The 230686-nt window shown below is 32.0% G+C and carries 231 protein-coding genes, 9 tRNA genes, 1 other RNA gene, 2 pseudogenes and 1 riboswitch (2 of these 244 cut by a window edge); of the genes and pseudogenes, 143 read left to right on the top strand and 100 right to left on the bottom strand.

Translation table 11 applies throughout. The features are described from left to right. From Q0663_RS07935 to Q0663_RS07915, 5 genes are all read right to left on the bottom strand, one after another. On the bottom strand, nt 1-1705 hold the 5' end (the start) of the coding sequence (locus tag Q0663_RS07935; protein ID WP_299009077.1) for a CusA/CzcA family heavy metal efflux RND transporter. Its footprint begins 2612 nt before the window's first position; 1705 of the gene's 4317 nt are visible here — the first part of the coding sequence; it begins with the start codon at nt 1703-1705; its stop codon lies beyond the left edge, outside the window. Nucleotides 1706-1816: 111 nt separating this feature from the next. Further along, on the bottom strand, nt 1817-2116 hold the full coding sequence (locus tag Q0663_RS07930; protein ID WP_299009075.1) for a hypothetical protein: 300 nt from the start codon (nt 2114-2116) through the stop codon (nt 1817-1819). Nucleotides 2117-2634: 518 nt separating this feature from the next. Further along, nucleotides 2635-2708 (bottom strand) — tRNA-Arg (locus tag Q0663_RS07925). 75 nt (nt 2709-2783) lie between these two features. Beyond that, entirely contained in the window at nt 2784-3017 is a 234-nt protein-coding gene (locus Q0663_RS07920) for a DUF2007 domain-containing protein (protein WP_299009073.1), read from the bottom strand. Between the two features lie 12 nt (nt 3018-3029). After that, a complete protein-coding gene (locus Q0663_RS07915) occupies nt 3030-3182 on the bottom strand; it encodes an SsrA-binding protein (protein ID WP_274633914.1) in 153 nt (50 codons plus the stop codon). Nucleotides 3183-3783: 601 nt separating this feature from the next. Between Q0663_RS07915 and Q0663_RS07910 the strand changes: the two genes are divergently transcribed. Continuing rightward, nucleotides 3784-4725: a calcium/sodium antiporter gene (locus Q0663_RS07910; protein WP_299009071.1), complete on the top strand. Its 942-nt coding sequence runs from the start codon at nt 3784-3786 to the stop codon at nt 4723-4725. Nucleotides 4726-4797: 72 nt separating this feature from the next. Here the strand turns inward: Q0663_RS07910 and Q0663_RS07905 are convergent, their stop codons facing one another. After that, the gene (locus tag Q0663_RS07905; RefSeq protein WP_299009068.1) at nt 4798-5808 is read right to left on the bottom strand and encodes a glutamine synthetase beta-grasp domain-containing protein; all 1011 of its coding nucleotides are present in this window, start codon (nt 5806-5808) and stop codon (nt 4798-4800) included. A gap of 199 nt (nt 5809-6007) precedes the next feature. Between Q0663_RS07905 and Q0663_RS07900 the strand changes: the two genes are divergently transcribed. The 8 genes from Q0663_RS07900 (at nt 6008) to Q0663_RS07865 (ending at nt 15380) form a co-directional block, all read left to right on the top strand. After that, nucleotides 6008-8188 (top strand): glutamine synthetase III, encoded by a 2181-nt coding sequence (locus Q0663_RS07900; RefSeq protein WP_299009066.1) that lies wholly within the window; start codon nt 6008-6010, stop codon nt 8186-8188. A 404-nt stretch (nt 8189-8592) separates the two neighbouring features. Beyond that, complete coding sequence (locus tag Q0663_RS07895; protein ID WP_299009064.1) at nt 8593-9501, top strand: hypothetical protein; 909 nt, start codon at nt 8593-8595, stop codon at nt 9499-9501. 139 nt (nt 9502-9640) lie between these two features. Continuing rightward, nucleotides 9641-10036, top strand: coding sequence for a hypothetical protein (locus Q0663_RS07890; protein ID WP_299009062.1), 396 nt, complete (start codon nt 9641-9643; stop codon nt 10034-10036). 3 nt (nt 10037-10039) lie between these two features. Continuing rightward, a complete protein-coding gene (locus tag Q0663_RS07885) occupies nt 10040-10777 on the top strand; it encodes a CsgE family curli-type amyloid fiber assembly protein (RefSeq protein WP_299009061.1) in 738 nt (245 codons plus the stop codon). Nucleotides 10778-10789: 12 nt separating this feature from the next. Then, nucleotides 10790-11206: a curli assembly protein CsgF gene (locus Q0663_RS07880; protein ID WP_299009059.1), complete on the top strand. Its 417-nt coding sequence runs from the start codon at nt 10790-10792 to the stop codon at nt 11204-11206. A 31-nt stretch (nt 11207-11237) separates the two neighbouring features. Continuing rightward, entirely contained in the window at nt 11238-12584 is a 1347-nt protein-coding gene (locus Q0663_RS07875; protein WP_274633902.1) for a CsgG/HfaB family protein, read from the top strand. An 11-nt stretch (nt 12585-12595) separates the two neighbouring features. Next, nucleotides 12596-14095: a carboxypeptidase regulatory-like domain-containing protein gene (locus Q0663_RS07870; protein WP_299009057.1), complete on the top strand. Its 1500-nt coding sequence runs from the start codon at nt 12596-12598 to the stop codon at nt 14093-14095. Nucleotides 14096-14201: 106 nt separating this feature from the next. Further along, nucleotides 14202-15380 carry an AIR synthase related protein gene (locus Q0663_RS07865; RefSeq protein ID WP_299009055.1) on the top strand — a complete coding sequence of 393 codons (1179 nt, stop codon included), beginning with the start codon at nt 14202-14204 and terminating at the stop codon, nt 15378-15380. A gap of 46 nt (nt 15381-15426) precedes the next feature. On the opposite strand, the gene Q0663_RS07860 is transcribed toward Q0663_RS07865, so the two are convergent. Both Q0663_RS07860 and Q0663_RS07855 read right to left on the bottom strand, forming a co-directional pair. After that, the gene (locus Q0663_RS07860; RefSeq protein WP_299009053.1) at nt 15427-15606 is read right to left on the bottom strand and encodes a hypothetical protein; all 180 of its coding nucleotides are present in this window, start codon (nt 15604-15606) and stop codon (nt 15427-15429) included. 31 nt (nt 15607-15637) lie between these two features. Further along, nucleotides 15638-15856, bottom strand: a complete 219-nt coding sequence (locus Q0663_RS07855) for a hypothetical protein (RefSeq protein ID WP_299009051.1) — start codon at nt 15854-15856, stop codon at nt 15638-15640. A 78-nt stretch (nt 15857-15934) separates the two neighbouring features. Between Q0663_RS07855 and prfA the strand changes: the two genes are divergently transcribed. Together prfA and rpsU are read left to right on the top strand one after the other, a co-directional pair. Beyond that, the gene (gene prfA / locus Q0663_RS07850; RefSeq protein WP_299009050.1) at nt 15935-17011 is read left to right on the top strand and encodes a peptide chain release factor 1; all 1077 of its coding nucleotides are present in this window, start codon (nt 15935-15937) and stop codon (nt 17009-17011) included. Nucleotides 17012-17315: 304 nt separating this feature from the next. Next, nucleotides 17316-17504 carry a 30S ribosomal protein S21 gene (gene rpsU / locus Q0663_RS07845; protein ID WP_099215259.1) on the top strand — a complete coding sequence of 63 codons (189 nt, stop codon included), beginning with the start codon at nt 17316-17318 and terminating at the stop codon, nt 17502-17504. 74 nt (nt 17505-17578) lie between these two features. Here rpsU and Q0663_RS07840 read toward each other — a convergent pair whose 3' ends face one another. Together Q0663_RS07840 and ssrA are read right to left on the bottom strand one after the other, a co-directional pair. Further along, the gene (locus Q0663_RS07840; protein ID WP_299009047.1) at nt 17579-19720 is read right to left on the bottom strand and encodes a S46 family peptidase; all 2142 of its coding nucleotides are present in this window, start codon (nt 19718-19720) and stop codon (nt 17579-17581) included. Nucleotides 19721-19988: 268 nt separating this feature from the next. Continuing rightward, nucleotides 19989-20383: a transfer-messenger RNA gene (gene ssrA / locus Q0663_RS07835) on the bottom strand. A gap of 230 nt (nt 20384-20613) precedes the next feature. Here ssrA and Q0663_RS07830 point away from each other — a divergent pair. From Q0663_RS07830 to Q0663_RS07820, 3 genes are read left to right on the top strand one after another with little or no spacing between them, the layout of a single operon-like run. Then, on the top strand, nt 20614-21822 hold the full coding sequence (locus Q0663_RS07830; protein ID WP_299009045.1) for an NAD(P)-dependent oxidoreductase: 1209 nt from the start codon (nt 20614-20616) through the stop codon (nt 21820-21822). Nucleotides 21823-21862: 40 nt separating this feature from the next. Next, complete coding sequence (locus tag Q0663_RS07825; protein ID WP_299009043.1) at nt 21863-22084, top strand: DUF3820 family protein; 222 nt, start codon at nt 21863-21865, stop codon at nt 22082-22084. A gap of 8 nt (nt 22085-22092) precedes the next feature. After that, on the top strand, nt 22093-22461 hold the full coding sequence (locus tag Q0663_RS07820) for a DUF1801 domain-containing protein (protein ID WP_299009041.1): 369 nt from the start codon (nt 22093-22095) through the stop codon (nt 22459-22461). Here the strand turns inward: Q0663_RS07820 and Q0663_RS07815 are convergent, their stop codons facing one another. After that, the gene (locus tag Q0663_RS07815; RefSeq protein ID WP_299009039.1) at nt 22462-23412 is read right to left on the bottom strand and encodes a transglutaminase domain-containing protein; all 951 of its coding nucleotides are present in this window, start codon (nt 23410-23412) and stop codon (nt 22462-22464) included. A 107-nt stretch (nt 23413-23519) separates the two neighbouring features. On the opposite strand from Q0663_RS07815, the gene Q0663_RS07810 reads away from it, so the two are divergent. From Q0663_RS07810 to Q0663_RS07800, 3 genes are all read left to right on the top strand, one after another. Beyond that, nucleotides 23520-24518, top strand: coding sequence for a M28 family peptidase (locus tag Q0663_RS07810; protein WP_299009037.1), 999 nt, complete (start codon nt 23520-23522; stop codon nt 24516-24518). 172 nt (nt 24519-24690) lie between these two features. Further along, on the top strand, nt 24691-26175 hold the full coding sequence (locus tag Q0663_RS07805; RefSeq protein ID WP_299009035.1) for a S8 family serine peptidase: 1485 nt from the start codon (nt 24691-24693) through the stop codon (nt 26173-26175). Nucleotides 26176-26276: 101 nt separating this feature from the next. Further along, the gene (locus Q0663_RS07800) at nt 26277-26801 is read left to right on the top strand and encodes a DUF4136 domain-containing protein (RefSeq protein ID WP_299009033.1); all 525 of its coding nucleotides are present in this window, start codon (nt 26277-26279) and stop codon (nt 26799-26801) included. Between the two features lie 62 nt (nt 26802-26863). Here Q0663_RS07800 and Q0663_RS07795 read toward each other — a convergent pair whose 3' ends face one another. After that, nucleotides 26864-27349, bottom strand: a complete 486-nt coding sequence (locus Q0663_RS07795) for a hypothetical protein (protein WP_299009030.1) — start codon at nt 27347-27349, stop codon at nt 26864-26866. A gap of 40 nt (nt 27350-27389) precedes the next feature. Next, nucleotides 27390-33962, bottom strand: coding sequence for an MG2 domain-containing protein (locus Q0663_RS07790; RefSeq protein ID WP_299009027.1), 6573 nt, complete (start codon nt 33960-33962; stop codon nt 27390-27392). A 181-nt stretch (nt 33963-34143) separates the two neighbouring features. On the opposite strand from Q0663_RS07790, the gene murC reads away from it, so the two are divergent. Then, complete coding sequence (gene murC / locus Q0663_RS07785) at nt 34144-35496, top strand: Mur ligase family protein (protein WP_299009024.1); 1353 nt, start codon at nt 34144-34146, stop codon at nt 35494-35496. Nucleotides 35497-35558: 62 nt separating this feature from the next. Here murC and Q0663_RS07780 read toward each other — a convergent pair whose 3' ends face one another. Both Q0663_RS07780 and trkA read right to left on the bottom strand, forming a co-directional pair. Next, a complete protein-coding gene (locus Q0663_RS07780) occupies nt 35559-37058 on the bottom strand; it encodes a TrkH family potassium uptake protein (RefSeq protein ID WP_299009023.1) in 1500 nt (499 codons plus the stop codon). Further along, nucleotides 37058-38404: a Trk system potassium transporter TrkA gene (trkA, locus tag Q0663_RS07775; RefSeq protein WP_299009021.1), complete on the bottom strand. Its 1347-nt coding sequence runs from the start codon at nt 38402-38404 to the stop codon at nt 37058-37060. Before trkA ends, Q0663_RS07780 begins: the two co-directional genes overlap by 1 nt. A 94-nt stretch (nt 38405-38498) precedes the next feature. On the opposite strand from trkA, the gene radC reads away from it, so the two are divergent. Genes radC through Q0663_RS07755 form a run of 4 tightly spaced genes read left to right on the top strand, consistent with a single transcriptional unit; the run spans nt 38499 to nt 41988 of the window. Continuing rightward, on the top strand, nt 38499-39185 hold the full coding sequence (gene radC, locus Q0663_RS07770) for a DNA repair protein RadC (RefSeq protein WP_299009019.1): 687 nt from the start codon (nt 38499-38501) through the stop codon (nt 39183-39185). 26 nt (nt 39186-39211) lie between these two features. Then, nucleotides 39212-40525: a hypothetical protein gene (locus Q0663_RS07765; RefSeq protein WP_367171440.1), complete on the top strand. Its 1314-nt coding sequence runs from the start codon at nt 39212-39214 to the stop codon at nt 40523-40525. Nucleotides 40526-40532: 7 nt separating this feature from the next. Then, entirely contained in the window at nt 40533-41207 is a 675-nt protein-coding gene (locus Q0663_RS07760; RefSeq protein WP_299009017.1) for a YjjG family noncanonical pyrimidine nucleotidase, read from the top strand. 40 nt (nt 41208-41247) lie between these two features. Further along, nucleotides 41248-41988: a hypothetical protein gene (locus Q0663_RS07755; protein ID WP_299009015.1), complete on the top strand. Its 741-nt coding sequence runs from the start codon at nt 41248-41250 to the stop codon at nt 41986-41988. Between the two features lie 173 nt (nt 41989-42161). Here Q0663_RS07755 and Q0663_RS07750 read toward each other — a convergent pair whose 3' ends face one another. Then, nucleotides 42162-43433, bottom strand: coding sequence for a replication-associated recombination protein A (locus Q0663_RS07750; protein WP_299009013.1), 1272 nt, complete (start codon nt 43431-43433; stop codon nt 42162-42164). Between the two features lie 76 nt (nt 43434-43509). Between Q0663_RS07750 and Q0663_RS07745 the strand changes: the two genes are divergently transcribed. Beyond that, nucleotides 43510-44217, top strand: a complete 708-nt coding sequence (locus Q0663_RS07745; RefSeq protein ID WP_299009011.1) for a rhomboid family intramembrane serine protease — start codon at nt 43510-43512, stop codon at nt 44215-44217. A 29-nt stretch (nt 44218-44246) separates the two neighbouring features. Here Q0663_RS07745 and rlmB read toward each other — a convergent pair whose 3' ends face one another. The 5 genes from rlmB to Q0663_RS07720 form a co-directional block, all read right to left on the bottom strand. Then, complete coding sequence (gene rlmB / locus Q0663_RS07740) at nt 44247-44984, bottom strand: 23S rRNA (guanosine(2251)-2'-O)-methyltransferase RlmB (protein WP_299009008.1); 738 nt, start codon at nt 44982-44984, stop codon at nt 44247-44249. 78 nt (nt 44985-45062) lie between these two features. Continuing rightward, a complete protein-coding gene (locus Q0663_RS07735) occupies nt 45063-46487 on the bottom strand; it encodes a RagB/SusD family nutrient uptake outer membrane protein (protein WP_299009007.1) in 1425 nt (474 codons plus the stop codon). Nucleotides 46488-46498: 11 nt separating this feature from the next. Then, a complete protein-coding gene (locus tag Q0663_RS07730; protein ID WP_299009005.1) occupies nt 46499-49618 on the bottom strand; it encodes a TonB-dependent receptor in 3120 nt (1039 codons plus the stop codon). 128 nt (nt 49619-49746) lie between these two features. Beyond that, nucleotides 49747-51171, bottom strand: coding sequence for a SusD/RagB family nutrient-binding outer membrane lipoprotein (locus tag Q0663_RS07725; protein WP_299009003.1), 1425 nt, complete (start codon nt 51169-51171; stop codon nt 49747-49749). Nucleotides 51172-51181: 10 nt separating this feature from the next. Further along, a complete protein-coding gene (locus Q0663_RS07720) occupies nt 51182-54406 on the bottom strand; it encodes a SusC/RagA family TonB-linked outer membrane protein (RefSeq protein ID WP_299009000.1) in 3225 nt (1074 codons plus the stop codon). A 356-nt stretch (nt 54407-54762) separates the two neighbouring features. Between Q0663_RS07720 and rpsL the strand changes: the two genes are divergently transcribed. The 37 genes from rpsL to Q0663_RS07535 all read left to right on the top strand — a co-directional run bounded on the left by rpsL (nt 54763) and on the right by Q0663_RS07535 (nt 77099). After that, a complete protein-coding gene (gene rpsL / locus Q0663_RS07715; RefSeq protein ID WP_028890722.1) occupies nt 54763-55143 on the top strand; it encodes a 30S ribosomal protein S12 in 381 nt (126 codons plus the stop codon). A 32-nt stretch (nt 55144-55175) separates the two neighbouring features. Then, nucleotides 55176-55652, top strand: coding sequence for a 30S ribosomal protein S7 (rpsG, locus tag Q0663_RS07710; protein WP_299008998.1), 477 nt, complete (start codon nt 55176-55178; stop codon nt 55650-55652). A 6-nt stretch (nt 55653-55658) separates the two neighbouring features. Then, complete coding sequence (gene fusA, locus Q0663_RS07705; RefSeq protein WP_299008996.1) at nt 55659-57776, top strand: elongation factor G; 2118 nt, start codon at nt 55659-55661, stop codon at nt 57774-57776. A 5-nt stretch (nt 57777-57781) separates the two neighbouring features. Then, complete coding sequence (gene rpsJ / locus Q0663_RS07700; RefSeq protein ID WP_024740605.1) at nt 57782-58087, top strand: 30S ribosomal protein S10; 306 nt, start codon at nt 57782-57784, stop codon at nt 58085-58087. 288 nt (nt 58088-58375) lie between these two features. Beyond that, complete coding sequence (gene rplC / locus Q0663_RS07695; protein WP_299008994.1) at nt 58376-58993, top strand: 50S ribosomal protein L3; 618 nt, start codon at nt 58376-58378, stop codon at nt 58991-58993. Further along, a complete protein-coding gene (gene rplD, locus Q0663_RS07690) occupies nt 58993-59622 on the top strand; it encodes a 50S ribosomal protein L4 (RefSeq protein ID WP_028890726.1) in 630 nt (209 codons plus the stop codon). The genes rplC and rplD overlap by 1 nt, the downstream gene beginning before the upstream one ends. An 8-nt stretch (nt 59623-59630) precedes the next feature. Further along, a complete protein-coding gene (rplW, locus tag Q0663_RS07685; RefSeq protein WP_274635083.1) occupies nt 59631-59921 on the top strand; it encodes a 50S ribosomal protein L23 in 291 nt (96 codons plus the stop codon). An 11-nt stretch (nt 59922-59932) separates the two neighbouring features. Beyond that, nucleotides 59933-60757 carry a 50S ribosomal protein L2 gene (gene rplB / locus Q0663_RS07680; RefSeq protein WP_299008992.1) on the top strand — a complete coding sequence of 275 codons (825 nt, stop codon included), beginning with the start codon at nt 59933-59935 and terminating at the stop codon, nt 60755-60757. 6 nt (nt 60758-60763) lie between these two features. Further along, complete coding sequence (gene rpsS, locus Q0663_RS07675; protein ID WP_028890729.1) at nt 60764-61042, top strand: 30S ribosomal protein S19; 279 nt, start codon at nt 60764-60766, stop codon at nt 61040-61042. A gap of 9 nt (nt 61043-61051) precedes the next feature. Then, nucleotides 61052-61456 carry a 50S ribosomal protein L22 gene (rplV, locus tag Q0663_RS07670; RefSeq protein ID WP_028890730.1) on the top strand — a complete coding sequence of 135 codons (405 nt, stop codon included), beginning with the start codon at nt 61052-61054 and terminating at the stop codon, nt 61454-61456. Nucleotides 61457-61467: 11 nt separating this feature from the next. Then, nucleotides 61468-62184, top strand: a complete 717-nt coding sequence (rpsC, locus tag Q0663_RS07665) for a 30S ribosomal protein S3 (RefSeq protein ID WP_299008990.1) — start codon at nt 61468-61470, stop codon at nt 62182-62184. 19 nt (nt 62185-62203) lie between these two features. Further along, on the top strand, nt 62204-62635 hold the full coding sequence (gene rplP, locus Q0663_RS07660; protein ID WP_299008988.1) for a 50S ribosomal protein L16: 432 nt from the start codon (nt 62204-62206) through the stop codon (nt 62633-62635). 13 nt (nt 62636-62648) lie between these two features. Next, nucleotides 62649-62840, top strand: coding sequence for a 50S ribosomal protein L29 (rpmC, locus tag Q0663_RS07655; RefSeq protein WP_028890733.1), 192 nt, complete (start codon nt 62649-62651; stop codon nt 62838-62840). 18 nt (nt 62841-62858) lie between these two features. Further along, the gene (gene rpsQ, locus Q0663_RS07650) at nt 62859-63116 is read left to right on the top strand and encodes a 30S ribosomal protein S17 (RefSeq protein WP_028890734.1); all 258 of its coding nucleotides are present in this window, start codon (nt 62859-62861) and stop codon (nt 63114-63116) included. 1 nt (nt 63117) lies between these two features. Continuing rightward, on the top strand, nt 63118-63486 hold the full coding sequence (gene rplN / locus Q0663_RS07645; protein ID WP_047789829.1) for a 50S ribosomal protein L14: 369 nt from the start codon (nt 63118-63120) through the stop codon (nt 63484-63486). A gap of 14 nt (nt 63487-63500) precedes the next feature. Continuing rightward, entirely contained in the window at nt 63501-63809 is a 309-nt protein-coding gene (gene rplX, locus Q0663_RS07640; protein WP_125068409.1) for a 50S ribosomal protein L24, read from the top strand. 2 nt (nt 63810-63811) lie between these two features. Beyond that, entirely contained in the window at nt 63812-64363 is a 552-nt protein-coding gene (rplE, locus tag Q0663_RS07635; protein WP_299008982.1) for a 50S ribosomal protein L5, read from the top strand. Between the two features lie 4 nt (nt 64364-64367). Then, a complete protein-coding gene (gene rpsN, locus Q0663_RS07630) occupies nt 64368-64637 on the top strand; it encodes a 30S ribosomal protein S14 (protein WP_028890738.1) in 270 nt (89 codons plus the stop codon). Nucleotides 64638-64996: 359 nt separating this feature from the next. Then, entirely contained in the window at nt 64997-65395 is a 399-nt protein-coding gene (gene rpsH / locus Q0663_RS07625) for a 30S ribosomal protein S8 (RefSeq protein ID WP_047789826.1), read from the top strand. Between the two features lie 16 nt (nt 65396-65411). Further along, complete coding sequence (rplF, locus tag Q0663_RS07620) at nt 65412-65957, top strand: 50S ribosomal protein L6 (RefSeq protein ID WP_299008976.1); 546 nt, start codon at nt 65412-65414, stop codon at nt 65955-65957. 18 nt (nt 65958-65975) lie between these two features. Beyond that, a complete protein-coding gene (rplR, locus tag Q0663_RS07615) occupies nt 65976-66326 on the top strand; it encodes a 50S ribosomal protein L18 (protein WP_133534558.1) in 351 nt (116 codons plus the stop codon). Nucleotides 66327-66334: 8 nt separating this feature from the next. Next, complete coding sequence (gene rpsE, locus Q0663_RS07610; protein ID WP_120186510.1) at nt 66335-66859, top strand: 30S ribosomal protein S5; 525 nt, start codon at nt 66335-66337, stop codon at nt 66857-66859. Between the two features lie 11 nt (nt 66860-66870). After that, nucleotides 66871-67053: a 50S ribosomal protein L30 gene (gene rpmD, locus Q0663_RS07605; protein ID WP_299008974.1), complete on the top strand. Its 183-nt coding sequence runs from the start codon at nt 66871-66873 to the stop codon at nt 67051-67053. A 13-nt stretch (nt 67054-67066) separates the two neighbouring features. Continuing rightward, nucleotides 67067-67519, top strand: coding sequence for a 50S ribosomal protein L15 (rplO, locus tag Q0663_RS07600; protein ID WP_028890744.1), 453 nt, complete (start codon nt 67067-67069; stop codon nt 67517-67519). A gap of 12 nt (nt 67520-67531) precedes the next feature. Then, complete coding sequence (gene secY, locus Q0663_RS07595) at nt 67532-68851, top strand: preprotein translocase subunit SecY (RefSeq protein WP_299009655.1); 1320 nt, start codon at nt 67532-67534, stop codon at nt 68849-68851. 1 nt (nt 68852) lies between these two features. Further along, nucleotides 68853-69068 carry a translation initiation factor IF-1 gene (gene infA, locus Q0663_RS07590; protein WP_024740627.1) on the top strand — a complete coding sequence of 72 codons (216 nt, stop codon included), beginning with the start codon at nt 68853-68855 and terminating at the stop codon, nt 69066-69068. A gap of 12 nt (nt 69069-69080) precedes the next feature. After that, complete coding sequence (gene ykgO, locus Q0663_RS07585; protein WP_010181906.1) at nt 69081-69197, top strand: type B 50S ribosomal protein L36; 117 nt, start codon at nt 69081-69083, stop codon at nt 69195-69197. A 106-nt stretch (nt 69198-69303) separates the two neighbouring features. Next, nucleotides 69304-69669 carry a 30S ribosomal protein S13 gene (gene rpsM, locus Q0663_RS07580; RefSeq protein ID WP_299008971.1) on the top strand — a complete coding sequence of 122 codons (366 nt, stop codon included), beginning with the start codon at nt 69304-69306 and terminating at the stop codon, nt 69667-69669. A 33-nt stretch (nt 69670-69702) separates the two neighbouring features. Then, entirely contained in the window at nt 69703-70089 is a 387-nt protein-coding gene (gene rpsK / locus Q0663_RS07575; protein ID WP_047789818.1) for a 30S ribosomal protein S11, read from the top strand. A 133-nt stretch (nt 70090-70222) separates the two neighbouring features. After that, the gene (gene rpsD, locus Q0663_RS07570) at nt 70223-70828 is read left to right on the top strand and encodes a 30S ribosomal protein S4 (RefSeq protein WP_099215312.1); all 606 of its coding nucleotides are present in this window, start codon (nt 70223-70225) and stop codon (nt 70826-70828) included. Nucleotides 70829-70931: 103 nt separating this feature from the next. Further along, nucleotides 70932-71924, top strand: a complete 993-nt coding sequence (locus Q0663_RS07565; protein WP_299008925.1) for a DNA-directed RNA polymerase subunit alpha — start codon at nt 70932-70934, stop codon at nt 71922-71924. A gap of 62 nt (nt 71925-71986) precedes the next feature. Further along, complete coding sequence (rplQ, locus tag Q0663_RS07560; protein ID WP_047789815.1) at nt 71987-72463, top strand: 50S ribosomal protein L17; 477 nt, start codon at nt 71987-71989, stop codon at nt 72461-72463. Nucleotides 72464-72563: 100 nt separating this feature from the next. Beyond that, nucleotides 72564-73247, top strand: a complete 684-nt coding sequence (locus Q0663_RS07555; RefSeq protein WP_299008920.1) for a hypothetical protein — start codon at nt 72564-72566, stop codon at nt 73245-73247. Between the two features lie 78 nt (nt 73248-73325). Continuing rightward, on the top strand, nt 73326-74435 hold the full coding sequence (gene carA / locus Q0663_RS07550) for a glutamine-hydrolyzing carbamoyl-phosphate synthase small subunit (RefSeq protein ID WP_299008917.1): 1110 nt from the start codon (nt 73326-73328) through the stop codon (nt 74433-74435). Between the two features lie 76 nt (nt 74436-74511). Continuing rightward, nucleotides 74512-75801, top strand: a complete 1290-nt coding sequence (eno, locus tag Q0663_RS07545; RefSeq protein ID WP_299008915.1) for a phosphopyruvate hydratase — start codon at nt 74512-74514, stop codon at nt 75799-75801. A gap of 160 nt (nt 75802-75961) precedes the next feature. After that, complete coding sequence (locus tag Q0663_RS07540; protein WP_299008913.1) at nt 75962-76501, top strand: hypothetical protein; 540 nt, start codon at nt 75962-75964, stop codon at nt 76499-76501. A gap of 4 nt (nt 76502-76505) precedes the next feature. Next, entirely contained in the window at nt 76506-77099 is a 594-nt protein-coding gene (locus Q0663_RS07535; RefSeq protein ID WP_299008911.1) for a hypothetical protein, read from the top strand. An 86-nt stretch (nt 77100-77185) separates the two neighbouring features. Here Q0663_RS07535 and Q0663_RS07530 read toward each other — a convergent pair whose 3' ends face one another. Next, nucleotides 77186-78040, bottom strand: a complete 855-nt coding sequence (locus Q0663_RS07530) for a hypothetical protein (RefSeq protein ID WP_299008909.1) — start codon at nt 78038-78040, stop codon at nt 77186-77188. Nucleotides 78041-78425: 385 nt separating this feature from the next. Here Q0663_RS07530 and Q0663_RS07525 point away from each other — a divergent pair, with 385 nt between their 5' ends. From Q0663_RS07525 to moeB, 10 genes are all read left to right on the top strand, one after another. Then, entirely contained in the window at nt 78426-79712 is a 1287-nt protein-coding gene (locus tag Q0663_RS07525; protein ID WP_299008907.1) for a citrate synthase, read from the top strand. A 61-nt stretch (nt 79713-79773) separates the two neighbouring features. After that, nucleotides 79774-80727 carry an arginase gene (locus Q0663_RS07520; protein ID WP_299008896.1) on the top strand — a complete coding sequence of 318 codons (954 nt, stop codon included), beginning with the start codon at nt 79774-79776 and terminating at the stop codon, nt 80725-80727. 98 nt (nt 80728-80825) lie between these two features. Beyond that, a riboswitch (TPP riboswitch) is annotated at nt 80826-80920 on the top strand. Between the two features lie 65 nt (nt 80921-80985). Continuing rightward, entirely contained in the window at nt 80986-81189 is a 204-nt protein-coding gene (gene thiS / locus Q0663_RS07515) for a sulfur carrier protein ThiS (protein ID WP_047789808.1), read from the top strand. Between the two features lie 45 nt (nt 81190-81234). Then, nucleotides 81235-83094: a phosphomethylpyrimidine synthase ThiC gene (gene thiC / locus Q0663_RS07510; RefSeq protein ID WP_299008890.1), complete on the top strand. Its 1860-nt coding sequence runs from the start codon at nt 81235-81237 to the stop codon at nt 83092-83094. A gap of 73 nt (nt 83095-83167) precedes the next feature. Further along, nucleotides 83168-83770 carry a thiamine phosphate synthase gene (locus Q0663_RS07505; RefSeq protein ID WP_299008888.1) on the top strand — a complete coding sequence of 201 codons (603 nt, stop codon included), beginning with the start codon at nt 83168-83170 and terminating at the stop codon, nt 83768-83770. Nucleotides 83771-83803: 33 nt separating this feature from the next. Continuing rightward, nucleotides 83804-84559: a hydroxymethylpyrimidine/phosphomethylpyrimidine kinase gene (locus Q0663_RS07500; protein ID WP_299008885.1), complete on the top strand. Its 756-nt coding sequence runs from the start codon at nt 83804-83806 to the stop codon at nt 84557-84559. Further along, a complete protein-coding gene (thiE, locus tag Q0663_RS07495; RefSeq protein ID WP_299008882.1) occupies nt 84556-85203 on the top strand; it encodes a thiamine phosphate synthase in 648 nt (215 codons plus the stop codon). The genes Q0663_RS07500 and thiE overlap by 4 nt, the downstream gene beginning before the upstream one ends. Before the next feature lie 10 nt (nt 85204-85213). After that, the gene (locus Q0663_RS07490; protein WP_299008879.1) at nt 85214-85984 is read left to right on the top strand and encodes a thiazole synthase; all 771 of its coding nucleotides are present in this window, start codon (nt 85214-85216) and stop codon (nt 85982-85984) included. A 42-nt stretch (nt 85985-86026) separates the two neighbouring features. Next, nucleotides 86027-87181, top strand: a complete 1155-nt coding sequence (thiH, locus tag Q0663_RS07485) for a 2-iminoacetate synthase ThiH (protein ID WP_299008876.1) — start codon at nt 86027-86029, stop codon at nt 87179-87181. 71 nt (nt 87182-87252) lie between these two features. Next, the gene (gene moeB, locus Q0663_RS07480; RefSeq protein ID WP_299008873.1) at nt 87253-88308 is read left to right on the top strand and encodes a HesA/MoeB/ThiF family protein; all 1056 of its coding nucleotides are present in this window, start codon (nt 87253-87255) and stop codon (nt 88306-88308) included. A gap of 58 nt (nt 88309-88366) precedes the next feature. Here moeB and Q0663_RS07475 read toward each other — a convergent pair whose 3' ends face one another. Continuing rightward, nucleotides 88367-88831: a copper resistance protein NlpE gene (locus tag Q0663_RS07475; RefSeq protein WP_299008870.1), complete on the bottom strand. Its 465-nt coding sequence runs from the start codon at nt 88829-88831 to the stop codon at nt 88367-88369. A 108-nt stretch (nt 88832-88939) separates the two neighbouring features. Here Q0663_RS07475 and ctlX point away from each other — a divergent pair, with 108 nt between their 5' ends. Further along, nucleotides 88940-89875, top strand: coding sequence for a citrulline utilization hydrolase CtlX (ctlX, locus tag Q0663_RS07470; RefSeq protein WP_299008868.1), 936 nt, complete (start codon nt 88940-88942; stop codon nt 89873-89875). Here the strand turns inward: ctlX and Q0663_RS07465 are convergent. The 10 genes from Q0663_RS07465 to Q0663_RS07420 all read right to left on the bottom strand — a co-directional run bounded on the left by Q0663_RS07465 (nt 89872) and on the right by Q0663_RS07420 (nt 101687). Further along, nucleotides 89872-90324, bottom strand: a complete 453-nt coding sequence (locus Q0663_RS07465; RefSeq protein WP_299008866.1) for a hypothetical protein — start codon at nt 90322-90324, stop codon at nt 89872-89874. The two genes, ctlX and Q0663_RS07465, sit on opposite strands and share 4 nt — an antisense overlap. Before the next feature lie 63 nt (nt 90325-90387). Further along, on the bottom strand, nt 90388-93285 hold the full coding sequence (locus Q0663_RS07460) for an FAD-binding and (Fe-S)-binding domain-containing protein (RefSeq protein WP_299008863.1): 2898 nt from the start codon (nt 93283-93285) through the stop codon (nt 90388-90390). A 36-nt stretch (nt 93286-93321) separates the two neighbouring features. After that, nucleotides 93322-93780, bottom strand: a complete 459-nt coding sequence (locus tag Q0663_RS07455) for an Lrp/AsnC ligand binding domain-containing protein (protein ID WP_047789278.1) — start codon at nt 93778-93780, stop codon at nt 93322-93324. A gap of 123 nt (nt 93781-93903) precedes the next feature. After that, nucleotides 93904-95334: a VOC family protein gene (locus tag Q0663_RS07450; RefSeq protein ID WP_299008856.1), complete on the bottom strand. Its 1431-nt coding sequence runs from the start codon at nt 95332-95334 to the stop codon at nt 93904-93906. A 270-nt stretch (nt 95335-95604) separates the two neighbouring features. Then, entirely contained in the window at nt 95605-96372 is a 768-nt protein-coding gene (locus Q0663_RS07445) for an MBL fold metallo-hydrolase (RefSeq protein ID WP_299008854.1), read from the bottom strand. A 405-nt stretch (nt 96373-96777) separates the two neighbouring features. After that, nucleotides 96778-98238, bottom strand: a complete 1461-nt coding sequence (locus Q0663_RS07440; RefSeq protein WP_299008852.1) for a potassium/proton antiporter — start codon at nt 98236-98238, stop codon at nt 96778-96780. 167 nt (nt 98239-98405) lie between these two features. Further along, nucleotides 98406-98912 carry a nuclear transport factor 2 family protein gene (locus Q0663_RS07435; protein WP_299008849.1) on the bottom strand — a complete coding sequence of 169 codons (507 nt, stop codon included), beginning with the start codon at nt 98910-98912 and terminating at the stop codon, nt 98406-98408. 19 nt (nt 98913-98931) lie between these two features. Next, nucleotides 98932-100905, bottom strand: a complete 1974-nt coding sequence (locus Q0663_RS07430) for a PspC domain-containing protein (protein WP_299008846.1) — start codon at nt 100903-100905, stop codon at nt 98932-98934. After that, nucleotides 100898-101242, bottom strand: coding sequence for a PadR family transcriptional regulator (locus Q0663_RS07425; protein WP_047789417.1), 345 nt, complete (start codon nt 101240-101242; stop codon nt 100898-100900). Before Q0663_RS07425 ends, Q0663_RS07430 begins: the two co-directional genes overlap by 8 nt. Before the next feature lie 16 nt (nt 101243-101258). Beyond that, nucleotides 101259-101687 (bottom strand): DUF4870 domain-containing protein, encoded by a 429-nt coding sequence (locus tag Q0663_RS07420; protein WP_299008843.1) that lies wholly within the window; start codon nt 101685-101687, stop codon nt 101259-101261. A gap of 133 nt (nt 101688-101820) precedes the next feature. On the opposite strand from Q0663_RS07420, the gene Q0663_RS07415 reads away from it, so the two are divergent. Both Q0663_RS07415 and Q0663_RS07410 read left to right on the top strand, forming a co-directional pair. Continuing rightward, nucleotides 101821-102297, top strand: coding sequence for a DUF4442 domain-containing protein (locus tag Q0663_RS07415; protein WP_367171439.1), 477 nt, complete (start codon nt 101821-101823; stop codon nt 102295-102297). Between the two features lie 42 nt (nt 102298-102339). Then, on the top strand, nt 102340-103140 hold the full coding sequence (locus Q0663_RS07410; protein ID WP_299008841.1) for a TIGR00266 family protein: 801 nt from the start codon (nt 102340-102342) through the stop codon (nt 103138-103140). Between the two features lie 83 nt (nt 103141-103223). Here Q0663_RS07410 and Q0663_RS07405 read toward each other — a convergent pair whose 3' ends face one another. After that, a complete protein-coding gene (locus Q0663_RS07405; RefSeq protein WP_299008838.1) occupies nt 103224-104612 on the bottom strand; it encodes a TlpA disulfide reductase family protein in 1389 nt (462 codons plus the stop codon). Between the two features lie 165 nt (nt 104613-104777). Here Q0663_RS07405 and hutH point away from each other — a divergent pair, with 165 nt between their 5' ends. Further along, a complete protein-coding gene (gene hutH / locus Q0663_RS07400; RefSeq protein ID WP_299008835.1) occupies nt 104778-106283 on the top strand; it encodes a histidine ammonia-lyase in 1506 nt (501 codons plus the stop codon). Nucleotides 106284-106458: 175 nt separating this feature from the next. On the opposite strand, the gene Q0663_RS07395 is transcribed toward hutH, so the two are convergent. The 4 genes from Q0663_RS07395 to Q0663_RS07380 all read right to left on the bottom strand — a co-directional run bounded on the left by Q0663_RS07395 (nt 106459) and on the right by Q0663_RS07380 (nt 110773). Next, nucleotides 106459-106692, bottom strand: coding sequence for a helix-turn-helix transcriptional regulator (locus Q0663_RS07395; protein ID WP_299008831.1), 234 nt, complete (start codon nt 106690-106692; stop codon nt 106459-106461). 3 nt (nt 106693-106695) lie between these two features. After that, on the bottom strand, nt 106696-107193 hold the full coding sequence (locus Q0663_RS07390) for a DUF2975 domain-containing protein (RefSeq protein ID WP_299008828.1): 498 nt from the start codon (nt 107191-107193) through the stop codon (nt 106696-106698). Between the two features lie 287 nt (nt 107194-107480). Beyond that, entirely contained in the window at nt 107481-108029 is a 549-nt protein-coding gene (locus tag Q0663_RS07385; protein ID WP_299009649.1) for a methyltransferase dimerization domain-containing protein, read from the bottom strand. A 182-nt stretch (nt 108030-108211) separates the two neighbouring features. After that, nucleotides 108212-110773, bottom strand: a complete 2562-nt coding sequence (locus Q0663_RS07380) for an ATP-dependent Clp protease ATP-binding subunit (RefSeq protein WP_299008826.1) — start codon at nt 110771-110773, stop codon at nt 108212-108214. Nucleotides 110774-111080: 307 nt separating this feature from the next. On the opposite strand from Q0663_RS07380, the gene gyrA reads away from it, so the two are divergent. Both gyrA and Q0663_RS07370 read left to right on the top strand, forming a co-directional pair. After that, complete coding sequence (gene gyrA, locus Q0663_RS07375; RefSeq protein ID WP_299008824.1) at nt 111081-113582, top strand: DNA gyrase subunit A; 2502 nt, start codon at nt 111081-111083, stop codon at nt 113580-113582. A gap of 17 nt (nt 113583-113599) precedes the next feature. Beyond that, nucleotides 113600-114838: a tetratricopeptide repeat protein gene (locus Q0663_RS07370; protein ID WP_299008822.1), complete on the top strand. Its 1239-nt coding sequence runs from the start codon at nt 113600-113602 to the stop codon at nt 114836-114838. Nucleotides 114839-114916: 78 nt separating this feature from the next. Here the strand turns inward: Q0663_RS07370 and Q0663_RS07365 are convergent, their stop codons facing one another. Both Q0663_RS07365 and Q0663_RS07360 read right to left on the bottom strand, forming a co-directional pair. After that, a complete protein-coding gene (locus Q0663_RS07365) occupies nt 114917-115690 on the bottom strand; it encodes a C40 family peptidase (protein ID WP_299008818.1) in 774 nt (257 codons plus the stop codon). Between the two features lie 25 nt (nt 115691-115715). Beyond that, nucleotides 115716-116891: an acetyl-CoA C-acyltransferase gene (locus Q0663_RS07360; RefSeq protein ID WP_299008815.1), complete on the bottom strand. Its 1176-nt coding sequence runs from the start codon at nt 116889-116891 to the stop codon at nt 115716-115718. Between the two features lie 207 nt (nt 116892-117098). On the opposite strand from Q0663_RS07360, the gene Q0663_RS07355 reads away from it, so the two are divergent. The 24 genes from Q0663_RS07355 (at nt 117099) to Q0663_RS12675 (ending at nt 144106) form a co-directional block, all read left to right on the top strand. Further along, nucleotides 117099-119141, top strand: a complete 2043-nt coding sequence (locus Q0663_RS07355; RefSeq protein WP_299008813.1) for an HDIG domain-containing metalloprotein — start codon at nt 117099-117101, stop codon at nt 119139-119141. A 91-nt stretch (nt 119142-119232) separates the two neighbouring features. After that, nucleotides 119233-119314: transfer RNA gene (locus tag Q0663_RS07350), tRNA-Ser, on the top strand. Nucleotides 119315-119338: 24 nt separating this feature from the next. After that, nucleotides 119339-119413, top strand: a tRNA-Pro gene (locus Q0663_RS07345). Nucleotides 119414-119419: 6 nt separating this feature from the next. Next, nucleotides 119420-119493 (top strand) — tRNA-Arg (locus Q0663_RS07340). A gap of 189 nt (nt 119494-119682) precedes the next feature. Next, nucleotides 119683-120885 (top strand): site-specific integrase, encoded by a 1203-nt coding sequence (locus Q0663_RS07335; RefSeq protein WP_299008808.1) that lies wholly within the window; start codon nt 119683-119685, stop codon nt 120883-120885. 274 nt (nt 120886-121159) lie between these two features. Then, nucleotides 121160-121378, top strand: coding sequence for a hypothetical protein (locus Q0663_RS07330; RefSeq protein WP_299008805.1), 219 nt, complete (start codon nt 121160-121162; stop codon nt 121376-121378). Between the two features lie 49 nt (nt 121379-121427). Beyond that, complete coding sequence (locus Q0663_RS07325; RefSeq protein WP_299008802.1) at nt 121428-121661, top strand: hypothetical protein; 234 nt, start codon at nt 121428-121430, stop codon at nt 121659-121661. A gap of 138 nt (nt 121662-121799) precedes the next feature. Next, nucleotides 121800-123701: a site-specific DNA-methyltransferase gene (locus Q0663_RS07320; RefSeq protein ID WP_299008799.1), complete on the top strand. Its 1902-nt coding sequence runs from the start codon at nt 121800-121802 to the stop codon at nt 123699-123701. Nucleotides 123702-123767: 66 nt separating this feature from the next. Continuing rightward, complete coding sequence (locus Q0663_RS07315) at nt 123768-125768, top strand: dynamin family protein (RefSeq protein WP_299008796.1); 2001 nt, start codon at nt 123768-123770, stop codon at nt 125766-125768. Next, nucleotides 125765-126418 carry a hypothetical protein gene (locus tag Q0663_RS07310; protein WP_299008793.1) on the top strand — a complete coding sequence of 218 codons (654 nt, stop codon included), beginning with the start codon at nt 125765-125767 and terminating at the stop codon, nt 126416-126418. The genes Q0663_RS07315 and Q0663_RS07310 overlap by 4 nt, the downstream gene beginning before the upstream one ends. A 10-nt stretch (nt 126419-126428) precedes the next feature. Continuing rightward, entirely contained in the window at nt 126429-129458 is a 3030-nt protein-coding gene (locus Q0663_RS07305) for an ATP-binding protein (RefSeq protein WP_299008790.1), read from the top strand. Nucleotides 129459-129469: 11 nt separating this feature from the next. Then, nucleotides 129470-130048: an HNH/ENDO VII family nuclease gene (locus Q0663_RS07300; protein WP_299008788.1), complete on the top strand. Its 579-nt coding sequence runs from the start codon at nt 129470-129472 to the stop codon at nt 130046-130048. Nucleotides 130049-130069: 21 nt separating this feature from the next. Continuing rightward, nucleotides 130070-130441, top strand: coding sequence for an SMI1/KNR4 family protein (locus Q0663_RS07295; RefSeq protein ID WP_299008785.1), 372 nt, complete (start codon nt 130070-130072; stop codon nt 130439-130441). Nucleotides 130442-130536: 95 nt separating this feature from the next. After that, nucleotides 130537-133674: a DEAD/DEAH box helicase family protein gene (locus Q0663_RS07290; RefSeq protein ID WP_299008782.1), complete on the top strand. Its 3138-nt coding sequence runs from the start codon at nt 130537-130539 to the stop codon at nt 133672-133674. 11 nt (nt 133675-133685) lie between these two features. Beyond that, nucleotides 133686-136913, top strand: coding sequence for a helicase-related protein (locus tag Q0663_RS07285; protein ID WP_299008779.1), 3228 nt, complete (start codon nt 133686-133688; stop codon nt 136911-136913). Beyond that, on the top strand, nt 136914-137564 hold the full coding sequence (locus Q0663_RS07280) for a DUF4391 domain-containing protein (RefSeq protein WP_299008777.1): 651 nt from the start codon (nt 136914-136916) through the stop codon (nt 137562-137564). It begins immediately after the preceding gene. A gap of 192 nt (nt 137565-137756) precedes the next feature. After that, entirely contained in the window at nt 137757-138101 is a 345-nt protein-coding gene (locus Q0663_RS07275) for a hypothetical protein (protein ID WP_299008774.1), read from the top strand. An 82-nt stretch (nt 138102-138183) separates the two neighbouring features. Beyond that, a complete protein-coding gene (locus Q0663_RS07270; protein ID WP_299008772.1) occupies nt 138184-139074 on the top strand; it encodes an AAA family ATPase in 891 nt (296 codons plus the stop codon). Continuing rightward, nucleotides 139058-140044 (top strand): DUF3871 family protein, encoded by a 987-nt coding sequence (locus tag Q0663_RS07265; protein ID WP_299008770.1) that lies wholly within the window; start codon nt 139058-139060, stop codon nt 140042-140044. The genes Q0663_RS07270 and Q0663_RS07265 overlap by 17 nt, the downstream gene beginning before the upstream one ends. A 56-nt stretch (nt 140045-140100) precedes the next feature. Further along, on the top strand, nt 140101-140358 hold the full coding sequence (locus tag Q0663_RS07260) for a hypothetical protein (RefSeq protein WP_299008768.1): 258 nt from the start codon (nt 140101-140103) through the stop codon (nt 140356-140358). Nucleotides 140359-140509: 151 nt separating this feature from the next. Next, nucleotides 140510-141262 carry a hypothetical protein gene (locus Q0663_RS07255; RefSeq protein ID WP_299008765.1) on the top strand — a complete coding sequence of 251 codons (753 nt, stop codon included), beginning with the start codon at nt 140510-140512 and terminating at the stop codon, nt 141260-141262. A gap of 169 nt (nt 141263-141431) precedes the next feature. Then, nucleotides 141432-142844 carry a DUF5906 domain-containing protein gene (locus tag Q0663_RS07250; RefSeq protein WP_299008763.1) on the top strand — a complete coding sequence of 471 codons (1413 nt, stop codon included), beginning with the start codon at nt 141432-141434 and terminating at the stop codon, nt 142842-142844. Then, a complete protein-coding gene (locus tag Q0663_RS07245; RefSeq protein ID WP_299008761.1) occupies nt 142837-143508 on the top strand; it encodes an NUMOD1 domain-containing DNA-binding protein in 672 nt (223 codons plus the stop codon). Before Q0663_RS07250 ends, Q0663_RS07245 begins: the two co-directional genes overlap by 8 nt. A gap of 352 nt (nt 143509-143860) precedes the next feature. Continuing rightward, entirely contained in the window at nt 143861-144106 is a 246-nt protein-coding gene (locus Q0663_RS12675; protein ID WP_366140447.1) for an Arm DNA-binding domain-containing protein, read from the top strand. Here the strand turns inward: Q0663_RS12675 and Q0663_RS07240 are convergent. From Q0663_RS07240 to Q0663_RS07200, 9 genes are all read right to left on the bottom strand, one after another. Then, nucleotides 144011-144409: a transposase gene (locus Q0663_RS07240; protein WP_299009644.1), complete on the bottom strand. Its 399-nt coding sequence runs from the start codon at nt 144407-144409 to the stop codon at nt 144011-144013. The two genes, Q0663_RS12675 and Q0663_RS07240, sit on opposite strands and share 96 nt — an antisense overlap. A gap of 91 nt (nt 144410-144500) precedes the next feature. Beyond that, nucleotides 144501-144665: a hypothetical protein gene (locus Q0663_RS07235; RefSeq protein WP_299008759.1), complete on the bottom strand. Its 165-nt coding sequence runs from the start codon at nt 144663-144665 to the stop codon at nt 144501-144503. Between the two features lie 153 nt (nt 144666-144818). Continuing rightward, nucleotides 144819-145451, bottom strand: a complete 633-nt coding sequence (locus Q0663_RS07230) for a response regulator transcription factor (RefSeq protein WP_299008756.1) — start codon at nt 145449-145451, stop codon at nt 144819-144821. Further along, the gene (locus tag Q0663_RS07225) at nt 145448-147430 is read right to left on the bottom strand and encodes a tetratricopeptide repeat protein (protein ID WP_299008753.1); all 1983 of its coding nucleotides are present in this window, start codon (nt 147428-147430) and stop codon (nt 145448-145450) included. The genes Q0663_RS07230 and Q0663_RS07225 overlap by 4 nt, the downstream gene beginning before the upstream one ends. Nucleotides 147431-147594: 164 nt before the next feature. Continuing rightward, complete coding sequence (locus Q0663_RS07220; protein WP_299008751.1) at nt 147595-148377, bottom strand: hypothetical protein; 783 nt, start codon at nt 148375-148377, stop codon at nt 147595-147597. Further along, nucleotides 148378-148986, bottom strand: a complete 609-nt coding sequence (locus Q0663_RS07215) for a hypothetical protein (RefSeq protein WP_299008748.1) — start codon at nt 148984-148986, stop codon at nt 148378-148380. A gap of 7 nt (nt 148987-148993) precedes the next feature. Further along, nucleotides 148994-149737 (bottom strand): hypothetical protein, encoded by a 744-nt coding sequence (locus Q0663_RS07210; RefSeq protein ID WP_299008745.1) that lies wholly within the window; start codon nt 149735-149737, stop codon nt 148994-148996. Between the two features lie 11 nt (nt 149738-149748). Continuing rightward, the gene (locus Q0663_RS07205; protein WP_299008743.1) at nt 149749-150159 is read right to left on the bottom strand and encodes a hypothetical protein; all 411 of its coding nucleotides are present in this window, start codon (nt 150157-150159) and stop codon (nt 149749-149751) included. Between the two features lie 91 nt (nt 150160-150250). Further along, nucleotides 150251-150760 (bottom strand): hypothetical protein, encoded by a 510-nt coding sequence (locus Q0663_RS07200; RefSeq protein ID WP_299008740.1) that lies wholly within the window; start codon nt 150758-150760, stop codon nt 150251-150253. Nucleotides 150761-150906: 146 nt separating this feature from the next. On the opposite strand from Q0663_RS07200, the gene Q0663_RS07195 reads away from it, so the two are divergent. The 6 genes from Q0663_RS07195 (at nt 150907) to Q0663_RS07170 (ending at nt 156417) form a co-directional block, all read left to right on the top strand. After that, complete coding sequence (locus Q0663_RS07195) at nt 150907-151989, top strand: hypothetical protein (RefSeq protein ID WP_299008736.1); 1083 nt, start codon at nt 150907-150909, stop codon at nt 151987-151989. 22 nt (nt 151990-152011) lie between these two features. Then, a complete protein-coding gene (locus Q0663_RS07190) occupies nt 152012-153256 on the top strand; it encodes an IgaA/UmoB family intracellular growth attenuator (protein WP_299008733.1) in 1245 nt (414 codons plus the stop codon). A gap of 546 nt (nt 153257-153802) precedes the next feature. Beyond that, complete coding sequence (locus Q0663_RS07185) at nt 153803-154111, top strand: hypothetical protein (RefSeq protein ID WP_299008730.1); 309 nt, start codon at nt 153803-153805, stop codon at nt 154109-154111. Further along, complete coding sequence (locus Q0663_RS07180) at nt 154098-154505, top strand: hypothetical protein (RefSeq protein WP_299008727.1); 408 nt, start codon at nt 154098-154100, stop codon at nt 154503-154505. The genes Q0663_RS07185 and Q0663_RS07180 overlap by 14 nt, the downstream gene beginning before the upstream one ends. 10 nt (nt 154506-154515) lie before the next feature. After that, nucleotides 154516-155283, top strand: coding sequence for a hypothetical protein (locus Q0663_RS07175; RefSeq protein ID WP_299008724.1), 768 nt, complete (start codon nt 154516-154518; stop codon nt 155281-155283). A 12-nt stretch (nt 155284-155295) separates the two neighbouring features. Then, nucleotides 155296-156417: a hypothetical protein gene (locus Q0663_RS07170; RefSeq protein WP_299008722.1), complete on the top strand. Its 1122-nt coding sequence runs from the start codon at nt 155296-155298 to the stop codon at nt 156415-156417. 141 nt (nt 156418-156558) lie between these two features. Here the strand turns inward: Q0663_RS07170 and Q0663_RS07165 are convergent, their stop codons facing one another. Next, nucleotides 156559-157266: a hypothetical protein gene (locus Q0663_RS07165; RefSeq protein WP_299008720.1), complete on the bottom strand. Its 708-nt coding sequence runs from the start codon at nt 157264-157266 to the stop codon at nt 156559-156561. Between the two features lie 120 nt (nt 157267-157386). Continuing rightward, entirely contained in the window at nt 157387-157707 is a 321-nt protein-coding gene (locus tag Q0663_RS07160; RefSeq protein ID WP_299008718.1) for a hypothetical protein, read from the bottom strand. 49 nt (nt 157708-157756) lie between these two features. Here Q0663_RS07160 and Q0663_RS07155 point away from each other — a divergent pair, with 49 nt between their 5' ends. Continuing rightward, entirely contained in the window at nt 157757-157945 is a 189-nt protein-coding gene (locus Q0663_RS07155) for a hypothetical protein (protein ID WP_299008716.1), read from the top strand. 36 nt (nt 157946-157981) lie between these two features. Here Q0663_RS07155 and Q0663_RS07150 read toward each other — a convergent pair whose 3' ends face one another. Continuing rightward, nucleotides 157982-158530, bottom strand: coding sequence for a hypothetical protein (locus Q0663_RS07150; RefSeq protein ID WP_299008714.1), 549 nt, complete (start codon nt 158528-158530; stop codon nt 157982-157984). Nucleotides 158531-158831: 301 nt separating this feature from the next. On the opposite strand from Q0663_RS07150, the gene Q0663_RS07145 reads away from it, so the two are divergent. The 3 genes from Q0663_RS07145 to Q0663_RS07135 are packed head-to-tail and all read left to right on the top strand — an operon-like array spanning nt 158832 to nt 160009. Beyond that, nucleotides 158832-159029 (top strand): Crp/Fnr family transcriptional regulator, encoded by a 198-nt coding sequence (locus Q0663_RS07145; RefSeq protein ID WP_299009642.1) that lies wholly within the window; start codon nt 158832-158834, stop codon nt 159027-159029. Nucleotides 159030-159071: 42 nt separating this feature from the next. Further along, complete coding sequence (locus tag Q0663_RS07140) at nt 159072-159275, top strand: hypothetical protein (protein ID WP_299008711.1); 204 nt, start codon at nt 159072-159074, stop codon at nt 159273-159275. A gap of 59 nt (nt 159276-159334) precedes the next feature. Continuing rightward, complete coding sequence (locus Q0663_RS07135; RefSeq protein WP_299008709.1) at nt 159335-160009, top strand: MBL fold metallo-hydrolase; 675 nt, start codon at nt 159335-159337, stop codon at nt 160007-160009. An 18-nt stretch (nt 160010-160027) separates the two neighbouring features. Here the strand turns inward: Q0663_RS07135 and Q0663_RS07130 are convergent, their stop codons facing one another. The 15 genes from Q0663_RS07130 to Q0663_RS07060 all read right to left on the bottom strand — a co-directional run bounded on the left by Q0663_RS07130 (nt 160028) and on the right by Q0663_RS07060 (nt 172563). Continuing rightward, nucleotides 160028-160651, bottom strand: coding sequence for a T6SS immunity protein Tdi1 domain-containing protein (locus tag Q0663_RS07130; protein WP_299008708.1), 624 nt, complete (start codon nt 160649-160651; stop codon nt 160028-160030). Between the two features lie 11 nt (nt 160652-160662). Further along, nucleotides 160663-161472 carry a hypothetical protein gene (locus tag Q0663_RS07125; protein ID WP_299008706.1) on the bottom strand — a complete coding sequence of 270 codons (810 nt, stop codon included), beginning with the start codon at nt 161470-161472 and terminating at the stop codon, nt 160663-160665. A gap of 13 nt (nt 161473-161485) precedes the next feature. Continuing rightward, nucleotides 161486-162130, bottom strand: coding sequence for a hypothetical protein (locus tag Q0663_RS07120; protein WP_299008704.1), 645 nt, complete (start codon nt 162128-162130; stop codon nt 161486-161488). 135 nt (nt 162131-162265) lie between these two features. Continuing rightward, a complete protein-coding gene (locus Q0663_RS07115; RefSeq protein WP_299008702.1) occupies nt 162266-162739 on the bottom strand; it encodes an SMI1/KNR4 family protein in 474 nt (157 codons plus the stop codon). Nucleotides 162740-162744: 5 nt separating this feature from the next. After that, complete coding sequence (locus tag Q0663_RS07110; protein ID WP_299008700.1) at nt 162745-163008, bottom strand: hypothetical protein; 264 nt, start codon at nt 163006-163008, stop codon at nt 162745-162747. Then, nucleotides 163005-163166 (bottom strand): hypothetical protein, encoded by a 162-nt coding sequence (locus Q0663_RS07105; RefSeq protein ID WP_299008699.1) that lies wholly within the window; start codon nt 163164-163166, stop codon nt 163005-163007. Before Q0663_RS07105 ends, Q0663_RS07110 begins: the two co-directional genes overlap by 4 nt. After that, on the bottom strand, nt 163153-163641 hold the full coding sequence (locus Q0663_RS07100; protein WP_299008697.1) for a hypothetical protein: 489 nt from the start codon (nt 163639-163641) through the stop codon (nt 163153-163155). The genes Q0663_RS07105 and Q0663_RS07100 overlap by 14 nt, the downstream gene beginning before the upstream one ends. Next, nucleotides 163634-164017, bottom strand: coding sequence for a hypothetical protein (locus tag Q0663_RS07095; protein ID WP_299008694.1), 384 nt, complete (start codon nt 164015-164017; stop codon nt 163634-163636). Before Q0663_RS07095 ends, Q0663_RS07100 begins: the two co-directional genes overlap by 8 nt. A gap of 37 nt (nt 164018-164054) precedes the next feature. After that, nucleotides 164055-164756 carry a hypothetical protein gene (locus Q0663_RS07090; RefSeq protein WP_299008692.1) on the bottom strand — a complete coding sequence of 234 codons (702 nt, stop codon included), beginning with the start codon at nt 164754-164756 and terminating at the stop codon, nt 164055-164057. Between the two features lie 20 nt (nt 164757-164776). After that, a complete protein-coding gene (locus tag Q0663_RS07085; protein ID WP_299008689.1) occupies nt 164777-165517 on the bottom strand; it encodes a hypothetical protein in 741 nt (246 codons plus the stop codon). Between the two features lie 101 nt (nt 165518-165618). Beyond that, the gene (locus Q0663_RS07080; protein ID WP_299008687.1) at nt 165619-166356 is read right to left on the bottom strand and encodes a hypothetical protein; all 738 of its coding nucleotides are present in this window, start codon (nt 166354-166356) and stop codon (nt 165619-165621) included. 556 nt (nt 166357-166912) lie between these two features. Then, nucleotides 166913-167644: a hypothetical protein gene (locus tag Q0663_RS07075; protein ID WP_299008685.1), complete on the bottom strand. Its 732-nt coding sequence runs from the start codon at nt 167642-167644 to the stop codon at nt 166913-166915. Between the two features lie 26 nt (nt 167645-167670). Continuing rightward, nucleotides 167671-168486 carry a hypothetical protein gene (locus Q0663_RS07070; protein ID WP_299008683.1) on the bottom strand — a complete coding sequence of 272 codons (816 nt, stop codon included), beginning with the start codon at nt 168484-168486 and terminating at the stop codon, nt 167671-167673. A gap of 10 nt (nt 168487-168496) precedes the next feature. Continuing rightward, complete coding sequence (locus Q0663_RS07065) at nt 168497-171187, bottom strand: hypothetical protein (protein WP_299008682.1); 2691 nt, start codon at nt 171185-171187, stop codon at nt 168497-168499. A 23-nt stretch (nt 171188-171210) separates the two neighbouring features. Then, the gene (locus Q0663_RS07060) at nt 171211-172563 is read right to left on the bottom strand and encodes a hypothetical protein (RefSeq protein WP_299008680.1); all 1353 of its coding nucleotides are present in this window, start codon (nt 172561-172563) and stop codon (nt 171211-171213) included. A gap of 205 nt (nt 172564-172768) precedes the next feature. Here Q0663_RS07060 and Q0663_RS07055 point away from each other — a divergent pair. Then, nucleotides 172769-173485 (top strand): annotated as a pseudogene (locus tag Q0663_RS07055) (YWFCY domain-containing protein); the annotation flags it as partial. 377 nt (nt 173486-173862) lie between these two features. Then, nucleotides 173863-174396 (top strand): annotated as a pseudogene (locus Q0663_RS07050) (calcineurin-like phosphoesterase C-terminal domain-containing protein); the annotation flags it as partial. Between the two features lie 45 nt (nt 174397-174441). Here Q0663_RS07050 and Q0663_RS07045 read toward each other — a convergent pair. Further along, a complete protein-coding gene (locus Q0663_RS07045; protein WP_299008679.1) occupies nt 174442-174798 on the bottom strand; it encodes a helix-turn-helix domain-containing protein in 357 nt (118 codons plus the stop codon). A gap of 112 nt (nt 174799-174910) precedes the next feature. Between Q0663_RS07045 and Q0663_RS07040 the strand changes: the two genes are divergently transcribed. The 3 genes from Q0663_RS07040 to ygiD all read left to right on the top strand — a co-directional run bounded on the left by Q0663_RS07040 (nt 174911) and on the right by ygiD (nt 176982). Next, nucleotides 174911-175423: an NAD(P)H-dependent oxidoreductase gene (locus Q0663_RS07040; RefSeq protein ID WP_299008677.1), complete on the top strand. Its 513-nt coding sequence runs from the start codon at nt 174911-174913 to the stop codon at nt 175421-175423. A gap of 19 nt (nt 175424-175442) precedes the next feature. Next, a complete protein-coding gene (locus Q0663_RS07035; RefSeq protein WP_299008676.1) occupies nt 175443-176018 on the top strand; it encodes a YceI family protein in 576 nt (191 codons plus the stop codon). A gap of 133 nt (nt 176019-176151) precedes the next feature. Next, on the top strand, nt 176152-176982 hold the full coding sequence (gene ygiD, locus Q0663_RS07030) for a 4,5-DOPA dioxygenase extradiol (RefSeq protein ID WP_299009639.1): 831 nt from the start codon (nt 176152-176154) through the stop codon (nt 176980-176982). 69 nt (nt 176983-177051) lie between these two features. On the opposite strand, the gene Q0663_RS07025 is transcribed toward ygiD, so the two are convergent. Genes Q0663_RS07025 through Q0663_RS07015 form a run of 3 tightly spaced genes read right to left on the bottom strand, consistent with a single transcriptional unit; the run spans nt 177052 to nt 178797 of the window. Beyond that, the gene (locus tag Q0663_RS07025) at nt 177052-177477 is read right to left on the bottom strand and encodes a DUF2147 domain-containing protein (protein ID WP_299008673.1); all 426 of its coding nucleotides are present in this window, start codon (nt 177475-177477) and stop codon (nt 177052-177054) included. A 50-nt stretch (nt 177478-177527) separates the two neighbouring features. After that, nucleotides 177528-178055: an HAD family hydrolase gene (locus tag Q0663_RS07020; protein ID WP_299008670.1), complete on the bottom strand. Its 528-nt coding sequence runs from the start codon at nt 178053-178055 to the stop codon at nt 177528-177530. Then, nucleotides 178039-178797 (bottom strand): Rossmann-like and DUF2520 domain-containing protein, encoded by a 759-nt coding sequence (locus Q0663_RS07015; RefSeq protein ID WP_299008667.1) that lies wholly within the window; start codon nt 178795-178797, stop codon nt 178039-178041. Before Q0663_RS07015 ends, Q0663_RS07020 begins: the two co-directional genes overlap by 17 nt. Before the next feature lie 153 nt (nt 178798-178950). Here Q0663_RS07015 and Q0663_RS07010 point away from each other — a divergent pair, with 153 nt between their 5' ends. From Q0663_RS07010 to Q0663_RS07000, 3 genes are all read left to right on the top strand, one after another. Then, nucleotides 178951-180360: an MATE family efflux transporter gene (locus tag Q0663_RS07010; protein ID WP_299008664.1), complete on the top strand. Its 1410-nt coding sequence runs from the start codon at nt 178951-178953 to the stop codon at nt 180358-180360. 76 nt (nt 180361-180436) lie between these two features. Next, nucleotides 180437-181153, top strand: coding sequence for a bacillithiol biosynthesis deacetylase BshB1 (gene bshB1, locus Q0663_RS07005; protein WP_299008662.1), 717 nt, complete (start codon nt 180437-180439; stop codon nt 181151-181153). A 54-nt stretch (nt 181154-181207) separates the two neighbouring features. After that, nucleotides 181208-181283 (top strand) — tRNA-His (locus Q0663_RS07000). 83 nt (nt 181284-181366) lie between these two features. Here Q0663_RS07000 and Q0663_RS06995 read toward each other — a convergent pair. Continuing rightward, a complete protein-coding gene (locus tag Q0663_RS06995; RefSeq protein WP_299008659.1) occupies nt 181367-182278 on the bottom strand; it encodes a lipid A biosynthesis acyltransferase in 912 nt (303 codons plus the stop codon). Between the two features lie 90 nt (nt 182279-182368). On the opposite strand from Q0663_RS06995, the gene Q0663_RS06990 reads away from it, so the two are divergent. After that, a complete protein-coding gene (locus Q0663_RS06990) occupies nt 182369-183010 on the top strand; it encodes a rhomboid family intramembrane serine protease (protein ID WP_299008656.1) in 642 nt (213 codons plus the stop codon). Nucleotides 183011-183055: 45 nt separating this feature from the next. Here the strand turns inward: Q0663_RS06990 and Q0663_RS06985 are convergent. The 4 genes from Q0663_RS06985 to Q0663_RS06970 form a co-directional block, all read right to left on the bottom strand. Then, nucleotides 183056-183128, bottom strand: a tRNA-Gly gene (locus tag Q0663_RS06985). A gap of 47 nt (nt 183129-183175) precedes the next feature. Next, nucleotides 183176-183248, bottom strand: a tRNA-Gly gene (locus Q0663_RS06980). Between the two features lie 43 nt (nt 183249-183291). After that, a tRNA-Gly gene (locus tag Q0663_RS06975) sits at nt 183292-183364 on the bottom strand. Between the two features lie 104 nt (nt 183365-183468). Next, a complete protein-coding gene (locus Q0663_RS06970; protein WP_047789242.1) occupies nt 183469-183780 on the bottom strand; it encodes a hypothetical protein in 312 nt (103 codons plus the stop codon). 143 nt (nt 183781-183923) lie between these two features. Between Q0663_RS06970 and Q0663_RS06965 the strand changes: the two genes are divergently transcribed. Beyond that, a complete protein-coding gene (locus Q0663_RS06965; RefSeq protein WP_159617121.1) occupies nt 183924-184298 on the top strand; it encodes an ArsC/Spx/MgsR family protein in 375 nt (124 codons plus the stop codon). 67 nt (nt 184299-184365) lie between these two features. Then, nucleotides 184366-184845, top strand: coding sequence for a hypothetical protein (locus Q0663_RS06960; protein WP_053056682.1), 480 nt, complete (start codon nt 184366-184368; stop codon nt 184843-184845). 82 nt (nt 184846-184927) lie between these two features. Here the strand turns inward: Q0663_RS06960 and Q0663_RS06955 are convergent, their stop codons facing one another. Continuing rightward, nucleotides 184928-185350 (bottom strand): pyridoxamine 5'-phosphate oxidase family protein, encoded by a 423-nt coding sequence (locus Q0663_RS06955; RefSeq protein WP_299008637.1) that lies wholly within the window; start codon nt 185348-185350, stop codon nt 184928-184930. Nucleotides 185351-185620: 270 nt separating this feature from the next. Between Q0663_RS06955 and Q0663_RS06950 the strand changes: the two genes are divergently transcribed. The 6 genes from Q0663_RS06950 to Q0663_RS06925 all read left to right on the top strand — a co-directional run bounded on the left by Q0663_RS06950 (nt 185621) and on the right by Q0663_RS06925 (nt 190655). Next, nucleotides 185621-186163 carry an AraC family transcriptional regulator gene (locus Q0663_RS06950; protein ID WP_047789239.1) on the top strand — a complete coding sequence of 181 codons (543 nt, stop codon included), beginning with the start codon at nt 185621-185623 and terminating at the stop codon, nt 186161-186163. Nucleotides 186164-186180: 17 nt separating this feature from the next. After that, complete coding sequence (locus tag Q0663_RS06945) at nt 186181-186627, top strand: response regulator (RefSeq protein ID WP_047789238.1); 447 nt, start codon at nt 186181-186183, stop codon at nt 186625-186627. Nucleotides 186628-186629: 2 nt separating this feature from the next. Continuing rightward, complete coding sequence (locus tag Q0663_RS06940; protein ID WP_299008620.1) at nt 186630-188780, top strand: ATP-binding protein; 2151 nt, start codon at nt 186630-186632, stop codon at nt 188778-188780. 111 nt (nt 188781-188891) lie between these two features. Further along, nucleotides 188892-189263: a hypothetical protein gene (locus Q0663_RS06935; RefSeq protein WP_047789237.1), complete on the top strand. Its 372-nt coding sequence runs from the start codon at nt 188892-188894 to the stop codon at nt 189261-189263. A 212-nt stretch (nt 189264-189475) separates the two neighbouring features. Beyond that, a complete protein-coding gene (locus Q0663_RS06930) occupies nt 189476-189598 on the top strand; it encodes a hypothetical protein (protein ID WP_255724871.1) in 123 nt (40 codons plus the stop codon). Nucleotides 189599-189638: 40 nt separating this feature from the next. Continuing rightward, nucleotides 189639-190655 carry an AraC family transcriptional regulator gene (locus Q0663_RS06925; RefSeq protein WP_159617131.1) on the top strand — a complete coding sequence of 339 codons (1017 nt, stop codon included), beginning with the start codon at nt 189639-189641 and terminating at the stop codon, nt 190653-190655. 599 nt (nt 190656-191254) lie between these two features. Here Q0663_RS06925 and Q0663_RS06920 read toward each other — a convergent pair. Beyond that, on the bottom strand, nt 191255-191701 hold the full coding sequence (locus Q0663_RS06920; protein WP_047789235.1) for a GNAT family N-acetyltransferase: 447 nt from the start codon (nt 191699-191701) through the stop codon (nt 191255-191257). A 29-nt stretch (nt 191702-191730) separates the two neighbouring features. On the opposite strand from Q0663_RS06920, the gene Q0663_RS06915 reads away from it, so the two are divergent. Then, nucleotides 191731-192162, top strand: a complete 432-nt coding sequence (locus tag Q0663_RS06915) for a GNAT family N-acetyltransferase (RefSeq protein WP_047789234.1) — start codon at nt 191731-191733, stop codon at nt 192160-192162. A 36-nt stretch (nt 192163-192198) separates the two neighbouring features. Here Q0663_RS06915 and Q0663_RS06910 read toward each other — a convergent pair. Continuing rightward, nucleotides 192199-192272: transfer RNA gene (locus tag Q0663_RS06910), tRNA-Met, on the bottom strand. A 104-nt stretch (nt 192273-192376) separates the two neighbouring features. Here Q0663_RS06910 and Q0663_RS06905 point away from each other — a divergent pair. Then, a complete protein-coding gene (locus Q0663_RS06905; RefSeq protein WP_299008581.1) occupies nt 192377-192760 on the top strand; it encodes an START-like domain-containing protein in 384 nt (127 codons plus the stop codon). A 108-nt stretch (nt 192761-192868) separates the two neighbouring features. Continuing rightward, on the top strand, nt 192869-193699 hold the full coding sequence (locus Q0663_RS06900) for an aminotransferase class IV (protein ID WP_299008578.1): 831 nt from the start codon (nt 192869-192871) through the stop codon (nt 193697-193699). On the opposite strand, the gene Q0663_RS06895 is transcribed toward Q0663_RS06900, so the two are convergent. The 9 genes from Q0663_RS06895 to Q0663_RS06855 form a co-directional block, all read right to left on the bottom strand. Further along, complete coding sequence (locus tag Q0663_RS06895) at nt 193696-194253, bottom strand: YqgE/AlgH family protein (protein WP_299008576.1); 558 nt, start codon at nt 194251-194253, stop codon at nt 193696-193698. The genes Q0663_RS06900 and Q0663_RS06895 overlap by 4 nt on opposite strands. Before the next feature lie 95 nt (nt 194254-194348). Further along, a complete protein-coding gene (locus tag Q0663_RS06890) occupies nt 194349-195098 on the bottom strand; it encodes a LytTR family DNA-binding domain-containing protein (RefSeq protein WP_299008573.1) in 750 nt (249 codons plus the stop codon). Between the two features lie 2 nt (nt 195099-195100). Further along, a complete protein-coding gene (locus tag Q0663_RS06885; RefSeq protein ID WP_299008570.1) occupies nt 195101-197095 on the bottom strand; it encodes a histidine kinase in 1995 nt (664 codons plus the stop codon). Nucleotides 197096-197258: 163 nt separating this feature from the next. Continuing rightward, complete coding sequence (locus tag Q0663_RS06880; protein WP_299008568.1) at nt 197259-198353, bottom strand: hypothetical protein; 1095 nt, start codon at nt 198351-198353, stop codon at nt 197259-197261. 29 nt (nt 198354-198382) lie between these two features. Beyond that, on the bottom strand, nt 198383-198598 hold the full coding sequence (locus tag Q0663_RS06875; RefSeq protein ID WP_299008566.1) for a hypothetical protein: 216 nt from the start codon (nt 198596-198598) through the stop codon (nt 198383-198385). A gap of 160 nt (nt 198599-198758) precedes the next feature. Continuing rightward, complete coding sequence (locus tag Q0663_RS06870; RefSeq protein ID WP_299008564.1) at nt 198759-200936, bottom strand: PepSY domain-containing protein; 2178 nt, start codon at nt 200934-200936, stop codon at nt 198759-198761. A gap of 22 nt (nt 200937-200958) precedes the next feature. Further along, nucleotides 200959-201432 carry a DUF2271 domain-containing protein gene (locus Q0663_RS06865; RefSeq protein WP_299008561.1) on the bottom strand — a complete coding sequence of 158 codons (474 nt, stop codon included), beginning with the start codon at nt 201430-201432 and terminating at the stop codon, nt 200959-200961. A 67-nt stretch (nt 201433-201499) separates the two neighbouring features. Then, nucleotides 201500-202993: an ankyrin repeat domain-containing protein gene (locus Q0663_RS06860; RefSeq protein ID WP_299008558.1), complete on the bottom strand. Its 1494-nt coding sequence runs from the start codon at nt 202991-202993 to the stop codon at nt 201500-201502. A gap of 7 nt (nt 202994-203000) precedes the next feature. Beyond that, nucleotides 203001-203903 (bottom strand): DUF6607 family protein, encoded by a 903-nt coding sequence (locus Q0663_RS06855; RefSeq protein WP_299008555.1) that lies wholly within the window; start codon nt 203901-203903, stop codon nt 203001-203003. A 93-nt stretch (nt 203904-203996) separates the two neighbouring features. Between Q0663_RS06855 and Q0663_RS06850 the strand changes: the two genes are divergently transcribed. Both Q0663_RS06850 and Q0663_RS06845 read left to right on the top strand, forming a co-directional pair. Beyond that, nucleotides 203997-206132 (top strand): TonB-dependent receptor, encoded by a 2136-nt coding sequence (locus Q0663_RS06850; RefSeq protein ID WP_299008553.1) that lies wholly within the window; start codon nt 203997-203999, stop codon nt 206130-206132. A gap of 11 nt (nt 206133-206143) precedes the next feature. Then, the gene (locus tag Q0663_RS06845) at nt 206144-207229 is read left to right on the top strand and encodes an HmuY family protein (RefSeq protein WP_299008547.1); all 1086 of its coding nucleotides are present in this window, start codon (nt 206144-206146) and stop codon (nt 207227-207229) included. A gap of 91 nt (nt 207230-207320) precedes the next feature. Here the strand turns inward: Q0663_RS06845 and uvrA are convergent, their stop codons facing one another. Further along, on the bottom strand, nt 207321-210113 hold the full coding sequence (uvrA, locus tag Q0663_RS06840) for an excinuclease ABC subunit UvrA (RefSeq protein ID WP_299008544.1): 2793 nt from the start codon (nt 210111-210113) through the stop codon (nt 207321-207323). A gap of 234 nt (nt 210114-210347) precedes the next feature. Here uvrA and Q0663_RS06835 point away from each other — a divergent pair, with 234 nt between their 5' ends. Beyond that, complete coding sequence (locus Q0663_RS06835; RefSeq protein ID WP_299008541.1) at nt 210348-210929, top strand: sigma-70 family RNA polymerase sigma factor; 582 nt, start codon at nt 210348-210350, stop codon at nt 210927-210929. 239 nt (nt 210930-211168) lie between these two features. On the opposite strand, the gene nth is transcribed toward Q0663_RS06835, so the two are convergent. Further along, entirely contained in the window at nt 211169-211825 is a 657-nt protein-coding gene (gene nth, locus Q0663_RS06830) for an endonuclease III (RefSeq protein WP_299008539.1), read from the bottom strand. A gap of 109 nt (nt 211826-211934) precedes the next feature. Here nth and bcp point away from each other — a divergent pair, with 109 nt between their 5' ends. Continuing rightward, nucleotides 211935-212387 (top strand): thioredoxin-dependent thiol peroxidase, encoded by a 453-nt coding sequence (gene bcp / locus Q0663_RS06825; protein ID WP_299008536.1) that lies wholly within the window; start codon nt 211935-211937, stop codon nt 212385-212387. A 73-nt stretch (nt 212388-212460) separates the two neighbouring features. Here the strand turns inward: bcp and Q0663_RS06820 are convergent, their stop codons facing one another. The 5 genes from Q0663_RS06820 to Q0663_RS06800 are packed head-to-tail and all read right to left on the bottom strand — an operon-like array spanning nt 212461 to nt 217614. After that, nucleotides 212461-213396 (bottom strand): sterol desaturase family protein, encoded by a 936-nt coding sequence (locus Q0663_RS06820; protein WP_299008534.1) that lies wholly within the window; start codon nt 213394-213396, stop codon nt 212461-212463. Between the two features lie 54 nt (nt 213397-213450). Beyond that, on the bottom strand, nt 213451-214089 hold the full coding sequence (locus tag Q0663_RS06815; protein WP_299008531.1) for an alpha/beta hydrolase-fold protein: 639 nt from the start codon (nt 214087-214089) through the stop codon (nt 213451-213453). A gap of 3 nt (nt 214090-214092) precedes the next feature. Beyond that, the gene (locus Q0663_RS06810) at nt 214093-214419 is read right to left on the bottom strand and encodes a hypothetical protein (RefSeq protein WP_299008528.1); all 327 of its coding nucleotides are present in this window, start codon (nt 214417-214419) and stop codon (nt 214093-214095) included. 4 nt (nt 214420-214423) lie between these two features. Further along, complete coding sequence (locus Q0663_RS06805) at nt 214424-215683, bottom strand: dihydroorotase family protein (RefSeq protein WP_299008525.1); 1260 nt, start codon at nt 215681-215683, stop codon at nt 214424-214426. Further along, nucleotides 215680-217614 carry a BatA domain-containing protein gene (locus Q0663_RS06800; RefSeq protein ID WP_299008522.1) on the bottom strand — a complete coding sequence of 645 codons (1935 nt, stop codon included), beginning with the start codon at nt 217612-217614 and terminating at the stop codon, nt 215680-215682. The genes Q0663_RS06805 and Q0663_RS06800 overlap by 4 nt, the downstream gene beginning before the upstream one ends. A 121-nt stretch (nt 217615-217735) precedes the next feature. On the opposite strand from Q0663_RS06800, the gene Q0663_RS06795 reads away from it, so the two are divergent. The 3 genes from Q0663_RS06795 to rlmF are packed head-to-tail and all read left to right on the top strand — an operon-like array spanning nt 217736 to nt 220850. Further along, on the top strand, nt 217736-218401 hold the full coding sequence (locus Q0663_RS06795) for a class I SAM-dependent methyltransferase (RefSeq protein ID WP_299008519.1): 666 nt from the start codon (nt 217736-217738) through the stop codon (nt 218399-218401). After that, nucleotides 218401-219996, top strand: coding sequence for a bacillithiol biosynthesis cysteine-adding enzyme BshC (gene bshC / locus Q0663_RS06790; protein ID WP_299008516.1), 1596 nt, complete (start codon nt 218401-218403; stop codon nt 219994-219996). The genes Q0663_RS06795 and bshC overlap by 1 nt, the downstream gene beginning before the upstream one ends. Continuing rightward, complete coding sequence (gene rlmF, locus Q0663_RS06785) at nt 219996-220850, top strand: 23S rRNA (adenine(1618)-N(6))-methyltransferase RlmF (RefSeq protein ID WP_299008514.1); 855 nt, start codon at nt 219996-219998, stop codon at nt 220848-220850. The genes bshC and rlmF overlap by 1 nt, the downstream gene beginning before the upstream one ends. 130 nt (nt 220851-220980) lie before the next feature. Here rlmF and Q0663_RS06780 read toward each other — a convergent pair whose 3' ends face one another. From Q0663_RS06780 to meaB, 4 genes are all read right to left on the bottom strand, one after another. Next, entirely contained in the window at nt 220981-222822 is a 1842-nt protein-coding gene (locus Q0663_RS06780) for a PLP-dependent transferase (protein ID WP_299008512.1), read from the bottom strand. Nucleotides 222823-222921: 99 nt separating this feature from the next. Continuing rightward, complete coding sequence (locus tag Q0663_RS06775; protein WP_299008509.1) at nt 222922-223668, bottom strand: hypothetical protein; 747 nt, start codon at nt 223666-223668, stop codon at nt 222922-222924. Between the two features lie 43 nt (nt 223669-223711). Beyond that, nucleotides 223712-224053, bottom strand: coding sequence for a tRNA-binding protein (locus tag Q0663_RS06770; protein WP_299008506.1), 342 nt, complete (start codon nt 224051-224053; stop codon nt 223712-223714). 39 nt (nt 224054-224092) lie between these two features. Continuing rightward, nucleotides 224093-225166 carry a methylmalonyl Co-A mutase-associated GTPase MeaB gene (gene meaB, locus Q0663_RS06765; protein ID WP_299008503.1) on the bottom strand — a complete coding sequence of 358 codons (1074 nt, stop codon included), beginning with the start codon at nt 225164-225166 and terminating at the stop codon, nt 224093-224095. Nucleotides 225167-225266: 100 nt separating this feature from the next. Here meaB and Q0663_RS06760 point away from each other — a divergent pair, with 100 nt between their 5' ends. The 6 genes from Q0663_RS06760 (at nt 225267) to lgt (ending at nt 230596) form a co-directional block, all read left to right on the top strand. Further along, entirely contained in the window at nt 225267-225815 is a 549-nt protein-coding gene (locus tag Q0663_RS06760; RefSeq protein WP_299008501.1) for an RNA polymerase sigma factor, read from the top strand. Beyond that, nucleotides 225808-226374, top strand: coding sequence for a hypothetical protein (locus tag Q0663_RS06755; protein ID WP_159490063.1), 567 nt, complete (start codon nt 225808-225810; stop codon nt 226372-226374). Before Q0663_RS06760 ends, Q0663_RS06755 begins: the two co-directional genes overlap by 8 nt. Next, complete coding sequence (locus Q0663_RS06750) at nt 226355-227824, top strand: hypothetical protein (protein WP_299008488.1); 1470 nt, start codon at nt 226355-226357, stop codon at nt 227822-227824. The genes Q0663_RS06755 and Q0663_RS06750 overlap by 20 nt, the downstream gene beginning before the upstream one ends. A gap of 108 nt (nt 227825-227932) precedes the next feature. Then, the gene (gene cysS, locus Q0663_RS06745; protein ID WP_239178975.1) at nt 227933-229414 is read left to right on the top strand and encodes a cysteine--tRNA ligase; all 1482 of its coding nucleotides are present in this window, start codon (nt 227933-227935) and stop codon (nt 229412-229414) included. Next, nucleotides 229415-229651 carry a membrane protein insertion efficiency factor YidD gene (gene yidD, locus Q0663_RS06740; RefSeq protein ID WP_073181389.1) on the top strand — a complete coding sequence of 79 codons (237 nt, stop codon included), beginning with the start codon at nt 229415-229417 and terminating at the stop codon, nt 229649-229651. An 84-nt stretch (nt 229652-229735) separates the two neighbouring features. Next, nucleotides 229736-230596, top strand: coding sequence for a prolipoprotein diacylglyceryl transferase (gene lgt / locus Q0663_RS06735; RefSeq protein WP_299008477.1), 861 nt, complete (start codon nt 229736-229738; stop codon nt 230594-230596). Between the two features lie 61 nt (nt 230597-230657). Here the strand turns inward: lgt and Q0663_RS06730 are convergent, their stop codons facing one another. Next, on the bottom strand, nt 230658-230686 hold the 3' portion of the coding sequence (locus tag Q0663_RS06730; RefSeq protein WP_299008474.1) for a DUF2200 domain-containing protein. Its footprint extends 334 nt past the window's final position; only the last 29 of its 363 coding nucleotides appear in the window; its start codon lies beyond the right edge, outside the window — the gene reads right to left on this strand; its stop codon occupies nt 230658-230660.

Here is a 230686-nt window from a genome sequence, read left to right as displayed (position 1 = left end):
CTTCATCTAGTGTCGGTATAAATTCTGAACCCATTTTAGTAAACGTAAAAATGCTAAACGAAAAGATTAAAAGTGTAGCAATAATTACTTTGGTAGCATTAGTAAGTACAAAATTTAATATTGGTTCATAAACCTTTTGAATTGATTCGATAATTTTATCTGAAAAATTCTTTTTATCAACTAACTTCTTCTTTAAGAAAAGTGCACTGATCATTGGTACGTATGTTAGCGATAAAATAAATGCTCCAAGTATAGCAAAGCTAACGGTCATTGCCATTGGCTTGAACATTTTTCCTTCGATACCTACTAGAGCTAAAATTGGCAAGTACACTATTAAGATTATAATTTCTCCAAATGCCGCACTCGTTCTAATTTTTGAGGCTGATTGATACACTTCATCGTCCATTTGAGATTGAGAAAGTAATGTACCTGATTTTCGCAATCCCAGATGATGTAAAGTAGCTTCAACAATGATAACAGATCCGTCAACTATAATCCCAAAGTCAATTGCACCTAAACTCATTAGATTTCCTGATACACCGAATAAATTCATTAAGCTTATTGCGAATAACATAGATAAAGGAATAACCGAAGCAACTATTAAACTGGCTCTTAAATTTCCAAGAAGTAAAACCAAGATGAAAATTACAATTAGAGCTCCTTCTATTAAGTTTGTTGAAACTGTTTTAATAGCTTTATTCACTAACTTTGTTCTATCTAAAAATGGGCGAATTTCAACACCTTCAGGAAGACTTTTTTCAATTTGAGAAATACGTTCTTTTACGTTTTTTATTACTTTAGATGAGTTAGCTCCTTTTAACATCATTACAATAGCACCAACAACTTCACCCTCACCATTTCTAGTCATAGCACCATAACGAATGGCGTTACCAAATTGTACTTTTCCTATGTCTCTAATTAAAACAGGGGTGCCGTTTTGAGTATTCGTTACAACAATATTTTTGATATCGTCTAACGTTTTTATCAAACCTTCACTACGTATAAAATAGGCCTTTGGGTTTTTGTCAATATATGCGCCTCCTGTATTTTGATTGTTTTTTGACAAGGCACTAAACACGTCACTTATACTTATATTTAAGGCAGATAGACGCTCTGGTATTAGTGCAACTTCGTATTGCTTAAGATATCCTCCAAAACTACTTACATCTGCAACACCTTCTAACCCCAATAATTGACGACGGACAATCCAATCTTGAATAGAGCGTAACTCCATAGCATCGTATTGTTTCTCATAACCTTTTTTAGCATATAAAGTATATTGATAAATTTCACCCAATCCTGTTGTTACAGGCATCATTTCAGGTGTACCAATACCAGATGGAATTTGGTTTTTTGCTTCTATGAGACGTTCACTGATTTGTTGACGTGCCCAATAAATATCAATGTTGTCCTTAAAGACAACAGTTACTACGCTCAACCCAAAGCGTGAAAATGAACGTATTTCTTCTACATCTGGTATATTAGACATAGTCATTTCAACTGGAAATGTAACCAGACGCTCAATGTCTTGAGCTGATTGAGAAGGGGCTGAAGTTATAATTTGTACCTGATTATTGGTAATGTCTGGTAGAGCATCTATTGGTAATTGTTTTGCAGAATAGATTCCCCAGCCTATTAAAGCAAATACCAATGTTCCAATAATCAATTTATTTTTAATCGAAAATTTTATAATATTATCCAACATAATGATGAATTTTGTTACTATTTACATTAATTAGTAGACATCTTTTCTAATGAAAAGATGCATTAAAATGAGTTTCTGAAATAAATTCAGAATAACTTAAAACTAGTAACTCTAAACCCGAGGTGGTTGGAAAATACCGTCTAAATAAGAAGAATTGTAAATTGATTGATAAAAACTTATTAAAGTTTTTTCAGAAGAAGCAACAACTATTTGAAGTTGGTTTAATGGAAAAGAAATAGCCAAAATTGAAGAGAATTCTATGGAACAATGATGGTGGTGCTCCTTATTCTTATCTTCATCATTATCATTTTGATGATGCTCTTCTTCATGTTCATGATCAACATCAATATGTTGCTCGATATCATCTTCATATATAATAACATCATTATGCGCCAGTAGCGGTGGCGACATCAATAAAAATGTTAATATATAGATTATTAGATGCTTCATAAACTTAGGCAAAGATAATTATATTTTTGTGTGCATAAAAAATATTTGGTAATTGTATTAGTTTAACTATTTTATCCTTCCTATTTTTTTATCAACTTTTGAAAATATTCTTATATATCCAAATTGGATTGTTTTAAAAGAATTAAGTAGTGCTACTTGCAAAGCCTTGATATAGCTTGTGTCATAAAGGTAAAAAGAAACCCAATGCAACTTGTTTTCGCAAAGAAGATTTATCTAAGGTAAAATTGGGCTTTGAATTTGAAGATAAAAGTTTAAGTGTGGTTTCTGTAAATTATACAGACATTACAGTTAAAAGACTTGATAGAAAAATAATAGACTTGTTCCCGAAAATAAAGCTTATCTTATAATAGAGGTTGAAGATAAAGATGTTGTTTTTGTTTTGGGATGTAAAACTTACTACTATACTTACCCTTTAAAAATTAAACCCTTCAAAATCAATAGATTAAGAAGGATTTTTGTGACCTCGGCAGGATTCAAACCTGCAACCTCTTGAGCCGTAATCAAGTGCACTATTCAGTTATGCTACGAGGCCGTTTTGCGGGTGCAAATATAAGAATGTTTTTTAAATTGTAAAGCAAAAAAAATAATTTTTTTCACCTTTTTTAATTTATTTGTCTTCTGCTATTTCTTCTTTAAAACTATCAATAGTGCTCTGAGATTTTTCAACGTCTGATTCATAGATGAATACATCAATAGAATTGCCTAAAGTACCGAAACCAGCCAATCTCCCAGATTCTTTATTGTCTTTAATTAAATATGGAACATTAATTTCATCAAGTAGTTGACTTAATCGGCCAACAAAGATTTGAGTTCCCGAAAAAACTTTTACATGCTTGTTCATAATATATAAGTTTTAGTCCAAAGAATTTATAGTAACATAAGCTCGCCATCCAATAATTGCTAATTGAAATTTTGAAGCTTTAGTAACATCCAACTCTTTTTTGGTAAAAGAGGGTAGTAGCGCTTTGTTTAGCTTAGCTAATAATTTAAAAATGCTTTTTTTCATTAGTTGTTGATTCTATATCAAAAATAACGAAAAATAATGAGTTATGATGAGCGAAGCTCACTTTACATCGCTCAAAATGACATAGTTTTGTAAATAATAAGAAAGATTAAAAAATCAAGCCTAATAGTAAATCAGCAATTTTAATGGTTAAGAGAATTAGTTTTAATGCGATTGTAATCATTTGAATTTTAATGTTTTTTAGTTGATAATTCTTAATCAATTCCGGAATTGTTTTATGAATATATAGCAAGTAGAAGATGCTTGCCAAATTTTCAGATAAGATTTAATTAATTTGAATATACAATTGAAGTTAAAAAAGTTATTATGGTTTTAATATGTAGCTATTGACTCTTTATTGTTGTTTTCAAATGTAATTTAAAAGTGTATTTATTGTTTTAATCAGTAATGTTTTAAAGGCTGTTTTTTGCGACTTTTTAAAAAGGAAAGGGAATAAGGTCTTTTTTTTACCGCTTTTTAATCAGTTTGATTTTTTTGTTCAGGTTCAGAAGTGAAAAACAAGGGAGTTAAAAGTGGACTTTATCTGAGGGTTAATGTTTCAAAACTTCGTTACAAAAGAGTATCTTCGCCAAAAAAATATTTTATGAGCATTTTATACATTATTATTGGTTTAACATTGTTGGTTTTAGGAGGAAATTGGCTGTTAAAAGCAGCAGTAGGTTTGTCACTTAAACTGCATATACCAAAAATTGTAATAGGTATGACAGTAGTTTCGTTTGCTACTTCAGCACCAGAGTTAATTGTAAGTATAAAATCAGCTTTAGATGGCGCCACAGGGTTAGCTGTAGGAAATGTAATTGGATCTAATATAGCAAACCTTGGTTTGGTGTTGGGTATAACAGTAATATTGTCGTCAATAGATGTAGAAAAAAGTTTTTATAAAACAGATTGGCCAGTAATGATGATTGCTTCGGCTATGTTGTATTTTTTTATTGTAAATGATAAGACAATTCAATTTTATGAAGGAGCTATTTTGTTTGGAATGTTGGTGGTGTTTTTAATTTACTTACTACGTTTTCAAAAACAAGCTGTTGTTGATGAGATGCCTGAAGATGATGAAGAGTTACCATTATATAAAATAGCCTTGTTTTTAGCTGTTGGAGGAGTTGGTTTATGGGGTGGTTCTGAGCTATTGATTAATGGTTCGGTAGCTATGGCGCAACATTTTGGTGTAAGTGATGCGATTATTGGAGTAACTGTAGTGTCAGTAGGTACTAGTGTTCCTGAATTAGCGGCATCAATTATTGCAGTATTAAAGAAGGAGAAAGCAATCTCATTAGGAAACCTTGTAGGATCTAATGTGTTTAATATTTTAGCCGTTTTAGGTATTACAGCCATGATTACGCCTGTAGAGGTAAAACCAGATGCCTATAGTTTAATAAATAATGATATTTATTGGATGTTGGGTATTTCGTTTGCAATATTACCTTTAGTATTTATTCCTAAAGGATTGCGTTTAGGTTGGAGAGATGGTGTTCTCTTATTAGGAACGTATGCAACTTTCATCTATTTAACGATTTCGTAAAAACGAATTAGTCATAAAATAAAAAAAGCCGCAATTTTGCGGCTTTTTTAGTTGTGTTGTTGTGTTTGTTAATTATATGTTGGTACCTTTTACGGTTTCTATAATTCTACCAGCTACTTTGTAAGGATCAGCATTTGAAGCAGGTCTTCTGTCTTCTAACCAACCTTTCCATCCTTTTTCTACAGTAATAATAGGGATACGGATTGAGGCACCTCTATCAGAAACTCCATAACTAAAGTCAGATACGTGAGCAGTTTCGTGTAATCCAGTTAAACGTTCATCGTTGTTAGCACCGTAAACATCCATGTGTTCATCAGTAACAGGTCTAAATGCTTCACAAATTTTCTCATAAGTTTCTTGAGAACCACAAGTTCTTAATGTAGTATTAGAGAAGTTTGCGTGCATACCAGAACCATTCCAATCTCCTTTTACTGGTTTTGGATGATACTCAATATAGTAACCATATTTTTCAGTTAAACGATCTAGTAAATAACGAGCAACCCAAATTTCATCACCTGCTTTTTTAGCACCTTTAGCGAATAATTGGAATTCCCATTGTCCTGGAGCAACCTCTTGGTTAATTCCTTCAAAGTTTAAGCCAGCTTCAATACATAAGTCAGCATGCTCCTCAACAAAATCTCTTCCCCAAGTGTATCTTCCACCTACAGAACAGTAGTATTTCCCTTGAGGTCCAGGAAATCCACCACGTGGGAACCCTAAAGGTAAATCAGTTTTAGCATCCATTAAGAAATACTCTTGTTCAAAACCAAACCAAAAATCATTGTTGTCATCGTCAATAGTAGCACGAGCATTTGATGCGTGTGGAGTTCCATCAGCATTTAAAACTTCAGACATTACTAAGAATCCGTTTTTTCTAGTTGGATCAGGATAAATAGCAACTGGTTTCAATAAGCAGTCAGAGGCACCTCCTGATGCTTGCTCAGTAGAACTACCGTCAAAAGACCACATAGAGCAGTCTTCTAATTTACCGCTAAAGTTTTCTTCAACCTTAGTTTTACTACGCATGTTTTGAGTTGGTTCATGACCATCTAACCAAATGTATTCTAATTTTGATTTACTCATGATTTTTGTTTTTGTGTTGTTATGGAATTAAATACGTTGCAAAAGTGGGTATTTTATTTGGTTAAGCAAAATTTTAGGGGGTAATATTGTTTTAAATTAACTTAAAATTAATTTAACCCCTGTTTTTTTTGGGGGGTGTGTTTTTTGTTGGATGTAATTTTGTATTTTTGAAATGTTTAACTTTTATACCTTATCATATATGTCAGTTTTAAGATTTAGTGCATTACAAGAGATTTTACATAGAGAAACAGTTGTAGTAGAAGAGAACGAACGTCGTTCAGAATTGTTTGGTAAGAATGTTTTCAACGAGCAAGCAATGCGTCAGCATATGACCAAAGAGGCATACCAAAGTGTTATGGATGCGATTGAATTTGGAACGAAGATAGATAGAACAACTGCAGATCAGATCGCAGTGAGTATGAAAGACTGGGCTTTATCTAAAGGAGCCACTCATTATACACACTGGTTTCAACCACTAACGGGATCTACAGCAGAAAAGCATGATGCCTTTTTTGAAACGGTTGATGGTGGAGCTATGGAAAAGTTTGATGGAGGTCAACTAGTGCAGCAAGAGCCAGATGCTTCGAGTTTTCCTAATGGAGGAATTAGAAATACATTTGAAGCTCGTGGATACACCGCATGGGATCCAACATCACCAGCATTTATTTATGGTACTACTTTATGTATTCCAACAGTTTTCGTTGCGTACACAGGGGAGGCGTTAGATAATAAAGCGCCCTTATTAAGAGCATTACAAGCAGTTGATACTGCGGCTACAGCAGTTTGTAAATATTTTGATAAGAACGTAAGTAAAGTAAATGCAACCTTAGGTTGGGAGCAAGAGTACTTTTTAATTGATACAGCTTTAGCTGCTGCACGTCCTGATATTATGATGACAGGAAGAGCATTGTTAGGACATGCTCCGGCAAAAGGACAACAATTAGATGATCATTACTTTGGATCAATACCTACAAGAGTATTGAATTTTATGCGCGATTTAGAACATGAATGTATGCTGTTGGGAGTGCCAGTTAAAACACGACATAATGAGGTAGCACCAAATCAGTTTGAGTTAGCGCCAATTTTTGAAGAAGCAAACTTAGCAGTAGATCACAATTCATTATTAATGGATGTGATGGAAAAAGTATCACAAAGACATAAATTCAAAGTATTATTTCATGAAAAGCCATTTGCAGGAATCAATGGTTCAGGAAAACACAACAACTGGAGTTTATCTACCAATACAGGGGTTAATTTATTGAGTCCGGGTAAAACTCCGATGAAAAACTTACAATTCTTAACCTTTTTTGTAAATACCATCAAAGCAGTTCATGATTACGAAGAATTAATTAGAGCATCGATAGCAAGTGCTAGTAACGATCATCGTTTAGGGGCAAATGAAGCGCCACCAGCTATTATATCAGTTTTTATAGGGACACAATTATCATCGGTATTAGATGAATTAGAGAACGTTACCAAAGGGAAATTATCGCCAGAAGAAAAGACAGATTTAAAATTAAATATTGTCGGGAAAATCCCTGAAATTTTATTAGATAATACGGATAGAAATAGAACATCACCTTTTGCTTTTACAGGGAATAAGTTTGAGTTACGTGCAGTAGGGTCATGGTCTAACTGTGCGGGTCCTATGACTGTACTGAACACTATTATTGCTAAACAATTAAATGAGTTTAAAGAGGAGGTAGATAAGCTAATTGACACGAAAAAGCTTAAAAAAGATGAAGCTATTTTTAATGTATTGAGAGAATACATTAAAGCATCAAAGAATATCCGATTTGAAGGAGATGGATACGGAGAAGCTTGGGAAAAGGAGGCAAAGAAAAGAGGCTTGTCAAATAACAAAACAACTCCTGAAGCTTTAAAAGCAAAAATTTCAAAAAAGGCAATTTCTCTTTTCGAAGAAATGGGCGTAATGAATAAGGTTGAGGTAGAAGCACGCCATGAAATTGAGTTAGAAGAATACTCAAAGAAAATACAAATTGAAAGTAGAGTGTTAGGTGACATTGCGAGAAATCATGTGATACCAATCGCTATTCAATACCAAAATACGTTGATAGAAAATGTAAGAGGACTGAAAGAGATTTTTGGAAATAATTTTGAGAAATACGCTAACGAACAAATCGATTTAATTCAGAAAATATCTAATCATATCGCTGAAATTAACTCTAAAGTAGAACAAATGATTGAAGAACGTAAAAAGGCAAATAAACTAGAAGGACAAAAAAATGCAGATGCTTATTGTAACAAAGTGAAACCTTATTTTGATGAAATTCGTTATCACTGCGATAAATTGGAATTAATGGTAGATGATAATCTATGGCCTTTAACTAAGTACAGGGAGCTTTTGTTTACTAGATAAAGTAACTTATTCTAAAGAAGAAAATACATAAAAAAAAAGGGGGTTTCTCCCCTTTTTTTAAAATTAAGGATAAAGAAATGTAAAGCTAAAGGCTGCGTTTATAGTGTGTTTTTGGCTTCTCTTATTCACTTTTTTTTAAAAGTAAAAAATCTTGATTGGTTTTTGAAACTAAAAAAAACGTATATTAGCTACGTTTAAACAGGCAAACTATATAGTTTATTACAGTTTTATTTTAAACTGATGGATGTAATTACGGTTATCAAACTAATCTTTACATTTTACCCCATAATTTTATCTTACCCTTATTTACTTAGCACTCTCCCACAAACAAGCAACATTATTTTTAAGCTTGTCGTAGATAGAGTATGCTAAAAATTAACTAACGTATTTTAAAATTATCTATTATGAAAAAAATTTTATTAGCAGCTATTTTTTTAGCTTCAGGAACAGCTTTTGCACAGTTCGCAAATCCAGTACCAACACCTAAAGCTAACTGTATTGGGTGTTCAGTTCCTCAAGTAGGACCTTCTTACGGAGATAGAGGGGCGGCAATTAACACAAGTTATGTAGATCAAACAGGACATATGAATGATGCAAGTGTTGTTCAAACTGGAGTTGGAAATCTATCTAATATTGATCAGGATGGACAAAATCAAGGATTTTCAGGAGGTTTGGGAAATGAAGCTACTGTATATCAGAGAGGAAGAAAGAACGAAACCGACATTAAGCAACATGGTGATTATAACACTGGTTTTGTAAATCAAGTAGGATATAAAAACTATGCACAACAAGATGTTGGTGTAGGTTGGTCAGAAAATAACAGAGCTTATGCTTATCAAACAGGGCGTCAAAACACTTCTATTCAAAAACAACGTTATGATAATAATGAAGCTATTGTAGCGCAATCAGGTAGAAGAAACTTTGCTCATCAAGATCAAAGCACAGGAACTAATGGTGCGCCAGGAAGTGTAGCGGGTATTTTACAAATTGGTAATTATAATAAAGCTAAACAAGTTCAAAGAGGTAGCTTTAATATAGATGGTATTGCTCAGTTTGGCAACGGAAATGTAGCTTCTTCAAATCAATCTTCAAATGGAGGTTTAAATATTTCTGGTATTGCACAAACAGGTTGGGGTAACGAAGCTTGCGTTGATCAAAATGCAGATACAGGGATTAACTTAAGTTTAATTAGCCAATTTGGAGTAGAAAACCATGCTTCTGTTATTCAAGATGCACAAGGTTCTGGAAACGCTAGTTTTATTGGACAGGCAGGTTACATGAACAAAGCTTGTGTTGAACAAACTGGACTATAAATTTTTAATTAAGCAACAAAGATAAGGGAGAATGGGAGGGTTTTCTTTTCCTCTCCCTTATTAATAAGAAACTAAAGTAATGATGAGAAGGATAAAAATGATATTGTGTATAATCCTATTAATATTTAGTTTAAAAGCTATGACACAACAAAATACATCTACTTACTTTGTGTCTGTACCTCAAATAGGAAGTGATGCTTCTTTTCTGGTTTTAGAAAAAAATATCAACTCATTAAATAATTTACAAGATTATGATAAATCGGTTGATAATTATAATCTATCAATTAATCAGTTAGGAGTTAATAATGTAGCAGAATTAAAAAGTGGAGTTAGAGATGTACAGTTAGTGGGGCAAAAGGGAAAAAACAACTATTATAGCTTTATAGATTATTACAATGTTTCTCCTACAAAAATGAATATTCTTCAACAGGGGAATGCAAATTCATTACAGGTGTACGGAACAAACTCTTTAATGGAAAATGTGAAAATCATTCAAAAATCTAATTATAAAACAATTATAGTTAGGAACTATTAAAAGATGCTAAGGTTTAATTTCTTTAAAAGAAAAATAAAATATATTACTCTGTTTTTACTTTGTATAACAACAAGTTATGCTCAAGAAATAAATCAGGTAAAAGCCAAAATTCTTATTCTTAAAAAAGACAATTTTATAGCAGTAAAAGCACAAGCTGAAAATGAAGGAGTATTGTTTAAAGATGAGTTTAATTACAACTTATTGGTGTTAAAAAAGAGTAAAGATGGAAGCTACTCTAACAATAAACAATCAGGAGAATTTTCTTTAAAACCTAATGAAAAAAAAGAGCTATCATTAATAAGGTTAAGCTTAAACCCTGATGAAGAGCTAAGAGCTTATTTATTTATAAAGCACAAGGAAACTTTAATAGATAAAGACACTCTAGTAATAATACCTAAAAAGGTAGGTGTAATGAATAAAGAAAAAATAGATGAGTCTAATTTTATATTAAAAGGATTGGTTATTGAAGAAGCAAAAACAAAGATAGGAAAGGATTTTTATGATTTTTTTTATCAAGAATATTTACTCTCAGGATTAAAGTATCCTTTCATTATAAAAATAAAAGAAAAACCAGGATTAAGAAGGACTACAGTTTTAATAATAGAAGCTGATGATAAAAAGGTTTTTGAGTTTATGACTATGCCAGGAGAAGATTTTCTTAAACGAGCTGTAAAAGCAACTATGGCAAGGTTAAGTACCTACTCAAAACAACGAAATAAATTACTAAGTTATAAAATTTAAACAAAATGAGTTATGAAAACAGAAGTCAATATAATGGTAATTGCTTTGTTTTTAGCAAGCTACAGTTCTTTTTCACAAGAATTGGTTTATAAACCTATAAATCCTTTTTTCGGAGGAAATAATCCATTCGGATATCAGCAAATTTTAGCATCAGCTAATGCACAAAATGACTTTCAAGAAGAAGGACAAGATCCTTTTCAACAGCCTTCAGATTTAGAGAACTTTACAAACAGCTTAAACAGGCAATTACTAAATTCCTTGTCGCAAGATCTGTTTCAAGAACAGTTTGGGGATCAAGGATTAACTGTAGGAACCTATGTGTTTGGGTCTTTAGTAGTAGAAGTTACACCTACAAGCGGTGGGTTGTCTGTAAATATTTTAAATACTCAAACAGGAGAACAAACACAGATTATAATACCAAATAATTAATAACCAAACGACTAACTATAACTTAAGTTTTATGAGAAAACTATTATTTAAACTACTATTCTCTTTAAGTTTTATTTTGTTCTCTAGTTGTGGAGCATACCTAAACCAACCATTTGATACTACAAATGCTAGAATAGGAGAGAATACCTCTTTACAAAACGACTTAATTAAAAAAATTCAACCTGTCGAGAAAATAATCGTAGGAGTTTATAAGTTTAGAGATCAAACAGGACAGTACAAGCCTACTGAAAATGGATCTACATTTAGTACAGCAGTTACCCAAGGAGGAACATCAATTTTATTAAAGTCTTTAGAAGAGTCAAAATGGTTTACCCCAATAGAAAGAGAAAATATTGCTAACCTATTAAATGAACGACAAATAATAAGATCTACTAGGCAGGAGTATCAAGGGGGGGATTCTCAAAAAATGCCACCATTGCTTTTTGCAGGAATTATACTTGAAGGCGGTGTTGTTTCATACGATTCAAATATAATTACAGGAGGTTCAGGACTTCGGTACTTTGGTGCAGGAGCGTCTAACCAATACCGACAAGACAGGATAACAGTGTATTTACGAGCGGTATCTACATCAAACGGGCAAATTTTAAAAAACATTTACGTATCTAAAACAATACTCTCTCAGGGTATTTCAGCTAATTTATACAGGTATGTTTCATTAAGAAGATTGTTAGAGGCAGAAACAGGAGTAACAAAAAACGAGCCTATGCAATTAGCTGTAAAAGAAGCTATAGATAAAGCAGTAGAGCAGTTAATTATAGAAGGAGTGGTTGATGGTTTATGGACACCCCAAGGAGGTGATACAGTTGTTAACCTCTTTAAAAATGAATATTTAAAAGAAAAAAATGAAGCAGATAACACTTTATTATTTAATAGAAAACAAGAGAAAAGAAGAGCTACCAATTCAATGAGTGTAATGGGAGGAGCTTCAATAGTTTCAGGAGATTACTCAAATCCAGTAGCAAGATTTGGGTTCGATTTAAAATATAGATACTTTTTTAAGGATCCTAGATTTAGTTTTGGGGGAAGTGTAGGGAGGTTTTCGTTAGAAAATGAAAGATCTTTTAAAAACACATTTTTAACGTCAAGCCTATTTTTAGAGTACAATATGTTACCTTATGATAGATTAACACCTTATGTGTATGTAGGGGTTGGGTCGGTTTTAGAAAAAAATCTAGACAATCCAATGTTTAAGTTTCAGTACGGTCTAGGATTAGAATATTTAATAACAAATAAAATAGGTTTAACTCTTTATGGAGAAAACTATCTTTTAGGCTCAGATAATTTAGATAAGTTAGTTAGAGGGAAAAGAAACGATTTTATTTGGAGAATAGGAGCGGGGATAAATGTTTATTTTTAAGAAAGAAAGCAATGAAAAATATAATAAAAATAACAATACTTTTAATGTGTGTAACCTTACTTAACTGTAGTGAAGACACTGTAGATTTTGTTGAATTTGGTACTATTAAAGGACGTGTAGTTAAAAAGAGAAGTTTTGAGCCAATAGCTAATGCAAAAATTGCATTATCACCAACCAATAACACGACTTTTACAGATGAAGATGGTTACTTCTTAATGGAAGATGTACCAGCACAAGAATATTCGGTAAGTGCCACTAAAGAGGGGTATTTAACAGGTTTTCAACCTGTAGGTTTAGGAGCAGAAACAGAAATTAATGTGGTTTTTGAATTAGATATAGAAACAGCATTAAATGACCCACCAACAGCACCAGAGCTTAGAGCTCCAGCTAATGGCATAGAAGATGTAAATAACACGGTAGAATTAAGTTTTAAATCAACCGACCCAGATGAAGATGAAATAACATATAGGATAGAAATTAAAAACGACTTAAATAATGATATTATATCTTTTGAAAATGTAAAAGACACTTTGTATACGGTAACTGATTTAAAATTTGGAGTAAAATATTTTTGGCAAATAGGAGCATCAGATGGTATTAATGCCGAAGTATTAAGTACTGTAAGTACATTTAAAGTAACATCAACACCTGATAATAGATACTTTTATACAAGACAGGAAGAAGGAAATAATGTTATTTACTCAGGAGACTATATTAATGAAGCGCCAATAAATGAACTTCTGTTAACCTCCCCAACCACAAACTCTTGGAGACCAAGAAAAAACTCAGCGGCAAATTTGGTAGCCTTCTTACGAACAGATAATAACGAAACTCATATTTATACAATGAAAACAGATGGTTCAGATGTTAAAAAAGTTACATCTAATGTTCCTGTAGTTGCATTTGATTTAAATGAAGTAGATTTCGCTTGGTCGTCTAACGGAGATCGAATTATATATCCACATTACGATAAATTATACTTGATAAATAAAGATGGAAGTGGTTTACAGCAAATTTATCAAACAACAGACGGTAGTTACATTACTGAATGTGACTGGAATAATGATGAATCTAAAATAGCACTGAAAACCAATAACACAAGTGGCTATAATGCACAAATCTATACGATTGATATGGCAGGAAATATAATTGATACTGTTTTAACAGGAATGCAAGGAGCTGCAGGTGGAATTAATTTTACAATAGATGGAAGCTCACTGTTGTATACCAGAGATGTTTCTGGATATGAATCAAGTAATTATAGGCAACTAAACAGTCATTTATTTTTATATAAATTTGCTACGGCAGAAGTTACTGATTTATCAGAGGGAAAAGCTGATGGAACAAATGATTTAGACCCTCGCTTATCACCTAATGAGGCTGAAATTATCTTTGTGAATACATCCAATGACGGAATTTCAACAAAAACAATTTATAAAGTACCTTTTAGTGAAGGATCTACAACTAGAACAGCATTGTTTGAAAATGCGACAATGCCAGATTGGGAATAAAAGAAAACTAACTATTACTTAGAAAGCGAGCGTGTAAAAAACGTTCGCTTTTTTCTTGATAAAAGCGTAATAAAACCTAAATTTGCAGGTAACAACAACACAACAAATGAGTAACGAAGTATCTAAACGCTACGCACAACGCGGAGTATCGGCATCGAAAGAAGATGTACACAATGCTATAAAAAATATTGACAAAGGATTATTTCCAAAAGCTTTCTGTAAAATAGTTCCAGATTATTTAACAAATGATGAGGACTACTGTTTAATAATGCATGCAGACGGAGCGGGAACGAAAAGTTCTTTAGCATACATGTACTGGAAAGAAACAGGAGATATTTCGGTATGGAAAGGCATTGCTCAAGATGCTTTAATCATGAATATTGATGATTTATTGTGTGTGGGTGCTACCGATAACATTATGTTATCTTCTACTATTGGACGTAACAAAAATAATATTCCAGGAGAAGTTTTATCGGCAATTATTAATGGAACAGAAGAGTTAATTAATGAGTTGAAAGAATTTGGAGTTACGATTCATTCAACAGGAGGTGAAACTGCTGATGTTGGTGATTTAGTACGTACCATTATTGTAGATTCTACAGTGACAGCTCGTATGAAGCGTACCGATGTAATTGATAATGCAAATATTAAAGCAGGAGATGTAATTGTTGGTTTAGAGTCATTCGGACAAGCAACGTATGAAAAAGAATACAACGGAGGTATGGGGAGTAACGGATTAACTTCTGCGCGTCACGATGTATTCCACAACTATTTAGCAGAGAAATATCCAGAAAGTTTTGATGCTTCAGTACCGTCTGATTTAGTGTATTCAGGAAATACAAAATTAACAGATGAAGTAGAAAACTCTCCGATTGACGCTGGTAAACTAGTGTTATCGCCAACAAGAACCTATGCGCCAATTATCAAAGAAATTTTATCGAAATTCTCTTCGAAAGAGGTACATGGAATGATCCACTGTTCAGGAGGAGCTCAAACAAAAATTTTACATTTTGTAGATAATTTACACATCGTAAAAGATAATATGTTTCCAATTCCACCATTGTTTAAATTGATACAAGAGCAATCAAAAACAGATTGGAAAGAAATGTATCAAGTATTTAACTGTGGACATAGAATGGAGTTATATGTATCTCCAGAAATAGCAGAAGAGATTATTACTATTTCAAAAACGTTTAACGTAAATGCACAGATTATTGGTAGAGTTGAAAAATCTGATAAAAAGCAATTAACTATCAAAAGTGAATACGGAACTTTTGAATATTAATACTGTAAAGTAAAAGTATAATCCTCAGAGAAATCTGAGGATTTTTTTATTTCATTTTTTCAAATACAAAATCAATTGAAAACTCATCGTTACTAGCGTTAGCTTTTAGTAGATTGTTTTCTTTCCAGTATTGTATTGTTTTAGGGAATTCGTTTAGTTTGTTTTCCGCAGTAAAAGAAGTATCAGTTTGTTGTGTAAAAGCAACTAATGTCGAGGTTTCATTCACGCCTGTAACCTGTAAAAACAAAGAATCATTTTTAGTAATGATGTAAGACTTCTTTAAATACAGTATCGTTTTTTTGTAAGGAAAAACCAATTCCAGAAAAATCATTTTCCCAAAACTCGTAAGTTCTTTTTTTAGCTTCGTTATAAATACGTTTCCATTTACCAAACAGCCAAGTAGGTTTTTTAATTTTCTTTTCTTGTAGGCAAGAAAAAAGTAGTGTACAAGTAAAAAATAAGATTAAAATTCGCATAACAAAAGCCTTAATGAATTAAAGTTATGAATAAAATTCGATAAAAAATCGTAAATTCGCACCCCAAGAAAAGATACTATGCTAGATAAATTACAGATAGTTAAACAACGTTATGATGAAGTTTCAGACTTAATCATCCAACCAGATGTTATTTCTGATCAAAAACGTTATGTACAATTAAATAAAGAATATAAAGATTTAGGAAAGGTTGTAAAAAAAGCAGACGAGTACAAAACTTTATTAAACAATATTGAAGAAGCTAAGGAAATCATTGCTGACGGATCGGATGCGGAAATGGTTGAAATGGCTAAAATGGAAATGGACGAAGCGAAAACTCGAATTCCACAATTGGAAGAAGAGATTAAGTTTTTACTAATTCCAAAAGACCCTGAAGATGCAAAAAATGCGGTAGTAGAATTACGTGCAGGAACAGGAGGAGATGAGGCAAGTATTTTTGCAGGAGACTTATACCGTATGTACACCAAATACTGCGAAAGCAAAGGATGGAAAGTATCTACAGTAGATTTTTCTGAAGGGACTAATGGTGGATTTAAAGAAATTCAGTTTGAAGTTACAGGGGAAGATGTATATGGAACCTTAAAGTTTGAAGCAGGTGTGCACCGTGTGCAGCGTGTACCTCAAACAGAAACTCAAGGACGTGTACATACATCAGCAGCTACTTGTATGGTATTCCCAGAGGCAGAAGAGTTTGATGTAGAAATTAATCCAAAAGATGTACGTATTGATTATTTCTGTTCATCAGGACCAGGAGGTCAGTCGGTAAACACGACATATTCAGCGGTACGTTTAACACATATTCCTACAGGGTTAGTGGCGCAATGTCAAGATCAAAAATCGCAGCATAAAAACAAAGAGAAAGCGTTTAAAGTATTACGTTCTCGTTTATACGATTTAGAATTAGCAAAAAAGCAAGAGGCTGATGCAGCAAAGCGTGGTTCGATGGTAACATCAGGTGACCGTTCTGCAAAAATTAGAACCTATAACTATCCACAAGGACGTGTAACAGACCACAGAATCGGATTGACTTTATACGATTTATCGAATATTGTAAACGGTGATATTCAAAAGATAATAGACGAGTTAATGCTCGCAGAAAACACTTCTAAGTTAAAAGAATTAGGAGAAACAATTTAATAAAAAGGCGTTACCAACTGGTAGCGCCTTTTTTAATGTCTCAAATTCTTGTAGAGCCGATAAATAAAACATATCTTTGCACAATATTAATGTTCTGTCCTTTTTAGGAGAAAATCTACAAGTCTTTATACTATTTTTCTGTAGCCATCAGATCCCATAGTCTTCAGTTGCTTTACAAAGCGTTTTCAATAGAATTTTTAATCTAAAAATAATTATCATGTAAATCATAGTTCATGCTATGTGTAGTGTTATACTGTAATTTATATGACTTAAAGTATGTCTAATAATAAAACCTTATAGTAGTATGTTAAGAATAGTTGTAAAAGAAGGTGAAAATATCGATAGAGCCTTAAAACGTTACAAGCGTAAGTTTAGAAATGTAAAAGTATTACAAGAGTTAAGAGAAAGAAAGCAATACACTAAGCCTTCTGTAACCAGAAGAGCACAAATTCAAAAAGCGGCTTATAAAGAGCAATTATTTAAAGAAGAATAGTAGTATAGCTATATAAAATACAAAAGCGCAACCAAATTGGTTGCGCTTTTTGTGTTGTTTACTAATGGTTTATATTATTCTACAATAGTTAACTCGTCTACAATACGTTTAGCACCAGCATACTTATCAATTAACCAAAGTACATATCTGATATCTACATTGATAGTACGTTGTAGGTTTTTGTCAAAAATAACATCACCAGCCATAGCTTCGATGTTACCATCAAAAGCTAAACCGATTAATTCACCTTTTCCGTTTAAAACTGGTGAACCAGAGTTTCCTCCTGTGATATCATTGTCAGATAAGAAGTTTACAGGTAATTCACCTTTACTGTTAGCATATCTTCCGTAATCTTTTTTCTCATAGATATCTAGCATATCTTTAGATAAATCAAACTCGCTATCGTTTGGCTTATATTTTTTAACCATTCCTTTTAACGTTGTGTAGTTGTTAATACTAGCGTCGTTTCTAGGGTCTTTAGGTAAAGCTCTTACTTTTCCGTAAGTTAAACGTAAAGTAGAGTTAGCATCTGGATATTTAATGTTGCTTAGACCAGACTTACGTAAACCATCTACTAATAGTCTAAATGATTTTTGGTAATCGTTTAATGGCTGTACTAAGTTTTCAGGTTGCTCTCTGTATTTGCCTAGTAATTGAGATGATAGGATGTACAAAGGATCGTTAATTAATAACTCTTTATTTGGATATTTTAAGAAAGCCGTAGCACGCTCTTTAGATGTAAAAATACTTAATTCGAAAATAGAATTTACGTAGTCGTTAAAATTACCATCCTTAGCAATTTTAGCTACAATCTCTGGTAATTCGTAATTTGCTTTAGCTGAATATAACTTTAGTTGTTCTGCTAAAATTTCTTTTTCTAAAGGTAAATGATAATTTGCGTAATTACTTTCTATAAAAGCGTTCAATCTAGGCATTAAATTCTTACGAGCAGCTTCGTTAGCATCAATATAAGATTCTAATCCTTTACCTATTCGATATGGTAAAACTGCAAATTTACTAGAACGTAATAATAACATTAAGTAGTTGTCGTGTTTTGCTTTGTTGTTGGTCAAGCTGTAGTAATTGTTGATGTTAGTAACAACATCTCCGTAAGTTGCTTTGTTAGACTTTTTGTTAGCCCATTTGTCAAATTTTTTTTCAACTTTACGTTTAGCCTCAGCAGTTTTATGAGCTGTTAAAGCATCAATCATACCTTGTCTATTTTTCCAGTAATTGGCTATCCCAGCATATTGAGATGCATACATTAAGTTTATTGAAGCATCTTTATCCATGTATTTTTTCATTACATCCATGCTAAGTTTAGAACCTTCTACCCAAGCAGGATATGCGTAATTTACGTTTTGCTCAATTCCTTCTGCAGGCATCCAACGGTTTGTTCTACCAGGATAACCTAAAATCATTGCAAAATCATTCTCTTTTACCCCTTTAATATTAACAGGTAAATGGTATTTTGCTTTTAGCGGTACGTTATTTTCAGAATACTCTGCAGGGTTTCCTTCTGCATCTGCATAGACTCTAAATAAAGAAAAGTCTCCTGTATGACGTGGCCATTCCCAGTTATCAGTGTCTCCACCGTATTTACCAACTTTATCAGAAGGTGTACCTACTAATCGTACATCTTTATAATCTTCATATACAAAATAGTAATATTCATTTCCTTGGAAAAAAGAACGTACAGAAACAGTGTATTTACCACCTTCATTATTTTCTTGTTCTATTTTTGCAATTTCTTTGTTAATAGCAGCTTCACGTTCTTTTTCTGTCATAGAATCGTTTACTTTAGCTAAAATACGTTTAGAAACGTCATCCATTCTCACAAAGAATCTTACAAAAAGACTTTCTGGTTTAAGCTCGTCTTTTAATGTTTTAGCCCAGTACCCATTTTTAAGGTGATTCTGTTCTTCAGAAGATAATTCTGCAATGGCGTTATAACCACAGTGGTGATTTGTAAGTACTAATCCGTTATCAGAAATAATACTAGCTGTACAACCACCGTTAAATTGAACGATAGCATCTTTAAGGCTTTGGTTGTTAATGCTGTAAATTTCTTCTGCAGTTAACTGAAGTCCCATTTTTTGCATATCACGTTCGTTTAAACGTTTAATATGCATTAAAAACCACATCCCTTCATTGGCAAACAATGAAGTAGGTAGCAAGGTTAAAAAAGCAATTAAAAAAAGACTTGTTTTTTTCATAATATAATTTGAATAATAAAAAATTAAGTTGATTTTGTTTTTTTGTTTAGAATATCTTCTTTTAAAAAACATTAAGTTCTTTAATCAATTAAAGAATCAGCTCGTAAAAATACTCAATAATTCATTTAGTGTAAGAAGGGGAAACGTTAAAAAATGAAGGAATATCTAAGTTATTTTAGAATAATTTTAACAGTATTGATAGTTAGAGATGAGCTTTTTTGAATTAAAAATAAAAACCCTTACAAACACTGAGTTTATAAGGGTTTATTTGTGGAGACGCCGAGAATCGAACTCGGGTCCAAACAAGTAGCTCAAAGGCTTTCTACATACTTAGTTTTTGTTTAATTTTCGATTAAGACCTGACCAAAAACTGCCCAATCTTAACTTATCTTCTTTAGTTTCGAAAACCTATCGAAGCCCTAAGTTTTCTATGTTTACTTTTACGATGCCCAAAAGTGAAACGCCGTAAACCAAGGCTTTTCGTGGACATTTAGCTTGCGCACCTTGTGCGCCGAGGCAAATCTTACTGTTAATTCAGATTATGCAGCTAAAGCGTAGTTATCTTCGCCGTTTAAATGGTTGAAATAAGTTTAACGAGTTATCATTTCACTCCTCGGTATGCTTACATTTTCACTAATCTTGCTGTCAAAACCAGTCGTCCCCAATATGTCAAAGATGCTATAAGTACTTATGCAAAAAATATACCAGATAATCTTTGTAATTCTATGCAATTTCGTTTAACAGCAATATAAAACAATACTGTCGAAACAAGAAGATGCAAATATAAAAAAATACTACTTGTAAAATCATTTTAAAACAAGTATTTTCGCTGCAATTGTTATAAACTATAACATTATATGTAAAATTGTTTAATTTTAATACAAAGGTCAATTATGAAATTCGGAATTATTAAAGAACGTAAAAATCCACCAGATAGAAGAGTTGTGTTTTCTCCAGAAAAATTGCAAGAGTTTAAAGAACAGTTTCCTCAAGCAGAAATAGTCGTGGAAAGTTCTGATATCCGAGTTTTTTCTGATGAGGCTTACACAAAAGCAGGTTTTGAAGTAACCAATGATGTTTCTGATTGTGATGTGTTATTAGGAGTAAAAGAAGTTCCTGTAGACAATTTAATTCCAAATAAAAAATATTTTTTCTTCAGTCATACGATTAAAAAGCAACCATATAATCGTAAGTTGTTAAAAGCAATGCTTGATAGAAATATAGAAATGTTTGATCATGAAACCATTATTGAAGAAAATGGAGCTCGTTTAATTGGTTTTGGTCGTTATGCAGGTTTGGTAGGTGCTTATAATGGTTTTAGAGCCTTAGGCATACGTGAAGGATTGTTCAACTTACCCAAAGTAGAAACCTTACCCGATTTAGATGCTGTAAAAGTTGAATTGGATAAAATTACTTTACCGAACATTAAAATTTTACTAACAGGAACAGGAAAAGTAGCAAAAGGAGCTCAAGAAATTTTAGATCATTTACAAATTAAACAAGTAAGTGATGCTTTGTATTTAACAAGTGAGTTTACTGAACCTGTGTATTGTATAGCCGATGTAATGGAGTACGCCAAACGAAAAGATGGTAAAGTAGGAGATAAGTTTGAATTTTATAAAGATCCAACAGGGTACGAAAGTAATTTTATGGCGTATGCGAAACAAACTGATTTCTTTATCGCGGGACATTTTTATGGAGATGGAGCTCCGTATTTATTTACACGTGAAGATGCAAAACACCCTGAGTTTAGAATAAAGTATGTAGCAGATATTTCATGTGATATTGATGGCCCAGTAGCAACAACACTTCGTGCGTCAACAATTGCTGACCCTATTTACGGTTACAACCCAGAAACAGAATCAGAAATTGATTTTAAAGATGAAAAAGCCATTACAGTAATGGCGGTTGATAATTTACCTTGTGAGCTACCAAAAGATGCAAGTGAAGGTTTTGGAGAAATGTTTTTAGAGCATGTAATTCCAGCATTTTATAATGATGATAAAGACGGAATTTTAGCTCGATCAAAAATGACAACAAATACTGGTAAATTAACCGAACGTTATGCATATTTGCAGGATTACGTAGACGGAAAAGAATAACACTTAATAACTCCCGCTTCGGCGGGATTTTTTATTTAAGATGATACCAGATAAACAGTTTTTAATCGACACAGCAAACATGAAAATGCCTTTTGGTAAATATAAAGGAACGTATTTAATTGAAATTCCTGAATATTATATTGTTTGGTATAAAAACAAAGGGTTTCCTAAAGGTAAGTTGGGTACTATGTTAGAGCTAGTTTACGAGTTAAAGTTAAACGGACTAGAAGATATTTTGAGGAAAATTCGTCGAGTTTCTTAAATTTATGTATGAAACCAGCAGAAGAGTACATACTCAAACAACCCGAGCCATTCAAGTCTGTTTTACTGCATTTACAAGTACTGATAGAAGGGAATTTTCAAAATTTAGAATTAAAATACAAATGGAAAATACCAGTATATTATATGAATGGTAAGCAATTGTGCTATATGAATGCATCCTATAAAAAAGGTTTCGTTGATGTTGGCTTCTGGGCAAAAGGTATTTTGCAAGATTTTGATGCTTTTTTAGTTTCAGAAGGAAGAGCAGTGGTAAAATCACTTCGTTATTCATCAATAGAAGAAATTAACGAAGAAATACTGCTACAAGTTATAGGAGAAGTAGCAAAACACAATCATAAAGGTTTTTGGAGGAAATAATTATTGAATCAAAAACTCAAGCATCACCTCCTTATCTATAATTAAAAATAGCTGTTTGCTATTTTCAAGAGGAGTTGTTGTAACTGTAGTAATATTATTTTTAGTAGATATTTTATCAGGTTTAACAGCATATCGATATCCACTATATCCAAAGAAAATTGATTGATTAGGGTGTACGTTTTTAATTTTTAGTTTAATAGTAGCGTTTTTGTCTAATATCCCTTTTAAAGGTAAAATTAGCTCTAAGTTAGATTGTAAGAAAGCAGCATCGTAAATTGGCTGATTGTAAAAGTCTTTTTTATCCATTCTACCAGCTCTTAATTGCCAGAGTGTTTTTTCAGGAAAATGTGTTCTAAAGTATTTTTCTTTAGGAATGTTATAGTAGTAAGCATTAAATAAAGGTTGCCATCTGTTATTATTTACAACTCCAGCTGCCCAGGTGGCATCAATATAAATCCATTTACCATCCATTTTAACAGCGTTCCAAGCATGATTTGAGTTGGTTTTAGGTTTTGCTATATCATTTGACGAATTTCTGATATAGCCTTTTATAACTTCATTTTCAATTTGAAGTATAGAGCATATTTTAGCAAAAGTTTGTGCATAACCTTCACAAACTGCTTTACGAGTTAATAGAGTTTGGTTAACAATATTGTCTTTTATAGCCTGTAGTTTATCTAACTTTTCTTGCTCATTCCTGTACCTAAAAGAAATTCGTTTGTTTTTAGGACAATAGTATGCATCCAAATCATACTGTATGTTATGAGCAAGCCAATAAAACGCAGCCTGTACTTGTTGTTCTTCAGTTTTAAAATCGTTTGCTATCTGTTGAGCTAGATTTTCTACTTTACTAAATTTAGAATACCCATTTACTTTCTCTTCAATTAAAGAAAAGTCTTGTGCACTTACGATAGTAGTAGCTAGAAAGAATAAAAAAAGAAGTTGTTTCATATATGAATTAAAAACAACTGTATTAAACAAAAATCACGCCTACAAATTTAAGTACTTTAGAGTAAGAAATTAATTTAGCTATATTTAGACTTTTAAATAAATAAAGAATGAAAAAAATTTTATATCCGTTAGCACTTGTAAGTGTAGTATTTTTAGTATCATGTAAGCAAACAAAAAGTAGCAATAATCAGCTTACTATGAATATTGAAGAAGTAGTTGAGAAAAATGAAAACAAGGAAGCTGTTATAGATTCTGTAATGGTGAAAAAGCATTTGTACACATTGGCTTCTGACGAAATGGAAGGTAGAAAACCAGGAACTGAGGGTATGGAAAAAGCGACTCAGTATATAGAAAATGAATATAAAAGAATTGGTTTAAAAACTTTTGATACATTAACTACCTATCGTCAAAATTTTGAGTATAAAGGTATTAAAATGAGTAACATTATAGGTTTATTAGAAGGGAAATCTAAAAAAGACGAATTTATTATAGTGTCTGCTCATCACGATCATTTAGGGATGAAAGAAGATGGAGAAGGTGATCGTATTTTTAACGGAGCAAACGATGATGCTTCAGGAGTAACTGGTGTATTATCTTTAGCAGAGTACTATGCTAAAAAAGGAGTAAATGAACGTAGTATTTTATTTGTGTGTTTTACAGCAGAAGAAATGGGCTTAGTAGGTTCTGAGTATTTCGGAAAAGGAATTGATGCCGATAAATTTGTAGCTGGAATTAATTTAGAGTTAATAGGAAAGGAACCAAAAACAGGACCAAAAACAGCATGGTTAACTGGTTTTGATAAATCTGACTTCGGAAGAATTATCCAAAAGAATTTAGAAGGTTCAGGATACCAGTTGTTTCCAGATCCATACCCTAAATTTCAATTGTTCTTACGATCAGATAACGCATCATTAGCACGTTTAGGGGTGCCGTCTCATACATTTTCAACCACTCCTATTGACATTGATACCGATTATCACAAAGTAACAGATGAGGCTGAAACGTTAAACATGACAGTGTTAACAGAAACAGTTAAAGCAGTAGCTAGGGGAACACAAAGCATTATTGAAGGAAAAGACACACCTACTAGAGTAAAGATGGAGTAAACATATTGAAAACTTAAAGTAAAGAAGGAGCCATGAGCTCCTTTTTTTATTGGGATTAGGTGTTGTGTTTTTAGTAAAACGTTAATTATGTGTATGTTAAATTATTTAAAGTGTTAAAATTGTATTAAAATTTTACTATATTCGAAAAGTTTTAATTTAAATCCCTTCGAAAATGAAAAAAAAACTTTTAAGTCTAACGGTTGTTTTAACTATGTTTTCATGTTCTAATAATGATGAAACATTAGAACCAACACAAGAGCAGGAAATGCTTTCTAAAAAAGAAATCAATGCAATAATTAATACATCTTTAGAAAATACAGGAGACTTTAATTGGATGTCGCAAGATGCTCATACTATATGGAGTGCAGTAAATCATGGAGAAAATATCTTAACAATTGGTTATGGTACTTCAAAAAACAATTATGCGAAGAGTGAAGAAAGTACTAATATAAAAGATGAGTTACTAACCTTAGTAAAAAGCTTTGAATCAACTTCTGCTAAGGGAGAAACTGAATTGTATGTAAATGAAAATATTAATGTATTAGATATTAGAGTTACTAACAAGGAAACAATAAATGTCTTATTAAAAGATAGTAGAGTTCGTTATATAGAACCAGGAGGATATAGTTTTTTTGAGTCAACTGCTCAAGCTAAGTCAAGTTCATCAGGTTCTTCAGGATGTGGTTATGGTACTGCTACATTAAATACAAGCGATTATCGTACGGTATCACCAGGGGCAAGAGTTCCTTGGTCTTTTGATGCACATAACATTCCGCAAGCGTGGAATTATAGCACAGGAGCCGGGGTAACGGTAGCGATTGTAGATTCTGGTTTATCACCTGAGCAACGTTGGATGAATCAATATTTTAATGATGGATATTCATCAGGAAGAACAGTTCAGAAATATGGAACGTTTGTAGATTCTTGGTGGGCGTGGTCTAATAATTATGATGGAGTAAACGACAAATGTGGTCACGGAACAAAAATGGCAGCGGTTGCAACTGCACCTAGAAATAATGATAATTTACCTGTAGGAGTTGCTTATAATGCCAATTTAGTAACATACAGAGCGGTAGAAAATGTAGTTATTGATGATTACCATGAAAAAAGAGGAATTGTAGAAGCGTTAACAGCTTTGGCAAACAGAAGTGACGTAAAAGTAATTTCTATGTCATTAGGATACCCGTTTAGTATAGGTAATGTTTCTGATGCTGTAAAGTATGCACATAGTAGAGGAAAAATGGTATTAGCTGCAGGAGGTACGTCTACTTCGTTTACTACTTGGTATGGAGTAATTTTTCCTGCAAGTATGTCTGAAACTGTTGCGGTAACAGGTGTTAAAGAAGGACAATATAGTAAGTGTAATGTATGTCATACGGGATCACAAATAGATTTTACGGTACAAATGCAACGTACTAACGGAACAGATAATAAAATTCCTGTATTGAGTTATTATGATGGACAAGCAAATTATGTAGGAGGTTCATCTGTAGCAACAGCAACAACTGCTGGTATTGCAGCGTTAGTATGGGCTAAAAATCCTTCTTGGTCACGAGAACAAGTTTTACAAAAAATGAAAGAATCCGCTGATTTTTATCCAAATAAACATTCAGAGTTTGGGTATGGAAATATTGATGCTTTAAAAGCAGTTCAATAAAAATCAACTAACTAACCTTAGAAAAAGTCTCGTTTACACGAGGCTTTTTGTATTTTTATGAGGTATAGTTTTTGATTAAGTAAACTGTAAAGAATTTATATATGAAGTATTACAAATATTTTTTTCTGTTAATTATTATTGGTTGTGCCTCTTCTAAAGTGGTATATGATTACGATAGCCAAACAGATTTTAGTCAGTATAAAACCTTCAATTTTTTTGAAGATGCAGGTAAAGGCTTAAATGAATTAGATGTAAAAAGAGTCACTTATGAAATAACGACTGCTTTGGAAGCCAAAGGACTGCGATTAACTGAAACCCCAGATATGTATATTAATATTTTAGCTGAGGAACGAGAATCTCTTAATAGAAATACAATAGGTGTTGGCTTAGGAAGTGGAGGAAGAAACGTTGGTTTTGGAATTTCAGGAGGTATCCCTATTGAAAGTAGAAAAATAAATCAGCAGTTAACCATTGATTTTGTTGAAAGTAAAGACAACCAGTTAATATGGCAAGGAATTGTTACTAGTGAAATAAGAGAAAAAGCGACTCCAGAACAAAAGAAATTACATTTTCAAAAAGTAGTTGGTAAAGTAATCAATAACTATCCGCCTCAAAATGAGAAATAACTAAAAAAGAAAACCTCCAAAACAAATTTTTGGAGGTTTTTTTATTATTGTTCAATAATGGTTTAGAATTGGTAACGGATACCTAAAGCAATATCAAAATCTAAATCATCTCTATAATCACCAAAACCAAACTCTGGTCTTACATCTAAAGAAAGCATTAAAGGAATATCGAAATTGTATTCAATACCAACATCTCCTGCAGCAAAAATAAATGTTTCACTATCATCACCATTAGGACGAGGGTTATCAAAACTATAAGACCCAAGACCACCACCAACACCTGCATACCAGTTGAATCGACCGTCTAATTGCCAAACCCATTGGTATAGACCTGCTAGTTTAAAACCATCATAGCCATTACCACTTCTTAAACCTAAGTCAAGTTCTAAACGGTTGTTGTCGCTTAATCTACGTTGGTAAGAAATTTCAGCTCCAAAACCATCTCCATCTCCTAAACGAAGACCAATAGCATTATCAGCAATTTCTTGGGCATTTGCTGTAAAAAACGAAAGGGTTAAAAAACCAATGAATAAAAATAATTTTTTCATAATTTTTAATTTTGTGTTATGTGTTGCTAAGATAGTTATTTTATTTAATTAGTAATCTTTCTCCTTTTGAATGACTAGTAAATTCAGGGGCATACATACTCTGAATAGTGGTGATTCCGTTACTAAAGTTTCCTGCATTATTTACACGTACATCATACTCAAACACATATACTCCTTTAGGTAAACGTTCAAAAAAGAAATTTGTTGCAGCATCTTTTGTGCTTTCATAATAGCCCAAACCATCTTGCCATTTGTATTGCGATAATACGTTAATTGGCTCAACACCACTAGCTCGCATATCTTTCATGTGTACAAACTCCATATCTCTGTCTGAACGAAGCTCTATTCTAACAGTTATTAAGTCTCCAATTTCTAGCTGGGTTTCTTTGGTGATTTCTTGTAGCTTTTTTCCTGTGTTAGTGTTAATTTTTTTGAATAATTTCTTATTCAAGTTTAACGGATTTTTAACAGAGGTAATCTTATCTAAATCTTCAAAATACTGCCAATATAAGCCACCCCAAGCAATACCTTTTCCTTTTTTAGTGATGCTTACTGTACTCATTTCAGGAGTAATTTCAGAACCATTCCAAGAGGTTTTAAAATAACCAGTACCCGCCTCAACTTTTGTGTTTTCTAATTTAGAAGGATTGATTGTTTTCTCTCCAACTTTTACATCCACCATATCAGTTACTGAAATCCAATCACTACCTTGTAATAATAATGCATATACAGCTTCAGTAGTTGCTTTGGTAGTTTTCCAACGGTTGGTTTGTTTATTTTTTAGTAGCCATATTTTTAAGTTATCAATAGTCTCAGTATTATTTTCAATTTCTGAAAAAGCTTCAATTAACAACGATTGGGTTTCAATAGGGGCTTGATACCAATACCAACTAGGTTTGTTTTCTTTCCAATACATTCCTAATTCTTCTGAAGTAATACTGTTTTCTTTTAACGAAGCTGTAATTTTATTAGCTACGGAAGTATTTCCGCTTCTAAATTGAAGCAATGCGATTTGTCCTTTTCCGTATAAATTAAACTCTTTCCAATAGTTTTTTGTTTGATTTTTATAGTATTCAACAGCAACTTTGGTTTTGTCACTCATGTTAATGTCTTTATAAAAAGAACGCATGTATAAATACTGAATGATAAAATAACTCAGGTGATTTTTCTCTAAGTACTCTTCGTATTTTTTTTGCCCTTTTTCAGCTTTAATACGTTCAGCACTTTCTAATAACTTTTTATAAACTTCTTCAATTTCTAGATCTAAAAAGTGGATAGCATCCACAAGCATCTTTTTTGTAGAGTTATCTATTTTGGTAACGCCTAATTTTTGTAAATGTCCAAAACCGGTAGCAATATGATTTGTGATATAAACATTAGGATTATCACTTCCTTTAAACCAAGGGAATCCGCCATTGTTTAGCTGTATTTCTGTAAGCTTGTTAATCGCTTTTTGTTGTTCGTTTTTCATTTTATTTAAATCGAACAACAAGGCAATGCGTTTCTTTTGTTCTGTTTCTGATTGCGCATCTCGCAACCAAGGAGTTTCCTGGATAATCAACGACTTTAACTCTTGATTCTTTTCTAAGTTACTTAGCAAAGCATCTGAAGATTTCCATGCATTAAACACCTCTTGTATTCTTGGGGTTGAATTTGCGATATGACTAGCCAAGGTATTCGCATAATAACGTGCAAAGGTTTGCTCACTACATTCGTATGGATATTCCATTAAATACGGTAAAGCTTGCACAGCATACCAAGCTGGATTTGAAGTTATTTCTAAAGTAAGTTTATGGTTCTTTAAAGAACTAGAAGTGCTATTTTTTAATTTATCAAACGTGAATGTTTTAGTTTCATTAGAACGAACCCACATAGGCAAGGTTTCAGTAACCAACATTCGGTTTGATAATACTGGTAACACATTTTGTTCTCCATCAGAAAAATCTCCTGCCTTGGCAATTACTTTATATTGAATTGCCTGATAGGTGTCAGGAATAGCTAAGTTCCAAGAAACTTGTGTGTTTCCATTTGAAACAATACTAAATGATTTATTTTTAGAAGAATTAGCTAGTAAATTAATTTCCTTTCCAGTAATTGCATCGGTTAGTACAAGTTGCGCTGTACCTTTTAAGTTTTTATCAGAGATATTAGTAATTTTAGTACTAAAAGTAATTTGATCTCCTTCTCTCAAGAATCTAGGAGCATTAGGCATTACCATTAACTCTTTTTGGGTAACAGTAGTTAATGTTTTGGTAGCTGACTGTAATTCTTTTGTGTGTGCTAGTAATTGTAATTTCCATCGTGTTAACGATTCAGGAGTGGTAAAGCTAAAGGTTACATCTCCATTTTTATCAGTAGTTAAATGCGGATAGAAAAATGCTGTTTCTTGAAGGTTCTTTCTAGCTTTTACATTAGCCAATTCATTATCTATTTTTGATTGATCATTTTTTGTAATAATAACAATAGCACCAAATTTTGCTTTTTCACCATATAAAGCAATGGCTTCATTAGCCTTTAAAACAGTGGAAGATACAATATCGTTACTAGAGATATTAAATGAATCAATAACTTTTCCATCTACGATGTAGATAGGAGTGTTTTTACCGGTTGCCGAAGCATTTCCTCGAATTCTAACGACACTATCAGCTTCTTCTTGGCTTTCTACTATTTCAATACCTGCTACTTTACCTTTTAGAGCAGCATAAGGCTGATCATTTGTTGTTCCGTAAGCCACAGTAACTACTTCTTCTAATAAGTTGTCTGAAGTAAGAATTACTATTGAAGATTCATTTAATTGTCGCTCTTCAGTTTTCATTCCAACAAAACTGAAAACGAGAACATCACCATTTTTAACTTTGATAGAATATTTTCCATCAAAATCAGTCTCAGTTCCAAAGGATGTTCCTTTAACTAACACAGTAACACCAGGAAGAGGTCCTGTTTCGTCTTGAACAGTTCCTGTTATAATTTTATCATAATCTTTTCTTGTACTTTTTTGAGTTTCTGCAAGTCGTTGAACAAAACGTTTTTGAACCCAACGATGATTATTAAAGCTAAACCCAAACCAATTTAAGCGATCGTATTGTTGCGTTGAATAATACCTGTTAGGGTAATTTACATTAAAAATTCTGAAATGTTCATTGCCAAAACTTTGGTAAGCATTTGCATTGCTTCCGTAAGAATAATAGGTTGAAGTTGTAATTGGATTGAATTGCCAATTATGTGCTTTGAATTCATCTAAAGAAGTATCGTACATACTCGCCAATACTTCTGCAGCTACTTTGTTGTTTTTATCATTTTTAATAGTGAAACTCCAAGTTTCCTCAGCTCCAGGTTGTAATTTGTCTCTAAACGTATTGGTTTCAATGGTAATTGTTTCTTGTTTGTTTGGTACAGAAATAGGAATCGTTCCGCTTAAAAAACTGTTATAATTCACAAAATAGTATTTGATGGCAAATCCACCAATATCTTCTTTGGTAACTGGAATTTTGATTGTTTTTAAATCATTATTTAAATGAACAAGTTTTGTTTTTACAATTTTATGGTTCTTTTCTATTTGAATAACCACAGTTACATCTTTTGAAGCAGAACCAATTTGTAATTCAACATTATCACCAGATTTGTAACTCGGTTTGTCTGTATTGTAAATAAATAATTGATTATCGCTTACACTTTTCTCAGCTCTTTTTGTTAATGTAAAACGAGCTTTATCGGTAACATCTTGTCCAAATTTATCTTTGGAGTTTAATATGATAACATACTTTCCAGAAATCCATTTTGAATAATTTTTTAAGATAATTTCTTTTGATTTTTGCGTATCAAAAGCTTGTTCAAAAACCAATGTACCTTGTTTCCAAGTTTCAGGATTTTCTTCTTCTTTGGTATAAGCATCGTGAGGGAACAATTTTCTAAATTCAGCTTCAGAAATATCTTGATAATCAGGAGTACTCCATGGTCTGCTACGTAAGGGACTTTTAGGAGCTTGTAGTTTGTATATTTTAAGGTTTCCTTCTGCAGGAACAAATTCTCCATTCAAATTTTTACTAGAGATTTTAAGGGTAGTTTCCTTGTCCGATTTATCTATTGTTGAAGGAGCTACTATTGAAGCAAGCAAGGAATGATATCCAACTTTTACGATAGAAGTGGCAGAACGAGTTTCACCATTAATATCGGTAATATCAGCAGTGATTTCATATTCAAAAACAGGAAGACTTTCTTTGTCTACACTTTCATCGGGTAAGGCTTTGAAAGTGATTGAAAAGTTTCCTTGGGCATCGGTTGTCAATTCTCCATGCGTAATTTCTTGTGCTTCTGAAATAAGTTGAGGTCTACGCCAATACCACCAATTAGGATATTGCACTTTACGATGCACTCGATATACTACTTTAGCATCGGTAATGTTTGTTCCAGAAAATGCTTTGGCGAATCCGTGTACAGTAATGCTGTCGTTTACCTTATAAGTTTTGGTAATAGGTTTAAACTCAGTTTTAAACTTTGGTCGTTTGTATTCTTCAACTGAAATAGGAGTAATGTATTCTTCTTGGGTAAAAGAAAAATATGCATTGTTATAAAATTTACTTTCTCGTTTTTCACTTTCATCAATAGAAAATGAATATTCGCCAGTTAATCCGTTGTTAGGGAGTATAAACTCTCCAGAAGCAGAACCATATTCGTTTAATTTAAGGTCTAATGTTTTTACTTCTTGACCATTCACATCGTTTAGTGTGATTTGTATATATTCATTGGTAAATGGTTTTGAAGTTTCTCCTTTTTGCTGAATAAAAATAGCTTTAAAATATACTGTTTGACCTGGGCGATAAATGCTTCTATCCGTGAAAATAAAAGGTTTGATATTTATATCTTCCTCTTCTTCTTCAACATCAGATGTTTCGTGGTATTTGTATAGGTAGTAATTTCCAAAAATAGCAGAATCATTTTTTGTAGTTACTGTAATATATACATTGCTAAAGTTGTCATTACTTTTATAACTAGCAAAACCATTTTTATCGGTTGTTAATTTTTTATGAATTGATTTTCCGTGTCTACGTTGCTTATTTTGCAATAGTAAATCAGCATTTTTAATTGGTTTCCCTGTGTTTCTATCTACTACTTGATAGGTTCTGATACCGTTATTGTTGTTTTCAACCAATACTAGATTGGTTACTTGTAAGTTGGCGGTAGCGTATAGGTCAGAAGTATTAAAAGTAGCATTTTTATGCGCTACGATTAAATAATTTCCTTGAGTTAATTTTGGAAGAACAACTTCAGTCGTATGTTGTAAATAGTCTTTTTCGTTTCGTAAAGCACTATTCCAAGAAGCAGTTTTTTGTAGCTTTTTTATAAAGTTGATTTTCTCTTCGTTTTTATAAATTTTTTGAAGCTCTTCTAACTGTTTAGTAGTAATTTTATAAGCATTAAAATGTAGTTTGTCAATGTTGTTGTAAGTAACTAATATTCTTGAAGGCTTGTTTATTGGAACAAATTTTTCTGAAAGAAGAGTTAATGATTCTAATTTGATTTGTTGCTGTAAAGTTTTACATTTTTTAGCGGCAATACTTTCAGAAAATTGTTCAATTACTTTATTGCAAATAGCTAAAGCTTCTCGATTTTTAAAACGAATATCTTCGTTTTTATTAGCTTGATATGAATTGGCCTGTTGAGTGTAAATTTTAGCAATTTCATATTGATACAAACCACTTACTTCGTTGTTTTTATAGTTGTTTACTGATGTTTTTAAGGTTTGTAGCAACAACTCTTGTTTGTTGTTATAAGTAGCATGCTGATTTACAAAATGAAGTCGTTGCATATCAGCATCAACCAAAGCTTCTAGATTGTTATTTTTTAAATGAAAAGAAAGTAGGCTTTGATAAATTTTTAAAGCATTGAATTGTAGTGATGAATCATCTTCAGTAGTAAGATTTAAGTTAGAAAATGTTTTAACATCACTAATATATTTTGCTTCATCAATTTTAAATTGATAGGCAGGTTTTGTTATGTTGGTTTCAGTAGTTTTATAAAACTCTAAGGCATTATGCGCTAAAAAATCGAATAGGGTAGGACGAAATTTTTTAGAATCTTTAACAGCATGTATAATTTCTCCAAACTCATATATGTCTACTTTTTGGAGTAGTGTTTCATTTTGTAAAGAATTTTGATAATGACAGTGAATTTCAGCAAAAAGCGTGTCTAAATCCCATGTTCTAAAATCGTTTCCATCAACTTTTTGCTCCGTTTGTGTTCGATTGTAAAACTTCCATCTGTTTTGATTGAAGTATTGCCAATACAAGTTAGCTAAAATATTTTCGAGTACATTCTTGGTAGGAAAATTACTTTTATCAATTTGTTGTTTGAATTGATTGATAATTTTCAATTGTGCGTCTTCCTCTAAAGTCAATGAATATTTACTTTTATAAAAGAGCGATTTTATAATTTGAGGTGAGTTGTTACTTTTTTCTGCCTTTTCATAAATACTTTCAACAACTTTTAAAGCTGATTTAGGTAGATTATCCAACTCAAATTGATTTACTTTTTCCCATAAATCTTTATAGTTTTCTTGAGCGTTTACTATGGTTGAAAATAAAATTAGTAGCAAAATAGAGGTCAATTTTTTCATAACGTGATTATTCATTTATAAATACAAAACACTAAAAAAAGTCAATTTATTACAAGTTAAAGTTTGTAATAATAGCATTTGAGTGAGTGAATATAGCTATTTAAAGAGTTTCGATTTAAAGATACTTAAATTTCTCGCTTGGTTTTGTATTTTTGATGCCTATATCACAGATAACAATACTATGAAAATTCACTTTATAGCTATCGGAGGTAGCGCAATGCATAACCTAGCAATCGCATTACAACAAAAAGGATACCAAATAACAGGAAGCGATGATACAATTCACGATCCATCAAAAACTCGTTTAGCAAATAAAGGGTTGTTGCCAGAAGAATTTGGTTGGTTTCCAGAAAAAATTACTACCGATTTAGATGCTATAATTTTAGGAATGCATGCAAAAAAAGACAATCCTGAGTTATTAAAAGCGCAGGAACTGGGAGTGAAAATTTATTCGTATCCAGAGTTTTTATATGAACAATCTAAAGATAAAACTCGTGTAGTTATTGGTGGTTCACATGGGAAAACAACCATAACTTCTATGATTTTACATGTATTGAATTATCATGAAAGAGAAGTAGATTATATGGTGGGAGCACAATTAGAAGGCTTTGATACCATGGTACACTTGACAGAGGAAAATGAATTTATTGTGTTAGAAGGAGATGAATATTTGAGTTCGCCGATAGATATGCGTCCGAAGTTTCATTTATACAAACCCAATATTGCATTGTTAAGTGGAATTGCGTGGGATCATATCAATGTGTTTCCAACATTTGAAAACTATGTAGAACAGTTCAAGATTTTTACTGATTCTTTAACAAATGGAGGAATCATGGTATATAATGAGGAAGATGCCATTTTAAAAGAAGTTGTAGAAAGTTCAACTCATCCGATAAAGAAGTATCCATACGATACTCCTGATTATTTTATTGATAACGGAACAACTCATTTAGAAACTTCTGAAGGAGATTTACCGTTAGAAATTTTTGGAGATCATAATTTACAAAACTTAGCTGGGGCAAAGTGGATTTGTCAACACATGGGAATTGATGAAGATGAGTTTTATGAAGCAATTGCCAGTTTTAAAGGAGCAAGCAAACGTTTAGAAAAGATTGCTGAAAATTCTTCGTCAGTTGTGTTTAAAGATTTTGCACATTCACCATCTAAAGTTGCAGCAACTACAGCTGCGGTTAAGAATCAATATTCGGATAGAACTTTGTTAGCATGTTTAGAATTACATACCTATTCGAGTTTAAATGCTGAGTTTTTATCAGAATATAAAGGAGCTTTAGATAAAGCAGATAAAGCAGTGGTGTTTTATTCTCCACATGCGGTAAAAATTAAACAACTAGAAGAAGTTTCTGAAGCACAAATAGCCAATGCTTTTGAGCGAGATGATCTGATTATATATACAAATCCGCAGGAATTTAAAGAGTTTTTATTTAGTCAAAATCTCGAAAATACTGCTTTATTATTAATGAGCTCTGGTAATTATGGAGGGCTTGATTTTGAAGAAGTTAAGAGTTTGGTTTAACAAAAAAGAAAAGCTCGAATGATTTTGTCATTCGAGCTTTTTTATGAATTATGAGTCCTTTTTTAATTCTTCCTCCAGAAAAATGGAGTTAATAAAATTAACACAGTAAATAGCTCTAGACGTCCAATCAGCATTAAGAAAGAACAGAACCATTTTGCTCCCATAGATAGGTGGTTAAAATTATCTACTGGACTAACACTTCCTATAGCAGGTCCGATATTTCCTAAAGAGGAAGCACAAGCGCCTAAAGCAGATTTTATATCCAACCCTAAAAGAGCTAGAATAACTGTACCAATAATAAATATTAACATGTACAGGATAAAAAATGAAAGTACATTAAATATAATCGTTTGGTTTACTGCTTTACCATCGTAACGTACAGGAATAATAGCATTAGGGTGTAGTGATTTTTTAAATTCTAGAAAGCTGTTCTTCAACATAATAATATGACGAACAATTTTCACCCCTCCAGAGGTAGATCCTGCTGAACCTCCTAAAAAGAACAAAGAGAAAAATATTGCGGTAACAAAAAAGCTCCACATAGTAAAATCGGCAGTAACAAAACCGGTGGTGGTTACTACTGAAATTACAGAGAATAACGAGTGGCGAATAGCACTTTCTACTTCTCCCCATACTTTAGGATGTACTATACTGGTTTGTAGATTAGGATCTTGAAAAAAGATAATCATAAGTGCTACGATAGCCGAAATACCTATAATTCCGAAGAAATAGTATTTAAACTCTTCGCTTTGTATAACTTTTCTAACTTTTCCTTTTAATGCAAAATAGGTAAGTACAAAGTTGGTACCTGCTATAAACATAAAAAAGATGATGATATATTGAATTAGAGGAGTGTCGTTCCAATGGGCAACACTTGCATTTTTGGTTGAAAATCCACCGGTGCTTACCGTAGCCATTGCATGGTTTATGGCATCAAACCAAGTCATACCAGCTATTTTTAATAATAGAAATTCAACAGCAGTTAATAATACGTAAATTAACCATAAGCGTTTTGCAGTATCTGTAATTCTTGGATGTAGTTTATCTGCCGAAGGGCCTGGGGCCTCAGCCATAAAAAGCTGCATACCACCAATACCTAATAATGGTAAAATAGCAATAGTAAGAACAATGATTCCCATACCCCCAATCCAATGCGTAGCACTACGCCAAAATAAAATTCCTTTTGGCATTGATTCAATATCTGTTAAAATAGAAGAACCTGTTGTTGAGTATCCTGAGATGGTTTCAAAAAAAGCATTGGTAACACTTGGAATACTTCCCGTAAGTAAGTAAGGTAGCATTCCTGTAAAAGATAATGTTAGCCATCCAAGGGTTACAATAAGGTATCCTTCTTTTTTATAAATATTATTGTTGTCTGGTTTGTTAAAAAAATAGAGTAATGTACCAAGAGTAATTGTAATGATTCCTGCATTTAAGATTCCTAGTTTAGCAGCTTCATTATAATAAACACTTACAGGAACTGTTAACCACATAAACAATCCGTTTAAAATGGCTGTAACTCCTAAAAAACGATAAACTAATTTTAGATTAAGATTTCCCATTAGTTAAATAAATCTTCTACAATTGTTATTGCTTCAGGTAAACAAAAAACAATGGCTCTATCTTCGCTTTGTAATTGAAAATCTCCGAAAGACATTAAAGGTTCACCGTTTCTAATTACACCTCCTATGATAGCTTCTCTAGGAAAACGCAATTCTCGAATTACTTTTTTAGTGACCTTTGCATTCGGTTTTACTTCAAATTCAAAAACTTCAGCATCTACATTATGTAAGTTGGCTAAGGCAACAATTTCTCCTTTTCGTATATGGCGAAAAATATTACTAGCAGCAATTAATTTTTTATTAATTAGAGTATCAATTCCTATAGTTTGAGAAATATTTATATAGTCCATATTCTCAACCAAAGCAACTGTTTTTTTTACTCCTTTTGATTTTGCTACTAGGCAAGACATGATATTGGTTTCAGAGTCGCCAGTTACAGCTACAAAAGCATCCATTTCTCTAATACTTTCTTCTTCTAACAATTCTAAATCTCTACCATCTCCGTAAATAACAAGTGTATTACGAAGATCTTCAGCTAGTTGTAAAGCTTTGTCTTTGTCTTTTTCAATAAGTTTCACCTTAAAGTTGTCTTTACAAAGTTTTCTAGCTGTTTTTCGTCCAACACGACTTCCTCCTAAAATCATTACGTTGGTAATGTCAATATGATTTTTACCAATAATAGGGTAAAGCTTATCAATACTGTATTTAGGAACAGAAAAATAAACCTGATCGTTTATTTTATATTCGGTATCACCTCTTGGAATAATTGTTTGTGATGTTCCTTCACGCTTTATAGCTATGGTAATAAAATCTACTAAACAATATTTTTCTTTTGTTTCTTTTACTGTAAGATCAAGAATAGGGGATTTATAGCCTAGAGTAGTTCCCATGATATTAAAAGCACCATTTTCAAAGGCAACTGTATCGTTAAAAGAAGATTGATGTAGAAGAGATTTGATTTCCTCCGCAGCTAATTCTTCAGGAGAAATCATAAAATCTACACCGTAATCTTTAAAATTAATACAAGGATTATCTAAAAACTCTGGATTACTAATTCTAGCGATAGTTTTTTTAACACCTAGTGCTTTACCTATTACTGAAATGGTAAAGTTTGTGTTAGGGCTCTCAGTAACAGCTAGTAATAGGTCAGCAGAATTAATGCCTATTTCTTTAAGTAACTTAATGGAGGTTGCATCACCTTTTTTTGTAATGACATCAAGGTGATTGTTTAAGTATTCTAACTTTTCACCATCAAAATCTATTACATAGGTGTCTTGAGCTTCGTAAGAAAGGAGTTTAGCCAAATGAAAACCAACGTCTCCAGCCCCGGCTATTATAATCTTCATAGTTAAATTTAAAAAAGACTGAATGCAAAGATACTGTGCTTCTTTTGGTTGTGCAAAAAATGTTATCTTTATAAATCTACCAAGAAAAAAAAGGATGAAAAAGATTTCAATTAAATCATGGGCGTTAGATGATAGACCCAGGGAAAAGTTATTACTAAAAGGAAAAGTAGCTTTGTCAGATGCTGAATTAATAGCTATTTTAATAGGTTCTGGGAATAGAGAGGAAAGTGCTGTGGGGTTGGCTAAAAGAATTTTATTGTCAGTAAACAACGATTTAAGTTCGTTAGCAAAGCTATCTGTAGAAGAATTAATGAAGTTTAAAGGAATAGGAGAGGCGAAAGCTATATCAATAGTTACAGCTTTAGAGTTTGGAAAAAGAAGACAGTTTAAAGAAAAGGCAGTAACACCAAAAATAAGTAGTTCTAAAGATGTGGCTAAAATTATGCAACCACTCATTGGCGACTTGCAACATGAAGAGTTTTGGGTATTATATTTAAACAATTCAAACAAAGTTTTAGCAAAACATCAATTAAGTAAAGGCGGGTTTACGGCAACTTTGGTAGACATCCGTTTATTATATAAAAGAGGGTTAGAATTATCATCTCTTGGGGTGATTGTATGTCATAACCATCCTTCAGGAAAATTAGAGCCTAGTAAATCAGATATAGAGTTAACTCAAAAAATAAAGAGAGCAGGAGAGACTTTAGATATTAAATTACTAGACCATTTAATTATTACTGAAAAAGCGTATTTTAGCTTTGCTGATGAAAGCATCTTATAGTTGTAGATTTTACAACTAATTATATTATGAGTATGATACTGATTTACACCCATAAAGTTACTCCTCGAGTTCGTTATGTTTTCAAACAAATTTTTACACGTATTTTACAGGTTGAAATAGATTTTACAGGTAAGGTAGAAGAGTTTGTAGCTTTTAACGGGCCAAAGTTTTCTTATACGAACGTGCCTTTAGGTAAAGAATTTTTTGTTCAAAGCCATGAACTGTTATTCCAACAAGGAATCAAAGATGTTGAAATAAATATACAAGAATGGGAAGGGGTACCTTGTTTTTTTTCTACAGTTGAAGCTTCAGAAATTCCATTTGACCTTTTTGCCGCTAGTTTTTATTTAATTTCTAGGTATGAAGAATATTTACCGCATATCAATGATAAACATGGGCGTTTTTCTGCCAATCAAAGTATTGCTTATCAGAACGGTTTTTTAGAAAAACCTTTGGTTGATATTTGGGCATACAAGTTTTTAGAGGTGTTAAAACATAAGTTTCCCGATTTTGAAAACGAAGAAAGAAGCTATCAATATATTTCAACAATAGATGTTGATAATGCGTATGCCTACAAACACAAGAGTTTTATAAGGACGATAGGAGGTTTCTTAAAAGATGCTTCGCAGTTTAAAATTTTTACAATTTGGGATAGGTTTGCAGTACTTTTTAATCTAAAAAAAGATCCGTTTGATACTTTTGAAAAACTTATAGAATTGAAGAAAACGTATAATGTAAGAACCATTTTTTTCTTTTTAATAGGGGATTATACAACATTTGACACCAATGTTTCTGCTTCAAAAAGAAAATTCAAGTTATTGATAAAAGATATGGTAGATTATGCTCGGGTAGGGCTACATCCTTCTTATTATACTATGAATAATCTTTCATTGTTAAAGAAAGAAAAAGAACGTTTAGAGGCTATTACTAATATGCCTATTAACAGATCAAGACAACACTATTTGAGAGTTTCGTTGCCAGAAACGTACCAACAGTTAATAGATTTAGAAATAGAAGAAGATTACTCAATGGGATATGCCAGTGATGTAGGTTTTAGAGCGAGTACATGTACTCCCTTTTATTTTTATGATTTAGATTTTGAAATTCAAACACCGTTAAAAATCTTTCCATTTGCACTTATGGATGTAACGCTTAACGATTATATGAAGTTTACACCTAAGCAATCATTAGGAAAAATAAGAGATTTAAAAAATGAAGTAAAAGCAGTTAACGGTACTTTTATTACAGTATTTCATAACGAAAGTTTGAGTAACTATTTGAGATGGAGAGGTTGGAGTAGATTGTATAATTCAATGCTTAAAATAGTAAAAGAAGCGTAATAAAAATATGGAAATAAAACACTTATTTTTTGATTTAGACCACACACTTTGGGATTTTGATAGAAATTCAAAACTGACTTTTCAGAAAATTTTTGAAGAGCAAAACATTACAATTCCTATTGATGATTTTTTAGAAGTGTACATGCCGATAAACTTAAAATATTGGCGATTGTACAGAGAAGATAAAGTTGAAAAATCAGATTTAAGATATCATAGATTAAAAGAAACTTTTGATGCTTTAAACTATAAGGTTTCTGATGATATGATTGATGTGATTTCTGAAGATTATATTCGTTATCTACCCAATTATAATTATCTGTTTTCTGATGCTGTTGAAGTTTTAGAGTATTTAGAAAATAAGTACCACTTGCATATCATAACCAATGGGTTTGAAGAAGTACAGAACTTAAAACTGCAAAAATCAGGGATTGATAAATACTTTAAGCAAGTAATTACTTCGGAATGTGTTGGAGTTAAAAAACCGAATCCTAAAGTTTTTGAATTTGCTTTAAGCAAAGCTGAAGCTGAAGCTCACGAATCGATTATGATAGGGGATAGCTACGAAGCAGATGTTATGGGAGCGTTAAACTCGGGGATGATGGCAATCCATTTTTCCGAAGAAGCTAAAAATAATGGAGTACAACGCGTAGCTTCATTAATAGAATTAAAAAATTATTTATAAGTTTATCAAGATTAAAGATATCATACCTAATAAGAATAAAATGAAAAGAATACTTTTAATAGCATTGTTTATATCAACAGCGAGTTTTGCGCAGAAATCTATTAACAATTATAAATATATAATCGTACCAAGCAAGTTTGATTTTGTTAAAGAGAAAGATAAATACCAAACAAGTTCACTAACTAAGTTTTTATTCAACAAGTACGGATTTACCGCTTTTTTAGATGATGAAGAATTACCTGCTGAAGTTGCTGATAACCGATGTTTAGTTTTAACAGGAACTGTAAAAGATGAATCAGGTATGTTTACTACTAAAAGTGTTATTGAATTAAGAGATTGTTATAATAAAGTGGTGTTTACTTCGAAAGAAGGAAGAAGTAAAGAAAAAGATTATAAAAAGGCCTATCATGAAGCAATCCGGGATGCTTTTAAATCGATAGAAGCTTTAAAGTATACATACGTTCCGTTGCAAGAAGATGTTGTAACTAAAGAAGTACCAGCCTTAGCTTTGGTACCAACGGTAGTAGAAAGTAAAGTAGCGGAGGTTGTTGAAAAACCAGCCAATGTTAAAGAGCAATTATTTGCACAACCAATACCTAACGGTTTTCAATTAGTTAATATGAAACCTGAGGTTGTTTTTCAAGTATTAAAAACCAATGTAAAAGATGTTTTTGTTATAAAAGATAAAAACGGAATCTTATACAAAAATGGAAATTCTTGGTTTGCTGAATACTATACGAATGATGGTAAAGTAACTGAAGAATACCAAGTGAAGTTTTAATTATTTTTCTCTTAGATATTTAATAACTGCTAAGAGAAAAAGGCTAAAACCAATAACTAAACAAGTATAATATAAATAGCTCCTTTCTTCCTTAAAGACTATTGAAGAAGGGAGTATTATTCCAGATAATAGGTACAAATAAACAGGTTTAATCTTTGTAAAATTCATAGTTTTTAATAGTTGTATTTATCCTTCCAACGTTGTTTTAACAATTCTCTAAATTGATTTTCACGAGCATTATTTCCTGGTTCGTATAGTTTGGTGTTTTTAATTTCGTCAGGTAAAAACTCTTGATTTACAAAATTGCCTGCGTAATTGTGCGAGTATTGATAGTCTTTTCCGTAGTCTAAATCTTTCATTAATTTAGTAGGAGCATTTCGTAAATGCAAAGGAACAGATAAATCGCCAGTTGTTCTAACCAAGTTTTGAGCTTCACCAATCGCCATATACGATGCGTTACTTTTTGCAGAATTTGCTAAATACACAGCACATTGACTTAAAATAATCCTCGATTCTGGATAGCCAATAACTGAAACTGCTTGAAAAGTATTGTTCGCTAAAATCAACGCTGTGGGATTTGCATTTCCAATATCTTCTGAGGCAGCAATAAGCATTCTACGTGCAATAAACTTTACATCCTCTCCACCTTCAATCATACGAGCTAACCAATACACAGCTGCGTTGGGATCACTTCCTCTAATCGATTTAATAAAGGCGGAAATGATATCATAATGTTGTTCACCTGTTTTATCATAGCGAACTGTGTTTTTTTGAATTTTAGATAACACCAATTCATTAGTAATCTCAATTTCATCATCAGCAGAAACTAATAATTCAAAAATATTCAGAAGTTTTCTCGCATCACCACCAGATACTTGTAACAAAGCATCCGTTTCTTTTAAATTGATTTTTTTCTGAGAAATGATTTCGTCTTTTTCCATTGCTCTGTGCAAAAGTGCAATCAAATCCTCTTTATCAAAAGAATTCAAGATATACACTTGGCAACGAGAGAGTAGGGCAGGAATCACTTCAAAGCTTGGGTTTTCTGTAGTAGCACCTACCAATGTTACCCATCCTTTTTCAACAGCGCCTAATAAAGAATCTTGTTGCGATTTGCTAAAACGATGAATCTCATCAATAAATAAAATCGGATTTTTCTGAGTGAACAATCCGCCACTTTTCTTTGCTTTTTCAATTACCTCACGAACATCTTTTACACCAGAACTTATGGCACTTAAAGTATAAAAAGGACGTTCAGATTCGTTGGCGATAATATTTGCTAGAGTAGTTTTACCAATCCCTGGAGGTCCCCATAAAATTAACGAAGGAATGATTCCCTGCTTAATATGATTGGTTAAAATACCGTTTTCACCCACTAAATGTTGTTGACTAATATAATCGTTTAAATTTTGCGGGCGTATTCTTTCTGCCAAAGGTTGATTCATTTTGTAAAAATAACAAAGATTTATGACAGAACTTCAGAAATGCTACTTTGGATTTATTTTTGTTATTTTCAACATTATGAAAACAGAACACCACCTAAAATTTTCTCCAACGGTTTTTACTATTCCTTTCCTGTTTGTTTTTACAATTTGGCTTGTATACTGGTTAGAAATTACATTTGGCTGGAATTTTAATAAATTTGGAGTATTCCCAAGAAATTTTAGTGGTTTAAAAGGGGTTTTGTGCTCTCCTTTTATTCATAGCGATACAAATCATCTTTTTAATAATTCTGTTCCGTTGTTCGTGCTTTCTGCGTGCCTTTTTTACTTTTATAAGGAAGTAGCGGTGAAAGTTTTGATTTATGGAGGAATAATTACTGGATTGTTAACTTGGATAATTGCTCGAGAGTCATATCATATCGGTGCAAGTGGAATTGTGTACTTACTATTCAGTTTTGTGCTTTTCAGTGGAATTATCAAAAAGAACTACCGATTAGTAGCTGTTTCGTTTATCACGATTTTTTTATACGGAAGTATGGTTTGGTATGTTTTACCCATTAAAGAAGGAATGTCTTGGGAAGGACATCTATCTGGGTTGGTAACTGGGTTTGTTCTTTCTCTACTGTATAGAAAAAGAGGAATAGTAAAAGAAAAGTTTGAGTTCTCTAAAACAGAATTTGATGATATGTTTGATGAAAATGGAAACTATATTCCACCAATTGTAGAGGAAGCCGAGTTAGAATTGAAGGAAATAAAATACCGTTATATATACAAGGAAGAGGAATAAAAAATCCTGCATTTAGCAGGATTATATTTTTATAAACGTTGTCTTACAGCTTCGTATAAGAATGCACCACAAGCAACTGACACATTTAGAGATTCGATTTCACCTAGAAGTGGCAATTTAGCCTTATAATCCACCATTTTTAAAACAGAGTTACTTACTCCTTTGTGCTCAGAACCCATGATGATTGCCATAGGTTGATTAAAATTAACATCAAAAACTGAATCTTCGGTTTTTTCAGTTGCAGCTGCTAATTTAATGTCTGCAGCTTTTAACTGAAAAATAGCATCTTTAATGTGATCTACTTTACAAATAGGAACTTTAAAAGCAGCACCAGCAGAAGTTTTTATGGTTTCAGCATTTACAGGAGCACTACCGCTTTTTTGAATGATAATTCCGTTTACACCTGTACATTCAGCAGTTCTAATGATAGCTCCAAAATTTCTTACGTCTGATACTTGATCAAGTAATAGAAATAAAGGAATATTGTCAGACTCCAATGTTTCTTCAATTAAGCTTTCTAAATCATGAAAATCAATAGGAGAAATTTTTGCAACAGCTCCTTGGTGATTGTTATGTTTAGATAAGCGGTCTAACTTTTCAGTAGGAACAACACTAGTTGATATTTTGTTTTTTTTCAACAGTTTGTCTAACTGAAAAAATAAGTCTCCTCGTAAGCCTTTTTGAAGATATACTTTATTAATTGAAGCGCCACTTTCTATGGCTTCAATAATGGCTCTTATACCAAAAATGTTTGTGTTTTGTTCCATGCTGCAAATGTAGTTCATTTTATGGTATAAAAAAACCACCTCGTTAGAGGTGGTTTTGATTTCTAATTAAAAAAAATCTTACCTGTTAGCATTAACGCTATCATCAATTAAGTCATTAGCATCAATCTCTGATTGAGGTATTTTTAAGAAAAACTTCTTATCATCAGGAGTTAAGCTAGCACTCATTATTCTATGGTTACCAGTTCTTGTAATTCCAGTTCTAGTACGCTTAGCATCAAACCATTCTACTCCAATCTCAGCATATAATTCTTTTCTTCTTTCTACTAAGATTTCATCAATTAAATCTTGTCCAGTATTACCAGAAGGAGTTGCATTAGGATCTCTATTAGATTGAAGGGTAAATAACAAGTCAGCAGCAATTGCATCTCTACCTCCCTGTCTAGCTATTGCTTCAGCTTCAGTTAATAACATTTCAGCAGTTCTTATTATTGGATGATCAGAATCAAAAGCAAAAGTAAATTTAGTAGTAATCCAACGTCTATAATCAGAGTCAGGAACACCATATCCGTTAATAAATAAGTTTCTAACATCAGTTGGAGAGAATAAATCTACAAAATCAACATTAAAAAATGTCGCAGCATACGATAATACAGAATGATCTGTATGAGCATGAGGAGCTCCCCAGTAATAATTACTTTGATCAGCAGATTGAGCACTACCCCAAATCCACTCAGGATTACTATAATCATTGAAACCAGTACCGTAACTACTAGCGTTTAGGTAAGGATTAGTTCCACCATAAGCTTGTTTAGCTGCATATTCAGCACCTGGCCAATTTTCCATAACTAAATAAACTCTAGCTAAAATACCAAAAGCAGCTTCACGGTTAATGTAAGATTTACCTAACCTGTCACTAGTTAAATTAGTAGTAGCAAAAGTTAAATCATCTAAAATTAAATCATACATCTCTTGTAATGTTCCCATAGGTTTATGAGAGGTGTCAGTTGTAGTAACAACAGGAGGAGATGGTAATGAAGCATCATACGTATATGTGTGTTGATACTCCATGGCTAACTGAAAATAAAAGAAAGCTCTAATCGCTTTAGCTTGACCTAAAGTTTCAGCCTTATCTTGAGAAGATAAAGATGCTGAATTTTCGATACCTTGAATTAAAAGGTTAGCCTGTCCTATCATATAGTAACAATACTCCCAAGTAAAAGTTGTTCTTCTATAGCCTGGTTCTCTATTGTCGTTTTCATAATCGAAACTAAACCATGTGTTACGTTGAATAATGTCATTACCTTTTACAGTTCGTGCATAGTAAATAGAATTCACACCAGCTGCATCAGTACTGTTGAATTGGCCTCTAAATCTTCTCATTATTCCAGAAATATATGCATTTACTCCTGTCCTAGATGAAAATATAACGTCTTCATTAACTTGATCAGTAGGCTTTGGGTCATTTATAAAATCTTCAGAACAAGCCGAAAAGGTCATGGCAAGTACTAAGACTAATGATATTTTAAAAACTATATTCTTCATTTGTGTGTTTTTTATAATTGAATGTTAAATCCAAAAGAGATAATTCTTTGGTTAAACGATCTGTTATCTGTTGTACCAGCTATACTTTGTTCAGGATCAATTCCTTTATGAGATTGGTAAGTCCATAAGTTATCAGCTTGTAAGTACAATCTTAAATTAGATAGACCAACATTTTTAATTACATCTGAGTCAAAATTATATCCAACATTCAATGCTTTTAATCTAACAAAATCATTTTTAAATAAAAATCTATCAGATGTAGCGTTATAATCATTGTTAGAGTTAGATAATCTTGGAACATTAGTTATATCTCCTGGTTGTTGCCAACGATCTTTAATATCAACAGACATAGCTCTACCTAAATTTTCACCACTTCCCATTAGAGACGCATATGTGTAATCCATTACATATCCTCCAAAACTGAAGTTAAAAAGTAAATTCAAGTCCCAGTTTTTATAAGACATGTTAGTGTTGAATCCACCAGAAAAATCAGGAAGAGATTGTTTTCCGGTTTCATATCTTGTAGCATCTGCATATTCGCTAGTTACGTCTCTTTCACCTGTAGGTTCTCCAGTATTAGGGTCAGTAACGTCAATATACCATAAAGCATCACCAGTAGCAGAATCTACACCAGCATACTCACGAACATAAAATTCATAAAGGGAATTACCTTCTTTCCATAATTTGGTACCGTTAATAAATTGGTCTTGAGTTAATTCAGTAATTTCATTTTTCTCAAAGGCAAGATTTAAACCAGCTCTCCAATTAAAATTTTTGTTGTTAATAATATCAGCATTGAAAGTTACTTCTACTCCTGAGTTAAGAAGAGATCCAGTGTTTGTAGTTATTTCTGTAAAACCTGTAGAAGAAGAAGGTATAGGCTCATCATATATTAAAGCTTTAGATTCTCTGTTGTAATATTCTACCGAACCACTTATTTTATCGTTAAATAGTCTGAAATCAACCCCGTAGTTTCCTATAGCAGTTGTTTCCCATGTTAAAAGAGGGTCATTTAAAGAAGGAATTAATACACCTGTATTATCTAATTCATTCCAACCAGTTTCAAAATTATTCGTATAAGGGAAATAACCAACTTTGTTATTACCTAATTCACCATAAGATGCTTTCAATTTCAAGTAACTTAAGAAAGATGAACTTTCTAAGAATTTTTCTTTAGAAACAATCCAAGATCCCCCTAAAGAGAAAAACTCTCCCCTTCTTGTTTCGGCAGAGAACTGAGAAGAATTATCCGTTCTCCATGAACCTTCAACAAAATATTTTTCGTTGTAGTTATAACTAACTCTTCCTAAATAACTTTCAATAGCTTGGTCAAATTCTGCTCCACCAATACCTTCAGGTACTGTAGCTCCATTTAAAACATATACATTAGGTAAAAAACCAGTACCTTGAGCATTTAGTGTACTGTAGTTTAATTCGTAAGCTTCGTGAATTAAGTTTGCGCTAACATTATGATCTCCAAAAGACTTGTTAAAGTTTAAAGAGTTTGTTATGTTTTTTGTAGTAGTAACATCTCTATCCTGTGTTACTCTACCACCAGCATTTGCTGCATATCCATATTGATTATGCACATAAGAAAATGAATCAAAAAAATATTGTTCGTATGAAACAGTAGTTTTAAAGTTCAAATAATCTGTGAAATCAACTTGAGCAAATGTACTTGCGTTAAATTGATGGCGTTTATTCAAATTAATATAATTAAATAAAGAACCATAAGAATTTTCTCCTTCGAAAACTGGTCTAACACCATTAACTATTTGTGGGTTATCCCCATAATCGTATATAGGATCACCAAACCCATCAAGAATAAGTTGACCATTAGCGTCTCTTCTATAAAGAGGATAAATAGGAGAAACAGAAGTAGTCCATTGAACAGCACTTTGGTAAGAACTACCTGACTGTGTAGGATTGTTTTGTTCTTGTGTAGAATAACCTACATTTAAACCTAATTCCAACCAGTCATTAACATCTGTAGTAGCATTTATTCTAGTAGTTAATCTTTCAAAGTCAGATTCAGAGATAGAACCTTCTTGATCTAAATAATTCATAGAAAAAAAGAAAGTGCTATTTTCAGTTCCTCCAGAAGCAGTTAAACCGTATTCTGATCTTATTGCTGCGTCATTAAACATTAAATCTTGCCAATCAGTTTCCCACAATTTATCTGTAGTTACAAGGTTACCACTAGGATCAACTGGGTTAGGAACACCCGGACCATAAGGGTTGTACCCTAACAATGAGATTAAAGAATTAGAAGCATTTGTTCCTGCTGTAACTGCATCTTGACCAGAAGCATACATATTAGAGTTTCTCACTGCCTCCCAATTATATCTCATTATATCATCAGTACCTAACATTTTGTGTTGTTCAACTGCTCTACTTGCAACACCTAAAGATGAGTTAAAAGTAACTTTTGTAGGAGAGTTTTTTCTACCCTTCTTTGTGTTGATTAATATAACACCGTTTGCAGCTCTAGAACCATAAAGCGCTGTTGAAGAAGCATCTTTTAAAACAGACATACTTTCTATTTGATCGGCACTGATAGTGTTTAAGTTTCCATTGTAAGGTGAACCATCTAGAATAATTAATGGATCAGCCCCAGCATTAATAGAACCAACACCTCTAATTCTAATAGTTGGGTTGTCTCCAGGTTGACCACCAGCTGCAATTATACTTACACCAGGTACAGCACCTTGAATAGCATTAGTAACAGAAACAACTTGTTGTTTGTCAATAATATCACTATCAACTACAGCTACCGATCCAACAATAGCTTCCCTTTTTTGAGTACCATAAGCAACAACAACTACTTCTTCAAGTAAGTTGTTTCCTTCTAAAACTACTGAAATCTGATTAGAAGTACCTACTGTTCTTTCAGCTGTTTTCATACCTACAAAACTGAAAACTAATACGTCACCAGTTTTAACATTGATAGAGTAGTTACCATCAAAATCAGTTTCAGTACCTTGTGTAGTACCTTTTTTTAATATCGTAACTCCCGGTAATGGACCAGATTCATCTGAAACAGTACCTGAAATCGTTCTTTCTTGTGCAAAGGATATTTGCACAATCAACGCTAGGAATAGCGTTAAAATTCCATTAAACTTTGTTCTCATTATGTAATTATTTGAATTAATTAAGCGCTAAAATCATAAATATATCTTAAATAAACAATTTTTTAACATTAAAAAACGCCTTAGAATTTATCTAAGGCGTTTTTTTTAATTTAAAGGTTTAGGTGACACTAGTTTACATCCCACCATACTTTATTAGTTAAGTTACCAGGTGTAGTGGTTACTTGGTTTAACTGATTAGAATTATTTTGGGTTTCAGATAAAGGGTATGGTAGTTTTACAGGGATTGAACTTATTACCGCCTCTGTTGGTACAGTTAATTGTGGGTAATCTAATCTTCTCCATTCGTTCCAAGCTTCTAGCCCATTCATATATAAAGCAACCCATTTCTGAGTACCTAAAGACATTTTCCAATTGGAAGCATCGTATGGATTGTTTGCAATGTAGCTAGAGATAGTTGCTCCATCAGTAATCCCCCATTGATTCATAGAGGCTTCAATACCTTTGTTGTAGGCATCTTGCGCATTACCAGTTAAAAAATTTCTTTGGTAGGCTTCTGCAAGTAAAAACTCAACTTCAGAATATGACATAACAACATGAGGAGTTGTAGCTTCTCTCACTTGATCATTAGGTCTTGAAGTTGTAGATTTTAAATTTGTAGCATCATTATCATTTAAGCCATAAGGCATACCTACGATAGTACCACCAGAAGCAGGTTTAGCGTATTCATCTAATCTAGGATCTCCCATACTTTCTAGTGTTGTAACTAAGTATTCTGAAACACAATAGTCATCTCTGTTGTCAATTAAAGGAGAAAGGTTACGAAACAAAGGGTTTGCTCTATCTTCATTAGAATCGAATGTAAATAGTGCGTTTTCAGCGTTGTTTGATATAAGGTTGTTTTCAGCTGCTTTAGCGTATTTTTCAGCTGTGGATGGATCAATATCGCTAAGTCTCATGGCATATTTTAACATAAGAGAGTTGGTTAATTTTTTCCAATTCTCAATGTTTCCACCATAAATTACATCACCGCTACTAAATGAATTAGCTGAAGAAACATAAGTGTCACTAGCGTTTTTAAGCATTTCAAGTATACCTTTGTATATTATTTCTTGTTTGTCATAAGCAGGCAATGAAATATCAGAAATTGCTTCAGTGTATGGAACGTCACCATAACTATCGGTTAATGTAATAAAAGTTTGAGCTATCATTACATCTAAAATGTTCTTTTTGTTGGTTTTAATGTCATCACTTATTAATTCATTTTCAACAAGTTCTTTCGCTGAGTATAGTTCTTTTAGTACGTCTGCATAAAAAACTCTCCAACTTGCATTGAAGTGAGTTACATTTACATTATACCTTTGTTCTTCGGTATATTCGTTTTGTGCCCAGTATTGAACCATTAGTTGTCCCCAGTCAGCATTCATGTTTACACCTGAAACTCTACTGTAGTAGTTAAACTGTGCTGTGGTAAGAAGCGTAGATGGAGCTACGGCTACAGCTGTATTTGGATCAACGTTAAGATCAGAAAGGTCATCACATCTGTATAGTGATAGTACTGATAACGTTAGTATTAATAATTTAATTTTTTTCATTTTTTTAAATTTAAAATTTAGCAGATAAATTAATTCCGAATGATCTAGTTGAAGGTATTTGAGCGTTTTCAAGACCTTGAGTGTTACCAGATCCAGTAATAATCTGAGGGTCAATGTAAGGAACATCAGAGTAAAGTATAGCTAAGTTTCTTCCGTATAAGCTTAAATTTAAGCTTGAGAAAGGTGTTTTATTTAAGATTTTGTTAGGTATTGTGTAACTTAGTCTTAATTCTCTAAATTTTAAGAAGCTAGCGTCGTATGTGTTTGGAGCTGCTACAGCAAAATTATTTTGGTAGTATGCAATAGGGTCTATTCTAATGTCATTAGGAGTCCCATCTTCTTTTACACCAGGTAAAACCATACCGTTTTCACGGATATCAGATTCTCCGTTATATGAAACTGTTTCTGGGTGCATACCAGAGTATTTAGACCATTGTAAAGATGTAGAGTGCATGATGCCTCCAACTTGAAAGTCAAATAATCCAGATAAAGTAACACCCTTGTAGCTAAAAGAGGTGCTGAATCCTCCAGTCCAATCAGCAAGAGCAGAGCCTAGGTAAACTCTATCGTCAGTAAATTTATACACACCGTCACTGCCAACTACTTTATTACCATTGTCATCATAAACAAAATCTTGGCCAAATAACGCCATGTATGGTAATCCTTCTTGAACTCTTAAGTCTGCAGCCCAAGTGCTTCCGACACCGATACTTTCAACAATAGTATTACCTTCATCGTCTTTTAGTAATTCAACTACTTCATTTTTTTGTTTTGTAAGGTTAAGACCTAGGTCCCATCTGAAGTTGTCGGTAACTATAGGTGTACCGCTAAGTTGAAGCTCGTAACCAGAGTTTTTCATTTTTCCTGCGTTTAAGAGTCTAGAAGTATAACCTGTAGTGTTTGATACTGGAACGTTGAATATTTGGTCATCTGTAGTTCTATCATAGTATGCAGCATCAATAGTTAATCTGTTTCTGAATAATTTAACTAAAAAACCAAATTCTACCTCTGTAGTTAACTCATTAACTAAATCTGGGTTTTGTTGAGCGTTAGGAACTTCGTAAAGAGGATTGTTTCCAAAGTTAGGAGGTAATGGATTGTATGCGTCAGTTAAACGAAACGGATCACTGTCATTACCAGCTTGTGCTATACTTGCTCTAACTTTTGCGAAGTTGATAACATCACTTCCTTTAACTCCTTCTAATTCCGAAATAGCAAAGCTTAAAGAAGCAGAAGGGTAAAAGTAGCTATTGTTTTTCTTTGGTAAGGTAGAAGACCAGTCGTTTCTAGCAGCAAGGTCTAAGAAAAGCATGTCTCTCCATCCTAAAGAAGCAGTCGCGAATACACTGTTTATTCCTCTTGTTGATTCGAAGGTTTCTGCTATAGGACTACCTGCAGAGTTAGCAATATTAAAGAATCGGTCTACGATTAAACCACCTGTAGTTTCTATTGTAGTTCTTTTTTGAGAGCTTCTCATTCTGTTAGCACCGATAGAACCATTGAAAGAAAACTCATCACTAAAATCAGTGTTGTAAGTTAGTCGTACTTCCATATTTGTTTCTTGGAAGTGTCTTTTTGTTTCTTCATATCTTGATCCGTCAACTGATCTGAAAGGGATACCTTCTCTTGCGTTTAATTGAAACCAGTCGGTTCCAAATTGAGTGGTAAATGTTAATTCATCAGTAATGTCATAACTTAGGTTAACATTACCGTACAGTCTGTTTTTAACATCTTCTTGTAGGAAGTTTTCTCTAACCCAAAAAGGATTGTCAAAGTAGTTAGCAGTTGGGTCAAATGAAGTTAAACTCCCGCTAGAATCTTTCGTGATACCTTTAGGGTTCCATGTATATTGGTTTCCTTCAGATGTGTTTTGTTGGTCTCTTAAACGTTCAACATCTAATTGGGATTGCCACCACTGATAAAATCCTTGCATAGCATTACCTTGAGAGTAACCAGTTACATTTCTGTTTTCAGCAGAAGTGTTAACGTAGTTTGCAACAATATTAGTTCTTAACTTGTCGGTAAGTTTGTAAGAAGTGTTTAGGTTTAAGGTGTTTCTTTCAAGCTCCCCACCAGGTGTAGTACCTTGTACGTTAAGGTTTGTATATCCAACTCTGAAGTTAGATTTTTCGTTAGATCCAGAAAAAGCTACTGAATTAGTGAAAGTGGTACCGATGTCAAAAAAAGAATCGTATGGATTTTTAGGAGCTACCCATGGTCTAGTTTCTTTATAGTTAGGTGATCCTGGATCCCATGAGTCCCAGTGTCTAACCATTAGATTTGGGTCGAATTTAGGACCCCAAGAACCGTCTTTAGCGTAGTTAGGAGCTAAATAAGAGACACCGTCTTGTGTAAACTCGTTAAAACCGCTAGCAGTTGAATAAATAGAACCTCCACCGTAAGCTGTTTGAATAGGAATAAGGTTGTTTACTTCGTCAATACTAACACTAGAGTCAAAGCTAATACCTATTCCTTTTTGTCCTTTACCACTTTTGGTAGTTATAAGAATAACACCGTTTGCACCTCTAGAACCATAAATAGCAGTAGCAGCCGCACCTTTTAAAACAGACATAGATTCTATATTAGAAGGGTCTATGTCAGAAGCAGAGTTACCATAGTCATAAGAACCTCCACCAAAACCTGATTGTTGGTCTTGATTAGCGTAATTATCATTGTTAATAGGCACACCATCTATAACAAATAATGGTTGGTTGTTACCTAAGAAAGAGTTAGAACCACGAATGGTGATTCTTGATGATCCTCCTAGTGAAGAAGCAGAACCTTGAATTTGTACACCAGCAACTCTACCTTGTAGTGAGTTAACCAAGTTAGCTTCTTTTGCTTCGTTAAGTTTGTCACCATCAACTTTTTGTACTGCATAACCGATGGCTTTTTCTTGTTTACTAATACCTAGAGCTGTTACAATTACTTCGTCTAACACATTGTCATTAGTCATAATGATAGTCATTGTGTTTGAGGTTCCAACTGTTTTCTCTATAGTTTTCATTCCAACAAAACTAAATACCAGTACATCGCCTGTTTTTGTTTTGATTGAGAATTTTCCGTCAAAATCAGATTCGGTACCTGTGGTTGTTCCTTTTACTAGTACGTTAACCCCTGGTAATGGGCCTGTTTCGTCTGAAACTGTACCTGAAATTGTTTTTTCTTGTGCAAAGGATATTTGCACAATCAACGCTAGTAGTAGCGTCAAAATTCCATTAAACTTTGTTTTCATTATGTAATTATTTGAATTAATTGAGTCAAAAATCATAAATAAATATTAAAAAACAAAGAATTTGTTAAAGAAATATAAAAAAAATAAATGTTAATGTATTTTTTTGTGTTAAAAAATAAGGAGTAACTTCTTTTTTAAGATTTTTTTTACGAGTATTTTTTATTAGTGTATTGTAAGGTATGTTAGATGAGTTGATTGTTTTTTTATATCGAAATTGAAGGTTTTTCGATTTGTGGAATGATGTTTTAGTAAAAATAACTCCTTGATATTTGAATAAATAGAAAATTGTCGTACATTTGCACACTCTTAAAATTAGAGTAATTTAAGTACAAATTAAAAACAAGTAATAATTTAGTATGCCAACTATTCAACAATTAGTTCGTAAAGGAAGAGCCAAAATAACTAAGAAGAGTAAATCGGCTGCTTTACAAGCATGTCCACAAAGACGTGGAGTTTGTACGCGTGTGTATACCACAACACCTAAGAAACCTAACTCAGCAATGCGTAAGGTAGCAAGGGTTCGTTTAACAAATGGTAATGAAATCAACGCGTATATTCCAGGTGAGGGACACAACTTGCAAGAGCACTCGATAGTATTAGTTAGAGGTGGAAGGGTAAAAGATTTACCAGGTGTTAAATACCACGTGGTACGTGGAGCATTAGATACTGCAGGTGTTGAGGGTAGAACCCAACGTAGATCTAAGTATGGTGCAAAACGCCCAAAAGACAAAAAGTAAAAATTAATTAGTAACTTTTTTAATGTAAAGACATGAGGAAAAGAAGAGCTAAAAAAAGAGTTTTGTTACCGGATCCAAGATTCAACGATCAATTAGTTACACGTTTTGTGAATAACTTAATGTGGGACGGTAAAAAATCTGTAGCGTTCAAAGTGTTTTACGATGCAATGGATATCGTAAACGAAAAGAAAACTGACGAAGAAAAGTCGGCTTTAGAAGTGTGGAAAGATGGTTTATCTAACGTGATGCCTCACGTAGAAGTTCGTTCTCGCCGTGTTGGTGGTGCAACTTTTCAAATTCCAATGCAAATTCGTCCAGACCGTAAGGTTTCTATGGCGATTAAATGGATGATCTCTTATGCGCGTAAGCGTAATGAAAAAACAATGGCACAACGTTTAGCTGCTGAGGTTTTAGCTGCTGCTAAAGAAGAAGGAGCTGCTGTTAAGAAAAGAGTTGATACTCATAAAATGGCTGAAGCAAACAAAGCATTCTCACACTTTAGATTTTAATAAGAAATGGCAAGAGATTTAAAATATACAAGAAATATCGGTATTGCTGCTCATATTGATGCTGGTAAAACAACAACAACTGAGCGTATCCTTTTCTATACAGGAGTGTCTCATAAAATTGGAGAAGTACACGATGGTGCTTCTACAATGGACTGGATGGAGCAAGAGGCTGAAAGAGGTATTACAATTACTTCTGCAGCAACTACTTGTACATGGCAATTCCCAACAGAAAATGGAAAACCTACTGCTGATGCTAAAGGGTACCATTTTAATATTATTGATACTCCAGGTCACGTTGACTTTACTGTAGAAGTAAACCGTTCATTACGTGTGTTAGACGGATTAGTGTTCTTATTCTCTGCAGTAGATGGAGTTGAGCCACAATCTGAAACTAACTGGCGTTTAGCTGATAACTATAAAGTACCTCGTATTGGTTTCGTTAATAAAATGGACCGTCAGGGAGCGAACTTCTTAGCAGTATGTCAGCAAGTAAAAGACATGTTAAAATCTAACGCGGTGCCAATCGTATTAAATATTGGTGATGAGGCAGATTTTAAAGGAATTGTTGATTTAGTTAAAAACCGTGCTATTGTTTGGCACGACGAAAATCATGGGTCAACTTTTGATGTTGTTGAAATTCCAGAAGAATTAAAAGAAGAAGCTCGTGAGTTACGTGGTAAGTTAATCGAAGAGGTTGCTGCTTATGACGAAAACTTATTAGAGAAGTATATGGAAGATGAAGATTCAATTACAGAAGAAGAAGTGCACGCTGCACTTAGAGCTGCTGTAATGGATATGTCTATCATACCTATGGTATGTGGTTCTTCTTTTAAAAATAAAGGTGTTCAGTTCTTATTAGATGCTGTGTGTCGTTATTTACCTTCTCCAGTTGATAGAGATAATATTATTGGAACAAATCCTGATACAGGAGAAGAAGAAACTCGTAAACCAGATGCAAAAGCTCCATTTTCAGCTTTAGCGTTTAAAATTGCTACTGATCCTTTTGTAGGTCGTTTAGCATTCTTCCGTGCGTATTCTGGTCACTTAGATGCAGGTTCTTATGTGTTAAATAACCGTTCAGGTAAGAAAGAACGTATTTCACGTATTTACCAAATGCACTCTAACAAACAAAACGCAATCGATTTTATTGAAGCAGGAGATATTGGGGCTGCAGTAGGATTTAAAGATATTAAAACAGGAGATACCTTGTCTGATGAGAAGAATCCAATCGTTTTAGAATCTATGGACTTCCCAGATCCTGTAATTGGTATTGCTGTTGAGCCAAAGACAAAGGCTGATGTTGATAAATTAGGTATGTCTTTAGCTAAATTAGCAGAAGAAGATCCAACATTTACTGTAAAAACAGATGAAGCTTCAGGGCAAACTGTTATTTCAGGAATGGGGGAGTTACACTTAGATATTATTGTAGACCGTTTAAAACGTGAGTTTAAGGTTGAGGTAAATCAAGGACAACCACAAGTAGAGTACAAAGAAGCTTTAACAGCTACTGCAGATCACAGAGAAGTTTATAAAAAGCAATCTGGTGGACGTGGTAAGTTTGCTGATATCGTATTTACTATGGAGCCTGCTGATGAAGGTGTAACTGGATTACAATTTGAATCTATTATTAAAGGTGGTAACGTTCCTAAGGAATTTGTGCCGTCAGTAGAAAAAGGATTCAAAGAAGCAATGAAAAATGGTCCTTTAGCTGGTTACGAAATGGATTCGATGAAGATTACTTTAAAGGATGGATCTTTCCACCCTGTAGATTCTGATCAATTATCATTCGAATTAGCTGCTAAGTTAGGTTACAAAGCTGCTGCAAAAGCTGCAAGAGCTGTAATTATGGAGCCAATGATGAAGTTAGAAGTGTTAACTCCAGAGGAGAACATGGGAGATATCGTTGGAGACTTAAACAGAAGAAGAGGACAAGTAAACGATATGAGCGACCGTGCTGGATCTAAAGTAGTAAAAGCAATCGTTCCTTTATCAGAAATGTTTGGATATGTTACTTCTTTAAGAACATTATCTTCAGGTAGAGCAACTTCTACAATGGAATTCTCTCACTATGCAGAAACTCCAAGTAACATTTCAGAAGAAGTAATCGCAAACGCTAAAGGTTAATTAAGATGAGTCAAAAAATTAGAATAAAGTTAAAATCTTACGATTATAATTTAGTAGACAAGTCTGCTGAGAAAATCGTAAAGACAGTAAAGAGTACTGGTGCTGTAGTAAACGGGCCGATTCCTTTACCAACAAATAAAAAGATTTTTACAGTTTTACGTTCACCGCACGTAAATAAAAAATCAAGAGAGCAATTTCAATTATCTGCTTACAAAAGATTATTAGACATTTATAGTTCTTCTTCAAAAACTATTGATGCTTTAATGAAACTTGAGTTACCAAGTGGAGTTGAAGTTGAGATAAAAGTATAAGTAAATCAATAACTTTCGGTTTAATTTTGTTAAGCCGAAAGTTTTTTATACTTTTGCACACCGAAATTTACGTTTCGGCGTGTAAATATTTCTGTAAAGTATACAGAAATGACATGTCCTGAGGGTTTCGCGAAGGAAAAATGGTAAAAACAAATTCAGAGTGAAGGTGTTTTTCGCTCTTTTTTTTTGAAAAATTCAAAGGAAAAAATAGAAACATTCGTTTCAAATAATCATTTATTAATAGACGCGCTGGATAAAATATATCTATTCGTCTGAAAATTAACAAATATGTCTGGGTTAATAGGAAGAAAAATTGGAATGACCAGCTTATTCGACGAGAACGGGAAGAATATTCCTTGTACTGTAATCGAAGCAGGTCCTTGCGTTGTTACCCAAGTCAGAACCGAAGAGGTTGACGGCTATAACGCTTTACAACTTGGTTTCGATGACAAAAAAGCAAAAAGCTCTAATAAAGCTTTAGATGGTCACTTTAAAAAAGCTGGTACATCTGCTAAAAAGAAAGTTGTTGAATTCCAAGAGTTCGAAGGTGAGTACAAATTAGGTGACTCAATTACTGTTGAATTATTTACTGAAGGAGAATTCGTTGATGTATCAGGAATTTCTAAAGGTAAAGGATTTCAAGGTGTTGTTAAACGTCATGGTTTTGGCGGAGTTGGACAAGCAACTCACGGTCAACATAACCGTTTAAGAGCTCCTGGTTCAATTGGTGCAGCATCATACCCTGCAAGAGTATTCAAAGGAATGCGTATGGCAGGTCGTATGGGTGGAGACAAAGTAAAAGTTCAAAATTTAAGAGTTTTAAAAGTGGTTGCAGATAAGAATCTTATCGTAGTAAAAGGAGCAGTTCCTGGTCACAAAAACTCTTATGTAACTATCGAGAAATAATGAAAGTAGCAGTATTAGATATTACAGGAAAAGATACTGGTAGAAAAGTTGAACTTTCTAACGAGGTATTCGGAATTGAGCCAAATGATCACGCGATTTATTTAGATGTAAAGCAGTATTTGGCTAATCAAAGACAAGGTACTCACAAATCGAAAGAAAGAGCTGAGATTGCCGGTAGTACAAGAAAGATTAAAAAACAAAAAGGAACAGGTACAGCTCGTGCGGGTAGTATCAAGTCTCCAGTTTTTAGAGGTGGTGGACGTATTTTCGGTCCAAGACCAAGAAACTACTCTTTTAAATTGAATAAAAACTTAAAGCGTTTAGCACGTAAGTCAGCTTTAAGTATTCAAGCAAAAGAAAACAATTTAGTTGTAATTGAAGACTTCAATTTTGAAGCTCCAAAAACTAAAGAGTTTATCAATGTATTAAAAGCTTTAGAATTAGACGCTAAAAAGTCTTTATTTGTATTAGGTGAAGAAAGTAAAAACGTTTACTTATCATCTCGTAACTTAAAAGGTTCTAAAGTAGTAGACGCTTCAGGAATTAACACGTATAGCGTTTTAAATGCTAACAAAGTTGTTATCGCTGAGAGCTCTCTAGAAGGAATTGAGTCTAATTTAAGTAAATAGGGAAGAAAATGAGTATTTTAATTAAACCTATTATTACAGAAAAAGCTACAAATGATAGCGAGTTAAACAACCGTTATACATTTGTTGTAAACAAAAAAGCTAACAAATTAGAAATCAAAGGAGCTGTTGAGGCTGCTTATGGTGTAGCGATCGAGTCTGTAAAAACTATGAACTATCCAGCATTAAGAAAAACTAAATACACAAAAAAAGGTTTAGTTTCTGGATTAACAAGTGGATACAAGAAAGCAATCGTTCAGTTAGCTGAAGGAGAAACTATTGATTTTTATAACAATCTTTAAGAAAAGACAGAATGTCAGTTAGAAAATTAAAACCAATAACACCAGGTCAGCGTTTTAGAGTTGTAAATGGGTTCGACACCATTACTACTGATAAGCCGGAGAAATCTTTATTAGCTCCGAAAAAACGATCTGGAGGTCGAAACAACCAGGGTAGAATGACTACACGTAACATTGGTGGAGGTCATAAACAAAAATACCGTATTATCGATTTTAAAAGAGATAAGCAAGGTGTTCCTGCAACAGTAAAAACTATCGAGTACGATCCAAACCGTACTGCATTTATTGCATTAGTTAGTTATTCTGATGGTGAAAAACGTTATGTAATTGCACAAAACGGTTTAAAAGTAGGTCAAACAATCGTGTCAGGAAAAGAAGCTACGCCAGAAGTTGGTAACGCTATGTACTTAAACGATATTCCATTAGGTACTACAATTTCTTGTATTGAGTTGCACCCAGGACAAGGAGCTGTCATGGCTCGTTCAGCTGGTTCATTTGCTCAATTAATGGCAAGAGATGGTAAGTATGCAACAGTAAAGTTACCTTCAGGTGAAACAAGATTAATCTTGTTAACTTGTATGGCAACTATCGGAGTTGTGTCTAACTCTGACCACCAATTATTAGTATCTGGTAAAGCAGGTAGAAGTAGATGGTTAGGTAGAAGACCAAGAACGAATGCTGTTCGTATGAACCCAGTTGATCACCCAATGGGTGGTGGTGAAGGACGTTCTTCTGGAGGACATCCAAGATCTAGAAACGGTATCCCAGCCAAAGGATTTAAGACTAGATCTAAGACCAAAGCTAGTAACAAGTATATTATAGAACGTAGAAAGAAATAATAAACCATGGCAAGATCATTAAAAAAAGGACCTTACGTTCACTATAAGTTAGAGAAAAAAGTGTTAGCTAACGTAGAAGCAGGAAGTAAATCAGTTATCAAAACTTGGTCTAGAGCAAGTATGATTACTCCAGATTTCGTAGGACAAACAATTGCAGTTCATAACGGACGTCAGTTTGTACCAGTTTACGTTACTGAAAACATGGTAGGTCATAAATTAGGCGAATTTTCACCAACACGTTCTTTTAGAGGGCACGCTGGTGCAAAAAATAAAGGTAAAAAATAGTAGGAAATTATGGGAAGTCGTAAACATAACATGGCAACACAGTTAAAAGAGGCCAGAAAGTCTAGAGCTTTTGCTAAATTAACTAATTGTCCTACATCACCAAGAAAAATGCGCTTGGTAGCAGATTTAGTAAGAGGAGTTGAAGTTGAAAAAGCTTTACAAATCTTAAAATTCAGTCCAAAAGAAGCATCACGTAACTTAGAAAAGTTATTATTATCAGCTATTGCTAACTGGCAAGCTAAAAATGAAGATGCTAGCATCGAAGATGCAGGATTATATGTAAAATCAATTTGTGTTGATAGCGCAGGTATGTTAAAAAGGTTAAGACCAGCTCCACAAGGACGTGCTCACAGAATTCGTAAGCGTTCTAACCACGTAACTTTAGAGTTAGGAACTAAAAATAACAGTAATTAATCAAAGTAGAAATGGGACAAAAGACAAATCCAATAGGAAATCGTTTAGGAATTATCAGAGGATGGGAATCTAACTGGTATGGTGGAAATGACTACGGAGATAAGATTGCTGAAGATGATAAAATCAGAAAGTATATCAACGCTCGTTTATCAAAAGCAAGTGTTTCTCGTATTATTATTGAGCGTACTTTAAAACTTGTAACCGTTACTATCACTACTGCACGTCCAGGTATCATTATTGGTAAAGGAGGTCAAGAGGTAGACAAGTTAAAAGAAGAGCTTAAGAAGATTACAGGGAAAGAAGTTCAAATTAACATTTTCGAAATTAAGCGTCCAGAATTAGATGCAAAATTAGTAGCAGCTAGTATCGCACGCCAAATCGAAAACAGAATTTCTTACAAGCGAGCTACAAAGATGGCAATTGCTGCTGCAATGAGAATGAATGCAGAAGGAATTAAAGTGCAATTATCAGGTCGTTTAAACGGAGCTGAAATGGCACGTTCTGAGCATTATAAAGAAGGAAGAATCCCTCTTTCTACCTTCAGAGCAGACATCGACTATGCACTTGTTGAGTCACATACTACATACGGAAGAATCGGTGTGAAAGTATGGATTATGAAAGGTGAGGTTTATGGAAAACGTGAATTATCTCCATTAGTAGGATTATCTAAACAAAAAGGTAACTCTAACAAAGGTGGTGGTAAACGTCAACCTCGCAGAAGAAAATAATTTTTAAAAGAAATTAAAAATGTTACAGCCAAAAAGAGTAAAATACCGTAAGGTACAGAAGGCGAAAGGAAATATGAAAGGTAACTCTGGTAGAGGTACTCAACTTTCTAACGGAATGTTTGGTATCAAATCATTAGACCAGAACTTACTTACCTCTCGTCAAATTGAGGCAGCTCGTATTGCGGCAACTCGTTATATGAAAAGAGAGGGGCAACTTTGGATTAAAATTTTCCCAGATAAACCTATCACTAAGAAACCATTAGAGGTACGTATGGGTAAAGGTAAAGGTGCACCTGATCATTTTGTAGCTGTTGTAAAACCAGGTAGAATTTTGTTTGAAGTTGGTGGAGTACCAATGGAAGTAGCAAAAGAAGCTTTACGTTTAGCAGCTCAAAAACTTCCTGTAAAAACGAAGTTTGTAATAGCAAGAGATTTTGATTATAACGCTTAATTCTATTTAGATCATGAAACAATCAGAAATTAAAGAATTATCAACAGCTGACTTACAAGAAAAGCTAGGGGCGTTGAAGAAAAATTATACTGATCTTAAGATGGCTCATGCCATAACTCCATTGGAAAACCCATTAGAGTTACGTAGCTTAAGAAAAACTGTGGCAAGAATTGCTACAGAGTTAACTAAAAGAGAATTACAATAATTCTAGTCAGTTTTAAAGATGGAAAAAAGAAATCTTAGAAAAGAGAGAATCGGTGTAGTATCTAGCAACAAAATGGAGAAATCTATCGTAGTTAGCGAGGTAAAAAGAGTAAAGCACCCAATGTACGGAAAGTTCGTATTAAAGACTAAGAAGTACGTTGCACATGACGAGAATAACGATTGCAACGAAGGTGATACTGTAAGGATCATGGAAACACGTCCTATGAGTAAATCTAAGCGTTGGAGATTAGTAGAAATCCTAGAAAGAGCTAAATAATATGTTACAGACAGAATCAAGATTAAAAGTCGCAGATAACACTGGAGCAAAAGAAGTTTTAGTGATTAGAGTTTTAGGAGGAACAAAAAAGCGTTACGCTAGCGTTGGAGATAAAATTGTAGTTTCAGTAAAATCTGCAACTCCAAACGGAACTGTAAAGAAAGGTCAAGTATCTCGTGCAGTTGTTGTTCGTACTAAGAAAGAAGTTAGACGTAAAGACGGATCATATATCAGATTTGATGACAATGCTTGTGTACTTTTAAATCCTTCAGAGGAAATGAGAGGTACTCGTGTATTCGGTCCTGTGGCTCGTGAATTACGTGAGAAACAATTTATGAAAATAGTATCATTAGCACCTGAGGTGTTATAAAATCAGATTTTAAAATGAAAAAATTTAAAATTAAATCAGGAGATACTGTTAAAGTTATAGCAGGAGATCACAAAGGATCTGAAGGAAAAGTTTTACAAATTCTTAAAGATAAGGATAGAGTAGTAGTAGAAGGTGTAAACATGGTGTCTAAACACACTAAACCAAGCGCTGCAAATCCACAAGGAGGAATTGTAAAGAAAGAAGCTCCATTACATATATCAAACGTAGCTTTAACCGAAAATGGTGAAGCAGTAAGAGTAGGATATAAAGTTGAAGGAGATAAGAAAGTAAGAGTGTCAAAAAAATCAGATAAAGCAATATAACAATGAGTTACGTACCAAGATTAAGAGAAGAGTACAAGAGCAGAGTTATCAAAGCTCTTACTGATGAATTTGGTTATAGCAATGTAATGCAAGTACCTAAATTACAAAAAATCGTTGTAAGTAAAGGTATTGGTGCTGCTATAGCAGATAAGAAATTGATAGAATATGCTATTGACGAGTTAACAACTATCACAGGTCAAAAGGCAGTATCTACAATCTCTAAGAAAGATGTTGCAAACTTCAAGTTACGTAAAGGAATGCCAATTGGAGCAAAAGTTACGTTAAGAGGAGATAAAATGTACGAATTTTTAGATAGGTTAGTTACAGCTTCTTTACCACGTGTAAGAGACTTTAACGGTATCAAAGCAAATGGTTTTGATGGTAGAGGTAATTACAACTTAGGTATTACTGAACAAATCATCTACCCAGAGATTAATATTGATCAAGTGAAAAAAATTAGTGGTATGGATATTACTTTTGTAACATCTGCAAACACTGATAAAGAAGCTAAATCATTATTAGGAGAATTAGGATTACCATTTAAAAAGAATTAATAAGATGGCTAAAGAATCAATGAAAGCGCGTGAGCGCAAAAGAGCTAAAATGGTTGCTAAGTATGCTGAAAAGAGAAAAGCTTTAAAAGAAGCTGGAGACTATGAAGCTTTACAAAAGTTACCAAAAAACGCATCACCAATTAGAATGCACAATCGTTGTAAACTAACTGGACGTCCAAAAGGATATATGCGTCAGTTCGGAATTTCACGTGTTACTTTCCGTGAAATGGCTAACCAAGGATTAATTCCAGGAGTAAAAAAAGCAAGCTGGTAAACAGCTCTTTAAATATGTAAACAAAAGGTGTATAACAATAAAAAGTTATACGCCTTTTGTGTTTAAAATAAAGTTGTAACCGTTAAATATATAAACTTCATTTTAGTTTAAAATAGACTTGTAAAAACGTAATATTTTGATACTAAAAATGATAATGATTAAAAAGGTTTGATTTTTAAAAAGTTTATGTATATTTGCACACTGTTTTTATAGGGTAAATTATGCCTTGTAAGTAAATACTAATCAAACAGTATAATGCCTACGAGATTTTACTCAAAAAACAATTAAATAAATATTAACTGGTTTCAGGTTTAGTACTTGTAAAGATGCTAAAAACCAAAACCGAAAATTAATTAACTATGTATACAGATCCAATCGCGGATTTTCTTACTCGAGTGAGAAATGCTATTGCAGCAAATCACAGAGTAGTTGAAGTTCCTGCTTCTAAGTTGAAGAAGGAAATGACGAAGATTTTGTTCGATCAAGGTTACATTTTAAGTTATCAGTTCAATGACGACAAGGTTCAAGGAACTATCAAGATAGCTTTAAAATACGATCGTGATACGAAAGAATCAGTAATCAGAAAGATTCAAAGAATTTCAACACCAGGTTTACGTAGATACGTTGGCGCTAAAGAAATGCCAAGAGTATTAAACGGATTAGGTATTGCTATTGTTTCTACATCAAAAGGTGTAATGACAAACAAAAAAGCAAGACAAGAGAACGTTGGTGGAGAAGTATTATGTTACGTTTACTAAAAAAACATTTTGTAAGATGAGTAGAATAGGAAAGAATCCAATCGCATTGCCACAAGGTGTTGAAGTAAAAGTAGACGGAAATGTGGTTACAGTAAAAGGTAAATTAGGAGAGTTAACTCAAGAAATTAAGTCTGGAATTACTGTAAAAGTTGAAGATGGTACTATCACTTTAGAGAGACCATCAGAAAGTAAAGATCATAGAGCTGCACATGGTTTATATCGTGCTTTAATCAATAATATGGTTGAAGGTGTTAGCAAAGGTTTTACTAAAGAGTTAGAGTTAGTAGGTGTTGGTTATAGAGCATCTAACCAAGGTCAAAAGTTAGATTTAGCCTTAGGTTTTTCTCATAACATTGTTTTAGATTTAGCTCCAGAAGTTAAGGTTGAGACGGTATCTGAAAAAGGTAAAAATCCAATCGTAAAATTAACTTCACATGACAAACAATTAGTAGGTCAAGTTGCAGCAAAAATTCGTTCTTTCCGTAAGCCAGAGCCTTACAAAGGAAAAGGAATTAAGTTTGTAGGAGAAGTATTAAGAAGAAAAGCAGGTAAATCTGCATAATAAACAAGAGAAATTATTATGGCATTATCAAAGCTTGAAAGAAGACAACGAATTAAGCATAGAATTAGAAAAATCGTTACTGGTACAGCTGCTAAACCTAGGTTATCAGTATTTAGAAGTAACAAAGAAATCTATGCTCAGTTAATCGATGACGTTGCTGGTGTAACATTAGCATCTGCATCATCAAGAGATAAAGAAATTACATCTAGTTCTAAAGCAGAAGCAGCTACAGCTGTTGGAAAAGCTATTGCTGAAAAAGCTGTAAAAGCTGGTGTTGATACTGTTGCTTTTGATCGTAATGGTTATTTATACCACGGTAGAGTTAAAGTATTAGCAGACGCTGCTAGAGAAGCTGGTTTAAAATTTTAAGAAATTATATTATGTTAGGATATAAAAACGTAGAAAGAGTAAAACCAAGCGGATTAGAGCTTGTAGATAAATTAGTAGGAGTACAACGTGTTACTAAAGTAACTAAAGGAGGTAGAGCATTTGGTTTCTCTGCTATCGTAGTAGTTGGAGATGGTAACGGAGTTGTAGGTCACGGATTAGGGAAGTCTAAAGATGTTTCTTCTGCAATTGCAAAAGCAGTAGAAGATGCAAAGAAAAACTTAGTGCGTATTCCTATTTTAGACGGAACATTACCACACGAGCAAAAAGGTAAATTTGGTGGAGCAAAAGTATTCATCAAGCCAGCTTCACACGGTACCGGGGTTATTGCCGGAGGTGCTGTACGTTTGGTATTAGAATCTGTTGGAATTAAAGACGTATTATCAAAATCTCAAGGATCATCAAACCCTCATAACGTAGTAAAAGCTACTTTTGACGCTTTATTACAATTACGTAGTGCAGCAACTATTGCTAAGCAAAGAGGTATTTCTTTAGAGAAAGTTTTTAACGGTTAAAATTTAAGACGATGAGTAAAATTAGAGTTACACAAGTAAAAAGTCAAATCGGTCGCCTTAAAAATCAGAAAAGAACGTTAGAGGCGTTAGGTTTACGTAAAATGAACCAAACTGTAGAGCACGATGCAACAGCTACAATTTTGGGTATGGTAAGTAAAGTTTCACACTTAGTTTCTGTTGAAGAAATTAAATAAGACAATAATAAAGATGAGTTTACACAACTTAAAACCAGCAGCTGGGGCGACTAAGAACAAAGGGAAGCGTGTAGGACGTGGAGAAGGTTCTGGTAAAGCAACTACTGCAGGAAGAGGACACAAGGGAGCTAAATCTCGTTCTGGTTATTCTCGTAAAGTAGGATTTGAAGGAGGACAAATGCCACTTCAAAGACGTGTGCCTAAATTTGGATTCACTAACATTAACCGTAAAGAGTATGTTGGTGTGAATTTAGACAAGTTACAATCATTAGTAGATAACGGAAAGATAACAGATACAGTTAATTTAGATGTTTTAGTTGAAAACAGGTTAGCTCGTAAAAACGACTTAGTAAAAATATTAGGTGGTGGAGAGTTAAAAGCTAAATTAAATATAACTGTACACAAGTATACAGCATCAGCAAAAGCAGCTATCGAAGCAGCGGGAGGTGAAGCAGTAACTTTATAATAATTGTAAATGATGAATTTTATAAATACTTTAAAAGACATTTGGAAGATAGAAGAGTTAAAAGAAAAATTACTTTTAACCTTAGGTTTAATTGCTGTTTACCGTTTTATGGCAGCTGTTCCTTTACCAGGAATTGATCCAACTCAATTAACAGCATTAAAAGACAGTACTTCTGATGGACTTTTAGGTTTATTAAACGCATTTACAGGTGGGGCATTTGCTAGAGCGTCAGTAATGGCACTTGGTATAATGCCTTATATTTCTGCTTCTATTGTAGTTCAATTAATGGGTATTGCTGTACCTTATTTACAAAAGCTACAAAAAGATGGAGAAAGTGGACGTAAGAAGATTACGCAAATAACAAGATGGCTTACGATTGCTATTACATTGTTTCAAGCACCAACTTATATTGGAGTAATCCAAAATCAAATGGGTTTACCGCAAGAAGCATTTTTAGTAACAGGAGCAACATTTTGGGTATCATCTATAATTCTTTTAAGTGCAGGAACAATTTTTGCAATGTGGTTAGGAGAGCGTATTACTGATAAAGGAGTTGGTAATGGTATATCATTATTAATTACCGTAGGTATTATTGCAAACTTCCCAGCAGCATTCATTCAAGAGTTAGTTTCTAAACAAACTGCAGGTGCAGGAGGAATTATGATGATTTTAATCGAATTAATAGTTTGGTTTGTAGTAATCTTGTTAACCGTATTACTAGTTACAGCAGTACGTAAAGTAGCAGTTCAATATGCACGTCGTACAGCAGTTACAAACATTAAAGATGTTGATGGCGCAAGACAGTACATTCCATTAAAGTTGAATGCAGCTGGTGTAATGCCAATTATCTTTGCTCAAGCAATTATGTTTTTACCAATTGCATTGGGGCAAAAATATCCAGCATTAAACAGTTTAACTGATATTAACGGTTTATGGTATAACGTTATATTTGCTTTATTAATTATTGTCTTTAGTTACTTTTATACTGCTATCACTATTCCTACGAATAAAATGGCAGAAGACTTAAAGAGAAGTAATGGTTTTGTTCCAGGATATAAACCCGGTGAAGAAACAGCTAATTTTTTAGATTCAGTATTGTCCAGAATTACATTACCAGGATCAATCTTCTTAGCAGCTTTATCTATTTTACCAGCAATCATTGTAAAGTTTGGGGTTACTCAAAACTGGGCAATGTTTTATGGAGGGACATCTTTAATCATCATGGTAGGAGTTGCAATAGACACTATTCAGCAAATAAATTCGTATTTATTAAATAGTCGTTACGACGGTTTAATGAAAACAGGAAACAGTAACAGAAAATCATTAAAATAATATGGCTAAGCAACCAGCAATTCAACAAGACGGAACAATTACAGAAGCATTATCAAATGCAATGTTTCGCGTAGAGCTAGAAAATGGACATATTGTTACGGCACACATTTCAGGTAAAATGCGTATGCATTATATCAAATTATTACCAGGAGATAAGGTAAAGCTAGAAATGAGTCCGTATGATTTATCAAAGGCAAGAATTACTTACAGATATTAAAAACACACACTGATGAAAGTAAGAGCATCATTAAAGAAAAGAAGTGCTGACTGCAAAATTGTACGCAGAAAAGGCCGTTTATACGTAATTAACAAAAAAAATCCTAGGTTTAAACAAAGACAAGGATAATAAATATGACACTAGTCATTAGTAATTAGTAGTTAGATGAATCTGTTTGAAATAGAAATGTTTAGGATTCTAACAACTAAAAGCTAACAGCTAAAAACTAAATTATATGGCAAGAATCGCAGGTATAGATATTCCAAAGAATAAAAGAGGTGTTATCGCTTTAACTTACATCTTTGGTATAGGAAGAAGCAGAGCTAAGGAGATTTTAGAAACTGCTAACATAGATGAAAGTATCAAAGTTCAAGATTGGACGGATGATCAAATTGCAGCAATTCGTGAGCAAGTAGGAACTTACACTATCGAAGGTGAGTTACGTTCTGAGGTTCAATTAAGCATTAAACGTTTAATGGACATCGGATGTCAAAGAGGTATTCGTCACAGACTTGGTTTACCATTAAGAGGACAAAGAACGAAAAATAACTCTCGTACAAGAAAAGGTAAGAGAAAAACTGTAGCTAACAAGAAAAAATAATCATTGATTATTTTTTACTAATAGTAAAGAATTATGGCAAAGTCTAAAGTAACAAAAAAACGTAAAGTTGTAATAGAGTCAGTTGGTGAAGCACACGTAACTGCATCTTTCAACAATATTATTATTTCTTTAACAAACAAAAAAGGTGACGTTATTTCTTGGTCATCTGCAGGGAAAATGGGCTTCAGAGGTTCTAAAAAGAACACTCCTTATGCAGCTCAGTTAGCAGCAGAAGATTGTGCAAACGTTGCTAAAGAAGCAGGTTTACGCAAAGTAAAAGTGTACGTTAAAGGACCAGGTAACGGTAGAGAATCTGCAATCAGATCTATCCACAATTCAGGTATCGAGGTAACAGAAATCATTGATGTTACTCCAATTCCTCACAACGGATGTCGTCCACCTAAAAGAAGAAGAGTATAAGTTGAATTAATTCAACTTATACTTTATTTAGCGTACTTTTGTGCGCAAAAAACAAGTATTTTAACACAGTAGGATTTAAAGATTATCGAAGGAGTACGCCTTAATTCATAATCCCTACTAATTTTTATTAGAAATGGCAAGATATACAGGACCAAAAACTAAGATTGCTCGTAAATTTGGCGAGGCAATTTTCGGAGATGACAAGAACTTCGAAAAAAGAAATTACCCTCCAGGACAACACGGTGTTGGTAAGAGAAGAGGAAAAAAATCTGAATATGCAATCCAATTAATGGAGAAGCAAAAAGCTAAATATACTTATGGTATTTTAGAGCGTCAGTTCCGTAACCTTTTCAAAAAAGCATCAGCTTCTCAAGGAGTAACAGGTGAAATCTTATTACAACTATGTGAATCTCGTTTAGATAACGTAGTATACCGTTTAGGTGTTGCTAATTCACGTAGAGCTGCACGTCAGTTAGTATCTCACCGCCACATTACAGTTAACGGAGATATCGTTAACATTCCATCTTATAGATTAAAAGAGGGAGATGTAGTAGCAGTAAGAGAAAAATCTAAGTCGTTAGAAGCTATTGAAAATGCTTTAGCAGCTAATAGCAATGTTTACGAATGGTTAACTTGGAATGCTGATCAAAAATCTGGAACATTTGTAAAAGTACCAGAAAGATTACAAATTCCTGAGAATATTAAAGAGCAATTAATCGTAGAATTATACTCTAAATAATAAACTAATTATATTGGTATTCGGCCAAAGGGTTTATTCGTATTTCTTCAAACTTATAAACCGCGCAACTGAATAACAATTAAAACGAAGAAAACAAATTAATATGGCAATTTTAAATTTTCAAAAACCTGATAAAGTAATAATGATTGAGTCTACTGATTTTTCAGGAAGATTCGAATTTAGACCTCTTGAACCAGGTTTTGGATTAACAGTTGGTAATGCTTTAAGAAGAGTATTATTATCTTCATTAGAAGGATCTGCTATTACATCATTACGTATTGATGGAGTAGATCACGAGTTCTCAACAATTCAAGGTGTTGTAGAAGATGTAACGGAAATCATCTTAAACTTAAAACAAGTTCGTTTTAAGAAGCAGATAGAAGAATCTGACAGAGAAACAGTTTCTATCGCAATATCAGGACAAGAGCAATTAACCGCTGGAGATTTACAAAAATTTATCTCAGGTTTCCAAGTATTAAACCCAGAGTTAGTACTTTGTAACATGGATAAATCAGTAACGTTAAATGCTGAAATTACCATTGAAAAAGGTAGAGGTTTCGTACCAGCAGAAGAAAATAAAAGAGCTGGTGCACCTTTAGGAACAATTTTCACAGATTCTATTTACACTCCAATTAAGAATGTAAAATATGCTATCGAAAATTTCCGTGTAGAGCAAAAGACCGATTACGAAAAGCTAGTTTTCGATATCGATACTGACGGTTCTATCAATCCTAAAGATGCCTTAACCGAAGCAGCTAAGATTTTAATCCACCACTTTATGTTATTCTCTGATGAGCGTATCACTTTAGAGGCTGATGAAATCGCACAAACTGAAACATACGATGAGGAATCATTACACATGCGTCAGTTATTAAAGACGAAATTAGTTGATATGGATTTATCAGTTCGTGCTTTAAACTGTTTAAAAGCTGCAGAAGTTGATACTTTAGGAGACTTAGTATCATTTAACAAAAGTGATTTAATGAAGTTCAGAAACTTTGGTAAAAAATCATTAACTGAATTAGATGAGTTAGTGGCTAACAAAGGTTTAAATTTCGGAATGGATTTAAGTAAATACAAATTAGATAAAGATTAACCTTTCATATTTTGCTCCTCTAAATTAGAGTAGTAGCAAGATGAGAGCTAAAACCAAATGTCATGAGACACGGAAAGAAATTTAATCATTTAGGAAGAAAAACAGCGCATAGAAAAGCGATGTTATCTAACATGGCTTGTTCTTTAATAGAGCACAAGCGAATCAATACTACAGAAGCAAAAGCGAAAGCTTTACGTAAGTTTGTTGAGCCTTTAATTACAAAATCTAAAGACGATACAACGCACAACCGTCGTGTAGTATTTAGTTACTTGCGTAGCAAAGAAGCTGTTACAGAATTATTCAAAGAAATTTCTGTAAAAGTAGCAGACAGACCAGGAGGATATGTACGTATCATCAAATTAGGAAACCGTCAAGGAGATAACGCTCCAATGGCAATGGTTGAATTAGTTGACTACAACGAGTTATACAATCCAAAAGGAAACAAAGCTAAAAAGAGTACTCGTCGTAGCCGTCGTGGTGGAGCGAAGAAAACTGAAGCAGCAGCTGTTGAAACTCAAACTTCACAAGAAGAAGAATAAAAATGAAAGTTTTTATAAATTAAATCAAAGGGATAAACATTTTAATGTTTATCCTTTTTTTTATGTAAATTGGAATGATTTTAATTAAAAATTTATAAAAATGAAAAAGATTCAACTTTTTACTGTGATTTTATTGTTTATGTTTAATAACTTGATATACTCTCAATCTTCATTTAGAATTATTGATAGTGGTCCCAAAAATAGCTTTACTAAAACATCATCAGGTTTTTATAGAACGTCTTCTGAAACTAGTGAAAATTTAAAAAGAGTACATTATTATGAAGATTTTAATAATAAGGCTATAATTTTTGATAAGGATAATAAGAAATACAAAATAAATAATTTTAATATTGATTTAATACAAAATTATTTTATATCTAAAATAAATAAAGACAGTCTTTTTGTTTTTTCAAGTATAAATAAAGTGATAATAAATAAAAAAGAATTCCTTAAAAAGGATAACAAAATTTATGAGGTATTGGCAAAAGGAAATCGGTTAAATTTAGAAGTAAACTTTATTTCTTCAATGAGAGAAGAAATTATAGATAAGTTGAATGGAAAAATTGTCAAACCGGCACACTATATAATAAAGAAAGAGTATCTCTTAGAAAACAAGGTGCATGGTAAAAAAATAAAATTAAAAAAAATAAAGAAAAAGCTGATTTTTAATCATATAGAGAAAAGCTTAAAAAAGCAGGTGCAACTTTATGTTGATACAAATAATTTATCTTTCAGAAAAGAAGAGGATTTAAAAAATATTCTAAATTATTATAATTCATTATAAAATAACATAAAAGGGTAAACATTAAATGTTTGTCCTTTTTTTATATATTTTTGCAACCAAATTACACAACACCACTAAATGAAATATCAAACACGTAAAAAAGCATTAGTCTTATTAGCAGACGGAACCATTTTCTACGGAAAATCAATTGGAATAGAAGGAACTGCTACAGGAGAGATTTGTTTTAACACAGGTATGACAGGGTACCAAGAAATTTTTACTGATCCATCTTACTATGGACAACTTATGGTAGCTACCAATGCGCATATAGGTAACTATGGAGTTAACAACGAAGAAGTAGAATCAGAAGGAATTAAAATTTCAGGATTAATTTGTCGTAATTTCAGTTTCACACACTCTCGTGTTGATTCTGATCGGAATTTATTTGATTGGTTTAAAGAACACAATCTAGTAGCTATTTCTGATGTTGATACTCGTGCATTAGTATCTTATATAAGAGATAACGGTGCAATGAACGCTATTATTTCTACAGAAGTAGATAATATTGAAGAATTAAAGAAGCAATTAGCTGATACTCCAAATATGGAAGGACTAGAGTTAGCTTCTAAAGTATCTACAAAAGAGCCTTATTTTGTAGGAGATGAAAACGCACCGATTAAAATATCAGCTTTAGATATAGGTATAAAGAAAAACATTTTAAGAAATTTAGCAAAGAGAGGCGCTTATATTAAAGTGTATCCTTACAATGCAAGTTTTGAGCAAATGAGTGATTTTAATCCAGATGGATATTTTATTTCAAACGGACCTGGAGATCCAGAGCCTTTAGAAGAAGCTCAAAAGACAGCAAAACAAATTATCGAAAAAGATTTACCATTATTTGGAATTTGTTTAGGGCACCAGGTAATTGCATTGGCCAATGGAATTTCTACTTATAAGATGCACAATGGTCACAGAGGAATTAACCACCCAGTAAAGAATTTATTGACTGGTAAAGGTGAAATCACTTCTCAAAACCACGGATTTGCTATCAATAGAGAAGAAACAGAAGCGCATCCAGATGTAGAAATCACCCATGTACATTTAAATGACAATACGGTTGCAGGCATTAGAATGAAATCTAAAAACGTATTTTCTGTACAATACCACCCAGAAGCAAGTCCAGGGCCACACGATGCAGAATACTTATTTGATCAGTTTATCGAAAATATCAAAAAAGTAAAAGCATAATAAAAATCTAAATAAAAATATACATCATTCCCGTGGGTTATAAACTTACGGGAATGTATCTTAAAAATAAACAACTATGAGTATGATAATCAACATTCACGCACGTCAAATTTTTGATTCAAGAGGAAACCCTACCGTAGAAGTAGATGTAACTACTGAAAATGGAGTTGTAGGTAGAGCAGCAGTACCTTCAGGAGCTTCTACAGGAGAACACGAAGCTGTTGAATTACGTGATGGAGGAAATGATTACATGGGTAAAGGTGTGTTAAAAGCTGTTGAAAACGTAAACACTGTTATTGCTCAAGAGTTATTAGGAGTATCAGTTTTTGAACAAAATATGATCGATCAAATGATGATTGATTTGGACGGAACTCCAAACAAATCAGTATTAGGAGCGAATGCTATCTTAGGTGTTTCATTAGCGGTAGCAAAAGCAGCAGCAAATGAATTAGGTTTACCATTATATCGTTATGTAGGTGGTGTTTCAGCAAATACGTTGCCTGTTCCTATGATGAACATCATCAATGGAGGTTCGCACTCAGATGCACCTATCGCATTCCAAGAATTTATGGTTATGCCAGTAAAAGCTCAAAACTTTACAGAAGCAATGCAGGTTGGTTCAGAAATTTTCCATCATTTAAAGAAAGTATTACACGATCGTAATTTATCTACAGCTGTAGGTGATGAAGGTGGATTTGCCCCAACGCTTGAAGGAACTGAAGACGCTATTGAAACCATCGCTTTAGCAACTAAAAATGCTGGATATAAATTCGGAGAAGAAGTAATGATTGCATTAGATTGTGCTTCAGCTGAGTTTTATGTAGATGGAAAATATGACTACACCAAGTTCGAAGGAAATAAAGGAGCTGTAAGAACATCAGAAGAGCAAGCTGCTTATTTAGCAGAATTATGTGAAAAATACCCTATTATTTCTATTGAAGATGGAATGGATGAAAACGATTGGGATGGATGGAAAATGCTAACAGATAAAGTTGGTGATAAAGTTCAGTTAGTTGGAGATGATTTATTTGTAACAAACGTTGAGCGTTTATCAAAAGGAATTGAGAATGGAATTGCAAATTCAATCTTAATTAAAGTAAATCAAATAGGTACATTAACGGAAACAATTGCAGCGGTAAACATGGCGCATAATGCAGGATATACTTCTGTAATGAGTCACCGTTCAGGAGAAACTGAAGATAATACCATTGCAGATTTAGCAGTAGCATTAAACTGTGGACAAATTAAAACAGGTTCAGCTTCGCGTTCAGATCGTATGGCAAAATACAATCAGTTATTACGTATTGAAGAACAATTAGCAGATGTAGCTTATTACCCGCAAGAAAAGGCGTTTAAAGTAAAATAATTTTACTACTACATAAATTAAGAAAGCTCGTGCATTTGTACGAGCTCTTTTAGTTGAGTATAGTATCTTTTTTTATAAATAGTTTAAATATAAGAAGTAAAAGTAGGGTAAAACACTTCTAACTTTTTATATAGTTGTTTATGAACTAAAAAAAATAATTATGAAAAAGTCATTCCTACTTATTTGTAGCTTATTTGTAGCAACAGTATTTTCTCAAGAAAAACAAACTGAAAGTGTTTGGAGAATTAATTTTTTAAACCCTGGAGTAGAGTACGAAACTCCTACAGGGAATAATTCAACCTTATCTATAGGAGTAGGTATTGGGTATAGTGTTAGTTATCCGCATACGGACCATACAGCAGGTTCTGGGTTTATCACCTCTTTTAAGCCTTTTTTAGATGTACAGCATAAATGGTTTTATAATTTTGATAAACGTAAAACCAAAGGATTAAATACAAGCAATAACTCAGGTAATTTTATTTCTGCACGATTTTTAACAAGAAGTGAATCATTGTTTGGCAATTCTAATGGAACTGACGGTCTAGATTTTGCTGTAGGACCAACCTGGGGAATTCAACGTAAATATGGTAAAAATTTCCACTTCTTATTTGATATGGGATCTATATACTATTTTGATGTGAATGGAAATGGTTATTATTTTCCTTTGATGCTACAACTCAACTTAGGGTTTGATTTATAGAAATATGAAATACTTATACATATTACTTGCTGTTATTGTAATTACGTCTTGTAATTCGGTAAAATACACTCATTCAGGAGATGTAAATTCACGATTAGATTTCAGAAAAGGAAAGTGGTTGTTAAATGATGTTACCTCTTTTAAAAACATTAGAAAAGAAGGTTTAACTGAAATGGCAAATGAACGATTTTATGAACTTATAGGTAATAGACTTTTGGTGGTTAGCAACATGAAAGGACTATTAATTCCTAGTAATATTTCATCTAGTCTTGATAAATCTATTTTAAAAGATATAAAAAACGGCACTGGTTATGATTACTTAATTGATATTAGAACTAAAAATATATCCAATGAAGTAGGTGTTTTAGGAACAGGAAGTTCTCAAACTGATCTTTCAAAAAACATTGGTGAGGTAACACTTAGTATCTACGATTTAAACATGTTTGAAATAATATACAGTCAAACAGTAGTTGGCAAATTAGTTGTTTCTGAAAGAGATAATGATTATGCACTTTCTAAAAATTCAACTCTCATTATTCATAGTGCTTTGAAAAGAATTATGAAGAAAACCAAGAAAAACCAAATCAAGGTTAAGTAGTATAAAAATAAACAAACAAAGGCTGTCTTAACATATAAGACAGCCTTTGAAATCAAATTCAATTCGTTTGTTTAGTTGTTTGTATTTTAATTTAAGTTTAAGAATTCTTCTTCAGAAATTTCTCCTGAAGCAATTTTTTGTAATTCTTCTAAGTGCGCTACAATATGCTCGTGCTGACCTTGTTCGATAGTAGCAGGCTTAACTAATTCTAACTTTAATCTACCACCTTTTACATAATAGTCATAGTAGTAAAAGAAGTTTCTATCAAAATTTCTGTTAGAATAAGTTCCGTTATCTCCTAATAAATACCCTAATCTAAAAGCAGATCTTCTTTGTGCAGCTGTACCATGAGAACTACCATTAGGTCCAGCTAATGTTTGTGAAAAATTATAAGCACTAGCAGCAGTATTCCAGTTACTAGTATAAGTTCTTCGGATAAAATAACCTCCAAACCCATCAGCTTCTAATTCAGTAGCACTAACATGATTGCCGCTAGGAATGGTATTGTCTCTAAACTGTACTTGATGTGCCATTTCATGAGCAGCAACATAAGCAATAGCAACATTACCATAATTTAAAGCACTAGCTAGCAATTCTTCTCCCCATACTACATAACCATTAGAATAAGAAAGAGCATTGAAAGTTCCGTCTCCACCTGCTAAGTATAAAGGTACATTACCCATTCCAAAAAAGCTCGCAGCTTCGTTGTGTTCAGTTTTTAAAAAATTGGTGGTAGATTGGTTAACTATATAATCAGCCCAATAAGAGTTTGGACCAAAACCGTCAACAGTGTAACACTCAGCATTGTTAATTTCTAGCATGCTTGGAGAGTTAATACCCATAGGGGCGTTGTCGCTTGTTAAATTACTGTCTTCTTTGGTACATTGTACGGCAAGAATTGATATGCATAATAATGCAATAATAAATTTAATTTTTTTCATTGTGAAAGGGTTTTTTATGAATTGAATTAATTTTTTCTAAAAATATATGTTGTTTTGTTAACGGAGTTAAATAAAAGATATTGTGTATTTAATTTATTATCAAGAAAAAATACACACTCTAAAAGAATACGGAATTTGGTATGCTTAAATAAGTTTGTAAGGTCTGAAAAAATAAGAGAATTAAGATTAAATCAATTTTATAAGAGAAATTAATTGTGTCTTTCTTCTAGGTAAGGCGTTGTATTATAAGTAAGATTAGATTTGTTTTTTTTAATAAAATAAACTGATTTTTACATATTAAAAATCTATCAATTCTAACTTTTAAAATAATTCAAAAAATGGTATCTTCGCAACTCACTTCAATCATAAAAAATTATAGTAAAAAATGTCAGATATAGCAAAATTACAAATTGGCGAAAATACGTATGAGTTTCCTTTAATAAAAGGAACAGAAAATGAAACTGCAATTGATATTAAAGCCTTAAGAGGAGCCACGGGTGGAGTTATAACTATTGACCCAGGATACAAGAATACAGGTTCATGCCAAAGTGCTATAACATTTTTAAACGGTGAAGAAGGTATCTTAAGATACCGTGGATATTCAATTGAAGAATTGGCAGAAAAAGCAGATTTCTTAGAAGTGGCTTATGCGTTAATTTTTGGAGAATTACCAACTAAAGAACAATTAGATAAATTTTATGGAGACATCTTAGATGAAGCTATTGTTGATGATGACATCAAAAAAATTATTGATGCCTTTCCAAAGAATGCACATCCAATGGGGGTATTATCGTCGTTAACGTCTGCATTAACAGCTTTTAATCCATCTTCTGTTAATGTTGACTCAGAAGAAGATATGTATAAAGCTATTGTTAAAATAATGGGGAAATTCCCAGTATTGGTAGCTTGGACTTTACGTAAGAAACAAGGATTGCCATTAAACTACGGTTCACGTAAGTTAGGTTATGTTGAGAATATTTTAACAATGATGTTTCAAAAACCTAATGACGAGTATGAATTAAACCCAATAGTTAAAGATGCCCTAGATAAGTTATTAATCTTACATGCAGACCATGAACAAAACTGCTCTACATCTACAGTACGTATTGTAGGTTCTTCTCATGCAGGGTTATTTGCATCGCTATCAGCAGGAATTTCAGCTTTATGGGGACCTTTACATGGTGGAGCAAATCAAGCAGTACTTGAAATGTTAGAAGCAATTAAAGAAGATGGGGGAGATACTAAAAAGTACATGGCTAAGGCTAAAGATAAAAATGATCCTTTCCGTTTAATGGGATTCGGACATCGTGTATATAAAAACTTCGACCCAAGAGCAAGAATCATCAAAAAGGCTGCTGATGAAGTGTTAAACGACTTAGGAGTTGAAGACCCAATTTTAGATATAGCAAAAGGATTAGAGCAAGAAGCATTAAATGATCCATATTTTGTTGAAAGAAAATTATATCCAAACGTAGATTTCTATTCAGGAATTATTTATAGAGCTATGGGAATTCCTGTAGAAATGTTTACAGTAATGTTTGCTCTAGGGCGCTTGCCAGGATGGATAGCACAATGGAGAGAAATGCGTTTAAACAAAGAACCAATAGGTCGTCCACGTCAAGTTTACGTTGGAGAGAACTTAAGGGAATTCGTAGAATTAGACAAGAGATAAACTATTTAAAAAGTGTCATTTAAAATAATTAAATGGCATTTTTTATGTAAAATAACTCATGATGAAAGAAATTAAAATTATCAAAAACAGATCAGACATTGGAGCAGGAACTCGTGGGTCTGACATGGGAGTAGATGCGATTGAAATTGCAGCGATAAATAAAAAAAGTAATTATTTCGATTCTTTTGATTTTGAAGATGTAATCACTGAAAACGAATCTATTTATAATAAGGTAAATAATTCGTTTGCAAAACGAATTGATAGCGTTTTTAATCAATGTAAACGATTAAGTAACCACGTGAAAGTAAATTTACAAGAAGGGAAGTTTCCTATAGTTTTGTCTGGAGACCATTCTTCAGCGTTAGGAACTATCAGTGGAATAAAAGCAGCTAACCCTAATAAAAGAGTAGGAGTAGTTTGGATTGATGCTCATGGAGATTTACATTCTCCTTATACATCACCGTCAGGAAACATTCACGGAATGCCTTTATCTGCCGCTATTTCAGATGATAATTTAGATTGTCAAATTAACGATGTAAGTAGAGAAACATCAGAGTTGTGGGAACGTATGAAAAACATAGGAGTTCCAGGGCAGAAAGTATTACCAGAAGATATTATTTTCTTTGGTGTTCGAGATACTGAAGAACCAGAGGATAAGCAAATGGAGAAATATGGTATTAAAAACTATATGGTTGCTGAAGTTCGTTACCGTGGATTAGATGTTTGTGTAAACGAAGCTTTAGATAAATTATCTGTTTGTGATGTAATATATGTGTCGTTTGATGTAGATTCAATGGATTGTGATATGATATCTTATGGTACAGGAACACCAGTACCTAAAGGATTTGATCAACATGAAATCATTGATATAATTAACGGATTGTTAGCAAGTAATAAAGTAGCTTGTTTGGAGTTTGTTGAAGTAAACCCATTACTAGACTTTAAAGGAAATAAAATGGCTGAAACGGCGTTTGAAGTTCTTGAAGAAGTAACTAAAAAGGTAAAGAGTTTATAGTATTATAATAATTTTTAGTAAAAAGCGAACTTTTAAAAGTTCGCTTTTTTATTTTTATAGAGGTCGTTTTAGAAAAAATAAACGTTTATATTTGTTGCAGTAAACTTTAGGAGTAGCTAGTTCGCTAGTTTGAGAAAGATCCTTTGAACCTGATATGGTTAACACCAGCGTAGGGAAAAGTTGTAAAATCATGTTTTAGAATCGTTTTACGGAACGATGCTAAACTTCTTCTACAGTTTACTTTAAATATATGTTAGTATGATAACGATAAAAGTAAACAATAATCAACAAGAGTTTTTAAGCCCATTAGTATTGCAAGAATTAGTAGATAAACTACAAATTAAAACCAATGGAATTGCTATTGCTGTTAACAGTAGTGTGGTAAAAAAAACAGATTGGTCTTCAAAACTACTCCAAAACAATGATGAAGTTTTAATCATTAAATCTACACAAGGAGGATAATATTTTCAGTAAACAAAATTCAAATTATAAACAAACAACCTTAAAATGAAGAAAAAAGATACAGCTCCAAAACAAGATGGTGTAACAAGACAATCATTTCCGAACTCCAAAAAAATATATGTTCAAGGAAAAATTCATCCACAGATAAAAGTAGCAATGCGCGAAATTGAATTGAGTGATACTGTAGATTCGATGACTAAAAAAAGAACACCTAATGAGCCAGTTACAGTATACGATACTTCAGGTCCTTATACAGACCCCAATAAAGAGATTAATATTCATAATGGATTAGAACGTATTCGAGAAGAATGGATTATAGAGAGAGGAGATGTAGAAGAATTAAATGAATTTACTTCGAATTATTGTAACGAACGTTTAAATGATAAAAGTTTAGACCATTTACGATTTAACTTAAAGCATAAACCTAAGAGAGCTAAAAAAGGACAAAATGTAACACAGTTACATTATGCAAAAAAAGGAATTATTACCCCCGAGATGGAATATATTGCCATTCGTGAAAACCAGCGAATAGATGAAATGACAGGTTTGTCTAAACAACATCCAGGGCAAGATTTCGGAGCAAGTATTCCTACAAAAATTACTCCTGAATTTGTTCGAGAGGAAGTAGCAAGAGGACGCGCAGTTATTCCTTCAAACATCAACCATCCAGAAGCAGAACCTATGATTTTAGGTCGTAATTTCTTGGTAAAAATCAATGCGAATATTGGAAATTCAGCTACCACTTCATCCATAGAAGAAGAAGTAGAAAAAGCAGTTTGGGCGTGTCGTTGGGGGGCTGATAATATTATGGATTTATCTACAGGTAAAAACATCCATGAAACTAGAGAGTGGATTATCCGTAATTCACCTGTACCTGTAGGAACCGTACCTATTTATCAAGCTTTAGAAAAAGTAAATGGAATTGCTGAAGATTTAACTTGGGAAATTTTTAGAGATACTTTAATTGAACAAGCTGAGCAAGGAGTAGATTACTTTACGATTCACGCAGGAGTTCGTTTACGTTATGTGCCTATGACGGCAAAACGTATTACAGGGATTGTATCTAGAGGAGGTTCTATTATGGCAAAATGGTGTTTAGCACATCATAAAGAAAGCTTTTTATATACTCATTTCGAAGAGATTTGTGAAATCATGAAGGCTTATGATGTTGCTTTTTCGTTAGGAGATGGTTTACGACCAGGTTGTATTGCCGATGCGAATGACGAAGCACAGTTTGCAGAATTAGAAACTTTAGGAGAGTTGACTAAAATAGCTCGTAAACATGAAGTACAATGTTTCATTGAAGGACCGGGTCATGTACCAATGCACATGATTAAAGCAAATATGGATAAGCAATTGGAAGCTTGTGATGAAGCTCCGTTTTATACCTTAGGTCCTTTAACTACGGATATTGCTCCAGGATACGACCATATAACTTCAGGAATCGGAGCGGCAATGATTGGTTGGTATGGTTGTGCCATGTTGTGTTATGTAACGCCAAAAGAACATTTAGGTTTACCAAATAAAGAAGATGTTCGTACAGGAGTGGTTACCTATAAATTAGCAGCCCATGCAGCTGATTTAGCAAAAGGACATCCAGGAGCGCAACACAGAGATGATGCTTTAAGTAAAGCACGTTTTGAGTTCCGTTGGGAAGATCAATTCAATTTAGGATTGGACCCAGAATTAGCTAGAGAATATCATGATGAGACCTTACCTGCAGAAGGAGCTAAAATTGCACATTTTTGTTCTATGTGTGGACCAAAATTCTGTTCTATGAAAATATCGCAGGAAGTACGTGACTTTGCAGCAGAAAATAAAGTGGAAGGAGACGAAGTATTTTCAAAAGGAATGGAGGAAAAATCTAAAGAGTTTAAAGACAAAGGTTCAGAAGTTTATCTATAAAACCTAAACATAGAATTATGAATTACGAGTTGACAATTTCTAAATTCGTAATTCATAATTTAAAATTCACTATATGATTGTTTTAATAGCTTCAGAAAAAGATATTCCAAATGAGATTGAAATCCTTCAACAATTATTTGAAGAAGGATTGGAATATTATCATTTCAGAAAACCTGATAAGAATTACGTGGAGCATGTAGCTTATTTGAATAAGATAGATGAAAAGTATCATGATAGAATAGTTACTCATTATTTTCATAAACTCATTAATGAATTCAACCTAAAAGGAATTCATTTTCAAGAGCAAAAAAGAATTGATGCTTTAGAGAATGGAAGCGAATATTTTATAGGATTAAACATGATAGGAAAAACAATGAGTAGTTCTTTTCACGAACCTGAAGAATTAGCGAATTGCGACATCGAATTTGATTACCATTTATTAAGTCCTGTTTTCTCTTCTATTTCAAAGAAAGGATACGAAGGAAGAGGTTTTGATGTAAATCATATTGATAAAACCAATATAGGTATGGGCGGAATTAATACTGATACCATTCAAAAAACCTTAGAGTTAGGTTTTCAAGGAATAGGTGTGTTAGGAGGAGTTTGGAATACAGAAACCCCAGTTGAAAGCTTTAAAAATATCAAGCGTCATTACGAGAAGTATATGAAGAAGTAATCTTTTTATCAAAAGAAAGCATATTAATAAAAAATGAAACAACAAGCTTACATACTAACGATTGCAGGATTTGATCCGTCAAGTGGAGCAGGATTAACTTCTGATATTAAAACTTTTGAAGCACATGGTTTATACGGACTATCGGTATGTACAGCAGTTACAGTTCAAAATGATATTGATTTTAAAGACTGTGTTTGGGTTGATAAAGAAACCATCATCAATCAAATAGAAACTTTATTTGAACGCTTTGAAATATCAGTAGCAAAAATAGGAATCATCCAATCTTGGAATGTATTATTGGAGGTTATTCAATCACTAAAAAAATACAATTCATCCATAAAAATAGTATTGGATCCTATTTTAAAAGCCAGCGCTGGATTTGATTTTCATTCCGAAGAGCATATAAAAGTGTTTGAAGAAGTATTGCAACACTGTGATTTTATCACTCCAAATTATGATGAAATCAAAGCTTTGTTTTCTAATAAATCGATTGAAGAAACCATTGAATTCATTTCAGAAAAGACCAATATCTATTTAAAAGGAGGACATAGAGAAGATAAAAAAGGATGGGATGAAGTATATCACAGTAAGATAGTACAATTGAATATTCCACCGAAAGCTACATCCGTTTTTGAAAAGCATGGAAGCGGTTGTGTGTTGTCTTCAGCTTTAGCTTCAAACATAGCCAAACAACTTTCTTTAGAAGATGCATGTACAAATGCCAAATGGTATACAGAACAATTTTTAAACTCTAATAAAACACTCTTAGGAGAGCACAACTATACATGATAAGTAAATTACACTATATAACTCAAGGGAAAACTCCAGAAGAACACTTAGAAAATGTTCAAAGAGCTTGTGCTTCTGGAGCAGAGTGGGTACAACTCCGATTAAAGAATCTGGATCCGAAAACTATTTTAAAAACAGCTCAAAAAGCGAGAGAAATTACGAGTCATTTTCAAACGCGTTTAATCATAAACGATTATTACAAAGTAGCGAAAGAAGTTAATGCAGATGGAGTTCATTTAGGGAAAACAGATACGTGTCCATTAAAAGCAAAAAAGTATTTAGGTGATTTATATATCGTAGGAGGAACAGCTAATACTTTGGAAGATTGTAAAAAACTCTTAGAAAAGGAAGTAGACTATATTGGTTTAGGTCCTTTTCAGTTTACTGAAACTAAAAAGAATTTGAGTCCAGTTTTAGGAACTACTGGATATCAAGTGCTATTAGAAGAGTTGAAAACAACCACTCCAATAATAGCCATCGGTGGAATTACCACAGAAAATATACCTGAAATTATTGACACGGGAGTATATGGAGTTGCTGTTTCAGGAGCAATTACACAAAATTTCAACTCGATTTCTAGATTTCATAAAATATTAAAGGCACCTAGCACCAACGAACAAGTGTACAAAATAGAAGCGCAATAAATCAGCAATAATGAATACCAACTTAACAATAGCAGATAAAACATTTACCTCACGTTTATTTACAGGAACGGGAAAATTCAGCTCCTCACAATTAATGAAAGAAGCTTTGTTAGCTTCAGAAAGTGAATTGATAACAGTTGCTTTAAAAAGAGTAGATGTTCAAAATGAAGATGATGATATCTTATCACATTTAAGCCACTCAAGAATCAATTTATTACCAAACACTTCGGGAGTTCGTACAGCAAAAGAAGCAGTGTTTGCAGCTGAATTGTCTAGAGAAGCTTTGGAAACGAATTGGGTAAAATTAGAAATACATCCAGACCCAAGATATTTATTACCAGATCCAATTGAAACCTTAAAAGCTGCTGAAGAGCTTGTTAAAAAAGGATTTGTGGTGATGCCTTACATTCATGCAGATCCGGTTTTATGTAAGCGATTAGAAGAAGTAGGAACACAATGTGTAATGCCTTTAGGAGCGCCCATTGGAAGTAATAAAGGATTGAGGACGTTGGAGTTTTTAGAAATCATTATAGAACAATCTAATGTTCCAGTAGTTGTAGATGCTGGTATTGGAGCACCCTCCCATGCGGCATATGCTATGGAATTAGGTGCTGATGCTGTTTTGGTAAACACAGCCATTGCTGTATCGCAAAATCCAGTAGCGATGGCGCAAGCTTTTAAAATGGCAGTAGAAGCAGGAAGAATGGCATATGAAGCAAAACTAGCTCCTGTAAGAAAACAAGCAGAAGCAAGTAGTCCGTTGACAAGTTTTTTGAATTAACGCTGTTGGCTCTTAGCCGTTAGCTTATTTAAAATTAGTGTGATGTTAGTAAACAATATAAAAAATAAAAGCCAAGAGCCAAAAGCCAAGAGCTTCAAAGATATATTCAACCAATACAATTGGGACGAAACTTTACAAAGCATTTTCAATAAAACATCCGTTGATGTTGAAAGTGCTTTATCTAAGGATAAACTCGATTTGGAAGATTTTAAAGCGCTCATTTCTCCTGCAGCTAAACCATTTTTAGAGCAAATGGCGCAAAGGAGTTGCATGCTTACTAAAAAGCGATTTGGAAATACCATTCAAATGTATGCTCCAATGTATTTGAGTAACGAGTGTCAGAATATATGTACGTATTGCGGATTCAGTTTTACAAACAAAATTCCGAGGAGAACCTTAACCGATGATGAAATATTGAAAGAAGTTGCTTTTTTAAAAGCGAAAGGATACGATCATATTTTGTTAGTAACTGGAGAAGCTAATAAAACAGTGGGGGTAGATTATATTAGAAATGCAATTCAGCTCATTCGTTCACAATTTTCAAATATTACGATTGAAGTTCAACCTTTAGATCAAGATGAATATGAATTGTTAATTGAAAGCGGATTATACGCAGTACTGGTATATCAAGAAACCTATCATCAACAAGAGTATAAAAAGCATCATCCGAAGGGGAAAAAATCAAATTTTGAGTATCGTTTGGAAACTCCTGATAGGTTAGGAAAAGCTGGTGTTCATAAAATAGGGTTAGGAGCTTTATTCGGGTTGGAAGATTGGCGTGCTGATAGTTTTTTTACCGCATTGCACTTAAAATATTTACAGAAAACCTACTGGAAAACAAAGTATTCCATTTCATTCCCACGTTTAAGACCACATTCAGGAGGATTAGAACCCAAAGTAGAAATGACGGATGCAGATTTGGTACAGTTAATCTGTGCATTTAGAATGTTAGATGAAGACGTAGAGCTATCAATGTCTACCCGAGAAAGTGAAGTTTTTAGGAATAATATTGTTAATTTAGGGGCAACCTCAATAAGTGCAGAATCTAAAACAAACCCAGGAGGATATAGTGTTGAACCACAATCGTTAGAGCAATTTGAAATTTCAGACGAACGAAGTACAGAAGAAATTGTACAGATGCTAAAAGGACAGGGATTAGAAGTAGTTTGGAAAGATTGGGAGCACTTTAGAAGTTAGACCGTTAGGCTATTAGAATCAAGAATGAAAAATTTAAGAGTTAATGAGGTGAATTTATTCTACAATTAAACATGAACTTAAGTCAAGAAGAACAAAAACAATACAATCGCCATCTTATTCTCGATAAAATAGGAGAAGAAGGACAACTAAAACTAAAACAAGCCAAGGTATTAGTGATAGGGGCTGGTGGATTGGGATGTCCTTTACTACAATATTTAACAGCAGCAGGTGTTGGGACGATTGGAGTTATTGATGATGATGTAGTAGATCAAAGTAATTTACAGCGCCAAGTTTTATATACAATAGATGATATAGGAAAGTCTAAAGCAGAAACAGCAGCAAATCGTTTATCAAAATTAAATCCTTTTGTTCAGTTTCATGTATATAAAGAAAAATTAACGAATCAGAACGCTATTTCATTATTTCAACAATACGATGTAGTTGTAGATGCTAGCGATAATTTTGCCACTCGTTATTTAACCAACGATGCAGCGGTATTAACACAAAAGCCATTGGTGTATGGGGCTATTTTTAAGTTTGAAGGACAAGTAAGTGTGTTTAATTATCAAGGAAGTGCTACGTATCGATGTTTATATCCAACACCACCCAAACCAGAAGAATCACCCAATTGTTCTGAAATTGGTGTAATAGGTGTATTACCCGGAATTATAGGGAGTTTGCAAGCCAATGAAACTATTAAGATTATTTGTGGAATAGGAGAGGTGTTAGCGAATAAATTATTGATGTATGATACCTTAAGCATGCGTCAAATGATATTAAAGTTTGAAAAGACAGACAAAGCTGAGGTTACTGAGTTAAACAACGATTATGAATTCTTCTGCGGAATAAAAACAGCTGCTAATGAGATAGTTTTAGAAGAGTTACAAAGTAAGTTGTCAAATTATAATCTGCTAGATGTTCGTGAAGATTGGGAACGAGAGCAGTACCATATTGGAGGACAACACATTCCGTTAGGAGAACTTACTCAACGATATGATGAAATAGACATCGAAAAACCTGTGGTAGTTTATTGTAAATCAGGAGTACGTAGCCAACGAGCAATTGATTTTTTAGAACAACAATTTGACACCGTTACTTTTATAAATTTAAAGGGAGGGATAGGGTAAATACAACGTCAACCTAACAAATAATTAGGTTGACGTTGTAGTATAAAGAGTAATATTCTTACTCTTTTTTTGAAAGAGTATAAAATTTCGAAAGCTCTCCTTTAATTACTTTTCCTTCAGTATCTAATGCAATCACAGAACCTTCTATACATTTATATTGAGGATTTCTATCAGGAATATTCAAAGTAATGTTTGTTCCTTTTTTATCCCATGTAAAACTTCCTTTTTCAACAAAATTGTTTTGTCCTTCATCCAAGTATACTTCAGTCAATTCAAACGTTAAATCAGCGTTTAATTTAAGTGTAGTGTTAATTCCAGGACAGCTAGCACAAGGTAGTGTACCTTCATAGATTCCGGCCCAATCTAAAGAGTTCTTAGTATTGTGCTCATCAACAAATTCTTGTTTAGGTTGTTGTTTAACTTTGTTTTTAGTATTACTATTGCCTTGATTTTTACAAGAGAAAAATACTAATGAAGTCATGGCTAAAATAGAAGCCGATTTTTTAATTGTTTTTCTAGTCATTTTTTTAAAGTTTTATCAAAGCTTTTACTAGCAGTTATTATGCCATAAATTACTTTTGAATATAAGAAAATAATAGAAAGTAATATTAAAATCTGTTACCTTCGCAGTATGCAACAAACAACGAATACAATAGTAATGGTTCGCCCTGCAAGTTTTAGGATGAATGAACAAACAGCAGTAAATAATTATTATCAGCAAGAATTATCAGGAATGTTACCTGCATCAATAAATGCTAAGGCACAAGAAGAATTTGATGCTTTTGTAGAAAAATTAGAGGCTGTTGGTGTTACTGTAGTAGTTGTTGAAGATACTAAAGAACCAAATACACCAGATGCATTGTTTCCAAACAATTGGATTTCTTTTCATGAAAATGGAGATATTGCTATTTATCCGATGTTTGCAGAGAATAGACGTTTAGAGCGTAGAGAAGATGTACTAGAGATTTTGGAAGAAAAAGGGTTTGTAATAGAAAATGTTGTAGACTACTCTGAAGCGGAAGAGGAAGAGATTTTCTTGGAAGGAACTGGAAGTATGATCTTAGATAGGCACAACAGAAAAGCGTATTGCGCTTTGTCTCCTCGTGCAGATGAAGAGCTATTTATTGAATTTTGTGAAGATTTTGAATATACTCCTGTAATTTTTACAGCGAATCAAACAGTTGATGGAAGGAGAGAAGCTATTTACCATACAAATGTGATGATGTGTGTCGCAGAAACTTTTGCGGTTGTATCTTTAGATTCGATAGATGATAAAAAAGAAAAGAAAAACTTATTAAAGCATTTGAAGTTGGATGGAAAAGATGTTATTGTTATTTCAGAACAACAAGTAACACAGTTTGCAGGAAATATGCTACAAGTTAAAGGAATGAACGATGAACGATACTTGGTTATGAGTTCTTCCGCTTTTAATTCATTAAACCCAAATCAAATTAAAGCTATAGAAAAACACTGTAAAATACTGCACAGCTCTCTAGAAACTATAGAAACCTGTGGTGGTGGAAGTGCTCGTTGTATGATGGCTGAGGTTTTTTTGCCAAAAGCCTAAGCAACCATTGTATTTGAAATTTTATAGTTTTTATAATACTGCATTAAAATAAAAGAACAGATAACTGAAGAAGCAATCCCTTCAATAGCTAATGCAAATACAACTAGAGGCAAACTTAAATTTTGGCCCCAAAAAGAAGATTGTTCAAGTACTGTCATAAAACCAGCATCTATAAAATCTACATATATAATTAGTCCCAAAATAGTTAAGGCTACGGCAATTATAGAGGTTCCAATTCCTAATAAAAAATTGCTGAAATATAACGACTCATGGTTTTTAACAATATTGGTTTTTATAGCTCTGTTAATACCATAAAGAACGAAAGCAAAGTTTAAGAAACGTAGTTCGGAAACATCTTCTAATCCAAAAATTTTCATAATTAGAAAGAAGCCAACAATACCTGCAAAAATTAGCAGTGCATTGCTAAATATTATTTTATTGCTCGCCATAATAGTACGTTTTAAGAGTTAATCGTCTTAAAAGTACGAAATAAAGATGTGAAAATCAATTATTTATAGTAAAGCTTCTCTTAAAATTGTTACGGGGTGTTTTGCTAAACGCTTTGTTCCATCATAAATTTGATGACGACAACTAGTACCAGCAGCAACTATTTCTGTATCAACCGAACAGTTTCTAACCTTAGGAAACAATGTGTCTTCACCCACTTGCATACTTACTTTATAATGCTCTTTTTCATACCCAAAAGATCCAGCCATACCACAACAACCAGTGTTCATAATGGTCACCTTGTAGTTTTTAGGAATGTTTAAAATAGAAAAAGAAGCGTGTGTACTAGACAAAGCTTTTTGGTGACAATGTCCATGTATTTTAAGTTCTTTAGTTTCATTACTAAACTTAGTGGTGTCTATAGAGCCTTTAGTATGTTCTTTAGCTAAAAATTCTTCAATAGTGTAACAGTTTTCAGCAAGCTTTTTGGCTGCTATTTTATCATCCGTTAAACGTAAGTACTCGTCTCTAAAGGTTAAGATAGCCGAAGGTTCTATTCCAATTAATGGAGTTTCTTCAGAAATTAGTTCTTTAAAAGTGTTTACATTTTTATTGGCAATTTCTTTAGCTTCTTTTAAAAAACCTTTTGAGATATAACTACGCCCACTTTCTTCGTGGTTTATTGTTTTTACTTCGTATCCTAACTTTTCTAATACAACAACTGCATCTTTTCCAATTTCTGCGTCGTAATAGTTGGTAAACTCATCATTGAATAAGTAGATGGTTTTTGTTGAGTTGGTTGATTGATGTTTTTTTAACCAAGTACTTAAAGGTTGTTTTGCTAACTTAGGAACAGAACGTTCTGTGGCAACTCCCATAACCTTTTTAGCTAGAGTAGTATTGGTAAAGAAATTTGTTAGTACAGGGAACTTACTTCCTAATTTATTGTATTTAGCATTGTTAGCAAATAATTTACTGCGGAAAGAATATCCGTTTGTTTCTTGATATTGGTACAAGAATTCTGCTTTCATCGAAGCAATATCTACATTACTCGGACATTCGCTAGCACAAGCCTTACAGCTTAAACATAGGTCTAGGATATCTTTTAATTCTTTAGAATCGAACTTGTTTTTAGCAGTATTATTAGTTAAAACTTCGCGTAGTGTATTGGCTCTAGCACGAGTGGTTTCTTTTTCGTTTCGAGTTGCTCGATAACTAGGGCATAAGGTTCCACCAGCTTCAGGAGACTTACGACAATCACCTGAACCGTTACATTTTTCAGCTAGTTTTAAAATACCTTCACTGTCTGAAAAATCTTGAATGGTTTCTATTTCAGGTTCATTTCTATCAATCTCATAACGTAAACTTTGATCCATAGGAAAAGCATCGGTAATTTTTCCTTTGTTGAACACATTGTTCGGATCAAATGCCTTTTTTATTTTTCGTAATAGTTGGTAGTTGTTGTCACCAATCATTAGCGGAATAAATTCTGCACGCACAATACCATCACCGTGCTCACCACTAAACGATCCTTGATATTTTTTAACTAACTCCGCAGTTTCAGTAGTTATTTTTCTAAATAGTACTACGTCTTCCTTTTTCTTTAAATTCAAAATAGGACGTAAGTGTAGCTCACCAGCTCCTGCATGTGCATAATACACTGCTCTTTGCTGATATTTATCCATAATTTTGGTGAATTCCTCAATATAAGTAGGTAAATCTTCCAAGGCTACGGCAGTGTCTTCAATACAAGCTACCGCTTTATCGTCTCCAACAATATTTCCTAGTAGTCCTAAACCAGCTTTTCGCAGCTGATGTACTTTAGCAATATCTTCGCCATACACTTTAGGGTAGTGGTATCCAAAGTCGTTTTCTTTTAAATCTTTAATAAGTTTATCGGCTAATATTTCAGCTTCTTCTATAGTGTCTGCCGAAACTTCTAACATTAACACAGCTTCCGGATCTCCTTGTAAAAAGAAACGGTTTTTGGCTTGCTCACGGTTATTTTTAGTGCAATCTAAAATTACTTTATCCATTAATTCACAAGCATAGAGCGTGTGTTTCATGGTAGTAACAGTAGCTTTTAAGCTTTCGTTTACACTAGTAAAATGCGGACATACCATAATACTTTGCGTAGGAGGTAGGTCGTCTAGTTGAACTGTAATAGCCGTTGAAAATACTAAGGTTCCTTCACTTCCTGATAAAAATTTAGCAGGATTGATAGTTGGTTGAGTTCCGCCAAATAAATCGGAAGTTAAAAATTCATCAACTGCATACCCAGTATTTCTTCGGTGAATGCTTTCTTTTGGGAATTCTTTTTTTATTTCTTGCTGAACAGCTTCTTGAGAAAGCTCTGTATAAATAGCACGATAGATGTTTCCTTCTAACGAATTTTCTATTTTCTTTTGGTTGAATTCTGTCGAAGTAATTTCAGAAAAAGTAACTTCACTACCGTCACTTAACAAACCTTGGATAGCAATTACTTTATCACGAGTTACTCCATAACGAATAGAAGTACTTCCTGAAGAGTTATTACCTACCATACCGCCTATCATACAACGGTTAGAGGTTGAGGTATTTGGACCAAAAAACAACCCGAAAGGTTTTAGGAAGCGGTTTAAATCGTCACGAATAATTCCTGGCTCTACCGTAATGGTTTTGTTAATCTCATCAAAAGCCAGTATGTTGGTAAAGTGTTTAGAAACGTCTACAACAATTCCATCTCCCACACACTGTCCTGCTAATGAAGTTCCTGCTGTACGCGGAATTAAGGTGATGTTATTTTTAGTAGCAAAATCAATTAATAGCTGAATATCCTCTATGTTCTTAGGGTAGGCAACTGCTAGTGGGATTTTACGATATACCGAAGCATCGGTTGCGTAAATGTTTTTATGTAGGTCGTCAAAAAATAGTTCGCCAGTTAATAATTTTTTAAACGTTTCTAGTTGTGTTGTTTGTACCATTATCTTAAATACCTAAAATGTGGGTAGTGTTGTTAATTATTCTATTGGAATGTGACGCTTAAAACAGGTATCGAAACATATAAAAGTATCGGTTCCTGCTACTCCTTTGATTAAATGTACGTTATCGTATAGTATTTTTTGTAAATGTTCGTTGTCTCTAGCAAATATTAAAATAAAAATAGCGTAGTAACCAGAAACAAAGTTACATTCGGTTATTTCGGGTATTTTTTCTAACTCGTGCATTACTTCTTTAGCAAAGCGAGCTTCACGCAATCGAATACCTGTGTATGATTTGGTTTTATAGCCTAAGCTTTTTTCTTCTAAAACAAACTCCGCATTTTTAATCACACCTTCAGCGGTTAGCTTTTTAATGCGTTGGTGAATTAAGGAGTTGGAAACCTTTAATTCTTCCGCAATTTGCGAATAAGCTTTACGAGCATCTAAACGTAATTTTGATAGTATTTGTTTGTCTATATAATCAAATTGATTTTCCAAAAGAATAATTTTGTTAGAATAAACGTAATATAAGCTACAAGATAAACAATCGTTTTTAACGAAAAAAAGTGTAACCGATAATGCAAATATACGGCTACACTTTTTCAATATTCTATTTTACGCTTAAGCATTTATTACTGCTAAGCAGTTTTGTATGCTTTCATCTTGCATGTCTTCATACCATTTTGTCAACTTATAAACAGGTTCACCTAAATCCTTTTCAAATAATGATTGATTTGAAGTGCCTTCATATTCGCGTTTAGCATCATCTGTTCCTAAGTTTGAAGCAAAAATTCCTGCTGCACTTACAGGTAAGAAATCTTCGTAAACCATAGGTTCTATACTTAAATAGCCATCCTCTAATAATTGGTTTACATCTGCTTTTGTATACACTTTTTCTTTAGATAAAGTTTTTGCTTTATCGGTAGTGAAATAATGAAAATAAGCCAACTCTTTTAAGTGTAGCTCTTCATAGTTATCAGGGAAAACTTTAAAATTTTCTGCTAATAATTTATTGTATTCTGAGGCGTTTTCAGCAGTTGGTGATCCACCGATAGCTTTACGTGTTTTACCTAACAACTCGTGATACAAGTCAAGTCCTTTTTGAGTTAACGCTACACCACGTTGTTCAATCTCACCAAAACGAGCTTTGTGTTCGCCTATTTCTTCTTTTTCAGCATTGTTTTTAAAAGTTACTTTTTCGGTCAATGCTTTAAAACTTGTTTGGCGTAATAGAATAGGGCATTTTCTTGCAGGAGGTCCTTCTATATTGTCTTTTGGTGGAATATTACGAGTTTCCATACTTGTTTGCACCTTGTCAATATCTAAAGTTCTAGGAGTTAAATGGTTGATGTGAGGTCCTTTGAAAGCAACTACATCAGCAATTAACCTGTGTTGGTTTAATAAAGCCTCATACATTTTATAATCTACGGTAGCAGTATCGTGCCAACGAAAAGTTTCTAATGCTTCTTGAACAAAGGTTTCGGCATCTTCTTTATTTAATCCTCCTTCTTTTTCAGATTTATCAATGAGTTGTAAAACTTTTTCTGTAAAAATTTGACGTTTTTCTAAAATAGTTTCAACATTGTTACGAAGTTGAGTATCATCAATTAAATCTAAACGTAATAAAGAGGTAAAAACTCTGAATGGAGCTTGGTTAAGGGCGGTGCTTTCAATAGCTCTAAAAGCTGTAGAATGAACAGGAACACCAGCTGGGGCTAAATCGTAGTAGCCAACAGAATACATTCCCATTACTTTAAACAGACGTCTCATCGTAAATAACTCATAGGGTTTACCTAAACGAATTGCTCCGTGACGTTCCATATTTAGTCGAGTTAATTCGCCAGTTTGTGTTAACTGCTCTTCAATTTCTTTAGATTCAGAAAGAACATTATCATTGATGTCATGAACCAAATCAAGTAACTCACCATAAAGTGGTACCTCATTTTTATACATATCAGACATAATTTTAGAGAAGCGGTTACGAATGTACTCTGGAGAGACAAATTCTTCAGTTGTATTAGTAAAACTTTCTAGTTTATTTTTTGATGACATAGTTTATTGAGATTTACTACAAATTAAATAAATTTAATTTTTTTTAGCACATGTAAAAAAGAATTTTGTTTTATTTATGTTTATTTTGAGTTTATTTGATTTTATAGGTGCATTTTTTTTAACCAAAAAGACGATTTTTTATTAAAAAAGTGTTTTTTAAAAGTCAATTTGACTTTGTTTTGGTGTACAAGCTTTTAGAGTTTTTAGTAAACCAAGAGTAATTTAAAACCTCACATTATTCAATGTAGAGTTCTTTAATTTTGAAGTGATTTAAAAGTATACAGACTCCCCATCTTCAGGAATGGCAACTTTTTCTTCTAGATTGTTTTGAATCAATATTTCTTTAAGTTTTTTTCGAGTTAACGGACAGTGGTTTATAGCTTCCATGTGATTTGCTATAACCAAGCCATGTGAGTTTTTAACAAACTTGATGATATCGTCTACGTTCATGATAAGGTTTTTGAATACATCAAATTGAGCTGTTCCACAGGCTAATACATTAATATTTGGTTTATAATTAGTCAGTACTTTATGAACGGCGTCAGTATAAATAGTATCAGAGCTGAGGTAAATAGATTTTTGGTTAGGTAGTTGTATGTAAAAACCGAGAACATTTCCCATAAGTTTTGCGACAAATCCGTAACCATGTTTGGCAGGTATTCCTTCAATCACTCCACCTAAAAAAGGTTGTTTCTCCCAATATTTTAAACTTTGTACAATGTTTAATCCTCGTTTTTTAAAAGCCTTTTCATCTTTTACACTACAGGTAACAGGAATATTATTTTTAATTAGAAATTGCACGCCAGCATTATCTAAATGATCTGGGTGTTGATGAGTAATTAAACAATGAGTTACTTTATTAAGTAGTGAATGAGCACTTTTTGGAAGTGGAACAGTTGGGTTTTTTCTAGTTTTATGTCTAAATAGTGTAAACGGAGGCATAATTCCTTGGTTACCTAACATAGGATCTACAAGTATAACCTCTTTTTCGGTCTCAATAATTATAGTGGCATTTCTTATTTGATGTATGTGTAACATTGTATAATTTTTTAGTTATGCAAATGTCTTTTTTACACTATCTATTTTCATTGATTCAAATCAAGAAATACGTTTTTTAATTCTACTTAACGTTTCTGGTGTTACGTTTAAGTATGATGCTAAATGATATTGAGGAATATTTTGTATCCATTCGGGTTTGTAAACAAATAGCAGGTTGTATAATTTATCAGGAGATTTTGTAACACTATCAAATTCTTTTTTTTAGAAGCTTCGATAAGGTTTTGTAACGTTTATACTTTTCAAGTAAATCAAAAAAAGGCTGTCTTTTAGAACTTAAGGTTTCTTGATTTTTCCTGATTTGTGTAATATCCTCTTACAGTTCCGTTATTTAAAAAGACAATTGTTTCCCTTTAGCGTGTTTTAAAACCTCTGAAAACAGTATTATTAATTTTTAAGGCTTTCGTTAATTTCTTTAAAAATAGTAGGCTTATCAGCAAGAACAATTAAAATGTCAGCAGCATTTATCGTAGTTGAACCATTAGGAGTTATATAGTTACCATCTCTTTTTATCAAAGCTATAATGGCGTTTTTAGGGAAATCTAATTCTACAATTTTTTTGTTTGCTGACTTACATGATTCTGTTATTGTAATTTCTTGCATTAAAGCTTTTGGATTTTCTTCTAAGAGCATATCTGTAGCACTCAGTTTCTTTGTTTCTTCAGGTAAAGCAACATTTAACCATTTTGCAACAATACTAAGTGTTGTGCCTTGTATTAAAATAGAAGTAACCGATATAAAAAATACAATGTTAAAAATAATATTGGCTTTATCTATACCTGCTAAAAGTGGATAGGTAGCAAATACTATAGGAACAGCGCCACGTAAACCAACCCACGAAATATAAAAACGTCTTCTTAGCTTCATTTTAAAAAAAAGTAAACTAATAAAAACTCCCACCGGGCGAGCAATAAAAATTAAGAAGAGAGAAATAACAAGTCCAATACCTATGTAAGGAACAATTTGTGAAGGAAAAACAAGTAATCCTAAGGTTAAGAATAGTACAATTTGCATTAACCAAGCTAATCCATCAAACATTTTTAAGATCGTTTTTTTATGAATTAAGTTTTGGTTTCCTAAGTAAACAGCACAAATGTAAATAGCTAAAAAGCCATTACCGCCTATAAAATCGGTAAAAGAAAAAGTAATAAACATAAGAGCAATAACCAAGACAGGATACAACCCTTCAAAGTCAAGCTTTATTGAGTTTATTATTTTTTTACTAAGCATTCCAAATAAAAAACCAGCAATAGCACCAAATACCATTTGCTGTAAAAATAACGGTATTATAGAGGTTAAACTTTGATCTTGATGGGTAACCAACGTTAAAAAAGCTATGGTTAGTACGTAAGCCATTGGGTCGTTACTACCACTTTCTAACTCTAAAGTAGGACGTAAATTTTCTCTTAACGCTAAGTTTTTAGAGCGTAAAATAGAGAATACTGCAGCAGCATCGGTAGAAGAAACAATAGCACCTAGTAGTAAGCTTTCATAAATTGTAAAATTGGTAATATTCCATACAAAGAGACCCAAAGAAACAGCGGTAAGTAATACTCCTAAAGTAGAGAGTACCAATCCTTCTTTTAATATAGGTTTAACAGCTTTCCAATTTGTATCTAAACCTCCAGAAAATAGAATAAAATTTAAAGAAACAATACCTATGAATTGTGCAGCTTTAGGGTCGTCAAAAATAATACCACCAACACCATCAGATCCAGCAAGCATTCCAATACTTAAAAACAGTAAAAGAGTAGGAACCCCAAATTTATACGATGTTTTTCCAACTATAATACTTATTAAAAGTAAAACCGACCCTATTAATAAAATATTTTCAATGGTTAAATTCATGCAAGGAATGTTTTAAACAAATATATAGGTTTTCGTATTTTTATTATTGGGGTTAATATAAAGAAAAAGCCAAAGCTGTATAGCTTTGGCTTAACTAATAAAACCAAGTATTAGTGTCATCGGAGTTAGCTAACCAATGAACTAATGTTGTTAGTGTCAACTATATTTTAATGAAGGCTAATAATTCTTGTCATTTGCCATTTATTATTATCTTTTTTCCAGATAGCAATGAATTTGCTAGGAACCGATTTAGCATCTGGTTCTTGATTGTTGAAAAACTTATGATATCCGATTTGCACTGCACCATATTTATTTATGGGATATACCTCTATACTTCCCTCAATTAATATGCGTTTAACCTTGTTGCAAATATTCTTTTTTGTAGCAGCTATAATTTCACTTTTAGAAGTAGATAAACCTCCTTTGTCATGAAAAAACTCAATATCATCACTTAAAATATCGGCTTGTGTTTTCATGTCACAAGTATTGTAAGCGTTAAAGTATATACTATCCATTTTTACAATTTCGTTGTGTAACTTAATATCAACAGATTTGTAATCTGGAATTTCTTGTACTTGTCCGTTCATTACCCATGATAGCAATAAGGTATAGAGTAGTGTAACTATTTTCATGAAGAAGTTACCTTTAAAAAAGAAGTCGAATAAATCATTCATAGTTTTTCAGTTTATGAGATTACCAAGTTTTAAAAGCTAATTCTCCCTCTTCATCATACAATCTACGGAAACCTTTAGAGATGTTATCTAGTGTGTTGTTAGCGATTGTAATAGTACCTGCATGTCCATCGTTACAGTCTATTTCTAAAACAAGTTTATCAATTGTTCTGTTGTTATTGAATTTAGAACTGACAACGTTTATGTTTATGTTTTTACGATCTTCAAACCAATTAATTAATTTGTTAAGTTCATCTTCAGTAGTTTTTTTAGAAATGATAAATTCAGCTTTTGCATCATTAATTGTACTGTCAAATAAAAAACTTACTTCATCATCGTTATCAGAATCCCAATCGTCAGAATTTTCATTATTATTATCTTCTTCATCACAATCTAAACAGTCAAAACCTTTAGAAGTCATTTTAAAATGATGATTGGCCATATCACGATCGTATACGTTTTGAACATTTTTTACATCATCTAAAAAGTTACGAGACGAACCTTCAAAATATACAGTTGTACCTTCAGGGATGTATAAAATAGCATCAATTTCTTCATCTTTCCACATGTTCTTGTATTCGCTAATAAAAAAGGCATCAAAAACAATAGTATTGTTTGCTGTTTTAAAGTTGTACTGAATAGCTTCTGCATTATTGTTTGCATCATTGCGCTTTCTTCCTTCTGATGTTTTTTTAATTTCGATATATGCATTGCCAGTTTCACTCTTACGAACATCAATATTAATATTGTTAGAATACTTTAATTCTTTATCGTCAACATTTACCAACATAGCGTTATCACGATTTCGTAAATTATGTAGATAATGAATGTTATCATCGTTAACAACTCGAATCTTTAATGGTTCTTGCTGATTGTAGGTAATACTATGTTTAGTAACATGTGTACCATCATAAGCATGAGATGTAGCAAACTCTATTCCTGTAAAGCCTATTGCTAATAATGAGATTAACCATAAACCGAACAAGGTTAAAATAGTAGCAGTGCTTAATTTTTTAATATTCGGAGATAAAATTCGTAACCCTAAAATAAATAAGACTACAAAAGGAATACCGATTAAGAAAAACAAGAAGGTCATTAATAACCATTTAGGCATTACTGAATCGTAGAAGAATGGTGGGTATTGAACCATGTCTCCATCAAAATTTAAGATTTCTAAGCTTCCTACAGAGAATAAACCTAATAATAATGAAATGATGGTAATACCTGCAATGAAAATTAATAAAACGCCCATGAATTTACCGAACACTTTGAATAATGTTAGTAAGATTTTACCCATTGTGTCTAAAAAATCTTGTAATCCTGATTTCGTTTGGTTACGTAGCTTTTGGTAATCAGCATTCGAAATTTTATCCGATAAATCATGGGCGCCTTCCTTTACCTTTGATGATAAGTTTTCAAACTCATTACGAATTTTTTTTTCAATATTATCAATGTTTACGGCTTCACCTTCCATTTGTAATTTCTCAGAGGTCGTTTTAGCTTCAGGTAGAATAACCCATAAAATGATATATCCGATGATTCCAAAACCGAAACCAGCTAAGGTTAAAATAAGGAAAGCTAAACGAATCCAAACAACATCTATATTAAAATAGTGTCCAAGTCCAGAACAAACTCCTCCTAAAAACTTATCGTCACCATCTCTAAACATTTTTTTGCTAGCAGTGTTTTTTTTATAGTTGTAAGAAGTGTTTTCGCTATACGCTTCTTCAGCTTCAGCATAATCTTCAGGTTGTCCCATGATAGCAATGATTTCTTCAATATCGCTTTCATTTACTACTTGGCGAGCGTCTGTAATTCTTTCTGATAATAATTCACTAATACGTGCTTCGATATCGGCAATGATTTCGTTTTTTCCTTGCGGATCATCACTTAACGAACGAGCGATAGCGTCTAAGTATCGTTTTAATTTCTGATAGGCAGTTTCATCTATGTGGAAGAAAAATCCGCCTATGTTTATATTTATTGTCTTATTCATCTTTAGTTGATTTTGTACTTGTTACTTGGTTTACTGCATTTACTAAATTATGCCATGTTTTGTCTAATTCTTTCAAGAACATTCCGCCATTTTCGGTGAGTACGTAATATTTTCTTGGAGGTCCAGAGGTTGATTCTTCCCATCTGTAACTTAATAATCCTGCGTTTTTTAAGCGGGTAAGCAACGGATATATGGTTCCTTCAACCACAATCATTTCTGCACTTTTAAGGTTAGAGAGTATCTCAGAGGTATAAGCATCTCCTTTTTGTAAGATTGATAAGATGCAATATTCTAAAACACCCTTACGCATTTGCGCTTTTGTGTTTTCTATCTTCATGTAATGCGATTTATGGTTATTTTATAAATTTTATTGTAAAAGGGTAGTGATATTGTTCGCCTTTATTAGCATTCATAGCAGCGATAATTATCAATGCTATTTTTATCAGTGCTATAAGTCCTGCTAACGAAGCAAAACCCAAAAAGCCAAATATCCCTCCATAGCCATGATGCCCTCCAAAGTCGATGTCAATTCCATTAAATCCGTGGAATATATTTCTAAATAAGAACGGTATAAAAGAAGCACTAACTATAAAAATGTATAACCCGAAACTAATATTAAAGTTTACGGCTTCTTTACCGTGTTCATCTAAAAATGCACTTCTCTCTTTTAAAGTTTGCCATAAGATTAAAGGAGTAATGATACTTCCTAGTGGAAATAAATATCCTGCAAATGCAGATATATGTATTAAAAAGGCATTGGTATTTTGATTGTTGTGTTGCATAATAAAATGAATTATATAATACTTTACAATGCAAATATATATCTTTTAGAAGGTATTATGCAATGCATAGTACTAAAAATTAATAAAATTTAACATTTGAGTTTCGTGATTTAATTGAATAAAAAGCCGTACATTGCCTGTAAATACTGAAAAAATGAAGTTTACACCTAGAAAAGTTAATGCTTTTTTATTTTTTAAATTACCGGCAGCTTTTTTTACTGGAGTACGTTTAAAATCACTTACTGATGATACTGCTGAGGTAAAAGTTACCTACAAATGGGTAAATCAAAATCCGTTTAAATCGATGTTTTGGGCAGTGCAAGGTATGGCGTCTGAATTAGCTACAGGAGTTTTAGTAATGAAAGAGATTGCAGCGTCAAATAGAAAAATTTCGATGTTAGTAACCAATATGAATGGGACTTTTACCAAAAAGGCAACAGGAAAAATTCGTTTTGAATGCAACCAAGGGCAATTAATAAGAGAAACGATTCAAAAAGCGATTGAAACAGGTGAAGGACAAACAGTAATTGTTGCTGCAGAAGGTTTTAATAAGGAAGGAATTTCGGTATCGAAATTTGAATACGAATGGAGTTTGAAAGTAAAATCGTAACAAATTACAGTTTTTGATGTCTAATAGATAAAACTAAAAAATATGAATGCACACGAAATAGATTATCGCATTTTTGGAGAAGAAATGCAGTATGTAGAAATAGAATTAGATCCGCAAGAAGGGGTAGTTGCCGAGAGTGGTAGCTTTATGATGATGGATTCTGGTGTAGGAATGAATACCATTTTTGGAGATGGCTCAAATCAGGAGAAAGGCTTGTTGGGAAAGATTTTTTCTGCAGGAAAACGAATTTTAACAGGGGAAAGTTTGTTTATGACGGTGTTTACGAACGAAGGTCAAGGAAAAAAACAAGTTTCTTTTGCTTCTCCATATCCAGGAAAGATTGTTCCAATCGATTTAACTGAATTTGGTGGAAAGTTTATCTGTCAAAAAGATGCTTTTTTATGTGCTGCTAAAGGGGTCTCTATAGGAATTGAGTTTTCAAAACGTTTAGGCAGAGGGTTGTTTGGTGGAGAAGGTTTTATTATGCAAAAGATGGAAGGTGATGGTATCGGATTTGTACATGCTGGAGGTACGATGGCAAAGAAAGTATTACAACCAGGTGAAGTTTTGAAAGTTGATACAGGTTGTATTGTAGGTTTTACGCAAGACGTTGATTATGATATTGAGTTTGTAGGCGGAATAAAAAACACCATATTTGGAGGTGAAGGTTTGTTCTTTGCAACTCTTAAAGGCCCAGGTACCGTATATATTCAATCGTTACCGTTTAGTCGATTAGCTGGAAGAGTATTGGCTTTGGCACCTCAAACAGGAAAAAGTGATAGAGGAGAAGGAAGTGTTTTAGGTGGTTTAGGAGATCTTTTAGATGGAGATAATAGGTATTAGAGTTTTTGAAATTAATATATAAACTAAAACAAAGACCGCTAATAAAAATTAGCGGTCTTTGTTATTTTATGTTGTAGATAAATTTATATACCTAATTCATCAAACATGTTGATTAATTTTTCTCCTTCAGAAGGTGCAGGAGCATTAGGGCTTATAATATTTCCATCAGGATCAACTATAATAAATCTAGGTAATCCCTTTATTAAGAAGTTTTGAGCCCATTCTAAGCGTAAGTGGCTATCACCTGCCATTAATTGTATTCCTGTCATTTCTCTATCTTGAATAGTCTCTCTCCATTTTTTCTCATTGTCTTTTTCATCAACATTAATACTTACAAACTCAATGTTTTTACCGTGGTATTCTTGCTCTAATCTTTTTAATAAAGGAATTTCTCTTTTACAAAAACCACACCATGTAGCCCAAACATCAATGTATAAGTACTTACCTTTACCTAATAAATCATCCATAGAGGTTGTACCGCCATTATAATTAACGTAATCCTTAAATTTAGGAGCAGGTTGCCCTTTTGCAGTGGTTTTTAAAAGGTCGTAGTCTTTGGTAATTTCTTTTTTATGTGCTTCATTAGTAGAGTACGCCATGAACTTTCTATAAAACTCTTTCAAGTCACTGGTGTACGTAATACTGTTTTGGGCACTTTTATATAGTAAATCATTTTTAGCGATTGTGTCAGTTACTTCTGTATGAACAGTCTCTAAATAAGTTAAGTATAAATCTTCACCTTCTTTATTCTTTTCTTTAGCTATTTTGTTAAGCTCATCTTCTAACATAGTTCTGTAGAAGTAAGAATGTACATAATCGTTATCATTACTAAAGTTGAAATTCTCTAGAGGGTCAGGAAAGTTTTCAGAAACTTTAAAGTCTTTATTACCCGTTAATGTAATATGGTAATCTGTGTAGTTATATAAGTTTCTTAAGCATTCGTAATCAATATTTTTAACTTCTTGCTTTAAGAAATCGGCAGGTAATTGTTTAGAAATAGAAAGTTCAGTTACTGCGTCTTTATACTCATCAGTTTTTTCTAAGAATTTTTCTTCGTCTAAAACAAAGTATTTATTCGCATTTTCTAGCACTTCAAACCAAGTTTTTCTTTTTTCTAATAAATAACTATTAATGTTTGCATGTGAACCTTCAAAGTTAACAATGTCTGCATTTTTATAGTCAAAAACTAAACCAGCATCTTCTGTTTTTGTTAGGTATAAGTTAATAGGTGTTTTACTGAAAAATAAGGTGTAATAACCATCTCTATCAATTTTGACTGTATCAATAAAAGAGCCTGTTTGTTTGTCAAACTTTATCTTTTTTTCAAAATTAAAGCCAGATAAAGTAACATCTCTTTTCTTATAATTTTCAACTTTACCAGTTAAAATCAGATAGTCTTTTACAGGTGGTTCCTCTTTTTTACATGAAATTATGGTAACTCCTATGAGGGCTAAAAGTACTAGTTTTTTCATTCTCTATCGTTTAATATATATGGTGTTCAAGGCGTCGAAGTTACTTTTTTTAACGTTTTAATCAAAGAAATTAACATATAATTTAAAAACTACTACTTTTTTATAAGAAAAGATCTTGAAAATTTATCTTTTTTTAGGTTATTTGTACACCTCAAAAATATTAAAATGGATACTACACATATAATAAGTTCACAACCAGTAGGTTTAGAAGATGTTCATAGTATTGTATTACTAAATAAAAAACTTTCATTATCAGAAGAATCAAGACAAAAGATACAAAAATGTCGTACGTACCTTGATGAGAAAATGCAAACACATAGCGATCCTATTTACGGAATTAATACAGGATTTGGTTCGTTGTGTAATGTGAAAATTAGCGGAGATAATTTACAACAGTTACAAGAAAACTTAGTAATGAGTCATGCTTGTGGAACAGGTGATGAAGTACCTCAAGATATTGTAAAGCTAATGTTGTTGTTAAAAATTCAATCGTTAAGCTACGGACATTCAGGTGTACAATTAGCAACAGTTGATCGTTTGATAGATTTTTACAATAACGATATTCTTCCAGTAGTTTATACCCAAGGTTCGTTAGGGGCATCAGGAGATTTAGCTCCGTTAGCACACTTATCGTTACCGTTAATTGGTTTAGGAGAGGTATATGTTGATGGAGAGCGAATTTCAGGAGAAGCGTTATTAGCAAAGTTTGGATGGGAGAAAATCAACCTACAATCTAAAGAAGGATTAGCCTTGTTAAACGGAACTCAGTTTATGAGTGCTTACGGAGTGCACAATTTATTAAAAGCGTATAAATTATCGTACTTATCAGATGTTATTGGAGCTGCTTCGTTAGAAGCTTTTGACGGAAGAATAGAGCCTTTTAATGAGTTAATTCATTTAGTGCGTCCACACAACGGACAGTTAGCTACAGCAAAACGTATTTCTGAATTGTTAGCAGGAAGTGAGTTGATCGCGCAACCTAAAGAGCACGTGCAAGATCCGTATTCGTTTAGGTGTATGCCGCAAGTTCACGGAGCAACGAAGGATACTTTAGAGTTTGTAAAGAAAACATTTGTGACTGAAATTAATTCGGTAACGGATAATCCAAATGTGTTTGTGGATGAAGATATTATTGTTTCCGGAGGAAATTTCCACGGACAACCGTTAGCGTTAGCTTTAGACTATTTAGCAATTGCGATTGCTGAATTAGGAAATATTTCTGAAAGAAGAACCTATCAGTTAATTTCTGGATTACGCGGATTGCCAGCGTTCTTGGTTTCTAACCCAGGATTGAATAGTGGATTTATGATTCCGCAGTATACAGCAGCAAGTATTGTAAGTGCCAATAAGCAATTCTGTACACCATCGAGTATTGATTCTATTGTATCGAGTAACGGACAAGAAGATCACGTAAGTATGGGAGCAAATGCAGCTGTAAAAGCTAAAAAGGTAATTGACAATGTATGCTCGGTATTGGCTATTGAGTTGATGAATGCTTCACAAGGATTGTCTTTTAGAGAACATAATACTTCTGAGTTTTTAGCTTCTTTTGTAGAGATGTTTAGAGAAGATGTACCTATGGTGAATGACGATAGAGTATTGCATAACGATATTAAAAATGCAGAAAGTTTTATTAATAACTTAACTATTGAAGTAGAAGAGTTGTTTTAAGAAACAATAAATGATATAAAAAAACTCCAACTGTAATTTGCAGTTGGAGTTTTTTCGTTTTTTAACGGTTTTGTATAACAATCAGTTGCGGATTGGTTAAAAACTAAGATAGCTAAAATTACCGACTTTTATGCTTGCGCGGTTGTGTCCGCAGGACACAAAGCCGCAATTGTTGTTATACGTTGTTAGCCACTGGTTTTATTTCATTTTCAGAATATTCTAATATGTCAGCAGGTTGACATTCAAGAGCCTTACATATAGATTCTAATGTCGAAAATCGAATTGCTTTTGCTTTTCCAGATTTTAAAATCGAAATATTAGCAGTTGTAATTCCAATTATTTCTGCAAGTTCTTTACTTTTCATTTTCCTTTTGGCTAGCATAACATCAAGATTTATTATAATTGCCATAAATTAAACTGTTAGTTCATTCTCTTCTTTCATTCCTTTTGCCAAATTCAGAGCATTACTTTGAATGATAAAAAACATTCCGATTATGGATAAAAACAAAGGGATTAATAGATTGTTATCATATATCAATTCAAATTTTCCTCCAGTTAGTTTGCTTATCCATAAAACAACAATAAGAGCAAATGATATAATTCCAGTGTAAAGAAAATTATTTCCAGATTTTTTTAAGTTTTCTATAGTGTTATCGGAAAAATATTTGTTCGTTAATAAGAACCTTGCCATTTTTCTCAAAAAATACAGACCTCTTAAAAATATTATATAAGCAAATAGACTTACAATAAATATTGACCAATAAAATAAACTCCAATCTTCTACACTCATATTTACTTGGTTAATATTGACAGTTCCGAAAGGTATTATAAATATTATTCCAATTAGTCCAATAAAATGTAGAATGTAAAGTATGTCAACAAGTGTTTTAAATAATATTGCTTTTTTCATATTTGTAGATTTAATTATTCAAATATACAATAATTATTGAAAAACAATAATAAAATTATGATAAACGATGTTTTGTCAACTTGTGGCTAACTAGTTTACATACGTAATAAAATTACTATTATACGGCTTATCTAGAAGTATATGCGGAATTTTTAGCAATTTATTCTTTTTTCAATTTTGAGAGTTCAATATACTAAAAAAAACCTAAGCGGTTACTTAGGTTTTTTATTCTCAGTGTTTTTATGCTGTTTTGGTTTGTTCTAGTATGAGATTTTTTAGTTTTAAAATTATTTAACGGCAATAATGGCGCTTGCAGGTCCTGTTAAATGCATCATTCTGGTGTTGTATTTAGAAAAATCAATATCACGAGCTAACTTCATAAAATTTCCTATCTGAACACCAGACATTCCATGTATAAATTCTCGGAGCCTGTTTTCATCGGCATAAATCGCTTCAAAGAGCGGTTTACCACCATTTTTTGTTTCGTTTTGTGGTTTTCCGGTTAGTAAAGCTTCCTCTAAATTATTCCAAAAAGGGTACAATCGGTTGTTAGACATTTCTAAAATACCACAGATATAGCTGGGTTTGTTTTTGTCTAAAAATAAGTTAGAGTCTTCAGAATTACTATAAGTAGCATTTTCTTTTAATCCAGAACGATTTAAAAAACCTAAGGCAACCAAGGTGTCAAGAAAATCGAAAAGAGATCTGTCGTGAAGCTTGAGTTTCTCTTGGATTTCTTTTCCTGATAGTTTGCCATTGGCTAAATGTGTAAACAACCCCATTTTAACAGCGTTAAGTAAGGTTTTGGAAGTCCAAAATCCCATGCCTAATTCTATGATTCTTGAGGGTAATTTGATTTTCAGTAGTAGAGTTCATAGTTTGGTTATTGTGGTTAATAATTAATCTTTGGATTAAGTTAAGCTCAATTATTAGGGATTAATCAAACTATTTTATGAATGAGGGAAAATCAAGGGAATAAAAAAATCCCAAGTACTTTAGTGCTCGGGATTTTTATTTTTTAATTGTCTTCGTCTATTTCTGTTCTAGACTCTTTAGGTTTTTCGCCTTTTTCTATTGTAATGATGAGTTTTTTGTCTTTCTCATCTAAATCCATGAAGATAGCGTCACCTTCGTTTAGTTTTGAGTTTACAATTTCTTCAGCTAATGCATCTTCAATGTATTTCTGAATAGCCCTTTTTAATGGGCGAGCACCATACTGTTTGTCAAAACCTTTATCGGCAATATAATCTTTAGCTTTCTCGCTTAAGTTTAGTTTGTAACCTAAATCATCAATACGTTTTAGTAACTTGTCTAATTCAATATCAATAATCTTATGAATGTCTTCACGCTCTAATGAGTTAAAGATTACAACATCGTCAATACGGTTTAAGAATTCAGGAGCAAACGATTTCTTTAAAGCACCTTCAATAATACTTTTAGCGTGTGCATCTTCTTGCTCTTTTTTAGAAGCAGTTCCAAAACCAACACCACCACCAAAATCTTTAAGTTTACGAACTCCAATATTTGAAGTCATAATAATAATGGTGTTTCTAAAGTCTATTTTACGACCTAAACTATCTGTTATATGTCCATCATCTAACACTTGTAATAACATGTTAAATACATCAGGATGCGCTTTTTCAATCTCATCTAATAATATTACAGAATAAGGTTTACGACGTACTTTTTCAGTTAGTTGTCCACCTTCTTCATAACCAACGTATCCTGGAGGTGCACCTATTAAACGAGAAATGGCGAATTTCTCCATGTACTCACTCATGTCAATTCTAATTAGAGAATCGTCAGAGTCGAATAACTCACGTGCTAGTACTTTAGCTAACTGTGTTTTACCAACACCAGTTGAACCTAAGAAGATAAAAGAACCAATTGGTTTGTTAGGATCTTTTAATCCAACACGGTTACGTTGTATAGCTTTTACTACTTTGGTAACGGCTTGATCTTGACCAATTACTTTACCTTTTATTAATTGAGGTAATTCTGCTAAACGGCTACTTTCCGCTTCAGCAACACGATTTACAGGAATTCCTGTCATCATTGATACTACTTCAGCTACATTATCTTCAGTAACAGTTTCTCTATGTAGTTTAGAATCTTCTTCCCATTGGTGTTGTGCAGATTCTAAGGCTGTTTCTATATTCTTTTCGTCATCACGAAGCTTTGCAGCCTCTTCATACTTTTGTCCGCTTACCGCTTTGGTTTTGCGTCCTCTAATTTCTTCTAGTTTTGCTTCTAATTCTAAAATTTGTTGCGGAACCACAATGTTGGTGATATGAATTCTCGATCCAGCTTCATCCAACGCATCAATTGCCTTGTCTGGCAAGAAACGATCGGTCATATAACGGTTCGTTAATTTTACACAAGCTTCAATAGCTTCATCAGTAAAGGTAACATGATGATGTGATTCATATTTCCCTTTGATGTTGTGTAAAATTTGAATAGTTTCTTCTACTGTAGTAGGATCAACAATTACCTTTTGAAAACGACGCTCTAATGCACCGTCTTTTTCAATATTGGTTCTGTATTCATCTAGAGTAGTGGCACCAATACATTGAATTTCTCCTCGTGCTAAAGCAGGTTTCAACATGTTAGATGCATCTAACGAACCTGTTGCTCCACCAGCACCAACAATGGTATGAATCTCATCAATAAATAAAATGATGTCATCATTCTTTTCTAGCTCGTTCATTAACGCCTTCATACGTTCTTCAAACTGACCACGGTACTTTGTTCCTGCAACTAAGCTAGCCAAATCTAAAGAAACGATACGCTTGTCGAATAAAATTCGAGATACTTTTCTGTCAACAATACGCAACGCTAATCCTTCTGCAATGGCAGATTTACCAACACCTGGTTCACCAATTAGCATTGGGTTGTTCTTTTTTCGTCTACTTAAAATTTGAGAAACGCGTTCTATTTCTTTTAAACGACCTACTACAGGGTCTAGCTTACCTGCAATGGCTAAAGCTGTTAAATCACGCCCAAAGTTATCTAAAACAGGAGTTTTAGATTTTTTAACTTGTTTTCCTTTTTGAGGTTGTTGCCCGTAAGGGTTTGTTTTATCGTCAGCAAATTCATCTTCAGAAGGCGTTTCACTTATAGGAGAGATGTACGTGTCGTCATCAACATGTAACTCTTTGTATAAGCTTTTTGCTTGCTCATAGTCTACATCATACTTTTGAAGTAGTTTTGTTGTAGGGTCATTTTCGTTACGTAAAATACATAACAATAAATGAGCAGTGTCAATAGCATTGCTTTGGTATAATTTAGCTTCTAAAAACGTTGTTTTTATAGCTTTCTCTGCTTGTCTGGTAAGGTGTAAGCTCTTCCTTTGAGGGCTTGAAAAAGATGGGGTTGTCGGATTTAGTTTTTCTAGTTTATTACGCACTAAATCTAAATCAACATCAAAAGTTGTTAATATTTCAATGGCTTTTCCATCACCTTTTCTAATCAAACCCAACAAAAGATGCTCTGTTCCAATAAAGTCATGTCCTAGTCGTAAGGCCTCTTCTTTACTGAAAGTAATCACATCTCTAACCTGTGGTGAAAAATTATCGTCCATAAATTTATTTTCTGTCTTTGTAAAGTTAGTAAGTTTTTTTCTTAAAAAATTACAAAAAAGGTGCCAATAGTTTTTTTCTGACATTTTGACGAGTAAAATACGAGATTTTAAACATTAAAACCTTGTGAAATTGTTAATAAGTATCTTAAAACAATAGGAGTATTTTTTGTGTAAAACTGAGGGTTGTAGTATCTTGCAATGTTTTAGAAAATGCGACAATTGAAAATGCATTTCAAAAGTGAGTTTTATCGAGTGTAAAATTCACTTTTTTGACGAAAATAAATACTAATATTTTAAAAGAAAATATATGGCAGATGGCGAAAAGTTGATCCCTATCAACATTGAAGAGCAAATGAAGTCGGCATACATCGATTATTCAATGTCGGTGATAGTATCTAGGGCATTACCAGATGTAAGAGATGGTTTAAAACCAGTGCACAGAAGAGTGTTGTTTGGAATGCATGAATTAGGAATTAAAGCTACAGGAGCATATAAGAAATCTGCAAGAGTTGTAGGAGAGGTGTTAGGTAAGTATCACCCACACGGAGATACTTCGGTGTACGACTCTATGGTGCGTATGGCGCAAGACTGGAGTGTGCGTTACATGATGGTTGATGGACAAGGGAACTTTGGTTCGGTAGATGGTGATAGTCCAGCAGCAATGCGTTATACTGAGGTGCGTATGCAAAAGATATCAGAAGAAATGTTATCTGATATTGAAAAAGATACAGTAGATCATAAGTTGAACTTTGATGATACGTTACAAGAACCAACAGTTTTACCAACCCGTATTCCAAATTTATTAGTAAATGGGGCTTCAGGTATTGCAGTAGGTATGGCAACAAACATGGCACCACACAACTTAACAGAAGTTATTAATGGTACCGTTGCTTATATTGATAATCGTGATATCGAAATAGATGAGTTAATGCAACACATCAAAGCTCCTGATTTTCCTACTGGAGGGATTATTTATGGTTATGATGGCGTAAGAGATGCTTTCCATACAGGTCGTGGTCGTATCGTTATGCGTGCGAAAGCTACTATTGAAGAGGTAAAAGGACGTGAGTGTATCGTCGTAACTGAGATTCCTTACCAAGTTAATAAAGCAGAAATGATTAAAAAAACTGCTGACTTGGTTAATGAAAAGAAGTTAGAAGGTATTGCGAGTATTCGTGATGAATCTGACCGTAAAGGAATGCGTATTGTTTACGTTTTAAAGCGTGATGCAATTCCTAATATTGTTTTAAATAAGCTGTTCAAATATACGCAGCTACAAACATCATTCAGTGTAAATAATATTGCACTAGTTAATGGACGTCCAGAGCAGTTAAATTTAAAAGAATTAATCCATTATTTCGTAGAACACAGACATGAGGTAATTGTCCGTAGAACAGAATTTGAATTAAAGAAAGCCGAAGCTCGTGCACATATTTTAGAAGGATTAATCATAGCTTCTGATAATATTGATGAAGTAATTGCAATTATTAGAGGTTCTTCTAATGCAGATGAAGCACGTGAAAAATTAATGGAGCGTTTTGAGTTGACAGAAATTCAAGCACGTGCCATTGTTGAAATGCGTTTACGTCAGTTAACAGGATTAGAGCAAGATAAATTACGTTCTGAGTATGATGAAATCATTAAAACTATTGCAGATTTAAAAGATATTCTTGCTAATGAACCTAGACGTTACCAAATTATTAAAGATGAATTACTACATATTAAAGAAAAGTATGGAGATGATCGTCGTTCGGTAATTGAATATGCAGGAGGAGACATGAGAATCGAAGATATGATTCCTAACTCTAAAGTAGTAGTTACTATTTCACATGCTGGTTACGTAAAACGTACAAATTTAGACGAGTATAAAGTGCAGAATAGAGGAGGACGAGGACAAAAAGGAGCAACGACTCGTAACGAGGATTTCTTAGAGCACTTATTTGTTGGTACAAACCACCAGTATATGTTGTTCTTCACTCAAAAAGGAAAAGTATTCTGGATGCGTGTATATGAAGTGCCAGAAGGAGGTAAGAATACAAAAGGAAGAGCGATTCAGAACTTGATCAATATTGAACAAGATGATAAAGTAAAAGCATTCTTAGTAACTGGTGATTTAAAAGATGAAGATTACATCAACAATCATTACGTTATTATGGCTACAAAACGTGGTCAGGTTAAAAAAACTCCTTTAGAGCAATATTCTCGCCCAAGAGCTAATGGTATCAATGCTATTACTATCAAGGAAGGGGATGAGTTGTTAGAAGCGAAGTTAACTACAGGAGATAGCCAAGTAATGTTAGCGTTACAATCAGGAAAAGCAATTCGTTTTGAAGAAGAGAAAACGCGTCCGATGGGTAGAACAGCTTCAGGAGTTCGTGGTATAACTTTAGCGCATGATAACGATGAGGTAATTGGTATGGTTGCCGTAAATAATGCTGAGAGTGATATTTTAGTGGTTTCTGAAAAGGGATATGGAAAACGCTCAAGTTTAGAAGATTACCGTATTACGAACCGTGGAGGTAAAGGAGTTAAAACATTGAATATTTCAGAAAAAACAGGTAATTTAGTCGCTATTAAGAATGTAGATGATTCTAATGATTTAATGATTATTAATAAATCAGGTTTAACAATCCGTATGGCGGTAGAAGATTTACGTGTTATGGGACGTGCAACACAGGGGGTTAAGCTGATTAATATTAAAGATAATGACGATATTGCAGCGGTAGCAAAAGTGATGCATGAAAAAGACGAAGAAGAAAATGGCATAGAAATTGAAAATGAATCAAACGAAAGTCAAGAACAACAATAAATAAATTAGAATTAAAAATGAAAAATCAATTTATAGCCCTTTCTTTAGGATTGATGTCGTTAGGGGCAGTGGCTCAAAAATCAGAATTAAAAGACGCTGAAAAAGCGATTAAAAAACAAGATTATACTACGGCATTAAGCACTCTTAAAACTATTGAAGGGTCTTTAATGATGAATGGTGAAGATAAGTATAAGTCTAAGTTTTATTTTTTAAAAGGTAAAGCATTAGCGGCTCAAAAAAATTACAAAGGAGCAGCTGAGTCTTTAAACGCTCTGTTAGCAATGAAAGAAAACAAGTATACAGATGAAGCTAAGCCTATCTTAAATCAGATGATTCAAGAAGTTTCTAAAAAAGCGGTTGATTTATATAATAATAAAAAAGATTATGAAAATGCAGCAGAAAAATTCTACTTAACATATCTTTTGAGCCCAACAGATACTTCTTTTGCTTACAATGCAGCAGTTTCAGCTACACAAGCTAAAGATTATGATAAAGCTATTGAGTACTACAGAGAGTTACAAAAAATAGGGTACACAGGAATTGAAAAAGAATTCGTTGCTACAGATAAAGCTTCAGGAAAAGTAGAAAGCTTTGGTAATGACAAGGCAAGAAGAGATTTAATGGTAAAATCAGGTGGTTACCTTAAGCCAGATGTAAGGTCTTCAGAGTCAAAAACAGCAACTATAGTTAAAAACGTAGCTTTAATTTTAAAAGAGCAAGGAAAAACAGAAGAGGCAATTGCAGCTTTTAAAGATGCTCGTACATCTAACCCTAAAGATCTTAACTTAATTTTAAACGAAGCTCAATTATATGTTGAGATGGGTAAAATGGATAAGTTTGGAGAATTGATGAGCGAAGCAGTAGCTTTAGATCCTGAAAATCCAACGTTATACTATAACTTAGGAGTAGTAAACTTCAATCAAGGTAGAATGGAAGATGCTAAGAAGTACTACGAAAAAACAATTGAGTTAAAGCCAGATCATGCAGATGCTTATATGAACTTAGCTGTAGTAGTTTTAGATCAAGAGAAAGCGATTGTTGAGGAAATGAACAAGAACTTATCTAACTTTAAAAAGTATGACGAGTTAGCAGCTAAACAAAAAGAAGTTTACAAAGAAGCAATTCCGTTTTTAGAAAAGGCAGATAGCTTAAACAGAAGTATTGATACAGTTAAAACTTTAATGAATTTATATGAAGTTTTAGAAATGAGTGATAAAGCTTCTGAATACAGAGAGTTATACAAATCTATGCAATAAATAATTGTTATAAGACATAAAAAAAGCGGAACTAAATTTAGTTCCGCTTTTTTATTATGATAAAAAGTTGAAAAATGTTTAGTCAACTAAACGTTTAATAACTCTTAGTTTATGCGTGTGTTGATGGGTGTCAACATTGTAAATACCACTATGATCCAATTTATCAATACGAACTTTTCCGTGTGCATGTATAATGTTGTAGTCATTCATAATAATCCCAACATGGGTAATAATACCTTCTTCATTATCAAAAAACGCTAAATCACCTGGTTCACTTTCTTCAATAAAGCTTAATACTTCACCTTGAGTAGCTTGTTGTTTAGCATCGCGCAGAAGGTTGTACCCACATAGTTTATACACAGTTTGGGTAAACCCTGAACAATCAATACCAAAAGGCGATTTACCTCCCCATAAATAAGGGACATTTAAGAATAAGAAAGCGGTTTCTACAATTGCAGATTTAGCTAGTTTGTTATTACATACTTTGCCCTCATATAAAAAAGAGGTATTGTTAATATTGATTTTATTATTCTTAAACAATGGAAGACGAGCTCCCATAGGAATAGTGGTTAAATTACTGTTATTATCAGTAATAAAATCAATTAATTCACCAGCATAGTGCTTTTTCTCTTTAGATAAAAGAATATGTATTTCTTCTGAAATTTCCTCGTATTGTTTATTATCTATGTACCCTTCATAATTATCGAAAGCTAAACGAATTTTACTCCACTTTTTAGTTTTTTCTAAGACTTCAAAGTGCTCACCAAAAAAAACTTGATTTACCATTTCTGAAGCATCAGAAGGCTCTAATCGAATAGGAACAATACTTAAATTACAAATTCCGAAAGACATCTACTAGTTGGGGCTTTTAAAACAATTAAACTCTTTCAATAACCATTGCACTAGCACCACCACCACCGTTACAAATACCAGCAGCACCAATTTTTGCGTTGTTTTGTTTTAAAATTGAAGTTAAAGCAATAATAATTCTAGCTCCAGAAACACCTAATGGGTGTCCTAATGAAACGGCACCACCATTAACGTTTACTTTATCAGCAGATAATCCTAAGATTTTCATATTTGCTAAACCAACTACAGAAAAAGCTTCGTTTAATTCAAAATAATCAACATCATCAATAGAAACTCCAGCCTTAGCTAAAGCTTTTGGTAATGCTTTTGCAGGAGCTGTTGTAAACCATTTTGGTTCGTGAGCAGCATCAGCGTAACCTTTAATTTTTGCTAATGGAGTTAACCCTAATTCAGCAGCTTTATCAGCAGACATTAATACCAAAGCAGCTCCACCATCATTAATGGTTGATGCATTAGCAGCAGTTACGGTTCCTTCTTTCGTAAATGCAGGACGTAAAGCAGGGATTTTATCCATTTTTACGTTTTTGTATTCTTCGTCTTCAGAAAAAATGATAGGCTCACCACGACGTTGAGGTATTTCTACAGGAACAACTTCATCTGCAAATTTTCCTTCGCTCCAAGCTTTAGCAGAACGGTTGTATGATTCAACAGCAAAAGTATCTTGATCTTCTCTTGAGAATTCATATTCAACAGCACATTCATCAGCACAAACACCCATAGCTACTTGCTCATAAGCATCAACTAATCCGTCTTTTTGCATTCCATCTTCCATCTTAATAGGTCCGAATTTAGAACCTGTTCTAGCATGTTGGTAATGAGGAATCATACTCATGTTTTCCATACCTCCAGCTATAACAATTTCTGCATCACCTAAAGCAATAGTTTGCGCAGCTAACATGATAGATTTCATTCCAGATGAACAAACCTTGTTAACAGTAGTACATGGTACAGTATCTGGTATTCCTGCAAAAATTGCAGCCTGACGAGCTGGTGCTTGTCCTAAGCCTGCTGAAACTACATTACCCATAAAAACTTCCTCAACCATTTCTGGTTTTAAGTTAATTTTATCTAAAGCTCCTTTAATGGCTACAGCACCTAATTTTGGTGCAGGTGTAGTTGATAATGTTCCTAAAAAACTACCAATTGGAGTTCTTGCAACCGATACTATTACTACTTCTTTCATGTGCTACTATTTGTTAATTTTTATTTATCCCAATAACCAAAAGTGACTAAAATAATAAAGCTGTTAAGTGCTTAATAATTATTTTTCTACTATTGATTTCATGCATTGGGTGAATTGTTTTAAGATTTGTTTTGCGAAAATAACCATTTTATAACAAGTACTCAAATAATAGAGAAAGGTTATATTTACATTTTATAAACATCAAAAATGAACGATTTAATCAACAGACTGTACAAGAATAACACGATAATTTACAAAGTATTGTTGTTCTTAATAACAGTAATTGCCATTGTGTACTTGTTTCCTAAAGGAGGACAGTTTAAGTATGATTTTTCGCAAGGAAAACCTTGGCAATATGATAATTTATATGCACCTTTTGATTTTGCTATTCAAAAGACTGCAGAAGAAATTGCAGCTGAAAGAAAGGAGATTGAATCCAATTCAAGGAAATATTTTGAAGTTAATACCTCAGTAAAAAATGATGTACTGAACTCTTTTTCTAAAGATATAAACTCTTTAGATTCATTGTCAACTTCCGCTATACGCGATATTGTTAATGAAGGAGAAAAGATTATTAATAAAATTTACAACTATGGTTTTTTAGATGATGCAAGTAATGACAAGGCTACTATAAACGATGTAGTGGTTTTAAGAAAAGGAAATTCGATAGACGATGTTCCGTTCTCAAAATTGATACAATCTAAGGAAGTATTAAAGTTCTTACGCGCAAATACAGAAGCTTTTCCTTATTACAAACAAAGAATACTTATAAACTATTTATCAAGTAATTTAAAACCGAACGTAACATATGATTATAAGTTTAGTGAGAAAGAACTAAATGAGCTTTTAAAAAGTGTTTCTTTTGCAAAAGGAAAAGTATCAAAAGGAGAATTAATAATCTTAAAGGGAGATATTGTTGAAGGAAGAAAATTCAATGTTTTAAAATCGTATGAAGTAGCTTCTAGTTCTCTGATTTGGACAAAATCTAATTATAATTGGATTGTTTTCGGTTATACCATATTAGTGGCATTTGCTTTGTTGATGTTATTACTTTTTTTAGAAAAATATAGACTTGAAATATTTAATGACAACAATAAAGTAACGTTTATTTTCTTCAATGTCTTTTTGATGATTTTGGTACAAACCATGGTGGTAAAGTACAATTCAGATTATTTGTATGTTGTTCCGCTAAGTATTTTGCCAATTGTTTTAAAAGCTTTTTTTGATGCACGTTTAGGGTTGTTTACACACGTGCTTACTGTGTTGTTACTTGGGTTCATAGTGCCTAACAGTTTTGAATTTATTTACTTACACATTATTGCAGGAATTGTAACCATTTTAACGGTATCAGAACTTTATAAACGAGCGAGTCTATTTATGTCAATAGGACAAATTACGTTGATTTACATGCTTACTTATTTTGCATTTTCTATTTTAAAAGAAGGAAATGCAGATAAAATAAACTGGATGTACTTTGGGTTGTTTGCAGCCAACGGCTTATTATCGTTCTTAGCAGTATTTTTTATCTACTTTTATGAAAAACTCTTCGGCTTGGTTTCTGATGTAACCCTGTTAGAGCTTTCTAATACAAATTCAAAACTATTGAGAGATTTGAATGAAAAAGCACCAGGAACATTCCAACACTCCATGCAGGTGGCTAATTTAGCTGAAGCAGCAGCAAACGAAATAGGAGCAAACTCGATGTTAGTTCGTACAGGTGCTTTGTATCATGATATAGGGAAAATGATGAACCCGATGTACTTTACCGAAAATCAATCGACGGGAGTGAATCCACACAATGATTTATTACCAGTAGATAGTGCTCGTATTATTTTAGATCACGTAATTAACGGAATTGAAATAGCTAAAAAGAACAAGTTACCAGATAGGATCATAGACTTTATCCGTACACATCACGGAACAAGCGTTACATATTACTTTTATAAACAAGAACAAGAAAATAATTCAGATGTAGATATTAAGAAGTTTCAATATCAAGGACCTATTCCTTTTTCTAAGGAAACAGCTATTTTAATGATGTGTGATGCTGCTGAGGCGGCTTCTAAGAGCTTAAAAAATCCAACAGCACAATCTATAGATCAATTAATAGATAGGATAATAGATAAGCAAAAAAACGATAATCAGTTCATAAATTCAGATATTACTTTTAGAGAAATAGAAAAAATAAAAAAAATTATTAAGAATAAGTTGATGAATATCTATCACTTACGAGTTGAGTATCCAGAATAGGTAATTTTTTTATTAAAAAAGTTTGTAGAAACGTATATATAGTTATACATTTGCACTCGCAATTTTTAGTTCACGCTTCGGTAAGAATTAAGGAGAGGTGGCAGAGTGGTAATGCAGCAGCCTGCTAAGCTGTCATCCTTCGGGATGCCCGGGTTCGAATCCCGGTCTCTCCGCAAAAAGTTGTAGATGACACCAATCGGGGTGTAGCGTAGCCCGGTCATCGCGCCTGCTTTGGGAGCAGGAGGTCGCAGGTTCGAATCCTGCCACCCCGACATAATGGTCGCGTAGCTCAGCTGGATAGAGCATCTGCCTTCTAAGCAGACGGTCACAGGTTCGAATCCTGTCGCGATCACAATAAGCCTTACTAGAAATAGTGAGGCTTTTTTGTTTTTGTAGGTTTTATAGTACTTGTAGCTTATTTTGACTATTTACACTTCACTTGCTGTTTTTTTATAATTCCCCCTTTTGTAACCTTTTGAGGTATACAATAAGGTACCCATTTTACTTTCTGAGGTACCCATTTTTTATAAATTTTAAAACAATGAATAATAATAAGATACATATACTTTTCCTTATACAAAGAAATAAGGTTAATAAAAGAGGAGGTACTCCATTGAGGTGTAGGATAACTTACAATAAACATAGAAAGGATTTCTCTTTAGGATTATTTATTAACCCTAATTATTGGGATAGTAAGAAGCAAAAGCTTTTAGACAGAGCTGAAAATTCAAAAATTGTCAATACACAATTAAGCCTTATTAGTCAGAAGATTAATGAGGCTTTTTTATTGCTCCAACTTCAACAAGGTAATTTTGATGTAGATGATATTTATAGCCAGTATAAAGGAGAGAATATTAGAACTGAAAAAACACTCTTGGAATTATATGATTTACATAATAATGCAACAAAAGCACTTATAGGAGTAGATTTTAACGAAACGTCTTGGGGTAGGTATGTAGAGAATAAACGTAAAATAGCTGAGTTTATAAAGTATAAATATAAGAGATCTGATATTAAGTTAAATCAGCTTGAATTGAAGTTTATAAAGGATTTAGAGTATTATTTTAAAACACAAAAGAAGTTAAGTCAAGCTACTATTAATAGGAGCTTACAGCGCCTAAAAAAGATTGTTCAGTTTGGTATTGCAGAGAATTATTTAGATAATAATCCATTTGTTTTATATAAACCTACTAAACATAAATTGAAGCTTATTTACCTTACACCAGAAGAACTTAAAATTCTAGAAAAGCATTGCTTTAAACAAATTAAATTACAGCAAGTTAAAGATTTATTTGTGTTTTGTTGTTATACAGGATTAGCTTATCAAGAAATGTCCGCTTTGTCTAAAAAAGATATAAAGCTTGATTTTAAAGGTAATAAGTGGATTGAAATGTATAGAAAGAAGACAGCTTCAAAAATATCTGTACCAATACTGCCTGTTGCTGAAAGAATTTTAAAGAAATATGGTGAAAATTTACCTAAAATTAGCAATCAACGGTTTAATTCTTACCTGAAAGAAATAGCAGATGTTTTAGGGTTAGATAAAAAACTTACTCATCATGTTGCAAGGAAAACTTTTGCTACAACTGTGTTGTTATATAACGGAATACCAATGGAAGTAGTTTCTGAGTTATTAGGACATTCAAGATTACAGGTAACGCAAGAGCATTATGCAAAAGTTGTAAAAACTAAAGTTAGAAATGAGATGAATAAACTAGCTAAAAAACTAAATGGAAATGATTAGATTTATGGAGGTAATAAAATTACCAAGAAAATATAATATAGGTGTTTACTTATAACAAGCTCCTTGTACAGAAATCCGTCAAATTTCAATAGTAACCATAGGAGCAGCACAATAAGTAGATGCACACTCAATTCGGGTGTGTTGTCTCTGTGCTGTTTAGTGTGGTTAAGGTTCTTGGCGGAGCCTCTGTGCAGCTAGATAAGTAGGAGAGCACACCTTTCTTTTTTAATCAATATTTCTGTTAGCTTCTCCATAGGAATAAATATTATTAATTATGAAAAATTTTATTACAGAAAACAAACTTCTCTTAACAATCGTCTTTTTCTTAATAAACCTATCATTATTTTCTCAGAAAAACACAGATACAAAACTATATATAGGTGAAGGGGTGTACTTAAAGTATTTAGAGAATAACAAACTAATAAATACAGTGCCGATTGGTAAAAATCCATATGTATATTATGATACCTTTTTTAAAAACTACTATTCTTAATTCAGCATAAAAACTTTGAGTTTATATATAATGTAAGTTATTTAGGAGAATGAAAGATTATAAAGAAGAGTATAAAAAATTAGAAACAGGAGAAGTAATTAAACAAATAAGGCAAGTTTGTCCAGAAAAAGGAAAAATTTATGCTAAAACTATTGTTTATTATAATGAGGAAGGAGTAGCTTATAAAATAACTGAATGGGTACAAAATAAAGATAAGTCTATTGCTTATAATACTAGATATATTCCACACTTTAATTGTTTTGGAGAGTTAAAATTACAATAATCAAAGGAATGTTTTATAGAATAAAACTTGGCAATTTGACTTAGGTCATTTTGCAAAGTTTTGTTAATAAAGTTCTCGTAAATATTTATATCTTTACTGTTTACACTTTTGTAAATTTCTTACAACATTTTAATTGTAATGCGTACAGACAAACTAGACCTAACCACACCAGACTTGGTAAACCAAAATATAGAAAAAATAGCCGCTTTATTCCCTAACTGTGTTACAGAAACAGCAGAAGGTAAAGCCATAGATTTCGACACATTAAAACAAGAACTTAACTATGAGGTAGTAGAAGGTGCAAAAGAAAGGTATCGACTAGAATGGCCTGGTAAAAAAGAAGCTATTGTAACCGCTAATTTACCTACCACCAAAACATTACGTCCTGTACGTGAAGATTCTGTAGACTTTGATACTACTGAAAACCTTTACATAGAAGGCGATAACCTTGAAGTACTCAAAATTTTACAAGAAAGCTACTTAGGTAAAATTAAAATGATATACATAGACCCACCTTACAACACCGGTAAAGACTTTGTATATAAAGACAATTTTACACAAGACAGTGCAGATTATAAAGAAGAAACCGACCAAACAGATGAATATGGCAACCGTTTAGTAGCCAACCCAGAAACCGCAGGGCGTTACCATAGCGACTGGCTCTCTATGATGTACCCACGCTTAAAATTAGCACGTAATTTATTAACCGATGATGGAGTGATTTTTATGTCTATTGGTGAAGAGGAAGTTGCTAATTTAAAATCTATATGTTCAAACATTTTTGGTGAAGCAAATTTTATATCTAATATTATATGGCAATCCAGAACATCTATTTCTAATGATCAAAATGTGTCTTTAAATCATAACCATACGCTTATTTATTCGAAAAGTAATTTTAATGTGAAATTTGGAGGTGAACCTTTAAATCAATCTGAATATTCTAATCCAGATAATGATAAACGTGGTCCTTGGAAATTAGTACCAATTGATGCTAATAAAGCTGGTGGAGATACAATGTATGCTATTAAGAATCCTAAAACCAATGAGGAGTTCTATCCGCCTAATGGAAGAATTTGGGCGATAAATGAAAAAACGTATAAATCTTTATTTGACGATGGACGAATAAAATTCGGAAAAACAGATGATAGTTCACCCAAGAAAAAATTGTTTTTAAAAGAGAGGCTAGATAAAGGCGATGTTAAAACGCCTAGTTCAATTTTGTTGAAAGGAGGAACAACAAAGGATGGGACAAACGAGATTATGGATTTATTTGATGGAAAAAAAGTTTTTAGTTATCCGAAACCTTCATTATTAATTGAAAAACTTTTGAATTATGGAGGTGCTAAAGATAATGATATAATTTTAGATTTTTTTTCAGGTTCAGCTTCTTCTGCTCACTCTGTACTTAGTTTAAATGCTAAAGATGGTTTTAAAAGAAAGTTTATTATGGTTCAACTTCCTGAAGATTTAGAAAAATCAAAATTAAATGCTGATTCTGCATCAAAAAAGGCAATAGAAACAGCTATGGATTTTTTAGAAAAAGATAAAAAACCAAAGCTACTAACGGAGATAGGTAAAGAACGTATCCGTAGAGCAGCAGCTAAAATAAAAGAAGAAACCAAAGCGGATATAGATTACGGTTTCAAAGTCTTTAAAGTAGCCAGTAGCAATATGCAAGAGGTGTATTACAAGCCTCAAGACTACAACCAAGGGCAATTAGATGTGTTTGCAGATAACATAAAAGAAGATAGAACTTCAGAAGATTTACTCACACAAATATTACTAGATTGGGGTTTACCACTTACCCTAAAAACCCAAAAAGAAACCGTATTAGGTAAAGAAGTATTTGTAGTAGACACCAATTACTTACTCGCTTGTTTTGATAAAGACTTAGACGAGGCATTTGCCAAAGAAATTGCCAAACACCAACCGTTACGTTTTGTGTGTAAAGACAGTAGTTTTAAAAACGATACTGCCAAAGAAAACGTAAAGCAGTTGCTAAAGCAATTAAGCCCTAACACAGAAATGAAAGTGATATAAAAGAAAAAAATAAACAAATACGCTTAAGAAGAAGTTAACAGTTAAAATTAAATTCAAAAAATTTAAATGATAGGAAATAACTATAAATCACAAAGAGACAATACCATAGATATAGCTAACAATTACTTGGCAAAAACAGATGAAAATGATGGTGTAGATAAGTCATTTTTACAACAAAGAGTAGATGCCTTAAAAAATGGCAAGTTTTTATTATCGGTAGCGGGAGAAGTAAAAGCAGGTAAATCTACATTTATCAATGCTTTATTGGGTAAAGAAATTTTGCCTTCAGATGTTTTACAGGCTACCAGTGCTATTGTAGAAATTTTTAAATCAGATACTTCATTTTTAAAAGTTGTTTACGCAGACGATACAATAGAAGAATTATATGACGATCTTTCTACCAAAGATATTGATGAAGCCAAAGAAAAATTAAGTCAAATATGTAGAATAGAAGACAAATACAGAAATATTCCCCACACCTTAATCAATAATTTTATTATATCAAATGATAAGTTAGATGTTACCGATGAGTTAATTGAAAACTTAGAAGCTGTTTCAGGAATGAATCTACAAAATGAAAAACAACTTATAGAAAGTTATATAGCTGAAACACCTAAAAGCAAAATACCCGTAGAAATTAATTTTGGATATCCATTAAATTGGAATTTTGAAGAGTTAAGAATTGTAGATAGTCCTGGTGTAAATGCTACAGGAGGTGTGCAAGATGTTTCTTTAAAGTTTTTAGAAAAAGCGAATGCTATTTTATTTGTGCACCCAATAAAGCCTATAGAATCAGAATCTTTTAAAAATTTTGTAAACAAAACTATTTCTAATAAAAGTAGCGAAAACTTATTCTTAATCTTAACTCATAAAGGTTTATATGAAGAGGATGAGGTACAAAGGTTATTAAATGAAGCTAGACGTTTGTATGGTGGTATTATAGCAGAAGACAGAATTATAGCGGTAGATAGTGTTCTGGAACAAATTAATAATGAATTAAAAAATCAAGTTCCACTCAAAATAATTAGAGAAAACAAAGTAAAAAAGAAAATACTTTCTTCATATAGAGAACAAGCCGAAGATGAGGAAAGAGAGTTGGTAGATGTGGTTAATGAGGCCGCAAATTTTCAGCAAATTTATACAACCATAGATGAGTATTCTATGAAAGCACCTCAACTGCAGCTAAAAGAAATTTTAGAAACAATAAAGGCAGGGTATGCTGAGCAAGACAAGTTACTGTCAGAAAAAATAGATAGATTAAACTTAAAGAAAAAAAGTCCTCAGAGTTTTGCGAGAGAAATAGAAAGAATTACCGAAGTATTAGAAACGTTTAAATTAAAGATATACGAAATTAACTTGGAAGCAAACGATGTTTTTGGTGGTAATTCTAATTCAGAGGTAGTAAAAAATATAAATAGTATAGTCACTAATTACCTAAATAAAATAAATGCTCAACAAGATGATAAATCAATGAAAAAATTGGTGATTGATTTCCAAAACGAAGTGTCATCAGAAGTGGATAAATTCTCAAAGAATATCACCAGCTATTTTTTTGAAAAACTAAAAGAATTAGACATTAGCTTTAAAGGAACTCACAATGTTACAATACCTAAAATAGATCTAAAGGCTATTGAAAAATTTGCATTAAAAGATTCATATGAAGTGGAAGATGTATACGAAAGTAGAAAATTTGATGCTTGGGATTGGGGAACATTAGGTATTGCACGTTTCTTTAGAGAAAATAATGTAAAAGTAGGAACCAAAGAGGTGTTTAACAATGAAAAATATTTAAACAATGTAAAACAGCAAATAACTTCTTTTTTACAAAAAACCAAACTAGACACTATAACTCAAACCAAAAATATAGTAAAAGATTATTTAAACAATGTTGCAAGTAAGGTAAACAAAGCTATTAATGAAAGACAGGGAGAGTTAGATATAGAAAAACAAAAAAATCTAAGTAATGAAAAAATATTAGAAACATTAGATGGCTTAAAAAAAAAGCATCAAACGTACCCTAGTATCATAAAAAATATAGATGAAATTATAGAAGAAGTTACGTTATGAGCAACATAAAAAAAAACATAGAACAACAGTTTAACAACATTAAAAACGATATTAAAATTCAATTAGATAAAGAATTTGATATTGAACAAACTACAAAACATTTAGCGAGTTATTTACCTAAAGAGGTTATGTATAATTCAGAATTACTTGTAGAAACATTGTTGTCTAACTTAATGAAAGAAGCAAAAAGCACTATAGAAAATTTAGATGTGAAAACTAAAAATCTTTTTTACAGTGAAAAGCTAAATGAAAAAATATTAGAATTTGCTAATAGTTTAAAAGAAGATAAAAATCTAATTAATAATGCGGTTGAGTTTCAGAATGATAAAAGTAAGTTAAACGCAATAATTGCTGGAGGTACTACTTTTGTTATGGGAGCTATAGGAGTAACATCAATAGCTTCAAGTAGTATAATTAATCTAATTGTTTCTGGAATAGTAGCTTTAGTAGTTGCTGCACTTGTTTTTAAAGTAGTATATAAAAAACAATTAGAGAAAACTAGAGAAAATATAAGACAAGTTGCGAAATCTTACCTTAATACAACCCAAGAACAAGTTGAAAATTGGTTAGACCAGGTTGAAATTGCCTTTAATAAGGAATTACAACTTTTTTTAAATAAAAATGCAAATTTAAACTTAAGGACTAACTAATAGAAAAAATATGAAAAAGGTAACTTCAAACATTACATTTCAAAATCAAGATATTACAAAACAATTAATTGTAGGGGCAGAGAAATTAATACCATGGTTAGCTGTAAATCATCAAAATTTAATTTCAAAAAACACAAAACAAGATACTAATAATTGGTTAGATACATTTTATTTGTTTCCCTTAACCGAAATTTCAGTAAATACCAATACAGAAGATATACATACTTTAATCAATCAGAGGTATAATACTTTGTTAGCGGCTGCTAATAAATCTGGAATTACCGTTGCAACCATTATTTCTAGTAATCACAACGGAAATAAAGTTTATTTAGGTTTTAAAAGAGAAGATACAAATGAACAAGATGTAGAGTTCTTTTCTTCTCTTATAAATGGAATATTACCAGGAAAAAAAATAGAATATTCAGAACAAACTACCTTTTCTTCTTTGTGTAAAGGATTTTCTAAAGGAGGAGTGATAACAGGGCTACCTACTTTAAAAGTTGATGAAGAAAAAGTACAGTTTAATATGGCTTCTGTAATAAGAAGTTTGTATGGTAAGCAATATACTTTAGCTATTATTTCTACTCCTATTTCATCAGAAAACCAACAGAATACGTATAGAGAACTTTTAAGTTTAAGAGATCAATTTCATGCCTTAGCTAAACAAACAAAAGGAAAAGATGAAGGTGAAACACTTACTGATGGTACTTCATACCAAAAGACAAAAGGAGTTTCTAAAACTAGAGGACATAATTCAGGACTAAATATAATAGTTGCAAACTATTCTCATAACAGGTCTACGACAACCAATTTTAATGATTCTTATGGTATTAATAAGTCTATTGCTAATAGTTACTCAGAATCGTTATCCTATGAACAACAAAACGGATTGGCCTTAGAACTAGAGAAATTAACAGAACATTTGTTAGAGAGAACAGTAAAAGGGTTTAATACAGGTATGTGGGAAACATCAATTAGTTTTTCGACACCTGATACTGTTACTGGAGAAATTTTAGGAGGTAGTTTTTTAGGAGAGTTGTCAAAACCTAGTAATCAATTATTACCACCTTCTCAAATGTTTATGGGAAATTTAAACCAAAATCAAAGTTTATTTATTCCTGTTGATAATGCTAAAAACACAATTTTTCCTAAAAGCTTAACATCTTATATTACAAGTCAAGAACTAGCATTAATTACTACCCCACCTGCTGAATCTTTACCAGGGTACGAAATTAAAAAAATGCCTTCTTTGGCCTTAAACGATGTCAGTACTAACCAAGGATTAAAAATAGGTAACATAACAGATTTTGGAAATCCTTTGGTCAATTCGAATTTAAGTTTAACTACAAAAGATTTGAACAAACATTTATTTGTTTGTGGTTTAACAGGAAGTGGAAAAACAACAACGGTAAAAAACATTCTAAAAAACATTGTTGTTAAAGAAAAAATACCGTTCCTAATTATTGAATCTGCCAAACGTGATTACAGACAATTGTTAGCAGATGAGACTTTTAAAAATAATTTAAACATTTATACTGTAGGAGATGCTTCTGTAAGCCCTATAAAATTCAATCCTTTTTATGTACAAAGAGGTATTCATTTATCAGAACATATAGATTATTTAAAAGCTATTTTTAATGCTAGTTTTTCTCTTTATGGTCCAATGCCTGCAATTGTAGAAAAATGTATTCATAACATTTATGCAAAAAAAGGGTGGGATATAGTCAAAGGTTTTCATCCAATTTTTTCAGATAATTTTGGACGATATGATGATTCTGCTTATGACTCACCACAACATCTTTATTTTTTTCCAACCTTGAGTGATTTAAAAGAGGAAGTAGAAAATTATGTGAAACACAAACTTGCATATAAAGGTGAATTACAAGATAATATTAGAACAGCCATTGTAGTACGTTTAGAGAGCCTTTCTGTGGGGGCTAAAGGAATGATGTTTGACACCTATGACGTACACCCTTTAGAAGAATTGTTGCAAAAAAACACAATTCTTGAAATGGAGAGCTTAGCAGATGATGATGACAAAGCTTTTTTTGTAGGATTAATGTTGGTAATGATTAGTCAATATCGTCAAAAAGACAATCCTGCTATAAATCCCGGGAAAGGTAATAGAGGTTTACAGCATTTTATGGTCATTGAAGAAGCGCATCGTTTATTAAAAAATGTAGCAACTGAAAAAACATCTGAAGGAATGGGAAATCCTAAAGGGAAAGCTGTAGAGTTATTTACAAACGTGATTGCCGAAATGCGTTCTTTAGGACAAGGTGTTGCTGTGGTAGAACAAATTCCTTCAAAAATATCTCCAGATGTAATCAAAAATACAAACACTAAAATAGTACATCGCTTAGTTGCAAAAGATGATCAATCTTTGCTTTCAGGTTCTTTAAGTATAACAGATGAAGATGCATTGTATTTAAGTAGATTAGTTACAGGTCATGCACTTGTTCACAAAGAAGGTATGGAAAGACCTGTAGAATGTAAAATGATAAACAATATCAATGCAGCAGCAGCTAGTGATTTAAAAGTTGCTAAATTAATGGAAGCTCATCAAATAAAAACACTGCACCCTTTTGAAGTTTATTCATTGTCTAAAACTTTAGGTGAAAAAGGAAAAGTGTGGGGTCAAAAACTATTAAATTCTCTTTGTACCATAGAATATATAAAACTTAAGGGAAAAATAGAATCTTTTGAAAGAGCTATCGAGCAAGAAATCAAAATTTCAGGTAAATATTTTAAAACTAATTTATATAATGAATTTGCTATAAAACAAATATTTAATTTCTTAACCCAAGGAATCTACAAAACAAATAATAAAATACCTTTAACATTAAAAACGACCTTACACAATTTATTGATTCACAAAAAAGAAGAGGATTTTATCCTTTTTAAGAAGGAAATATCACAGTATTGGGGAATGAATGAAAAAGAATTTGTGAACAGAGTGGTTTTAGCTTTGGTTAAAAACATGGAGTTAAAAGGTAAAGTGGAAAATAAAGACACTGCAATAAGTAGTTACTATATATAAATATTAAAAGGATGATAGAAAATTTAGCAAGTGCAATTAAAGAAACAGGAATACAATCAATCAAAGAGGTAAAAGAGGTTACAAGTATTGAAACATCTTTAGAAACTATTAATATTGTAGAAGATTGTTCCCTTGAAGCTTTGGAAGCTGAAAATCAGATTTTAGAAAATCAATATTCTGAATCAAGTTTCAAGAGTATAAACGAAATGAATATAAGTGCTGAAGAAAAAGAAATTTATGATCAAGCTGGTTTAAAAAAAGAGACAATCAATAATAGAGAAGTTTTAATTCAACCCAATATAGATTATCATAGTCCATTAGGAATTCCAGGTATTGAAACACAAACAAATTTAGACAGAATGAATGCTGGTTATGCTCCATTAGATGAGAATGGAAATGCGTATCAGTTACATCATATTGGCCAAGAAAATAATAGTCCATTAGCGGAACTTACAAATGAGCAACATCAAGCTAATGGTAATTATAGTATTTTACATACTAAAGAAGGACCTTCTGAAATTAACAGAAAAGAATTTAATGAACAAAGAGCAGAGCATTGGAAAGAACGTGCAGCACAAATAGAATTTTAAATTGATTAATAAAAAAGTATTATGTTTAAAAATATAGACAATTCAATACCAGGTGTGTCAAGTGAACAGATATCACAATTAGAAGAAATTATAGAAGGAGAATTACCTCTAGATTACTTAGAATATTTAAAACAATATGGTTTTGTTTCTTTACAGGGAAGGGATTTATTTGGTTTAGGTAATGATAAGTTTTTTAATACATTAAAAGAAACCAAAGGTTTACAGGATAATTTTAATTTAAAGAAAACGCTTGTTGCTTTGGAAAATGTAGGAACACAATCTATGTATTTAGTTTTAAATACGAATAATGGTTCTGTGTATGAGTGGACTCCTTCTGGAAATCTAAAAAAAATATATAATTCTTTTAAAGAGTTTACAGAGAAGGATTTTTAAGAGAATATTACATTTTTTAGAATTGTTTTGATATAATAAATTCAAAAAAAATAGAGTTTCGAGGCAAGTTTTGTAAAAGTAAAATAACAAATTAAATGAAATTACAGTTTAAAGAACAACAATTTCAAATAGAAGCAGTAAATGCTATAACCAATTGCTTTTTGGGTCAACAAAAAGGGGTAAACCATTTTACTTTAGAGCGTAGTAAAGCTTTATTACAAAAAGCACAGCAAGCGGCTAAAGGTGTTAATACCTTAGAGTTTGAAGAAGAAGTAAACGAAAATATAGGTTATCGTAATAAGTTAATTTCTATTACAGACAATCAATTGCTACAAAATATAAAAAATGTACAGAGTAGTAATGATATTAGAGAAAGTGAAACTCTAGAAAAGCCAAGAGTTCAAAAAAAAGGCATCAACCTTACCATAGAAATGGAAACAGGTACAGGTAAAACCTATACTTACATTCGTACAATGCACGAGTTACACGAGCAATATGGTTGGTCTAAATTCATCATTATTGTACCTAGTGTTGCTATTCGTGAAGGTGTGTACAAGTCGTTTGAAGTGACACAAACGCACTTTCAAGAAAAATATGGGCATAAAATAGCACCATTTATTTACGATTCTAAAAAGCCTACAGATATAGAAACCTTTGCATCCGATAATCGTATTAGTGTAATGATTATTAATACCCAAGCTTTTAATGCAAAAGGTAAAGATGCAAGACGTATTTATGCAGAAATAGATGGTTTCCAATCCAGAAGACCAATTGATATCATTGCACAAACCAATCCTATTCTAATTATTGATGAACCGCAATCGGTAGATGGTAAAAAAACCTTGGAGAGTATGCAAGATTTTAATCCGCTGTTTACCATCCGTTATTCTGCTACGCATAAAGAAGAATATAATAAAGTATATCGTTTAGATGCACTAGACGCTTATAGTAAAAAGTTGGTCAAAAAAATACACGTTAAAGGGATTAACCTTAAAGGGTCTACAGGTACTACAGGCTATGTATATTTAGAACAAATTGCTGTAAAAGCAGGCAAGCCACCAGTTGCTATTGTAGAGTATGAGAAAAGACAAGGTACAGGCGTAAAACGTAAAAGAGAACGTTTAGAAGAAGGTACTAACCTTTATGAGTTATCGGGCGAAATGCCACAATATAAAAATTGCTTAATTACAGATATTAATGGGGCTTCTAATACTATTTCTGTAAATGGGGTAACCTTACAAGCTGGTGAAGCTTTAGGCGATTTAGACGAGCAAGCGTTTAGACGTATACAAATTCGTGAAACTATTTTATCACATCTACATAAAGAGAAAGAATTATATACACGAGGTATAAAAGTACTATCCTTATTTTTTATAGATACGGTAGATAAATACCGTAAATATGATGAAAATGGAGAGCAGGTATTAGGGGAGTATGCACAAATATTTGAAGAAGAATATAACAAGGTTAAAAGCGATTTTTTAGACTTGTTTCAACAAGAATATAATGACTACTTAAAAGATACAGATCCTGGTACTGCACGTAAAGCGTATTTTCCTAGTGCTTATGCAGAATTTTTAGATAGAGATAAAGCTAACGAAATTCATAATGGTTATTTTTCTATAGACAAAAAGAAAAAGTTTATAGACCCAAGTGTAAAACGTGGTAAAGAAGATTCTGATGATATTTCTGCATACGATTTAATAATGAAAGATAAAGAACGCTTGTTAAGTATGGACGAACCTACACGTTTTATCTTTTCACATTCAGCCTTAAAAGAAGGTTGGGACAATCCAAACGTATTTCAAATTTGTGCCTTAAAGCATTCCGAAGCAACCATTAGAAGACGTCAAGAAGTGGGTCGTGGTATGCGTTTGTGTGTTAATAAAGAAGGAATTCGTCAAGATTATGATACGGTGGGTGAAAATGTACACCATATTAATAAATTAACCATAATTGCTTCTGAGAGTTATGAGGATTTTGCAAAAGGTTTACAAACCGAAATTGCAGCAACCTTAAAAGACAGACCGCAAAAAGCAGAAGTAGAATTTTTTGTGGGTAAACTGGTTACAGATGCGATGGGTGTAGAAATGCGCATAGATAAAGATACAGCCAAAAAGCTAAATAAGATTTTATACAAGAATGATATCATAGATGAAGATGATAAAATTACAACCGAAGGTAAAGAAGCTATTGAGCAAAACAAAGTTAATTTACCAGAAAATCTAGAAGCGTTTAGAGAGGCAATAACCAAATTATTAAAATCTGTTTATACTGGTGAAATGATAAAGCCAGAAAATGATAGAGATAAAATAACAGTAACTTTAAATAAAAACTTCCATAAAAAAGAGTTTCAAGAGTTATGGAGTAAAATTAACATCAAAACTATTTATGAGGTAAAATTCAATTCTAATAAATTAATAACTGATAGTGTAACTAGAATAAATGCAGATTTACATATTTCTGATAGAGTGTACGAAATTAAAACAGGTTTCCTGAAAGATAGTAATAAAGAAGAATTAGAAAGTAAAGACGGTTTTAAGCAAACCAATAGAGAGTCTAAAAAACTGAATGCAGATTTGTATACAGATACAGTGTATGATATTGTAGGAGAAATTGTAAACAGTACCAATTTAACACGTAGAACAATAGTAGAAGTGTTAAAGAAAATAAGTCCGCAAAAGTTTGTATTAATTCGTAAAAACCCAGAAGAGTTTATTGCCAAAACTGCCAATTTAATAAACGAGGTAAAAGCAAGTTTAATATTAAATAACATTACCTTTCATAAAACAGAAGATCGTTTCGATTCTAAAACCGTATTCACTAACGATGTAACGGTAGATAGAAACGCACAACAAGTAAAAAATCATATTTACGATTATATCATTGCAGATTCTAATATAGAAACAGCATTTGCAGAAGCATTAAGTAATAGTGTTGAGGTGTCGGTATTTGCCAAACTACCTAAAGACTTTTATATCACAATACCTACAGGAGATAAAACAGGAAGATACAGTCCAGATTGGGCAATAGTTTTTGATAAAGAAAAAGTACGCGAAATTTATTTTGTAGCAGAAACAAAGGGTTCTGATAATGTAAACGATTTACGTGGTATTGAAGCTTTAAAAATACATTGTGCAGAAGAACATTTTGCAGCAATTGGAGAGGGTGAAGTAAAATTTAGCAAAGTAAGTTCTTATGAAAAAATGATGGAAATGGTAACCTTGAATTAGAAAACGGCACAATGAAAATTATAGATAACATCACCAACCGTTTAAATGACGAATTAAAAACGGAAATAAAAAAAGGAAGTAAACTAGCAATTGCAGCTTCTTCATTTTCTATTTATGCATTCGAGGCTTTAAAGAAAGAGTTAAAAGGTATCGATGAATTAAAATTTATTTTTACCTCACCTACATTTATAAAAGAAAAACTCAATAAAGAATCTAGAGAATTTTACATTCCTCATATCTTTAATGAAGCTGATTTATGTGGTGGTGAGTTTGAATTGCGCTTAAAAAATGAGTTAAACCAAAGAGCCATAGCTAAAGAATGCTCACAATGGGTAAAAGATAAAGTAACCTTTAAATCTAATAAAAACAGTGCTACACCACTTAATGGTGTAATTCATATAGATAATAATTCAGAAGGTGCTGCCTATGCAAATGTAAACGGTTTTACAACCTCAGATTTAGGTGTTAGTCATAAAAAAGGCTTTCCAACATTAATCCAAAAAGTAGATTTTCCACAGAGTAATGCCTACTTAGAGTGGTTTAATCAAATTTGGGAAAATCAAGAAAACTTGCAAGATGTTACCAATTTTGTGCAAGAATATTTTGAAAATGCTTTTAAAGAAAATAGTCCTGAATTTATCTACTTTATTACCTTATACAACATCTTCAACGATTTTCTAGATGATATTGCAATGGAAAATTTACCCAATGATGAAATTGGTTTTAAAGATACCGTTGTTTGGTCTAAGTTGTATAATTTTCAACGTGATGCTGTAATTGGTGCTATTAATAAATTAGAAAAATACAACGGTTGTATCATTGCTGATAGTGTAGGGTTAGGTAAAACCTTTTCAGCTTTAGGCGTTATTAAATATTATGAAAAACGAAACAAAGATGTATTAGTACTTTGCCCTAAAAAATTAGAAGCCAACTGGAATACCTATCGTCAAAACGATAAAGACAATATTTTATCAAAAGACAGATTTAGATATGATGTATTATTTCATACCGATTTATCACGTGAAAAAGGAATGAGTAATGGTCGTAGATTAGAAAACGTTAATTGGGGGAATTATGGGCTAGTAGTGATAGATGAATCGCATAATTTTAGAAATAACAATACCTCAGTTGGAAAAGAAAATAGATATCAAAAGTTATTACGTAAAATAGTACAAGAAGGGATTGAAACAAAGGTGTTAATGTTATCAGCAACGCCAGTAAATAATAGGTTTAATGATTTAAAGAATCAATTGGCTTTAGCTTATGAGGGTGCTTCTAAAAAAATAGATGAAAAGCTGGATACTGAAAGAGGAATTGATACCATTTTTAGAAGAGCACAGTTAGCATTTAATAGTTGGTCTAAGTTTGAAACTGAAAACAGAACAACGGAAAAGTTATTAGAAATGCTAGATTTTGATTTCTTTGAAATTTTAGATAGTCTAACAATTGCTCGTTCAAGAAAGCACATTACAACGTATTACGATACCTCAGATATTGGAGAATTTCCTAAACGAAATAAACCAATTTCTATACAAAGTCCTTTAACCAATACCAAAGGCACTAACTACATAGAAATTGCTGAAAGGTTAACCTTGTTAAACCTTTCTGTGTATTCGCCTTTAAGTTATATTTTACCAAGTAAAGTGCAATTGTATGCAGATTTGTATGATAAAAATGTAAAAGCAGGTTCTAGTAAGTTCGCACAAATAGATAGAGAATCTAGTTTAAAGATTTTAATGCGTATGAATTTATTAAAACGTATTGAAAGTTCGGTATATGCTTTTAGATTAACGGTTGAAAATATTCTAGGACAAATCAATAATGCTATTAATGCGATTGAGAAAGGGGAAGAGAATACGTTTTCTGGTTTACAAGCAAATATTGCTAATGATATAGATTGGGATGCAGATTGGGGTGATGAAGAAAATGTAATTGGGAAGAAAGTGAAAGTTCATATTGCTGATATGGATGGCAGGCGTTGGAAAGAAGATTTAAGTGCAGATGTGGCTATTTTAAAACAACTGCTTTCAGAAATAAAACCAGTAAAAGATAATCTTGATTTTAAGTTAAAAGATTTAAAAGAGCTGCTTAAAAATAAAATAGAGAAACCTTTAAATGATAACAATAAAAAGGTAATCGTATTTACCGCGTTTGCCGATACAGCCAATTACTTATATGATAGTTTAAAGTCAGAGTTTAAAAGTTTATATGGTTTAAATACTACATTAATTACAGGGAGTAAACGTAAATGTACAACAAAAGAAATACCAACAGATTTAAATACGCTTTTAACCTGTTTTTCACCACGTTCTAAAAGCAAACAACAACTACATCCTAATATCAAAGAGGATATTGATATTTTAATTGCTACTGACTGTATTTCAGAAGGTCAAAACTTACAAGATTGCGATTTTTTGATTAACTATGATATACATTGGAATCCTGTACGTATCATTCAACGTTTTGGTCGTATTGATAGAATTGGTTCAACCAATGATAACATTACTATGGTTAATTTTTGGCCAGATATCACTTTAGATAATTACATCAATTTAAAATCTAGAGTAGAAAACAGAATGTTAATCAGTAATATGGCAAGTACTGGTGATGATAATATTCTAAATACAGAAGATAAAGATTTAGAATATCGTAAAATTCAATTAAAAAAATTGCAAGAAGAAGTAGTTGATTTAGAGGACTTACGAGAAGGTGTAAGCATTACAGATTTAGGATTAAATGATTTTAGAATCGATTTATCCAATTACATCAAAAAATTTGGTGAGTTAAAAAATATTCCAGAAGGTTTACATGCTATAACCGAAGCAAATGAGTTTTTTGAAAGTGGTGTAGTCTATGTATTAAAGAATGTGAATTCAGCAGTCAATATTGATAAAATGAATCGTTTGCATCCATATTACATGGTCTATATTAAAGAAAATGGAGAGGTTAAATTTGGGCATTTAGAAGGTAAAAAAACACTAGATGTTTTTAGAATGTTATGTAAAGACAAAAAAGAACCTTTACTAGAAGTTTGCAAATCTTTTGAAATAGAAACAAACGAGTATAAAGATATGTCTAGGTATTCAAGTTTACTAAAACAAAGTATTGCATCTATTGTGGATACAGAAGAAGAAAAGGAAGTGTTAAGTTTATTTAAAGCTGGTGGCACAGCATCTGGTAAAAGCCAAATTAAAGGAATAGAAGATTTTAAATTAATTTCATTTTTAGTTATAAAATAAATGAGTTTTTTTCAACTACCCATACAAACTAAAAAACATAAAAGTATTCCAAAAAATGCTTTTTATGAGTATGCAACAACTAAACAAAAACAGTTGTTTGTAGATGTGGTTGATAAAATTAGGTGGCAAAACAAATTAGCAGCGGATACAATTAACTTAACAGGTATTGAAGTACAAGAAATTCAAATCTTTGAAATACAATTAAAACAAAAAAAGAATATTGAATCCGTATTGCCTATTATAGAAAAAGCAATCCCTTATCACATCATATTTATAATATCATATAATGATGAGGTAATGTTGTATACATCACAAAAGCATGCGCATCCAGTTAATGAAAATAATGCAGTAGTAGATTGGGTATTTAAGACAGATTGGTTTTTAGATAAAAAAGAAGAATACCAATTAAATTTAAAAGTTAGTTTAGATAAGATTTTTGAAGATTTTTGTTTCAAAATTTCAAATAATAGTAATATAGCATCAGAAGAAGATTTAAAATCTTTAATTGAAAAAGAACAGAAAATACAAGAGCTAAAAAATCAAATATCTAAAATAGAAACACAAATAAAAAGAACGAAACAATTCAATAAGAAACAACCTTTAAATAGTAGGCTCAATTTACTTAAAGAAAAACTCAGTTTTCTTTCATAGATATAAGTTTTTTAAAATAAAACTTCACAACTTGGCTAAAGTCAAAAAGCCAACTTTTTTAAAAAAATATTTTTTTCATTTTTTTTGACATTTTCTTTCTGGCAAAAGTACACGATAATTAAACAAACACTCCCCCCTTAGTTTGAGGGTGGCGGAATACCCCCACTATTGTTTAATTTAAAATTTAAAAAGATGGTTACTATTAAAGGACACAAACAAAGAGAAAACTCAGAAGGAGAAAAGTTTAATGTATTAGTTGTTCAAGGAGGTGTTACTCCTGTAAAAAGTAAAGATACAGGAAGAATGTATTTTACAGCTAAAACAGCAACAGTTTCATGTACTTTCGATGAAAGTATGTGTAAAGATTTAGTGGGAACAAAATTCCCTGGTGAGATTGTTAAAATAGAATGTGAACCTTTCGAGTATGTTTTACCTGAATCAGGTGAAGTAATTACATTAACTCATCGTTGGGAATACCGAGATGAAATCTTAGAAGAAATCAACGAACAATTAATACCAGAAAGAGATGTGATATAATCACATTTTGATATTACTAATAATCAAAGAGCCATAATAGGCTCTTTTTTTTTGATATATACATTAATTAAAAATTCATTTTATGAAATTACAACAAGCAAAGAAAGAACAAGTTAAACTCCGTATTGGTTTGAGTGGAGCTTCTGGTTTTGGTAAAACCTATTCAGCACTTTTATTAGCCTATGGTATAACCAATGATTGGAGCAAAATAGCTGTTATTGATACAGAAAATGGTTCAGCCAATTTGTATGCGGAACTAGGCAATTACAACACAGTTGCATTGCATTCACCTTATGCACCAGAAAGGTATATTGAAGCTATTGAATTATGTGAAAAAGCTCAAATGGAAGTAATCATCGTTGATTCAATTACTCACGAGTGGAATGGTACTGGTGGTTGTTTACAAATTCATGAGCAACTTGGGGGTAGGTTTCAAGATTGGGCAAAAGTTACTCCAAGGCATCAAGCTTTTATTGATAAAATACTACAATCAAACTGTCATATTATTACTACTGTACGTAGAAAAATAGATTATTCTTTAGATGTTAATTCTAATGGAAAATCAAAAGTAATTAAGCATGGAACAAAGGAAATTACTAAAGAAGGCTGGGAATATGAGCTTACTGTAAATTTCGAGTTAGTAAATGATAAGCATTTAGCAGTAGCAAGTAAAGATAGAACAGGCTTATTTATGAATAAACCTGAATTTATTATCTCTTCTGGAACTGGTAAACTACTTAAAAAATGGTGCGATTCAGATACTACTATTGAAAATATTTTCAATGAAATTAATCAATGTTTATCAGTTGAAGGATTGAGACATATTTATACTAAATACCCTAATCTACAAGAAGCTATAAAAGAAAAGGTATTAGAAAGAAAACAAGAAATAGAATCTTCTAATTCTGAAGTTATAGATAATAAACAAATTGTTGAATCCATAAAACCAAGTAGTAATGGAGTTAGTTCTTAATAACGTAAATTCTCAATCGAATCTTACACCTCCAGAAAAGATAGATAATCCAACATTTAAAAATCCATTTATCGAAGCTAACACAAAAGAGGTTACTGTTCAGCATTTGGTTAATGATACTATTTTACCTGTATTCTCAAAAGACAATGAAGTTACTATTAGTCATGCAGAATTTATAAATACTACAATAGAAGCGTTGGAACAAGTATTCCCTACACATCAATTCAATGAACCTAATGTTAGAGTTTCACATATTGTAAAAGGAAGAATACCAAGTGCTATTGGTAAAACCGTTAAAGAGCTTGAAGAACATGAGAAAACTATTTATTATGAAAGAATGGCTTTCTGTATTGAAATACCAAGTATTAGACAAAACATAAATGGTAATGATTTATCACTTGTAGTTGGAGGTGTAAGAGCTTTTAATAATGAGAATTTATATAGTAAAAAATCATATGAAAAGTTTAAAGTTTTTATTGGTTTTGTGAATGCTGTATGTACAAATTTATGTGTTGCTACTGATGGTTTTAAAGATGATTTAAAAGTGCTAAATACTAATGATTTACAGCAAGGAATAATTAATCTTTTTAAAGCTTACAACCAAGAAAAACATTTAGGGAATATGGAAAGGTTAAGTAAGTTTTACTTATCAATGGAACAAGTGGCTCACTTAATTGGTAAGATGAAAATGTATCAATATTTAAACAATTCAGAAAAGAAGCATTTATTTCCTTTGGATTTTAATGACACTCAAATTAATACTATAGCTAAAAACTACTTTAAAGATGAAAACTTCAATGTTTCTCCTGAAGGAATGATAAACTTATGGGAACTATATAACTTATTTACAGGAGCAGTTAAAAACACCTACATAGATACTTTTCTCCAACGTAAGTTACGAGCATACGAGTTTATCCAGGAACTAGCTAATTCATTACAAAATGAACAGCCTAATTTCTTTCTCCATTAATATAGTATAGCTAAAAGTGATAAAAGTAATGTATAGGATTTTGGAGAAAATGAAGTATGAGAAAAAATGAAATAGTATCGTTTAATAAATATTATGCACCCAATAGAATTTTAGTTGTTACTCCTTGGAATAAATTAATTAGTCTGCATTGTCCTTTCCCTGTACAGTTTTTGTACAATGTTGATAGGTTTAAGAAAAATCAAATAGTGATAGTAGAAGCTACAGCATTAGCCCAAAATGGAAAATATGTGTTTAAAATTAAAGGTAAATGGTTTTTCTACTATCATTTTGAAATACTTTGTTATAATTTATAGCTAAAAGTATTAGTAAGGAGTTATGCTGTATTTTGATAACCAACTTTTGAGAATGGTTTCTCCTATATCAAAAAACCACTGAAAAAGAATAGCTATTCAAAAAAGCATAGTAGTATTTCATATATTACTATGCTTTTATAAAAATTAGATTATGAATGTAAATTTATATAGTATTGATAATTTCGATTATTTTAAATCACAAGTCAACTTTGATAAAATTTATGAAAGGTTTAAAATTATTGGCAGGCTTTTAGATGGTGAAAAATTTAAAGCCTATTTTGATATTCCTGGTCAGCAATATTTTGATGAAAACGGAAAAGAAGAAATTAGGTTTCCTGAAACAATAATTGTTGATTTTTATGATGATTATATACCTAAATTTATTGATAGAATATGTGAAAATTATAAATCACATTATAAAAGATTAATAAGGGAGTATAAAGACAATCCGAGCGCTCTTTACTATAATTTGAATGAGTTAATTTCAACGTTAAAAGATGAGTTACGCTTTTTCGAACATGATGATTTTATTGAAAAGCATAGTACTGTAAAAAAAGATTTGATAACTAAAATATCAGACTTGATAGAAGTGGTTTTACCAGACGAACATTTAGAATATAGTAATAGCTTTGATAAAGATAAGATTAAGTTTAACTTAACAAAGTCCGATATAAGTTTTCTTTTTTACTTATTGAGAGAATTTAAAATTATTGAAGGTGTTGAAAGTAATAAAGACTTGTCAAACTTAATAATTAAACACTCTTTAGAGAGAGATACAATTAATAACAGCTCTTATTTAACTATAAAAAGTTGTACGTCCGAGTTAAGCAGGATAAAAAATGAAAAGATATTACCCTCAAAAAAAATGGTGCAATTTTTCAAGGACATAGCCAAAAAATACTAACTCATAAAATAACTTTATCGATAATTTCGCAATTTAAAATTGCGTTTTAATAGTTTAAAAAACAGTGGTTTAATCTTTTGTTTTTAAAATATTTGCACAAGAGAAATAGAGAAAAAAGCTCTGTTTTCTATTTCTTCAGAGCTATTGTATAATTTAAAAATTTAAAGAGATGAACAGATCAGATGTTCCAATTTTTTGGCGGATTGATGAAAACGGTAAAGTTAGAATCATACAAAGTAAACTAACAGAGTTTTTAGCTCTTTCAGGGTTTTACAAAGTAAAAATATCAAATACTAGCTTCATATATGTTTTAGAGAAAAACAATCGAGTAAGTGAAGTCGAAGACACTGTAGCTGTAGATTTTATTAATAATTATCTTAAAAAAATAGATGCTACGGATGTTTTAGAAACATTCTCTAAAGGTGTTTCTAACTACATTAGTAAGACAAAGCTTAAGTTATTACCGAATACAGAGTTGGTTAATGACCGTGATACTGATAAAACTAGCCACTTCTTTTTTCAAAATATTTGTTGTCAAATTGGCGACAACACAATTAAAGAAGTAGAATATGAAGATTTTAAAGACAAAATTTGGGAAAGTAGAGTTTTAGATAAAGAATACGATTCTTCTTTAGTAGGAAAAGCTCAATTTGAGCAGTTTTGTTACAATTTAGCAGGGAAAAATGATGATAGATTTGTAGCCTTACAAACAAATATTGGGTACCTATTACATAGAAATAATGACTCTAAAAACTCTAGAGCCGTAATTTTTATTGATGAAAATATCAGTTATGATGGAACGGCCAATGGAGGGACAGGAAAAAGCTTGTTATTACAAGCCGTCGGTAAGTGCAGAGAATTAGTAGTTATTGACGGTAAAAACCTTAAAAGTAAGAGTTGGTTTAAAAACCAAAGAATAACAAGAACTACAGATGTCATTTTTTATGACGATGTTAATAAAGACTTTTCTTTCGAAGAGTTGTATTCTATGATAACTACTGGAATTCCTGTAAACAGGAAGTATAAAGATGAGTTTTATATAGCCCCAGAGAATGCTCCGAAGATTTCTATATCAAGTAACTACGTAGTTAGAGGTACTGGAGGAAACACAGACATAAGAAGAAGATGTGAGTTTGAAGTTGCAAACCATTATGATGGAGATAATACTCCGTTTGACGAATTTAAAAACCGTTTTTTTACAGATTGGGATGCTAAAGAATGGAGCTCATTTTACAATTTTATGATGAACTGTGTTTTAAAATATTTTGAGCACGGACTCATAATTGCAAAACCAATTAATTTAAAAAGAAATAAACTTATAAGTCTTACTTGTAATGAATTTGTAAAATTTATTGAAACAGGTTTAGTAGAAAACGAAAAGTGGTATTCTAAAAAAGACGTTTATGAGTTATTTGTGTTAGAGTTCCCTCACTTACAAACTATTACACTACATATGTTTACCAAATGGATGAAAGCCTATGCAAAAGACAAAGAACTGGAATACAATGATAGGAAGTCTGGGGCTAAATATGAGTTTTATTTAAGCCCAAAATCATTAAGAAAGGAGGCTAGCAATGACTAAAATTAAAAAAGGTAGCGGTGTAATTTACACCGTTACCAATAATAAAACCGACGAAGTGGTTTATGTTGGCTTAACAAAGAAATCGCTTAATTCTAGAAAGAAAGACCACATACAAAGAGCTAAAAGAGGAGATGTGAATTTGTTTCAAGAAACTATAGCTACACTAGGTGCTGAGAATTTTAAATGGTTTACAGATAATACTTTATATGAAAATGATGAGTTAGCTCAAAAAGAACAGGAGTTAATTGAAAACTATAAGAAACAAGGTGTTAGGTTGCTTAATGAAGATAGAGGCGGTGGGATTCAAAAAACTGTGTATCGTTATAATGTAAAAGATGGTAGTTTATTGGCTAAATATACCTCACTAGAAGAAGCGTCTAATTCAGTCAATTCAACTAAACAACAAATTAGTAGAGCATGTATCAATAAAACTCAGTATAAAAACCATTATTGGAGTTATCGGTTACAAGTGCCTTTTCAACCTAAAAAAGATAATAGATTAAAGGGAGTAATTCAATGTTGTCCATCTTCAGGAAAAACAATTAAGATTTTTAAATCCATAGCTGAAGCGGGTAGGGTAACGGAAGTAAATAAAAACAGTATAGCTAAATGTTGTAGAGGTGAGAGAAAATTAGCAGGGGGTTATTTTTGGAAATATAAATAGAGTTAAAAATGTAAGAAGTAAGTAAATAAGGTATGATTTAAGGTAGTCAAAAAAGAAGAGTAGGATGAAAGTACTATAAATACTAATGATATACTCACAGGTTCGAATCCTGTCGCGATCACTGGAAGCACAGTTAAAATGTGTCAAAACCTTGCAAACTATATGATTTGCAAGGTTTTCTAGTTTTTAGACTATCATATTAAATGGTATAATTTGATACAATTCGGTGACACTTTCGGTGACACCTAATTAAATTTAATTGAGTGTCACCGAATTGGATGTAAGAATCTTGTTTTTAAATAGTTGATTTGATTTTTGTCTTAGGTAATTATTAATTTTTAAGACAGTAACTATGAAAACAAACCAATCATTTAGCCTACTATTTTGGGCTAGAACTTCAAAAGATAGCGCTTTAAATGCTTCAATTTATGCGAGAATAACCGTAAACGGTAAAAGGATAGAATTTAGTTTGTCTAAGAATATTCTTAAATCAGAGTGGGATTCAAAAAAGGGGAGAGTAAAAGGAAGCAGATTCATTTTGCCCGAGCCATATACCCAAAAGTTCTTTATAACCCTCTCTATTGAGCCCTACGGCTAGATAAATGGTCTTGTTAATGACCTTGCCTGCTTGCCTAACCTTGAATACTATACCATCCATCCAAACCACGCAATAGACCGATTCTAAAGGTCTGTTTTGCCAATCCAGAAGACGCTGGTTCACCTTATCTGTAGTTATCGATATGGCTGATGTAGAAAGTTTGTAACCATAAATTTCGTAGAGTTCCTCTTCTATGTCCGATACGCTCATGCCCTTGGCATAAAGCGATATGATAATGTTCTCCAAAGGGGGCGCCATGCTTTGGTGTTTAGGGACAACTATCGGTTCAAAACTACCCGCTATATCCCTTGGAACCTGAATCTCACTTTTGCCAAATTCCGTTTTGATTTACTTGGATGTCGTGCCGTTACGGGTATTGGGGTTGTTGCTTTTTTCATTTTTTAGAATAACCCAAATGAGACTCTAACTCCCCATGAAGCATCGATTCTAATAATGAGGAATGGAGATCTTTTAAAAGTTCGCTAACATCTTCTTGGGTTTTCAAACCTTCTGTTAGTCCGTGCTCACTTATGAGCTTCTTTAATTCTGATTTTTTCATGATTAAACTGTGTTTTTAAAGTTAAAAAAAAATTAAGGCGGGTTTTAAAACCCGCCTTAATTTCATGTTTACACAGTTTTTTGGATACTACCAATTTCCGGTTCGTTGAATCAATTCCAAAGTTATAATCTTTAATATTGACTATTCTAACGTTTATAATAACCCTAAATAAATAGCATGTTTTGTTAGCCCAGCAAGGTTTTTAGCATCCAACTTTAAAAGTAAATTTTTCCGATAGGTTTCAACGGTATGTTTGCTTATAAAGAGTTTGTCAGCAATTTCTTTAGTGGTATTTTCGCGTGCTATCAATTCTAAAACCTGTAGTTCTCTTGAGCTTAATGGCGTTTGTTTACTTTCTTGTGCCGTAAATAAACTTTCTTTATAAACATTAATTATGGTTTGAGAAAAGTAGTTTTCTCCTGCTAAAATTGTTTTTACTGCTTTGAGTAATTCGGCTTTAGAAGCATTTTTTAGTACATAACCATCAACATTGTTTTGTTTTAATTGATGAAACATATTAGGGTTATTATGCATACTCACCATGAGCATCTTTATATGAGGAAATTCTTTTTTTATACTTTTACTCAAAGTAATACCATCCATTTCTGGCATAGATATGTCTGAAATAATTAAATCTATATCACATGTAGATTTTAAAAAACTTAATACAGTTTTAGGATTATCAGTTTTTAAAACAATGTCAACTGAAGGAATGTCTTCAAAAATACTAGTTAGACCATCTATAAACATCTTGTGGTCATCAACTATAATTATTTTATGTGTCATGAAGTTTGGGGTTTTATAGGTATAACAATGTTTACAAGTGTGCCATGATTTGGTCTAGAATCAATTATGAGAGTTCCGTTTATTGTTGTAACACGTTCATTTATATTTTTTAAGCCAATACCTTCTACTTTTTCATTATAAACAAATCCTTTACCGTTATCTTCAAAAAGAAGGTTAATCATGTCTGTATGAGCGTTTAATTGAATTTCAATAGATGATGCGCTTGCGTGTTTTATGGTGTTGTTTATGAGTTCTTGTACTATTTTATATAAATGTGTTTGAATGCTGTTGTTTGTTTTGTTGAGGAGTGTTTCATTAAAAAAAGAGGCTTCAATTTTTATGTGAGAAGAGGCATCTATTTTTTCTATGTAATTTTTAATAAGTTCTGTAAACTCCTTGTCTGCAATTTTTTTTGAAAGTAAGTCGTGAGAGATGTGGCGTACCTGATTATAGGTTTCGTCTAGATGAGTTATTATGCTTGACAGTTTAGGCTCTTTTGAAGACAAATGATCTAGTTGCAATTTAATTCCTGCCAAATTCCCGCCCACGGCATCATGTAGTTCTTGAGCAATGCGTTTTCGTTCCTTTTCTTGTCCTTCTATTGAGGCTTTAATATTTTTAAGTTCTTGCTCTTTTTTTAGGTTCGATATTTCTTTGGCATTTAATGCTTTTTGGTTTTTAGCTAATGCTTTTTGTGCTTTTAGTTTTTGATAATAAACCAAAAATAAAATGCTTAACGGAATACTAAAAACGATAAATCCAATTAGATAGGCATTTTTTAATTGTTTTGATTTGCTAGCTTCAGCTTTAGCAAGTTCTCTACTTTGCTTTAATAAGATAATTTTATTTTCGTTTTCTCCACGATATTTTTGTAATTGAAGGATGGTATTTTGATGATGAGATGCTTCAAGTTCTTTTTCTAGATGAAGCGTTTTTAAAGCTTTTTCTTTTTGAGAAATTTCTAGTTCATTCTTTCTCTTTTGAAGTTTTAAAAGTGTAATTTCTTGTTGTTTCTTTTTGGTTTCATAGGTTATTTTTAATTCCTCAAACTGCTTGTTTTTTTCAATGTTAAAGAGACTGTCTTTAACCGTAGCTACTTTTTTTAAGTACAAGATACTTTTTTCATAATTGCCAATATTTTCATATACTGAAGCATAAATGTCATATAAATTTAGGTGATAGTTTATTGAGGGTTCTTTTTTTAAAAAAGCGGCTGCTTTATTTAAATAAGGCAAAGCTTTAAACGATTGTTTTGTTTTATTATAGGCAATAGCCAAGTGTAGTAGCGAGGATGTTGTAAGTAGTTGGGCACCGACCTTTTTTGAAAGCGTGATTGCTTTTTCATAATATTCAATAGCTTTATTATAGTCTTTATTTTCAAAAAACAAATTAGCATATCCAATATAAATATGGCATAGAGCAACATTATTGTTGCTTTTTAAAGCGATTTTATAGGCTTTATCGTACTGTAGTTTCGCTTTGTTTTGTCTGTTTGTTTTTGAGTATACCTCCCCTAAATTAATGTGCTTCCCTAACTTTAATTCGGGACTTAAATAAGTGTCTATCGTTTTTTGAAAATAGTTTTCAGCTTCAAAATAATTTTCTTTTTCAAGTAATAAAACACCTATTTCGTGTAGTATAAAGGCACTGCTTTTTTTAGAATATTTTTCAGAGTAAGTTAATGCTTTTTGATAGTTTTTCATGGCGATTAACGGCTTCCCTTTTCTTTTATAAACATCGCCTAAAACCCGATAATTATTGGCGTGGAATTTAGTTCTTTTTGCCTTGTCACAACTATTTATTAGTGAAATGTTTTTTTGTAAAACTGTTGCAGCTTTGGTGAGGTTACCCTGACTATTTAGTGCTACTCCTTTTGCAAACTTAATTTGTACGAGTAATTCTTTTGAAGGGTTTAGTAGAGAGGCAGAGTCAAGAGCTTTTATCCCTCCTTGGTAATTTTGTTCTTGATCAATTAACATTAGTCCTTTTTTAAACCAATGTAATGCTTCTATTGACTCTTGAGACCAACAAAGTTGTATAAAAAAAAAGGTTAGAACAGAAAAACTTATATTTTTAAAAAACTGTAACAAGTAACGAAAGTATTATTTTGTAGTAACAAAGAACTAAAATAAGAGAATTATTTTTATTCACACTGTGGTATCATATCGCCATCATTAATAATATTTATTATATATATTGAGCCTTGAAGATGCATAAGCGTTAAGCGTTCGTTATTTTTAAGGGTTACATTGTACAGATTGATAGCTGTGTTGTTGGTAGCGGTTCTAAAATAAATATAACTGTTGTTAATCCATACTTTAAGATATTGATGCCCGCTCCAAGTTTTAGTTGTTTTAGGGCCAGTTGGGTGTAATGCAAAAACTTGTAGTGGGTTTAAACTATTCAGATGGAGTTTGTCTTTTGATTCAAAGACTTTTTTTATAAGTGGTTTTGAAGTAATTTCATTACTATTCTTCAAAGGTTGCACTGCCTTGGTGTGTTTTCTTATAGAGTCTCGAAAGTTTTTTTGAGGGTTAGCCTGTGAAAGAATGACTGTACCATTTTTAGAGACAATCACATCCGTTGCTGGATATATATCAGAAAATTTAGACTTGCTTAAATCCATGTGTTTCGTTTGATTAGTTTTATCCTGAAATCCATTGGCAGCAAACACGAATTGCTCGTTTAAGGTATCTAGCATCACATAAGAAACGTCGTTTTTATTAAAATAACCACCGCCTTTGGTTACTTGCGATAGGTATTTAGAATTAAAAACAAGTTCTATAGTATAATCTCTAGCTGTAATTTGCTCATTTAAAAGCGGATATTTTATATTGTATAACTTCGCAATTAGCTGATTTCCCAAGTAGTAAAATAAGGGGCTCAAAATAATAATGAGAAAAATATATCTTTTTTTAAATCTCATTTAATTGGATGTTTTAGTAGTTGATATATGTGTTTTATTGTTTGTAATAGTCGTTTTTTGACCTCTGTTTTTAGACATATTTTCAATTACATTCAAAATTTCTAAAATATCTTCATCGTTTAGTTTTCCATGGAATAGCATCTTTTGTTTATTATTTTCTGATTGATACATCAGCGTTTTACGATCTATACGTTTTAACTTATTGAAAGGAAGTTTGTTTGTTTCATTTATAAGGGTAAAGTGTATTGCAGAACGTTGTTCTGTCCATGTGAATTTCTGAATGCTATTGCTTGTTATATTTTTGATGTGTCCGGTACCATTTCTATCTAAAAACAACGTTATTAGAGTTGTTGTTCCTTGCATATAATGATAGGTTGTATAGACGAACTGTGATTCAGCTGTATGAATTTTTTTAAGTAATTCACTTTCATTACGTATTTGTTTTTTGAAAAGGTCATATTGTTTGGCAGACATTTTGGTTTTTAAAAGCTGTGATTGTGGGATTTTAACTGGTTCTTCTTGCTTACTTTTTTGTAAGGTACTGGTATTGTTACAAGAGCTAAGTAATGCTAAACAGAGTATTGTAGTATGTAATTTCACTGTTTTCAAATGTGTTTTATTTTTTATAAAAACTTTGAGCGGCTAACCTTCCTGTTTTGTATGTGGAAAGAAAAAACGGTTTATTCCTTTTAATCTTTTCTTTAAAAAGTTTTGAAGGTGTAACTTTTAATCCTAATTGAAGATATTCTGTAATTGTCATGTTAGATGATACTGTTCTAATAAGCCTTACTAATACTTTGTTTTTATGGGGGATGTAATTTAGTATAGCATAGCTGTATGGGGTAAAATGATTGTCTTTATACAGTCTTTTGTTTAGTATTTCTAAAGCTTTATTAAACGACTTACATTTTTTTAACTTCTGTAAATCAATATTTTTTAAAGTATTGATATATGGGTCGTTTTTAAGGGCTCTAAGTAACGATGCTTCTTCAACAAAATTCAATAAACTATATGGTTCTTGCGTTTTTAAATTTATTGTTTGTACAAAACTATGGCCAGTCATATAACTATTTCGTGGCTGTTCCATTTTGTTTTTTTCATAAGATAAAATGTTATCTATTAAAGACAATGGTACATAATCGATGTCATAATATATATCAGGGGCTCTTTTTTTTAGTTTTTTTATTTCTTTAAAAGCATCGTAAATTACTTTATTTTGGTAGACAACTTTTTTACTGGATAACAACAAAGATTTGGTAACATAAAAAGAAGAATCAATTTCTTTCTGAGCTACTACCTCTAAAGAGGCTCTGCTAAGAAATAGGATAAAAACTATTGTGTTAATGTTAAGTACTTTCATAAAAACAAGCATTAATTATCAATATATAGACTCATGGTAAATTCTTGTTCCTTATTTTCTTGAGGATTCAGTGCCTTTAAAAAAGCATTAACTTTGTTACTATCGTAATTAAGCATCATTGAAAAATTGATAGATAGTATTAAGCAGTTTTTACCTTTCTCTTTGTATACTGAAAATGATTTAGAATCGAGTTTAAAGTTTTTAAAATCAACTTTGTTACTTGTTTTGTTGATCTTGTCTATATATTTTTGAAATATATTGCCTATTTCCTTGTTTTCTGAAACAATTATAGAACTACTTAATGATATACGTGCTGTTTCTTTTGTTTCTGAAAATATTGATGAATTGTGTTGGCTCCACGAAAAATGGATTGAATACATAGATAAAATTCCAATGAATAGTAACTTGTGATGTGTTTTCATACGATTTTTTTTTTCAAAAGTATGATGGTTTTTAAGCTTAAAAATCCCTATTTTCAGGGGTTTTCATTTTTTTAGTGAAATTATACCACTATTATTCATCAATAGTTTTTTTGGCACTGTCAATAAGTAAGTTGTAATCAAGAATTGCTTTTTTAGGCGTATTAAATACGCGTGTTCCTGCTTCTTTTGTGATTATTTTTTTGTGTTCCCAGTTTAGAATGTCGTGTGTAACTTTATAGGCGTTGTTTAGTTTTTTGTAATTTAACCCTGTAGGTGTTTCTGCAAAAATGTCTTCAGATTCTATAATTTTAATAGGCGTATGGTTTGTTAAATACACCGTAGTTTGTATGCTACCATAAGAAAGTCCTATGTCTTCTACAATTTTGGAAATTTTACGCCCCTTATGCCAAATTTTTAAAAGGTAACCACCATCTAAAGTCGTTTTTATTTGTTTTAATTGATTTTGCTCTGTTAGTGTGAATGTTGTATCGGTTTCTATTTGCTTTATGTTATTAGAAATTTCTTCTAGGGTTACGTCTTGAGCAAACGTGCTTACATATACTATAAGTAGGAGGGTAGTGATTGTTTTTCTTATCATCATAAATTATTGTTTACATATAGAAGTTGTGCAAACAAATTTAAAATAACATTAAAAAAATATTATCCCTGTTTTTGGGGATTTATAGTCATATTAAAGTCAGCATATTTGTAAAATAATTAATACGTAATTTTTAATAGAATTGCAGAATGGACACATTAAAACTCATAAAGAAAGAGACCTATACATTTGAAGAAAACGTATTTAGCGATTATTTTCTTCCTTTATCTAAAACAGAATTTATCATTCAGGGCAGTCATTACAACGGATCTATTAATAAATTTACACGTACTTTATTTCACATAAAAGACAATGAAACTTCTACATTTCCTTTAAATGCACATGAAAATTATATAAATCATCCTAAAGGATTGTTGGCATACAAAAACCAAGTATTATGGTGGTATAAAAAAGATAGTTTTACCCACCCCATATCAATTAAATTAAACAACACATTTCAAAGTCGAGAGTGGGTCAATAACATAGAAACCGTAAGTGTGACACCTAGCATTGGCGGGTTAGGTATGTCTGACAGCGATATTATTCCTATAAATGTGACATACGGTCGCTTTAGAAGTTACCGGCAATTGTCACTTTTAAAAGTAGATTTTGAAAAAAAAGAAGCTTCTATTGTATTTAACAAGTACCATCAGTTTATAACCCTAAATTATTACGATTTATTAAAACATAAAGGTTATGATATGAGCTTGATAGATAAAGACTGGGCATTTAGTGAAGAAAGACGACATGATGGTGTACTTGATAATTACTACGACCATCATGCGCAAATGTTGTTTGAAAATACACTGATAAAAAACAACAAGCTTTATTTTTTTTCATCGGGTACAAAATCAAATTATTTGAAATACGGAATGAACTATGTGTGTTTAGGTGTTCTCGAAAAAAGCCTTTTAAACAAACGATATACTTTAAGAAAAACACTATTCTTTCAAGATGAAAATGAACTAGACAGCGGTAAAAACGGAAAGAAAGGACGGTTTACTTCTTCAACCGAATATTGTATCATAACGCCTGTTTTTACAACTTCTGATGCCTGGAAAACTAGACAGAAATTACTTAATCTAACTACTGAAAAACTTATTGATGTTGAATTGCCCAGAGGATATAAAAATCATCATATAATAGACCATTATGACAACAGTTTTTGGACTCATGGGACAAATAAAGAAAAACATACTGTTATCACACGTTTTGAAGTTAATCATAATTAATAATTTTTTTAAATAAACCCAAATGAACACTCTGTACATAATCTCTGTTTTTGCAGTATTTTCTTATTCTCTCTATAATGCCATTGTATATCAAAAAAGAAGAAATAGAGACAGCAAAACAGCCAAACAAGCTATAAATACACTTACCTACCACCGAGAACTTACAGAAAAGGAGTGTAAGTTGCTAGACGATTTACAAGAGCAAAAAAAGTATAAAAAAACACATAAACGCCTAGATAATAGAGTGTATTTATTAAAAGGTAAGTTTGATTGGCATAGTATAAAAACTCGCTACAATACCATATGGCATAATTTAATTGGAGGGTTAGAAGTAACTTTAGATGATCGAGGGTTTGACTATTTAAAGGAATATAATACTGCTGAAGTAATTAAAACCGATAAACTTCCAGTAGTTATAAGTTTAAACGAGAGCTTTTCTCTTTTAAACCATATAATTGCTGAAAAACAAATAGAAAAAGGAGAAGTAGGGAAAGTTGCAGGAAGTGATGTTGAGCTTATTAATAATCGTAAGCAAACTAGCCATGAAGTTCAAGCTGTTGAAAAAGTAAGGAAAGGTACTATAGGTGCTTTTCTAATGATTCCAGCCTTGTTCTTCATGGCACTCACAGCACTTTGGGGCGTTTATGGTCTTTACGGATTAGTACCAGGAGGATTATTGTTTATTGTTGCTCTGTATTATTTATGGCGAAAACCAAAGTATTCTAAACCAGAAGATGTGCGTACTCTTAAAGGCGTACCTACGTATTCAGTAGCGATGGATAACTCTCAAAATATACAACAAATAAAAACCTTTATGGGAACGACAGAATTGAGATTTGAAAACAGGTATTGGCTTTCGTTTATCTTAGCTGATGAAAAAGATGATGATACGCCTGTTGAAGTAGATGTCACTAAAGATGGAAGGTTAATGCGTTTTGGATCTTATTTATCACTAGAAAATGAAGAAAAGATGTATCCATCTTTACCTTGGGATCGTCATGTTATTATGACGATAACTGCAATTATGGCGCTTATTATAAGCTTTCTTACAGTGCAGAAATTAACTAACAACATAAGGCCTGGTGTAGAGTATTATTTAGCTATTCTTAAACAATTGGACTTATATGCACCCGCAATATTTATGGTTTTAAACCTCATCTTAATAATTATTCATGCGCCATTAGCCTACAAAAGTTATTACTATAACAAGCAGCGAAAAAAGAATATTAAGAAATACTATGAAAAGCTCATTCCTATTATAAAATAAAACCAGTTTAAACCTATTTAATTTTTAAAATATTGATTGTTATGGTTATCGGGTAAGATAAAGCAATATTCGATTATCTACTAAAAATTAAAGAGATGTGTGGAAGTCAAACAATACAGTATATGATTTGTTTATGAGTCATTAAAGTAAATTAAGTGAAGTTGGTTGATGTTGTAATTTTGTTTTGTGAAACAAGCTGCTATTTAGACTTTAAAGATTTGTAGCGGCTTGTTATTTATAAATTAATGGTTTTATTTATAATATGCCCGTACACTTTTTTTAGTAATAAGAATAAAAACACATATAATTAATTGAAATTCAAAGAAATTTATAAAGATATTGATATTCTCTAGCTAATAGCTTCTAGTAAACATAGGTAAGCCAATTAATTCCATTTCTGGTTTAATGAAAAAGGCTATAATTCCTGATATAGGGCTAATTACATTAAAATTAATAAAGAAACAGAAAACTAAAATCCCTGAAAACAGGGAGTGCCCCTCTCTTTAATACTCATAAGTTTGTGCTAATAACACAAACCTATATCATATGAAAAAACTAAACACATTAATTTATGTTGCTTTGGCAATCCACCTTATTTTATTACTTCTTATTGGTATTGAAGGAAGTAACGATGAAGGTGCAATAAAGTTTTTAGCAATATTTATTTCAATTCCTGTCTCTATAAATTGTATTGGCTTTTGTTTACTGCAATTTACCAGTAACTCTAAGTTAGGAGCCAAGATTTTTATGTACTCAAGTTACGTTTTTGTACCAATAGGGTTGATTGGGGTAATAGGAGCAAAAATAATATTGGACAATATAAACAAAAAATCAATTACCAATGAAAACCTATAAGATCAAAGAAAAATTGCAAAAAAACTCTATGGTAGCTATTATTGTTATAGGAGCCATTTTATTGATATTTTTTATAGCTACAGGCTACATATTATTACCTGTTGTACCTTTATTTATACTATTGATTTTTTCACATTATTGGCATAAAAAAAATGATGTTCTTACTTTTGATACACACCACCTAGAATTTAAATTTACCCCAATTCAAAGTAAAAAGTTCATAAAATATAAAACGATAACAGACCTTAAATATAGCTCCAAAAAAAAAGAAGCACTTCTTTTTACTGAAGGGAAAAAAGTGAAACTTCCTGTTGGTGGCTTAGAAGATCAAGATGCAGAAAAAGTAATCTCTTTTTTAAAAAAACAAGTGAAGCAAAATAATATTGCCGTTTAAAATAAAGTTTATGAACAAATTATTTTTAGTATTCACTGTAATGTGTTTTGTTTCAATGTCTCAAGCACAAACCAATGAAATTAATAAACACGATTTGGAACAACTTACAAAACAAATTTTTAAAAAGCATTATAAAAAAGACTATACTGCTCACCAAGTGAGAAAATCTAAAAGCCTTTTAGATAGTATCTTTCTTCATACAAAAGCTTCCCATAGTATAGAAATAAAAGCAGATTACACTACTAAGACGCCAAGTGTTAAAACGGTAGTTTCGAAAGATAGAAATGTACGGGTAATTACGGCTTACCCACTCAACCTACCAGAAATAAAGATTGTTCAATATTTGAAGAACAAAGAACAGTTGTTTCTTTTTTCAGATTATGTAGTACAATTAAAGTTAGAAGGTGAGGTAAGAATGCAAATTGATGCTATTTACAATTTAAGTGAAGATACATATTTATTTAGCTGTACCCGTTTTGGGTTTTGGACCAATCCAGAAGATGTGCATGCTTTTGTAATCAATTTAAAATCAGGTAGGTTCAACTCAAGTGCCAATATGGTTTTTTCAGAAAAATTGGAAACGTTTTATCCTAAATTTTCCCCTGAAGTTGATACCAAACCTTATTTTAAAATAATTTATAATAAAGAAGATAAAATACTAACAATCCCTATTCATAACGAAAGAGAAATAAAAGGAGTACATCTGTACAAGTATAATAACAATAAAGGAGAGTTTAAGACTTTAGCTATAGAAGAAGCACCTCAAACACAAAAATAATGTAAAACAGTTATGAAATCATTATCCTTAAGTTGTTTATTTTTAGTTTTAACTCTTGTGGGATGTAAAAAGACAATTCCTGTTGATGAGTATTCAAAATTATATAAGGAAGCAACACATAAATTTCCCAATACGGTAACTAAAAAAGAGTGTGCTACAGGCTTGGGTTTAAACATCCCTTTTCATTATCATTACGATATAGAAAATGTGAAGACTCGGTTTAAAAAAGAGTTAAAAACAAACAACAGACTTTCCCGAATTCTTAAATTAAAATCAAAATTAGTAACCTTCAACGGTTTTGGTGGACGTGTCTATTTAATTGAAAACAGCCAAGCCGATGTAGTTTCAATGGATAAAATATTGAAAAAATATTCATCCCAGATAAAACATATAGTATATCAAGATGCGGAAAGTATCATTTTTTATGATCGATATATGGTCTATATAACAGTCTTTTTTCATTATATAGAAAAAGAAAGGGTTCACGTTATTTTTGAAAGTACCAATGCTTTGGAGGGAAATAGTGTATATATAGGTGAAAAAGGTGATTCATCACTATTGTCACGAGCCTTGTACGATTTACACGTTGCTAAAACACTGGTAGAAGAAAGAACTCAAGTAAAATTAGATACGGTATCCTGGAAAACATTTAAAAATAATCTAACAGGTAGCGAACGTCAGGCGTACAAAGATGTAGCCTCTCAAATAGTAAAAGTTACTGATACCATACCTTTAAATACAGTTGATGTAAGTCCTTACGGCGAGATACTTCCTTATGTAGGAATGATTAAAGTTCAAGAAAAAAGCCCTTTGCTAACAATTTTCAATGCAACAAGCTCTGAAAAAGAGATAACCCGATTACTTTCAAAAGAGGCTGAAATTATTGATTATTATACAATCAGAGAATATAAGGTACTGCTGTTAAATAGAGATAAAAATGCTTTGGTTTTGGCTTTAGAACCTGTTTGCTGCTTATCAGCAGAAAATGATTACGTTCACGTTTCTATTAATTTATACACCAATAAAAAAGGAGAACAATTTTTATTATATGTTTTTCCTGAAGATGAAGCCATGGCTTATTTCTATTCAAAATTTTTAGCTACAATCCAAAATACGGATGAAGAAGAAGTATAATCTGTACTGTTGATGAAGAGTACAAAACTGCCAAAGAAGTGAAAGAGAGCAATTAGCTTTATTTATTAAAGGGATTGAGAAAGGCTTACATTTATTATGAAAAGGGTATCATATCATTCATAACTATTTTAATATAAAAGCTTATTTAAAACTCTTTGGGTGACGATTAATTTGTAGGTCGTTAATAGTGGCATTTTCCCATTGTTTGATGTCTACCCCTAAAGCGATGTTAATTTGTTTTAATTTTTCAAGACCTTCTAGTTGATTGTCTTTTTTGCAAGGAAACCCAAATTCAAATACCAATTGCCCTTGTTGGTAAAATCCAAAAAGATAGGTTTTATAACCACAACTTACCCAATAAACAGCAGCTTTATACTTGGTGTTCTTTTCATGTAAAAATGTTTCAGACAAACTAGCTGTATAAACTTCATTAGAGGCATTGACACCAGAAAATATAATATTACCTCGTTCGCTATAATAATCTTTTAAAAATAATTCGGTTGGCTGGTATAACAGCATTCCATACATAAACGATTCTCCCCAAAGCGTGTCTTTAAAAACCACCGTTTCTTCTTCATATACATTGGCGTGCTCTTTGCTGGTATCTTTTTTGAAATCGTTAAATTTTCCCATAAATGGAAATACTTGTTCAAGATTGGTAAATACATAGCTGTCATCATTATTGTCAATAATCCACTCGTTATTAAAAGGTGCCTTTTGTAGCCAGCCTTTTAAGTTTTTATTGGTAAGGTTTGCAATTTCATCATCCCATTCTAAAGGCTTTTTTGTGTTGCAAGACATAAAAGCGAGTATAATTGTAAAAAGTAGTATGATGGTTTTAGTATTCATAGATGTGTAATGTATGTTAGTTAAATGAATTATAAAATTGTTTTTTATTTCGGTATTTTTTTAAAAATTTCGTCTACGATAGTCTGTCTATCGTTTTTATGAAATTCTTTCAGTGAAAGTTTAATTTTTTTTAGAAGCTTTTGTTGTAAACACAATTTTTTTCTTTCTTGGGTCAAAATGAGTACCCTGTAGATCATTATATTTTATAAAGCGCTTGCTCTGTAATGGCGCAGTGCTAAACTCTAAATGGGTTGTATTTATAATAAGCGCTTTATGGCTTTTTTGCCAAAAGTACCGTAATATTAAAACAATAATCGGGACTATTAGCGAAAGACTCATGTGTCCTGTTTGTTTAAAAGATATATACATAGAACATAAAATAAATATAATAAGCCCTGGTATTATTTTGTTTGTGTTTTGGTTCAGTTTGTAAGTTTTCATTTATGGTTTGTTTACAGATTCAATAAGTTTGTTGGCCCCTAAAATTCCGATGACTCCAATAGGAATAAATATAAAGCAAGTGTATTTAAATAGTTTTGCTCCAAGTAGAGTTTTGTTGGTAACCAGAGTAAGCAGTAAGCCTACAAGATTTATAGCTAACGGAATAGTACAAAAAAGAGCTACTTGGTTGCGTATGGGGTCGCCATCTATAGCAAATGAAAGAACAATGATGCAGTGAATGGCAAAAGCAATATACATGCTAATTGGTGTTTTTTTAGTTGTCATAAGTATCCTGTTTTTTATGAACCCAGTTTTTAAAATGTGGGTCGTTTGTGTTTGTAATTTCGTTGCCTGTTTTTGGTATGCTAACCTTAAACGAGGTTTTCACCCAATCTTGAAAATCTGGGTTCACAGATTCGTCGTCATCTGCATCATTCCATTGATAGGCAGTTTTTGTCATATCAGCGTTTCCTATTTCATCGTAGCCAATGGCTAGTAAACGTAAAAAGTCAATAAATGAGGTTGCTAATATGTACAATGCATCACCTTCAGAGCCTAAATGCACAATTTTTTGATTGCCATCATCATCTAGCCAAAAGGCATAAATAGAACCATCTGGACCAAAACCAAAAACACCAAAACGGTCTGAAATAGTTGCATCATCAAACCAGCTCTTTATACTATCTCCATCGTCTTCCTGAAGCTCAAAAAGACCGCTAATAGGGTAGTTGTTTTCATCAACCCAATCACATAATAGCTTTAATTCTTGTGGTACGGTTATCGTTTTAGGGAATTCTTTTTTAATGCGGGTGTATGTATCCATTTTTATAATTTTTAAAATGATTCATATTATTTTGAGTTCAAAATTATGGAGGAAATGATTCCTGTATATCCCTAAAAACAGTGATTTTTTGTTTTAAATCAGCTACGCATACACTTGGTTTTAAATTAGGTATATTTACATGACAAAAGGAGTGAAACCAATGAAAAAACGTTTGCAAAATTATTTAAACCATCACGCTTTGTTCAAGGCAGAAGAAATTGATAAAATACATACCTTGTTTGAACACAGGCAGCTTAATAAAAATGAGTTTTTTGTGAGGTAAAATACGGTTTGTAAGCATATAGGGTTTATAAAAAAAGGCGCCGTAAAAATGGTAGCAACTGATGGTAATGGTAGTGAAACCATTACCTGCTTTAAGTTTGAAAGCCAGTTTGTAACTTTATATGATAGTTTTATGAATGGTACACCTTCTGAAAATAGCATTCAAGCTATAGAGCCCTGTGATTTATTGCTTATTTCGTATTCAGATTTTAAATAATTACTAGCCACCATACCAGCCTAGGAAATTTTCACAAACGCATTGTTAGCACAAGAATATTTAGAAAAGCAACGGTATTTATGCCAATTCAATAATAAAACTGCAAAAGCAAAATATATACAACTACTTGAAACTAACCCAGAACTTATTTTGCGAACAAAAGTAGATGATTTAGCGTCATATTTAGGCATTACCCAACGTACGCTTACTAGAGTAAAGAAAGATATTTTTCAAGAAGTCAATTAGGACAAATGTCCTTATTTTGATGGCTTACTTGCCATACTTTTGCTACAAAACGTAACTAAATGAAAACTGTAGCAAAAGATGTATATCACATTCCGTTAATGCCAAGAAATGGTATAAACTGTTATATTATTGAAGGCGTATTAATTGATTCAGGGATAAGAAATTCTTATAAAAAAATAGTCAAAAGCGTTACTGATGTCCCGATACATTTACATGCACTAACACATGCTCATGCTGACCATCAGGGATGTATTAACGAAATTTGTAGTCAATTTAAGGTACCCTTATATTGCCATGAAAAAGAAGTAGCTAGAGCAGAGTCTGGCTTGGCGACAAAAGATTATCCAGCAAGTCAAGGAGTAATTGCAAAGCTTCAGCAAAAACATTGGGCAGGTGGGGGACAAGCAGTTTCAAAAACACTAAAAGAAAACGATTATATTGAAAATTTCAGGGTTATTGAAACCCCAGGACACGCTGATGGCCATCTCTCCTTTTTTAGAGAAAAAGATGGCGTGTTAATTATTGGTGATGTTGCCACTAATATGAATTTATTAACCACATTTACAGGATTGCACCTACCGCCCGGTATGTTTACAACAAATCAAAAGGAGAACATCAATTCATTAAAAAAATTAAAAGCCTTACATCCGCAGGTTATCTGTTTTGGGCATGGCTCCGTTTTGGTTAACAAAAACAAAAAGTTTGAAACCTTTGTAGATAAATTTACTACCTGATCTGACGGTAAGTTTTTTTTACATTGTGGCTTGAAAAACAATATTTTGATATGCTTGCGCATTTCCTTTTTTAAGATTTTTAGTTTCTAAAGAACCTCCCAATGCTAGCATTGGTACAATTGTAAATACCTCATTGGTACTTAAAGCGCCGTATTTGGCAACAGCTTTTTTAAACAACGACTCGCGTAGCCATTCCTCACGCGATGTCTTGTGTGTTAGGACCTCTTCAAAAAACGATTCTAAACTCCATTCAACAACTTCTATATTTCGGTATTGAATATCTATCATGCAAACATCTTCATCGGTGTCGGTAAGTTTTCTGTAGTAAAATAATTCGCCAAAACCACTAATGGCAAATGGTACATAATTATCTATTTCTCGGCCTAACCAAGTTGATAAGGAGGACTCAAAATCTTTTGGATTTACCAACTCTATTAAGCCGTTGTTAAAATTTCCAAAACCGTAATTTTTCCATAGCGATACTAAATACGGCGGTACTTTTGTGGCGTAGGTTTCTAATAGATCATCTGTTATTGGTAAGCAAGGCTCGTTTGCAGTAAAGTACGCAGTAAATTTGTTATTAAGAGCTTTGGTTTGTGGTGTGTCGTTGTTTTTATTGAATATATTTTTTAAAAAATTCATAATGTTTTTGTTTATAAATATTTAGTTTTTAGTTCAACATAAATAGGCGTTACATCGCAATAATCCCGTTTGTACCCTTTGCTGTATTTTATGTTTGATGTTGGTATTAGGGTTTTAAATACCAGTTTATCTTTTGTATTTATATACTGCCATTTATTAAGCAGTATGGTGTGTGCCATGCCACCACTGGGTAAAGCAAGACAATGTATTTGCTTGTCGATTAAAGTTTGGTAAGTGTTTGGGTTAACATCAAACTTCTCAAAAGGAGACGGCATTTTTATAACGTTTTTTGTGTTTGTTTTTAAATGGTGCACTTCTAGAGTGCTACCATCAATAAAATGGGCAATGGTATCGTTGTTTAAAAAGAAAGCTTCCATCAGGTCGCCATCGGTTGCGACAGCATGGTAGCATGATTCCATGTGTTCAAGGTCCATAACCTTAAATTGTCTAACAGCATTAACAATCATTTTTGTGCTAGCTTGATTAAAGATATTCCCTCCTAACCAACCTACCGAACTGCTACATTTTGCGCCAGTACTCAAATCTATAATACCACCGTTTTTACGCAACGGCATGTTTACATACCTATTATTAGGTGAGAAAGGATTGTAGTATTTGTCAGGTTGTGGCATTTCGCCAGATAGCATTACGGTATTGTCTTTATAAAACTTCACATCAAAATACACATAAACCGACATTCTTATTTCTGTGAGTTCTTTTAGTACCAAGGTGTACTTGATACCCTGATAAATGGCCTTGTAAACAGATTTCTCATTGTTGGTTATATTAATATTGTCTTTACTGATCTGGGAAACTACCATGAGTTTGTTATATTTAAATGGTATCTAATAAGTTATGAATAATGCTTTTTATATTAGGGTTTTCAAATTCTACGGTTGTTATTGTTTCTTCTTTTTGTATGATAATTTCTATAACTGAAACATCTCGACTTTTCCAACCATAACGAAATGTAAGGATGTTATGGGTAACTGTATCGGTAAGAGATAGCGTGCTTTCAGGTATTTCATAGGGCGGTATGTCATTGGAATTTTTAGTAACAATAAAACGAGTTTCAAATTTATCGTTGAAGTCCTTTATGGTCTTTATAATCCATTGTTGGGGTTTCCAGTCACGGTTAAAAACATATATTTCCCTTTCGTTCTTTAATAGTTGCTCACGAGAAAACCAAGTGTGACTATTTAGAAATTTGTTGTTTGTTTTTAAAAGCTGTGCATACGCTTTAATTAGAGCATTACAGTTTTTTTGATAACGATTTGACGATATATTATTGATAAGAGAGTTTTTATAATATGATTTAACTCTTGTAAAGGGTAGGTAATTGAGGTTGTCTTTAAAATGCGGCGCTTTGCCATTGCTAATTCGTTTAAATACTCCATAAAAGTTTGTGTAGCCATTGGATAAAACCTGATAACGCATTTCTATGAGTCTATCATAAGTTTTATTATAATATTCCAACACATAAAAAGTGTTTTGGTTAATGCTAGGAGCCGTATAATGTTTTAATTCGTAATTACACGCATGAATGAGAAATTAAAATTCTGTTTTAATGGAATTTTCTATTGCAAGTAACTTACTCATAAATCAAAATTTATTTTATAGCTTTTCATCGGTTACCAAGCTTGTGATAAGACTTTCGAATGAATTGGCAAGAAAATACATGTTGTTTAAAATTTCGTTTTCATTATCAAACTCATATTCTTCTTCGTGGTTCCAAAAGTAAACAGCCCCATTCGTACTATTTAATGAAACATCCAAACAAATTTGGTTTCCACCAGAGTCATCTCCAATGGTAAGGAACCTTTTGGGTATGCGACCGTCGAATATTTCAATATTCCAAACTAGCCCATTTTCGTCTTCCAATAAACCATTCAACCAATTGATTACAATAATACCTAAATCTGTATTTTTAGTAAATAAGCATGGCTTAGGAGAGCCACCATTGTGTTTCAATAAAAACTTGAAATAATAGGCTGGTAAATGTATTTTGTAGTTTTGTTCAAATGCAAGCACATCGGATTTACTGGGTTTATAATTGGGGCTACTATGATAAACAGGCGACTTTTTCATGGTTTTTAATAATTCAATTCGTTAATTTCATCTATGCATCCTTTTATAAGTGCTAGTAAACTAGGGTATTCATAGTTTTTTGTATAACTTATATTTGAAGCATCACCTAAACAGAACTTACCATTTACCCATCGTAAGGTGTTACAATCGTTTTGTCCAAGCCATAGTTCACTGTCTTCCCACCATTCAAAAATGATGTCATCAGTACAAGAATGAAATCCTAAAATTACTTCATATTTAAAGTTATTAGCTGCAATATATAGATTCACCAACTCTTCAATAATGATTTGTTAACTCCAAAAAAAGTTGCTTTATGCTTAAATATTTCTAACTCCTTTTGGGTAGCAGGAATGGTATCACTTCTATATTTTTCAGAAAGTGCGTGCAATAATGCCTCTATTTCATTTTGTATATTACTCGTTCTCATAACTCATATGTTCACCAAGAGTATTTACACAGGGCTTTAACCATTGCTGCATTTCAGAACTCTTTTTTAAATACTGTTTTGGGTCTATTCCTACTGTACTTATATCAATGTGGTGTATAAATTTTACATCGAGAGCTGTTTCTAAAGCAGGTATCATAAGTGGGAATTTTGTATAAGATGCTAATTTTGGCCACAGTATTAGTCTGCGGTATTTAAGTTGTTGTGATTCTACCGATAATCCACTTTCGCGCCATTGCGCTAAAAAAAGTCGGTCTTTTCGTTCTAGTTGCACAACCCAGTATCCAGCAATGGAAATATTTAATGTAAGCTTTAAATATTCAGGTTTAAGTTGGTTGCGGCTGTAAAGCCAATGCTCGATATTTACGGTGCTCATAGTGAGTGTCATGCCCCAATAGTCCTTATTATATTTAAGGTTTAAGGATGAAAGCCAGTTTTCGAATGCTTCTTTACTCATGGTTTTTTGGGTTGTTGTTTTTTAGATAAATGGTGTCAAGATTACGAGTAGCACCTTTTTTAGCGCCACCGCCTCTAGAATCGTGATACATAATGTACGTTGTTTTATAGCCTTCTTTTTTAATTGGAATTTTATAAGCAACTGTAGAAGCTTCCATTATCAACATCTCTGAAAGCAAAAATTTGGAATAGCGTTTTTCTGGAAGATAAAAATACCCACTGCTATCCGTTGTTGTTTCCCCAACTGTACAATTTACAATAGGGTGTTTTTGTGTATTAACTATTGTTCCATAGAGTGCATGCTGTTCCAGTCTGGATATACAACTAGAGAGTGTTGCTAAAAGTACGGCTATGGCGATTGTTTTATTGCTAGTCATTTGTTTTTTTATAAATTATTCTGATTTTCAAAATTCCTTAATATATAATACCCTTATCAGCCTCTATATAGGCACAAATTTTTTCAAAGTTTAGCCATTGGTGCCGTTTGCCATCATCGTCAATGATGCTTTCTAACAACGCTGGTTTAATCACACTTTTATAAGACAGCGCCTTTTTATCCTGCCAATGACAATTTTTTAGGGCTTGGTAATTTGATATTTGAAACCCCCAATAATCATCAGTAAGCAGTAAATTGGTATATAGTTTTTTGGCTCTTATGCTACCATGATTGTAATAGGCTATAAAGTTATTTGCAACGTGAATGTTTTCTTCAACATAAATTTCACTACCTGAGCAAATAATGTTTTTGGCTCGTAGATTTCCTAACACCACTAATGTGGTATTAATGTCTATTTCGGCATTAATCAAAAGTGTATTTACTATTAAATCACCATGAATAACCAATGCGTTTTCTGAAATGGCGTCGAGATCCAACTTGTCAAGAACAGCATCGCGATTGTAATACAATGCTGTAGGTTCTGGAGTTTCAAAAGTTGAAAGACTAGTGGTGACATCTTGCTTATTTTCGTCAGAAAGCAAGCTTGTCATTTCACGAAACATATCTTCCATTTCTTTTCTTGCTTTAGGACTACTGTTATGCTTATAATCTTCAACCAACGACAGTATGGGAAAGTCGGGGATTTTTTCTGCTAGTTTTACAAGACTCTCTGTCGTCATTCTGTTTATTCTCTTGCTGATTAATAATAATCCTTTAAATTTCGTCTTCCACGATTTTCAGAATGAAGAAACTTGCCTTTATGAGTAAATTCATAGGTAGCAACATCTTGTTTATCGGTGCGATTATTTGTTGGGTCTCTGTAATAATTTTTATTAGGATTTCCAATTTTATACATGATATTAATCTTACTTAAAAGTGAAAGCGTTGGTTGGTAAATTTTAATACCAACAATGGTGTCGCCTTGTTGTTTGTAGCTTTTTTGCTGATGAAGGTTGAGGGCTTCTGTAGCTAGCTTGGGTAATAATTTTAAATTAATTGAATCTAAAGGAAACAAGCTGCTTTTATAATTTTGGGTTTCAGTGCTATCAGTATCTGAAAAATGAAATAACTCTAGTTTTAGTTGTGTGTTGCTATATGTATGTGGATACCTATTAAGATAAGGCGAAGTAAGATACCTGCTATATATGGCTGATATTTGAGTAGTTGAATCTTTGGTATCGAAATAAATTTCCCAAAACCAGGGTTTTGGGGCCATATCGTTTGTAAGAGATGTGTTTCCTTTAACATCGCCTATGGCACTCAATAGGTTTTCTATTTTTTTAATGTCTGTTTCTTTAAAGATGTTAAGAGGTTCTTTTTTCTCTAAATTAGAAGTGCTTTCTTCAGAGGTTGATACTTTTGTTTTTGCGTTTTTACCATCGCTACAGCTACTTAAAAGTATCACGAAAAAAAGTAGATAGATATGTTTTATTGTATTCATTTAAATTGATTTTATTAATCTTTAATACGTGCATTTTTGTAATTATAAAAGAATTCCAACAGGTTCTGCATCGCAGATGGTTGGTTTGTGTATGTATTATTTTAATTCATACAATGTCCATCAAGTATATCTTGTACGCTAGGATTATAGGCATTTCTTTTAGTGGAAAAAAAGATCGTTTCATTGTTTTGGGTTACACATGGGGTTAGTGCACAAAAATTGTTTAATGCTTTATTGAGGTATATTTTTATTTCTGAACTAAAAGTGAGGTTTTCAAGTGCATCAATATTAGTTAAACGACTATTGCTAGCCACTAATAATTGTTTTACAGAGTTTAGCATATCTAATCCGTTTACATTAGTCAAGTTTGGATTGCCAATTATAGAAAGCTGATTACCGACTGACACCACGTTTTTAAGCCCAGCAATACTGGAAAGTCTTGGGTTGTCATTAATGTTTAAGGTTTCTGCAACCTCTGATACATATTCTAGTCCGTCTAACGACATCAGCTCAAGATTGTTGTGTATTTGCAGGTTTTTTAAGGTTTTAATTTGTTCTAACCCGTGAAGCGATTTTAAGGCATCATTATAATGTATAAGGAGGCTACCTTGTACGTGTTCTAAATGCGCTAATTCACTTAAATCTTCAACATCATCTGTATAGTGAATGACGAGGTTTCCACTAATAGATGTATAGTTTTTTAAATCAGGGTTGTTTAAATCTGCTTGAGAGCGGATTTCTAAGTCACCTTCTAAATGGCTATCTATTTTTTTTATTGGGTCGTCATCACTGCACGCTAATAGCGCAATAACGATTAAAAAAAAGGAGAGTTTCTTCATTTTTTAAATACTAATATTTTATAATCAAATATAAAAGTATCAGAATAGTTACAGCTCCCTGAAAATAGGGATATTTACATTGGGTTAAGTGTAGTCGTATTGGTACGTTTATCAATTTTAACGGGGCTGTTGTAAATTTGGGTTATATTTTGCTCGTATTGTAGCGATACGTCATATAGACCTACGCTAGACCAGAGCCATAACATAGTATCAAAATTATATTCATACATCTGTTTACTGGCTTTTACCCGTATGTTGTTAACTTCCTGTTCTGAAATTTCGTTTTTCTGAACTTTGATTATCGTAAAGGAAAAGATGTTAATAGCTTTAGAATTCATCAGTCATTTTGTTTATTAGCTCTCCTCGCTCATTATAATTCTTAACAGTATTACTACGATTACCATTTTTATACTTGCTTAAAAAATATTTTGCTTTGTTGTTCCATCCTGCCAGTATGCAATTTTTTTAGAGAACGAAGTTTTTTTGTTTTTCAAAGAGTGGTAATAAGTGTTTCTATTTGATAGTGTGCTATTTTCACGATAAAACTCCTCTACGGTTAGTATACTCTAATTTTTTTTTGAGTTTCTACTTTTTTATAAGTCAATACATCTCTAGTATCATATTGAAGTGTAGTTACTATTCTTTCGTTAGAAGTATCTTTTATATTATATATTTGGGTTAAAATTAAATCGCCATTTTTGTTATATTCTTTTAAAGTTGATTGGTTGGTTTTTCTCTCTTTTATCTGAATCACTGTTGTGCTGTCTGATAATTTTGTTTCTATAAAAATTTTATTTCTTTTATATTTCCATATAGATTTTGCTAGAAGCTGTTGAGATGGCGAATATTCTTCAGCATATTGTTCTAATCCTTTTTTAAAAATGGTTTTATTACTTAGGTTACCGTCGTGGAATATTTTGGAAGTTCCGTTATAACACCCATTAGAAATTTGATGAATACTTTGCGAATTTTTATCGTAAACCATGTTTAGCTTTTTATTAAGTTCTCCTTTTTTATTGATATAAAATATTAACTCTCCCTCTGTGTTATCCAAAAGGTCTGAAAGTCTAGTAATGTAATGCCCTTCGTTTAAAGCGCTTCCGTTTTTTTTGGTTACAGAGAAACACATTTTTTTTTCGTGGATAGTCCAATTTAATTCTCCTATAGGGATTACGGTATTGTGTTGAGAAATTGCACTATGACAGTAAACAATTAAACATGTATCGGTAATACAACCAAGTGCTGTTATGATGCTGAAAAGTATGTTTTTTATTAAGGTTGAAACCATTGTCTGAATAGAATATTAGAGACCGCCTATATTTTTAATCGCTCTCTTGTTTTTTGCTTAAAATCCCTTTGCCAAGAATTTAAATTAAAATGATACCGTTCTTGAAAGGATGTTGTTTCCCTTTGCATCATTAATGCGTAGTTTTGTTCCATTGTTAAGGCTTTGTCAATGTCTCCTATGTTAATGAGTTCTGTGATGATTTCGCGAATTATCTCATAAATTTTATTTTCTTTCATACCACCAAAATGGAGGTCAAAAATTTTCCTATTTTTAATGAGCGGATGCTGCTTAAGTTCATCAATAGGATTCAAATTTTTTAGTTTGTACAAGGCGTATTCAGATGGGTTTTGTATGGACCAATTAGATAAAACAGCGTTTATGATACTTTTTTGAAATTCTAGTTGGTTACCAGCTCTTTCATATAATAAGCCCAGTTTATACCAGTTCTCACTATATTCACCCAAAACATCAGTGCTTTGTTTGTAAAACGCTAATGCCTTTTCTGTATGACCTTGTTTTAATTGATTATCGCCTTTTTTTATCAGATTTATAACAAAGGCGTCGTCATTTATTTCTTCTTCACCCCAGTCGTAATCGTTTAACTGATACCATTCTAAAAATTTATTCAGACAAGAAAACCTTGGTATTATGAGTCCTTCATCATGCACTAATTCACAAATAATGGGTTCTTGATGTTCTTTTCCAAACTCCCAATACAAGCCAAAATAATCACCATTGCCAAAACTGGCTTCTTTAAATTTTTGAAAACCGTTTGGAGGGAAAGGACCTGTTTCTATATTATTGATAAGAGTAATTTTATTGATGTTTTTAGGTAGTTTCATGGTATTGGAGTTACTTAATGTTTTCGTAAAGATTTATATTTAAAAGGTCATATCCACTAACTTTTAAATTATAACCTCTGAACGATAATACTCTCTCTTTATAATCTTTATAAAGTTTTGGGTTAATCTCTGCACTAAACAATAGTTGTAGGTCTTCGTTGAATGTTTTGAGAGAAATGGACTGTTTTTGTTTGCTTAATTGAAAATATTTCTCCGATGGAAATCTGCTATAGCTTTTTATCCAAATGCTGCCTTCTTGTAATTTTCCGTCTTTAAACACAGCTTTGTATTTGGGCTTATTGTTGAGGTACTGAATAACCTCACCTTGTAATACATTGTTTATTTCGGAATAGGATAGCAGTTTATTATCATTCAAATCATAAACAGTAACCTGTTTTGTTGCTTTATCTTTATGGATGGTAATGGTTTTAATGGTTTGGTAGGTATTGTTATGTGTTTTTACACCTGTATGGTTTGTTTCTTTAACAATATTCCCGTTTTTATATACCTTTTCATCGTTAAATCTATTAACCGTAACACCTTCAAATGGCTTGTCGTTTTTATAGAGTAGACGATAGGTTTTATTGGTTTTCTCATTATAGCTTGTAGCATAACCTTCACGTTTACCGTTTTTGTATAATACTTTTGAAATCTCTTTACCTTTTTTATTGTATTTAATAGTATAACCGTCAAGCATACTGTGTTTATAGTTTTCTTCTTTTTGCTTAACTCTTTTCCACTCATAAGAGGGTCGAATGCCTCCCCATGTAATGAATTTTCCATGTTTTTCTCCATTTTTATAATACCCTTGTTCACGGATGGTTTTTTCATCTCCTGTATAATCTATATAAATACCGTGTTTTTTCCCATCTTTGACTTGAATTTTTCTATTGTTTTTATAATCATACACTGTACCAGACCAAGGTTTCCCATTTTTAAAAATAGCCTTTCCTATTACAGTATCTTTTTTGGAGTAAAAAATTGATTCTCCGTTGGCAGTAACATCTTCACGAAGTACATTTTTATAAGCTTTTAGGTTTCTGTCATACACTCGCTGATACCGTTTTCCAGCAATGAATTGCCCGTTTTTTTGCGTGTTAACTTCTTTAATATCGTTAGAATTTTCATAAAACTCATAGAGCGTACCTGTTTTGGTTTGATAGTTAAATTCTGAAATTTTCTCGCCATTTTTATTAAAAAAGATGCCTTTTTCTTTTTTTTCAGTAGCAGGATTAAAAAACAATTCATATTGTTTGTTACCATTGCTATAATAAAACGTGTGCTTTAAGGGTTCTTCGTTTTCGTTATAGCGTATATGTTGCTTAAAACGCTTATTTTTTATATAATTAAAGGTTGTTTTTTGTGTTTTTTTATAGTTGTTAAAGGTTGTTTTACCTGCAATACGTTGATTAAGGTCTGGAGTCACCAAAGTTCCTTCAATAGGTATTGGTATGTATTCGCCAGTTTCTAGCCTATCTACAATGAACTTTCCTTTTTTTAAACCAACTTTTAAGGTTGCAATGGGATTACCAAGGGTATCGTGGTAGGTAATTACAGAATCTTTTAGGGTAGAGAATAACTTTCTAGAGTTTATATAAGGTATGGTTGCCTTTACAGGGAAGCTATTTTTATAGGTGATAATTTGATTGTATTTATTACGAATGGTACCATTTAATTCGTTGTCTTTTTGGGTAAACTCACCAATTTTTTTGCCGTTATCGGTATAGCTGATGATTTTAACAATCTCAAAATCCTCATAAAAATTTTCACGAATTAATACGCCTCCATTATATTCTTCAACCTTTATAAGGTACTCACTATCGTATGTTTCTATTTTTTCAATTGTTTTTCCGTCTGGGTAGAATGTATAGCGTTTTCCGTGATAATAAAGTAATTTGTCCAGCTCACCTTCATATTGCAGTTTGCCCATGACTTTGCCTTTTTCATCATAATAGGTTTTAATTTTTTGAATGGTGTCAAAACTGCTACGTTTTTGTCCGTTTGGATAATAGGCGTGAGCGTACATAGGGTAATCATCTTTAACGGCTATTATTTCTTTAGGACGCAAGGGGTTGTTATAATAACTAACAGTTACGCCATGTTCTTTGCCATTTCTTGGTAGATAATAGGTGCCTAATAGCTTACCCTTAGTATCATAATACATTTTTTTATAGATGTGTCCTTTTTTATAGTAATATTCTTTGCGTGCACCTTTTTTATTGGTATCGTAAAGTATTTGCTTTATTTCATGGTTGTCTTTATAAGTAATTTCACGAATATTATAAATACAATCATCATCAGCACCAGCTTCTTTAATTTGTGCTACTTCAGGGGTGACCTTTTGAGCAGGCTTATCGTCACATTCGTCATATCTATAATAGGAGCTCACACCGTTTAGCTTATTGTTTTTATAGGTTTGCATTTGCATGATTCTACCATCATCATCATACCAAGTAGCTGTACCTTCAAAATGCACGGAATCTTTAAATTTTGAAAGCCCAGTCATTTGTAAGTTACCGTTTATATGGTAATCATTCATGCGGTATAGGTTGCGCTTTTCTTTTTTTGCTGGTGGTCTGTAAAAATGGGCTTTGTCTTTTGTAGTTTTGTTCCATCCACCATCAAACCATAAGGTGTCTTGTTGTGCAAAAGCGGTGGCAGTAAAAAGTGTTATTAGTAGGGTTGTTATAGGTAATTTCATATATGTAGATTCAAAATAAATAGTTAATTTAATATTGCTATGTTATTTGTATAGAGGTTGTTGTAAAGTTCGTTAAACAGTTTTATAGCCCAAAAATAGCGTTCGGGTTGATTACTTAATATAAGTTCCATCTCATCGTTTTCTTTTGAAAAGAACACCAGATAATCTGCTGAATATGATTTGTAATAAAACATATCAAGACCTACTTTTATGCCTAACATTGGCAGTATGTCTTTTTTGAGGGTTTCTTCATTAAGATGACGTACATAAAACTCAAAAGGTTGGTTAGGGAATTTATGTGCTTCTTCATATGAGCAGGCAGCAAACCTATCGTCGCTTATAATTTTACGAAGTTTTTTAGAATCTATTTGTGGGTAATAAAACTCTAAATTTTCTAGTCCTCTTAAGGTGCGTTCCCACATGAGCTGTAACGGATTATCTGGTTTTAAGAGCAAACTATTGTAATTGCTATTATTGATAAAATGTTGCTGTGTTTCTTGTTGTTTATATTGGCTATCAGTGGCTAGGGTATATTGTATAAAAAGTTCATTCGTCTTGTTTCCGTCCCATAAAAGTGAACTTTCTTCATCCTTGTTTTTGATTTCTATTAAGTAGGTTTTTTTAGGCTTGCTAAAAAGTCGTTTTAATGGACTTCTAAATTCGTCTTTATCGTCCTTCAAAATTTCTACCTGTTCTTCTAAATTATTATAAAACCAGTAACTAGTGCGGTTTTTTAAGAGGTAACTGTTTAAAATTCTAAAAAAGTTGTTATAGCTAATAGACCGGTCTGTAAAAATTCTAGGCACTTTATCTTGTTTTTCATGGTAGAGTAGTGGGAGTAGTTCAAAGGAATCTTTTATAGGAATAGAGGTGTCTTCTATAACATCTGACACCTTAAAATAGGGCTGCTTTAAGCATAAACTGTGTAGCTTTGTTAAATCACTAAAAGCTACGGGTAAAAATACAATATCGTCACCATTAGTATTAATAACCAGCACTTTTTGTTGGTGTGTTTCAAACAATGTGTTTAGGTAATCATAAACAACCGTTTCATCAGACTCTTGGTCATATGCGTCATCATTATACGGTATTTTTTCTTGGTGAAAAAATGTGTAAATATTTAACGCATCACAGTAATCAAACGTATAATCGTTTATATGAATAAATTCTGATTCTTCAAGATTTTCTATAATAAAACAAGTGATTTTTTCAGGACTTGTTAGCTCCCAGTCAGGGTATTCTAACTCAAAGACGCATTTCTTTTTGTTATAAAAAACAGCTTCTAAATCACTCATTAAATCTGGGGTAAAGCTCGATTTAAAAAGTATTTTGCAAATATTGTGTAGTAAACTTAAGTGTTTTCTTTTAGTATCCATTAAATCAACTATTTAATTTCAAAAACAAAAATGAAACAAATAATAGATCTTTATATCCCTGTTTTAAGGGAAAATGATTAAATCTTACTTTTTTGTAATCAATTATAAAAAAGAAGAATAGCTTAACCTTTAAAAGTCAAACAGTTCCAGTTCTAACAAACCATACCCAATAGCTTATATATTATCTCACAAATTTTAATAAAAAATGCAGGGAGAGGATGATTTAAGGGGACTAGCCAAAGTAATGGCTTTTATGCGTGCAGTGAGCGTTATTATTGTCCTAATGCACTTTTACTGGTTTTGCTATGGTTTCTTTGCCGAACATGGTTGGATACTAGGCGTTGTAGACAAGATTCTGACCAATTTAAACAGAACAGCTGGATTGTTTGCTTATACACTTTACACTAAAGTTTTTGCATTGGTATTATTGGCATTGAGTTGTCTAGGGACTAAAGGTATAAAGAATGAAAAGATTACCTGGCGTAAAATTTACAGAACTTTGGGTATAGGTTTTATCCTGTTTTTTTTCAATACCCCATTATTGAATTTATCAATAGAGATAGCCACTTTACTTTATATCCTGACTACCTCTTTCGGTTATATAGCATTATTAATGGCTGGGGTTTGGATGAGTAGACTGCTTTGCAACAATCTAATGAATGATGTATTCAACAACGAAAATGAAAGTTTTATGCAGGAAACCAGATTGATGCAAAATGAGTATTCGGTTAATCTCCCTACCAAATTCTATTATAAAGAAAAGTGGAATGACGGTTGGATTCATGTTATTAATCCGTTTAGGGCAACGATTGTACTAGGAACCCCAGGTTCTGGTAAATCTTATGCTATTGTAAACAACTACATCAAACAGCAGATTGAAAAAGGGTTTAGTATGTATATTTACGATTTAAACTTTGAAGAGCAAGAATTTTCTAATAGAGACAAAACTTTCGAAGCTTCATTTGGGCCTTCATATTATGCTTTTGAATATGGAGATAACCTGTTTTTGGTACTCAACAACAATTTTCCAATAAATAACCGTGAGTATATAGGTAAGTTTGATGAAAATCAATTAACATTTGTATCTAACATAATCAAGAAGTTTGAAAAGAAATATAATTCAATAAAAATTTTCACGCATATTCCTTTAGAGTATACAAGAAATAAAGAAAAGCTTATAGGGTTGATGAACCCTTTCGAAAAGGTTTTGGTTGCTATAGGGCATACGCATACACAGTACCATACTTTTTTAAAAGAAGTCAAAAACCAGCAGTTCATCAGTTAGTAGGAGGAGCGGTTTGTGGTGCCTGGTGGCAAAGAGCACATGACATTCATGGAGTTCCATTTGCTATGATGTATGATGGTGCTCCAAAAGGATATTGGTTTTTAGAGACAGAAGATAGCGACTATCAACTTAACTGTAAAGTTTCAGGAGCACCTATAAAAAAGCAAATGCATTTTTGGGTTCCAGAGAACAAAGAATGGGATACAGAAATAAACATTTTAAATTAGCGTTATGTGTATGCAAATGTGTTTGCAGGAGGAGAAACTACAAAAGTTGAGGCTTCTTTTGATGGTGTAACATGGCAGTCTATGGAGTATCACCAAGGAGTAGCGCCAGAATTAAAAAGATTTTATTTGCTTCAAGAGTTAGGAAGGTATAAAGGGCAAAAATTGTCAAAAATGCCAAAACCAACTACAAAAAGTAAACACTTATGGAGGCTTAAAATGCCTGAAAACCTTTCAACAGGAATGCATTTAATAAGAGTTAGAGTAAAAGATGACTTCTTAAAATTACAATCCGAAGATGTTAGGGTTTATGAAAAGCGTTAGAGAGATTATAAAAGGAGGAACACTAAAATGTTCTTCCTTTTTTACTTATTTCAACGTCATTTCACGATGTTCAATTCCCCAAGCAACCATTACGTCTAAAGCAGTATGTAGTCTCATTCCAGATTCTGTTAATTCATATTCTACAGTAACAGGAGTTGTATCGTAAACGGTACGTTTAATAATTCCATTAGCCTCTAAATCTTTTAATTCTTTAGATAACATTCTTGGAGAAATTTTTCCAATATTACGTTGTAGTTCTTTAAAGCGCATTTTTCTATATAAAAGGCTTCCTATAATAGATAATTTCCACTTTCCACTTATTACGTTTAGAGTATCTCTTAAAGCTAATACATATTGAACAGAGCATCTTTTAAGCTCTTCTATTTTTGTACTTGTTTCCATCTAATGTTAAAGTTGATATACTTTTGTATACTGGTATATTAAAGTATAGTAGTTACTTTTGTATAGCAAATATACATATTTTTGTAGTGTTAAAACAAGTAAATGTAAAATAATGAAACACTTAGTAATTGTAACACATCCGAATATAAAGGAGTTAAAAGTTAATAAGTCTTGGATAAATGAGCTACAACAATACGATGATAAAGTAACTATTCATCAACTATATAATGAGTATCCAGACTTAAATATTGATGTAGTAAAAGAACAAGAATTGTTATTAAACCATGATAGTATTATTATTCAATTTCCGTTACACTGGTTTAATACCCCTTTTTTATTAAAAAAATGGATGGATGAAGTTTTAACCTATGGTTGGGCTTTTGGCCCTGAAGGAGATAAGTTAAAAGGGAAAAAGTTTCGTTTATCTGTATCAACAGGAGGTACTGAAGAAACCTATAATAGTTTCGTATCTTTAGAAGACCTATTAAAATCAGTAACAGTTTCGTTTCAATTTTGTGGATTAGAAATGTTACCATCACATGTGTTTTATGGAGCAAATGACAATCCAGAATTCGAAGACATACAAATAAATTCAAAACAATACGCAGATTTAATTTTACAATAAATAATAAAAACTAGAAACAATGAAAAATTTAAAAAATCCATTAGTGTTTATGTTAATTGCATTCGCAACATTATCATTCACAACCATTACGAAAGAAGTAAAAAAAGTAAATACGAAAGAAAGTAAAGTAGTATGGAAAGGGTATAAAGTAACTGGTTCTCACGAAGGAACTGTTAGTTTACAATCGGGTATATTAAACTTTGAAAAAGATAAATTAGTAGGAGGAGAGTTTATAATAAATATGACTTCTATTGCAGTAACAGATTTATCTGGAGAATACCAAAAAAAGTTAGAAGGACATTTAAAATCAGACGATTTTTTTGGAGTAAATAACCATCCAACTTCAACCTTAGTATTTACAAAAGTAAAAGCAAAAGGGAAAAATTCTTATGAAGTAACTGCTGATTTAACTATTAAAAACAAAACCAATCCTGTAACTTTTGAAATTTCAGTATATGGTAAAAAAGCAACAGCATCGTTAAAAGTAGATAGAGCAAAGTATGACGTAAAATACGGTTCTACTAGCTTTTTTGATGGTTTAAAAGATAAAGCAATATACGACGAGTTTGATTTGGTAGTTGATTTGGTTTTTTAAAACCAATTTAAATTGTATACATATCCTAAATAAAAGTTTAGGATATGTTTTAATATTATAAATAAACAAAAATACCCTTATGAAACGATCAGCGTTTTTACAGTTACTAGGGTTAGCATCAGTAAATTTGAGTATGGGATCATTGAGAGGATTAAAAAAGTTATCAGATAGTTTACCAGTTTCTCAGACAATGCCAGTGTTGTTTTTGGGACATGGTAGTCCTATGAATGCTATTGAAGAAAACGAGTTTACTAGAGGTTTTCAAGATGTTTCAAAAACATTGCCTAAACCTAAGGCTATTATTTGTGTTTCGGCACATTGGTTTACTATAGGAACCAAAGTAACTGCGATGAAAATGCCTAAAACCATTCACGATTTTGGTGGTTTTCCTCAAGAGTTATTTGAACAGCAATATCCTGCAAAAGGAAGCCCAGAGTTAGCTAAAGAAACTAAACAATTATTACACCCTAATTTAGTAGAGTTAGATGAGCATTGGGGATTAGATCATGGTGCTTGGACAGTATTAAAATATTTATTTCCAAAAGCTGATGTGCCCGTAATCCAATTAAGTATTGATTATACCAAAGATGCTAATTACCATTTTGAATTGGCAAAACAACTTACTTCTTTAAGACAAAAAGGAGTGTTGATTATAGGAAGTGGAAATATTGTTCATAATTTACGATTGGTCGACTGGAAGAATTTTGATAAGGATAACTATGGGTATGATTGGGCTATTGAAGCAAGAGCAACGGTTAATAAGTATTTATTAGAAGGAAATTACCAACCTTTAATAGATTATACGAAACAATCAAAAGCTTTTCAGCTTGCAATTCCAACTCCAGATCATTATCTGCCTTTGATTTATAGTTTAGGGTTGCAACAAAAAAATGAAGAGGTTCAGCTTTTTAATGATAAGTTATTAGCGGGGTCTTTAAGTATGACTTCTTTAAAAATAGGTTAGAAGTAAACGTTGTAATAATAAAAAAAACTCTAGCAAATTTGCTAGAGCTTTTTTATAATGAGAATACTGTTATTGCTTTCTATGCCAGTAAGCTGTTCTACCAAAGGCAGAAAAACCAACGTACCCTCTAATTTTAAGTTTGTTTTCTCCGTCTAGTTTTATGTAGCATTTGTATTCTTTACCATTTTTAGGGTCTAATATTTTTCCACCACTCCATTCGTCACCATCTTTAGATAGTCCAGTTAAAATATTCATTCCTAAAATAGGATTGTTTTTTCTGTTGCCGCTGCATTTATCGCAAACAGCTTTTTGACGGTTTTTATCTGTTATTTCAACAATTTTAGCGTAAGCTTTTCCGTCTTTTTTATATACTTCTATTACAGAATCAACCTTATTGGTTTCTTCATCTCGGTTTTCCCATTTTCCGAAAATAGTTTGTGCGCTCATCGATAAGCTAACGGTTGTAAATAATAAAGCAAAAAGTATTTTTTTCATAATTTAAAAGTTTTAATAGTATTTTTATTCTCAAAAAGTATTCCAATTAATTAATCGTATTGTGCATCAAAGTTGCTATCCCATTTTCCTTGTACACGTAATACTTGTTCTATAATATCTCGAGCACAACCATTACCACCAGTTTTATCAGAAATGTATCTTGAAATTTGTTGTATTTCACGAGCTGCATCGTTAGGGCAAGAGGGCATACCAACGAGTTTCATTACAGGATAATCAGGGATATCATCTCCCATGTACACTATGTTTTCTGGGTTTAGTTTATATTTTTCAACCAATTCATTAAACTGTTGAATTTTATCATGAGCTCCTAAATAAACATCGGTAATACCTAAGCCTTCTAAACGTGTACGTACTCCTTCGTTTTTTCCACCAGAGATAATACAAACTCTATAACCAGCTTTTACAGCTGCTTTTAAGGCGTATCCATCTTTAGTATTCATTTGACGTACAAGCTGTCCGTCAGGAAAAACGGTTACAATTCCGTTAGTTAGCACTCCGTCTACATCAAAAATAAAGGTGTCTATTTGAGGTAAGTATTCTTTATAACTCTTTTCCATTTTGTTGGATTGATTTTGTAATAAGTTTATAAATTTCTTGTTGTTCAGCATTTAATAATGCTAAATGGTTTTGAATAGTTTTTTGGTCATTTCTTTTGGCAGGACCTGTTTGTGCAGCCTCAGGACTCAATTCGGTTATTTTTTGAGCTGTTTCCTGAATTAGAGGTAGTAATACTTCAAAAGGAACTTGATATTCGTTGCAAATATCAGCGCCAATTTTATACATATGATTGGTGAAATTGTTTACAAAAACGGCAGCAACATGTAACCGTTTACGTTGCTCTGAGTTGACACGATATACCTTTTTTCCAATAGATTTAGCAAGGGTTTCTAGTAACTGTAAATCTTCTTCGTTTTCAGCTTCTAAACAAAAAGGAATTTCATCAAAGTTCACGTCTTTGTCTTTAGAAAAGCTTTGTAGTAGATAAAAAATACCCTTGCGTCCACTGTTTTGTAACGATTGCATAGCTACACTACCAGAAGTGTGTACAATTAAGCCGTTTTTTTGTTCAATTTTACGAGAAACATCACCAATAGCATCATCAGAAACCGCAATGATATACACATCGGCTTCTGTTAAAAGTTCTATACTATTTGTAATAGGAGTAACTTCTTTTAAATGTTGAATTTGCTCAATATTTCGAGCATACATTTGTACTAACGATACTTCGTCTGTTTTACTAAAAGCATTGGCTAAATGTGTAGCTACATTACCGCCTCCTATAATGGCAACCTTAATCATAGCACGAAGATATTGAAATTAATTAAAATTAATTTTGCATATTTGTGCCATTATGATTGTATAAGTCACCTCAAATAGTAGTGTTGCTTGAGCAACAAATAGTTAGGTCTTACTCTTTGTTAAGACAATTTTATGTATTTATAAAACTTTATAATGACTGATAACAATCAAACATCAAAACAATCTATATTCTCACTTTTTAAAGATGCTGTTTTAGGAAGACAGCAAGATTTTACGACAGGAAGTATTGGTAAAGCAATTTTTGTATTAGCAATTCCGATGATTTTGGAAATGCTGATGGAATCTATTTTTGCTTTGGTAGATATTATTTATGTATCAAGGGTAAGCGTAAATGCTGTAGCTACTGTAGGATTAACAGAATCTGTACTTACGTTAGTATATGCTGTAGCTATAGGGTTAAGTATGGCGGCAACTGCTTTAGTTGCTAGAAGAACAGGGGAGAAGGATTCAGAAGGCGCAAATCAAACAGCGGTACAAGTTGTTTTTTTAGGAGTTTTTATTTCTATTCTCATTAGTATTGTTGGAATTGTATATCCAAGAGAAATACTAGCACTTATGGGAGGTGAGCCTGATTTAATTACTGAAGGTTATGGATATACTCGTGTATTATTGGGCGGAAATATAACAGTAATGTTATTGTTTTTAATCAATGCTGTTTTTAGAGGAGCAGGAAATGCATCCATTGCAATGTGGACGCTGATCTTGTCGAACGGATTAAATATTATACTTGATCCTATTTTTATTTTTGGGTTAGGTCCAATACCTGCATACGGAGTAGAGGGTGCAGCCATAGCAACAACGATTGGAAGAGGGACGGCAGTTATAGCGCAATTAGGAGTATTGTTTTTTGGAGCAGGTAAAATAAAAATAGCGGTTAAAGATTTAGTGGTCAGAGTTTCTGTAATGATAAACTTAATAAAAGTTTCATTAGGAGGAATAGGGCAGTTTATTATCGGAACTTCAAGTTGGGTGTTTTTAATGCGAATTATGTCCGAATTTGGTAGTGAAGTGCTAGCAGGGTATACAATTGCCATTCGAATAATGATGTTTACCTTGATGCCTGCTTGGGGAATGAGTAATGCAGCAGCAACATTGGTAGGTCAAAATTTAGGAGCAGAACAACCTGAGAGAGCAGAGAAGTCTGTTTGGATAACGAGTAAATATTGTGCAATTTTTATGGGAGCAGTCTCATTGATTTATATATTCTTTGCTCCAACTTTTTTAGGATGGTTTTCTGAAAAGACTGAAGTTGTTGAAAATGGAGCTTTGTGTTTGCAAATTATTGCAGCTGGATACATAGCATATGCTTATGGAATGGTTGTAATTCAATCTTTTAATGGTTCAGGAGATACCAAAACACCAACCTATATCAACTTTGTGTGCTTTTGGTTATTTCAATTACCGTTTGCATACGTAATGGCTATTACACTAGATTTTGGCCCTATTGGAGTTTTTTTAGCAATAACTTTAGCAGAAGTTTTAGTTGCAGTTGTTGGTATTTGGATGTTTAAAAAAGGAAAATGGAAAACAGTTCAAGTGTAAACTTCATTTAGTAAATTAGCTGTAATTATTTTAAAGTAAATAATTATAAAAGAATTTGTAGAAAACAGTAAAACAAATGAAACTAGATATATTAGCTTTTGGTGCGCATCCAGATGATGTTGAGTTAGGATGTGCAGCTACCATCGCCAAAGAAATTTCGGAAGGAAAAAAAGTAGGAATAGTTGATTTAACTCGTGGAGAGTTAGGAACAAGAGGTTCAGCCGAGTTGCGTGATAAAGAAGCATCGTTAGCAGCTGACATCTTAGGGGTTTCAGTACGTGAAAACTTAGGTTTTGCAGATGGATTTTTTAAAAATGATAAAGAACATCAATTAGAAATTATTAAAATGATACGTAAGTATCAACCAGAAATAGTGTTGTGTAATGCTATTGATGATCGCCATATTGATCACCCTAAAGGAAGTCAGTTAGTGTCTAATGCTTGTTTTTTAAGTGGCTTACTTAAAATAGCAACAGAGTTAGATGGAGTTCAACAAGAAAAATGGAGACCGAAACAAGTTTATCATTATATACAATGGAAAAACATTGAACCTGATTTTGTGGTAAATGTTACTGGTTTTATGGATAAAAAAATAGGCTCGGTTATGGCATATTCGTCTCAGTTTTTTGACCCGAAAAGTAACGAGCCAGAAACACCAATAACTAGTAAAAACTTTACCGATAGTATAGAGTATAGGGCAAGAGATTTGGGTAGATTAATAGGAGTTGATTTTGCAGAAGGCTTTACATCAGAACGTTACGTGGCAGTAGAAAATTTAAGTAAATTAATTTAAAAAAAGTTTTGCCACAATGTAAAAAGAATGTATATTTGCACCCGCAAGTTACATGGTGATTGTAGCTCAGCTGGTTAGAGCGCCGGATTGTGGTTCCGGAGGTCGCCGGTTCGAACCCGGTCTTTCACCCAAAACCTTCTCAAATTGAGAAGGTTTTTTTGTTTTAAAGCATTCGGCTCTAATATCGAAATGAGCTAAAAAAAAGCTTCTCAGTTATTTATGAGAAGATTTTTTTATCTCTAGCCATTGCTCGTATTTATTTTTGTGTTTAAAGCGGTTATGAGTCCACAAGTAATACTCGGGTTGAGCTTTTATGTTTTCCTCTGTAAGCTCAAGGTATTTGTCAGTAATTTTAAAATCATCGAAATCGTTAGGTGTATCAGTGATTAATTCAAATTCAACTTCAAAATAACCTCTTTTAACTTTGGTGGTTTTCATATTGATAACTACCGAGTTGTATTTTTTTGACAGAACTTCAGCTCCTGTGTGTACTGGTACTTTTTCATTTAAAAAGCTACCCCAATACCTAGTTTTTCCCATTTGAGGAGATTGATCACTAAGTAAAAGGTATAGGTATTGTGTTTTGTTGGAGTGTTTTTCGTAGATACTTCTATTGAATAAATACGTAGGTACAGCTTCAAAACCAAATTGGGTTCTAGATTTTTTTATTAATTTGTCAAAATAAGGGTTTTTGATCTTTTTGTAAGCTCCAAAACAGTTAATGTTTACAGAAAGAGGCATGCCAACAGACCATTCCCAATTTGCTTGGTGTGAACCTACTAAGGCAACACTTCTTCCTTGTTCAGCGTATTTGTTTATAAGTTCAGGATTTGTGTATTGGTAGCGCTTTTGTAATTCTTTTTTACCTATAGCAAAAGATTTTATGCTTTCAAAAAGGATGTCTACAAAGTGTTTAAAGAATTTTTTTGATATTCTGTTTATTTCAGTTTCGCTTTTTTCAGGAAAAGCAGTTTTAAGGTTTTTCTTAACTACTTTTCTTCTATATCCAACAATATAATACAGTATAAAGAAGAAAAAGTCAGAAAAAACATATAGAACTCTCATAGGTAACCTTGATAAGAACCAAATGAAAGGGTAGGTAATTGTAAAAATTAAAAAATTCATTTTGGAAAAATTAAAGTGCAAATATCGCATTAAATTATCAATCTTTACTTTGTAAACTTTTGTTTATGTTTGTGAGTATATATTAGAGATATGAGTCAAATTATTATAGGATTAATTATAGCAAATGTGCTAATGTCGATTAAAGGATTTAGTGACCCCGTTTTTTTTGAACGATACAAATTTCAAGTGCAAAGAGTGTTGGGAGGGGAGAAGATAAGAATGATATCGTCAGGTTTCCTACATGTAGATTGGCTGCACTTAGGGTTTAATATGTATGCTTTGTATCTGTTTGGAAAAGTAGTAGACTCTAGTTTTGGGACACTTAATTTTGTGTTGATTTATTTTGCTAGTTTGTTAGCAGGGAGTATGTATTCGTTGTATCAGCATAAAAAAGAGCCTTATTATAGTGCGGTAGGGGCTTCAGGGGCAGTGTCAGGAATTATTTTTTCATCGATACTGCTATATCCTAGTATGGAGCTTATTATGTTGCCAATTCCAGTTCCTATCCCAGGGTATGTGTTTGGAATAGGTTACTTGTTATACTCCATTTACGGAATGAAAAATCAGGTGGGTAATATTGGTCATTCGGCGCATTTAGGAGGAGCTATAGGTGGATATTTAATTACTTTGGTGTTACGACCAAGTGTTATAGCAAATCACACGATAATGGTAGGGATAATGGCGTTGATTATTACAGGATTGTTTTTCTTCGGAGATAAGTTAAATAGATAAATTATAAAGAATAAAAAAACCGAAACATTTGTTTCGGTTTTTTTGAGCGGGAGACCAGGTTCGAACTGGCGACATTCAGCTTGGAAGGCTGACGCTCTACCAACTGAGCTACTCCCGCGGTAAAGCTTTTGCTTTTTGTGTAATTACTTACACTATGTAAATTTGAGCGGGAGACCGGGTTCGAACCGGCGACATTCAGCTTGGAAGGCTGACGCTCTACCAACTGAGCTACTCCCGCAGTAAAGACTTTTTGTAATTTCTTACAATTATGTAAAAATTTGAGCGGGAGACCAGGTTCGAACTGGCGACATTCAGCTTGGAAGGCTGACGCTCTACCAACTGAGCTACTCCCGCAGTAAAGCGGTTGCAAATATAATACTGCTTTTGTTATTTACAAAGACTTTTTTGTAAAAAAAAATGAAAAAAAAGCACACTTTTTATAAGTGTCAGATAATGAGTTAAGTATTTTTTTTAGAAGAACACTTATTTAAAAAAGAAGTTAATTCAATATTAGCACTTGGGCCATAAGCAGCTAAAATAGTGCCTTTTGTTCCGTCGTGCATTGTTAATATATAAAGAATACTTAAATCAGCAGGGTTAGAATAACCTTCATACCTATACTCTTCATCAATAGTAACGTCTTTAACGGTATATTCTTTTTTAGTATCTACGTCAATTAATTTATTATTAATAAGATGATAACTAGCAGTGTATCCTTTGTTTTTATAATATTCAATTTTATTTATTTCATGTTTAGAATTGTTATTCATAGTGTATGAGTATTAAAGTTACATTCAAAAGTATAGAATCAAAAAGAACAAGATTAACTTATATGAGTTAAATATTAATCTATTTAAGTTAATTTATAAAACCATATGAAACTAATTTTGTAATAAATTAATAAACTAAATTAATGACTGTGTTAGCAAAACATAAAAGGCAATTATTATTTATTTACTCCTGTGAATCCAGTTTTAGTAAAGAAATGTTAGCTTATGCTTCTGCCGTAGATAAAAAGCTACAGATTATAAATATTTGTAAAGAAAAAATTTCAGATACAATATGGTTAGAAATAGCTGCTATGTTAAATGTAACATTAGGAGAGTTGTTTTCACCTAAGCACTCAAATGCTGAAGATGTAGGAGATGTAACGAGCTTTGATGAGACAGACTGGTTGAAATTAATAAATAGCAAACCTAGTTTGTTACAGGTTCCTATTGTTGTTAATGCAGATAAAGCTTTGAGAATTAAAGAAAAAACTGATATGATGAATGTGTTAGATAATTAGAAAATAATTTTAGGGAGTAAGCCGAAAACCCTTTAAGAGAGTAGGTATAAATTTAAACTGAATAATTATGAAAATATCAAAATTAATTTTAGCAACATTATTAACAGCAGTTGTAATGGTTTCTTGTGAAAACAAAAAAGAAAAAAAAGAACAGGTAAAAGAAAAAATGGATGAAGTGGAAGCGAGCGTAGAAGAAGGAATGGATGAAATTGAAGAGAGTTTTTCTGACCTAGGTGATTATACTTTTGAAAAGAAAAGTGAGGTGACAAAATCAATTAACAAAGGAATAGATAAATTAGATGCTGAGATTGATAAATTAGAGAAAAATGTAAGTGATAGTTATAATGATGCAAGTGAAAGTGTAAAGAAAGAGCGTCAAGAATTGTTAGCTTCTTTAAAAAATAAAAGAACAAAACTTAAAGCAAGCATGGAAAAATTAAAGAATAGTTCTGAAGATACTTGGGATGATGTGAAAAAAGGGTTTGAGAAAGCTTATGATGATGTAGAGAATGCTTTTGATAAATTAGCTGATGAATTAAATAGTTAATATACATTTTACAAATGATCCATCCTAAAAAAGCAGTTCACAACGAACTGCTTTTTTTATTTGTGATAATTATAAAAACTTTTTAAATGGTTACAGATTTTTTCAAATTTACATCCCAGTAGTATGCACTGTTTATAATAACTTTAAGGATAATAATGGTGTGAAGGTTGTTATTTTTTAAGTCTTGTTGTGAGAGTAACTTATCAATAATTCCTTTTGATTCGTAATGAATGCCCTTACCTCTGATTGATAAATATTGTTTGTCTGTGTTATTAGTAAAAGTTAAGAGTAAGTCATTATCTTTTTCAATGTTTTTATAGTGTTCAGATTCTTTATCTGATAAAAACCACAAAGCTCCATCATTGTCAATTGTTTTAACAGTCATAGGGCAAACCGAAGGGTTTGGTTTACTTAACGAACTAATTAACATGCATGTTGGGGTGTTTATTAGGATAGACTGAATTTTTTCAATAGCATTTTTATCTACTAAATCATTTTTTTTCATCTGTCTAATCTTTATAAAATTATTATGTACAAAGTTGAGGAAAGTATAGTTTTTTTTTAACTCAAAAAGAAAAAAAAAGAGCTTATATAATATTATGTTAAGTGTTTTTTAGTAGATACTTTATTAATTTAAATTGTTTTTTAAGTTCATTTTAACTTTACATTAAAAAATAAAAAGTAAAATAATCATTTAAGAGGCTTTGTAAAAGTTTAAAAAAAACTACTTTTGATTGTTTGGAGGGAAGAGTAGTATTTAATAATGTAAATTGACATGAAAATTTATTTAAAATTTGATGCTAACACAGCTTTAAAATCTTTTTTAACGTATCATTTAAAAGAGTTAAGCTTGCCCTTTTATGTAACAAGCTCTCAAGAAGTAGTTTTTGAAAAGGAACTTTCTTTAAATGAAAAAGAAAAAATAAAAGAATTATTAGCTCCTTTTAAAATAGATATTACTAACGATGAAAAGTTAGATGTTGTTCAGCGAATAAAAATAATTATTGATGAGATGTTGAAAGATGAAGCAGCAGCAAGGATGAATGCTTCTGATTATTTGTCTGATAAGTTAAATTATTCGTATGCTTATTTATCTAACTTGTTTTCTGAATCAAACCACACCTCAATAGAAAACTACATAATTTTAAGAAAAGTAGATGTAGTTAAAGAATTATTGTTAAATAGTAATTTAACATTAACTGAAATAGCCTATAGATTAAACTATAGTAGTGTCGCTCATTTGTCAGGGCAGTTTAAAAAAGTAACTGGACTTACCACTTCTACTTTTAAACGTATAGTGGAAAAACGTAACCAATAATCAGGTATTAGTTAATTATGGCTAAAGATAAATTAAAAATTATTTTAACAGACGATGACATAGATGATCGTATGTTTTTTGAAGATGCTATTGAGGAGATAAATATTGCCTCAGAGCTAAAAACATTTAACCATGGACAAGATTTAATGAGTTATTTGTGTAATGATTGTAAAGAGCTTCCAAATTTAATTTTTTTAGACTTGAATATGCCTATTAAAAATGGTATGGAATGCTTAATAGATATTCGTAAAACTCCAAAATTACAAAGTATAATAGTAGCTATATACTCAACATCTTCTTCAGAAGAAGATATTGAAGAGGCGTTTGTTAATGGAGCTAATATATACATAAACAAACCTACATCTTTTAAAGAATTAAAGAAAGTTATAAAAAAAGTACTGCAAATTAATTGGCAGTACCAAACTTCAAATTTAAATAAAGATAACTTTTTATTAAGAATTTAGCTATGTTTGAAAATAGTTTTACTCAATCAAATAAAGCTTATGTTGTTACTTCATCTATAGCTATAGGTATGTTACTTGTAGTCTTTATAGTGTCTTATGTTTTTTTTCAAGACTTTCAAAATGCTACAGACTCTTCAAAAATTAATTATGATGAATTTATAAAGCTAGAGGAGCTTTCAAAAAAATATAAATTAATGCAAACCGAGCATTTAGAAGCGGCTATTTTAAGAAGAAAATTAGACCCAGATAAATGGTATACTATAAATAACGATATATATATAAGTATTCAAGGTTTGTTATTTGATTTTAGAAATAAGCCTAAACAGTTAGAGCGTATTAATAAAATAGCGGAAGAACAAAATAAACTATTTGGTAATTTAGTAGAGTTAGATACTACCTTTAGTTCTTTAAGAAATAGTATAAAAAAGAAGAAAATTTTAGGAATAAACTCTTCTTTACATAAAATAGACTCTATAAAAAAACACATTTTAGAACAACAGAAAGAAGATATTTCTAAACTAGTAACTTATCGTGAAGAGAAGAATGAATCAGTTATTAGAATGATGGTTATATCGTCTGCTTTTGCATTGCTTTTATTATTATTTTCTTTATATAGATTGTTTGTGAGTCGTAAGTTGTACTTTAAAACAAACTCACTTTTAAAAAGTATTTTAAATGCTTCTACTGATATAGTTAGAGTTTATACTCCTGTTTATGATAATAATAAAGAGGTAATAGACTTTAAAATTGAATATGCAAGTAGTGCGAAAGAAATATATGGTTACAATAGTAAAGAACTGTTGGGTAGGCTGGTTACTGAAGTTTATCCTGAGTTAAAAGTATCAGGAGAATTACAAAAATTAATAGATTTCTTTTCCTTACAGAAATCAATAGAAGAAGTTTCTGAAATTGATGTAGATGAAGAAAAAATAACATATTTAAGACGTTTTTTTCCTTCTCAAGATGATATAAAAGTGATTATATCAGACATATCAAAATCAAGAAAATATGAGAAAGACTTATCTAAATTAAATCATGAATTAAAATTAAGTAATGATTTATTAAAAGAAGCAGAGAAAATAGCTGAGATGGGGAGTTATATATGGTTTATGAAAGTAGACCATACTATTTTGTCAGATAATGTTTATAGGATTTTAGGATATAAACCACAAGAGTTCGCTTCTTCTTCTGTAAAGTTTAGGGAGTTTGTACATCCAGATGATTTAGAGCTTTATGATAAGAATATAAACGAAGCTTATCAAAAAGAGCAGGCGGTTGAATTTATTTTTAGAGTAATAACGAAAGAAAATGTAATAAAACATTTGTATACAAACGGTGCATTTAATGAACATGACAACAAAATAACGATGATTGGGATAATTCAAGATGTAACTAAACAGGTAGAAACAGAATTGCAGTTGCAACAAAAAAATGCTGAATTAGTACATCAAAACGTAGAGTTAGAATCTTTTAATCGTATTGCAAGTCATGATTTACAAGAACCATTAAGAAAAGTACAAATGTATCTGTCAAGGCTCACAAATGATGATGAGTTATCAGAAAAAAACAAACAGTATATTGAAAGGGCTAATAGCGCTAGTTTAAGAATGCGTACATTAATAAATAATTTATTGTCTTTTTCTAGAATAAATAGAAAAGAAGACGATTTGTCGTTAGTAAATTTAAATAATGTACTACAAGATGTAATAGATGACTTGTCATTAACTATAGAAGAAGCTAATGCTGTTTTAGAGTATACAGAATTGCCTGCTGTAAAAGGGATAGAATTTCAGTTAAATCAGTTATTTAACAATTTAATATCTAATGCAATTAAGTATCGTAATAAAGAAAAGGATCTAAAAGTAACCATAACTTCTAAAAAAATTGAAGCTATTGATATTGATGAGCCTTTCGTAAAAAATCATCAAACATATTATTTAATTAAAGTAATAGATAATGGTATAGGTTTTGACAATAATATGAGAGATAAAATCTTTGAAATGTTCCAACGTTTACATCTAAAGCATGAATATTCTGGAACAGGTATAGGATTAGCTATTTGTAAAAAAATTGTATTAAAACATCAAGGATACATTCAAGCTACAGGAATAAAAGGTAGTGGTGCTGTATTTACAATATATTTACCAGCATAGTTTAAGTTTTTAATGAATTCTAAAGATTATATAACACAAAGTAAAAATTATATAACACACGGTTTTTAGATACACTGCATCTTTGTAGTATAATTTAAAAACAAGAAAAACATGAAGAATTTAATCAAATTATTAAGCATTTTAGGAGTAGTTTTATTAACAGTTACAGCATGTAGTGAAAGTGATGATCCAAAAGATAATGATTTATTTGTAGGTACATATGAAGGAAGTGTTTCTTATGATAATGGAGAAAACTCAATTTCGGCAGAAAATGGAAGTGTTACAGTAGCTAAAACAGGAGATACATACAATTTTATTTTTTCTGACGACATACCATCAATTAGTGGTTTAGAAATAGAAAAAGGTGAAAATAAGTTTGAGTTAGATTGGGATGAGGCTAGTCTTATTGTAATAGATGAAAGTTCTTTAAATATAAAGATGGCCAAAGATGGGAAGTCGTGGAGTGCAAACTGTAAACGATAATAAATTATAAATAATAATAAAAAAAGATCTCTACATAGAGATCTTTTTTTGTTTAAAAAATACCAATATATTTTTTTGTAAAGTAATCTAAACATCAATAATTACACGTGTTTTAATTGTTTCTAAGAATTATATAAAACAAAGCAAAAATTGTGTAACGAAGAATGCGTGTATTGGTTGCATTTTTGTAATGTAATTAATAACGAAATATAATGAAGACTAGAGTATATGATAAGCAAGGGTTAAATGCTAAAGTAGGTAAGATAGTAGCTAAAACAGAATATTTACAAAACTTAGCTTCACAAGCAAAAACACCAAAAAAGAAAAAATGTTAGAATAAAGAAAAACTAATTTATTAACCTAAAAAGAGTAGACATGAAAACACTTCACATAAATAGCAGTTCAATAGTAAAAACGTTTGGTCAGTTAAAAGAGCAATTATCAGCTTCATATAAAAAATGTTTCAAAGAGCATTGCTTAACCTTTGATAATGAAATTGGTTATGGTGAAGTGAGAGGTGTTTTACTAAAAAATAACATTTCATATTTAGAGTTTAATGTTACTTTTAATGAAGATATAGCCCTAAATATAAATACAAATATTAGTAAAGCAGTAAATATAGCTTATTGTAGTAAAGGTAAAATAGCGCATCAGTTTACTAAGAAAAACAAAAAAACAACATTAGAGCCGTTTCAGATAGGTTTTATGTCAAACATAACATCGTCTAAAAATACCATTTACTTTAAAAAAGAAACAAATGTAATTGTTACTCTTATAACAGCTTACGAATTAACAGCTTCAGTTAAAAAAAATACAGTTCATCAAGAGTTGTTTGAAACTTTTGTGAAAAATAAAAAAGAAAATAATGTTTTTATTAGTTCTCATAATTTAAAAATAGCAGAAAAAATAGAGCAAGTAACGAAGATAAAAGAAGATGGGATAATGCGTAGTTTACTAATTGAAGGTATAGTACATATGGTTTTAGCTCTAGAAATACAACAGTACAAAAGAGATTTGAAGAATTCTAAACAGCCTACAGGGAGTTTAACGCTAAGAGAAATGCAAGAGATAAAAGAAATTTCTACGTACATAAAAAATTATCCAGAAAGAGCAACTACTATAGAAGATTTATGTAAAAAAACAGGAGTAACTTCCTCAAAGCTTCAAGAAGGATTTAAATTAATGCATAATACAACTGTGAATGATTTTATAAGGACAGAAAGAGTAAAAAAATCAGAAGAATTAATAAAAAATAGTGATTTAAACATATCACAAATAGTTTATTCTGTAGGATTTTCTAGTAGAAGTTACTTTTGTAAGATATTTAAACAAAAATACAATTGCACTCCTACAGAATACAAATCTAGAATTAAGTTAGCTGCAACAGCATAATATATTTCATTTTTTTTGACAAAAAGAGGCTACATGTAGCCTCTTTTTGTTTTTATACTCAAACTTTTAAGTGAACTATCTTTTATTTTAAAAGATAGTTCATGTTGGGGGTTAATAAGTAATAAATAGAATATCGATTATACTGTGTTTAAAATTTATAGATTATTAAGAATAAAGAAACTTGACCCAAATAATAAAGATTAAAATAATAGTGCCCCATGAAAGGATATAGAAAAAGAATTGGAAAAATTTAAATAATTTGTCTTTATCAGCTAGAGTTGTTTTATATTTTTTATGGAAGTTTCTTGATCTATTTATAAGAAAACTTGAACCTTTTCTGATAAAAAAGAAAGAGAATATTAAGAATAATGTATCTATGAAAACTTTATACATGTGAGCAAAATTATTAAAAATAGAGAAAAATAAAATTGTAGTATAAATTATAAAAAAGAACCCACTCAAAATATTGAGTGGGAAAATTGCTATGAAAAAGAACTTAAGACGTCTCTTAAGTATTACAGAGATATTTAGAATTTAATGAATAATAGAATAAAAAGAATAATACTTTTAAAAAATAAGAAATTGTAATTTTTGTAGCTTTAATAAAAGTTTTTATCATCTCGTAAAACTTTTAAAAAATGGAAACCATAAATTTCAAAACCTTCGTTGTAATAAAATTTATGAGACTTCCTATTAGCAGTGTACGTGTTTAATTCAACTGCCTCGCACCCTTTAGATTTAGTGTAATTGTATATCCACTTGAAAAGCTGTTTTCCAACACTTTTACCTCTATAAGTTTCATGTATAACTACATGATCTGGCTCTACACTTTTACCAATATAGTGCCTAGTACTATACCAAAGCCCGCAAATACCTATAAGCTTGTTGTTGTCATAAACACCTATACATTCGTAGTTAGGGTATGCTACCATTTCTATCACTCTGTTTTTTAAAATATCATGTGGTGTTGTGGTGTTAACTTTATGTAAAAGAGGAAGGATAATAAGAATATCTTCTTTACTAATGAGGTTAAATTTTATATTCATTCTGTATTTTTGGATTAAAGAAATTTTAGATGATAAAAATAAAAAATATATCAGCTCAAGAAACTTATAATATTAGATTAACGGTTTTGCGTAATAATATAGATTTACCTTATAAGTTTAAAGAAGATGAGTATGGAAGTACATTTCATTTAGGAGCTTTTTACAAAACTAAGTTGGTAGGTGTAGCTTCTTTTATTCAAAATAAAACAGAAGCTATTAAAGGATTGCAATATCAATTAAGAGGAATGGCTACTTTGCCAGAAGTTAGAGGTATGGGGGCAGGAAAGTTACTACTAGAAGAGGCAAAAAGCATTTTAAAAACTAAAAGCATAGACGTTCTGTGGTGTAATGCAAGAGAAGAAGCAGTAGGGTTTTATGAAAATTTAGATTTCGTAATTATAGGTGAGAAGTTTAAGGTGCAAAAGGTAGGTGTTCATTTTAAAATGTACAGTAAAGTATAAATACAAAAAAACCCAAATCAAAAGATTTGGGTTTTGTAGCGAGGAGCAGATTTGAACTGCCGACCTCAGGGTTATGAATCCTGCGCTCTAACCAACTGAGCTACCTCGCCTGATTGCGGGTGCAAATATAAATACTTTTTAGATTTTGACAACAAAACATTAAATTTTTTTTTAAAAAATAATTATCTATATTGGCGATCAAACAAAAAAATAGATGAGTAAAGTAAAATTTGAGTTAGAGTTTCCTATACATGCTTCACCAAGCATGCTATATCAATATTTTGCAACACCAGCAGGGTTAGAAGAGTGGTTTGCAGATAAGGTAAATTCAAGAGGTAAAATCATTACTTTTTTTTGGGATGGTTCTGAAGAAGAAGCTAAAATTTTAACCAAAAAAACGGATGAACGTATTAAGTTTAAGTGGACAGAAAGTGAAGACGATGATAGTTATTTTGAGTTTAAAATACAAGTTGACCCATTAACAAAAGATGTAGCGGTTATTGTTACTGATTTTGCTGATGATGAAGATGATGTTGAAGAAGCAAAAATGCTTTGGGAAAATCAAATAGAAGCATTAAAGCATAATATAGGAGCTTAATATTGGTAAGATTCCTTTTTTTAAAAGATTAACTCGGCAAATTGTCGAGTTTTTTTGTGGCTAATACTTCCCTAAATTGTAAGTTTGCATTTAAATTTTTTTTAAGAAATGGTAAATTTTAACGGAGCTTTAATTGCAGAGAACGAAGTAAAACTTTCAACCCAAAATAGAGCGTTTAAATACGGTGATGCTATTTTTGAAACCATTAAAGTAGTAAATGGGAAAGTAGTTTTTTTAGAAGATCATTATTTTAGGTTAATGGCTTCAATGCGTATGCTTCGTATGAAGATTCCGATGAAATTTACTCTTGAATTTTTACAAGAAGAAATTACCAAAGTAGTAAAAGAATTATCAGAGGCTTCAACGTATAGAATTCGATTAACTGTTTTTAGAAAAGATGGAGGTTTGTATACGCCTGTAACAAACGAAATTGATTATATTATTGAAGGTAGTCCGATAGAATTTACTGATAAAAAAGTGTACAAAGTTGACGTTTTTAAAGACTTCTATAATTATTCAGGACTGTTGTCTACGGTAAAAACAACCAATAAAATGTTAAATACATTAGCGGCTGTTTTTGCTGAAGAAAATGATTTAGACAACTGTATTTTGTTGAATGAAAGAAAAGGAGTTGTAGAAGCGATTAATGGAAATCTTTTTATAGTTAAAGGAAATGTTGTGAAAACACCAGCTTTAACAGAGGGGTGTATTAAAGGAATTGTTAGAAAAAAAGTAATAGAAATTATTGAAAAGCACCCTGACTATACAATTGAAGAAACGACTATTTCTCCTTTCGAGATTCAAAAGGCTGACGAAGTTTTCATCACAAATGCAATCATAGGAATTCAATCGGTTACCAATTACCGAAAAAAAGAATTCTCTACAGAAATAACTAGTAAAATAAAGAGCAGTTTACAATTAGTAGTCGTAACAAGTTAGTTCATTTGTATATCGCTAGGAGCATTTGCCCATATTTTATATTTACCACCACGTTGTAATAATTTATCTTTCCAAAAGCTTTGATCGTTGGTGGTTAAAATATTGTCGTAGTCATTTTCAGTAATAAACCAAGAATTCATTACAAGTTCTTCATCTAATTGATTACCACTCCATCCAGAGTACCCTAAAAAGAAACGAATGTCTGTAGCTTCGAGTTGTTTTTTGTTAAGTAGCTCTTTTAAAAGTTCAAAATTTCCGCCCCAATAAATACCTTTAGCAACTTCAATGCTATTAGGAAGTAAATGAGGAACCTTATGTATAAAGTATAGGTTGTCTTGCTCTACAGGTCCACCTTGATAAACGGTAAAATCACAGTCAATTTCAGGAATTAAATCACTAAGAACATGATCTAAGGGCCTATTTAAAATAAAACCCACCGAACTTTTTTTAGTGTGCTCAGTAAGTAAAACGATAGTTCTCTTAAAAGAGCTATCATTTAATATTGCTGGATCTGCAATTAGTAACCTACCTTTTTCTGGTTTAAGTGCAACCATAATTTTTAATTTATAAGCACTAAGTTAAATAAATTTTTAATAAAAATTTAACATAAGTGTTAAAAATAGTAGGAAAATCAGAAAAAAAACGATGGTTACATTTTTTCTAACACTTGTATAACTTCATTTTTTTTTCTTACGGAAACAGGAATGGTTGTTTTATTTTTTAAAACTAAATACCCACCATCTGATTTGATAAATTCTTTAATGAATTGAATATTAATAAGATGGCTTTGGTGAACTCTTAAAAAATCAAATTCTTTTAACATGTCGGAAAAGTGTTTAAGTGTTTTTCCAACCAGTATTTTTTGCCCATCATTCATGAAAAACTCAGTGTAATTATTATCGGACTGACAACGGATAATATCGTCTAAATTTACCACTACAATCTTATCAGAGGTACTTAATGAGATCTTTTTAGGGCGTTGATTTGGTTTTGTGATGGATTGTTGCAGTACAGTTAACTGCTCTTTGTCGGGTTTAATTTGATCTTTAGCTTTGTTAATAGCATTTGTCAAATCTTCGTTTGAATAGGGTTTTAATACATAATCAATCGCAGCAAATTTAAATGCTTTAATAGCGTACTCATCACTAGCAGTAACAAAAATAATTTTTGAAGAAAGATTAGGGTAAATTTCAAGTACATCAAACCCAGTACCATCACCAAGCATAATATCCAAAAACAAAATATCTGGTTGTTGTTGTCGTAATGTTTTAGATGCTTCTACTACACTTTTAGCAGTGCCTATAATTTCAATTTCAGGATGAAATTGTGTTAAATCATTTTGCAGCATATCTAAAGCTGTTGGCATATCGTCTACTAAAATTGCAGTAAGTTTTGTCATTGCTAAAAATCAGTTTTTAAAGGAATTTTAAAAGCAACTTTAGTGCCTTTAACCTGTTTGTTTTTGATTATTTCATTAATGTGAAAAGTACTCTTTTTTGATAAACTTTCAATTCGTTCTTGCGTAACTTTTAATGCAACCGATTGATGTGTACTTGTGGTCTTTATTTTTTTTGATTGATGAATTCCAATACCGTTATCTACTATTTCACAATGTAAAAAATCGTTTTTCACAGAGAAATGAATATCCACTTTTCCATTCTTTACGGAAGATATTCCATGTTTTATACTGTTTTCAACAAAAGGTTGAATAAGCATAGGAGGAATCAGAATTTCTTCAGGATCAAGAGTAAGGTTTGTTATTATAGAATATTCGAAAGGTCTCGGATTCATTTGCTGCTCTAATTCAATATAATTTTTTAGCGTGGTAATTTCTTCTGCTAAACATATTTCTTCTTGTCTTGAATTATGTAAAACACCACGTAAAAGTGTAGCAAACCTACTAATTGTAGCGTTTAATTCAACTGATTTTCCTGAGTTTCCTAAGGCTTTTATTCCGTTTAAAACATTGAAAATAAAATGCGGATTCATTTGTAATTGCAATGCTTTTTGCTCAAGTGATAATAAATGATTTTCTAATTGTAGTTTGGCAACTTTAGCTTTGTTTTTTGCTTGAATTCTACGAACGTACAACCAAATAATACTTCCTAATAATAAACTCGCTAAACCAATAACAGACCAGATAAACCATTTTTTTTGATAGATGGGAGTATCAATAAAAAAGTTAAATTCAATTGGGTCGCTTTCTAGTTCTCCAATTTTTGATTGGGCAGTAAAAGTGTAATTTCCTGGAGATAAATAGGCCAAATCGACAGCACTTTTCTTACTCCAAGGGCTTACTTGATTATTTAAGGTATAGCGATATTCTAAATTATTAGAATTGCCAATATCTACTGTTTTGTAATAAAATGAAATATGGTTTTTATCTGCCGGAAGCAGTAACGTTTTTTCATACCCATTTATATTGATACTATCAATAGATTTAAAAACTACTTCTATGTTTTCAAAAGATATAGTAGGTTTTTTCTTGGTAGGTCTATCACTTTTAATAAAGTAGATTCCTTTATCTTGTGTACCAATCCACGTATTTTTATCGGGATCTTGAAAAGCAGTAGAAATTTTATTGGTAGTAAGGGTGTTGTATTTGTTAATAGTTCTTTCAAAATTGAAATTAGCATCTAGTACTTCAATACCTTCATCTTCAGAAATTATCCAAAATTGATTGTTGATTTTTTTGATTCCCTTAATATTTTGTGAAGTGATGGTTTGTGTGTCTATTTCATTATTTGTTATGAATTTAAGTCCGTTATTATAGGTGGTGGCAACGATGGTTTTGCCATGAATTAAGATAGAAGTGTAATTGTTAACATCAATCCTATCTAAAACTTCTGGGTTGATAAGTTTATCCAGTTTCCATAAAGATTTATTGGTTGCTACCCAATAAAATTTTCCATCAAACTTAATGTCATTTACTTTATTTAAATCTATTTGAAAATTAGTGCGAAGGGGAGAAAGATAATCTTCACGAACTCTAACGATTCCTTTATCTGTTCCTAAAAAAGTATGATTGTTGACAGTTAAAACACAGTTAACGCTGTTTCCTTCAAAATTATTGAAACCGTTATGGTTTTTAATACTTAAACCTTTATCAGTTCCGATAAAAAGAGTATTGTTATTTGCTTTGACAACGTTTATATTGTTAGATATTAATTCGTTTTGAGTTGTGTAGGTTATAAATGAGTTTCCATTATATCGAATTAAACCTTTATCAGAAGCTAACCATAAGTAACCTGTACGATCTTGAACTCCGTCTTTAATGTGTAAACTTGGAAGTCCGTTATTTTTATTGTAAGTTTTTAAGGGTTGATTTTGAGAAGAAATACTTGTTAATCCACAAAAAAAGAAAAAGAAAATTGTGTAAACGAAATTTTGGATCAAGAGATTTTGGATTCTTGATACAAAGCTATTTTTAGAGCAAATTTTTGTTGAATTAAGGTTTAAAAACTTCATCACAACAAACATACTTAAATTAAACGTCACTACGAAGGTCAGGAGGGAATTGCTTTATTCGTAATGACGTTTGTTCAACAATTATAAGTTATTATTTCATAGCGTATAAACGCTTGTTGTTAGGATCTGGTTTTACATGTTCTAATTCACCGTAAGGTTTTACTAAAGGCTTCAAAACGCATAGAGCAGATGCTTTTCCTGTGATTGTTAATTGGTCATTTTTTACAATATATGTCCATCTGAACTTTTCTAAAGGAATGTTTGTTTTTTGCACTTCTTTCATCAAGTTTTCTTCTCCAGCAATAAAATCCATAATTTCTTCTTGCATTACAAAGTGTGGAATTTCATTATCAGAATTGTGATAATCTAACTCTAAATTCACAGGAATGCTGTACTGAACTGTATATGGTTCTCCTACATAACGCTCTCTTTCGTTATTTAAAGCATCGTACCAAGAAATCTCTTTTTCTTCTGGATACTTTTTAGCAATCTCTTTAGATAAATCTACTTTTCCAGGAGAATTTGCTGTTGGGTAAAATACATAATACGGTTGGGCTAAATAATGGTTAGAAAACTCTCCGCCAAAAACATTGTAATAAGGTGATGCAACTACTTGCGGTATTTTATTTTCAGTAATGAAAGCACTTTTTAGCGTGTTAACTAAATCACTGTTTGATGCCAACTCATTGGTATGAAAGATAATTTTTGTGTCATCTGTAATAGCATCACTTTTTAATAAAGGTAATTTACCTTGATTAATTGTTTCTTGTAAGCTATTAGCAGTTATTTTTTCTCCATTTACAACCGTTTCTAAGTTCATTGCTTTAAACGGATTGTTGTTGTTTACAATATGAATTTCTCCGTAAGGGTTTTCACCAGCATTACTATTCATCCAAGTAATGATTTCTTCAATAGAGTATTTCCCATTGACAACATCATAGTTTTTCTCTTTAAAATATACGCGAGCACTGTCATAAAAATGGCTGTTACCTTTGTCGTTTCCTGTAATGAAAACTACGGGGTTTCTGTATTCTACCACAGAGTTTTCGATAATTTCATCTAGTTTAGCAATATTTCCCAATTCTTGGTTTTTGTTTTCTTTTTTTGTGTCATTACAGCTTGTAAATACTCCGATAAGTAGTAGTAATCCCATTACTGTACCTACTTTTAAAATGTTTTGTTTCATAGTTTTTTGTTTTAAGGTTATTATAAGTTTTATTGTTGTAAGATGATAGTTACATCTCTACCTAAATTAAAATCGGTTGATAATTTATTTAAGATATTAGGTAGGTTTCTGTCGCTAATCCATTGACCGTTTTCTTGCTTTTCAACTGAAGCGATTAATCCGTTATTACTGATTTGTAATTTTAAACTTGCGTATTTTTCCAAATACATTTTTAATACTGATGAATAATTGTTATTTGACCACATAATTGTTGTTTTTATATAATCAAAATTACCACAGATGTATAGGTAAATTGGAGGTAAATTAGAATTCGTAGTAGATAAATTAGAATTCGTAGTTTTTAGTTGGTAGTTAGCATATAGGAATAGATAATTCCTTAAGATTTAAAGCTAACTACCAACAGCTTTAATAACAATCTGTTTTAATTTGATTGTTCTTTTTAAAGTAATTTAAAGAAGTGTTCAACTTGTTTAAAACAATTTGTTCTATTGAAGTTTCAACGCCCTTAAGCATTTTGATAGAACCGCAAATCATAATTGTTCCACCGTTTTGCAAAACAGAAGCAATTGTATTTTTTTCTTTTAATAATAAATCTTGAACGTACTCTTTGTTTTGTTCTTGAGAGTAAGCAATATGAATGTTGTTGTTTTCTATATTGTTTAGTAAAGGAGTATAAATTTTTAAAGATTCTTGAGTTCTTCCTCCCCAAAACAAATGTGTTTTTGTACCGTTTTTTTGTTGAAGCATTCCCAAAAAAGGAGCAATTCCAGTTCCGTTAGCTATTAAAATAACTTCTTTATTTTTCTTTGGAAAATGAAAATCCTTATTTGGTTGAATACTTGCGTGAATTGGTTCACTTTCCTCTAATTGATAAAGTAGGTTAGAGCAAATTCCTAATTCATGTTTTTTAATACTTAATAGAATGTCGTTATCAATTTTTCCGACAGAATACAAACGTTTAATATTGTCTTCTTTAGGAGTAATGGCTAGTAAATCTCCTGAATTAAAACGAAGTTTTTTTGTAGGTTGTAAGCGAACTAAAAAAGAATCGTCGTTGTTTAAATCAGTTTTAGAAACAGTAGTAAAAGTTTGTTGCTTCTTAGGCTTTTTAACTACTTGAACTAGTTCTAAATCGATTCCAGTTTTGTTGCTCCATTGGTACCCCCAAGTTTTAAAATCTTGAAATGATTGATTGTTGATTTTATATACAGGTACTACTGCGTTAAATTTTGGATGTTTTTGTAATACAGTATCAATATCAATAGCAAATTGACAAAATTTAGGGTATGCTCTAGAACCAAAACCAATTACCGAATAGTTAATCGTATTCTGACTATTTATTTGCTGAATTAATTTTAGAAACTTGTTCGCATTTGAAGGTGCCTCACCGTCTCCGTAAGTTGAAGTTAGTACAATTAAATGTTTAGCGTTGGTGTAAGAAGTATAGTTGTTTAAAACATCAATAAAAACAGAGTTGTTTGTTTTAACTAATGAATTGTACAATGCAGAAGCAAACTGAAAAGTACTGTTTGTTTCAGATCCTACTAAGATGATAATTTCTGCTTTGTCTTTACGAATGTTGTTTTTAGGTAGTGAGCTTTTTTTAGTTCTGTTAAGAGTCATAGCAAACCCTGAATAGATAAAAAACAGGATTGAAATTGAAGAAAGCAACAATACAATCGACCAAATAATGGTTCCGTTTCCAGTATGTAATAATAAACTCCAGTTTAAAAGGATGCTAGTTAATGAAAGGTTTTCTTTACTAATAATTGCACCAGTATATTGATGTACTAGTAATTCGCTGTTGGTTAGTTTTATGAAAAAGAAATCTTCTTCGTCTTCAGAAAAAGGGAATTCAACACTTTTTATGTTGTTTAAAGTGATGTTTTTGAAAGTGGGAAATTCAGCAATAGCTAATTTTTCTTCCGAGGTAGAAGAAGAAATATCAAAAGAATGATTGATTTTTTCCGTAGGTAAAAGAGAAAATTTATCTAAAGATAAATACACACCTGTTAACGTGATGATAATAATAGGAATTAGTGTATATCTTCCGATAATGATATGGTAGTATTGAGCAAAATCTTCTTTTATAATCTTAGAAAAAAGATGTTTAACCCCACCTTGTCGTTTGGCAATTAATATTAGTCCCGTAATTGCGATTAAACTCAGTAAAAAAGAAACGAAACCAATAATGAAACGCCCTGTCGATTTTAAAAATAATGACCTGTGTAAACTCGTTGCAAATTGAAAAACAGGATGTTTTTTTTCTGGTTCTCCTAGTTTTTCTCCGGTAAACGGATTTACATAAAAAGTAGCACTTTTTCCTTCTTTAGTAATTACCGAAGCGGTTACAAAATCATTTTCATCAACAGTAATAGAAATTACTTCATCATACTGTTTTTGTAGTTCAGAAATTGTTTCAGCTAGGGTGATATTTTCTGTATTAGAAATACTGTATTCTGATAGCTGTTTTGATATAGGTTCAAACGCTAAAATAATACCTGTAACTGCAGCGAGAAGTACGAATATAGAAGAAGATATAGCCAAGGTTAAGTGGCTATATCTCCAAATTGAGGTGGTCATTTTTGTTAGATGTTTATGTAAACTATTGAGGCATTAAACGTATATAACGGATAAAACCTTTCCCTTCAAATTTTTTTTTAAGATTTTCAGTTGTTAATTCAAATTCTACATCGTCTTTGTAATATTCTTGGTCTTCTACAGCCGATTCAAACCTGATTTTATAGCCTTTGTCAATCTTGTTGTCATCTATATTAAGGACACTAATAGTTCTACCACCACCGCTAACTGTAGCGCCAGTTATAGCATCAATATTAGCACGAACTTTTCCTTGAAACTTCCACCATTCGGTAATGTCAGAATACCATTCTTCATCATCACCAATTACATATAAAGTTTTTTCATATTCTCCACTCGAATTCAATAATGAAACAGTGATGTAAGCGCCTTCACCAGTATAATTTTTTAGCTGAATCATACATTTATAGGCAGCACTATTTGTAGAGGTAAAAGCCATGGTAAGCATAGCTATTAAAAGAACTGGAATTATTTTTTTCATCTTAATTTGTTTTTTGCATTTCGATATAATTTTGATTGTTTTTCTCAAAATCACTCGATTTGATGTTTTATTTTAAAAAGTTGATATTGATGTTTTGGTTCTTAAGAACTTCGTTTTCTTTGGCTAAATCGTACACAGTTTCATCAAAATCGGTCGTGATTGATTTATCCGCACCAATACTTAATAAATAATTGATAACATCTGTATTGTTAGCTTGCATCACAGCTAAGTGCAATGGAGTTAATCCGTCGCTGTTTTTAGCATTTACATCAATTTTTAAAGTGTTGATTTTTTTAAGTAAATCGATGTTGTTTTTTTCTACAGCAATATGAAACAAGTTGTTTTTATCTGCTTGAAGTTGTGTTAAGTTTAATCCGTTATTAGCTAAAAGTTGCATTTTTTTGTTGAAGTCCTCTGATTTTTTAGGGTGGTAACTTTTTACCAAATAATAAGCTAACGAATTACCTTTATTATCCTTTACTTGAATGTCAGCCTTATTTTTGATTAAATAATCAACAATAGCTTCTGAATTGTATTCAACTGCGTAGGTAAGTGCTGAATGACCTTTTTTGTTAGTGTGATTAATGTTGGTTGTTTTTTCTGATAACAACTGAACAATCTCTAAAGTATTCCTACTAGCAGCAATTAGTAGTGGAGTGTTTCCGTTTTTATCAACTTGATTAGGGTTTACTCCTTTGTTAAGGAAATAGTTAAAAGTAGCTATGTCTTTGTTTCCGCGAGCTAAATTATGAAGCGGTGTTTTTCCGTCTTTATTCGTAATATTCGGATTGATTCCTAAGCTTTCTAAATACTTGAAAAACTCAAGTGAATTGTAGCCAGCTCTAGAACCTTGTGTAGCTAGTAGTAATGCGTTTCCTCCATTTTTATTTAAGTTTTTATATGGTAAGCCTTTCTTGATAAGAAGTTCTAACATTTTTTTGTTTCCTTTTTTAGCAACATAGTTAAAAGCACCGTTTCCGTTAGTATCAGTGTCATTTAAGCTTAATCCTTTGGTAGAAAGGTACTCTACAAAAGATAGGTCATTTAAACTAGGTAAAACTAAAAGAAGAGCATTTGCACCATGTTCGTTAACATCAGTTTTAATGTCAATACCATTTTGAATACACAATTCATAAACTTCGGTATTCGTTTGTCCTGCATTTGCAGCAAAAGTCAAAGGAGAGTACTGATGTGAATCTTTTAAATCCATACGGGCATTGTTGGCTAGTAAATGTTTCATTATTTCAACATTGTTCTTGTACGCAGCCCAGAAAATATAAGTTCTTTTATCGTGTGTTATTTTGTTAACATCATTCCCTTTTTTGGTTAGTAGATGTTTGATAACTTCATTTGGTGCATCTGCTAAAATAGCTTGTGAAACAGCATCAAATCCACCAGAATTTGAAGCAGTAGCATCGTTACCTTCTTTTATTTTTTGTTCAATAAGTTCAACGGTAGGGCTGTTTTTCCAAAAAGATCTATCTAAAAAGATGTTTTTTGTTTGTGCATGTAACGCACTAATAAAAAGTGTTAGAACTAATGTTATGGGTAATTTTTTCATTGTAAGTTTATTTTTTTACAAAAGATTCAATGGTTTTATTAATTTGTTTTTCTTCAGAAGTTTCTTCAGAAAATAAGTGCTTGTAAAGAGGTTTGTTATCTACTTTATTTTCTAAAGAAAGATTGGTGTTTCTTCCATAAACTTCATCCCACTTATTTCTTACTAATTGCCATTTTTCTTGATTTTTTCTCCACCAATTTTGTGCAGCTTTACATCTACTATCTGGTACTTTAACATAGGTGTTGTAACCTTTTTCGTGAGCAATAACAATATCTTCTTTACCAGCTTCTCGTATGATTTTTTTGTTGTCTTGGTCATGTAACCAACCATAATTTGTGATTTCATGACGATTACCTCTTTCTGTAACATTGTAGTCACTTCTTTTGGTATATTCTCTTCTCGGTAAAGGAGCATCCGTAGTATTTTCCCAGTAACTTTTTCCATCAACATGTACCCAAGTTCCAGAGCCTTCATATCTTGGACTATCATCTACTTGATATACTTTTTGAGTCCACTGTTTTTTTACTTCTGATTTAGGTTTTGTTTGAAATAACCAATTGTTATCACCATTATACATGTAAAAATCAGTGTTTTCGTATAGCCAATCTTGCCTCCAATGTTTAACAATATGTGGGTTAGCAGGATTTCCAACTTGTAATAAGTGTTGAATAGAGATTTTATTATTTTCATCAACTATTAATTCTGCCCACTCTAAACCTTTGTCTTTTTTTGTCTTTGAAGGCTTGTAAAGAGAATCTTTACTGTTATTAAAAGTTTCTGCAAAATTGAAAGTTACTTCATAGCAACCGCACATGTCTTTTATAGCTTGTCTATCTTTTTTCTTTTTGCTTTGAGCGTTAATGGTAAGTGTACATAGTAATATAATACAACTCAATAATATTTTATTCATTATGATTTTTGTTTGAATTTATTTTCGACAAAAATATAAATTTTATTTAGATTGGTTTAAAATAAAAGATATATTTGCAGAAAATTATTAAGAATGTTTCTAAATAAAGCTATTGGAGTTTTGTCATTGTTTGTTACTATGTTGTCTTTTTCCCAAGAAGAAATTAAGCAGGATAGTGTTTATTATAATAGTCTTGAAGAAGTTGTAATCACAGGACAATACAATCCTCAATCAATAAAGAAGTCTGTATATAACGTAACAGTTATAGATAGAAAACAAATAGAAAAACAGGCAGCTAATAATTTAGCTGATTTGTTAAACTTCAAATTAAACTTAACAGTAGTGCCAAATGCTCAGTCAGGGAAATCTACTATTTCGCTATTTGGTTTAGACTCTCAATACTTCAATATTTTGATTGATAATATTCCTTTAGTAAGTGATAATGGACTGGGAAATAATATTGATTTAACTCAAATTAATTTAGACGATGTTGAGCGAGTTGAAATCGTTGAAGGAGCTATGGGAGTGGAGTATGGAGCAAACTCAGTATCTGGAGTTATTAACATTATAACTAAAAAATCTGCTCGAAGTAAATGGAGTATAAAAACATCGTTACAAGAAGAAACAGTTAGCAATGAATTTGCTCTTTTTAATAAGGGAAGACACATACAAAGTGTAAATATAGCACATAACTTTTCTGATAAATGGTTTGGTAGAATTAGCTTTAATAGAAACAAATTTGCTGGTTTTTATGATAATAGAAAAGGAAGAGATTATTATGAAAACGATAGTTTAAGAGGTTATAGCTGGTTGCCAAAAGAACAGATTAATACTAACGGGTTTTTAAACTATAAAAATGACCGATTTAATCTAAGTTATCGATTTAATTATTTTAATGAACTTATAAATTACTATAATCCAAGTGTAAGAGCTAATATAAATACAGATACACAAACTAGCAATCCGTCAGCTACAGATAGAGTTTTTAAAACTAATAGGTTTGTAAATAGCATAATCGTAAACGGTAATTTAAAATCGGGAAGTTCGTATTCTTTCTCAGCTTCATATCAAACACAAGATAGGTACTTAAACGAGTTCAATTATTATATTTTGAATGGAGATAAAACCAATGAAGTCGATGAAGTTTATCAGTCAAGTGAAGTTTTCTTTTCGAAAGGAGCTATTTCAAATTTCATAAAAAGCAATCGCCATAATTTTCAATTAGGATACGAAACACGCTACATAAGCGGTTTTGATACACAAGCATCAGGCAGTGTTACGCAACAAGATAAAAAGCGAACACAAAATAATTATGCTTTATATGGTTCTTCTGAAATTAACTTTTCAGACTCTTTTATGGTTCGTCCGGGGTTGCGATTTGAATATAACTCCCTATTTCGTTCAAAACTTTTAGGTTCATTAAGCCTTCGTTATCTATTAAAAAATGGTTTTGAACTTAGGGGTAACGTAGGAACCTCGTATAGAACCCCAAATTTTGAAGAATTATACTACTATTTTGTAGATTCTAATCATGATGTAAGAGGGAATGAAGACTTAAACCCAGAAAATGGATATTCCGCTTCATTGAGTTTAAAGAAAAAAAGTTGGTTTGATGGTTCAAGTTTATCATTATTAAATAGCGTAAAAATTGATTATATAGATGTTGATGATAAAATTGATTTAGCAATTGTAAACTCTTCACCACTACAATATCAATACATAAACATTGATGCATATAAGCTATGGGGAATTTCATCAACTAATACAATAAAAGCTAGCAATTGGGTATTTAATTTAGGGGCAACTGTACAAGGAATATCTAGAATAGCGAATAATGAAGCGAATGCAGAAAATGATTTTTTATACTCATTTCAGCTAAATACAAGTGCTACTTATGAAATAGAAAAGTGGCAAACAGCATTCACAGTTTTATTAAAACATAACGGAAGACAACAAAACTATATTGCTTCGGGTACAGATAATGAAGGAAATTCAATTTTCTCAAAATCTACGATAGCATCCTACAACTGGTTAGATGCTTCTATGAAAAAATCATTTTTTAAGAACAAGTTAGAAACAACTTTAGGAGCTAGAAACTTATTTGATGTTACGAATGTAAATGTCAATAACGTAAGCAGTGGAGGAACACACTCGGCAAATAATAATACTCTTTTGCTGGGGTACGGACGATCATACTATTTAAAACTATTATATAATATCAATTTTTAAAATTAATAATCATGACAAACAAGATTTTATCATTTTCTTTATTAGTAGCAGCTTTCTTATTAACAAGCTGTTCTAGTGATAATAATTTACCTTCAGACCCTATAAAAGTAATAATAGAAGGGGCAACTGTAGCACCAGAAATAGGAGGGCCTAACCAACCTAATCAAGTATATGTAGATTTAAGTACCAATACTACAACAAACGTAAAAAGAGATTCTTGGGATTTAGGCTTTTACTCAGGAGATAAGTTTAAGGTTGTTTTAAATGGAGCTATTTATATGGCTGCAGCTCAGTTATCTTCTACAAATATAAATGCTGTAAACTCTTCAACTCAAGAGGTTAAAGATTTACAGCCTAAAGTAGCTGTGGGTACTTTTGATTCTGAAAGTTCGGCGTATATTGATGCTCCTAATGGAGACATAAATACTACTGCAATAGCTGAAATATCAGATAATGATGAAGATAATAAAGTGTACTTAGTAAATTTAGGATACGAGATAGGTACAGAAACTCCAGCTGTAGGAGGAGTAGATATTTCTGATGATTCTAGAGGTTGGAAAAAAATTAGAATATTAAAAGAAGGCAGTACTTATGTTCTACAATATGCAGATTTAGATGCAACTACACATAATGAAGTTGTAATTACTAAAACAGAAGGTTTTAATTTTACTTTTTTTAGCTTCAATACTGAAAATACTGTAAATGTTGAACCTAAAAAAACTGAGTGGGATTTAAACTTTACCGTTTTTACGAATGAAATTCCAGGTTACGGGGCATATGGTTATTCAGATTTTGTAGTAAACAATTTAAAATCTAATGTAAAAGTGTATATGATTGACACAGAAGCAGAAGATTATACATACAATACTTTTTCATTGACAGATGTAAATTTAGACAGCTTTGAAAATGATCAACGTAGTATTGGTAGTAGTTGGAGAAATGGTGGAGGACCAGGAACTTTACCTTCTCTTAAAGATAATGTCTTTTATGTATTAGAAGATACTGATGGTAATTTATATAAACTAAAGTTTTTAGCATTAACAAACGAAGCTGGAGAAAGAGGTTATTCTGAGTTTGTGTATAGCTTATTAAAATAATTAAGAGTTTCTTATTTATTAAATTTTGTTAATTTTTGTTGTGAAAGGCTGTCTAACCGAAAGGTTGGGTGGCTTTTCTAGTTAAAAAGGTTTAGTTAATGAGTTTTTCAGCCAAATATTTAGAGGTGTATGATTTTTTATTTTTAGCTAATTCTTCAGGGGTGCCTGCAAAGATTAAGTTTCCGCCTTTTTTTCCACCCTCTAAACCAAGATCAATAATATAATCAGCGCATTTAATCAATTCAATATTGTGTTCAATAACAATAATTGAGTGTCCTCGCTCAATTAGCGCATTAAAAGAAGCTAATAATTTTTTAATATCATGAAAATGCAATCCAGTTGTGGGTTCATCAAAAATAAACAAAGCTTTGTCTTTGGTATTTCCTTTTACTAAAAACGAAGCTAGTTTTATACGCTGTGCTTCACCACCAGAAAGGGTAGAAGATGACTGGCCTAATTGTACATAACCGAGTCCAACATCATGTAAAGGCTTTAATTTTCGGGCTATTTTGGTTTGTTTGTGTTTTGTAAAAAAAGCAACGGCATCATCAATTGTCATGTTTAAAATATCATCAATCGATTTTCCCTCAAAAGTTACTTCCAGTACTTCTTTTTTAAAGCGCTTACCACCACAAGTTTCACATTCTAAATGTACATCGGCCATAAATTGCATTTCAATAGTAACTTCTCCTTCACCTTTACATACTTCACATCGACCACCATCTACATTAAAAGAAAAATGTTTAGGTTGGTAATTTCTTATTTTAGATAGTTTTTGAGACGAAAGTAGCTTACGAATATCATCATACGCTTTTATATACGTTACAGGGTTAGAGCGTGAAGAACGGCCAATAGGATTTTGATCGATAAACTCTACATGCTTTAACAAGTCAAAGCTACCCGTAACATCAGTATGTTGCCCTAGTTTTTCACCATATCCGATTAGCTTTTTTTGCATAGCAGGATACAGAATTTTCTTAACCAAGGTACTTTTACCACTACCTGAAACTCCTGTAATAACGGTTAAATTGTTAAGTGGAAAAGAAACATCAATGTTCTTTAAGTTATTTTCACGAGCACCAATAATATCAATAGAATTTTTTGAAGTTCTTCTACTAGTAGGGATTTCAATTTTTAATTCTTCAGATAAATATTTAGCTGTAAGGGACTCAGATTGTAAGATATCTTTAAAAGTTCCTTCGGCAACAACATTTCCACCATAAGTTCCTGCTTCAGGACCAATATCAATAATGTAATCAGCCTCTTTCATGATATCTTCATCATGCTCAACTACAATTACGGTGTTACCTAAATCACGTAGATTTTTTAACACGCCAATGAGTCTTTCCGTGTCCTTTGGGTGTAATCCAATACTTGGTTCATCTAAAATATACATAGAACCTACTAACGAACTCCCTAAGGAAGTAGCTAAATTAATTCGTTGACTTTCTCCACCTGATAGCGTGTTAGACGTTCTATTTAACGTTAGATAGCTTAAACCAACATCTGTTAAAAACTGTAAACGATTATTAATTTCGGTAAGTAAACGTTTACCAATTTTTTCTTCGTATTTGTTTAATTCAATATTATTGAAGAATACCGCTAACTCATCAAGAGGCAGGGTTACTAATTCATCAATAGTTTTACCGTAAACTTGAACGTAGTTGGCTTCTTTACGCAAACGTTTACCGTTACACTCTGTACATTTTGTTTTTCCGCGATAGCGAGAAAGCATTACACGGTTTTGAATTTTGTAACTTTTTTCTTCTAATTTTTTGAATAAATGATTAATTCCTTTAAATTTTTTAGTTCCATTCCAAACCAAGTCTTTTTGTTCATCTGTAAGTTCAAACCATGGTTTATGTATAGAAATTCCGAATGCTGAAGCATTTAGAATTAAATCATTTTTATATTTTTTGTAACTATCTGTTTTAAAAGGGAAAATAGCATCTTCGTAGATAGATAATCCTGTGTTAGGAATTACTAAATCTTCATCAATACCAATTACATCTCCGTAACCTTCACAGGTTGGACAAGCTCCGTATGGGTTATTAAAACTAAATAAATGAGTGTTTGGTTCTAGGAACGAAATTCCGTCTAACTCAAATTTGTTACTGAACTCAGTGGTACTGTTATCTGATAAGTTTTCAATAAAACAGATTCCTTTTCCTTCAAAAAAAGCTGTTTGAATAGCATCACCAAGACGGTTGTAAAAATCTTCTTCGTGTTTTACAACAATCCTATCAACAACTAATTGTAATTGGCTTCCTTTAAAATCTTTTACTGGGAATTCATCAATTCTGTATACGGTATCTTGATATTTTAAACGAGCATACCCTTGCTGTGTTAATACTTGTAAAACAGTCTTTATATCTCTGTCTTTATTAATATGTATAGGAGCAAGTAATAATAGTTTTGTGCGTTCCTCAAAAGTTTTTACATGATTGATAACGTCAGAAACAGTGTGTTTTTTTACTTCATTACCCGAAATAGGAGAGAAGGTTTTACCAATACGTGCGAATAATAATTTAATATAATCGTATATCTCTGTTGATGTACCAACTGTTGAACGTGGATTAGTAGCGTTTACTTTTTGTTCAATAGCAATAGCAGGCGCAATTCCTTTAATGTAATCAACTTTTGGTTTGTGTAGTTTTCCTAAAAACTGACGAGCGTACGAACTTAAACTTTCTACATAACGACGTTGTCCTTCGGCATATAGAGTATCAAATGCTAAAGAAGACTTTCCAGATCCCGAAAGTCCAGTAATAACGACTAATTTATTACGAGGGATAACTACATCAATGTTCTTTAAATTGTGCAGTTTAGCTCCTTTGATTATAATGTTTTCTTTAGGGTTTACAGTTGAAATGTCAGTCTTCATGTGCTCAAAAAATAAGCGATAAAAATACCAATTTTTAAGTGATTTTAACGTGGTTATAACAGTGTTTTTCTCTTTTTTGTGAGTTTTTTTGCTTTTATTAATAAAAAATTCAATATTTGTAATTCATTATTAATCAATAAATAAATAAAGGCCTATAGCATAATAATTACTTTATAACTTAATATCCCTTAACAAGAAGAGAACGAATTAGTTCCCCTTCAAAAAGTAATTATTATGAAAGACATAATCGACGATAGTGTTTTAGTAAAAAACTACATTAACGGCAACGAACTAGCCATTGAATTATTGATTAAACGACACCAACAACGTCTTTATAGCTTTATTTATAGTAAAGTACAAAATAGAGATACTACAGAAGATATTTTTCAAGACACCTTTATCAAGGTAATAAGAACGCTAAAAAAAGGAAATTATAACGAAGAAGGTAAATTTTTACCTTGGGTTATGCGTATTGCTCATAATTTAATTATAGATTATTTTAGAAAGAACAATCGCATGCCAACGTTTAATAATACAGAAGAGTTTGATATTTTTTCGGTTTTAAGTGATGGAGCATTAAATGCTGAAGGAAAAATTATTAAAGAACAAATTTTAAACGATGTCAAAGAGTTAGTTGAAGAATTACCAGAAGAACAAAAAGAGGTTTTAAAGATGCGTATTTATAATGACATGAGTTTTAACGAAATATCGGAAAATACAGGTGTTAGCATCAATACAGCATTAGGAAGAATGCGTTATGCTTTGATTAATTTGAGAAAAATAATTGAAAAAAATAAAATTATTTTAGTCAGTTAAACAATATTTGGAAAAATGCATCGTTAATTCATTGATTATAAGTTATAAATAAGGGGTTATATGATGCAAATTTACTCAGAAAAGTCTTCAGACTTTACTATGGAACCAAAACAAGAAACAGTTCAATATTTGATTAATTTTTCTAAATCGTTAAAAGTAGTTAAAACGAAATCAAACTATCTCATTGAATTGAATTTGAATTAAGAGTGGAAAAAGCTTCAACAAGGTTGGGGCTTTTTTTAGGCTTTCTTTTTGTTATAATCGTCTATTACCGATTTTCTTCCTACCGTTTTTGTAATAATATCATTTTCTAATTTCCAACCTCGAGCAGGAGAGTACTCTCGTCCGTAATAAATAATTTGTAAGTGTAATTTATTCCATAATTCTTTAGGGAATAAACGTTTTGCATCTTTTTCAGTTTGTGAAACACTTTTTCCGTTAGATAAATTCCAACGATACATTAATCTATGAATATGGGTATCTACAGGAAAAGCAGGAATATCAAAAGCTTGCGACATTACCACACTAGCTGTTTTGTGTCCTACAGCTGGTAGTTCCTCTAAAGCATCCATAACAATAGGAACTTCACCATTATGTTTTTCAATTAAGATTTTAGATAAACCGTGAATTCCTTTCGACTTCATTGGTGATAAACCAACAGGTTTGATAATCTCTCTAATTTCATCAACAGTAAGCTTTACCATATCATACGGATTATCAGCTTTTTCAAATAATAATGGGGTAATAGTGTTTACACGAGCATCAGTACTTTGAGCAGACATTAATACAGCAATTAATAATGTGTAAGGATCTTTATGGTCTAAAGGGATGGGAGTTTCAGGATATAACTCTTCTAAAGTATCTATAACAAATTGTACTTTTTCTGCTTTTGTCATTGCTTTATAAAATTTGAAAAGATCAAAGGTACAAAGAAGCTTCGTATGTTTTATGGATAATCAAAATCAACTTTGTAACTTTGACTTTATAACTTTGAAACAAAATAATATGACAACACTAAAAATAGGAGATAAGGCACCAAATTTTGAATCGGTAGACGAAAAAGGTAATGCGGTTAAACTTTCTGATTATGCAGGAAAAAAACTAGTACTATTCTTTTACCCAAAGGCAAGTACACCAGGTTGTACAGCAGAAGCTTGTGACTTACGTGATAATTACAAAACTTTTTTAGCAAAAGGGTATGATGTTTTAGGGGTAAGTGCAGACTCAGCAAGACGTCAACAAAATTTTATTAATAAAAATGAATTACCTTTTCCTTTGTTAGCAGATGAAGATAAAGAGGTAATCAATGCATTTGGAGTTTGGGGGCCTAAGAAATTTATGGGAAGAGAATATGATGGAATTCACCGTACTACTTTTGTAATTGATGAAAAAGGAGTAATTGAAGATGTAATTACGAAAGTAAAAACAAAGGAACACGCAAATCAGATATTAAAATAATAGTATATCTATTTAATAAAAGAAAAAAGTCGAGTATTTACTCGACTTTTATTTTTTGTGGACTTACCCTAAATTATTCTGTAGGTTTTATTACTTCTGTAGCGGAGGCAAGTTCTTTTTGTAATTCTCTACTTGTTTTAGTGCTACCGTCATGACTCCATCCTGGGGGCATAAACACGTATTTTAGTCGTGTTGTAAAAGGTAAATTCTTTTTTCGTTTAAAGAAGTCGTTAAAAATTTCTTTCCATTCATGGAAGATAATGTTAATAGGTCCCTTGTCTTCTAATGGTTTGGTTAAACCATAACGTAATTTTTCATATTCAGTTTCATCCTCTTCAGCTTGAAAAGTTCCAAAAATACGATCCCAAATAATTAAGACCATTCCCATATTTTTATCAAGGTATTTGGTATTTGAAGCATGATGCACTCTGTGATGAGAAGGAGTTACAAAAATATATCCCCACCAACCTAATTTACTTTTAATAAAGTTAGTATGACATAAGGTTCCGTAGTTTTGATTCATGGCATATGCAAACATAATATGCAACGGCATAACACCTAGAAAAGCTAACGGTAAAAAGAACATATACCTAAACAAAGGCTGTAAAACTGGAGATCTAAAACCAGTTGAAATGTTGTAAAATTCAGAGTTGTGATGCGTTACGTGTACAGCCCAGAAAAATCGTGAATGATGATCTACATAATGGTGTATGTAGTACAAAAAGTCTTGACCAATAAAAGCTAATAACCAATATGCCCATGACATGTTACCTTCCCAGTCGATAATTCTGTATTGGTAACAAAACCCCATAATGGCAAAAGAAACAACCTTCATTAGTAAATCTAAGCTAAAGTTAACTAAAGCAAAGTAAACATTAGTAGCTGTGTCTTTAAAATCGTAGTTTTTAGCTTTAGCTCTATAACTAAAGTACATTTCAATTAAAATTACTGAAATGAAGAAAGGAGCACTCCAATAGTATAATATATCTTGATTGAATATGTTGCTCATGCCATTTTTTTAGATTGCAAAAATATTAAATTTAATCAATTTAACTGTTAAAATTTATAGTCTTTCCACGATCCAGTTTTTAAAACTATAGAAGTTTTGAGGAGCTACTCCGTGACCTACGGGGTATTCTGAATATTCATTTTTTAACTTTAAGTCTTTCAGTATAATAGGAGCTTTACGTGCCCAATCTATAGGAAGAACTTGATCTACAGTTCCGTGAGAAATATAATAATCTGTTGTAATAGAGTTGTCTATTTCAGTAGGTAATAACTCTTCGTTAATATAGCCGCTTAAAGCAACTACATGTTGTACTTTGTTAGGGTATTTAAAACTTAGCGCATAACTTAAAATAGCTCCTTGGCTAAATCCTAATAAAAATGTTTTATCAGGGTTGGTGTTGTATTTCTGTTTGATTTCGTCTATAAGAGAAGCAATCTTATCAACTGATTCAGCTGCTTGTTTTAAATCAGAGAACTTACCGTTAATTGAATCAAAATTTATAGCATACCAAGCATAACCACCATAGCCCATATCGTGAGGAGCTCTAGCGCTTACAATTAATAAATCGTCTGGTAATTCTTCTGCAAATGAAAATAAATCTTGTTCGTTGCTACCATATCCGTGTAATAAAATTAACAACGGAGGGTTAGCGTTAGAGGTTTTAGGTTCTCTTACAATGTATTGTAAACTCATGTATTAAATTCCTTTAAATAGGTTTTGAAATTGTTCACCAACAACTGGTACAAGCTTTTTTTCTCCTTTTAAAACTGCTAAAAGGCTAATTAACCAAAGTACAAATAATAGTACTCCTACAGCCCAACCTATTGTATTTCCTAAATATTTATAAACAATCCACATATTCGCCATGTACAATATATTTAGCCCTAGCATTTGCCTAATGTAAAAACTAGCAAAAGCATTTTTTTTGTTCATGTTTAAAACGAAAGCTATGATAAGTCCTATAATTGTGAAGTGGCTAATAATTGCTTCAGTTTTTCCTTCGTTTACTGTTAGATTTTCCATGATTCTATGAGTTTAAAATTAGTTGACTATTATTGTAAATACCATAAACTTTTCCTTCTAGCTTTTTCCCTAGAAAGATACTGTTTTTCGAGGTAGAAACAATATTTTCCTTAGAGAAAGTATACGCTCCATCAGGATTAAAAATAGACAAACTAGCTTTTTCATCTTCTTTTATGGAAGCTAATTCAACATTAAAACGTTTTCTAGGATTGTTAGATAAACAGTTGATGATAGTTTCTAAATCTAATACAGTATTTAACGCTCCAAAAGCACTTTCTAAACCAATAGTACCGTCTTTTGCAGTAGAAAATTCTACTTTTTTATGTTCAATATCAATAGGATTATGATCTGATGTAATTATATCAATAACTCCTTCTTTTACCCCTTGTATTAAAGCTTTTCTATCTTCTTCTGTACGTAGAGGAGGATTTACTTTTTTATTAGCTTCAAAACCATGTAGCTCGTCATCTGTCAATACTAAATTATGTACAGCAACACTACACGTTACATCTAAGCCTTTTTCTTTTGCTTCTTTAATAAGTTGAACAGACTTAGCAGTTGAGATAGTAGGGATGTGTAATTTTCCGCCTGTGTATTCTAACAAAAATAAATCGCGAGAAATTTGGATTTCTTCTGCAAGTGCAGGAATTCCTTTCAATCCTAAAAGCGTACTGTTTTTTCCTTCATTAGCAACACCTTCACCAGCAATTAAATTGTTTTTAGGAAAGCTTAGTACCAATCCGTCAAAATTTTGAGCATATAACAATACTATCTTTAACAAATTATCATTGCTAACGGGTTTGTTATAATCACCAAAAGCAATAGCTCCCGATTGTTGCATGTCGTACATTTCAGACATTTCAACACCTTTACTTTGCTGTGTTAAGGCTCCAATAGGATGAATGCTGGTTGCCGCTCCGTTTACTTTATTAATTAAAAACTCTATGGCTGATTTATTATCAACAACAGGATTGGTATTTGGATTGATAGCTACATGTGTAAAACCACTTTTAGCCGCCACTTGAACACCATGTTGCAAGGTTTCTCGCTCTTCATAACCAGGTTCTCCAAAAGAAACGCTCGTATCAAACCAACCTGGTGATACATGAAGATTCTCAAGCTCTATAACTTGATAAGTTTCTTCACTAGCAATGTTGTTGTCAATTTTGGTAATAATACCGTTGGTAATTAAAATATCTTTAGTTTGTTGGTGGTAAGGACTAGAAGCATCTATTATTGTTGCCGATTTAAGCAGCGTTGTCATGGTTTAAAGAATTTTAAAATCAAAATTTCTAAAAGCAAAGATACAATAGCTAAGCCCAAAAACCATTTCCAAAGCCATTGAATTTTGTTTTCATCATTAATACTTTCCAAGGTGTTTTTAACTGAAGTAGATATAGTCATATTATTAGCTTCAGAAAATGTTAAAAAATCTAAAGCACTTTCACTTTTGTTATAATTAAAAGCAACATTTCTAAGCACATTATTTCCTTGCTGTATTTGATAAAAGCCGGCAACTAAAGGTTGATCTTTAGTTGTAATACGTGTTTTATTTTGAAAAGTTTGTTGCAAAGGAATAAAAGAACCTTTGCTACTAACAATACTTAAAACTTCATCTTTACCTAGTTGTTTATCAATATCAATAGTGTTTTGTTTGTCTATGGTATAATACAATTCAGAAAGTTGTAAACTCTGTTTTCCTATGTTATAAAAAACAGGTACAATCAAAGGAGAGTTGGTAAAATTACTATTGTCTTTATTTAGAGGAGCTGCTACCCAATACATAGAAGTATTTGGCAGATTAATCTGTTTAATAAACCCTTGTTTGTTTTCAAAAGAAATAATGTTACTAGCATTCTTAAATTCTGAATTAAAAGAAGTTTTCACAAACGGATATTGGAAGTTAGCAACTTTCTTTTCGAAAACATTTTTTAAAAGAGGGTGATTATAATTAATCGAAGTAACTTTTAAACTATCATTCTTTTTAGAAAGTAACTTTCCTGTATTTAGCTTTCCGAAAAAGTTGTTATAAGAAGAAAGTGCTGATTCTTTATTTGGAATTATAACAAGATTTCCACCTTTTTTAGTGTAATTATCTAAACTATTCAGAAGTGTTTCTGGAATACTTTCCAACTCATTTAATACAATAAGATGTTGCTTGTCTATCAAATTATAGTTGGCATTTTGTAGCGTAGAAGAAGTAAAGTTAAACTCTTCTTTGGTATAAATTCGCTGTAAGAAGTTATTTAATTCTCCAATTGCTAATACATTAATTTTTTCGTTAGCATTAATGGTAAAATAAAACGAATTATCAAACCCATAAGTGTCGTTAAAATTAATAGCAACTCTACCTAAAAACACAGGGATTTTTACAACAGAAAAAGTAACCTCTGTAGTCTTGTTTTCCTCAATACTAAAGGTTTGTTTATTTAATAACTTGTCATTATTGTATATAGCAATAGGAATGTCATTTTTAGCATTTCCTTGATTTCTAACAACAATATGTACGTTGAAATTAGAACTTCCATTGTCATCTACAAAAATACTATCAATAGAAATGTTGCTTTTTTGTTCAGGTACTAACTTTACAAAAGAAGTATTTTCAGGGGCATTGTCAGTTTCTTCTTTTTTAATATTTTGAAAATCAGAAATTACAATGTTTTTGGTAGATGAAGTTATAGACTTTTGCTCACTAGTCATTTTTAAAAAAACATCCGCAAGGTCTCTACTTTTTGCGGTATTTGTTGTTTTTAACAACTCTTCTTTTAGTTCAGAAGCTGTTTTATTTGCGTAAAAATGATCGTTTGTAAGTAAAGAATAACTTGTTCTATCAGTAGAGTTTTCAATAATTTCTTGGGTAGCAATTTGTAATAAATTACCTTTTTGTCCAATAGCGTTAGTACTTAAAGAATTATCAAGATACATAAAAAAATGTTGCTCTTCATTTGCTTTATGGTTGCTAAAATATGGCTGAGCAAATGCAAAAATAAGGGCAGCGAGTAGCAGTAAACGAGTAGTTAAAATCAGCCATTTTTTTATACGAGAACTTTTACGTGTTTGTAATACTAACTTTTGTAAAAAAGCTACATTGGTAAACGGAACTTTTACAAATCGCTGTAGTTGGAACAGGTGTACCAAAATAGGAATGAGTAAAAAAACTAAGAAATATAAAATCTCAGGATGTTTAAACTGCATAATTGTAATTTACTAACTGTAAAAATACCTAAATAGATGGTTTAAAAAAGAATGTAGTTAAAAATCTGTTAGAAGTGTGGTAAGTTTTCGACAAAGGATTAAATTTTCCTATTTTTGAACTATGACTACAAAAGAGAGTGAGTGTAACATTCCGGGAGAAATTAACTATAAAGAACACTGGAATGCAGCCTATGTAAAAAATCCAACTGAAAAACTAGGATGGTTCGAAGAAAGTTCGAAAGAAACTATTGAATTATTAAAGGAATCTAACGTACCAAAAGACGCTAAAATCTTAAACGTTGGTGTTGGTTCGTCTATGTTAATTGATGAGCTAGTAGCCGATGGATATTCAGGTTTAATAGCAAATGATTTATCTGAAAAAGCACTAGCCGATGTAAAAAAACGATTAGGAGAAAGTGCATCAAAAGTTAACTTTATAACAGATAATTTAGTGGCTTCAACCCAACTACAAGATCTTGAAGAAGTTGATGTTTGGAACGATAGAGCAGTACTACATTTTTTTTTAAAAGAAGAAGAACAAAACGCCTATTTTAACCTGTTAAAGAAGCTTGTAAAAGTTGACGGATTCGTAATTATTGCTGTTTTTGCTTTAGACGGAGCAGAAAAATGTTGTGGACTGCAATTAAAACGTTACAATACGGAAATGCTACAAGAAAAATTAGGAAACGATTTTGCTTTAGTCAACAGTTTTAATCACACATTTGTAAATCCGTACGGAGGAGAACGTCCGTATGTTTACACACTATTTCAAAGAGCTAATAAGTAATGAACATAACCAATATCCCTTATAAAAACACAGGATTCTTTTCTAAAACAATGGAGGACTATTTAAAGGCTGATGAAAAAATTCAACCTTTTTATAACCGTTATCCGAGTTTACGAAACTTTGAAAAGCAACTAGAAGAAAAGAAAGAAAATCCTATATCGAGTACTCAAAGAAAAAGACTGGTTGAAGTATTGAGAAAGCAATACAAAGATGTTGATTTATCTTTTGAGACACAAAAAAATATAGAAAGTTTACTAAAAGAGAATACGTTTACAATAACAACAGGACATCAGCTGAATTTGTTTACGGGACCGTTATATTTTCTGTATAAAATTATATCAACCATAAACATGTGCGAGCATTTATCAATGCAATTTCCTAATGAGAATTTTGTACCTGTATATTGGATGGCAACAGAAGATCACGATTTTGAAGAAATTAACTTCTTTAACTTTAAAGGAAAAAAAGTACAGTGGAACTCTGACCAAAAAGGACCTGTAGGACGTTTTACAACCGAAGGGTTACAAGATGTATTTGAAGTATTTGCTGAACATTTAGGAAGTTCAAAAAATGCTATTCAAATAAAAGAACTCTTTGAAAAAGGATATTTACAGCACAAAACATTAGCAGATGCAACCAGATATATAGCTGACAAACTTTTTGGAAAATATGGTTTGGTAATTTTAGATGCTGACGAAAGAGAATTAAAAAGAGCGTTAATACCTTATGTAGAGTACGATTTGTTACATGAAACTTCTTATAAAGAAGTTTCGAAAACAATTACAGAACTAGAACAATCATATAAAATACAAGTAAATCCGCGTGAGATAAACTTGTTTTATATTACCGATAGGATTCGTGAACGTATTGTTCTTGAAAACGGAATTTACAAAGTAAACAATACAGATATTTCTTGGACAAAGGATGAAATCTTAGACCATTTACATAGTCAGCCAGAATGTTTTTCGCCAAACGTAATTATGCGTCCACTATACCAAGAGGTAATTTTACCGAACTTATGTTACATAGGTGGAGGAGGAGAGTTAGCGTATTGGTTAGAGTTAAAGGCATATTTTGATAAAGTAAATGTTCCGTTTCCTATTTTGTTATTAAGAAACTCAGCTCAAATACTTTCAGAAAAGCAGTTAGGTAAGTTAGAAAAACTAAACGTTTCAGAAGAAGAACTCTTTTTAAAACAAGACGACTTACTAGCAAGAAAAGTGTTGGCTAACGGCGATACTAAGGTAGATTTTACCAAGAAAAAACAGTTTTTACAACAACAATTTGATGATTTACGTGAGCTAGCTAAAAAAACCGATGTTTCTTTCTTAGGGGCTGTAAATGCACAAGAAAGAAAGCAGGTTAAAGGGTTAGAAAACCTTGAAAAAAGATGGTTACGAGCAGAAAAACGACGTCAAAAAGAAATGGTTGAAAGAATCGTAGCTTTGCAAAACGAATTATTGCCTAATCAAAGTTTAGAAGAGCGTCAACGTAATTTTTCTGAGTTCTATTTAGAGTATGGAGCAGACTTCATAACAATTCTAAAAGAAAACTTACATCCGTTACAATTAGAGTTTACCCTTATTACACTTTAATGAGCACAAAAAAAGGATTACATCCTAAAAACATACACAACCAAGGATACGACTTCACGCTATTAGTAGAAAAGTACCCGAAACTTTCTGAATTTATCATTGAAAAATTTGAGAAGGAAACCATCGATTTTTCTGATCCAATAGCAGTAAAAGAGTTTAATAAGGCATTATTAACAGCTCATTATAATATTAAACATTGGAATTTTTCTGATGAGAATTTATGTCCACCAATACCAGGAAGAGTGGACTATATTCATCATTTAGCTGATTTAGTTGCAGGTGAGGAAAATGTAACGGTGTTAGATATTGGTACAGGGGCAAGTTGTATTTATCCTTTGTTGGGAATTGCAGTATACGATTGGAATTTTGTAGCAACCGATATCGATTTAGATTCGTTAGATTATGCTCAAGATATTATAGATGATAATGGTTTTACTGATAAGGTTGAATTAAGACAACAGTTTAAAGAAGAACATATCTTAGAAGAAATTATAGAAGAAGGAGATGCTTTTACAATAACTATGTGTAATCCTCCATTTTATAAATCGGCAGAAGAGGCGAGAGGAGCCAACCGAAGAAAATCTAGAAACTTAGGAAACAATGCAGTACGTAATTTTGCAGGGAACTCAAACGAGCTATGGTATATAGGTGGAGAAAAAGCTTTTTTGCATACCTATTTATATGAGAGTTCTAAATATCCGAAAGTAAGTAAATGGTTTACAAGTTTGGTTTCTAAAAAAGAAAACGTAGAAAGTTTACAGAACTCAGGTAAGAAATTAGGAGTTAAAGAGTTTAAAGTAGTTCCTATGCACCAAGGAAACAAGGTAACGCGTATAGTGTGTTGGAGGTTTTAGAGAGATGTTAGAATACAAGTAATTAATAAACGTCATTTCGAGTGATAACGAGAAGTCTTACTAAGGATAGTAACTCCCATTGTTAAGATTTCTCAGTCGTAGACTACTTCGAAATGACGTTTTATTATTCTTAAATACCTTTTACAAAGTCTAAGAAAACTTTTTTATGAAGCTCTAAATCCATATTAGGAGATAGTGCCACACGGGCAATATAATCTTTATCACCTTCTTTGGTGGTTCCTTGTGTTGAGGTTGCTGGAATCGTCCAATAACAACCTTTTAATTGTCCGTAGCTTACACAATACTTACTTTCATTCGGAATTTCAGTAATCATTAAATTGATAAGCTTTAAGTTTAAAGCTCTTTTATAGGCTTCTTTTTCTTCCGCAGTATTCCCTTTGGTAGGAAGGTCTAACGAAAATACTGATGGTGTAAATCCTTGCGCAGCTAGTTCTTCTGAAACAAAATTGATTTTAGCATCAGGTAATACTTCATGAATAAAGTTTACAAACTCACGCGTGTTTTTATAAGCATCACTAATTCGTTGCGTCATCGAAGGCATTTGTGCAGCTAATATTTTGTATTGAAGCGGTGTAGCCTCGTTATCGCAAATGTGTAAGTGCTTTTCTATTTTTTTGATTAATGCGTTGGTTGTTTTATTTCCAACACAGTATCCAGCAGTACATTTTCCACCACTAGGGAATTTTGATCCACTAGCAAACGAAATAGTTCTAATATTGGCTAACATGTCTGTATCTCCTAAAAAGTGAACATTCGGACAAAAAGTTTGATCTAAAATAAACACAGGATCAACCGCTGTTTCACCAGTAGGAGTCGTACGTTTTTTACTCAAAACATCTCTTAAATCGGTAAGATTAGGTACTTCTACTCTTGGGTTGGTCGGAATTTCTGCAATGATATACGGAATCGCATCTTGTGCTGCAATGTTGGTTAACACGGTATCGATACTTTCTACCATATCATTGTCTCCATCAACAGGCAAATCAACAATGTCTACGTTGTTTAAACAAGCAGCAACACGTCTTGCTTGGTCGTTTGTACCACCATAACAGTTTGGAGGCACTACAATTTTAATAGCTTTCCCTTTATGGTTTTCAAGAGCATCATCAATCAATCCCATTAAAATAGCATATTGTATTGAAAGTCCACTTGATGCTACTAACGCTTTTGTACTGGTGTTGGTAATTTCATTGATGAGTCTCTCAACCTTTGCTTTGTTTTGTGCTACATTAGTAACCGTAACATCATACGGCTCATCGATAAGGCTTTTTAATGCTTTTAACGAATTAGCAGGAGTCATTGCAATGGTTTCTCTTCTTCTTACATGTTGAATGTCTGAAATATAAGAGTCGTTTTGCTCACCGTTTACCAATAAAAAGCTTCCTAATTCAGGGTGTGTGTTGATGTAAAAATCAACGTTTGGTACAATGGTAAAGTTGCAAATAGTTTCTTGTTCAACAATCAATACGGTGCTGCCGTCAAACTCAGGAATAGCTTCAACACTATCCACCTTTTTTAATTCAAACTGATATCCGTAAACGTTCTTAATTACCTCTGCATCAAAAAAGCTAGGGATTTCATTGGTGTACACTATTTGCGTGTTTTTATTAGCAAACAAGTTCGCTCTTAACACAGCCAATACAGGAACTGTTTGTGACGAAAAACTAATTACATTTGCTGCTTTTGTGTTGTATAGTTTGGCTATCGTCCACTCTAATACCGACGATAACGGATGCCCTAAACGAATATAATCGTATGCAGTTGGCAACTTGCTTAAAGCTGAAGCAGTAGCATCGTTGTTTTTATACAAATCTTCAAACTGTTCTAAAAACTGAGTTTTGGCTAGTTTTTCTACATAAATATCCAGACGGTGCGTGGTTAAGTTTAACCAATCTGCTGGCATATTTTCTACAACATTTTTTATATAGGTATGTAAGTTTTTGTCTTGCATTATAGGTGTCTTTTAATAAGACTGCAAGATACGGTTATTTGGAATTTTTAGAAAGTGAATAGAGGGGAGTTTTGTTGAGTTTTCAGTAAAATTTTTTAATTAACCTTTTTGTCTAAAATCTAAAGGGAAAGGATAATGTGTGATATACTTATTCAAAATAATCGGTAATTTTCTGGTCTTATCAATTTTGTTATAATGTTTGAAGTTGGTTATCTCAGTAACTTCCATTATCCTATTTGGATTATCAATATTTAATACAAAACCAAAGGGAGGGTATACAAATTCACAAACCATACCATGAATATTTGTATAATGAAATTTTCCATTTTTTATATGGCCTTCATTATTTAAATACATATAAAAACGATATTTATCAGGAAGCGATTCTAATTCAGGTTTTTTAATAAAGTCAATTAGTTCTGGATAAGAATTTGTAAAAGCAGGTTGGTTACTACAAACAAAAATTGAAGTTATTTGCTTTAAAAATTTTAAAAGATTTATATCAGATATGTCAAATTCAAAAGATTTAACATAATTATCTTCATATTTATTGAGTATACTCATAGCAATATGTGAAAACTTTTTATATTCTCTAACATACATTTGTCCTAAAAAACCATTACAATTTACACAAAGACAATATTCTCCTAAGCCTCCTTGCTCTATTTTTAGGTTAGGTTTTTCATTCTTATATTGTTCAAAATTTTGGTAATAATCTATAGAGCTAATAGTATAAAATCTATTATTTTTATTAAAGGCTGATTTAGGAGGGATATGTTCGAAACTAAGTTCTTTTTCCTGTTTACATATTCTGCAAGTACCTTTTATAGTTTTTTTAGTTTTCATTTATTAAGAGTTTACTCATAAACAATTTTAGATAAACTAAACTTTACCCAATTTTTGTTCCGTTTTTAACAGCACGTTCGGCAGTTAAAAGCGTTACTTCTTTATCATCACCTAAGCCGCCTAATACCAAGCATTCGCTCATCATATTGGCAATTTGTTTTTTTGGGAAATTTACGACTGCTACTACTTGTTTTCCTATCAAGTCTTCGGGTTGGTATAGTTTGGTGACTTGTGCAGAGGTTTTTTTAATTCCGTAGTCGCCAAAATCTACTTGCATTTTATAGGCAGGGTTTTTAACTTCTTTAAAAACTTCAGCAGAAATAATCGTACCAATGCGCATTTCTACTTTTGCAAAATCGTTCCAAGTAAGTGTATTCTCTTCCATATGTTTATAACTCTATAAGAGAGTCTGTATTTTTATTAATTATTTGTTGCCTAACAATCGTTTTGCAGCTGTAAACGGTGTGGTTTTTCCGTTTTCTAGTTTGGCAACTTCTTGTTGTAACAATTCTTTAATTTTTGGGTTGTTGTAAAAATTACTTTTTAATTGTTGGTTAATGGTTTCTAACAACCAATAGTTGTTCTGTTCGTTTCTTTTTTGTTGAAAATAGCCTGAATTTTTAGCTAACGTAATGTATTCATCAATCATCGTATGAATAGCATCAATTCCTTGATGATGAAGTGCACTAGCCAACAAAACTTTGGGTTGCCAACCACTATCTTTAGGTGGATATAAATGTAAGGCTCTGTTAAACTCCACTTTGGCAATCTTCGCATTTTTTTCGTTACCGCTGTCTGCTTTGTTAATCACAATAGCATCTGCCATTTCAATAATTCCGCGTTTAATTCCTTGTAATTCATCACCAGCACCTGCCAACTTCAACAATAAAAAGAAATCGGTCATCGAATGTACCGCAGTTTCTGATTGACCAACACCTACAGTTTCTATAATAATGGTATCAAATCCTGCTGCTTCACATAAAATAATACTTTCGCGTGTTTTTTGAGCTACTCCACCCAGTGAAGTCCCAGAAGGAGAGGGACGGATAAATGCGTTTTCATCAGTAACCAATTCTTCCATACGTGTTTTATCACCTAAAATGCTTCCTTTATTAACAGAACTACTTGGATCTACCGCTAAAACAGCTACTTTTTTTCCTAAAGAAGTTAAATGCTTACCAAAAGCTTCAATAAACGTACTTTTTCCTACACCTGGAACACCTGTAATTCCAATTCTAACCGATTTATTGGCATACGGTAAACAAGCTTCTAAAATTTCATTAGCTTGTTGTTGGTGTTTTGGGTTTGTACTTTCCACTAACGTAATAGCTCTACTTAAAAAAGGAATATTACCAGCAATTATTTGAGTAACAAATTCTTCAGTTGAGGTAGTTTTTCTTCTGTTACGTTTTATTTTTTCTGCAGATGATTTACTGGTGGTTTCAGGCTGAGAAACCCCGTCTTTTTCAGAGAGTGCAGATGTGTCTTTGTCGGTCATTATGTAGGTAAAACAAAATAATAACGTAAATTTAGAAATAAAAATGCAGGAAAATGCAACGCGGCGGAAAAAGTCTCGTATTTAGGGTAAGAAATCAAGAATGAAATCAACCAAACAGTTACATCAATCGGTAATAGATGCCTGTAAAAACAATGATGCAAAAGCACAAATGCAATTGTATGATTTGTATTGTGATGCCATGTATACAGTGGCGTTACGGTATGTAAAAGATTCTTTTATAGCGGAAGATGTGATGCAAGAAGCGTTTGTAAAAGCATTTAAAAATATTGATTCATATAAAGAAGGAGTAGCGTTTGGTGCTTGGTTAAAAAGAATCGTTATCAATCAAAGTATTGATTATTTAAAGAAGAGAAAATTAGAATTGATTTCGATTAATGAAGAAATTACCACAGTAGCAGATGATGATAATTGGAATGTAGCTTCAACGATATCGTATCAGGATATTGTAAACTGCATTCAACAATTAAAAGAAAAGTATAGAGTTGTGTTAACCCTGTTTTTATTAGAGGGGTATGATCATAGAGAGATTTCGCAAATATTAGGAATTTCGGAAGTGAGTTCGAGAACACATTTATTAAGAGGAAAAAGACAAGTGCAAGAACAATTAAAAGCAGTACACCATGTCTAAAGATATTAGAGAAATACTAAAAAACAATGTTGAAAACACCGAGAGGTTATCAACAAATCACAGACAGCGTTTTCAACAAAAGTTGATGGATGAATTGCATTCAACACCATCAACAAAAAAATCATATCAGTGGTTGTATATAGCAGCATCCATTGTGTTGTTGGTGAGTTTGGGAATTCAGTTTTACCCAACTAATACTGTAAATCCAATAATAACTGAGCTTCCAAAAGAAACTCAAAATCAAATTAGTTTAGGAACCATATCTCCTGAGTTAAAAACGGTGGAAGATTACTATGTAAATACCATTAATTACGAACTAAGTCAGTTAGAATTAACTGAAGATAATAAAGAACTTTTTGATGGTTATTTAATTAAAATAGGAGAATTAACCAAAGAATATAAATCGTTAACCGAAGAGCTCAATACAAAAGGAATTAATGACGATACTATCAATGCATTGATTGGAAACCTGCAATTACGTTTACAGCTGTTAAAACGTATGCAAAAACAATTACAAGAATTTAAAAATCCAACTCAAAATGATATTCAAACAATTTAAAATCAGTGTTTTTTTACTGTTAGTAACTAGCGTTGTATCTGCACAGAAATACGATAAAAAGTTTAGTGAAAATTTTAAAACAAGTAAAGACGTAGTAGTTAATATCAATGCATCTAATGCAGATGTAGATGTAACTACATGGAATGAAAATGAAGTTTCAGTAGAAGCAGTTGTAGAAGTTGAAGGGCTAGATAAAAAAGAAGCTCAAAAATATTTAGACAACTGGAAATTTGAAGCCCTAGGGAATAAAAGTAAGGTGCAAATTAATGCCAATAGAAATAGTTTTAGAATAGGAAGAGACAATATTGTATTCTTCAATTCATCAGACAATAATTACCCAAGAATATTTGAGTATGATACAGAAAGTGAAGTTGTAGTAATACCAGAAATACCAGAGATAAGTATCCCAGAAATGCCTGAGATTCCAGAAATGTCTGAAATTGAAATTCCAGAAATTAATTTTGAAAAGTTATTTCAAGATGTGGATTTTGATGTAGAGGAAATGTTTGAAAATGAAGAGTTTGTGAGGTTTAAGTGGAAAGATGGCAAACATAATGTAAATATAAACTCAAAAGAAGAATGGGAGGAATTTAAGAAAACGGAAGTATATAAAGAATATCTTAAGAATAATAAAAATTCTAAAATAAAGATGTTTTTCTCAAAAAACCATCAAGTTCTCAATGAAAAAAAATTAAGAGACGAACTAAAAAGAGTTAAAAGTGAGCTTAAAAAAATGGACAGAGAAAAAATTCAAAAACAATTAGCAAAAGCGAGAGAGGAAATGAAAAAGACTCGTATGAATTATTCTTTCTCTTCTGACAGTAATAACCTTATGATTAATGGAAAAAAAGTAAAAATCACAAAGAAGATTACAATAAAAGTCCCAAAATCAGCAACATTTGACTTGAATACACGTCACTGTAAAGTAAAACTACCAAAAACCAAAGCTTCAGGAAAGGTTAGTTATGGAACTTTTAAAGCTGACGCACTTGACGGTGGAAAATTAAATATTTCATTTTCACCAGTAAACATAAATTCATTAAACGCTTGTACGTTGTTCTTAAATAATGTAACCGATGCTCAATTAGCATCGGTTACCAATACAACCGTAAACTCTAATTCATCTGAAGCCATACTAAACAACGTTTATAAAGATGTAAATGTAAATAGTGAGTTTAGTGAACTTGTAATTATGAAAATTCATCCTAATTTTAATACTTTTAAAGTAGTTTTAAACTCAACAAAAGCAGTATTAGATCTCTCAAGTGTCAAGAAAAATTTAGTCTATACAATAGATGATAAGTCTCCAAATTTTCAATCAGAACCTTCTATGAGGTTATATTTTAATAAACCAGAAAAAAACATCAATGGAAATTTTACAATTTTATCTAATGATAAAAAGATTGAGGTAATAGGTAAATACAGCCAATTAAAAGTTAAAAATCAATAAGAAATACAAACAGAATTACTTTTTATTTCTACAAAATTGCTACCAAATTCTTTTTCTATATTCTTTATAAAGTGCCTATCTTAGCGTTTGCAAATAGTCATTTTTACTATGGAATTATACAAAGAAAATCAACTTAAAATATATAACTCTTTAACCAAATCAAAAGAGCTTTTTAAACCAGTAACCGAAGGACGCGTAGGAATGTATGTATGTGGTCCTACAGTATATAGCAACGCCCATTTAGGAAACGTACGAACTTTTATGTTTTTTGATGTGGTGTATCGTTATTTATTACACCTTGGGTATAAAGTGCGTTATGTGCGTAATATTACCGATGCTGGTCACTTAGAAAACGATGCAGATGAAGGTGAAGACAGAATTGCAAAGAAAGCACGATTAGAGGAGATTGAACCGATGGAGGTAGTGCAACGTTATACAGTTGATTTCCATAATGTATTAAACAACTACAACTTTTTACCACCAAGTATAGAGCCTACCGCTACAGGTCATATTGTAGAGCAGATTGAAATGATTAAAGAAATCATGGAAAAAGGTTTTGCTTATGAAGTAAACGGTTCGGTGTATTTTGATGTGTTAAAATATAACGAAACAGGCAACTACGGAATCCTTTCTGGTAGAAAATTTGAAGACGCTATTCACAATACAAGAGCGTTAGACGGACAGTCAGATAAAAGAAATCCGCAAGACTTTGCGCTTTGGAAAAAAGCAGACGATCGTCATATCATGCGTTGGCCTTCACCTTGGAGTGATGGTTTTCCAGGTTGGCATTTAGAATGCTCAGTAATGAGTACAAAGTACTTAGGTGAACAATTTGATATTCATGGTGGAGGAATGGATTTAAAATTCCCGCATCATGAGTGTGAAATTGCACAATCGCAAACCTGTAGTGGTGTAAAACCAGTAAATTACTGGATGCACACCAACATGCTATTGTTGAACAGTCAAAAAATGGCAAAGTCAACAGGGAACTTTATTTTACCAAATGAAATTTTAACGGGAGAAAATAACATCTTAGGAAAACCGTTTTCTGCAAGTGTGGTTCGTTTTTTCAATATGCAAGCGAACTATAGAAGCATTTTAGATTTTTCAGGAGAAGCGTTAGAAGCAGCTGAAAAAGGACATGCAAAGTTAATGGAAGCTGTAGATTTCTTAGATAAAATTGAAGCAGGTAGTTCTTCTTCATTTGATGTTGAAAAATGGAGACAAGATTGCTACGATGCTATGAATGATGATTTTAATACACCTATTTTAATAGCACATTTATTTGAAGCAGTAAAAGTTATCAATCAAATAAAAGAAGGAAAGGCAAGTTTAACTACCGATGACTTAGACGTGTTTAAAAATACAATCAATGCGTTTGTTTTTGATGTATTAGGATTAATGAATGAAACTTCAGAAGGAAATAATTCAGACAAACTAAGTGGCGTAGTTGAAATGTTAATTAGCATGCGTAAAGAAGCACGTGAAAATAAAGATTGGGCATTGTCGGATGAAATTCGTGATAGATTACTGGAATTAGGTATTCAATTAAAAGACGGTAGAGAAGGAACAACGTTTACAGTTAATTAATTGAAAAAAATACTAACATATCCGTTTATATTACTAGTTCGATTTTATCAAACAGCCATATCTCCGTTTACACCAGCAACATGTAGATATTCACCAACGTGTTCAAGCTACACAATTGAAGCGTTACAAAAACACGGATTGTTTTACGGTGGTTGGTTGGCATTGAAAAGAATTTTCAGTTGTCACCCTTGGGGAGGAAGCGGTTACGATCCTGTTCCAGAGAAAAAAGAAAAATAATAGTCATTTTATACTGTTGAGCAACCTCAGAAACAAAGAAACTCAATAGTGTTTTGGATTGACACAAAAACTAAATTAAAGTAGATGAATTTTTTATCCATAGTGTGGGATTGGAACCCAGAAATAATAAACTTAGGAGGTTTTGGTATTCGTTGGTACAGTTTAATGTTTGTAGCGGCGTTTATTTTAGGACTTCGATTAATGAAAAAGATTTACATTAACGATAATATTCCTATAGAAAAATTAGATCCGTTATTTATGTACGTATTCGTTTCTATGTTAATAGGAATGCGTTTAGGTGATGTGTTTTTTTATAGCTGGGATTATTACCAAAACCACTTACTAGAAATCATATTACCAATTAAAAAACAAGAAGGAGCTTCGGCTTTATTCGGATTGTTAGATGGATGGAAATTTACAGGGTTTACAGGATTTGCAAGTCACGGAGCAGCAATAGCAATTCCAATAGCCATGTACTTTTACGCTAAGAAACACTTACAAAAACCATGGTTGTTTATTTTAGATAGATTAGGAATTATGGTAGCCTTAGCAGGATTTTTCATCCGTTTCGGAAACTTCTTTAATTCTGAAATTTACGGAAAACCAACAGGAAGCAGCTTTGGAGTCATCTTTAAAAGAGCAGGAGAGACGGTACCACGTCACCCAACCCAATTATACGAAGCATTTAGTTATTTAGTACTATTCTTTGCTTTATGGTATTTCTATTGGAAAACAGATAAGAAAAATCAAACAGGCTTTTTATTCGGGCTGTTTATGGTTGTGTTATGGACGTTACGCTTTGTAATAGAGTTCTTAAAAGAAGCACAAGTAGAAGGACGTGAAGATTGGGTTTTCAACTCATTAAACACAGGTCAGGTATTAAGTATTCCACTAGTGTTAATCGGTTTTTGGTTAATGTTTAGAAAAACTAAAGCAACAGCTTAAAACAATAAAAAAACTCCAAGTGAAAGCTTGGAGTTTTTTAAAAAAAGAAAAAGTAATTGTATTATGCGCGTAAAATTTTTTCCATTTTAC

The organism is uncultured Tenacibaculum sp., from assembly GCF_947504135.1.
Classification (GTDB): domain Bacteria; phylum Bacteroidota; class Bacteroidia; order Flavobacteriales; family Flavobacteriaceae; genus Polaribacter.
The sequence above is the reverse complement of the archived record's forward strand: the minus strand, read 5'-3'. Positions and strand labels throughout refer to the sequence as shown.

What these genes read in the sequence shown, in the direction of transcription:
- Q0663_RS07930 (WP_299009075.1), bottom strand. Translation starts at nt 2,116, where the DNA reads ATGTCGCCACCGCTACTGGCGCATAATGATGTTATTATATATGAAGAT.
- Q0663_RS07920 (WP_299009073.1), bottom strand. Translation starts at nt 3,017, where the DNA reads ATGAACAAGCATGTAAAAGTTTTTTCGGGAACTCAAATCTTTGTTGGC.
- Q0663_RS07915 (WP_274633914.1), bottom strand. Translation starts at nt 3,182, where the DNA reads ATGAAAAAAAGCATTTTTAAATTATTAGCTAAGCTAAACAAAGCGCTA.
- Q0663_RS07910 (WP_299009071.1), top strand. Translation starts at nt 3,784, where the DNA reads ATGAGCATTTTATACATTATTATTGGTTTAACATTGTTGGTTTTAGGA.
- Q0663_RS07905 (WP_299009068.1), bottom strand. Translation starts at nt 5,808, where the DNA reads ATGAGTAAATCAAAATTAGAATACATTTGGTTAGATGGTCATGAACCA.
- Q0663_RS07900 (WP_299009066.1), top strand. Translation starts at nt 6,008, where the DNA reads ATGTCAGTTTTAAGATTTAGTGCATTACAAGAGATTTTACATAGAGAA.
- Q0663_RS07895 (WP_299009064.1), top strand. Translation starts at nt 8,593, where the DNA reads ATGAAAAAAATTTTATTAGCAGCTATTTTTTTAGCTTCAGGAACAGCT.
- Q0663_RS07890 (WP_299009062.1), top strand. Translation starts at nt 9,641, where the DNA reads ATGACACAACAAAATACATCTACTTACTTTGTGTCTGTACCTCAAATA.
- Q0663_RS07885 (WP_299009061.1), top strand. Translation starts at nt 10,040, where the DNA reads ATGCTAAGGTTTAATTTCTTTAAAAGAAAAATAAAATATATTACTCTG.
- Q0663_RS07880 (WP_299009059.1), top strand. Translation starts at nt 10,790, where the DNA reads ATGAAAACAGAAGTCAATATAATGGTAATTGCTTTGTTTTTAGCAAGC.
- Q0663_RS07875 (WP_274633902.1), top strand. Translation starts at nt 11,238, where the DNA reads ATGAGAAAACTATTATTTAAACTACTATTCTCTTTAAGTTTTATTTTG.
- Q0663_RS07870 (WP_299009057.1), top strand. Translation starts at nt 12,596, where the DNA reads ATGAAAAATATAATAAAAATAACAATACTTTTAATGTGTGTAACCTTA.
- Q0663_RS07865 (WP_299009055.1), top strand. Translation starts at nt 14,202, where the DNA reads ATGAGTAACGAAGTATCTAAACGCTACGCACAACGCGGAGTATCGGCA.
- Q0663_RS07855 (WP_299009051.1), bottom strand. Translation starts at nt 15,856, where the DNA reads ATGCGAATTTTAATCTTATTTTTTACTTGTACACTACTTTTTTCTTGC.
- prfA (WP_299009050.1), top strand. Translation starts at nt 15,935, where the DNA reads ATGCTAGATAAATTACAGATAGTTAAACAACGTTATGATGAAGTTTCA.
- rpsU (WP_099215259.1), top strand. Translation starts at nt 17,316, where the DNA reads ATGTTAAGAATAGTTGTAAAAGAAGGTGAAAATATCGATAGAGCCTTA.
- Q0663_RS07840 (WP_299009047.1), bottom strand. Translation starts at nt 19,720, where the DNA reads ATGAAAAAAACAAGTCTTTTTTTAATTGCTTTTTTAACCTTGCTACCT.
- Q0663_RS07830 (WP_299009045.1), top strand. Translation starts at nt 20,614, where the DNA reads ATGAAATTCGGAATTATTAAAGAACGTAAAAATCCACCAGATAGAAGA.
- Q0663_RS07825 (WP_299009043.1), top strand. Translation starts at nt 21,863, where the DNA reads ATGATACCAGATAAACAGTTTTTAATCGACACAGCAAACATGAAAATG.
- Q0663_RS07820 (WP_299009041.1), top strand. Translation starts at nt 22,093, where the DNA reads ATGAAACCAGCAGAAGAGTACATACTCAAACAACCCGAGCCATTCAAG.
- Q0663_RS07815 (WP_299009039.1), bottom strand. Translation starts at nt 23,412, where the DNA reads ATGAAACAACTTCTTTTTTTATTCTTTCTAGCTACTACTATCGTAAGT.
- Q0663_RS07810 (WP_299009037.1), top strand. Translation starts at nt 23,520, where the DNA reads ATGAAAAAAATTTTATATCCGTTAGCACTTGTAAGTGTAGTATTTTTA.
- Q0663_RS07805 (WP_299009035.1), top strand. Translation starts at nt 24,691, where the DNA reads ATGAAAAAAAAACTTTTAAGTCTAACGGTTGTTTTAACTATGTTTTCA.
- Q0663_RS07800 (WP_299009033.1), top strand. Translation starts at nt 26,277, where the DNA reads ATGAAGTATTACAAATATTTTTTTCTGTTAATTATTATTGGTTGTGCC.
- Q0663_RS07795 (WP_299009030.1), bottom strand. Translation starts at nt 27,349, where the DNA reads ATGAAAAAATTATTTTTATTCATTGGTTTTTTAACCCTTTCGTTTTTT.
- Q0663_RS07790 (WP_299009027.1), bottom strand. Translation starts at nt 33,962, where the DNA reads ATGAAAAAATTGACCTCTATTTTGCTACTAATTTTATTTTCAACCATA.
- murC (WP_299009024.1), top strand. Translation starts at nt 34,144, where the DNA reads ATGAAAATTCACTTTATAGCTATCGGAGGTAGCGCAATGCATAACCTA.
- Q0663_RS07780 (WP_299009023.1), bottom strand. Translation starts at nt 37,058, where the DNA reads ATGGGAAATCTTAATCTAAAATTAGTTTATCGTTTTTTAGGAGTTACA.
- trkA (WP_299009021.1), bottom strand. Translation starts at nt 38,404, where the DNA reads ATGAAGATTATAATAGCCGGGGCTGGAGACGTTGGTTTTCATTTGGCT.
- radC (WP_299009019.1), top strand. Translation starts at nt 38,499, where the DNA reads ATGAAAAAGATTTCAATTAAATCATGGGCGTTAGATGATAGACCCAGG.
- Q0663_RS07765 (WP_367171440.1), top strand. Translation starts at nt 39,212, where the DNA reads ATGAGTATGATACTGATTTACACCCATAAAGTTACTCCTCGAGTTCGT.
- Q0663_RS07760 (WP_299009017.1), top strand. Translation starts at nt 40,533, where the DNA reads ATGGAAATAAAACACTTATTTTTTGATTTAGACCACACACTTTGGGAT.
- Q0663_RS07755 (WP_299009015.1), top strand. Translation starts at nt 41,248, where the DNA reads ATGAAAAGAATACTTTTAATAGCATTGTTTATATCAACAGCGAGTTTT.
- Q0663_RS07750 (WP_299009013.1), bottom strand. Translation starts at nt 43,433, where the DNA reads ATGAATCAACCTTTGGCAGAAAGAATACGCCCGCAAAATTTAAACGAT.
- Q0663_RS07745 (WP_299009011.1), top strand. Translation starts at nt 43,510, where the DNA reads ATGAAAACAGAACACCACCTAAAATTTTCTCCAACGGTTTTTACTATT.
- rlmB (WP_299009008.1), bottom strand. Translation starts at nt 44,984, where the DNA reads ATGGAACAAAACACAAACATTTTTGGTATAAGAGCCATTATTGAAGCC.
- Q0663_RS07735 (WP_299009007.1), bottom strand. Translation starts at nt 46,487, where the DNA reads ATGAAGAATATAGTTTTTAAAATATCATTAGTCTTAGTACTTGCCATG.
- Q0663_RS07730 (WP_299009005.1), bottom strand. Translation starts at nt 49,618, where the DNA reads ATGAGAACAAAGTTTAATGGAATTTTAACGCTATTCCTAGCGTTGATT.
- Q0663_RS07725 (WP_299009003.1), bottom strand. Translation starts at nt 51,171, where the DNA reads ATGAAAAAAATTAAATTATTAATACTAACGTTATCAGTACTATCACTA.
- Q0663_RS07720 (WP_299009000.1), bottom strand. Translation starts at nt 54,406, where the DNA reads ATGAAAACAAAGTTTAATGGAATTTTGACGCTACTACTAGCGTTGATT.
- rpsL (WP_028890722.1), top strand. Translation starts at nt 54,763, where the DNA reads ATGCCAACTATTCAACAATTAGTTCGTAAAGGAAGAGCCAAAATAACT.
- rpsG (WP_299008998.1), top strand. Translation starts at nt 55,176, where the DNA reads ATGAGGAAAAGAAGAGCTAAAAAAAGAGTTTTGTTACCGGATCCAAGA.
- fusA (WP_299008996.1), top strand. Translation starts at nt 55,659, where the DNA reads ATGGCAAGAGATTTAAAATATACAAGAAATATCGGTATTGCTGCTCAT.
- rpsJ (WP_024740605.1), top strand. Translation starts at nt 57,782, where the DNA reads ATGAGTCAAAAAATTAGAATAAAGTTAAAATCTTACGATTATAATTTA.
- rplC (WP_299008994.1), top strand. Translation starts at nt 58,376, where the DNA reads ATGTCTGGGTTAATAGGAAGAAAAATTGGAATGACCAGCTTATTCGAC.
- rplD (WP_028890726.1), top strand. Translation starts at nt 58,993, where the DNA reads ATGAAAGTAGCAGTATTAGATATTACAGGAAAAGATACTGGTAGAAAA.
- rplW (WP_274635083.1), top strand. Translation starts at nt 59,631, where the DNA reads ATGAGTATTTTAATTAAACCTATTATTACAGAAAAAGCTACAAATGAT.
- rplB (WP_299008992.1), top strand. Translation starts at nt 59,933, where the DNA reads ATGTCAGTTAGAAAATTAAAACCAATAACACCAGGTCAGCGTTTTAGA.
- rpsS (WP_028890729.1), top strand. Translation starts at nt 60,764, where the DNA reads ATGGCAAGATCATTAAAAAAAGGACCTTACGTTCACTATAAGTTAGAG.
- rplV (WP_028890730.1), top strand. Translation starts at nt 61,052, where the DNA reads ATGGGAAGTCGTAAACATAACATGGCAACACAGTTAAAAGAGGCCAGA.
- rpsC (WP_299008990.1), top strand. Translation starts at nt 61,468, where the DNA reads ATGGGACAAAAGACAAATCCAATAGGAAATCGTTTAGGAATTATCAGA.
- rplP (WP_299008988.1), top strand. Translation starts at nt 62,204, where the DNA reads ATGTTACAGCCAAAAAGAGTAAAATACCGTAAGGTACAGAAGGCGAAA.
- rpmC (WP_028890733.1), top strand. Translation starts at nt 62,649, where the DNA reads ATGAAACAATCAGAAATTAAAGAATTATCAACAGCTGACTTACAAGAA.
- rpsQ (WP_028890734.1), top strand. Translation starts at nt 62,859, where the DNA reads ATGGAAAAAAGAAATCTTAGAAAAGAGAGAATCGGTGTAGTATCTAGC.
- rplN (WP_047789829.1), top strand. Translation starts at nt 63,118, where the DNA reads ATGTTACAGACAGAATCAAGATTAAAAGTCGCAGATAACACTGGAGCA.
- rplX (WP_125068409.1), top strand. Translation starts at nt 63,501, where the DNA reads ATGAAAAAATTTAAAATTAAATCAGGAGATACTGTTAAAGTTATAGCA.
- rplE (WP_299008982.1), top strand. Translation starts at nt 63,812, where the DNA reads ATGAGTTACGTACCAAGATTAAGAGAAGAGTACAAGAGCAGAGTTATC.
- rpsN (WP_028890738.1), top strand. Translation starts at nt 64,368, where the DNA reads ATGGCTAAAGAATCAATGAAAGCGCGTGAGCGCAAAAGAGCTAAAATG.
- rpsH (WP_047789826.1), top strand. Translation starts at nt 64,997, where the DNA reads ATGTATACAGATCCAATCGCGGATTTTCTTACTCGAGTGAGAAATGCT.
- rplF (WP_299008976.1), top strand. Translation starts at nt 65,412, where the DNA reads ATGAGTAGAATAGGAAAGAATCCAATCGCATTGCCACAAGGTGTTGAA.
- rplR (WP_133534558.1), top strand. Translation starts at nt 65,976, where the DNA reads ATGGCATTATCAAAGCTTGAAAGAAGACAACGAATTAAGCATAGAATT.
- rpmD (WP_299008974.1), top strand. Translation starts at nt 66,871, where the DNA reads ATGAGTAAAATTAGAGTTACACAAGTAAAAAGTCAAATCGGTCGCCTT.
- rplO (WP_028890744.1), top strand. Translation starts at nt 67,067, where the DNA reads ATGAGTTTACACAACTTAAAACCAGCAGCTGGGGCGACTAAGAACAAA.
- secY (WP_299009655.1), top strand. Translation starts at nt 67,532, where the DNA reads ATGAATTTTATAAATACTTTAAAAGACATTTGGAAGATAGAAGAGTTA.
- infA (WP_024740627.1), top strand. Translation starts at nt 68,853, where the DNA reads ATGGCTAAGCAACCAGCAATTCAACAAGACGGAACAATTACAGAAGCA.
- ykgO (WP_010181906.1), top strand. Translation starts at nt 69,081, where the DNA reads ATGAAAGTAAGAGCATCATTAAAGAAAAGAAGTGCTGACTGCAAAATT.
- rpsM (WP_299008971.1), top strand. Translation starts at nt 69,304, where the DNA reads ATGGCAAGAATCGCAGGTATAGATATTCCAAAGAATAAAAGAGGTGTT.
- rpsK (WP_047789818.1), top strand. Translation starts at nt 69,703, where the DNA reads ATGGCAAAGTCTAAAGTAACAAAAAAACGTAAAGTTGTAATAGAGTCA.
- rpsD (WP_099215312.1), top strand. Translation starts at nt 70,223, where the DNA reads ATGGCAAGATATACAGGACCAAAAACTAAGATTGCTCGTAAATTTGGC.
- Q0663_RS07565 (WP_299008925.1), top strand. Translation starts at nt 70,932, where the DNA reads ATGGCAATTTTAAATTTTCAAAAACCTGATAAAGTAATAATGATTGAG.
- rplQ (WP_047789815.1), top strand. Translation starts at nt 71,987, where the DNA reads ATGAGACACGGAAAGAAATTTAATCATTTAGGAAGAAAAACAGCGCAT.
- Q0663_RS07555 (WP_299008920.1), top strand. Translation starts at nt 72,564, where the DNA reads ATGAAAAAGATTCAACTTTTTACTGTGATTTTATTGTTTATGTTTAAT.
- carA (WP_299008917.1), top strand. Translation starts at nt 73,326, where the DNA reads ATGAAATATCAAACACGTAAAAAAGCATTAGTCTTATTAGCAGACGGA.
- eno (WP_299008915.1), top strand. Translation starts at nt 74,512, where the DNA reads ATGAGTATGATAATCAACATTCACGCACGTCAAATTTTTGATTCAAGA.
- Q0663_RS07540 (WP_299008913.1), top strand. Translation starts at nt 75,962, where the DNA reads ATGAAAAAGTCATTCCTACTTATTTGTAGCTTATTTGTAGCAACAGTA.
- Q0663_RS07535 (WP_299008911.1), top strand. Translation starts at nt 76,506, where the DNA reads ATGAAATACTTATACATATTACTTGCTGTTATTGTAATTACGTCTTGT.
- Q0663_RS07530 (WP_299008909.1), bottom strand. Translation starts at nt 78,040, where the DNA reads ATGAAAAAAATTAAATTTATTATTGCATTATTATGCATATCAATTCTT.
- Q0663_RS07525 (WP_299008907.1), top strand. Translation starts at nt 78,426, where the DNA reads ATGTCAGATATAGCAAAATTACAAATTGGCGAAAATACGTATGAGTTT.
- Q0663_RS07520 (WP_299008896.1), top strand. Translation starts at nt 79,774, where the DNA reads ATGAAAGAAATTAAAATTATCAAAAACAGATCAGACATTGGAGCAGGA.
- thiS (WP_047789808.1), top strand. Translation starts at nt 80,986, where the DNA reads ATGATAACGATAAAAGTAAACAATAATCAACAAGAGTTTTTAAGCCCA.
- thiC (WP_299008890.1), top strand. Translation starts at nt 81,235, where the DNA reads ATGAAGAAAAAAGATACAGCTCCAAAACAAGATGGTGTAACAAGACAA.
- Q0663_RS07505 (WP_299008888.1), top strand. Translation starts at nt 83,168, where the DNA reads ATGATTGTTTTAATAGCTTCAGAAAAAGATATTCCAAATGAGATTGAA.
- Q0663_RS07500 (WP_299008885.1), top strand. Translation starts at nt 83,804, where the DNA reads ATGAAACAACAAGCTTACATACTAACGATTGCAGGATTTGATCCGTCA.
- thiE (WP_299008882.1), top strand. Translation starts at nt 84,556, where the DNA reads ATGATAAGTAAATTACACTATATAACTCAAGGGAAAACTCCAGAAGAA.
- Q0663_RS07490 (WP_299008879.1), top strand. Translation starts at nt 85,214, where the DNA reads ATGAATACCAACTTAACAATAGCAGATAAAACATTTACCTCACGTTTA.
- thiH (WP_299008876.1), top strand. Translation starts at nt 86,027, where the DNA reads ATGTTAGTAAACAATATAAAAAATAAAAGCCAAGAGCCAAAAGCCAAG.
- moeB (WP_299008873.1), top strand. Translation starts at nt 87,253, where the DNA reads ATGAACTTAAGTCAAGAAGAACAAAAACAATACAATCGCCATCTTATT.
- Q0663_RS07475 (WP_299008870.1), bottom strand. Translation starts at nt 88,831, where the DNA reads ATGACTAGAAAAACAATTAAAAAATCGGCTTCTATTTTAGCCATGACT.
- ctlX (WP_299008868.1), top strand. Translation starts at nt 88,940, where the DNA reads ATGCAACAAACAACGAATACAATAGTAATGGTTCGCCCTGCAAGTTTT.
- Q0663_RS07465 (WP_299008866.1), bottom strand. Translation starts at nt 90,324, where the DNA reads ATGGCGAGCAATAAAATAATATTTAGCAATGCACTGCTAATTTTTGCA.
- Q0663_RS07460 (WP_299008863.1), bottom strand. Translation starts at nt 93,285, where the DNA reads ATGGTACAAACAACACAACTAGAAACGTTTAAAAAATTATTAACTGGC.
- Q0663_RS07450 (WP_299008856.1), bottom strand. Translation starts at nt 95,334, where the DNA reads ATGTCATCAAAAAATAAACTAGAAAGTTTTACTAATACAACTGAAGAA.
- Q0663_RS07445 (WP_299008854.1), bottom strand. Translation starts at nt 96,372, where the DNA reads ATGTTACACATACATCAAATAAGAAATGCCACTATAATTATTGAGACC.
- Q0663_RS07440 (WP_299008852.1), bottom strand. Translation starts at nt 98,238, where the DNA reads ATGAATTTAACCATTGAAAATATTTTATTAATAGGGTCGGTTTTACTT.
- Q0663_RS07435 (WP_299008849.1), bottom strand. Translation starts at nt 98,912, where the DNA reads ATGAATGATTTATTCGACTTCTTTTTTAAAGGTAACTTCTTCATGAAA.
- Q0663_RS07430 (WP_299008846.1), bottom strand. Translation starts at nt 100,905, where the DNA reads ATGAATAAGACAATAAATATAAACATAGGCGGATTTTTCTTCCACATA.
- Q0663_RS07425 (WP_047789417.1), bottom strand. Translation starts at nt 101,242, where the DNA reads ATGAAGATAGAAAACACAAAAGCGCAAATGCGTAAGGGTGTTTTAGAA.
- Q0663_RS07420 (WP_299008843.1), bottom strand. Translation starts at nt 101,687, where the DNA reads ATGCAACACAACAATCAAAATACCAATGCCTTTTTAATACATATATCT.
- Q0663_RS07410 (WP_299008841.1), top strand. Translation starts at nt 102,340, where the DNA reads ATGAATGCACACGAAATAGATTATCGCATTTTTGGAGAAGAAATGCAG.
- Q0663_RS07405 (WP_299008838.1), bottom strand. Translation starts at nt 104,612, where the DNA reads ATGAAAAAACTAGTACTTTTAGCCCTCATAGGAGTTACCATAATTTCA.
- hutH (WP_299008835.1), top strand. Translation starts at nt 104,778, where the DNA reads ATGGATACTACACATATAATAAGTTCACAACCAGTAGGTTTAGAAGAT.
- Q0663_RS07395 (WP_299008831.1), bottom strand. Translation starts at nt 106,692, where the DNA reads ATGGCAATTATAATAAATCTTGATGTTATGCTAGCCAAAAGGAAAATG.
- Q0663_RS07390 (WP_299008828.1), bottom strand. Translation starts at nt 107,193, where the DNA reads ATGAAAAAAGCAATATTATTTAAAACACTTGTTGACATACTTTACATT.
- Q0663_RS07380 (WP_299008826.1), bottom strand. Translation starts at nt 110,773, where the DNA reads ATGGACGATAATTTTTCACCACAGGTTAGAGATGTGATTACTTTCAGT.
- gyrA (WP_299008824.1), top strand. Translation starts at nt 111,081, where the DNA reads ATGGCAGATGGCGAAAAGTTGATCCCTATCAACATTGAAGAGCAAATG.
- Q0663_RS07370 (WP_299008822.1), top strand. Translation starts at nt 113,600, where the DNA reads ATGAAAAATCAATTTATAGCCCTTTCTTTAGGATTGATGTCGTTAGGG.
- Q0663_RS07365 (WP_299008818.1), bottom strand. Translation starts at nt 115,690, where the DNA reads ATGTCTTTCGGAATTTGTAATTTAAGTATTGTTCCTATTCGATTAGAG.
- Q0663_RS07360 (WP_299008815.1), bottom strand. Translation starts at nt 116,891, where the DNA reads ATGAAAGAAGTAGTAATAGTATCGGTTGCAAGAACTCCAATTGGTAGT.
- Q0663_RS07355 (WP_299008813.1), top strand. Translation starts at nt 117,099, where the DNA reads ATGAACGATTTAATCAACAGACTGTACAAGAATAACACGATAATTTAC.
- Q0663_RS07335 (WP_299008808.1), top strand. Translation starts at nt 119,683, where the DNA reads ATGAATAATAATAAGATACATATACTTTTCCTTATACAAAGAAATAAG.
- Q0663_RS07330 (WP_299008805.1), top strand. Translation starts at nt 121,160, where the DNA reads ATGAAAAATTTTATTACAGAAAACAAACTTCTCTTAACAATCGTCTTT.
- Q0663_RS07325 (WP_299008802.1), top strand. Translation starts at nt 121,428, where the DNA reads ATGAAAGATTATAAAGAAGAGTATAAAAAATTAGAAACAGGAGAAGTA.
- Q0663_RS07320 (WP_299008799.1), top strand. Translation starts at nt 121,800, where the DNA reads ATGCGTACAGACAAACTAGACCTAACCACACCAGACTTGGTAAACCAA.
- Q0663_RS07315 (WP_299008796.1), top strand. Translation starts at nt 123,768, where the DNA reads ATGATAGGAAATAACTATAAATCACAAAGAGACAATACCATAGATATA.
- Q0663_RS07310 (WP_299008793.1), top strand. Translation starts at nt 125,765, where the DNA reads ATGAGCAACATAAAAAAAAACATAGAACAACAGTTTAACAACATTAAA.
- Q0663_RS07305 (WP_299008790.1), top strand. Translation starts at nt 126,429, where the DNA reads ATGAAAAAGGTAACTTCAAACATTACATTTCAAAATCAAGATATTACA.
- Q0663_RS07300 (WP_299008788.1), top strand. Translation starts at nt 129,470, where the DNA reads ATGATAGAAAATTTAGCAAGTGCAATTAAAGAAACAGGAATACAATCA.
- Q0663_RS07295 (WP_299008785.1), top strand. Translation starts at nt 130,070, where the DNA reads ATGTTTAAAAATATAGACAATTCAATACCAGGTGTGTCAAGTGAACAG.
- Q0663_RS07290 (WP_299008782.1), top strand. Translation starts at nt 130,537, where the DNA reads ATGAAATTACAGTTTAAAGAACAACAATTTCAAATAGAAGCAGTAAAT.
- Q0663_RS07285 (WP_299008779.1), top strand. Translation starts at nt 133,686, where the DNA reads ATGAAAATTATAGATAACATCACCAACCGTTTAAATGACGAATTAAAA.
- Q0663_RS07280 (WP_299008777.1), top strand. Translation starts at nt 136,914, where the DNA reads ATGAGTTTTTTTCAACTACCCATACAAACTAAAAAACATAAAAGTATT.
- Q0663_RS07275 (WP_299008774.1), top strand. Translation starts at nt 137,757, where the DNA reads ATGGTTACTATTAAAGGACACAAACAAAGAGAAAACTCAGAAGGAGAA.
- Q0663_RS07270 (WP_299008772.1), top strand. Translation starts at nt 138,184, where the DNA reads ATGAAATTACAACAAGCAAAGAAAGAACAAGTTAAACTCCGTATTGGT.
- Q0663_RS07265 (WP_299008770.1), top strand. Translation starts at nt 139,058, where the DNA reads ATGGAGTTAGTTCTTAATAACGTAAATTCTCAATCGAATCTTACACCT.
- Q0663_RS07260 (WP_299008768.1), top strand. Translation starts at nt 140,101, where the DNA reads ATGAGAAAAAATGAAATAGTATCGTTTAATAAATATTATGCACCCAAT.
- Q0663_RS07255 (WP_299008765.1), top strand. Translation starts at nt 140,510, where the DNA reads ATGAATGTAAATTTATATAGTATTGATAATTTCGATTATTTTAAATCA.
- Q0663_RS07250 (WP_299008763.1), top strand. Translation starts at nt 141,432, where the DNA reads ATGAACAGATCAGATGTTCCAATTTTTTGGCGGATTGATGAAAACGGT.
- Q0663_RS07245 (WP_299008761.1), top strand. Translation starts at nt 142,837, where the DNA reads ATGACTAAAATTAAAAAAGGTAGCGGTGTAATTTACACCGTTACCAAT.
- Q0663_RS12675 (WP_366140447.1), top strand. Translation starts at nt 143,861, where the DNA reads ATGAAAACAAACCAATCATTTAGCCTACTATTTTGGGCTAGAACTTCA.
- Q0663_RS07235 (WP_299008759.1), bottom strand. Translation starts at nt 144,665, where the DNA reads ATGAAAAAATCAGAATTAAAGAAGCTCATAAGTGAGCACGGACTAACA.
- Q0663_RS07230 (WP_299008756.1), bottom strand. Translation starts at nt 145,451, where the DNA reads ATGACACATAAAATAATTATAGTTGATGACCACAAGATGTTTATAGAT.
- Q0663_RS07225 (WP_299008753.1), bottom strand. Translation starts at nt 147,430, where the DNA reads ATGTTAATTGATCAAGAACAAAATTACCAAGGAGGGATAAAAGCTCTT.
- Q0663_RS07220 (WP_299008751.1), bottom strand. Translation starts at nt 148,377, where the DNA reads ATGAGATTTAAAAAAAGATATATTTTTCTCATTATTATTTTGAGCCCC.
- Q0663_RS07210 (WP_299008745.1), bottom strand. Translation starts at nt 149,737, where the DNA reads ATGAAAGTACTTAACATTAACACAATAGTTTTTATCCTATTTCTTAGC.
- Q0663_RS07205 (WP_299008743.1), bottom strand. Translation starts at nt 150,159, where the DNA reads ATGAAAACACATCACAAGTTACTATTCATTGGAATTTTATCTATGTAT.
- Q0663_RS07200 (WP_299008740.1), bottom strand. Translation starts at nt 150,760, where the DNA reads ATGATGATAAGAAAAACAATCACTACCCTCCTACTTATAGTATATGTA.
- Q0663_RS07195 (WP_299008736.1), top strand. Translation starts at nt 150,907, where the DNA reads ATGGACACATTAAAACTCATAAAGAAAGAGACCTATACATTTGAAGAA.
- Q0663_RS07190 (WP_299008733.1), top strand. Translation starts at nt 152,012, where the DNA reads ATGAACACTCTGTACATAATCTCTGTTTTTGCAGTATTTTCTTATTCT.
- Q0663_RS07185 (WP_299008730.1), top strand. Translation starts at nt 153,803, where the DNA reads ATGAAAAAACTAAACACATTAATTTATGTTGCTTTGGCAATCCACCTT.
- Q0663_RS07180 (WP_299008727.1), top strand. Translation starts at nt 154,098, where the DNA reads ATGAAAACCTATAAGATCAAAGAAAAATTGCAAAAAAACTCTATGGTA.
- Q0663_RS07175 (WP_299008724.1), top strand. Translation starts at nt 154,516, where the DNA reads ATGAACAAATTATTTTTAGTATTCACTGTAATGTGTTTTGTTTCAATG.
- Q0663_RS07170 (WP_299008722.1), top strand. Translation starts at nt 155,296, where the DNA reads ATGAAATCATTATCCTTAAGTTGTTTATTTTTAGTTTTAACTCTTGTG.
- Q0663_RS07165 (WP_299008720.1), bottom strand. Translation starts at nt 157,266, where the DNA reads ATGAATACTAAAACCATCATACTACTTTTTACAATTATACTCGCTTTT.
- Q0663_RS07160 (WP_299008718.1), bottom strand. Translation starts at nt 157,707, where the DNA reads ATGAAAACTTACAAACTGAACCAAAACACAAACAAAATAATACCAGGG.
- Q0663_RS07155 (WP_299008716.1), top strand. Translation starts at nt 157,757, where the DNA reads ATGACTCCAATAGGAATAAATATAAAGCAAGTGTATTTAAATAGTTTT.
- Q0663_RS07150 (WP_299008714.1), bottom strand. Translation starts at nt 158,530, where the DNA reads ATGGATACATACACCCGCATTAAAAAAGAATTCCCTAAAACGATAACC.
- Q0663_RS07135 (WP_299008709.1), top strand. Translation starts at nt 159,335, where the DNA reads ATGAAAACTGTAGCAAAAGATGTATATCACATTCCGTTAATGCCAAGA.
- Q0663_RS07130 (WP_299008708.1), bottom strand. Translation starts at nt 160,651, where the DNA reads ATGAATTTTTTAAAAAATATATTCAATAAAAACAACGACACACCACAA.
- Q0663_RS07125 (WP_299008706.1), bottom strand. Translation starts at nt 161,472, where the DNA reads ATGGTAGTTTCCCAGATCAGTAAAGACAATATTAATATAACCAACAAT.
- Q0663_RS07115 (WP_299008702.1), bottom strand. Translation starts at nt 162,739, where the DNA reads ATGAAAAAGTCGCCTGTTTATCATAGTAGCCCCAATTATAAACCCAGT.
- Q0663_RS07105 (WP_299008699.1), bottom strand. Translation starts at nt 163,166, where the DNA reads ATGAGAACGAGTAATATACAAAATGAAATAGAGGCATTATTGCACGCA.
- Q0663_RS07100 (WP_299008697.1), bottom strand. Translation starts at nt 163,641, where the DNA reads ATGAGTAAAGAAGCATTCGAAAACTGGCTTTCATCCTTAAACCTTAAA.
- Q0663_RS07095 (WP_299008694.1), bottom strand. Translation starts at nt 164,017, where the DNA reads ATGACTAGCAATAAAACAATCGCCATAGCCGTACTTTTAGCAACACTC.
- Q0663_RS07090 (WP_299008692.1), bottom strand. Translation starts at nt 164,756, where the DNA reads ATGACGACAGAGAGTCTTGTAAAACTAGCAGAAAAAATCCCCGACTTT.
- Q0663_RS07085 (WP_299008689.1), bottom strand. Translation starts at nt 165,517, where the DNA reads ATGAATACAATAAAACATATCTATCTACTTTTTTTCGTGATACTTTTA.
- Q0663_RS07080 (WP_299008687.1), bottom strand. Translation starts at nt 166,356, where the DNA reads ATGAAGAAACTCTCCTTTTTTTTAATCGTTATTGCGCTATTAGCGTGC.
- Q0663_RS07075 (WP_299008685.1), bottom strand. Translation starts at nt 167,644, where the DNA reads ATGGTTTCAACCTTAATAAAAAACATACTTTTCAGCATCATAACAGCA.
- Q0663_RS07070 (WP_299008683.1), bottom strand. Translation starts at nt 168,486, where the DNA reads ATGAAACTACCTAAAAACATCAATAAAATTACTCTTATCAATAATATA.
- Q0663_RS07065 (WP_299008682.1), bottom strand. Translation starts at nt 171,187, where the DNA reads ATGAAATTACCTATAACAACCCTACTAATAACACTTTTTACTGCCACC.
- Q0663_RS07060 (WP_299008680.1), bottom strand. Translation starts at nt 172,563, where the DNA reads ATGGATACTAAAAGAAAACACTTAAGTTTACTACACAATATTTGCAAA.
- Q0663_RS07045 (WP_299008679.1), bottom strand. Translation starts at nt 174,798, where the DNA reads ATGGAAACAAGTACAAAAATAGAAGAGCTTAAAAGATGCTCTGTTCAA.
- Q0663_RS07040 (WP_299008677.1), top strand. Translation starts at nt 174,911, where the DNA reads ATGAAACACTTAGTAATTGTAACACATCCGAATATAAAGGAGTTAAAA.
- Q0663_RS07035 (WP_299008676.1), top strand. Translation starts at nt 175,443, where the DNA reads ATGAAAAATTTAAAAAATCCATTAGTGTTTATGTTAATTGCATTCGCA.
- ygiD (WP_299009639.1), top strand. Translation starts at nt 176,152, where the DNA reads ATGGGATCATTGAGAGGATTAAAAAAGTTATCAGATAGTTTACCAGTT.
- Q0663_RS07025 (WP_299008673.1), bottom strand. Translation starts at nt 177,477, where the DNA reads ATGAAAAAAATACTTTTTGCTTTATTATTTACAACCGTTAGCTTATCG.
- Q0663_RS07020 (WP_299008670.1), bottom strand. Translation starts at nt 178,055, where the DNA reads ATGGAAAAGAGTTATAAAGAATACTTACCTCAAATAGACACCTTTATT.
- Q0663_RS07015 (WP_299008667.1), bottom strand. Translation starts at nt 178,797, where the DNA reads ATGATTAAGGTTGCCATTATAGGAGGCGGTAATGTAGCTACACATTTA.
- Q0663_RS07010 (WP_299008664.1), top strand. Translation starts at nt 178,951, where the DNA reads ATGACTGATAACAATCAAACATCAAAACAATCTATATTCTCACTTTTT.
- bshB1 (WP_299008662.1), top strand. Translation starts at nt 180,437, where the DNA reads ATGAAACTAGATATATTAGCTTTTGGTGCGCATCCAGATGATGTTGAG.
- Q0663_RS06995 (WP_299008659.1), bottom strand. Translation starts at nt 182,278, where the DNA reads ATGAATTTTTTAATTTTTACAATTACCTACCCTTTCATTTGGTTCTTA.
- Q0663_RS06990 (WP_299008656.1), top strand. Translation starts at nt 182,369, where the DNA reads ATGAGTCAAATTATTATAGGATTAATTATAGCAAATGTGCTAATGTCG.
- Q0663_RS06970 (WP_047789242.1), bottom strand. Translation starts at nt 183,780, where the DNA reads ATGAATAACAATTCTAAACATGAAATAAATAAAATTGAATATTATAAA.
- Q0663_RS06965 (WP_159617121.1), top strand. Translation starts at nt 183,924, where the DNA reads ATGACTGTGTTAGCAAAACATAAAAGGCAATTATTATTTATTTACTCC.
- Q0663_RS06960 (WP_053056682.1), top strand. Translation starts at nt 184,366, where the DNA reads ATGAAAATATCAAAATTAATTTTAGCAACATTATTAACAGCAGTTGTA.
- Q0663_RS06955 (WP_299008637.1), bottom strand. Translation starts at nt 185,350, where the DNA reads ATGAAAAAAAATGATTTAGTAGATAAAAATGCTATTGAAAAAATTCAG.
- Q0663_RS06950 (WP_047789239.1), top strand. Translation starts at nt 185,621, where the DNA reads ATGAAAATTTATTTAAAATTTGATGCTAACACAGCTTTAAAATCTTTT.
- Q0663_RS06945 (WP_047789238.1), top strand. Translation starts at nt 186,181, where the DNA reads ATGGCTAAAGATAAATTAAAAATTATTTTAACAGACGATGACATAGAT.
- Q0663_RS06940 (WP_299008620.1), top strand. Translation starts at nt 186,630, where the DNA reads ATGTTTGAAAATAGTTTTACTCAATCAAATAAAGCTTATGTTGTTACT.
- Q0663_RS06935 (WP_047789237.1), top strand. Translation starts at nt 188,892, where the DNA reads ATGAAGAATTTAATCAAATTATTAAGCATTTTAGGAGTAGTTTTATTA.
- Q0663_RS06930 (WP_255724871.1), top strand. Translation starts at nt 189,476, where the DNA reads ATGAAGACTAGAGTATATGATAAGCAAGGGTTAAATGCTAAAGTAGGT.
- Q0663_RS06925 (WP_159617131.1), top strand. Translation starts at nt 189,639, where the DNA reads ATGAAAACACTTCACATAAATAGCAGTTCAATAGTAAAAACGTTTGGT.
- Q0663_RS06920 (WP_047789235.1), bottom strand. Translation starts at nt 191,701, where the DNA reads ATGAATATAAAATTTAACCTCATTAGTAAAGAAGATATTCTTATTATC.
- Q0663_RS06915 (WP_047789234.1), top strand. Translation starts at nt 191,731, where the DNA reads ATGATAAAAATAAAAAATATATCAGCTCAAGAAACTTATAATATTAGA.
- Q0663_RS06905 (WP_299008581.1), top strand. Translation starts at nt 192,377, where the DNA reads ATGAGTAAAGTAAAATTTGAGTTAGAGTTTCCTATACATGCTTCACCA.
- Q0663_RS06900 (WP_299008578.1), top strand. Translation starts at nt 192,869, where the DNA reads ATGGTAAATTTTAACGGAGCTTTAATTGCAGAGAACGAAGTAAAACTT.
- Q0663_RS06895 (WP_299008576.1), bottom strand. Translation starts at nt 194,253, where the DNA reads ATGGTTGCACTTAAACCAGAAAAAGGTAGGTTACTAATTGCAGATCCA.
- Q0663_RS06890 (WP_299008573.1), bottom strand. Translation starts at nt 195,098, where the DNA reads ATGACAAAACTTACTGCAATTTTAGTAGACGATATGCCAACAGCTTTA.
- Q0663_RS06880 (WP_299008568.1), bottom strand. Translation starts at nt 198,353, where the DNA reads ATGAAACAAAACATTTTAAAAGTAGGTACAGTAATGGGATTACTACTA.
- Q0663_RS06875 (WP_299008566.1), bottom strand. Translation starts at nt 198,598, where the DNA reads ATGTGGTCAAATAACAATTATTCATCAGTATTAAAAATGTATTTGGAA.
- Q0663_RS06870 (WP_299008564.1), bottom strand. Translation starts at nt 200,936, where the DNA reads ATGACCACCTCAATTTGGAGATATAGCCACTTAACCTTGGCTATATCT.
- Q0663_RS06865 (WP_299008561.1), bottom strand. Translation starts at nt 201,432, where the DNA reads ATGAAAAAAATAATTCCAGTTCTTTTAATAGCTATGCTTACCATGGCT.
- Q0663_RS06860 (WP_299008558.1), bottom strand. Translation starts at nt 202,993, where the DNA reads ATGAAAAAATTACCCATAACATTAGTTCTAACACTTTTTATTAGTGCG.
- Q0663_RS06855 (WP_299008555.1), bottom strand. Translation starts at nt 203,903, where the DNA reads ATGAATAAAATATTATTGAGTTGTATTATATTACTATGTACACTTACC.
- Q0663_RS06850 (WP_299008553.1), top strand. Translation starts at nt 203,997, where the DNA reads ATGTTTCTAAATAAAGCTATTGGAGTTTTGTCATTGTTTGTTACTATG.
- Q0663_RS06845 (WP_299008547.1), top strand. Translation starts at nt 206,144, where the DNA reads ATGACAAACAAGATTTTATCATTTTCTTTATTAGTAGCAGCTTTCTTA.
- uvrA (WP_299008544.1), bottom strand. Translation starts at nt 210,113, where the DNA reads ATGAAGACTGACATTTCAACTGTAAACCCTAAAGAAAACATTATAATC.
- Q0663_RS06835 (WP_299008541.1), top strand. Translation starts at nt 210,348, where the DNA reads ATGAAAGACATAATCGACGATAGTGTTTTAGTAAAAAACTACATTAAC.
- nth (WP_299008539.1), bottom strand. Translation starts at nt 211,825, where the DNA reads ATGACAAAAGCAGAAAAAGTACAATTTGTTATAGATACTTTAGAAGAG.
- bcp (WP_299008536.1), top strand. Translation starts at nt 211,935, where the DNA reads ATGACAACACTAAAAATAGGAGATAAGGCACCAAATTTTGAATCGGTA.
- Q0663_RS06820 (WP_299008534.1), bottom strand. Translation starts at nt 213,396, where the DNA reads ATGAGCAACATATTCAATCAAGATATATTATACTATTGGAGTGCTCCT.
- Q0663_RS06815 (WP_299008531.1), bottom strand. Translation starts at nt 214,089, where the DNA reads ATGAGTTTACAATACATTGTAAGAGAACCTAAAACCTCTAACGCTAAC.
- Q0663_RS06810 (WP_299008528.1), bottom strand. Translation starts at nt 214,419, where the DNA reads ATGGAAAATCTAACAGTAAACGAAGGAAAAACTGAAGCAATTATTAGC.
- Q0663_RS06805 (WP_299008525.1), bottom strand. Translation starts at nt 215,683, where the DNA reads ATGACAACGCTGCTTAAATCGGCAACAATAATAGATGCTTCTAGTCCT.
- Q0663_RS06800 (WP_299008522.1), bottom strand. Translation starts at nt 217,614, where the DNA reads ATGCAGTTTAAACATCCTGAGATTTTATATTTCTTAGTTTTTTTACTC.
- Q0663_RS06795 (WP_299008519.1), top strand. Translation starts at nt 217,736, where the DNA reads ATGACTACAAAAGAGAGTGAGTGTAACATTCCGGGAGAAATTAACTAT.
- bshC (WP_299008516.1), top strand. Translation starts at nt 218,401, where the DNA reads ATGAACATAACCAATATCCCTTATAAAAACACAGGATTCTTTTCTAAA.
- rlmF (WP_299008514.1), top strand. Translation starts at nt 219,996, where the DNA reads ATGAGCACAAAAAAAGGATTACATCCTAAAAACATACACAACCAAGGA.
- Q0663_RS06780 (WP_299008512.1), bottom strand. Translation starts at nt 222,822, where the DNA reads ATGCAAGACAAAAACTTACATACCTATATAAAAAATGTTGTAGAAAAT.
- Q0663_RS06775 (WP_299008509.1), bottom strand. Translation starts at nt 223,668, where the DNA reads ATGAAAACTAAAAAAACTATAAAAGGTACTTGCAGAATATGTAAACAG.
- Q0663_RS06770 (WP_299008506.1), bottom strand. Translation starts at nt 224,053, where the DNA reads ATGGAAGAGAATACACTTACTTGGAACGATTTTGCAAAAGTAGAAATG.
- meaB (WP_299008503.1), bottom strand. Translation starts at nt 225,166, where the DNA reads ATGACCGACAAAGACACATCTGCACTCTCTGAAAAAGACGGGGTTTCT.
- Q0663_RS06760 (WP_299008501.1), top strand. Translation starts at nt 225,267, where the DNA reads ATGAAATCAACCAAACAGTTACATCAATCGGTAATAGATGCCTGTAAA.
- Q0663_RS06755 (WP_159490063.1), top strand. Translation starts at nt 225,808, where the DNA reads ATGTCTAAAGATATTAGAGAAATACTAAAAAACAATGTTGAAAACACC.
- Q0663_RS06750 (WP_299008488.1), top strand. Translation starts at nt 226,355, where the DNA reads ATGATATTCAAACAATTTAAAATCAGTGTTTTTTTACTGTTAGTAACT.
- cysS (WP_239178975.1), top strand. Translation starts at nt 227,933, where the DNA reads ATGGAATTATACAAAGAAAATCAACTTAAAATATATAACTCTTTAACC.
- lgt (WP_299008477.1), top strand. Translation starts at nt 229,736, where the DNA reads ATGAATTTTTTATCCATAGTGTGGGATTGGAACCCAGAAATAATAAAC.